We start from the raw sequence: 216277 nt of genomic DNA on the forward strand, positions 1-216277 counted from the left end.
CCGGCGGCATCTTCACCATCTCGTGCAACGATGTACTGGTCTGGGACCGCAAGCGCGACGGCGGCTTTCCGGACGCGGCGAAACTCAAGCAGTTGGTCCGCGACGTGATCGATCCGGATCGTGATCTCGGTCACGCCGACCGCAAGGCGAAGAGCTGATATCTTCCCGCGAAAGCGGGACGTTCCCTTGCCGCGCCTCTTTCCGAAACAGCACCGATACCGGCGCCGATCGCTATACCCATGCCGATGCCGACGGCGGGGTCATCCATCGCCACGCCAAGAGCAGCGCCGAGGCCGACGCCGATCGAAATGCCGACAGCCATGGTCGGATAAGGATCGTTCACGACTCTTCTCCCGACAATGCTTATGGCCGCCCGTAAACATGTCAACGCGAGGCGAACCAGAAGGATGCCATGGCCACGATGGCGGTGACGGTGCGAACGTGGTTCCACATCACCCAGTCCCGGAGAAAGCTGGTCCATACGGCGGCGCCATTGCTGCTGGCCGGATCGACGGCGGCCAGCGCATCGTTGAGCGGCACGTTGAAGGCCATGGTCACGATCGGGTTCCCGGCGAGATAGATCAGCGCGCCGGCCAGAAGCCAGAACGAACCCGGCTGGTTCCAGCCGATGAGGGCGCCGGCGATGAGCACGATGCAGACCAGTCCGGTGCCGAAGAGTGCCGTCATGAACATCGGCGTGATGACGGTGACGTTGATCGAATTCATGGCGGCGATGCCGCCCGCCGCTGGCAGGCGAGCGAACGCCGGCATGACGAAGTTGGAGAAGGCGAAGAACACGCCGCCGACCACGCCTGCGCCCAGGGCCGCGATGAAGGTGAGGATGGGAAGAAGTTTGACAATCATGTCGGTTGCTCCAAGCGCCGGTTGCGGCGGGTTCCTCTGTTTGCAAATGTGATAAACCCTCACATTTGCAAAATGTGATAAACCCTCGTATTCTGCGAGTCAAGTCATTCGAGGCGATTGCCGGGCGCGTTTGTTGGAGACAGTCATGGAAGGCACGCCGGCCAACGAGCAGATCGCTTCGCCGCGCCGGGCACCAAGCCAGCAGCGCAGCCGCGAGCGGGTCGAGCGCATGCTGGCCGCCGCCTCGGCGCTGATCGCCGAGCAAGGCAGCGATGCCATGCGCATGGGTGAAGTCGCTGAACGTGCAGGGGTGTCGATCGGATCGCTCTACCAGTTCTTTCCGGACAAGCGGGCGATCGTCTGGGCGCTGGCAGAGCGCTACACGGTGGAGAGCCAAGCCTGCATCTCGGCGGCGCTCCAGGACGTTACGGATGCAGAGGGGCTGGGCCAAGCGTTTTCGGAGCTGGTCGATATCTACTACCGACTGTTCCTCGCCGAACCGGTGATGCGCGACATCTGGTCGGGCACGCAGGCCGACAAGGCGCTGCGCCGGCTCGAGCTCGCCGACAGCCGGGCTAATGCCGAATTCCTCGGTGCGGTGCTGAAGCGGCTACGTCCCGGCGTCGATCCCGTTTCCCTGGAGACCACGGCCTTTCTCGTCTGGCAGATGGGCGAGGCGGCCATGCGGCTGGCGATCTCAGTCGGGCGGCAGGAGGGCGACAGGCTGGTCGCAGCCTATAAGCGCATGGCGCTCAGGGAACTGCTGGCGGAATAGAGAGAGCCGAAAACTCAGCCTTCGGCCAAGCAACAAAAACCCGCCACGAGGGCGGGCTTTCGATCTGCGAAAAAGCTCTTGCCTTAGAGGCCGAAACCTTCGAAGCGCTTCTTGAACTTCGACAGGCGGCCGCCGCGGTCGAGCAGGGTCTGCTGGCCGCCGGTCCAGGCCGGGTGGGTGGTCGGGTCGATGTCGAGGTTCATCGTATCGCCTTCCTTGCCCCAGGTCGAACGGGTCGTGTATTCGGTGCCGTCGGTCATGACGACCTTGATGGTGTGGTAATCGGGATGAATAGCGCTCTTCATGGCTCGGTTCCTGGCTTGCTGGCGCGGCTGACTGGCATAAGCCTGCGTCGATGCGCCCCTTTTTAAAACTCGAAGCCGCAGCTATTGAGGAGCCACGGCTTCTAAAACGGTCGGCGTGGCTATACATCAGCCGAAATTGAATCACAAGGCCGTGGCTCGCGCATATTGAGGCGCATACAACAAGGCGGCTAGAGGAAACACTGGGATGGCGCAATCCAGCAGCGCAGACGAGCGCCGCCGCTCGCTCAAGCCGCTCAGGCGCCTGTTCCCTTACATCGGCCGCTACCGGAAAATGGTGGCGGGCGCCGTCGTCTCGCTGGCAGTCGCGGCGATGACAACGCTGGCGCTGCCGCTGGCGGTGCGGCGCATGATCGATCATGGCTTCACGCCGGCGGGATCCACCATCATCGCTGAATATTTCGCCGCGCTGGTGGCCATGGCGGCGCTTTTGGCGGCCGCCTCGGCCGGCCGCTACTATTTCGTCATCACGCTCGGCGAGCGCGTCGTCGCCGATATCAGGCGCGACGTTTTCGCTCATGTGACGACGCTGTCGCCGGCCTTCTTCGACACTGCCCAGTCGGGCGAGATCGTGTCGCGGCTCGCCGCCGATACCACGCAGGTCAAGTCGGCCGTCGGCGCCACCGCATCCGTGGCGCTGCGCAATGCCATTCTTGGGCTCGGCGCCGTGGCGATGATGGTTGTCACCAGCCCAAAACTGTCCAGCCTGGTCATAGCGGCCATTCCAATCATCGTGCTGCCGCTGGTCGCCTTCGGCCGCTCCGTGAGGCGCAAATCCCGGCAGGCACAGGACACGCTCGCCGAGGCGACAGCCTATGCCAGCGAGCAGATCGGCGCGGTGCGCACGCTGCAGGCCTTTACCAACGAGAAACTGGTCACCGGTCGCTTTTCGGGCGCGGTGGAAGCCGCTTTCGAGGCGGCACGCGCCTCGACCTTCGCGCGGTCCTTCCTCACCTTCTTCGCCATCTTCACCATTTTCTCGTCGGTCGTCGCGGTGTTGTGGTTCGGCTCGCGCGACGTGCTCGACGGCAATCTGTCACCCGGCACGCTTGGCCAGTTCCTGCTCTATTCGGTGTTCGCCGCCGGCGCGCTCGGCGCGCTGTCGGAAGTCTGGGGCGAACTCGCGCAAGCAGCGGGTGCGGCCGAACGGCTGACCGAGATCCTGGCCGAGACGCCGGCGATCCAGGCGCCGGCCGAGCCGAAGCCGATGCCGGCAATCGTGAAGGGCGCGATCATCTTCGACGACGTCTCGTTCTCTTATCCGGCGAGGCCCGACCGCGCCGCCGTCCATGGCTTGAGTTTTTCGGTCAAACCCGGCGAGACGGTGGCGATCGTCGGTCCCTCGGGTGCCGGCAAGAGCACCGTCTTTTCGCTGATCCTGCGCTTCTACGATCCCGAAACCGGGAAGATCCTGATCGACGGCGTCGACGTGCGTGAGGCTGACCCCGTCGCGGTCAGGCAGCGCATCGCCATCGTGCCGCAAGACGTCACCATCTTCGCGGCGAGCGCGCGCGACAATATCGGCTTTGGCCGGCCAGGCGCCAGCGAGGCCGAGATCGAGGCGGCGGCGAAGGATGCGTTGGCCGACGAATTCATCCTCAAGCTCGAAAAAGGTTACGACAGCCAGGTCGGCGAACGCGGCGTAACGCTGTCAGGCGGCCAGCGCCAGCGGGTAGCGATCGCCCGCGCCATCCTGCGCGACGCGCCGATCCTGTTGCTCGACGAGGCGACCTCGGCCCTCGACGCCGAAAGCGAGACGCTGGTGCAGACGGCGCTCGAGCGGCTGATGCAAGGCCGCACCACCATCGTCATCGCCCACCGGCTGGCGACCGTGCTCAAGGCCGACAGGATCTTGGTCATGGATGGCGGCCGCATCGTCGAGGAAGGCACGCATCAGAGCCTGGTCGTCAAGGGCGGCATCTATGCGCGGCTGGCCAAGCTGCAATTCGAGACCGGCGCCAGCGCCTTCAGGGGCGCGGCGGAATAGCGGGGCTCGATATGGCCGGTCTCATCCACCGTAGCGCTGCTTCAGGTGATTGACGAAATAAACGGCGTTGAGTTTTTCGCCGGTGGCGCGTTCGAGCAGGTCCGGCGTCGACCAGCGCGATCCCTGCGCCCATATCTTCTTGCGGCGCCAGTCGTTGATGGCCGCGAAATTCCCTTTCACCAGGTCGTCGTCGGCTGAAGGATGTTCGCGCACCAGCGCGGCCCATTGCTGCGCCGCCATCATCGCGCCCAGCGTGTAGGAGGGGAAATAGCCGAAGGCGGCACCCGGCCAGTGCACGTCCTGCATCGGCCCATCGGCCGGATTGTCGATGGTTGAGAGGCCGAGATAGTCGCGCATCTTGGCGTCCCAGGCTTCGGGTAGATCAGCCACCTCCAGCCTGCCCGAGACGAGCTCCTGCTCCAGTTCGTAGCGCAGTATGACATGCAGCGGATAGGTTACTTCGTCGGCATCCACGCGGATCAGGCCGCGCTCGACGCGATGCACATGCGGCAGGAGATCATTGAGCGACCAGGTTTCGCCGAGATGCTTTTCCACCACCGGCAGCACCCAGTGCCAGAAAGCAGGATTGCGGCCGATCTGCTTTTCGACGAACAGGCTCTGGCTTTCATGCACGGCCATGCCGCGGGCCTTGCCGAGCGGCCAGTGCGACCATGCCTTCGGCAGGTTCTGTTCATAGAGCGCATGGCCGGTCTCGTGCAGCACGCCCATCAGCGCCGACAGGAAGTCCGATGTCTTGTAGCGGGTGGTGATGCGCACGTCGCTGGGCACGCCGCCGCAGAACGGATGGTGCGACACCGACAGCGAGCCGTGCGTCAGGTCGAAGCCGACCGCCGCCATCATGGCGAGACCGAGTTCGCGTTGCCGGTCGATGGCATAGGTGCCCGAAAGCGGCTTCAGCGGATGCCTGCGCAGCCGCGCTTCCTGGATCGCCAGCGCCTCCGGCACGAAGCCTCTAAGGAAGGCCTTCAGGTCGGCGAAGACGGGAGTGATGTCCGCCGTGCGGTTGCCGGGATCGTATTGTTCCATCAGCGCGTCATAGGGCGCGAGGCCGAGCACGTCGGAGCGCAGGGCCGCCTCTTCGCGCACCAGCGCCACCACGCCCTCGAGCGCCGGCTGGAAGCCAGCCCAGTCGTTCTTGGCGCGCAGGTCGCGCCATAGCTGCTCGCAACGCATGCGCGCCGTTGTCTGGCGTTCGACGAATTCGACCGGCAGGCAGGTCAGGTTGGTGTACTGCCGCCGCAATTCGGTCAGGGCCGCGCGCTGCTCATCGTCCAATGCCTCGGTTTCGGCGGCGGCGATCCAGTCCGATATTTCCGGCGCGGTCGCCCTGGTGTGATACATGCCGGCCAGTGCCGCCATCGCCTCGGCGCGCTTCTCGCCACCGCCAACGGCCATATGGGTCGCTTCATCGGCGCCGAGGATGGCCAGCGCATGCTCAAGCGCTTCGAGCTTGTGGCCGAGGTCGTCGAGTTTGTGAAAGGACATGGCGGCTTCCGTGATTGAGGACGGCGCGAAAAGACACCAACGCAAAAGCCTTGGCAACCCTCAGATCCCATTCAGCAGATGCAGCTTGCGCAGGCGAGGTCGAGCATGAAATGCTGCCGGCGACGCATGCAGGGGGAGCAGAATGATCGGCAACATCCTGGTTGGGCTGGTGGCCTTGATCCATGTCTACATCGTCTATCTCGAGATGGTTCTTTGGGACACGCCGCGCGGGCACAAGACATTCCGCCTGACGCCGGAATTCGCCAGTGCCTCGAAGGTGCTCGCCGCCAATCAGGGCCTCTACAACGGATTTCTCGCCGCCGGCCTGATCTGGGGGGCTTTACCTCGGCGCCGGCGGGTTCCAGGTCAAGGTCTTCTTCCTGTTGTGCGTGGCCATTGCCGGTCTCTATGGCGCGGCAACGGTCGGCCGCAAGATCCTTTACATCCAGACCGTGCCGGCGGCGGCCGCCCTGATCGCGGTCTGGCTCGGTCGGTAGGCAGGATGGGCTGGTAAGGAAAAGGACGCCTGCGGGATTGGGGTCCCCGAAGGCGCCAGTTGATCCCTTCCTCCTGGAACTTTCAGGCAGGATCGCCTCAGCCGTTCGGATAGTTTCCGCCGTCAGCGCCATCGCCCATCACACCGCTGCCGGTGTTGACCATCAGACGCTGGTCGACGGTGTCGAGCTGGCGCAGCAGGTCATGGTATTGCGCGGCCGGTATCCTGCCGTGATCCGACGCGGCTACCTTCTCGGCGGCCCGACCGATACGGGCGGTGCGCATTTCCAGGCGCTCCGCGACGGCCGGGGTGATATTGTTGGCTCGCCTGGCATCGACGATGCCCTGATGGACACCCCGAACCTGCTCAATGAGCGCCTCGACACGCGGGCCCGTCAAATCGGTCGGATCAGTCGCATCGAGTGCGCCCTTGTGGTGGCCCGCGGCATAGGCGCCGGCAAGCGGGGCCGCGATCAGAATCGCGGCAAGGGTTGCAGTCTTGAGAGATGCTGAAGTGCTCATGGGGGAGGTTCCTCCTGCCGGGAAGGGAGAGCGGCCGCGCCGCTTCGCCTTCCGACCAGTTTGGGTCGTCCAGTTCCGTCGCGTCGCGATGGGAGGCATCGCCGGCGGTTCTCGGCCCTGCGCAGCAAGCTAGGAGCGCTTCCGCGCGAAGTGTAATTAAAAAAAGATAATCTTTTCAGGCCTTGCCGGCCGCCGCTTGCGCCCTAGAGTTGAGCCGGCGAACAAATTCGCGTGAGTTCGCGTGATGATGGATCAACGTTCGGTGAGCTTCAGTTCAATGCGGCGGTTCTTGTTACGCGCTTCGTCGGTGTGGGCGGGGTCGAGCGGCTGGAACTCGCCGAAGCCGGCGGCGACGAGCCGGTTGGCCGGCACGCCGTTCTCGATCAGGAACTTGACCACCGAGGTCGAGCGCGCCGTCGACAGTTCCCAATTGTCGCGGTAACGGCCATTGCCGGACAGCGGCTTGTTGTCGGTGTGACCATCGACGCGCAGCACCCAGTTGATCTCCGGCGGGATCTCTTTCTGCAATTCGATGATGGCATCGGCGAGCTTCTTCATCTCGACCTTGCCGGCGTCGTTGATCACTTCGGAGCCGGTCGGGAACAGCACTTCCGACTGGAACACGAAGCGGTCGCCGACGATGCGGATGTTCTCGCGGTCGGCGAGGATTTCGCGCAGGCGCCCGAAGAAATCGGAGCGGTAGCGGTTCAATTCCTGCACACGCTGCGCCAGCGCCACGTTCAGGCGACGGCCGAGATCGGCGATCTTGGTGTTGGAATCGCGGTCGCGCGTTTCGGAGACGTTGAGGGCATCCTCAAGCGCGCCGATCTGCTTGCGCAAGGCCGCGATCTGCTGGTTGAGGATCTCGACCTGGCTCAGCGCCTGCTGGCTGATCTGGCGCTGGTTGTCGAGTTCACCACCCAACTGCGCGGCACGCTGGTTGGCGGCGTCGCCGGCGCCGGCACCTTGCACCAGCAACTGTTCGAGCCGGCTCTTTTCCGCCTGCGCCGCCGACAGGGACGCCTGCAGATTGGCGAGCGAATCCTCCTTGTCCTGCGCCGTCGAGCGCTCCAGCGCCAGAAGCTGGGTCAGTTCGTTGATTTGCGAGTTGAGGCGCGACAGTGCCGTGTCCTTGCCGGAGATTTCACGGCCGAGCAGGAACTGCGCCAACACGAAAACGGTGAGCAGGAACATGATGGCGAGCAGCAGCGTCGACAACGCGTCGACGAAGCCAGGCCAATAGTCGATACGGCGATCGGTACGCCGGCCCCTGGCAAGCGCCATGTTAGTGCACCCCGGGCTTCTTCAGCGCGTCGGCGATCTTTTCCAGCGTGTTGCGCATCGCCTTCTGCTCGTCGGACTGGGCCTCGACCCAATCGCGCATGATCTGCTGCTCGGAACGCATGTTCTTGACCAGGCCGGAAATGCCGTCGGCGAGATTGGCCATGGCGGTGGCGACGCGCGGATTGGAGCCGCCGCCGTTCTCCTGCATGCTGCGCAGCCGTTCCGACAGGACGCGGATCTCGTCGGAAGATTCGGCCTTGGCCGGGTCGGAAACGACGATGTCGGACGACAGATCGGTGACCGAGGACAGCCAGTTCTCGAGCTCGGTGTAGAAGCGCGTCTGGGCGCGGCCGGCCTGCAGGTCGAGGAAGCCGAGCACGAGTGAGCCGGAGAGGCCGAACAGCGAGGACGAGAAGGCGGTGCCCATGCCGGCCAGCGGCGCCGACAGGCCCTGCTTCAGCGAATCGAGCACCGCCGCGGCATCACCCGTGCCGGGATCGAGCGATTCGATCGTCTCGCGGATCGAGCCGATCGTATTCAACAGGCCCCAGAAAGTGCCAAGCAGGCCGAGGAACACCAGCAGGCCAACCAGGTAGCGCGAGGTGTCGCGGCTTTCGTCGAGGCGCGTGGCGATGGAATCGAGCATTGTGCGCATCGAGGAGGTCGAAAAGGCCACGGACGACGAGCGACCGATCATCGCCTTCATCGGCGCCAGCAGCACCGGTTCGGTGGTTTCGGAGCCGGCGCGGAAGGAGTTGACCCAGCGCACCTCGCGAAACAGCCGCCCGACCTGCGTGAAGGCCAGCAGGATACCGACGACGAGCACGCCGACGATCAGGCCGTTGAGGCCGGGATTGGTGACGAATGCCGTCGTGACCTGGCGAGTCAGGATGGCGGCGATGAAGGCGACGATGGCCAGGAAGATGACCATGGTCAGCAGAAAGACCTGAGGGCTCGACAATTTGTGCGGATCGTAGATGAGCACGTCGGAGCGCCTGCCCATGCCGAAGGATCTGAGAAAAGCCATCCGTGCCCCGTTTCCGATGCCGCTGCCGCCGATCACGTAGTTGGCGACTCTAAACGGAATTGTGACCAAATTGAATGGTGCTTGGCAATATTGCCACAGGTGGCTTTTGGAGCCGGCGCTTCAAAGGCGGTTGATGACCAGGCAATCGACCATGGCCGCCAGATGCAGGCCGGCGCCGGTGACGACGAAGCCGTGCCACAGGGCGTTGTGGAAGCGCAGCGCCTTCCAGGCGAAGAAAATCACGCCGCAGGAATAGACGACGCCACCGGCGACGATGAGCACGATCGACGTGGTCGGCAGCGTCTCGACAAGCGGTTTGACAAGGACGATGCCGCTCCAGCCGATGGCAAGGTAGAAGACGATCGCCAGCCTGTCGAAGCGGCCGGGGAAAAACACCTTGATGGCAATGCCCGTTGCGGCCGCGACCCAGACCAGAACGATCATCCAGCGCGCCAGCGGCGAGTTTCCCAACTGGGCGAGAAAGGGCGTGTAGGTGGCGGCGATCAACAGATAGATCGCGGCATGATCGAAACGCCGCAAAATCCATTTCGCGGGCGAGGTCACCGGCCACAGATTGTAAGTCAGCGACACAGAAAGCACTGTGAGCAGCGAGACGACATAGAAGGCGGCTGCGATGTATTCGCCGGGCCCGACCCGGGAGGCGGCGAGCGCCAGCAGTGCCGAACCGGCCGCTATCGCCAGCACGATCCCAACAGCATGGACGATCCCGTCGGCGATCATCTCGGCGCGCGAATAGTGCCAGCGTCCGATGAACGGGATGTCGATCTGTGGCGGGGTGTCGGTCATCTATCGTCCTGCATCACCCTTAATCTGGGCGACCGACGGACAGTATTTCAAGCTTTGTTTGCGGTTTTACGACTGCGGCGGTTCAGCGCGGCGGGAGCGGCTTTTTCACCGTTTTCAGCAATGCGCGCTGGATGGTCTCGTTGCCGGCGACGACCGTGCCGGTGTCCAGCATGTCCTGCCCGCCATCCATGTCGGAGGCGAAGCCGCCCGCCTCGCGGATCAAGAGCAGGCCGGCGGCGATGTCCCAGGCCGACAGGCCGACTTCCCAGAACCCGTCCATGCGTCCGGCGGCGACATAGGCAAGATCGAGCGAGGCGGAGCCCATGCGGCGTACGCCGGAGACCTCGGCCATGACGTTGCGCAGTTCGACCAGGAAATTGCCGTGATGGCCGCGGCCGAGATGCGGCACGCCGCAGCCGATCACCGTGTCGACAAGCTTGGTGCGGCCGGCGACGCGCAGGCGGCGATCATTCATGAAGGCGCCGCCGCCGCGCTCGGTGGTATAGAGCTCATCCATGGCCGGATTGTAGATGACGCCGGCAACGATCTGGCCCTGGCGCTCAAGCGCTATGGAGACGGCGAAAAGCGGAATGCCGTGCAGGAAATTGGTGGTGCCGTCGAGCGGATCGACGATCCAGCGGTGCTGGCTGTCATCGCCAATGACCGTGCCGCGCTCTTCCATCAGGAAACCGTAGCCCGGGCGCGCTTTCGACAATTCGGCAAACACGATGTCCTCGGCCTTGCGGTCGGCCTGGCTGACATAGTCGCCGGGGCCCTTCATCGAGACCTGCAGGTTCTGGACCTCGCCGAAGTCGCGCGACAGCGAGCGGCCGGCCTTCATTGCGGCCTGGACCATGACGTTGAGGAGGGCGGAGCGTGCCATAGTGCTTCTTCCTGGTGCGGCGCTTTAAACTCTGTCTCGATGCATGCCGGTGACCCAAACCAGGGCCACCTTTGGGCGACATGCATCAGTCGGCGCGGCGCACGTAAGTGATTTCGTTGGTGTCGACGATGATGCGTTCGCCGGCGCCGATGAAGGGCGGGACCAGGACCCGAATGCCGTTTTCCAGCACAGCCGGCTTGTAGGAGGACGCCGCCGTCTGGCCCTTCACCACGGGATCCGCCTCGGTGATGGTCAACGTCACATAGTCGGGCAGTGAAATGCCGATCGGCCGCTCCTCGTAGAGCTGAACCGTCACCATCATGCCGTCCTGCAGGAACGCGGCGCGGTCGCCGACGAAATCCTTGTTCAGTTCGAGCTGCTCGTAGCTTTGAGTATCCATGAACACCAGCGCGTCTTCCTGCTCGTAGAGGAAGGAAAAATCCTTCAGGTCGAGCCGGATCTGCTCGACCGTCTCGGCCGAACGGAAGCGTTCGTTGAGCTTGGTGCCGTTGATGAGGTTCTTCAGTTCGACCTGGTTATAGGCGCCGCCCTTGCCGGGCTTGACGGTGTTGGTCCTGACCGCCACCCAGAGGCCGCCATCGTGTTCGATGACATAGCCGGGACGGATTTCGTTGCCATTGATCTTGGCCATGATGATGGGATCCGGGATGCTGCCAACGGCCAGACCGTTGGTTGGGATGTTCGCCGTGACAAGCGATTTAGGGCTCCAAGACCACAAATCGCCCGGAGAGGCAAGGGAGGACGGGTCGGCTCCAGCCGGCAAGCCGGCATCAGGTTTCGATATCGAGGACGTCGCCGACGGTCGTTGCAATGGCCTGCGCGGCCTTCGCCAGGCGGTTGAGGTGAGGAGAGCGCAGTGCCACGACCTGCAATGAAAGGTCCAAATCTCCAGTATCGACAAGCGCGAGGTCGTCAGGAAGTCCGCGCGCGGCGAGCCGCGACGGCATGAGGCCGAGGCCGTGTCCCCGGCGTACCCATTCCATCTGCATCGCCGGGTCCTGAATTTCCGCCGCCACAACGAGCCGATGCCGTTCGCCGCCCAAAATGGCGAGGAGTCTCTGACGTGCGTCGCAAGGCTCGGGACTGAGCACCCAAGGCATGGAAGCCCAGGCGGCGTCCGTAAGACGGGATTTGGTAGCGCCGGCCTGCGCTATGACGGCGAGAAGTTCGGTGCCGAGCACGTCCGGGCCTTGATGACCGGCGGGTCGTAGAACAATCGCCATGTCGAGCAGGCCGCGCTCGAACTGCTCGATCAAATCCGCGCTCCAGCCGGTCTTGAGCCGCAAGGATATTTTTGGAAACGTCGCAGCCGCGCGAGCTATACCGCCCGCAACGCTCCCGTCGGACAAGCCATGTGCCAAGCCGACACGCAGCACGCCTTGCGGTTCGGTGTCGGCGGCGAAGGCTTTCAGAGCCTCGATGGACGCCAGTATGTCTTTCGCGCGCTCCAACACCTCCAGTCCCGCCGTGGTCAGGCGCGGCGGCTTCTGCCGGCGATCAAGAAGCGTTGTCCCGAGCACATCCTCCAGTCGCTGCACCTGACGGGTGACGGCAGGCTGCGTCAAAGGCAGGCGCCGGGCCACATTCTGAATAGAGCCTTCCTCGGCGAACAGAACGAGCGTGCGCAGTTCCTCCAGCATTCTAGCGGTGCTCCAAATGCATAATCATACTGATTATTATGAATTTGAAATCATAAGCAAGGCAAGCGATTTTCCTTTCCAGGGACCTCCAAACGGAAAGAAGACAATGAAGGCGATCGAATTGCAGCACCCGGGCGGCATCGACAATCTCAGGCTGGTCGAGCGGCCGATGCCGGAACCGGGCCGCCAGGAGATGATCATCAAGGTCAAGGCCACGGCACTGAATTACCGCGATGTGGAAATCGCCCGTGGCAGTTACCACACTGCCTTTGCGCTGCCATTGGTTCCGCTTTCGGACGGCGTCGGCGAAGTGGTTGCCGTTGGCGCCGAAGTGACCCGCTTCAAGGTCGGCGACCGCGTCTGCGCTACATTTTGGCAGCGTTGGATCGGCGGCAGTTTCGCCATGGCCGAACCCTCCTATCAACGGGGCGGTCCCATCGACGGGTTGCTCAGCGAGTTCGCCAGGCTGGATGAACAGGCGGCCGTCCTTGCGCCAGAGCACCTGAGCGACGTCGAGGCCGCGACGCTGCCTTGCGCCGCCGTGACAGCATGGCATGCGCTGTTCACCGAAGGCCGGTTGAAACCCGGCGAGACGGTGCTGAGCCTGGGCACAGGCGGTGTCTCGCTGTTTGCGGTGCAGTTTGCCGCCGCCGCCGGCGCACGCGTCATCGTCACGTCAAGCAGCGACGATAAGCTCACGCGCGCAAAAGCGCTTGGCGCCCATGACGGCATCAACTACCGCAGCGACCCGGATTGGGCGTCAGCCGTGCTGGCGCTCACCGGTGGGCGGGGCGCCGATCACATCATCGAAGTCGGCGGGCCGCAAAGCTTCGCCCAGTCGCTGAGGGCTTCGGCGCGGGGTGCCCAGATCAACGTAATCGGCTATCTCGGCGGTAGTGAAGGGGCAGTCAACCCGCTCGACATCTTCCGCCGCCAGGTCCGGGCACGCGGGATACCGGTCGGTTCACGCGAATCCTTCGAGGCGATGAACCGGGCTCTTGCCGTCAACCGGCTGACGCCGGTGATCGACAAGGTCTTGCCGTGGCGTGAGGCAGCCAGCGCCTTCCGCCATCTCGAACACGGCTCGCCCTTCGGCAAAGTCGTCCTGGATCACATGCAATAAGCGTGCGCGCTGTCCTCAGGGCAGGCGGTTCGCCTTCTGCAGGGCCTGCTTGGTCTGGTCGTCGCTCAGCCCTTGCAGGAAATCGTCCATTTCCTGATCGATGAGGCCGGCGCGGCGGGCGACGATGTACCAGGCGCCGGCGAGCACGAGGTCCGGATCGGTGCCGATGCCCTGCATATAGAGTTTTGCCAGGCGGTTCTGGGCCGCGACGTTGCCGCCTTCGGCGGCCTGCTTCGTCCAGCCGAAAGCCGATTTCAGGTCGCGCGCGCCGCCGCGGCCCTCGATCATCCAGGCGGCGAGATCGATCTGCGCGGTGTCATAGTTCTGACGGGCGGCCTGCGCCAGCAGCCGCCGTGCCTGTGCGTCGTCGCGCGGCTTGCCGCCGACGCCATTGGCATAGATCTGAGACATGGCGTATTGCGCATCGGCGAGACCGGTCGCCGCAGCGCGTTCATAATAGGAAACCGCCTTGGCCAGGCCGGCGTCGCCGGGATCCTGCTGGACCAGCATCTGCGCGAAATTGAATTGCGCCAGCTGGTTGCCNGCTTCNGCGGCGGCCTGCATCAGGGCGTAGGCCCCCTTCGCGTCCTTCTTGACGTAGCGGCCGTCGAGCAGCATCAGCGCATATTGAAATTGCGATTCCGGCACGCCCTGCTCGGCGGCAAGCGCGTACCATTTCGCGGCCTCGGCCGAGTTCAACGGCACACCCAACCCGCGCGACAGGATCTCGGCCACCAGCGTCTGCGCGGCCGGGTCGCCATTCTGCGCACGGACCAGCGCCAGATTGTAGGCGGTCTTGTAGAGCCCGCGCTGGAACGCGCCATAGGCGGCGTCGGCCGGCTTGGCGCCGAAACGATCGGGATTGACGCTGTCGACCGAGGGCAGCGGTGCGGGCTCCGCCGTGGTGGCAGGCTGGGGCAGCTGGTTTTCGATCGGCTTGTCGGTGTGCACGCCGGTTTCAGGCTTGGGCTGCGGCAAGGGTATGGTTTCGGCGGCGGCGGCCTGGATCATCACCGCCGCAAGCAGGGCCTGAAGGGAAAGCCTTGCCAGGGACACGTCAATCCTCGAAGCGCGGCGCTGTTTCGTCGAGCAGCGCATTGGCGCGAGTGATCGCCGCCTTCGGATCGACGCCGTCGGCGAACACGGCGCTGGACAGCGCGACGAACTCGGCGCCGGTGGCGGCCACCGTCTCGACGGAGGCAAGATCGCAACCGGCCTCGACGATGCAGGGGATCTGGATCATCTGCGCCCACCATTGCCCCAATGACAGGTTGCGCGGATGCGGCTCGGGCTTGTTGTCGTAGCCGAAGCGGCCGAAGAAAATGTAATCGGGCCTGGCTTCGCCAAGCTCCAGCGCGTCGTCGCGGGTCTTGGCACCGCCGGCGCCGACCATCATTTTCGCCTGGAAATGCTCGATCGTCTCCGCGAGTTCGGCCTTGGAGACCTCGACATGGATGCCGTCGGCCTGGACCCGGCCCGCGATGCGGGTGTCGCCAGCGATGATGACGGCCACGCCCGCGGCCTGCGCGGCCGGCACGACCTGTTCGGCAAAGGCCTGGAAGGAGGCCTCGTCCATGCCGTTCTCGGGCAGGATCAGCGAGGCGATGTCGCCGCCGTCGAACGCGGCCGCGATGCGGGTGGCCGGCACGCCGGGCGGCGCGATCAGTACGATGCGGCAGCGGTTGGGGGGCGTTGCGTCATTCATGGTTCTTCGATCCCGGGTTTCGCCTATGCCGGGCGAAGATGGTTGGATTGCGGCATAGAGCAAACTGCCCGCTTTGAACAGGCGGGCAGCCAGGATCGCAATTCTTGACCGGCCGGGTAGCCGGCATGCCGCCTTACTTGATCGGCTGCGGGCTCGCGGCGGACGGTCTCGATTTCCACAATGTCCAGCCGAGGTTCATGCCGGCGGCAGCGATCAGGATGGCGGCGGCGCCGACGACCTGACTGAAATGCAGCCGATGGCCGAAGGCGATGACATCGACCAGGATGGCAACGACCGGGTAGATGAAGGACAGCGACCCCTGCAGATGCGTCGGCAGCTTCTGGATGGCGCCGTACATCAGGATGTACATCAGGCCGGTGTGGACGATGCCGAGCGTCGCCAGCATGGCCCAGCTCCATGGGTCGGCGGGAAGATGCGAGAGATTGGCGAAGGGCGCCAGCATGACCACGCCGACGCAGACCTGGATGAGCGCGATCAGATGCGGCGGCGTGCCTTTGAGCTTCTTGGTGATGATGGCCGCGACGGCCCAGAAGAAGGCGGCGGCCAGGGCCACGAGAATGCCGGCGAAATAGTTCGTACCGACATCGCCGGAGTCAGGGGCGGCCCCGACGATCAGCACCATGCCGGCGAAGGCGATTGCCAGCCAGGTCAGTTTGGTCAAGGTCAGCCGCTCGGCGAACAACAGCGCCCNGAAGCCGACCAGCATGAAGGGCTGCGTGTTGTAGACCGCGGTGGCGATCGAGATGGAGGCGCGTGAGAAGGCGCTGAACAGGAGCAGCCAGTTGATGACGATCGCCGCACCCCCAAGCGCCGCGAGGCCGATGATGCGCAACGACAGTCTGTTGCGCAACAATCCAAGCGAAGCACAGATGACGAGCAGCGTCAGCGCGCCGAACGCGCAGCGCCAGAACACCACATCCATGATCGGCTGGCCGGACATGATGACGAACCATCCGATCGTTCCCAGGATCGCCATTGCGGCCGACATTTCGACCGTGCCACGTACAGTATCGTTCATGATAAGCCTCTGAACCCGTTGAGGCGGCATAATCTCATGCGATGCCGAGGCTTTCCATCTGCAGGAAAAGGAGATATGAGGGCATTGCCTAATTATCTTAGGCTGGCACCTTGAAATCCGCGAGAAAAATAAATGCTGGATGACTTCGACCGAAATCTGCTGGAAATCCTGGTCAGGGATGCGCGGACCTCGCTGAAGGATCTCGCGGCCCAGGTCGGGCTGTCGTCGCCGAGCATTTCGGAGCGGCTGCGGCGGCTCGAGGAGCGGGGCGTCATCCGGGCGTTCACCGTCGAGATCGATCCGCAGGCGCTCGGCTATACGCTGCAGGCGATCGTGCGGATCAAACCTTTGCCGGGCAAGCTGCACATCGTCCAGAAACTGATCGAGGAGATTGCCGAGTTCGGCGAATGCGACAAGGTGACGGGCGATGACTGTTTCGTCGCCCGGCTGTACGTGCGCTCGATCGGCGACCTCGACGGCATTCTCGACCGTATCGCCGACAAGGCCGAGACCAGCACCGCCATCATCAAGGCACAGCCGATTCGGCGACGGCCGCCGCCACTGGGGTTGCCGTCGGGCTCACAGGCTTGACACCCCGTCGCCATGGTGGAAAGGCGCGGCGAGTACACCAAATGTCAGTCTTCCGCCAGATGACCGTCCGAGGAGCGAGAAAAACATGGCGCAAAACATTTACGATCAGCCGGATTTCTTCGCGGGCTACAGCCAGCTTGGCCGCTCTGTCGAAGGCCTGGACGGCGCCGCCGAGTGGCCGGCGCTGCGTGCGATGCTACCTGACGTGGCAGGCCTCAGGATCGTCGACCTCGGCTGCGGCTTCGGCTGGTTTTGCCGCTGGGCGCACGAGCAGGGGGCGAGGCAAGTCCTTGGACTTGACCTGTCGGAGAAGATGCTTGCCCGTGCGAGAGCGGCCGGCCCGGACGCCGGCGTCACCTACGAGAGAGCCGACCTCGACCAGCTAAGCCTGCCGCAAGGCGGCTTCGATCTCGCCTACAGTTCGCTCGCCTTGCACTATGTCGAGGATATTGAGCGCCTGTTCAGGACCGTGCACCAGGCCCTGTCGCCCCGCGGCCATTTTGTCTTCTCGACGGAACATCCGATCTACATGGCCCCAACCAATCCGGGCTGGTCGATCGATGGGGAAGGGAAAAGGACCTGGCCTGTCGACCGGTATCTGGTGGAAGGGCCGCGCAAGACCGACTGGCTGGCCAAGGGGGTGGTCAAACATCACCGCACCATCGGCACAACGCTCAACACGCTGATCCGCACCGGTTTCACAATCGAGCATGTCGAGGAATTCCGTCCGACGGGCGCGCAGATCGCGGCCAGGCCGGATCTTGCGGAAGAGCTCGAGCGGCCGATGTTCCTGCTGGTTTCGGCGCGCCGATAAGGGTTCGAAGCCCGTTGGCCCGATATGTCGCGGCCAGCCCATATTTGCAGTCGCCGAGCCGGCGATTCCAGGCTATTCAGACGTTGATCCGCTTTCCCTCCAGACCAGCCCCTCCCCATGTCAGGCCTGCTTCTCGATCCGTGGTTCTACGCGGCCGCCGTCCCGGCGGTCATTCTGGTCGGCCTGTCCAAGGGTGGTTTTGGCGGCGCCGTCGGCTTTGTCGGCGTGCCGCTGATGGCGCTGACCATGCCGCCGGTGCAGGCGGCCGCCATCCTGCTGCCAATCCTGTGCCTGATGGACATCGTCTCGGTGTGGACATGGTGGGGCGTCTATAACAGAAAGATGCTGGCCGACATGATGCCGGGCGCCATCATCGGCATCGGGCTTGGCTGGCTGACGGCAGCACTCGTCACCGAGGAAGCGGTGCGGCTCATCGTCGGCGCCGTCGCCATCATCTTCGTCCTGCGCTGGCTTTACCTGCAATTTCGTCATGGTTCCGACCATGCGGCCGCACCCAATCGCGTGGCCGCGGCCATATGGGGCACGGTCGCAGGCTTCACCAGCTTCGTCGCCCATGTCGGCGGCCCGCCCTTCCAAGTCTATGCCTTGCCGATCCGACTCGACCCCAAGGTGCTGTCGGGCACAGCAGCGATCTTCTTTGCCGCCACCAACGCGCTGAAGCTCATTCCCTATTTCGCGCTCGGCCAGTTCGACACCGCCAATCTGACGGCGTCGGCGGTGCTGATGCCGCTGGCGCCGTTGTCGACCATCGCCGGTGCGTGGCTGGTGCGGCGCATGCGGCCGGAGGTTTTTTATCCCTTCACCTATGCGACCGTGGCGGTCGTGGCTGTGAAGCTTCTGTGGGACGGGATTGCCGGCTTGATGTAGACCAGCGCCCCTTCAGGTGATCCGCTCTGGTCAGGCGGCGTTGGGCACCATGCGCCGTGTCCGGCCGAGCGCCATTGTGGCGCCGGCGGCAAGAACCACAACCATGCCGGCGAGAATGGCGACGTCGTGCAGGGTCGGCTTCAGCACCATGTCGGTGACGATGACCAGCATGACCGCATAATCGAAGCGCGCCGCCCGCAGGATGCGCTGGCCGTAGGCAAGTGCCGCGGGCGTCACGCCGTCCCTGGCGATCATCGCGCTCATGTGGTCGGCTGTCGGCTTGAAAACGAACATGCCGATGCAGAAGGTCGTGGCGTAGCCGGCAAGGCCGATCAGGATCCAGAGATCGGAGAAGCCGACCCAGAATGAGCACATGATCAAGCCGAAGGCCAATGTCAGCATCGACATCGGCGCGAAGAAGCGGTTGCCCAGCTCGCCGGTGGCGCGCATCGCCTGCAGCGTTCCCTGAATGTTGCCGGCACGATCCGCCAGGGTCGCCAGCACCATCAGCGTGAAGCCGCCACCGACCCAAAGCATCGCCGAAACGATGTGCAGCAATTTGACGATGGAATACCAATCCATGACTTTCTCCCGATGTCCAATGGTTGACGGCGAGGCGGCCATTGCCCGCTCGCCGATCAGATGCCGCAGCGTTTAGCGCCGCGGCTGTTTCCGAACGATGTCGTGGAAAAGCCGGCTGTGTTTCAGACTGCCGGCTAACGAAAGCAGCGACTAATATGATGAACGCACCGCCCGATTTTCTGCTATGCCGGGAGCGTCGGGGCGCGACATCGTCCGGAAACAGTGCCGATGCTAGTGCCGACGCCGGAAATCCGGCGGCGACAGCGCTTGCCTGACGATCAACTCATTCCCAGCTTGGGAAAAGGCAATTCGGGGGACTGATATGCAAGGGACAGCACGGAATTTCTTCACGCTGGCGATCATCTATGCGGTGTGCGGCATGGCACTCGGCATCCACATGGCCATCAGCGAAGATCACGGCCAGATGCCGACCCACGCCCACACAATGGTGGCGGGCTGGCTGATGTCGGCGGTCTTCGCGTTCTTTTACCACCTGTTTCCGGCTGCCGGGCAAAAGACGCTGGCCTTGGTCCATTTCTGGCTGACGGCAATCAGCGGCATCGGGCTCATGATCGGCCTTTATATACTGCTTGCCGGAAATCCGGGGATCGAGCCGTTGCTGGGGATATCCTCGATCGGCTTCTACGCAGGCATTCTGCTGTTCGCCTTCATTGCCTTGCCGGTGGTGTGGAAAAAGGCCTGAGGGAAGGTTGAAACCGGCCTGTGCGGCTGTGCTGTTACGGCACAGGAGCACGGTGTCGGGTTAAAAAATATCAGGGATGTTAAGGGTTCATTAAGCTTTACAGGCGTTTACTATGTCCATCCAGTGATCTGGATTCTTACCGAGTGGTTGGAGCCACTTTGTTTGACGCCTCCCTGTTAAACTCCTGAGAGCCGCCTTATCCGCGGCTCTTTTTTTGTCCGCATTCCGGCGGCATTCCGCGCGGCCGTTCCCCGTTAACCTTCTGTTAAACATGTGCTTGCCTTCACCCCGGACGAAGCGCATTTTCAAGCTTCAGTTATATAGGGTCCCGGGTGTATCGGCAGAGAGCCGAATCGGCCGGTTGCGAGTGCAGGGGCGTTATCAATGAACGAGCCTTCGAAGGGCATTGCGAAAACCGTGAAGCTGGCGGAGCGCCGGGTTTTTTCGCACTCCTTCAAACCGCTTTACCAGGAAGGCATGGGGCTGGTCGAACAGGCGGCGGAGTATCTCGACGGCAAGGGCCGGGCCGAGGCCAAGAAACTATCGCGGCTGGCGGCCACGCTCTACGCGGCCGAATCGATGCGACTGACCACCAGGCTGATGCAGGTTGCCTCGTGGCTGCTTTTGCAGCGCGCGGCGAATTCCGGCGAGATGACCCGCGACCAGGTCGCCTCGGAAAAGTCCAAGGTGCGCCTCGACACCGCTTCCGCCCATGACGAAGCGGCCGGCTGGGCCGAACTGCCGAACGATTTCCTCGACCTCGTCAACCGATCGCTGCGCCTGCAGGCATTGGTGCGCCGCATGGATGAAGAGATCTACGGCGCCGGTGCGGTGGTCGACATGCAGCCCGTGGCCCGCCGGCCCAATCCGGTTTCGGACCAGATCAGCCTGCTCAACACGGCGTTCGCCCGCAATTAAGCGATTTCGCAATCGCCCCCTTGGCAAGGGTCGTTTCTGGTTTGTTCACATTTCGCTGGCATCGCTGTCCGCCGGGGGTAAAGTCACCGGATGGGGGACGCGATTCGCATCATCGGTATCGATCCGGGGCTCAGGCGCACCGGCTGGGGCATTGTCGAGAGCCTCGGCAATTCCTTGCGTTTTGTCGCTTCGGGCACCGTGCGCTCCGAGGACAAGGCAGCGCTGGCGACGCGGCTCTGCCAATTGCATGATGGGCTTGCCGAAGTCCTGCATCAGGCCATGCCGCATGAGGCCGCCGTCGAACAGACCTTCGTCAACAAGGACGCCGTTGCGACGCTGAAGCTCGGCCAGGCGCGCGGCATTGCCATGCTGGTCCCGGCGCGGGCGGGCCTCGTCGTCGCCGAATATGCGCCCAATGCGGTGAAGAAGGCGGTGATCGGCGTCGGCCACGGTGACAAGAAGCAGATCCACATGATGGTGAAGGTGCTGCTGCCGAAGGCGATCTTCGACACCGAACACGCCGCCGACGCGCTGGCCATCGCGATTTGCCACGCGCATCACCGGCAGAGTGCGGCCTATCGGCTGGCGGTATTGGCATCATGAGAGGCTGTTGGGGATGATCGGCAAGCTCAAGGGCACGCTCGACGAGGTCGATGAAGACCATTGTCTCGTCGATATCCACGGCGTCGGCTATGTCGCCTATTGCTCGACCCGCACGCTGGCGGCACTGCCTTCGCCCGGCGAAGCGGTGGTGCTGTTCATCGAGACCTATGTGCGCGAGGACATGCTGCGGCTCTATGGTTTCCAGTCGCAGCTCGAGCGCGAATGGTTTCGGTTGCTGATGAACAACGTGCCGGGTGTCGGCGCCAAGGTGGCGCTGGCCATCCTGTCGACGCTGGCGCCGGCCGACCTCGCCAATGCCATTGCACTGCGCGACATCGCCATGGTTTCCCGCGCCCCTGGCGTCGGCAAGAAGGTGGCCGAGCGCATCGTCACCGAATTGAAGGCCAAGGCACCTGCCTATGCAGGCACCGCCACCGGCACCATTGGGCTCAAGCAGGAACTCGGCGAAGGCGTGGCGCCGGCGCCGATCACCGACGCGGTCTCGGCCCTGGTCAACCTCGGCTATTCGCGTGACACCGCCGCCAATGCGGTGTCGGCGGCGCTGAAGACGGCGGGCGAGGGCGCCGATGCGTCGAAACTCATCCGCTTCGGGCTGAGGGAACTGGCGCGGTGATCGCTTGAAAACAAAATTCCAACTACAATATGTTTTGTAAGTAATTTATTCGAAAGTAAGAAAAATGGGCGCCTACGCAAGCCTGACATCAAAAGGCCAGCTTACCATCCCAAAGGACGTCAGGGATGCGCTGTCGCTCAAGGCGGGTGACATGATCGCCTGGACGGTAGTGGATGGCTACTTGATCGGAACGCCGCGCAATCTCGACTTTGCTGACCTCGCCGGATTCCTGGGAGATCCGCCCGACGGTCCGGCTTCACTCGAGGAAATCGATGCCGCGGTTCGGGACGCTGTTGGACGGCATGTTGTCGGGGACGCGCCGAAGGGCGGGCATGAGGGCGACGCGTGACGTCGATAGGCATCGATACGAACGTTCTGCTTCGAATGGTGCTGAACGATGATGCCGAGCAAAGGGCAAAAGCCTTGGCTTTCGGCAAAGGCCTTAGTGAGGATACCCCAGGCTTTGTCAGCCTGATCGTCCTGGTCGAGTTCAGTTGGTCGCTGATTTCTCGTTACAGGATGTCCAGGGAACAAGTCCTGGCGGCAATCCAAAGACTGCTGAAAATCAGAACGTTGGTTTTCGAGGATTTCGATGCCATCGTGATCGCGCTCGAAAGGTCCAACATACCGCAAGTTGACTTTGCCGATGCGCTAATCGCCGAGCACAACCGAAATGTGGGTTGTTCCCACACGGTCACTTTCGATCAGCGGGCTGCAAGGTCCATTGCAAGCATGGAATTGCGGGCATGAGCCTTTCCCCCCGTCTCATTGCACCGGAAAAGCGTGGCGAGGACGCCGAGCAGACGTTGCGGCCGCAGACGCTCGACGATTTCGTTGGTCAGGCGGCGGTGCGGGCAAACCTCAAAGTCTTCATCGAGGCCGCCAAGGGCCGCAAGGAGGCGCTCGACCATGTGCTGTTCGTCGGACCGCCGGGGCTGGGCAAGACGACGCTGGCGCAGATCATGGCGCGTGAGCTCGGCGTCAATTTCCGTTCGACCTCCGGGCCAGTCATCGCCAAGGCAGGCGATCTCGCGGCACTGCTGACAAATCTGGAAGAAGGCGATGTGCTGTTCATCGACGAGATCCACAGGCTCAACCCGGCGGTGGAGGAAATCCTCTATCCGGCGATGGAGGATTTCCAGCTCGACCTGATCATCGGCGAGGGACCGGCGGCGCGCTCGGTCAAGATCGACCTTGCGCGCTTCACCCTTGTGGCAGCCACCACGCGGCTCGGCCTGCTCACCAATCCGTTGCGCGACCGCTTCGGCATTCCGGTGCGGCTCAATTTCTACACCGTCGAGGAGTTGGAGCAGATCGTGCGGCGCGGCGCTCGCATCCTGCAGATGCCGCTCGGCAATGACGGTGCGCTCGAGATCGCGCGGCGCGCGCGCGGCACGCCGCGCATTGCCGGCCGGCTGTTGCGGCGGGTGCGCGATTTCGCCTCGGTTGCCGGCGACGGCCATGTCGACCGCCTGATCGCCGACGAAGCCTTGACCCGGCTCGAAGTCGACGCGCTTGGCCTCGACGCGCTCGACCGCCGCTATCTCAGCATGATCGCGCGCAATTTCGGCGGCGGGCCGGTGGGTATCGAGACGATCGCGGCGGGCCTGTCCGAGCCGCGCGACGCCATCGAGGACATCATCGAACCCTATCTGATCCAGCAGGGCTTCATCCAGCGCACGCCGCGCGGACGCATGCTGACCGCCAATGCCTGGCGCCATCTCGGCCTCGATGCGCCGAAGGATCTGGCGCAGCAGCAGATCAATTTGTTCCAGGAAGAGTAGCCCGCCGCGGCTTTCACGCCGATCAAGCATCAGTGAACGGACCTGCGCAAATTCTCCTCATCTTCGCCGACTTGCAGGCGTATTCTTGGATTGTATCGGGCTCGCTGCCTCTTGCACGTCGTCCTCCCAAATCGCTTTTGGAGGACGGGCATCAGCGCATGCCGAAATGAGGTGCCGGAGTTACTCAATGATAACCAGACGCGGGTTCCTGCGCTTCATCGGCGGGTCATTCCTGTCGGTCGCCTCGTTCAGTGCCTACGCCGTCGGCATCGAGCCGATGCTGCTGACGCATGTGAAGCGCTATGCGCTCACGCCACCGCATTGGCCCGCCGGATTGAAGCTTCGCGTCGTCGCGCTTGCCGACATCCACGCCTGCCGGCCGTGGATGACGCCGGAGCGGATCGCTTCGCTTGCCGAAGAGGCGAATGCTCTGCAGCCGGACCTGATCGTGCTGCTCGGCGACTACATCGCCGGCATTCGCCTGTTGTCGCAAAGGGTGACGCCGCCGGAATGGGCCGGCGCCCTGTCGGGCCTCAAGGCACCGCTCGGCGTGCTGTCGATCCTCGGCAATCACGACTGGTGGGCCGATGGCTTCGCGCAGCGTGCCGGAGTTGGTCCGACGATCGCGCGCAAGGCATTGGAGAAGGTCGGCATCCCGGTTCTGGAGAACGACGTCGTGCGTCTGGAAAAGGACGGACATGGCGTATGGATCGCCGGCCTCGCCGATCAGTTGGCGCTGTTGCGGAAAAAGAAGCACGAGCGTCCCAGGCGATTGGACGATCTCGACGGCACGCTGGCTAAAATCAGCGACCCCGCGCCTGTCATCCTGCTGGCGCACGAACCGGACATTTTTCCAAAAGTGCCGTCGCGCGTGTCGCTGACGCTAGCGGGACACACCCATGGCGGGCAGGTGCGGCTGTTCGGCTATTCGCCTATCGTGCCGTCGCAGTTCGGCAATCGCTACGCCTATGGCCATGTCATCGAGAACGACCGCAACCTGATCGTCTCGGGCGGGCTCGGCTTCAGCAATTTGCCCATCCGTTTCGGCATGCGTCCGGAAATCCTGCAGATCGACCTCGGCTGACCGGCACTTCAGGGGCAAACTTCGGATTGCGTCCGGCTCGGCCTTCTCGCCATTGAACGCTTCGACGACGCCAGCACGGGTCTTGATCCGCGCCGTCAACAGTGCCATCGGGTTCATGCGCCAAAAATATCTGCCGCGTCGGCATCCAAAAGGGAGGCGCAATGGGCGATCATGGTGAATCCGCGGCATTGCTGGCTGGGCTTTCCGGCGCGCTGACCGAGTTCGGCCACCGGCTGATGGCGCGGGTCTATTATGCCGATACCGATTTCTCAGGCGTCGTCTATCACGCGCGCTATCTCGAATTCCTCGAGCGCGGCCGCTCCGATTATCTCAGGCTCACCGGCGTGCATCATACCGAACTCGCCGACGGCAAGCATGGCGAGAAGATCGTGTGGGTGGTACGCCGCATGGAGATCGACTTCCGCATCCCCGCCCGCATCGACGACATACTGACCGTCGACACCCGCACGCAGGACATCTCAGGCGCGCGCATCTTCATGGCGCAGCAGCTCAAGCGCGGCGACGAGGTGCTGGTCGAGGCCAAGGTCGAGGCGGCGATCATCGGCGAGAACGGCCGGCCGAGGCGCTTCCCCAGGGAATGGGTCGCGGCCTTCATGCCTCGGGTACGCTGATATTCAGGTGACGCCGGCCTGCGATGCCCGGGCGCGGCAATGCGCCGCGCCTGATAGACTAACCCATCCTTAACCATAACGGTTCATGAAGAGATTGGCGAAGATTGGCGTTATCCAGCGCCTTCCTTTCACCAATATTTGCCCCGAAAAGGCCGCTAACGGCACGGTTTGGGGTGTCCGGTAGCTTCGTGCGAACCGACCACAAGGGATGCCATGGGCCAGCCGCCAGCTTCGCCCGGAAAATCTTAAGGACGTAACGATGGAAAATATCGCACTCGCCGAACCGGGCGCGCAATTGTCGATTTGGGCCTTGTTCATGCAGGCCAGCTGGGTGGTCAAGCTGGTCATGATCGGGCTGCTTTGTGCCTCGGTATGGACCTGGGCGATCATCGTCGACAAGCTGGTCGCCTATGGCCGCATGCGGCTGGCGCTGAACCGCTTCGAGCAGGTTTTCTGGTCCGGGCAGTCGCTGGAGGAACTCTACCGCACGCTCGCCGACCGCAAGACGACAGGCATGGGCGCCATTTTCGTCGCCGCCATGCGTGAATGGAAGAAGAGTTTCGAGAAAGGCGCCAAGTCGCCGCTCGGCCTGCAGACCCGCATCGACAAGGCCATGGACCTGGCGCTGACTCGCGAGATGGAGAAGCTGGAGGGACGCCTCGGCTTCCTTGCCACGACCGGATCGGCAGCACCTTTCATCGGCCTGTTCGGCACCGTCATCGGCATCATGACGTCGTTCCAGGCCATCGCGGGCTCCAAGAACACCAGCCTCGCGGTGGTCGCGCCCGGTATCGCCGAAGCGCTGCTGGCGACGGCCATCGGCCTGCTCGCCGCTATTCCGGCGGTCATCGCCTATAACAAGCTGTCATCGGATGCGAGCAAGATCGCTGTGCGCATGGAGGGGTTCTCCGACGAGTTCTCCGCCATACTCTCGCGCCAAATCGATGAAAAAGTCGCGCCTAAGGCCTGAGGAGTAACGAGATGGGTATGTCCGTAGGCATGGGAGGGCGCGGCGGGCGCGGCCACCGGCGGCGCGGCCGCCACCATGCGCTGATGTCGGAGATCAACGTCACGCCGATGGTCGACGTCATGCTCGTGCTTTTGATCATCTTCATGGTCGCCGCGCCGATGCTGACGGTCGGGGTGCCGATCGACCTGCCGGACACGCAGGCCAAGGCGATGAATGCCGACACCCAGCCGATCACCGTCTCGATCGATGCGACCGGCAAGATCTTCCTGCAGGAAACCGAGATTCCGATCGAGGAACTGGTGGCCAAGCTGCAGGCGATCTCGAAGACCGGTTATGAAGAGCGTATCTTCATCCGTGGCGACAAATCGACCGACTATGGCACGGCCATGAAGGTCATGGCTCGCATCTCGGCCGCTGGTTACAAGAACATCGGCCTGGTTTCACTGCAGGAACAGGATCAATAGACGCACGATGAGGACCGGCCTCACCACATCGGTGATCCTGCACACGGCGGTGCTGGCCTTCGGCTTGTTCACCCTGTCGGCGCCCGCCGCGCTTCCGTCGGCCGACGTGGAGTCGGTTGCGGTCGATATCGTGCCGATGGAAGCCATTGCGCAGACGCTACAGGGCGACAAGAAGGCCGTGATGCATGAAAAGCCGGCGCCGTTGCCGACGCAGCGTCCGGACGTCGTGCCGGATGCGCAGAAGGTGGGCGAAAACAGCGTCGACACCGACAAGCCGATAACGCCGGAAGCCAAGCCGAAACCAGTCGACACGACGTCGGCCCCGGCGCCAGCGCCGACCCCGAAGGAAATCCCGAAGACCGAGGACGTGCCGAAGCCGCAGGAAAAGCCCAAGCCCATTCCGGCGACGGAAGTGGCGCCAGCGCCGACGCCCAAGGAAGAGGTCAAGCCCGAGCCGGTCAAGAAGACGGAGCCCAAGCCGACGCCGGCTAAGCCGGCGCCGACACCGCCGCCGCAGGACAAGACCGCTGCTATCGATCCGACCCCTGAGGTCAAACCGGATGCCGTCGCCGAGGCCATAGCCAAGGACCCGCCCACAGAAGAGACCCAATTGCCGAATTCGGCGCCCGCGCCGGAAGCGCGGCCAAAGCCGCAGCCGGCACAGGCCGAAAGCGCCAAGGCGCCTGACCGCAAGGATGCCGACAAGCCGGTCAAGGAAGCCTCGTCGAAGCCGAAGTCCGACGACAAGCAGTTCAACGCCAATGAGATTTCGGCCCTGCTCGACAAGCAGAAGCCGTCCGGCGGCGGCGCCAAGCGCTCGACCCAGCAGGCGTCGCTCGGTGGCGACAAGGATCAAGGCCAGAAGCTGTCGAAGTCGGAGCAGGGCGCCCTGGAAAGCCAGTTGGGCGGTTGCTGGACCTTGCCGGCCGGGCTTGAAGGTTCGGAGAATTTCGTCGTCGTCGTCCGTTTCAATCTGAACAACTCAGGCAAGCTCGACGGCCGTCCCTCCGTTGAAACATCGAGCGGCAACAGGCAGTTCGATGAGAGTGCGGTGCGCGCGGTTCAGAAATGCGACATGGCCGGCCTGCAGGTTCCCTCCGGCAAGCAAGATATCTGGAACGACATCCGGGTCACCTTCGATCCAAGGGAGATGCTCGGCCTGTAGGCCCTGACATCCGAAAATCAGTATGAGAAGCGAGAAGACATGAAATCAATCCTCAAGCCGCTCCTGATGATTGCCGCGATGGCGATGGGCATGACCGCTGCCGGCACGCTGCCGGCGCTGGCGCTCGTCGAACTCAACGTCAACAAGGGCAATGTCGAGCCGCTGCCAATCGCCATCACGGATTTCCAGGGGGGTGATGCGCTTGGCGCTCAGATTTCCCAGATTGTCACCGCCGATCTGAAGCGCTCCGGCCTGTTCGCGCCGATCGACAAGAGCGCCTTCATCGAGAAGATCGCCAATCCGGACGCAACCCCCCGCTTCGACGACTGGAAGGTAATCAACGCGCAAGCGCTGGTCACCGGCAGCGTCAGCAAGGAGGCCGACGGCCGTATCCGCGCCCAGTACCGGCTGTGGGACACCTTTGCCGGACAGCAGATGGCCGGCGAGCAGTTCTTTGCCAACGATGCCAATCAGCGCCGCGTTGCCCACATCATCGCCGATGCCATCTATGAGCGGCTGACCGGGGAGAAGGGCTATTTCGACACGCGCGTCGTCTTCATCGACGAGTCCGGCGCCAAGAACGCGCGCAAGAAGCGCCTCGCCATCATGGACCAGGACGGTGCGAACGTCCGCTATCTCTCTGACGGGCGGTCGATCGTGCTGACGCCGCGCTTCTCGCCGAACCGGCAGGAAATCACCTATATGTCCTATGAAAGCGGCCAGCCGCGGGTCTATCTCCTGCAGATCGAGACCGGGCAGCGCGAACTGGTCGGCAATTTTCCCGGCATGACGTTTGCGCCGCGCTTCTCGCCCGACGGCCAGAAGGTGATTATGAGCCTGCTGCGCGACGACGGCAATTCCAACATCTTCGCCATGGACCTGCGCAGCCGTTCGACGACGCGGCTGACCAATTCGACCGCCATCGACACCTCGCCCTCCTATTCGCCCGACGGCAGCAAGGTGGTGTTCACCTCCGACCGTGGCGGCCGCGCGCAGATCTACGTCATGGGCGCCGACGGCTCGGGCCAGACCCGCATCTCCTTCGGCGACGGCGTCTATTCGACGCCGGTGTGGTCGCCGCGCGGCGACCTCATCGCCTTCACCAAGCAGAGCGGCGGCGAATTCCAGATCGGCGTCATGAAGACCGACGGCTCTGGCGAGCGCATCCTGTCGTCCGGCTTCCAGCAGGAAGGCCCGACCTGGGCCCCGAACGGCCGCGTGCTGATGTTCTTCCGTGACTCCAATGGCGGCCCGAAACTGGTTTCCGTCGATCTCACCGGCCGCAACGAACAGCCGATCCCGACATCGAATTTTGCTTCGGATCCGGCCTGGTCGCCGTTGCTGGAATAGGTTCGACTGAATTGCCACACAAGCTGAAAAGGGGCCGTTTTCGGCCCTTTTTCCATGCCTTGGTCGCGTTTTGGCCGCATTTCCGCCTAGGGTCCGCGCCAACTGTGGCTCATGACAACACGGCTGCGGACGGGCAGTTTAAACCAAATTTTAACCGTGTTTCTTGAATGCCGGTTAACCCAAACGTGGTTACTGGGTGATCAACGAAATCACTCGAATACGAAGGAGAGGCGGCATGGGCCGTATCGCAGCACTTACCAGAAACCCGGTCATGATCGCGCTGGTGGCGATGCTCGCCGTCGCCGGTTGCGCCTCGAAGAAGACGCCGAACAGCGCCGCTGACCTTGGCCTCAATGGCGCGGGTGCTGCAACACCCGGCTCGGCGCAGGACTTCACCGTCAACATCGGTGACCGCATCTTCTTCGATACGGACTCGACCTCGATCCGGGCCGACGCGCAGACGACGCTTTCGCGTCAGGCGCAGTGGCTAAACCAGTACAAGCAGTATGCCATCGTCGTCGAAGGCCATGCCGACGAACGCGGCACGCGCGAATACAATCTGGCGCTCGGTGCCCGCCGTGCCGCCGCTACTCGCGACTTCCTGGTTTCCAAGGGCGTTTCGGCCAGCCGCCTCAAGACGATTTCCTACGGCAAGGAACGTCCGGTAGCGGTATGCGATGACATCTCCTGCTGGTCGCAGAACCGCCGCGCCGTCACCACGCTCAGCGGCGCTGGTTCCTGATCGGCAAAAATACAACACACTTCTGCGAAAGGCGGCCTCCGGGCCGCCTTTTTCATATCCGGAGGCCCGAAACAAAATTTGGCCGAAGTCTCGCGCCCTGCTATGAGCCGAGGGCGCTTGGCTGGTCTCATAACGATTGGAAGGCGCGAACAAGCTAACGATTGGACGGCGAGAGGCACATGCATTTGAGATCGGTTCTGAGCGGCACGCTTGCGCTGCTGCTCCTATCAGGCGTAACCGCTTTGGCGAGCGGTTCGGGGCAATCAACCGAGAGCGGTTTTTCCTTCCATCTGCCGACACTTGAGTTGTCCAGCCTTTTCGGTGAGAAGAAAAAGCAGGATCAGGTCCAGCTCGCGCAGTCGAGCGGCGCCGGCGTGACAGGGCTCGAGGACCAGCTGCGGCAGCTGACCGGCAAGGTCGAGGAACTCAATTTCCAGATCCTGCAGATGCAGGAGCAGATCCGCAAACAGCAGGAAGACAACGAGTTCCGCTTCCAGCAGCTCGAAGGCGGCTCGCAAGGTGGACAACCGCCGGCGCAGAAGAAATCAGACGCCACCACCGGAACCAACACCGACGTGGCCTCGGCTCCGGCAACCCAGGCGCCGGCTGATGCCGGCGCCGCGCCCGGCGGCGATCAATCCGCAAGCGGCAAGACGGTCGAGGACGTCATTGTCGAATCACCCGATGGCGACCCCGGCAAGGTGATCCCCGGCAAGGGAGCGCCCGAAAAGACCTTTGGGTCCATCACCGTCGACAAGAATGGCAATGTGATCGATGCCGGCGGCAACACGCAGGCAACCGCGCCGGCACAGGACACGGCACCAGCCAACGGCGCATCCTCAAAGGCCGGCAAGTCCGGCGGCACGGTGGTCGCGGCGCTGCCCGCCACCAACAATCCCGAAGAGCTCTACCGCAACTCCTACCAGTTCATCCTGTCGGGCGACTACGGCACCGCCGAACAGGGTTTCCGCGACCACATCTCCCGCTTCCCCAAGGACGCCAAGACGGCGGACGCACATTACTGGCTGGGGGAATCGCTGCTTGGCCAGCAGAAATACCGCGATGCGGCGGAAGTCTTCCTCGCCGCCAGCAAGGACTATCCCAAGGCCAAGAAAGCGCCCGACATGCTGTTGAAGCTCGGCGTCTCGCTGGTCGGCCTCAAGCAGCATGACGTCGCCTGCGCCACCTTCAGCGAGGTCGGCAAGCGCTATCCTGATATTTCCAGCACACTCAAGGAACGCGTCAAGCAGGAGAAGGCACTGGCTGCGTGCTGATCTTTCCCTGGGATGTCGCAGTCCCAAACCCGGGACCGCTTTTTGGCGACATGCATTGATGCTCGACACCGGGCCTGATTTTTCGACGAGACTTTTTTCGCATATCGATTTTACCAACGGCGCTGTTGCGGCCGTATCGGGCGGCAGCGACTCGACTGCGCTCCTTCTTCTTCTCAAACAGCATCTCGACCGAACCGCACCGTCCGCCAGGCTGCTGGCTGTAACCGTCGACCACGGATTGCGGCAGGGTTCGGCTGATGAGGCACAGGCCGTGGCGAAGCTTTGCGCGGAGCGCGGCATCGCCCACCGTGTCCTGACCTGGTCCGGAGAAAAACCGTCGACCGGCCTCCCGGCGGCGGCGCGCGAGGCGCGCTACCGGCTGCTGGCCAGCGCCGCGCGGGCGGAAGGCATCGGCCTGATCGTGACCGGACATACATCCGACGACCAGGCCGAGACGGTGCTGATGCGGCTCGATCGCAACGATGCGGCCCGTAACGAGGGACGGGGCCTTGCCGGCATGGCGCCCGCCACCTTGCATGACTGGCGCGACTGGATCGTGCGACCGCTTCTTGGGGTGCGGCGCCATGCGTTGCGCGATTTCCTGCGGCGCCAACAGGTCGGCTGGACCGAGGACCCGACCAATGCCGATGAGGCCTTCGAGCGGCCGCGCATGCGCGCAACCCTTGCCGGGGAGGCCGGCGCACAGCGCATGAACGACGCGCTGGCGTTGGCCGCGAAGGAGGCCAGTGCCCGCACGCGGCTTGGCGCGGAGGCCACCTGCCTGATCGAGCGCTTTGCCAGTCAGCCGGCAGCGGGCCTCATCCGGCTCGATCCGGCCCTGCTCGGCGCCGGCGACGACCGGGCGGCCGTCTACGCGCTGCGCATTCTGTTGGCGACGTCAGGCGGGATTGCCTTCCTGCCGGACCAGGCTCGCAGCGAGGCGTTGTTCGCCCGGCTGAAGGCCGGATTTCTTTGCGCCACATTGTCGCGGACGGTGCTCGACTTCCGGCGCGCCGGCATCTTCCTGCACCGAGAGATGCGGGGCTTGCCTGCGGCAGCGGCGGCGGTCGACGCGGCCATCTGGGATGGCCGCCGCCAAATCACGTTGAACGACGCCAGCGGTGCATTGTTGATCGCGCCATTCGGGGCAGCGGCGGCGAAGCGGCTGGCTGCAGGCCGGGGCGAAACCCCGCCCAGCCTGTTGCGCGCGGCATTGGCGGCTGAACCAACCCTGCTGGAGGCCGTCGAGAAGGCTGGTCCGGCGCCTGATTGGCCCGCACCGCAAGGGTTCGCGGCCTCGCCGAACGTTAGCCCCTTTGCGCGCTTCCTGCCGTCCTTCGATCTGGCCCCGGCACGCGCCGTCGCCGGGTTGATCGGCGCGGCGCCGCTTCCCGCCTTGCCATTGCGTGGCCACAGTGCCGGTTGATGCTGGGCGAAAGCTTAACCCAGACATGCTGTTCTGCTTGGCAAGGGGGGACGCTCTCCCTATGTTAGGCCCAAGTTTCCTCTCATGATGCTGTCCGCTCGCGGACGCCAACGGGACAATTGATGAATCCGAACTATCGCAACCTCGCGCTCTGGGCGATCATAGCGGTCCTGCTCATCGCCCTCTTCAATCTGTTCCAGACACCGCAGACGCGCGGGGCTTCGAGCGATGTGCCTTATTCGCAGTTCCTGCAGGATGTCGCGGCCGGCCGGGTCAAGACGGTGACCATCGCGGGCGCTCGCATCACCGGCACTTACACCGACAATTCCAGTGGCTTCCAGACCTATTCGCCCGGCGATCCCCAGCTGGTCTCGCGGCTGCAGGACAAGAACGTCACCATCAATGCGCGGCCCGAGACCGACGGTTCCAATTCGCTGTTCGGCTACCTGATCTCGTGGCTGCCGATGATCCTCATCCTCGGCGTGTGGATATTCTTCATGCGCCAGATGCAGTCAGGCTCCGGGCGCGCCATGGGCTTCGGCAAGTCGAAGGCCAAGCTCCTGACCGAGGCGCATGGCCGCGTCACCTTCCAGGACGTCGCCGGCGTCGACGAGGCCAAGGAAGATCTCGAAGAGATCGTCGAGTTCCTGCGCGATCCGCAGAAGTTCCAGCGCCTTGGCGGCAAGATTCCGCGCGGCGTGCTGCTGGTCGGCCCCCCCGGCACCGGCAAGACGCTGCTTGCCCGCTCGGTCGCCGGCGAAGCCAACGTGCCGTTCTTCACTATTTCGGGCTCGGACTTCGTCGAGATGTTCGTCGGCGTCGGCGCCAGCCGCGTCCGCGACATGTTCGACCAGGCCAAGAAGAATGCGCCCTGCATCATCTTCATCGACGAAATCGACGCCGTTGGCCGCCATCGCGGTGCCGGTCTCGGCGGCGGCAATGACGAGCGCGAGCAGACGCTGAACCAGCTGCTGGTCGAGATGGACGGCTTCGAGTCCAACGAAAGCATCATCCTGATCGCCGCCACCAACCGGCCCGACGTGCTCGATCCGGCATTGCTCAGACCAGGCCGTTTCGACCGCCAGGTGGTGGTGCCGAACCCCGATATCGTCGGCCGCGAGAAGATCCTCAAGGTGCATGTGCGCAACGTGCCGCTGGCCCCCAATGTCGACCTCAAGGTCGTCGCTCGTGGTACGCCCGGCTTCTCCGGCGCCGACCTGATGAACCTGGTCAACGAATCCGCGCTGATGGCGGCGCGGCGCAACAAGCGCCTCGTCACCATGGCCGAATTCGAGGACGCCAAGGACAAGATCATGATGGGCGCCGAGCGCCGCTCGTCGGCCATGACCCAGGCCGAGAAGGAGCTGACCGCCTATCACGAAGCCGGCCACGCCATCCTGGCGCTGAACGTGCCGTCGGCCGATCCGCTGCACAAGGCAACCATCATTCCGCGCGGCCGCGCGCTCGGCATGGTCATGCAGTTGCCGGAAGGCGACCGCTACTCCATGAGCTACAAATACATGATCTCGCGCCTCGCCATCATGATGGGCGGCCGCGTCGCCGAGGAGTTCAAGTTCGGCAAGGAGAACATCACGTCCGGCGCTTCCTCCGACATCGAGCAGGCGACCAAGCTGGCGCGCGCCATGGTCACGCGCTGGGGCTTCTCCGACAAGCTCGGCCATGTCGCCTATGGCGACAACCAGGAGGAAGTGTTCCTCGGCCATTCGGTGGCGCGTACGCAGAACATCTCGGAAGAGACCGCGCAGATCATCGACGGCGAGGTGCGCCGCCTGATCGACGAAGCCTATTCGACGGCTAAATCCATCCTGACCAAGAAGAAGAAGGAATGGATCGCGCTGGCGCAAGGTCTGCTCGAATACGAGACGTTGTCCGGCGAGGAGATCAAGCAGTTGATCGCCGGACAGAAGCCCTCGCGCGACCTTGGCGACGACACGCCGCCGAGCCGTGGCTCGGCCGTGCCGAAGTCCGGTCGCCGCAAGAAGGGCCCCGAGCCCGAAGGCGGCATGGAGCCGCAGCCGTCTAGCTAAGCCTAGATCACAGGTTTCAAGAAAAACGCCGCGGCTTCAAACCGCGGCGTTTTTTATTCGGTGCTGGTCACGAAGCGTGCGGCGCAGGCACATCTGCCTTGCCGGGGCGCCTTTCAGTCCGCACCGCATGTTGCTTGCCCCATCTGGCGAGCGGGATCAGGGCATTGTCCAACTCGATGCCGAAGTCGGTGATCGAATATTCGACCCTGGGCGGCACTTCGGGGAAGACCTGGCGATGGACGATGCCGTCCGCCGCCATTTCGCGCAGCTGCTGGATCAGCATTTTTTCGCTGATGGCGGGCACTAGGCGCTTCAGCTCGCCGAATCGCGCCGGCGCTTTGTGTATCTGCCAGAGCAGCAACGCTTTCCATTTGCCGCCGATCACCTCGAGTGCGGGTCCAAGTCCGCAACTATCTGGCTGTTTCTTTCCCATGTTTCATCCAATTCTGAGCAATCGGTGGGTGGCTTACATTTTTGTCGGCACTTGAGAAAAACCAAGTCGGCCCATAGCTTCGGACCAGATCGCAAACACCGGCGAGCACCACAACACCATATCGGTATCCCGCTTCGGCCTGCAAAGGCCGTCGAGGGCAGGATTTTGTCAAAAGGATGCATCATGACACGATACGCAAACAGCAAAGCTGTGGTGATCGGCGGAACCCACGGCATGGGGCTCGCTGTCGCCGAGGCATTGGTCGAGGGCGGCGCCGAGGTGCTGGTCACCGGCCATGACGAACGCAACATCGATGCCGCACGCGCCAGGCTGTTTTCGCGCGCGCATGTGCTGCGGTCCGACATCGGCGACATGGCCGCTATCGTTACACTCGGCGCGGAGGTCGGGCAGAAGCTCGGCCAGATCGATTTCCTGCACGTCAATGCCGGGATCGCCTATCTGGAGCCGGTGCCGCAGGTGACCGAAGACAGCTACGACCGCATCTTCAACATCAATACCAAGGGGGCCTTCTTCACCGTTCAGCGGCTCTTGCCCCTCATCAGGGATGGCGGCGCCATCGTCTTCACCTCGTCCGTCGCCGACGAATCCGGCACCGGCGGCATGAGTGTCTATTCCGGGTCGAAGGCAGCACTTCGCGCCTTCGCCAAAGTGCTGGCCGCCGAACTGCTGCCGCGCCGGATCCGCGTGAATGTGGTCAGCCCCGGCTTTATCGACACACCGACAATGGGTGTGGCCAGCGCTTCCGCCGAGGAGCGCGCGGCCTTCATCAGGATAGGCGACGAGGTCACGCCGATGAAGCGTCACGGCACGATCGAGGAGGTGGCGCGTGCGGTGCTGTTCCTGGCTTTCGACGCGACCTTCACCACTGGTGCCCGGCTGACCGTGGATGGCGGCCTTGGCCAGGATCTGAGCCCTCTGCCGGCGTGACCGGCAAAGCGAACAAAGGAAAAGCAGGATGAGCGATATTGCTGTAATCGGCCTCGGTGCCATGGGCACGGCGCTCGCCGAAGCCTTTCTTGAGAAGGGGCACGCGGTGACGGTGTGGAACCGCTCAGCGGCAAAGTCGGGGCTCGTCGCGGCCAAGGGCGCCATAGTGGCCAGGAATGTCGAGGAAGCGGTCAGGTCGAGCTCTCTGATCGTGGCATGCCTTCTGGTCTACGACACTGTCCATGAGGTGCTCGGTCCCGCAGGGGACGCGCTTTCGGGCCGCACATTGGTCAATCTCACCAACGGCACACCCGAACAGGCGCGAGCGATGTCTGTCTGGGCCGCCCAATGCGGTGCCTACTATATCGACGGCGGCATCATGGCGGTACCGCCGATGATCGGCGGGCAGAATGCCTTGATACTCTACAGTGGCTCCAGGCAAGCGTTCGACGATCATGCAGGTCGGCTCGATGCGCTCGGCACCAGCAAGTATCTTGGCGAGGATGCCGGTCTCGCGCCACTCTACGACATCTCGCTCCTGGCCGGCATGTACGGGTTGTTCGCCGGTGTCCTGCAGGCATTGGCATTGACGGGCAAGGCTGGAATCCCCGCCGGCGAATTCATGCCGCTGCTGATATCGTGGCTTCAGGCGATGCAAGGCGGATTGCCGAAATGGGCGCAACAGATCGACAGCGGCCACCACACCGCCAATGTCGTTTCCAATCTGGGCATGCAGGCAGATGCCTATGTCAATCTGGTCGATGCCAGCAAAGCGGCTGATGTCAGCACCGAACTCGTCTTGCCGATGCAAAATCTTATGCGACGCGGTGTGGCGGCTGGCATGGCCAACGCCGATCTTTCAAGTCTGGTCGGGCTCCTCTCCAAGCAAGGGATTTGAGCCTGGTCAATGCCGAGCAAAAAGCCCGCGAACCTTGCGGCTCGCGGGCTTTGTTTTTTCAGATGCGGTCGATCAGCTCTTCAGCTTGGCATTGCAGAGGCTGTAGAAGCCGCCGCCCTTCTGGATCCACTTCAGGCCGCCAAGCGTGTTGGCGTCCTTGTTGGCGTAGTACTGTTCGAGGCAGGTGTGCATGCGGCCCTTGGCCGGGGTCTCGCTGGCGAATTTCGGCGAGATGGCGGTCGGGAAAGTCACGCCCTTCGGCGCCACAGCAGTCGGCTTTGCTGGTTCCTTGGTGTAGGTCGCCTCGCTCGGAGCCGGCACGGTGTCATCGTCAGAGGCGCTGGCGCCGCATTCGCTCTTGCGGAAGTCGTTCCACTTCATGCCGTTCAGCGTGTTCGCCGTCTTGGCAGCCTGATATTTGGTGCTGCATTCGGCCATGCTCAGGCCCTTGCCAGCAGCGGCGGCCGGGGCGGTCGTGGTCGCAGCCTTGGTGGTCGCCGGCTTGGTGGTGTCAGCGGCGGATGCGCCAGCGGCGCATTCGGTTTTGCGGAAGTCGTTCCACTTCATGCCGTTCAGCGTGCCGGCGGCCTTGGCGGCCTGGTACTTGGTGCTGCATTCCTTGGCGGTCAGGCCCTTGGCCGTGCTGTCGGCGGCCGCGGCGGCAGCCTTGGTGGTCTTGGCCGGCTTGGTTTCGGCCGGCTTGGTCTCAGCAGCCTTGGTCGTGGCCGCCTTGGTGTCGGTGGTGGCCGCGGCGTCGGTGCCGCACTGTGCCTTGCGGAACTGGTTCCAGGTCGCCCCGGCAAGTGTCCCCGCGTCCTTGGCGGCGTTATACTTCGTGCTGCACTCGGCCATCGTCAGCGCGTTGGCTGGCGCGGCCAGGAACAACGTCGCGACCGCAAGGCCGGTCAGAGTAGCAATTCGGTGGATGAGCATAGCGTTTCTCCGTGGCTGCAGCCCATTATACGTCCCAGCGAATCAATAACGCTCAACGGTCGGTTGCGCCAGATGCCAAGTGGCGTATATATCGCCGAAAATCGCGTTCTGACGACAAGGTGATGAAATCATTTGACCTGACGGCCGCCGAAGCAAGAATTCTCGGGGTGCATCCGCGCCGAATGGCTCGCAAAACTGGTATATTGTGACGCAGCCGCGTCTCCATGCTAAGCTGCCGCCATGTTGTGTGCAGTGCACAACAATGATTTTCTAAGGATTGGTAACATATAATCACACAATGTGATCGAGGCGCGGCCGCCAATTGTGGCATGACGTGCCGGCTAAGGACAATCGAGGGTACTGGCTAGCATGGCAGGGAATTACTTCGGCACGGATGGCATTCGCGGGCGCGCCAACAAGTTTCCGATGACCGCCGAAATCGCCATGCGGGTTGGCATGGCCGCCGGTCTTTCGTTCCAGCGCGGCAGCCATCGCCATCGTGTCGTGCTCGGCAAGGACACCAGGCTTTCCGGCTACATGATCGAGAACGCGATGGTGGCCGGCCTTTGCGCCGCCGGCATGGACGTGTTCCTGCTCGGCCCGATCCCGACGCCAGCGGTCGCGATGCTGGTGCGTTCGCTGCGTGCCGACATCGGCGTTATGATCTCGGCCTCGCACAATCCCTATTACGACAACGGCATCAAGCTGTTTGGGCCTGACGGCTACAAGCTCTCCGACGAGATCGAAGAACGCATCGAGAGCATGCTCGACAAGGATATCGAACTGGCGCTCGCCGATTCCGACGGGCTTGGCCGCGCCAAGCGCGTCGACGGCGTGCATGACCGCTACATCGAATTCGCCAAGCGCACCTTGCCACGCTCGATGTCGCTTTCGGGCCTCAGGATCGTCGTCGACTGCGCCAATGGCGCGGCCTACAAGGTGGCGCCCGAGGCGCTGTGGGAACTTGGCGCCGAGGTCGTGGCCATCAATGTCGAACCCAACGGCTTCAACATCAACAGGGAATGCGGCTCGACCCATCCGGCCGGGCTGCAGAAGAAGGTGCATGAAGTGCGCGCCGACATCGGCATCGCGCTCGATGGCGATGCCGACCGCGTCGTCATCGTCGATGAGAACGGGGCCATCGTCGACGGCGACCAGATCATGGCGCTGATCGCCGAGTCATGGCACCAGAGCGGGCGGCTGGCCGGCGGCGGCGTCGTTTCGACGATCATGTCCAATCTCGGCCTCGAACGCTTTCTCGGCGACATGAAGCTGCAATTGCACCGCACCAAGGTCGGCGACCGCTATGTCGTGGAGCATATGCGCGCGCATGGGCTCAATGTCGGCGGCGAGCAGTCGGGCCACATCGTGCTGTCCGACTTTTCGACCACGGGCGACGGTCTGGTCTCGGCGCTGCAGGTGCTGGCCTGCATCAAGCGGCAGGGCCGCCCGGTCAGCGAACTGTCGAAGAAGTTCGAGCCGGTGCCGCAACTGTTGAAGAACGTTCGCATCGCCGGCGGCAAGCCGCTGGAGGAAGCCCCGGTCAAGGCCGCGATCGAAGACGCCCGCCACCGTCTCGGCAAGGCCGGGCGGCTGGTCATCCGTCCATCCGGGACCGAGCCGCTGATCCGTGTCATGGCCGAGGGCGACGATCCGCAGCTGGTCGAGGCCGTGGTCAACGACATCGTCGGGGTGATCTCGGAAACCCGCAGCGCCGCCTGATCGCCGCCCAGGGGAAGGCGTCGCGCGCTGCCTTGGTTGCATCGAAGCTCGCCCCTCCGGCGGGCTTTTTGTTGGCCACAACTGGTCTCCTTCTGTCGAAATCATCGCCGAATCGCTGGAACTTTAGAGATTCGTGGTTAATCGACAGGGTTAAACGCCTTTTAACCTTTGCAATTCATTATCCACGCCTGAAAGCCAATCTCATTCGGACACGATCGCCGTTCCGAGGTTTCTAGGGGTGACAAGCATGTTCAATACAGCAAGAAAGGCCCTGTTCGCGCTGCTGTTCGCGGGTTTGGCCTGGCCGGTGTTCGCAGCCGACCTGCCGGAGCCACAGGTCGAAGAGGCACCGCCACCGGTCTACGAGCAGCCGGTGGACGTCGGCGGCTGGTATATCCGCGGCGACATCGACTATCACAAGTCGAAGGTGGGCGACATCGACTACATCACCTATGGGGCCGCCCCTTGCCCCTGCGGACCTCCTGTCGGTGTCGCCGGCAGCAAGACTTTCGACTATGGCAAGCTCAAGGGCGGCTTCTCGCTCGGCGGCGGCGTCGGCTACAAGATCAACGAACACTTCCGCACCGACCTGACCGCCGACTACTGGTTCAAATCGAATTTTAATGGCGGAACCTCGGATCTCACCTCGACCTCGACCGAAGTGTCGAAGATGAGCGCCTTGCTGCTGCTGGCCAATGCCTATGTGGATATCGGCACCTGGCACGGCATCACGCCCTATGTCGGCGCCGGCATCGGCGGTGCGCGCATCAAGTGGGATACCGTCCACGATCCGAACACCACCGAGACCAATCCTGGCGCATCCAACTGGCGTTTCGCCTACGCGGTCATGGCCGGTGCTTCCTACTGCCTGACCGACAAGATCATCCTCGATGCTGGCTACCGCTTCTCCCATATCCAGGGCGGCCGCATGTTCGAATACGACACGAGCAGCGCCGGGCCCGGCTTCGACCATGGCTTCAACACCCACGAAGTGCGGGGTGGCCTGCGCTACCAGTTCGGCGGCAACAACGGTTGCGCCGCACCGGTGGTGGCCTACCAGCCCGAACCCGAGCCGATCTACACCAAGTAAGACTTGCACGACCTGATATATGCGAACCGCCCGGCCCAGCCGGGCGGTTTTCGTTTGGGCTGTCGCCAGGGAAGTACTTCAGACTTCGCATCGAAATAGATCCAAGCGGCACACTTCAGACCTTTGCTTTCCTGCATGCCGGCTTCGCCAAAGTCAGGCCATTTTGGGCGACATGCATGAGCGAAATCAATTCGCTAACTCTCTGTTAGCCTTAACCGTGACTTAACCACTATGGTTAACAATGCTTCCTGAAACGATGGTGCCGTCACCTATGCGACGCGCCGAATTCGGGAGCCGGGGACCATGATATCAATATCGCGTATGGGGCTGGCGCTTGCCGCATTCCTGTTGCCGCTGACGCCTGCAATAGCCGCCGACTACGATCCACCGATCTATGTCGACCAGGCACCCGACTATGTGCCGGTCGAAGTCGGCTCGGGCTGGTACCTGCGCGGCGATGTCGGCTATGCGTTCAGCCACCCATTCGATAACGAGGAGGTCTCGAGCGGGCCCCTGAACAGCTTTACGTCCGAGAGCAGCCTTTTTACAGGCAGCGTCGGCATGGGCTATCACGTCAACGACTATCTTCGGGTGGAGCTGAATGGCGGGATTCTGCCGACCAATAAATTCGCCGATCATCAGAAACTTGCCACCACTTGCAAAGGCACGACGCTCGTAGATGACGGTTTCGGAACCATCAATTCCGCGCCCGCATCGCAGTTGTGCGACCAGATCGACAACGGCAGCAACAAAGCCTACAGCCTGATGGCCAATGGCTATGTCGATCTCGGCACTTATGTCGGGATCACTCCTTATATCGGCGGCGGTATCGGCCTTGCGTACAACAAATATTACAAGAGCATCGGCGCCAAGGATTGTGTGGAAACACCGGTAAATTCCGCCGGAACGGGCGGGTTTTTCTGCAATGACCCCGCAGGGTATGATGGCCAAACCGATACGGCCGCCAAATTCAACTTCGCTTACTCGATCGGCGCCGGGCTGTCTTATCAGGTTACGAAGAACGTTTCCGTCGATCTTGGCTATGAGTATTTCTCGGTGCCGGACGGCAAATATGTCGCCTATGACAATGGCGCCTTCAACATTCACAAGGGCATAGACTACCAGACGGTCAAGCTCGGGCTGCGCTACGACCTCTGGTAAGGCCTGGGAAAGACCGGGACTTTGACGGCGGACTCCGTGGCCCGCCGTTTGCGTTTGGATCGCGAAATCCTGATCGCAGACATTTCTGCTTGATTGCATGTCGCCCAAACCACCGCGCACTTTGGGGCGACATGCGTCTGGTATCCCGGCAGCGACAAAAACTTTCCTCTTGACGCCCGAGGCCTGAACGCATATCGCCGTCCGTGGGCCACCCCTCCCCAACGAGGGGCCACTATCTGGAAGGATAGACCACGATGACGACGCATGCGAAGCCCGGACTCCGTCCGGCAAATCCCAATTTTTCCTCAGGTCCCTGCGCAAAACGTCCCGGCTGGTCGGTCGAGGCGCTGAAATCCGCCGCGCTCGGCCGTTCCCATCGCGCCAAGATCGGCAAGACCAAGCTCGAGCAGGCGATCGCGTTGACGCGCGAGATTCTCAAGGTCCCGGCCGAATACCGCATCGGCATCGTGCCGGCCTCCGACACAGGTGCCGTCGAAATGGCGCTGTGGTCACTGCTCGGCGAGCGCGGCGTCGACATGGTCGCCTGGGAAAGCTTCGGCTCCGGCTGGGTCACCGACGTGGTCAAGCAGCTGAAACTCGCCGATGTCCGCAAGATCGAAGCCGGCTACGGCGCACTGCCGGATCTGACCAGGATTGATTTCGATCGCGATGTGGTCTTCACCTGGAACGGCACGACCTCGGGCGTGCGCGTGCCGGACGGCGGCTTCATTCCCGCCGATCGCAAGGGCCTGACCATCTGCGACGCTACTTCCGCAGCCTTCGCGCAAAGGCTCGATTTCGAAAAACTCGATGTCGTGACCTTCTCCTGGCAGAAGGTGTTGGGCGGCGAGGGCGCGCATGGCATGCTGATCCTGTCGCCACGTGCCGTCGCGCGGCTGGAGAGCTACAAGCCTTCATGGCCGTTGCCGAAAATCTTCCGCCTGACCTCGGGCGGCAAGCTGATCGAGGGCATCTTCAAGGGCGAAACCATCAACACGCCGTCGATGCTTTGCGTCGAGGACTATCTCGACGCGTTGAACTGGGCGAAGTCGATCGGCGGCCTCGATGCGCTGATTGCCAGGGCGGATGCCAATGCCGCCATGCTCGACCGGTTCGTGGAAAGCTCATCCTGGCTCGGCCATCTCGCCGTCGCGCCGGCGACACGATCGAACACGTCGGTCTGCCTGTCCTTCAGCGACCCGGATGTCGCGGCGCTCGACGCTGATGGGCAGGCGGCGTTCGCCAAGGGGCTTGTCTCGATGCTCGACAAGGAAGGCGTCGCCTACGACATCGGTTCCTATCGCGATGCTCCGCCAGGATTGCGCATCTGGTGCGGCGCAACCGTCGAGGCCTCCGATCTCGAAGCGCTGATGCCCTGGCTCGATTGGGCTTTTGCCAGCCAGAAGGCGTCGCTGAAAGCGGCTGCCTGAAACTCTCCGTGGCGGCCCGAGGGCCGCCCATTCCCGGATCAATCCCATTTTCAAGGAGGCCGCCATGGCGCCCCGCGTTCTCGTCTCTGACAAACTCTCTCCCACGGCCGTGCAGATCTTCAAGGATCGCGGCGTCGAGGTCGACTATCTGCCCGATCTCGGCAAGGACAAGGAAAAGCTGCTCGAAGTGATCGGCCGCTATGACGGCCTCGCCATCCGCTCGGCGACCAAGGTCACCGAGAAGCTGATCAACGCCGCCACCAATCTCAAGGTCATCGGCCGCGCCGGCATCGGCGTCGACAATGTCGATATCCCGGCGGCAAGCCGCAAGGGTATCATCGTGATGAACACGCCCTTCGGCAATTCGATCACGACGGCCGAACACGCCGTGGCGATGATCTTCGCGCTCGCCCGCCAGATCCCGGAAGCCAACGCTTCGACCCATGCCGGCAAATGGGAGAAGAACCGCTTCATGGGCGTCGAGATCACCGGCAAGACGCTGGGCATCATCGGCTGCGGCAACATCGGTTCGATCGTCGCCACGCGCGGCGTCGGGCTAAAGATGCATGTCATCGCCTTCGACCCTTTCCTGTCGGATAAGCGCGCCGAGGAACTCGGCGTCGACAAGGTGGAACTGGACGAACTCTTCGCCCGCGCCGACTTCATCACCCTGCACACGCCGCTGACCGACAAGACCCGCAACATCATCGATGCGGCAGCCATCGCCAAGATGAAGAATGGCGTGCGCATCATCAACTGCGCCCGTGGCGGGCTGGTGGTCGAGGCCGACCTGGTCGCGGCGCTGAAGAGCGGCAAGGTGGCGGGCGCCGGCATCGACGTGTTCGAGGTCGAGCCAGCGGAGCAGAATGCGCTGTTCGGCATGGAGAACGTGGTGGCAACACCACACCTTGGCGCCTCGACGGCGGAAGCGCAGGAGAATGTCGCACTGCAGGTCGCCGAGCAGATGGCCGACTACCTGATCAAGGGCGCGGTCTCCAACGCCATCAACATGCCCTCGATCACAGCGGAAGAGGCGCCGCGGCTGAAGCCGTTCGTCAAGCTCGCCGAAGTGCTCGGCGCCTTTGTCGGACAGGTCACCGAGGATCCGATCAGCGAGGTCGAGATATTGTTCGACGGCTCGACCGCGACGATGAACACCCGTGCGCTGATCAGTGCCGCCCTTGCCGGACTGATCCGGCCGCAGGTCGCCGACGTCAACATGGTCTCGGCGCCGATCATGGTGAAGGAGCGTGGCATCATCGTCGCCGAGGTCAAGCGCGACAAGTCGGGCGTCTTCGACGGCTATATCAAGCTCACCGTCAAGACCGAGCACAGGACCCGCTCGATCGCCGGCACCTGCTTCTCCGACGGCAAGCCGCGCTTCATTCAGATCAAGGGCATCAATCTCGACGCCGAGGTCGGCCAGCACATGCTCTATACGACCAATGCCGACGCACCAGGCATCATCGGGCTGCTCGGCACGGTGTGCGGCGAGAATGGCGTCAACATCGCCAACTTCCAGCTTGGCCGCAACCGACCCGGCGGCGACGCCATCGCGCTGCTCTATCTCGACGCGCCGTTCCCGGAAAAAGTGCTGGAGCAGGTGCGAGGCCACATGTCGATCGACTCGGCAAAGCGCCTCCAGTTCGACGTGGGCGGGATCTAGCTCTCCGCACCTCCCCAGGTGACAAGCACACGACGCCCCGTTTGCCGGCATGCACGCGGGGCGTTTCCATGACCGCTGGAACCGCCCGGCGGATGCGCCGTTGCCGACGATGGCATGATTTGGAGGCCTCTAGTCGGCGGTTCAATGTTTGATGGAATCGCCGAACCGCTTCAACTCTTTACATGGCAATCCCTAGGGAAAGTGCTACGCGCGCTTCCTGGAATTGCTCTGGCCAGAAGCCATCTTGCGCCCGCTGTGTTCGGCGAGCCCGATGCCGCCCAGAACGAGAACCAATGCCAGCGCCTGATAGAGCTGAAAGGTCTCCCCAACGATCAGCACCGAAAGCAGCGTGCCGAAGATCGGCACCAGATTGATGAACAGGCCAGCGCGGTTGGCGCCGATGAGCTCGTTGCCCCTGATATATGTTATCTGCGAGATCACCGAAGCGCCGATCGCCGTGTAGACGATGACAGCCCAGCCGCGCGTATCGGGCACGATCACCTTGCCGGCGGCGGCTTCCCACAGGAAGAAGGGCAGCGAGGTGATGAGCGCGGCGAACGACATGGCCAGCATCAGGCTCTGCCAGCGCATCGCCGGCTTCAGCCGCAACCCGACCGAATAGCCGCTGTAGAGAACGACCGCGACCAGCATGATGGCGTCTCCGAAATTGAGTTCCAGCGTCAGCAGCCGGCGGGGATCGCCATGACAGGCCGTCAGGATGACGCCGAAGATGGTCAGCGCCACCCCGGCGATCTGCGCCCAGTTCACGCGCAGGCGGAAGAAAACGAAATTGGCTGTCATGATCAGGATCGGCATCGCCGCCTGTTCGATCGAGACATTGATCGCCGTGGTGTAATTCAGCGCGGTGTAGAAGATGGTGTTGAACAGGGTGAAGCCGCTGGCGCCCAGCGCCGCCAGCACGAACCAGTGCCTGCGCACGACATGCCAATCCTCCTGGATCGTGCGCCAGCCGATCGGCAGCAGGATCGCCACGGCCAGCATCCAGCGCAGGAAGACCAGCGTCATTGGCGAGACGTGGTCGACCGCCAGCTTGCCGGCCACCGAATTGCCGCCCCACAGCAAGGTGGTGAGCAGCAGGAATATGTAGGCGCTTCGATGCATCGCGGGCTTCCGGCCGCGGGATGGGCTGCGGTGTTTGCCGGCCTATTGCCCCCACCAGTCCAAGTAAATGATGTCAAAGCCGGAAATTGTTGTGCCTCAGGGCATTTTTGGCGGCAAAGAAAGGTCGCACTCGCGAGGTCTTGACGCTATAGAGGCCTGTCGTTTCGAACCATATCCAAGCCGCGCGGCGGCGTCTCAAGGGAAAAGAAACATGGCCAATGTGGTGGTCGTCGGCTCGCAATGGGGCGACGAAGGCAAGGGCAAGATCGTCGACTGGCTGTCGGAGCGTGCCGATGTGGTGGTGCGTTTCCAGGGCGGCCACAATGCCGGTCATACGCTGGTCGTCGACGGTAAGGTCTACAAGCTGTCGCTGCTGCCTTCGGGCGTCGTGCGGGAAGGCAAGCTGTCCATCATCGGCAATGGCGTGGTCTTCGATCCGCATGCTTTCGTCGCCGAAGTGGAGAAGCTCAAGGCGCAGGGCGTGGAAGTGACGCCGGATCGCCTGAAAATAGCCGAAAACACGGCGCTTATCCTGTCCGTCCACCGGGAACTGGACGGATTCCGCGAGGATGCCGCTTCGAATTCCGGAACGAAGATTGGCACGACCCGACGCGGTATCGGCCCCGCCTACGAGGACAAGGTGGGCCGGCGCGCGGTTCGGGTGATGGATCTGGCGGATTTGGAAACTTTGCCCCTGAAGGTCGACAGGCTGCTGACGCACCACAATGCGCTGCGTCGCGGGCTCGGCCATGCCGAAGTCACGCATGACGCGATCATGCAGGAATTGACCTCGGTCGCGAACAGCATCCTGCCCTATATGGATCGCGTCTGGAAGGTGCTCGACGACAAGCGCCGCGCCGGCGAGCGCATCCTGTTCGAGGGCGCGCAAGGCACGCTGCTCGACATCGACCACGGCACCTATCCGTTCGTCACCTCGTCCAACACGGTCGCCGGCCAGGCCGCAGCCGGCTCCGGCGTCGGCCCGGGCGCTATCGGCTACGTGCTCGGCATCACCAAGGCCTACACGACGCGCGTCGGCGAAGGTCCGTTCCCGACCGAGCAGAAGAACGAGGTCGGCGAGTTCCTCGGCACGCGCGGCCATGAATTCGGTGTCGTCACCGGGCGCAAGCGCCGCTGCGGCTGGTTCGACGCGGTGCTGGTGCGCCAGGCGGTCGCCGTCAACGGCATCAAGGGCATCGCGCTGACCAAGCTCGACGTGCTCGACGGGCTGGACGAGATCAAGGTCTGTACCGGCTACAGGCTCGACGGCGAGACGATCGACTATCTGCCGGCAAGCCAGGGCGCGCAGGCCCGCGTCGAACCCATCTACGAGACGCTGGAAGGCTGGAAAGGCACCACCGCCGGCGCACGCAGCTGGAACGATCTTCCGGCCCAGGCCGTCAAATATGTCCGATACATAGAGGAGTTGATCGGCGCGCCGGTCGCGCTCCTCTCCACCAGCCCGGAACGGGACGACACGATACTTGTGACCGATCCGTTTCAAGACTAGTTTCTGAAGCCTTTCCGGGCATCGCGGCTGATTTGCGGGGGCCGGCGCGGAGGCAAAATACAGGTCGACTGAAGCATGGCAGATTTCGTTGCTGTTCTGAAAAACGCGTTCGAGAAGCACGGCGACGAGACGCCCGAGAAGCGTACGCGCATCTATAACAGCGTTCGCGCCATGCTGGCGAAGAAGCTTGCGGAATATTCGCCGCCGCTGGCTCCCGAGGCCATAGACAAACAGAAACGCTCGCTGGACGACGCCATTGCCGGCGTCGAGCGTGAGTACGTCAAAAGCGTTCCGGAGACGGATCCGCTCGCGGAACTGGAACACATCTTTTCCTCCATCGACCGTAACAAGAACCAGTCGAGCCACGTCAAGCAGCCAGTCAAGGCCGAACCGGTTCCCGCTTCGTCTCCGTATCGGCCCGCCCCTGCCGCGGCCAGCCCGGAGCCGTACAAACCGGCGCAGCCCGTGGCGAATCCCGAGCCCTACCGGCCTGCTCCAGCCGCCAAATCCGAGCCAGGCTGGCAAAGGCCGACGCCAGTGCAGCCCGCTCCGGACTTTTCGGAAAAGACCTTGCCGGGGATGGATGCGAATCGGGACGACGACCAGGACGATGTCTTTGCCGATGACGAAGCGCCGGCGGGCGCCGACACTTTCGAGCGTTCGCGCCCGGCTGAACGCAAGCGCAGCTATGGCGGGCTGATCGCCGCCGTCGTCGCATTGCTGGTCGTTGCCGGCGGCGGTTACGGCATCTGGCTGAACAAGGACGCCTTCGGCAGGATGCTGGGCCTGGACGGCAGCAAGGTCGTTGCCAAGACGGAACCTGTGAAAACGACGCCGGCCAAGCCGGCCAAGCCGGCAACCGATGCCGCGGCCGCGCCACCGGCGCCCGCGACGGGCGCCGAAGGCACGAAATTCACGCAGCGGCTGACGCCTGAAGGCGGCGAAACCGATCCCGGCCCGGCGGGTGGGCAGAGCGGCATAGGCGAGGGCGAATCCGTCGCCGCGCTGACGACGCCGCCAACGGCAACGAATACGCCGGCCACGGCAGCGCCGGCGCTTCCCGCGCCGGCTGCCAATACGCCGGCTGCCGGTACGCCTGCGGCAGGCACGCCTGCCGCAACCACGCCCGCGGCGGGCACCCCGCCCGCGACACCACCCGCCAATGGAACCGCGCCCGCGGCCCCGGCCGATGCCGCCGCCACGCCGCCGCCCGCGCCGGCAGGCGCAACGCCGCCCGCGCCGGCAGGCGCCACGCCGACGGCACCGGCAGGCGCGACGCCGGCGGCACCGGCCGCGGCTGCGGCGCAGACCGCGGTTCCGGTCGGCCAGAAGGCGATCTTCTATGAGGAGCGCACCAGCACCGCGCAGGGTTCGGCCGAGCCCGGCAGCATCGTCTGGTCGCTGGTGCAGGAATCGCCCGGCGGCGACCTGCCGCCCGAGCCGGCGATCCGTGCCGAGGCGACCATTCCCGGCAAGGACATCCAGCTGCGCATGACCATTCGTCGCAACACCGACCAGACCCTGCCGGCGAGCCACATCATCGAGATGATCTTCCTGACGCCCGACGGCTTCGAGGGCGGCGGCGTCGATAACATATTGCGCGTCGCCATGAAGAGCTCCGAACAGGATGCCGGCAGCCCGCTGATCGGCATCCCGGCCAAGATCGCCGACGGCTTCTTCCTCGTCGCGCTCAACGACACCAAGGCCGACGAAGACGCCAACATGACTCTCTTGCGCGGCCAGGACTGGATCGACGTGCCGGTGGTCTACAAGACCGGACGGCGGGCCTTGCTGACCATGGAAAAGGGCATTCCCGGCGAGAAGGTGTTCGACGAGGCGATCAAGGCCTGGCAGGCCAAGACGGCGGGTTGAGTTCAGGTCCGTCTCGGCTCAGAAGCCTTGGAACAGCATGTCGAGCGCAGCAACGATCTCGTCATGATGCTTCGTCAGGTTCAGCCGACTTTCGCCCAGTTCGCTTGCCGGAACGGTAGCAATCAGGTGTGTCGCCATAACCAGCTTCCGGCCGTTGATGTCGAAGATCGGATGAAGCTTTCGCATCGGTGGCGGCACCGTTGCGACCGGCAGTAGCGGGATGACTACCCGCGTTTTGAAATTGTCGAGCAGGTCGGATTGAACGTCGAGCAAATAATTGCCTTCGACACGCCCGGCGAAGACATCATAGCGGGGCATCAGAACTGCCGGTGCTCTTCCAACGGTATGCCGTTTTTGTCGATGTAGTCGTTCCACGCATCTATCGTGGGGCGGTTCTCAAGCTTCCACAGCCTCGTCTTTTCGGCCGCCACCGCTTCCGCGATCCCGGCCTCCGCAGCGCGCGAGACATTCACATCAAGCCCCTTGGCTTCCCTCATGAGGTTCGAGTCGATCGACAGATTTGCTGGCTGACGGACCGCATTCAAGGCAATCTTACGCATGGTAGCCTCCGCAACATGCGCATAATATATGCGCATTCCGACATGGAGGCAATAAAATCAAGCTGCCCCGACCGCAGGCGGACCTACCCTTCCATCTCTTCCCGCAGCATCTCCAACTCCAGCCATTCTTCCTCGAGCGCCGCCAACGTGGCACGCTCCTTGTCGAGGGCGGCGATCGTCTTCTGGAACGAGGCCGGGTCGCGCTCGTAATAGGCCGGGTCGGCGATGTTGTTCTCCAGCCGCGAGATCGATGCGGTCACCGCCTCGATTTTCTTGGGTAGGGACTCCAAGGCGAACTTCTGCTTGAACGACAGTTTCTTCGCCGGCCCTTTCTGCGCTGCCGGCTCGCTCCTGCCCGGCGTGGGCACATCGCCGGCTTCGGCCTTGGCACGCGCTTTTCGGTCGTCCAGCCTGGTGCCGCCGCGTTGCGCCAGCATGTCGGAATAGCCGCCGGCATATTCGACCCAGCGGCCGCCGCCGTCCGGCGCGATGATGCTGGTGACGGTACGGTCGAGGAAATCGCGGTCGTGGCTGACCAGGATGACGGTGCCGGCAAAACCGGCAACCAGTTCCTGCAGCAGTTCCAGTGTCTCCATGTCGAGATCGTTGGTCGGCTCATCGAGCACCAGAAGGTTCGCCGGCCGTGCCAGCACGCGCGCCAGGATCAGCCGCGCCCGCTCGCCACCGGAAAGCTCACGCACAGGGGTGCGGGCCTGTTCCGGCTTGAACAGGAAATCCTTCATGTAGGAGACGACATGGCGCTGCTCGCCATTGATGACCAGGTTCTCGCCGCGCCCGTCCGTCAGATATTGCGCCAGCGTCTCCTGCGGATCGACCGCCTCGCGTTTTTGGTCAAGCGTGGCGATTTCCAGATTGGTGCCGAGCCGCACCGATCCGGCATCCGGCGCCAATTCGCCGGTCAGCATCTTCAGAAGTGTCGTCTTGCCGGCGCCGTTCGGCCCGACAAGACCGACGCGGTCGCCGCGCTGGATGCGGGTCGAGAACCCCTTGACCACGGTGAGATCACCAAAGCTCTTCTCGATGTTCTTGGCTTCGATCACCAGCTTGCCGGATTCGGCGGCGTCGCTTGCCACCATGGACGCGGAGCCTTCGGCGCCGCGATGGCCGCGAAAGCGCTGGCGCATGGTCTGCAGTTCGCCCAATCGGCGCATGTTGCGCTTGCGCCGCGCCGTCACGCCATAACGCAGCCAGTGCTCCTCGCGCACGATCTGGCGGCCGAGCTTGTGCTGCTCGCGCTCTTCCTCTTCCAGCACCATGTCGCGCCATTCCTCGAAATGGCCAAAGCCCTTGTCCAGCCTGCGGGTCTGGCCACGGTCGAGCCAGACGGTGGCGCGCGACACGCGTTCAAGGAAGCGGCGGTCATGCGAAATGACGATGAGCGCCGAGGAAGTCCGGACGAGCTCCTCTTCCAGCCATTCGATCACCGACAGATCAAGATGGTTCGTCGGCTCATCAAGTAGCAGGATGTCGGGCTCTGGCGCCATGACACGGGCAAGCGCGGCGCGCCTGGCCTCGCCGCCGGACAGGTCGCCTGGCCGTTCCTCGCCCGACAGGCCGAGATGCTCCATCAGATAGCTGGCGCGGTAGGGATCGTCGGCCGGGCCGAGCCCTGCCTCGACATAGGCCCGCACGGTGGCAAAACCCTCCATGTCGGGCATTTGCGGCAGATAGCGCACTGTCGCGGAAGGCTGGCGGAACACCTCGCCGTCCTGCGGTTCGATCAGGCCGGCGGCGATCTTGAGCAGCGTCGACTTGCCGGACCCGTTGCGGCCGACCAGCGCGATCTTGTCGCCGGCCGACGCGGACAAGGCTGCGCCGTCGAGCAGCGGCGTGCCGCCAAAGGTCAGCTTTATCCCGTCGAGATTGAGAAGAGGCGGGGCCATGTCAGCTTTCGGGCAATGGATAGGGATGGGCGAGCAGCAGCGCTCGACCATGGCCAAGCGCGATGTCGAGGCGGCCCTTGACCTCGTTGGAAATGGTTAGCGACGAACCGAAAGCCACCTCGACCTTGTCGAGCGGCCATTTGGCGCCGGTGACGGTCAGGCCGGAGAGTTCGGAGAAGCCAAGGATCGAAAACAGCGTGCCGTCGGCATAATCGAAGCTGGCCATGCCGAGCAGCAAGGGGACAGCTTCCTGGGCACCGCTGGTCAGAAGCACATCCGTTCCGGCCTCGGCCAGCCGCAGGCCAAGCGCCAGATGCAGGAAGGCGTGGTCGGCACGCTTGCCGCCGAAAGCGCCCGCCAGCACAAGGCGCGTCGCCCCGCGTTCAAGGGCCGCCGCGATCGCCAGTTCGCCGTCGGTCTTGTCCTTTTCCGCCGGGAAGGTCTGCCTGGGCACAGCGGCCAGGTGGGCGGGCAGATCGGGCGGCACGGAATCGAAATCGCCGACCCACAGTTCCGGAACAAGGGCCAGCATCCGCGCGTGGCCGATGCCGGCGTCGGCGGCGATGACGCGCGAGCCTTCGACCTGGCGGTCAAGCCGGGGCGTGCGGATGAGATCGCCGCCAAGCAGGATGGTGAATGTGCTCATATCCCGTCGCCCTTACCAGCCCGGCACGGGAAACGGAAGGCGGCAAACTCCCACTTGCGTGTCCCATCGGTCGGGCTTATGTGTCGAAACGCTCTAACGGGGTGCCGGACGCGATTTTCGCGGGCCGGCTGAGAGGCAGTCTCGCCAACCCGCTGAACCTGATCCGGTTTGTACCGGCGGAGGGATTAGACGTTTCGGACAATCCGACGCCTCAATTCCTTTCAACGCAAACGAAGGAGGCGCCGATGCGCACGCTTTTATATTCCCTCATCGCGGCCACGGTAGTGACCCTGTCCGGGCCGGCTTTGGCCAAGGACAAGCTCACCGTCTACACCTATGAGAGCTTCACCGCCGACTGGGGTCCAGGCCCGGTGGTGAAGAAGGAATTCGAGGCCGAATGTGGCTGCGATGTCGAGTTCGTCTCGGTCGCCGATGGCGTGGCGCTGCTCAACCGCGTCAAGCTGGAAGGCGCTTCGACCAAGGCTGATATCGTGCTCGGCCTCGACACCAATCTCACCGCCGATGCCAAGGCGTCGGGCCTGTTCGCGCCGCACGGCGCGGTGAGCGATGTCAATGTGCCGGGCGGCTGGAGCGACGATACTTTCGTCCCCTTCGACTATGGCTATTTCGCTGTCGTCTACGATACCGAAAAGCTGAAGACGCCGCCGAAAACCCTGAAGGACCTGGTCGAGGGCAGTGCCAATGACAAGATCGTCATTCAGGATCCGCGCACGTCGACGCCCGGTCTCGGCCTGCTGTTGTGGGTGAAGTCGGTATATGGCGACAAGGCGCCGGAAGCCTGGGCCAAGCTCAAGGCCAAGGTGCTGACCGTGACGCCGGGCTGGAGCGAGGCCTATGGCCTGTTCACCAAGGGCGAGGCGCCGATGGTGCTGTCCTACACCACCTCGCCGGCCTACCACATGGTCGCCGAGAACACCGAGCGCTACCAGGCGGCATCCTTTGAAGAGGGCGAGTATCTGCAGATCGAGGTCGCCGGCATCACCACGACAGGCGCCAAGAACCCGCTGGCGGCCAAGTTCATGGCTTTCATGACTGGGCCGAAATTCCAGGACGCCATCCCGGAGACCAACTGGATGTTCCCGGCCGGCAAGACCGACAAGCCGCTCAACCCTGCCTTCGACAAACTGGTCAAGCCGACCAAGACCTTGCTGTTCAGCCCCGAGGAAGTCGCGGCCAACCGCAAGGCCTGGGTGGACGAATGGCTGGCGGTGATGAGCAAGTAGGTTTCGTGGGCTAGTCTCGTGAGATGACCGCCAAGGAACACAATGTTTCCCAAGTCGATCGTTGGTTCTCAGTGCAAACCCGTTCTGACCCCCGCATCACAGCCGGCATTGTCGCGCTTGCCGCGACCTCGCTGCTGATCGGCGGCGCTTTTGCCGGGCTGCTCGCCGAAGGCGCCCACGATTTTTCCGGCGCCTGGGCCGCCTTCGATCCTTACCTCTTCCGTGTCGTGCGCTTCACACTCTGGCAGGCGGCCCTGTCGACGCTGCTCTCGGTCGGGCCTGCCCTGTTGGTGGCGCGGGCGCTGTCGCGGCATCCACGTTTCCGCGGCCGCGCCTTCATCCTGCAGCTCTTCGCCGTGCCGCTGGCGCTGCCGGCGATCGTCGCGGCGCTCGGCATCCTGGCGCTCTACGGCCGAGCCGGCTATTTCGCCGGCCTGTCCAACTGGGTCGGCGGCCAGGGTTGGCCGGGCATCTACGGCCTCTCCGGCATTCTCGTTGCCCATGTCTTCTTCAACCTGCCATTGGCTACCCGCCTGTTCCTGGAGGCGCTGCAAACCGTTCCCTCAGACCAGTGGCGGCTGGCGAGCCAGCTCGGCATGGGGGCGCGACCGGCGTTGCGGCTGATCGAATGGCCGACGCTGCGGGCCGCCTTGCCTGGTGTCGCCGGACTTGTGTTCATGCTCTGCATCACATCCTTCACCATCGTGCTGACGCTCGGCGGCGGACCGGCCGCGACGACGCTGGAGGTCGGCATCTATCAGGCATTGCGCTTCGATTTCGATCCCGCGCGGGCTGTCGCGCTGACATTGTTGCAGATCGCGCTGACCTTTGTCGTGGTGCTGGCGTTGACCCGGCTTGGCGCCAATGTCGTCGGCGACACCAACCTGCCGGTCGCGCCGCGCCGCTATCTCTCGGTCAACAGGACTGAGGCCGTGCTGAATGCGCTGCTCATCGGGCTGGCGCTGCTGTTCGTCGTGGGACCCATGGCGGCGACCGCAGCGGCCGGATTGGGCGCCGATCTCGGCCGGCTGGCCGGTGAGGCCACTGTCCGGCAAGCGACACTGACCAGTGCCGTGCTCGCGTTCCTGTCGGCGTTGCTTTCGGTGATGCTGTCGCTGGCTCTCACAATGGCGCGGAGGGCGCTGGCATTGAACCGCCGCTCCGGCTCAAGGACATTGCTCGAACATGCCACCGATACCGGCGCCGGCTTTGTGCTGGTCGTGCCGCCGATCGTCATCGGCGCCGGCTGGTTCCTTCTGTTGCGCCATCTCGGCGATGTCTTTGCTGTCGCACTGCTCATGGTCGTTACCGTCAACGCCATCATGGCGATGCCTTTCGCGCTGCGCGCCGTCCGTCCCGCCTATGATGCGGCAAGCGAGCGTCACGAGCGGCTCTGCGCACAGCTCGGCATTTCCGGCTGGTCAAGGCTGTGGCTGGTCGACTGGCCGTCGCTGCGGCGGCCGCTCGCCACCGCCTTTGCCTTCGCCATGGCGCTGTCGCTTGGCGATCTCGGCGTGATCGCCCTGTTCGGCAGTGATTCCGTGCAGACCTTGCCCTACCTTCTCCTGGCGCGCATGGGCAGCTACCGGACGCAGGACGCCGCCGGCCTGGCGTTGTTGCTGGGCCTTGTCTGCCTGGCACTCGTGCTGGCAGCGGACCGGCTGGGAAAGGGGATAGCCCGCGATGTCTGACGGGGCGGCTGACGGCAAAGGGGTTGCGGTGCGGCTGGACAAGGTCTCGTTCAGCTATGGCGGGGCGTTGTTCGCCTTCGATGTCGAGTTCACCGCGACGCGGATCACCGCCATCATGGGGCCGAGCGGTTCGGGAAAGTCGACGCTGCTCAATCTGGTGGCCGGGTTCGAGACGCCGCGATCCGGCCGCGTGCTGATCGGCGGGGCCGACGTCGGTGGCGACCCGCCGGCCATGCGGCCGGTGTCGATGGTGTTCCAGGAAAACAATCTTTTCGCCCATCTTTCTGTCCAGCAAAATGTCGGGCTCGGCCGTTCGCCATCGTTGCGGCTGACGGATACCGACCACGCCGATATCGCGGGCGCCCTTGCGCGCACCGGCCTTGCCGGCAAGGAGAAGCGGCTGCCGCGCGAGCTTTCGGGCGGCGAGCGTCAGCGCGTCGCCCTGGCCCGCGTGCTGGTGCGTGACCGCCCGGTGCTGCTGCTCGACGAACCCTTCGCCTCGCTTGGGCCCGCCTTGCGCGACGACATGCTCGACCTGGTTGCCAGCCTCCATGCCGAGCGTGGCATGACGGTGCTGTTCGTCACGCACCAGCCGCAGGATGCCCGCCGCATCGCGCAGAAGGTGGTGTTTCTGGACAATGGCACCATCGCTGCCTCAGGCACCTCGGAGGATTTCTTTGCAGGGGCTGGGCCGGAGGCGTTCCGGCGCTATATCGGTGCCGGCGCCGGGGATGCGTTATCACGAGATATTGCCCGGAAGCGGACATAATTTACGCTCAAACCGGCCTGAGGCGATGTGGCGCTTGCTTGCCATGACTGGAGTAGTGTGGCTAGGTCCGCTCGATACCGGTCCGGCACAGGCCGTGATTTGCCTACAGCATCTGCTGCCCGCCCCGAGGGGCGCTTGACGGACGCTGTAGCAGTTTGTTTTGCGCATGCGTGGTCATGCGCAAGGACCTGAAAGGAAGCCATTCTGGCGATCAGCGCTGACAGGCTACGAATGAATCCGCTGGCGCGGTTCCTGGCGCTGGCTGGCTTTGCCGTGGCGCTGGCAAGCTGCCAGATGTTCACGCCTCCGGAGGTCCAGGAATCCGGCTTCCAGCCATCCGACAAGCCGATCACGGTGGACAATGTCGCCGCCAACAACAAGCTTGCCGAACTCGCCAAGGCGCAGCATCCGCGCATCCTTGCAACGTATGGCGGCGAATATTCCGATCCCAAGCTCGAGCGCATGGTCGCCAAGGTGGTCGGCAATTTGACCGTGGTATCGGCCAACCCGACCCAGACCTATCGCATCACCATCCTCAATTCGCCCAACGTCAACGCCTTCGCGCTGCCGGGCGGATATCTCTACATCACGCGCGGCCTCTTGGCGCTGGCCAATGATTCGTCCGAGCTCGCCGCCGTCATCGCGCATGAAATGGGCCACGTCACCGCCAATCACGGCCTGCAGCGCCAGCAGCTGGAGGCCGAGGAAGGCCTGGCGACCAAGGTTGTTTCCGATGTGCTCGGCGACAGCCCGACCGCCAAGGCAGCACTGATCCGCGGCAAGCTCAGGCTGGCGCAGTTCTCGCGCAATCAGGAACTGGAGGCGGACGCCATCGGCATCAAGTCGATCGGCGAAGCCGGCTACGATCCCTATGCCGCCGGCCGCTTCCTGCAGTCGATGTCGGCCTATACCGATTTCCGCTCGATCAGCGGTGCCACGGACGCCAGCCTCGATTTCCTGGCCACCCACCCCAACACGCCGCAACGCATCGATCTGGCACAGCGCCACGCCCGCCAGTTCGGCGCGCCCGGTTTCGGCACGCGCGACCGCGATTCCTTCCTCGCCGGCATAGACGGCCTGCTTTATGGCGATACGCCGGAAGAAGGCTATGTGCGCGGCGAAACCTTCCTGCATCCGGGCCTCGGCGTGTCGTTCACCGTGCCGGACGGTTTCATCATCGACAATTCGGCGGCAGCGGTTACGGCGACCGGGCCGGGCGACATAGCGATCCGCTTCGACGGCGTTTCGATCGACAAGAACCGCGCCCTGACCGATTATATCAGAAGCGGCTGGGTGGCCGGCCTCGACGACAGCACCGTCAAGCAGGAAACCATCAACGGCAATGAGGCGGCGACCGCGCACGCAGGCGCCGAAGGCTGGCAGTTCGATATCGCGGTGATCCGGGCCGGAGGCCAGGTCTACCGGTTGCTGACCGCGGCTCCCTCGGCCAGCACCTCGCTGGAGACGGTGGCTCGCTCGGTCAGCGGCTCCTTCCGCATTCTCAGTCCCGCCGAAAAGGCGGTACTGAAGCCACTGCATATTCGTGTACTCACCGTACAGCCGGGACAGACCATGGGTTCGCTTGCTGCCCAGATGGTGGGGGTCGACCGCAAGCTCGACCTGTTCCGCGTGCTCAACGCGCTGTCGCCGGGGGCCGCGGTTTCGGCCGGCGACAAGGTCAAGATCGTCACCGACAAGTAAGCGCCTGTCGCGGGAATCAGGCGGCAGTCGCCATGAATTCCGGGTTCTGCTTCACCAGCGCGACCTTGAGCTTTTCCATGGCGCGGGCTTCGATCTGGCGGACGCGTTCCTTGGAGATGCCGAGCGTTTCGCCGAGAGCCTCGAGTGTGGCGCCCTCGTCGGTAAGCCGGCGTTCCTCGATGATGCGGAGTTCGCGAGCGTTGAGAGCTTGAAGCGCCTCCCTCAGCCAGAGCGAGCGGCGCGCGACGTCGATCTTGTCGCCGACAATCTCGTCGGGCAAGGGATCGTCCGAGACCAGGAAGTCCATCCGCTCGGTCGCCCCCGCATCGTCGGCAAGCGGCACGTTAAGCGAGGAGTCGGGCGCCGACAGGCGTGAATCCATCAACTCCACATCAGCTTCGGAAACGCCGAGCGCAACCGACACCTCGCGGTAGAGAGTCGTGTTGGAGAGCGGTTCGGCGCCGTTCGCGAGACGGGCACGCAAGCGCCTGAGATTGAAGAACAGAGCCTTTTGCGCCGAACTGGTGCCGCCGCGCACGATCGACCAGTTGCGCAAGATGTAGTCCTGCATCGAAGCGCGTATCCACCACGTCGCGTAGGTGGAAAACCGCACCTCGCGCTCCGGCTCGAAGCGGGCGGCGGCCTCGAGCAGGCCGACATGGCCTTCCTGGATCAGGTCGCCGAGCGGCAAGCCGTAATGGCGGAATTTCGAGGCCATGGAAATGACCAGCCGCATATGGGCAACGGTGATGCTGTGCAATGCGTTCTGGTCGTTGTCCTCTTTCCAAAGCAGTGCCAGCCGATGCTCCTCGTCGCGCTCGAGGTAAGGCGCCCTCATTGCCGCGCGGACCATGACCCGACCTGCCGTGTCTTCCATCATAAGGCGCTCCTTGGCTCAGGCGTGCGAATGACAAACTGGCAGGAACCGGCTTGAAATGACGGCGTCGTGCCCTAGAACAGCCAAAACTGCCGTGCGCGGGAAAGGTTCCGCTGGCGCAGGCAGGCGAGCGATGACGTCCGGGCAATTTCGGCACGGCTGCCCGGAATCCCGGTGCTGCAACGAAATTCCTTTTTGAGTATTTGATTTCTGGAATTAGCTTTCTTTGAAATTTTGTTCCTTATTTTTCCGACCTGCATCTGTCATTTTCCAACTCTCACAACATGCCTGATATCAGGCCAAGGACGGGATCACAGAAAAATGAAATGGCTGAAGTCGCTCATCATCGCCGGAACGCTGCAGGCCCTGGCGGTCGCATCGGGGCATGCCGGCGCCAATCTCGACCAGATCAAGCAGGCCGGCGTCATCAAGGTCGGTACGGAAGGCACTTACGCTCCGTTCACCTATCATGATGCATCCGGAGCGCTCGTCGGATTCGACGTCGAAATCGCCAAGGCGATCGCCGACAAGCTCGGCGTCAAGGCGCAGTTCCTCGAGGGCAAGTGGGACGGTCTGATCGCCGGCCTCGACGTCAACCGCTATGATGCCGTCATCAACGAAGTCGGCATCACCGATGCCCGCAAGGCCAAGTATGATTTCTCCGATCCTTACATCGCCTCCAAGGCGGTGCTGATCGTGCGCGGCGACAACACCGACATCAAGACTTTCGCCGATCTCAAGGGCAAGAAGTCGGCGCAGTCGCTAACCTCCAATTTCGGCAAACTGGCCGAGTCGAATGGCGCCGAACTGGTCGGCACGGATGGCTTCGACCAGTCGATCCAGCTGCTTTTGACCGGCCGTGCCGACGCCACCATCAATGACAGCCTGTCGTTCCTCGACTTCAAGAAGCACAAGCCCGACGCCAATGTGAAGATCGCCGCCCAGGAAGAGAATGCCGATTACTCCGGCGTCATCGTGCGCAAGGGCGATCCGGAGCTGGTCGCTGCCATCAACAAGGCCCTGGCCGACATCAAGGCCGACGGCACCTACCAGAAGATCGCCGACACCTATTTCGGCCAGGACGTCTCGAAGTAATTCATAAAGCGGGGCGGGTTGTCGCCCCGCAGCCCATCCAGNGGCGAGCCGTCTTTGACGGCTCGCCGCTTTTGTCGTGATATGGCTGACGCATTCGCGCTTCGATGACGCTGCCCGTCCCTTCCGGAGGATATTTCGTGCCGCACTGGCTGCAACTGATGCTGGATTCGCTGCCCTCGCTGCTGTGGGCAGCGTTGATCTTCACCGTGCCGCTGACGCTGCTGTCCTTCGTGCTCGGCCTGACGGTGGGATTGGGCGCGGCGCTCGGCCGGCTGTTCGGGCCGAAGCCGCTGGTGGCGCTCGTGCGCTTCTATGTCTGGATCTTCCGCGGCACGCCGCTCCTGGTGCAGCTGTTCCTGATCTTCTACGGCCTGCCGTCGGTCGGCATCCTGCTCGACGCCTTTACCGCGGCGCTGATCGGCTTCACGCTCAATATCGGTGCCTACACGTCGGAAATCATCCGCGCGGCGATCGGCTCGGTGCCGAAAGGCCAGTGGGAGGCCGCCTATTCGATCGGCATGACCTGGAGCCAGGCGATGCGGCGCACCATCCTGCCGCAAGCCGGCCGGGTGGCGGTGCCGCCGCTCTCCAACACCTTCATTTCGCTGGTCAAGGACACGTCGCTGGCCGCCGCCATCACCGTGCCGGAGATGTTCCAGGCGGCGCAGCGCATTGTCGCTACCACCTATGAGCCGCTCATCCTCTATGTCGAGGCGGCGATCCTCTATCTGGCGATGAGTTCGGTGCTTTCGGCCTTGCAGACTCGGCTGGAGGAGCGGCTCAACCGCTATGGCGGCTTCCTGGAGGCACGCTCATGATCGGCCTCACCAACATCGAAAAGCGTTTCGACGACAATCTCGTGCTGAAGGGGGTGACGGTTGCCATCGCCGAAGGCAGCGTCACCGCGCTGGTCGGTCCTTCGGGCGGGGGAAAAAGCACACTGCTGCGCTGCATCAACCTCCTGGAGATCCCAACCTCGGGCACGGTACGAATCGGCGACGAGACGCTCGAGTTCCGTCCCGGCGGGAAGGTGTCGGCGGCGGACATAAGGCGTCTGCGCCTGCAGACCGGCATGGTGTTCCAAAATTTCCAGCTGTTTCCGCATCGCACCGCCATCGAAAATGTCATGGAGGGGCTGGTCACGGTGCTGAAATGGCCGGAGGCGCGCGCCCGCGAGCGGGCGCTCGCGCTGCTGGAAAAGGTCGGCATGGCGCACAAGGCGGATGCCTGGCCGGCGACGCTGTCGGGTGGCCAGCAGCAGCGCGTGGCGATCGCCCGGGCGCTGGCGCCGTCGCCGAAGGTGCTGCTGTGCGACGAACCGACTTCGGCGCTCGACCCGGAGCTGGCGCAGGAGGTGGTCGATGTGCTGAGTCAGCTCGCCAGCGAGGGAACGACCATGGTGATAGCGACGCATGATTTGCGCCTCGCCTCCAAGATCGCCCGGGAAGCGGTGTTCCTCGACGCCGGCGTCATCGTCGAGCAGGGGCCATCCGCCAGGCTGTTCGGCAATCCGGAGCGCGAACGGACCAAGCGGTTCATCGCCACGCTGAAGCAGGAGGCGGCGGAGAAGAAGGCCGGCGCATAGGCGCGGCAACCACCGCCGCATCAAACTGAAACTGAAAGGGCTGGCCCCTGTGCAATACAGGACCAGCCCTTAAATCTACCAGATCAATGAACCGTCCAACTTTACGGGGTCAGTTCAGATGGCCGGGTTTTCGTTAACTCGAAGGCGAAAAGCTCAGGCAGCTTCTTCCTGCTCGGCTTCCTCATTGTCGGCCTTGGCGCCACGCTTGGGGCCTTTGTTGAGGTTGACCTCGATCAGGCGCACGGCTTCGGTTTCCGACATGCGGTTTACGGCCGCGATCTCGCGAGCCATGCGGTCGAGCGCCGCCTCGTAGAGCTGGCGTTCGGAATAGGACTGCTCCGGCTGGTTGTCGGCACGGTAGAGGTCGCGCACGACTTCCGAGATCGAGATCAGGTCGCCTGAATTGATCTTGGCATCATATTCCTGGGCACGGCGCGACCACATGGTGCGCTTGACGCGGGCGCGACCCTGCACGACTTTCAGCGCGCGCTCGACATAATCCTCTTCCGACAGCTTGCGCATGCCGATCGAGGTCGCCTTGGCGACCGGCACCTTCAGGCGCATCTTGTCCTTCTGGAAGTCGATGACAAACAGTTCCAGCTTGTGGCCGGCCACTTCCTGCTCGTCGATCGAGACGATCTGCCCGACGCCATGCGCCGGATAGACGATGTACTCGCCGGTCTTGAAACCGTGACGCGCGGCAGTGGACTTCTTCTGCGGGGTGATCGTTGCCATTACGCCCTGAACTCCTTGTTGTGGGCCGGCGGCGGTGCCGGCTGAACTCGCGTGATCGGGGTCACCGACCATTAGCCGCACAACAGATGAACCCACCGGAAAGGCCGGGACCGGCAAACCGCACGAACTGCGGCCGCCTGGCCCAGATCGCTCTGGTCCGGAATGGGATTTTCACCTTTCAGTGATTTGGGGCGTCTGCGCCATAAATCGACGTTGTGTCACCGGCATGTTTGGCTGATGTAACACAAAAAGTCGGAAGAATCAAGGTTTTGCTGCGTAAGCGAAGGCCACAACCAATCGCCGCCTGTCAAGGCGGTTAATCCGACGTGCCTGTTACGCTGCGTCATACAAGCCTTTACAGCGGCGTTGTCAATCGCCTTCGCCCGGCTCGGAGGAGAAGTATTTCTCGAACTTGCCGGCCTCTCCGTCGAAGGTCTTGGCGTCGGCCGGCGGCTCCTTCTTGGCGGTGATGTTGGGCCATTTCTCGGCGTATTCGGTGTTGATCTGCAGCCATTTGTCGAGGCCGGACTCGGTGTCGGGCTTGATCGCGTCGGCCGGGCATTCCGGCTCGCAGACGCCGCAGTCGATGCACTCGTCGGGATGGATGACGAGCATGTTCTCGCCCTCGTAGAAACAGTCGACCGGACAGACCTCGATGCAGTCCATATATTTGCATTTGATGCAGTTGTCGGTCACGACATAGGTCATCAGGCGGCTCCGGGATGTCCCGTTTTTGTTGGCTTTTTTTGTGAGGTAACGCCTTTATCGGCCGCTTGCAAGGGTGGCCATTCCCAGTGGCGCCAGGGTTTGGGAATGGAATTCCAGGCGGCCGGTGCCGCGAGGGCCCGACATGCCCACCGGCCGTCGCGTTTGCCGGCCCCGCCTCTGCTTTTTGTTTGTCGTTGCCCTCGGGAAACACACCCGCCTCAACGCTCAATTTTCGTCGAGCAATCGGTCGGTCTGGCGGCGCTCTTTTTTGGTCGGGCGGCCGCTGCCTGCCTCGCGCAGCGCCGGGATAGCATCGGGAAGGGCGTCGGCCTTGGGTGCGGGCGGCGGCGACATGTCTTCATAAAGAGTGCGGGCTTCCTCGGCCGGGCCGCGCCGAACACCAGCGCCGAGCACCTTCCAGACGAAGATACGCCGGTCGAGCGTGATGGTCAGCACATCGCCTAGCTTGACCAGATCGGAAGCCTGCGCTGCTTTGTCGCGATTGATGCGCACGCGGCCGGCTACAACCAATTTGGCCGCCAGCGAGCGCGATTTCACCGCGCGCGAGAAGAACAGCCATTTGTCGATGCGCTGGCGGCCTTCAGCAACCATCCAAGCGAGCCTACTTCTTTAATTGGTCGCGTAAGGCTGCGAGCTTGGCGAAGGGGGAATCCGGGTCGAAGCGCACCGGGCGCTCCTCGCGCGGCTTGGGCTGGAAGGAGGGCTTTCCGCCCCCCTTGCCGCGATCGGGCCCCTTGCCTTCCGGCCTGCCACCCTTCCAGTCGGGCCGGCCTTCGCGGCGCTCGGGACGCTCGCCTTGCGGGCGGCCATCGCGACGCTCAGCGCCTTCGCCTTGCGGCTTGGGCTTGAACTTCGAGCGGTCGAAGCGTGGCTTGCCGGCGCCGTCGCGGCGTCCTTCATGGGCGGGACGGTCCGCGGGCGCGCCTGTTGCCGGTGCGCCGCCGGCATCGGCCGGCGCGTTGCCTCGGCCGCGCGCCTGTCCGTTCTGCGGGCGGTTGTTGCGGCCGTCGCGATGGCGGGGACGCTGGTCAAAGCGACCTTGGCGCCACAACAGGATCGGCTTTGGCGCTTCGGCTTCCGGCGCGGGTTCGCCGGCAGCTTCCGCAGCCGCAACTGGTTCGGTGGCTTCCGTCGGCGCGGTGGCCTCGACGGTCGGCTCCGCCGCTGCGGCGTTCTCTTCCGTGGGCGCGGCGTCAATCTCGGCGGTTTTAGGTTCGGCCCGCGGTTCAACCGGCGCCGGCTCGACCGGTTCAACGGCGGCTTCGGCTACCGGCGCCTGTTCGCCGGCAACTTCGGCCGTGGCTTCCGCCTGTTCTTGCGCGACAGGCTCTGCTGCCGTTTCCGCGATGACCTCGGCCGGAGCTTCGATGGCGGCCTCGGCGGCTGCCGTTGCCGAACCCTCTACCGCTGCCTCCGCGGCCGCATCTACAGCGCCGGCTTCCGTTACTGCGGCTTCCACTGCCGCCTCTTCCGCCGCCTTGGCCTGTTCCGCGCGGGCTGCCTCTTCGGCTGCCTGCTTGGCTGCGGCGGCTTCCCGCGCGGCAGTGTCCTGCGCTTCCAGCCGTGCCTTGACTTCAGCAGCCGGTTTCGGCTCGGCGCGATAGCCTAGGCCCTTGAGGATCTCTTCCATGTCGTCGGCGGTGGCTCCGAGGATCGACATCATCGGCGGCGTCACCATGAAGGACTGGCCGTCATAGGCGCCGTCCGGTCGCTGGCCGAGGCCGGGCTTCCAGTTGGTCGCCGGGCGGATCAGGTCGGCCAGCCGCTCGAGAATGTCGATGCGTACGGCGCGGCGACCGAGATTGCGGTAGCCGGCAAGCTTGTAGAACGCCTTGTCGAAGGTCGGATCGATGACCACCGAGGTGCGGCCCGACGCCAGCGCATGGACGACGTCGCCGAAGCCAGGCTTGTCCTTGCCGTCGTTCTTCAGCGCCCACAGCAAGGTCACCAGTCCGGCGGGGGCCGGCTTGATCAGCGCCGGCACGAAGACGTGATAGGCACCGAAGCGCACGCCGAGCCGGCGAAGTGCCGCGCGACCTTCCTGGTCGAGCGACTTCATCTCCTCGGCGATGTCGCGGCGATTGATGAGGCCGAAATTCTCGACCAACTGGAAGGCGATGCCGCGGCCGATGCCGGAAATCTGCTCGGCATTTTTCAAGTCGACCAGCGGCTTGAGCAGGGACTCGATCTGGAAATTGACGAAACGTTCGGCGCGCGCGGCGACCTTGTCGCGCGCCGGGCCGGTCAGTTGTTCGTCTGCCAGCAGCACCAGACGCGGCTTCAGCGCGTCCTCGCCCGAAACCAGCGTGCCAATCGGCGCGCCGATCCAGCGCAGCGTGCCGTCCGAACCGAGCGCGAGATCGCCATTGGCGCAGGCGCCGAAGCGCTCCGCGCGTGCCTCGAATTCGGCGGCCAGCGCCTTTTGCGCGGCCGTGCGCACGGCCTTGGCGTCCTCGCCGCCGGCGGTCTGGTCGGCGGTGAAACGGAACCCTTGCAACTCGCCGACATGATGGCCTTCGACAAGGACGGTTCCGGTAGGGCTGATTTCGGCTTCAGGCATGGTATTTTCTCTAAGGCGCCGCATGAGGACGGAAGTCCTGCGGTCTACGAAGCGTTTCGTCAACCGCTCATGCAGCGCATCCGACAATCTGTCTTCGATTTCGCGCGTCTTTTCCCGCCAGTGTGCCTGATCGGCCAGCCAGCCGGGCCGGTTCGACACGAATGTCCAGGTGCGGATCTGGGCGATGCGGTGCGACAGCGTATCGATATCACCCTCGGTGGTGTCGGCGCGGCGCACCTGCTCCGCCATGTAATTCTCGTCGACATGGCCATGGCGGGCGAGATCCATGTAGATCGAGGCGATGAGGTCGGCATGCTGGGCAGGCGCAATCTTGCGATAGTCCGGCAGCGCGCAGGCTTCCCACAGCAGCGCCACGCGCTTGGCATCGGTTGCTAGCGCGCGGATGCCTTCGTCGCGGGAGAGATGTTCGAGCGCTTGCGCATCGACGGCCGGCAGCGCGCGTGTCAAGCCTTCGACCGGGGCGTTGGTTTCGATCGATCGCTTCAGCGCATCAAGGCTGGCGAAATCGAATTGCGCGGTGCGCCATTGCAGCACCTTCACCGGGTCGAAGTCATGGCCCTCGATCTTCTGGACCAGATCCTCGTCGAGCGGATCGACCTGGCCGGTGACGCCAAACGTGCCGTCGCGCAGATGCCGGCCGGCGCGGCCGGCGATCTGGCCGAGTTCGGCCGCCGTCAGATTGCGGTACTGGTAGCCGTCGAACTTGCGGTTCTGGGCAAAGGCGACATGGTCGAGATCGAGGTTGAGGCCCATGCCGATCGCGTCGGTGGCAATGAGGTAGTCGACATCACCCGACTGGAACAGCGCCACCTGGGCATTGCGGGTGCGGGGCGACAGCGCCCCGAGCACGACGGCGGCACCGCCCTGCTGGCGGCGGATCAACTCGGCGATAGCGTAGACCTCGTCGGCGGAGAAGGCGACGATCGCGGTACGTCGTGGCAGGCGGGTCAATTTCTTGGAGCCGGCATAGGCCAGATGCGACAGCCGCGGCCGCGTCACCACCGAGACGCCCTTCAGCAGCCGCTGGAGGATGCCGTGCATCGTGGCCGCGCCGAGCAGCAGCGTTTCCTGGCGGCCGCGCAGATGCAGGATGCGGTCGGTGAAGATATGGCCGCGCTCGAGGTCGCCGGCCAGTTGCACCTCGTCGATGGCGACGAAAGCGGCATCGGTCTCGCGCGGCATGGCTTCGACGGTGCAGACCGAATATTTGGCGCCTTGCGGCTGGATCTTCTCCTCGCCGGTGATCAACGCCACCTTGTGGGCGCCGACCTTCTCGCAGACGCGCGTGTAGACCTCGCGGGCCAGCAGCCTCAGCGGCAGGCCGATGACGCCGGTTTCGTGCGCCACCATGCGCTCGATGGCAAGATGGGTCTTGCCGGTGTTGGTGGGGCCAAGCACCGCGGTCACGTCGCGGCCCGACAGGATCAGCGGCTCGGTGTGTTTCTGCTGGATGTTCATCGGCTCGGAAATAAGGCTTTCTGGCCTCTCGTGGTCGGGAGCGTGCCTGGACGGCGCGTATGACAGCCGACACATAGGGATTTCGGGCGCGAAGCGAAAGCGGAATGTTCCAACCGGGTTCCGAAGACGTCCGCGTCAGCCCGCAAATCAGCCCCTGCTTAACAGTTGGAACGAGTCTGGAACGAATCGGCGACGAATCGGTGACTCCGTCAGATTCAGCTTTTGTTCACGGCTAGATATGGATTTTGTGACCACGAGTCTCACCACATGCTGAATCGCCGGATTGGCCCGTTTTATGCTAGGCGGGCTTTGCCGTTAACTTTTGCCTGTGAACGATGCGGGAGGATCGGTATGCCCCGCTCAAGGTTCTGAAATCGTTAATCTTTCTGAACTCGATATTAAGGAATAGCAGGCAATCGCGGCCATTAATGTTAACATTGCGCTCAAAGCCGGAACGAATCGGCGACAAATCAGCGTCAGCGGTTTTTTCTCCTTTTGTTCCCCCAATATCTTGTGTTGTGAACAGCTTATCCACCGAGAATCCACAGGCTTGACCACAGGGTTTCGCACAGACGCGCTGCCGCCATTAACCTTTGCGTGCCGGAACAGGACATGGCGGATTGGAGGGCCCGATAATGTCGTGATCAGGCGCACGGTAATGCTCGCCGCCGGTTCAGGATTAGTCCGCCCCGGTTGCATAGCGCTGCAGGACCGGACCGACATCCCTGATGATTTCTTCGTGCGATAAGGCCACGACGGGCGGCAGCCGCAGCAGATATCGGCACGTCGCCAGACCCAGCAACTGGCTGGCGACGAGGCCGGCCCGCCGGCCGGCATCGGCGGGGTCGCCGAACGGTGCCACAACCGGCCGGACCTGAGTGGCGAATACGTCGCGCACCTTCTCCGCGGCGAATTCATTGGACGCAGCCGAACGCAGGAGAATGACCATGCCGGTGGCGCTGGGAGAATTCTCCCAAGTGCGAAGAAAACGCCGGATGATCGCGTCGCCGATCGAAGCCCGGTCGGTCACTTGTGTCGCGGGCAGTTGCAGGTCGAGCAGCGCCGCCCTGGCGAACAGCTCATCCTTGCTGCGGAAATAGCGGATCACCATCGCGGGATCGATCGAAGCGAGCGCTGCGATGTCACGGATAGAAGCGCCGTCATAGCCGTGCTCGGCGAACAACTGCCTCGCCGCGTCGAGGATTTGTGCACGGGTGCGGTCGGACTTGCTCGGCTTTTTTGGCTGATTCGTGCTCATGAAATTCATATGCCAACGACCGTTGACAAATTCAAGCGCTCCAAATAAAAGTCACCGATCGTTGACAAATGGAGAGAGGAAATGCTGCCCGATACCACCGAAGTCCTGATCATTGGCGCCGGCCCGACCGGCCTGGCGCTGTCCATCGCCCTGCACCAGGCCGGCGTCGACCACGTCCTGGTCGACCGTCTTGCCGATGGCCTCAACACCTCACGCGCCGGAGTAATCCACGCGCAGACACTGGAAACACTGGCGCCGCTCGGCGTCACCGGGCGCCTGGTTGAACTCGGGCTGAAGCTCGACGATTTCGCCATTCGCGATCGTGACCGGACGCTGGTCAATCTCAACTTCTCCGGTCTGCCCACGGCATATCCCTATGTGCTGATGATCCCGCAGAACCTGACCGAGAGGGTGCTTGCCGAACGCATCGCCGAACTGGGCGGCGTCGTCCATCGCGGCGTCGAGGCGAAAATGGTTATGCAGGACCAGGACGGCGCACGCGCTACCCTCGTTCAGAACGGCCGCGAAAAGACGATCTACGCACGCTACGTGGTCGGTGGGGACGGCATGCATAGCGTGGTTCGTGAGGCGGCTAGCATCGGCTTCGACGGCGAGCCCTATGCCGGATCCTTTGTTCTTGCCGATGTGCGCCTCGACTGGCCGCTCGGGCCGACGGAGGTTTCATTGCTGTTCTCGCCGGCTGGACTGGTCGTCGTGGCGCCTCTGCCGGATGGATCGTACCGAATCGTGGCGACCATGGATGAGGCACCGGAGCAGCCTGGTATTTCCGACATCCAGGCCCTCCTGGACAGCCGTGGACCGTCGGCGAGCCCGGCGAAGGTGCTCGACCTGAGTTGGAGTACACGTTTTCGCGTTCATCATCGCATCGCCAAGTCCTATCGCCATCGGTCGTTGTTCGTCATGGGCGATGCTGCCCATGTGCACAGCCCCGCCGGCGGTCAAGGCATGAACACCGGTCTGATCGATGCCGTGGTGCTGGGAGAATTACTCGGCGACGTGATCAACGGCATTCGCGGGGAAAGCGAACTCGACCTTTACGAGACGCTTCGCCGTCCAGCGGCGCAGGAAGTGATTGACCTCGCGGGCAGGCTGACCGGCATGGCACTCACGCGCACCCCGTTCCGGCGCTTCCTGCGCAACCTCGTCCTCAACTTCGTCAATATCAACCCGATCGCCAAGCGCAAGGTTTCACTGAAGCTGTCAGGTCTCAGCCGGGCCGATATGGCCAAGCTGCCGGCACCGTCACAATCGGGTGTACGTAAGCAGTCCATGAAAGGCGGGCTTAAGCTGGTCGCATGAATCGACAGCGCCAGCTTCCGTGTCTGTATGGGCGAGCATCAAAAATGAAAGCGCCGGCGGAACTGCCGGCACTTTCAGATTTGGCCATACGGTTTGATCAGACGAAGTACTGGCCACCGTTGGCGGTGAGGGTCGAGCCGGTGATGAAGCCGGCGTCTTCGGAAGCGAGGAAGACGACGCAGCGCGCGATCTCTTCCGGTTCGCCAAGGCGGCCGACCGGGATTTGCGGGATGATGCGTTCGTTAAGCACTTTCTCGTCTATCGCCTTGACCATCTCGGTGGCGATGTAGCCCGGGCAGATGACGTTGACGGTGATGCCCGCGCGCGCGCCTTCCTGCGCCAATGCCTTCGAGAAGCCGATGTCGCCGGCCTTGGCGGCGGAGTAATTGACCTGGCCGGCCTGGCCCTTCTGTCCGTTGATCGAGGAGATGGTGATGACGCGGCCGAACTTGCGGTCGCGCATACCGCTCCACAGCGGATGCGTCATGTTGAAGACGCCCGACAGATTGGTGTCGATGACCTCTTTCCACTGCTCGCGCGTGATCTTGTGGAACATGGCGTCGCGGGTGATGCCGGCGTTGTTGACCAGCACCGAGACCGGGCCGAGGTCGGCCTCGATCTGCTTGATGCCGGCGGCGCAAGCGTCATAGTCGGCGACCGACCATCTGTAGACCGGAATGCCGGTCTCGGCCTTGAACTTCGCCGCTGCGTCGTCGTTGCCGGCATAATTCGCGGCAACTGAATAGCCGGCAGTTTTCAAAGCGATCGAGATCGCCGCGCCGATACCGCGCGATCCACCCGTGACGATTGCAACTTTGGTCATGTGTCCTCCCTTTGGTCGGAGGGGCGAATGGGGAGCAGCCAATAGCGAATGGGGATTTGATGTCCCGCAGCGCTGAGGCCGTTCTTCCCTATTCGCTCCTCCCTATTCGTTATTGGCTAGGTTAAATCGCTTCGACGCACATGGCGACGCCCATGCCGCCGCCGATGCACAGGGTGGCCAGTCCCTTCTTGGCGCCGCGTCGGCGCATCTCGAAGACCAGCGTGTTGAAGATGCGGGCGCCCGAGGCGCCGATCGGGTGGCCGATGGCGATGGCGCCGCCATTGACGTTGACGATCGCGGGATCCCAGCCCATGTCCTTATTAACGGCGCAGGCCTGCGCCGCGAACGCCTCGTTGGCCTCGACAAGGTCGAGATCCCCTGCCGACCATCCGGCCCGTTCCAAAGCCTTGCGCGAGGCGGGAATGGGTCCGGTGCCCATGATCGCTGGATCGACGCCGGCGGTTGCCCAGGAGACAATGCGCGCCAGCGGGGTGATGCCGCGCCTGGCGGCTTCCGCTTCGCTCATCAGCAGCGCGCCGGCGGCACCATCATTGATGCCGGAAGCGTTGGCGGCGGTCACCGTGCCGTCCTTGTCGAAGGCCGGCTTCAGCTTGGTCATGGCATCGATGGTGGCGCCGTGGCGGATGTACTCGTCCTGATCGACAACCGTGTCACCCTTCTTGCCCTTGATGGTGAAGGCGACGATCTCGTCCTTGAACTTGCCGGCCTTCTGCGCGGCCTCGGCCTTGTTCTGCGAGGCCAGCGCGAACTGGTCCTGGTCATCGCGGGTGATCTGGAACTGGCGGGCGACGTTCTCGGCGGTGTTGCCCATGTGGTAGCCGTTGAAGGCGTCCCACAGCCCGTCCTTGATCATGGTGTCGATCATCTTGTAGTCGCCCATCTTGACGCCGGCGCGCAGATGCTCGGCGTGCGGCGACAGCGACATCGATTCCTGGCCGCCGGCGATGATCACCTTGGCGTCACCGGTGGCGATCTGCTGCATGCCGAGCGCGATGGCGCGCAGGCCCGAACCGCAAACCTGGTTGAGGCCCCAGGCGGTGGTCTCCTTGGGCAGGCCGGCCAGGATCGAGGCCTGGCGGGCCGGGTTCTGGCCTTGCGCCGCGGTCAGCACCTGGCCGAGGATGACCTCGTCGACCTCGCCCGCCTCGACACCAGCACGCGCCAAAAGTTCTTTGACGACGACGGCGCCGAGTTCATGCGCGGGCGTGGCGGCGAAAGCACCATTGAAGGAGCCTACGGCCGTGCGCGCGGCGCTGGCAATGACGATGGAAGCGGACATTTTCTTCTCCAGACTTCAAGGGTGTTGTTGTGCCGTTGAGGACTTTTCTTGCCCTTTCCCAACCCCAAGTCAAACCGGAAATCGGCATGACGCCCATGCGCCGCAAGCAGGCCAAGTCTCGCCGCCCCAGTGGCCCAGCCGCTGCTGCGCAGCATATTTAGCCTGCCATGCAGCATTATATGATCCCGCAGTGCACAAACTGCTTGGAATTGTGAGGCTTTTGCGCATATCCTCAAAAAGGGCGCAATCGTTACCGGCTGCTTACTCAGGCGTGCCGGTGTCCGGGGAGGATGCAGATGGCCGCAAAAGACGACCCGATCATTATCAAGAAATACGCCAACCGCCGCCTCTATAATACGGGGACGAGCACCTATGTGACGCTCGAGGATTTGGCCGAAATGGTCAAGAAGGGCGAGGAATTCACCGTCCAGGACGCCAAGACCGGTGACGACATCACCCATCCGGTGCTGACCCAGATCATTTTCGAGCTGGAGAACAAGGATGGGCAGAACATGCTGCCGATCCCGTTCCTGCGCCAGCTGATCGCCTTCTACGGCGATCAGATGCAGATGATCGTGCCGAGCTTCCTCGAGCAGTCGATGATCGCCTTCTCAAAGGAACAGGAGCGGTTCCGCGAGCAGATGAAGGGCGCCATCGGCAAGTCGCCGCTGGACGTGATGAAGATGGCGACACCGATCAAGGCGCTGGAAGAACAGACGCGCCGCAACATGGAAATGTTCCAGAATGCGATGCGGCTGTTCACGCCATTTCCGCCTCCGGGCTCGGCGCCCGCCGCGGCTCCCGCCGAACCGGCCAGGAAAGAAACGCCGGAAAAGCCGGACGATCTGCAACAGCTGAAGGACCAGATCGCGGCCATGCAGCGCAAGCTCGACACGATGTCGTAAGCGCATAGCGCTCACGACATTTATGGCAGCAATCCTTCATAGCGGCCGCGCGGCCGGATGATGCTGCCGCTCACGATCTGTTCGACCATGTGCGCGGCCCAGCCGACGCTGCGTCCAAGCGCGAACAGGTGGAACGGTGCATCGCGCGGCAAGCCAAGGCCGCGCGTCAGCACGGCCAGGGCAAAATCTATGTTCGGTTGAGCGCCGGTCGCGGCAATGGCGGCGCTTTCCAGCGACCGCAACGTCTCGTCGGTGTTGTCGAGGCCCGCCAGAAGCGCTGCGGCCCGGGGATCGCCCTCGGGATAGAGCGGGTGGCCGAATCCCGGCAGTGGCCGGTCGTGGCCAAGCCAGCGCCGGATCGCGGCATCGGCGCCATGCCGCGCCGCGTCTTCGGCGAGTTGCATCACCGCTTCGCCAGCGCCGCCGTGGCGGGGACCGGACAGTGTCGCCAGGCCAGCCAGCAGACACGCGGCGGGCGAAGCTCCGGTCGAGGCCGCGACGCGGGCCGCGAAGGTCGATGCGTTGAGTTCGTGATCGGCAAGCAGGACAAGGACGCGACGGATCGCTCCCGCGCCATCATCGTCCACCGACCAGCCCCGTGCCAATCGCTGGTGCACTGGTTCCGGTCCCGCCACGGCACCGAGGGCGCTGGCCAGAACGCCGATCGCGTGCGCGGCGTCGGCGCACAGCGAGGCAGCACTTCGCCCAAGCGAAGGCCGCGCCTGGCCGGCTAGCAAGGCGAGTTGCGCAAAGGCCGGGGCGCGACCGATCTGGGGCGGTGCATCTGGCGACGGCGCTTCAAAACTGACCGGGCCGGGCAGAGCCCAGAGCAGTCCGGCGGTTTCTTCCAGCGTGGTACGGTCGGACAGCGCAACGGCGTCCCGGCCCCGATAGATGAGGTGGCCGTGCCAGACTGTCGAGATCGCGGTGACGATCGACGGCTCGCCCCAGGCGATCGCGCTTTCAGCAATGGCCGCAGGGCTGCGCCCGCGCGCCCTTCGCGTTGCCAGCGCCGCGATGTCGTCGGCGCGGTATTGGCTGCGGCGCGGATCGTCCCGGTCCGGGCGCATGCCGATGCGGCCGCGGCTGACATAGGCATAGAGCGTCTGCGGCCTCACCCCAAGCCTTTCCAGCGCCTCCTCCCGCGACAACCATTCCGACATATCGGTCCTGATATTGATTTAGTTGATCAAGATTGATGCCTATGTTGCCCAGCCTTATCTCCCATCGGGAAAAGCTTCAAGGAGACAAGGCTATGGCGAATGGGCTCGATGACGTGGTGGCGGCCGAAACCGTCCTGTCCGACGTGGACGGTCTGGGTGGCCGCCTGACGATCCGCGGCCATTCGCTTGGGGAATTGGCAGGGAGATGGAGTTACGCCCAGGTCGCACGCCTGCTGCTGGACGGGTTCTTCGACGATCTGCCTGGCGACGCCGAACTGTCGGCAAGGTTGGGTGAGGCTCGCGTCGAGGTGTTCGACCGGCTCGCGGCTTCGCTGCCCTTGCTGGCACCGCTCGATATCTACAGCGCCATGCGCGCCGGCATGGCCTTGCTGCCGGATGGCGAGACGCTGACGGACGCCTTGCGGCTGATCGCGGGGCCCGCGGTGCTGACGCCGGCCCTGCTGCGCCTGCGGCGCGGCGAGCAGCCGATCGCACCCGACGGCAAGGCGGATCATGCTGCCGACATGTTAGGGATGCTCAGGGGTTCCGTCCCGTCGCCGGCATTGGCAAAGGCGCTCGACACCTATCTGGTCACCGTCTGCGACCATGGCCTCAATGCCTCGACCTTCGCCACCCGCGTCGTTGCTTCGACCTTGGCGGGCCTGACATCGTCGGTGCTGGCCGGCCTTGGCGCGCTCAAGGGCCCGCTGCATGGCGGCGCGCCTGGTCCCATCATCGAGATGCTCGATGCCATCCAGGCGCATGGCGACGCTGCCGGCTGGCTGCGCGACAAGATCGCGCATGGCGAGCGCATCATGGGCTTCGGCCATCGCATCTACCGCGTGCGCGATCCGCGTGCCGATGTGCTGAAAGCAGTAGTGCGCAAGCTTGGCGGCGAGGGCGACACCGGCCGGCGGCTGGCTTTCGCCGAGACGGTCGAGCAAACCGCGCTCGAGGTGCTTCGGATCGCCAAGCCGCAGCGCTCGCTGCAGACCAATGTCGAATTCTACACCGCGCTGGTGCTGGAAGCGGCGGGATTTCCGCCCGGTGCCTTCAGCAATGTCTTTGCCGCCGGGCGCGTTGCCGGCTGGGTCGCGCACGCGCGCGAGCAGCAGACGACCGGACGGCTGATCCGTCCGCAGTCCCGCTACGTCGGGCCGGTGCCGGACCTCGTCGCCTAGATTCTCTGTTTGTTTCGAGAGCTACGGCCTCTGCGCTTTGCAGCGGAGGGGCTTTTCGCATGACCGAAATTTCATGTGATCACGCGACCGTGTTCGTGTTCTTGCCTTGGTTCGTCCTTATATGCTGCACTGCAACATAGGCCGGCGACAGCTGCTTCCCTCCAATGACGTTGGGGCAGGCCGGCGCATCAGGATGACCGGAACGCCATGACGAAGAACGGCAAGGCGGAGGAAAAGAAGAAGATCAACATCGCCCTCCAGGGAGGCGGCTCGCACGGGGCCCTTTCCTGGGGCGTGCTCGACCGGCTGCTGGAGGACGGCAGGCTTGAGATATCGGCGGTTTCCGGCACCAGCGCCGGCGCCATGAACGCGGTCGCATTGGCCGATGGCTTCGTGCGTGGCGGAGTTGAGGGCGCCAGGCGGAAGCTGGACGATTTCTGGCAGGCGGTGGCGGCAAAGGGCCGGTTCAGCCCGGTACAGCGTATGCCGTGGGATGTCGCCTGGGGCAACTGGTCGATCGAGAACACGCCGGGCTATGTGTTCTTCGACACCATGTCGCGGGTGTTTTCGCCCTATGTCGCCAACCCGCTCGGCCTCAATCCGCTGCGCGACGTGGTCGCGCGGGAGATTGACTTCGAGAATGTTCGCGCCTGCAAGTCGATGCAACTGTTCATCTCCGCCACCAATGTCGAGACAGGGCAGTTGCGGGTGTTTTCCGATGGCGAGATCGACCTCGACACGGTGATGGCGTCGGCCTGCCTGCCGCAACTGTTCCGCGCCGTCGAAATCAAGGGGGTGCCCTATTGGGACGGCGGTTATGGCGGCAATCCGGCGCTCTACCCGTTCTTCAAGACGGCGGCGACCGAGGATGTGCTTCTGGTGCAGATCAATCCGGTGGTGCGCGAGGGAACACCAAGAAGCGCCAACGAGATCCAGAACCGCATCGACGAGATCACCTTCAACGCCGGCCTGCTGCGCGAATTCCGCTCGATCGCCTTCGTCAAGGAACTGATCGCCGCAGGCCGTCTGCCGCAAGGCGAATATCGGGACATCCGCATGCATCGCATCGATGCCGACGAGGCGTTCAAGGATCTTTCGGCATCGTCCAAGGTCAATGCCGAATGGGCCTTCCTGACCTATCTGCGCGATCTCGGCCGCACCGCCGCCAGCGACTGGCTGGAAGACAACTACGAAGCGGTCGGCAAGCGGGCTACGCTCGATCTCTCGGGCGAACTCGATGACGGGTTCAAGCCGGTACGCGGTCCCGCACCCGGCCGTCGGGTGAAGGAATTTCTCGCCGTTCGCAAGAACCCGGAGACCGAGCGCCGTCGGGCCTGAATCTGACGGCACAGGCTTCGAGGGGCGGCGTTTGCCGGCAATCGCGGGCGTCATCCGCGGAGCTTCAGAGCGGTTCTTGGCGTGACAGCAACCTTGGCGTGCGGAAGGAGCCCTCATCATGCTGACGTCTGCTGCCACTGACGGTCAGTGGCACCGCCCCAGGGGGGCTCGTTACCTGCTAACCGGCAGCACTCGATACAGAATTGCGATTGGGACGAATACCCCCCGGCGTTCCCGCCCCTGCCTCGCGCCGCGCCCGACGTCGCACGTGTCGGGGCACGACCATTCGGGACGTTATCGCGCCGGCGCATTGGCGTTTTCAGCATCTGGTTTGACTTCGGTGCATTGGGATCGGCAAGCCCGATCCGAAGCGGCTGCCGTGCCTTTTCTTGAGCGATTCCAGGCCTTTGGCCGGGTATCGTGGCGCCGCAGCCATTGTCCCTCGCCGATCGCACTGACGCGGATCGTCGGTTTGTGCCCGAGCTTCAATCAGCGACGTGGTGCGGATCGCGACTGTATTCCGCAGACGGCCCATGGCGAGCGGGGCTGGTCGTCCCGTAGCCTGCGTTTCAGGGCCTGCGTGAGCCGGCGGGCCGCTTCGTCAAGTAGACTGGCAAGTCACGACGGACCGTTTCATGGCGGCCACACCTTGTCCGGCCATGCAATGCTGCTGCAACTTTCGGACTATATTGCGATGCAACTTTGATGTAGAAGCGCGCTCGCCGATCACGGCAATTTGAACACGGTCAGGCGCGCACCCATATCGGCGACGCGCACGCGTCATAAGACGCGGTGCTGGCCGAACCCGCAGTGGAAAAATAACGATGTCTAAAATCAGGTTTCACAAGCTTGCAGCCATTGTTGTGCTCGTCGGATTCGCCGCGTGGATGGCGACAGGCGAGTTCTCGTCGGTCGGCAGCGTGGCGGCCAACAAGGCCAAGGCAGCCGAGGTCGAGCAGGGCAAGGCGCCGGACGCGAGCAAGCCGAAGACGGCGGAAGCCGAACCGAAGGCCCCGCTGCGCACCGTCGCGGTGGTGACGCCGCCTCGCAAGACCTATGCGCGCGCCATTCGCATTTCAGGGCTGACCGAAGCCGACAAGCGCGCGGTGCTGGCAACCCGCGTCGCCGGCGTCATCGACAAGCTGCCGGTCAAACAGGGCGATCACGTCAAGACCGGCGACCTTGTGCTGATGCTCGCCGCCGAGGAAAAGATCTCGATGGTCGACAATGCCAAGCAGCTTGTCGCGCAGCGCCAAGCCGAGCTGGACGCGTCATTGCGGCTGATGAAGACCGGCAATTTGCCCAAGCTGCAACTCGACACTGCTCGCTCCAATCTGACCCTGGCGCAATCCCAGCTGGACACCGCGCAGGCCGAGCTCGACCGCAACGAAGTGAAGGCGCCGTTTGACGGCGTCATCGACCGGGTGCCGGTGGAACTCGGCAGCTCCGTCATGCAGGGCGGCGAGGTAGCGACCATCCTCAAGCTCGATCCGGTGATCGCGCGCGGCGAGATCAGCGAGCGCGACCTCGGCTACCTCAAGATCGGTGACAAGGCCAGCGTTCGGCTGGTCAGCGGCCAGACCGTCGAAGGCACCGTGCGCTATATCAGCCGTGACGCGTCGTCGGCGACCCGCACCTTCCGTGTCGAGATCGCCATCCCCAATGCCGATGGCTCCGTGCCGGCCGGCATGACGGCGGAAATCCAGCTCAGCGCGTTGCCGACCGACGCCGTCCTGCTGCCGCGCTCGGTGGTGACGCTCGGCGACAAGGGTGATCTCGGCATCCGCGCCGTCGGCAAGGACAACAAGGTGGCATTCTTCCCGATCGACCTGGTCGACGATACGCCGACCGGTCTCGTGCTCGGCGGCATCCCGGCCGACGCGCGCATCATCGTCGCCGGCCAGGAACTGGTGAAGGAAGGCGATGAGGTCAAGCCGGTCGAGGCCGACCAGGCGACCATCAACAAGCTGATCGGCGAAGCCACCGCCGGGACGCAGTAGCGCGGGGCGCCGGCGCCGGGCCTTTGCCCGGCGACAGAATGTCCGTTCGCCACTCCCGAAAGCAACAGCAGGCATAAGTCATGGATATCGTCAGACTCGCGATCAACAATGCCCGCCTGACCATCTCGGTCCTGGTCTTCCTGCTGATTGCAGGCTGGGTCGCCTATCAGTCGACACCGAAGGAAGCGGAACCCGACGTTCCGATTCCGATGATGTATGTCAGCCTGATCTATCAAGGCATTTCGCCTGAAGATTCCGAGCGCCTTCTGCTGCGGCCGATGGAAAGCAAGCTGAAGAGCCTGAAGGGCCTCAAGGAGATGCGCTCGGCCGCTTTCCAGGGCGGCGGCTATGTGCTGGTCGAGTTCCAGCCGCAGACGAACCTGGCGACGGCACTGCAGGATACGCGCTCCAAGGTTCAGGACGGCAAGGCCGACCTGCCGCAGGCGGCCGAGGAGCCCGTCGTCACCGAGGTCAATATTTCCGAGTTTCCGGTGCTCGTCGTCACGCTGTCGGGCGAATTGCCCGAACGCGTGCTGGCGGCCGCGGCGCGCGAACTGCGCGACCGCATCGAGGAAGTGCCCGGCGTCCTCGAAGGTTCCCTGCAGGGTTCCCGCGACGATCTGGTCGAAGTCGTCATCGATCCGATGAAACTGTCGTCTTACGGCTTGCAGCTCGATCAGCTGATCGGCGCAGTCGGTGCGTCCAACAGCCTGGTCGCCGCCGGCAACATCGAGGGCTCGCAGGGTAAATACGCAGTCAAGGTGCCGTCGCTGATCGAGAGGCCCGAGGATGTGGCGGCACTTCCCGTGGTTGCCGGTCCCAATGCCGTGGTTCAGGCCAAGGACATCGCGACGATTCGCTCGACCTTCGCCGATGCCACGACGATCACGCGCCTCAACGGCAAGCCGGCCATCGCCATCGAGGTCAAGAAGCGCATCGGCGCCAATCTGATCGACACGCTCACCAAGGTCAGGGAGGTGTCCGACACCTTCGTCAAAACCATGCCCGAAGGCATGCACGTTACCTACACGCAGGACAAGTCGGTCTTCGTCAACCAGTTGCTCGGCGATCTGCAGAACCACGTGATGATCGCCGTCATCCTGGTGTTCATCGTCATCCTCTACGCGCTGTCGGGGCGTGCCTCGCTGCTCATCGGGCTGGCCATTCCGTCATCCTTCCTGATCGGCATCCTGCTGCTGGCCATGATGGGCTACACGATCAACATGATCGTGCTGTTCAGCCTGATCCTGGCCGTCGGCATGCTGGTCGACGATGCCATCATCGTCACCGAGTTCGCCGAGCGACGGATGAGCGAGGGCATGCCGAAGCAGGAAGCCTTCGCGCTTGCCGCCAAGCGCATGGCCGGTCCGGTCATCGCGGCAACGATGACGCGAATCGCCGCCTTCTCGCCGCTGCTGTTCTGGCCGGGGATCATCGGCGATTTCATGAAGTACATGCCGATCACACTGATCGTCACACTGTCGGCCTCGATGCTCTATGCGCTGGTCTTCGCGCCGACGCTGGGGGCGATCTTCGCCAAGGCGCCGCAGCATCACGAGGATGGCAATCGCGATGGCTGGTACATGGCTGTCGTCAAGCAGGCCGTACGCTTCCCCATCACCGTGATGGTGCTGACCGTCGTCTTGTTGGCCGGCATCTTCGTTGGCTATTCGAAGTACGGTGCCGGCGTCGAGTTCTTCCCGAGCGTCGAACCCGACTACGGCCTGCTCTATGTGCATGCCCGCGGCAACCTTTCGCTGGCCGAAATGGATACCGCGACCAAGATCGCCGAAAGCCGGCTGCTCGGCTGGCCGGGAGTGAAGTCGGTCTATACCCGCGTCGGCAAGTCCGAGGGCGGCGGCCAGGATGTTCCAGAGGACGTCGTCGGCGTCATCCAGTACGAATTCATCGATTGGCGCGAGCGTAAATCGGCCAACGATATCCTGAACGACCTGCGTGGCGTCATGGCGGGCATTCCCGGCGTCGATGTCGAGGTGCGCGTGCCGGAAGCCGGCCCGCCGACCGGCAAGCCGATCCAGATCAGGCTTTCGGCCATCGACCCCAAGGGATTGGACGAGAAGGCGCGCGAAGTCGCCGCGCGTATCGCCAAGGTGCCCGGCGTCATCGACATTTCCGATGGCTTGCCGCCGCCCGGCGTCGACTGGGCACTCGAGGTCGACCGAGCCAAGGCTGCCCAGTATGGCATCAGCCCGACCTCGGTCGGGACGGTGGTGCAGCTCGTCACCAACGGCCTGAAGCTTTCGGAATACCGGCCTGCCGGCGCCGACAAGGCGGTCGACATCCGGCTGCGCTTGCCGGAGGACCGGCGCACGCTGTCGACGCTCGACGAGCTCAGGGTGCAGACCTCGCAAGGATCGGTGCCGATCTCGAACTTCGTCGTGCGCAAGGCGAAGCCGAGCGTCGGCATCCTCAACCGCATCGACGGCGCCCGTACCGTGGTGGTGCAGGCCAACGTTGCCGCCGGCGCCCAGGTCGCCGCCGTGCAGCAGCAGGTCACCCAGGCGGTCACCGACATGAATCTCGGCAGCGGCATACGCTGGAAGCTTGCCGGCTCGAACGAGGACAGCGCGGAGGCCAGCGCCTTCCTCAGCAAAGCCTTCGGTGCCGCTATCTTCCTGATTTTTCTGGTGCTGCTGGCGCAGTTCAACAAGTTCACCAGCGTCTGGCTGGTGCTGTCCTGCGTGGTCATGGCGACGATCGGAGTGTTCCTCGGACTGCTGATCACGGGCGAGACGTTCGGCATCGTCATGTCGGGCATCGGCGTCATCGCGCTGGCCGGCGTGGTGGTGAACAACAACATCGTGCTGATCGACACCTACGACCGGCTGCGTGAAGAGGGCTGGGACAAGATGGACGCGGTGCTGCAGACCTGCCGCGAGCGTGCCCGCCCGGTCGTGCTAACGGCGGTATCGGCCATTCTCGGCGTGCTGCCGATCGCCTTCGGGCTTGGGCTCGAAATCTTCCATCACGAGACGACGATCAACGCGCCGTCGACGCAATGGTGGATTTCGCTGTCCTCGGCGATCGTCTTCGGCCTGTCCTTCGCCACCATCCTGACGCTTGTGGTGACGCCGTCGATGCTGATGGTGTTCACGCGCGCCAAGGTCAAGCCCGGTGCGCGGCGCGGCTGGTTCAGCCGCCTGTTCCGGCGCGGCAAGGGCGAGATCTCGTCGGATACGCCGGCAGCGGATGCAGGTGCCGAGCCGGCAATTGCCTACCCGAAAGCCGCCGAATAGACAGGCTTGCCAATCTGACTGGCAAAGGCCGCCCGGAACAACCGGGCGGCCTTTGCATTTTCCCCCTAGGCCGATGCCACGCATCGTCTCCGAAACAACGCAGAGCGGGGAATTTGTCATGCCGATCAGCACCATCGTCATCATCGTCCTGATCCTTGTCCTCATCGGAGCGGTGCCGGCCTGGCCGCACTCGCGATCCTGGGGCTATGGACCTTCGGGCTTTGTCGGTGTGGTGCTGGTGGTGATTCTCGTGCTGGTGTTGATGGGACGGCTCTGAGCGGCTGTTGCCGCTGGCGGGCTTGGCCGCGACGAGCCTCAGGCTGCTTCCGCGGTGCCATTTACGGTAGCGATGCCGATATCTTCGAGAGCCTCGGCGACCGCCTGGTCGAGCGGCGTGTGGGGGATTTCGCCGATGAGGCCTTCCAGCCGCGTCGAGGCCAGACGGTGCGGCTCGAAGCGCAGGTATGACATCGAGACGATCTCGCGCCACATCGCCACGAACGGGCTGCCGGCGCGCAGCACCCACCAGGGCATGGAAGTCATCTTGAGCTGATGGCCGACGGCCTTCTCGGCGGCCGCCTTGATCTGAAGATCGGTGACTGCGTGTCCCGGAAAGTTCAGCGCCTCGTAGAAGCCGAGCTTGTCGAGATTGCGGGCCAGCGCGACGAAACCGACTGCGAAGTCCGGGAGATAGGCCCATTCATGCACGAGGTCGGACGGACCAGGCGCGGTGTAGATGCCCTTGTTGATCTTGGCGGCGACGATCTGGTCGAACCAGGAGCCGCTGCCGGTGCCACCGAAGAAATCGCCTGCGCGCAGAAGAATCGTGCGCACGCGGCCGGCCTCGGCCTCACGGCGGAACAAATCCTCCATGGCGCAGCGAATACGGCCTTTTTCCGTGGTCGGATGGAAGGGGGTGTCTTCCGTGATCACCGCCGGCATCGGCGAGCCGTAATTGTAGACGGTGCCGGGGAAGAGGTGCAGCCCGCCGTTGGCATGGCAGGCGGCCATGACATTTTCGGCCATCGGCAGGCACTTGCCCCAGTCGGTGTAGATCGGGTTGAGGCCGTTGAAGATGATTTCGACGCCCTCGGTGGCCTGGATCAGCGATTGGCGATCCAGCGCATCGCCGGCAACAGCCGTGGCGCCCTTAAGCTCAGCCGGCACCTTGCCGGTACGGGTGACTGCGCGGACGTCGAAGCCGGCGTCGATGAAGGCCTTGGCAACCACGCGACCGAGCCGGCCATTGGCGCCGAGAATTGCGATCTTGGTCATTCTTCGTCTCCTTGTTCGTTTGAAGTGCGGGGATTCGTTTTGGAGTGCCGGGGTTTGTTTTGAAGTGCGGGTTTGCCGTGAAGCGACGGGACAAGCCCGCCGCTTTCTGGATCTTCCGAGGACCGTCGTTCAGCGGCTGCCGAAGAGGTCGCGGTTGCTGCCCGGTATGACAGGCTTCTGATTGGTCGGCTCCGATTCGCTGATCGAGGTCGTGGTCGTATTGTCGGTGCCGGCGACGGCCGGCTGGCTGGCATTGCCCGAGCCAAACTTGTCGCTGCCGGCAAAAGCGGTGCTGGCGGCGATGAGAAGGGCGGCGGCGGTGAGTGCGATCTTGGTCATTGGATTACTCCTGGTTGGTTGTTTCAGTTCCGTATCGGTGTTTGCAGGACGAATATGATTGCTTCATTAATGAATTGAAATTGACTATGAATGCAGGTTTGATATTCATTATTGAATGGATGACATCGACTGGAACCTGATCAAGAGCTTTGTCACCGTGGCGGAAACCGGCAGCCTGTCGGCCGCGGCGCGAAAGCTGTCGGCAAGCCAGCCGACGCTTGGACGTCACATCGGGGAGTTGGAACAGGCGCTCGGCGTCACGCTTTTCCGGCGCGGGCGAAACGGCTACGCGCTGACGGAAGCGGGAGCCACGCTATTCGAACGCGGCAAGGTGGTGAGCGAACAGGCTAGTGCCTTTTCACGGCTTGCGCTGGGCTCGGTCGAGGCGATCGAAGGCACGGTGCGGATTACCGCCAGTGAAGTGGTGGCCGCCTATGTGCTGCCCGACATGATGGCGCGGCTCGGCATCGAGGAACCCGGCATCGAGGTCGAGATCGTTGCGTCGAACCAGGTCGAGAACTTGTTGCGCCGGGATGCCGACATTGCCATCCGCATGGTCAAGCCGGCGCAGAACGAACTGGTGGCGCGCAAGGTCTGCGATATCCCGCTCTGCGCCTGCGCGGCCATCTCCTATCTCGATGGGCGCGGCCGTCCCATGGGGCCGGCCGATCTCGTCCATCACGCCCTGATTGGCTTCGATCGCAGCGACGAAATGATCCGAGCCTTTTCCCAGTATGGTATCCCGGTCACCCGAAGCAGTTTCCGCTTCAGGGCCGACAATCAGATCGTGCTCTGGGAAGCGGTGCGGGCGGGAAACGGCATTGGTCTTGGCCAGGAGCCGCTGGCAGACCGCGATCCGCTGGTGGAAAAGGTGTTGCCCGGACTGCCATTGCCTGCTCTCCCGATATGGCTGGCCATGCATCGCGACGTGCGCGGCAGCGTGCGCATCCGCCGTGTGGCCGACTTTCTCCATGACGAATTGAAACGTTATTCGGCGGGCGCGGCATCCGGAGCGAATTCGGCGCGGTGAGCCAATCCGGCCATCAGCAAGACGACGATCAGCAGAACCGCCATGGCGATGAAGATCGGGCCGAAGCTGGAATGCTCGGCGACGAAGCCGATCGCCGACGGCGCCACCAGAATGCCGGAATAACCCATGGTGGTGACCACGCTCATGCCAGTGCCCGACGACATGCCTTCTTGGTTGCCGCCGGCCGAAAAGATGATCGGCACCATGTTGGCGATGCCGAAGCCGCACAGCGCAAAGGCTGATATGGCGAGCCAGGGCGAGGGCGACAGGCCGGCGATCAGCATGCCGGCGGCCGCGACGATGGCTGAGCCGCGCAGTGTCATCACCGCGCCGAAGCGGTTGCGGACGCCATCGCCGAAAAAGCGCATGATCGCCATGACGCCGGAGAAGGCCGCATAGGCAAGGCCGGCGACGGCGAGGTCGGCGCCGAGTTCCTGCCGCAGATAGAGCGCCGCCCAATCGAGCACCGCGCCCTCGGAAATCATCGTCAGCAGGGCCATCAGGCCGATCAGGTAGACCAACGGATTTGCCGGCAGGGCGAATTTATGATGCTCGGCCGCCTGCGGCCTGTTTTCGGCCACGATATGGGGCACCGCCGCCGCGATTGCCGCGAAGGCAAGCGCGGTCACCACCGAAGCATGGGCGAGGTGGCCATAATTCTGGATGGCAAAGCCGCCAAGGGCGCCGCCGGCGAAACCGCCGAGGCTCCAGAAGCCGTGCGACGAGGACATGATGGCGCGCCCCAGCCGCCGTTCCACCACCACCGCATTGGCATTCATGGCTACATCCATGCCGCCGATCGAGCCGCCGAAGATGAACATGGCGACGGCCGCCAGCGGCACGTCGGGCGCCAGCGCCACGACCAGCAGGCCGAGGCTGCCGCAGAGACCGAACCAGCGCAGCACGGTGCGCGAGCCATGTTTGGAGATCAGGTGGCCGCACCATGTCATGGCGGTGACCGCACCGGCCCCGAACAAAAGGATCAGCAGGCCGAGCGTGAATTTCGAGATGTCCAGCCGCGTCAGGAATACCGGAATCTGTGGCGCCCAGCTGCCGGTCAGGAAGCCATTGGCGAGGAAAATGGCCGCGACTGCCCATCGGCCGCGAATGGCAGTCTGCATGGCGTTCGGCGCGTTCATGAGGCGAATCCGGTCAGAAAATGGCTTTGCGCGGCAAATTAGATCGATTCAATTTTCAGTCAAGCGCTCTTTCGGGAAAGCATTTGGGCCAAACGAACTCAGTGATCCTTGGGACGCCTTGCTTCGAATTCCGCCTTCTTGGCGTCCGAAGCCTCTGTCTGGTTGAGCGCCTGCCACTGCGCATAGGGCATGCCGTAGATGATCTCGCGCGACTGGTCCTTCGAGAGATCGACACCCTCGGCATTGGCCGCCTCGCGATACCAGTTCGACAGGCAGTTGCGACAGAAACCGGCGAGGTTCATCAGGTCGATATTCTGCACGTCGCCGCGTTCGCGCAAATGCTCGACCAGCCGGCGAAAGGCAGCGGCTTCGAAGTCGCGCTTCTTTTCGTCGCTGAGTTCGGTCATCGAAACCTCCGTCATAGCGGCCCGGTACGCGAGCCGAACATCTTTACCGCATGTATATCGGGACGGCGGTCGATGGCGTCAACGATCGGCGCCAGCCGTTCGGCCCAGGCGATGGCGCCCTTCTGGTCCGCTATCAGGTCCTGGCGGATTTCGATCAGCGCGTGGGCATAGCCATTGACGATGGCGTGCTTGAACATGGTGTCGCCGTGCAGAGCGCCGTCATACGGTTCGTTGTCGCCGACGATGAGGTTTTTGTCTTCAGCCAGCATGTCGATCAGCAGCCGCGCCACCCGGTCGTCCTTGTCCCAGAGGATGCCGACGTGCCAGGGCCGCTGCTTGCCTTGCATGGCAGGCGTGAAGGAGTGCACCGAGAAGATGAAGGGCGCCTTGCCGGCGGCTTGCGCGACCGATGCAATCATGGCGCCGATCGCATCGTGATAGGGACGGTAGAAGCGATCAAGCCGCCTTTCGCGTTCTTCCGGCGCCATGGGATAGTTTCCCGGCACGACCGTGCCGTCATAGAGCTGGCGAATGAGGGTTGGATCGTCCTCGCCGCGGTTGGGATCGATCAGCAGCCGTGAGAAATTGGCGAGCACCGCGGGCGCATCCAGCAGGGCCGCCAGTTCGCGCGTCACGGTTTCGACGCCGATGTCGTAAGCGATATGGCGGTCGAATTCGACCGACGGCAGCCCCAGGCTGCCATACTCCTCCGGCAGGTCGCGGCGGGCATGATCGGCCAGGAGCACGATGCCTCGCTTGCGGTCGCCCTCGACGATATCGAATGGCGCGAAAACTGTGGATCGGGTCATTGGCGGGAAATGGGCTGTTCGCTGGCTTCCGGGGAGGGTGCTATCGTCATTCCACGAAGACGACGCGTGCGCAATGCCGTTGTTTGGCCAAGGTTTCCGCTGAAATCTGGCAAGGGGCGACGGATCGTGCGCCGGGAGCCTTCCTAAATCGATTGGATTGGTTGAAACGGTGCGTTGACATGCGCCCGGACTTTTCCGAAAAGGGGCGCAGAGAGATGCTGATGTGGTTCTTGAGGGGTTTTGGAATGGGTTCCGCCGGCAGGCAGCGCATGCGCTCCGGCTTCGCCATGCCGCTCCTGATCCTGACCGTCGGCGTGTCGGCAATGGTCATGGCCTCGCCGGCGCGCGCCGATTTCCGCGTCTGCAACGCCACACAGAACCTGGTCGGCGTCGGCATCGGCTATCGTGCCAAAGCCGGCTGGATTACCGAGGGCTGGTGGCACATCGAAGGATCGAGCTGCAAGACGTTGATCGAAGGGCCGCTGTCATCAAGGTTTTATTATCTTTATGCAGAAGACGCGGAGCGCGGTGGACGCTGGGACGGCCCGATCAACATGTGCGTGGCTGAAAAAGAGTTCAAGATCGCCGGCGTAAGCGACTGCGTCGCCCGAGGCTTCCAGCGCGCCGGATTCCAGGAATATGACACGGGCGAGCAGGCAAGCTGGATGGTCCAGCTCACCGATGAGCCCGCAACGGGAGGCGCCCCAGCCGCCCCGGGAACGAATAGTCAATGAGACGTAGCCGCAAGGTCAAGATCCTAGCCACAATCGGTCCGGCCTCCTCGTCCGAGGAGATGCTGCAGAAGCTGTTTGAAGCCGGCGCTGATGTCTTCCGCATCAATATGAGCCATACCGATCATGAGCTGATGCGCACGCTGGTCGCACGCATCCGCGCCGTCGAGGAAAAAGTCGGCCGGCCGATCGGCATCCTGGCCGACCTGCAAGGTCCGAAGCTGCGCGTCGGCAAGTTCGCCAACGGCAAGGAGGTGCTGACGCTGGGCCAGACGTTCACGCTTGACGACAATCCCGCGCCCGGCACCTCGACCAGGGTCTACCTGCCGCATCCTGAAATCCTGAGTTCGGTCGAGGCTGGCCATCGCCTCCTGATCGACGACGGCAAGCTCGAGCTGAAGGCGGTGAAGAGCGACGGCAAGTCGATCGTCTGCACCGTCATTGCCGGCACCACCATTTCCGACAAGAAGGGCGTCAGCCTGCCCGACACCGACCTGCCGGTCGGCGCGCTGACCGAGAAGGACCGCAAGGACCTCGACGCGGTGCTCGCCACGGGCGTCGACTGGGTCGCGCTGTCCTTCGTGCAGCGGCCGGAAGACTTGGCCGAAGCGCGCAAGATCGCGCGCGGCCGCGCGCTCATCATGGCCAAGATCGAAAAGCCGCAGGCCGTCACCCGCCTGGCCGAGATCATCGAATTGTCCGACGCTCTGATGGTCGCCCGCGGCGATCTCGGCGTCGAGATGCCGCTGGAAGCCGTGCCAGGCATCCAGAAGCAGATCACGCGCGCCGCGCGCCGCGCCGGCAAGCCTGTGGTGGTCGCCACGCAGATGCTGGAATCGATGATCACCGCCCCTGTGCCGACCCGCGCCGAGGTCTCCGACGTTTCGATCGCCGTCTTCGAAGGCGCCGACGCCGTCATGCTGTCGGCGGAATCGGCGGCGGGCGCTTATCCGGTCGAGGCGGTTGCCATGATGAACCGCATCGCCACCAAAGTCGAAACAGATCCGACTTATGCCGGCATCATCAACGCACAGCGTTCGGAGCCGGAAGCGACCGGCGCCGACGCCATTTCGCTGGCCGCCCGCGAAATCGCCGAAACGCTGAAACTGTCGGCGATCGTCACCTACACGGCATCAGGCACCACCGGCCTGCGCGCCGCGCGCGAGCGCCCGCAAGTGCCGATAATCGCGCTGTCGCCGATCGTCAACACGGCGCGGCGGCTGTCGCTTTTGTGGGGCACGCATTGCGTCGTGTCGCCGGACGCCACTGATCTCGATGACATGGTCAACCGCGCCTGCCGCATTGCGCTGGAAGAAGACTTCGGCAAGCCGGGCGACCGGGTCATCATCACCGCAGGCGTGCCGCTGCGGACCCCGGGATCAACCAACATGCTGCGCATCGCCTATGTCGGATCGGAAACCGGCCGGTAATCGGCCGCGATCCTGAGCGCTCTTGCCGTGGCTTCCGCGTGGTTTCTTCGCTGGAGAAACCGGCCTGCGCGAGGGATAGGGCCGTACGGATACTGATCTGGGCCCAGTACATGCCGCTCAGGTCCTGATGGCATCTTGCGATGACCGTTTTCGGACGACATGCATCAGGTCGGCGCGAGTTCCGCTCCAGGTTCCTTGATGTCGGCGCATTTGCCCACGCCATAGGCGTCGCCGGCAATCCGTGCCTCCACCTTCCTGGCAATCGCCTCCAGATCGATATCCCTGCCGGCGACCCTCTCGATGGCGCCGATGACGAGGTCGGGGGCGATCCAGTCCGGCTTGTGACCGAGATTATGCACCCAGACGAGCTCGGCGCCTGAGATGTCGCGCACCAGGCCAACGGAATGGATATGCGCGTAGACGACCTTGTCGCGGTCGCCGGAGATGACCACGGTCGGCGCCGTGATTTCTTTGTAACGAGGCGCGGCGCCAAGTGCATACCGATAGAGTCCGGCGACGTCGGTGGCATTGGCGCGGAAGGCCGATGGCCGCAGCACCAGCGGGATCGCGGCTGAGGCGAGATAATTGTCCGGCGCCTTGTTGGGCGAGAAGACGCAGGTCGTGGTATCAGCCATCCGCAATGTTCCCGCAGGATAGCTCAGGGCCTCGGAGAACAGCCGGCCGATCACCGGAATGATGGTCAGGTCGTAGTACCAGGACGTCGCGCCGCCCGGCCAGGGATGGGTTGCCGGTGCCAGGAAGACGAGGCCGAGCGTCTTGTCCGCATGCTCGCGGCCGAAAGCCGCCGTCACCACGCCCCCGAAGGAATGGCCGACTATGATTGCCTTCCTGATGCCGAGACGGTCCATCAGTGCGGCAATGGTTGCGGCTTGCGCCGATGGATCCTCATTGTTGCCTGGGCCGCGTCCCGACCAGCCAAAGCCCGGCCGGTCGAAGAACAGCATTTCGGCACGGCCTTCCAGCAGTGGCCTCAACGGCAGCATCTGATCCCTGAGATTGGCGCTGGCGCCATGGATGAAGACGATCGGAGGCAGATCCGCATCGGCTGGGGCGGGGATGTGGACATAGTGGATGAGGGCGCCGTCGATGTCGGCGAATTCGCCGGCCGGCGGACTGCGGTGCTCGATCAGCCATGAGCCGACGCGGGTCACGCCGACAAGGGCAAGGACAAGCGCCATCAGGAAGGCGAGCGCGGCATAGATCAGGTTCATGCGGGGATATGGGAATGGAGGGGAGTAGGGGAGTAGGGGAGTAGGGGAGTAGGGGAGTAGGGGAGTAGGGGAGTAGGCGGCCTCTTCCCCTACCGCCTAGTCTATCAAATGCCTTCGCCGGCAAGCTCTTCCGACAGGGTGGCGACCTGGTTCTGGGCGCTGCGCATCATCGGGTAGATGGCCAGCACCTTTTGCCAGGCCTCGAGCGCCGATTGCTTGTGGCCCGTCTCCGCCATGATCTGGGCCAGGCCCGACAGCGCGCCGAAATGGCGTGGCTCGAGCTGCAGCGCGCGGTCGATGTCGGCCATCGACTTGCCGTAGTTCTTCATCATGAAATGCACGGTGGCGCGGCGGTTCCAGCCTTCGGCGTAGTTTGGCTGCAAGGTCACCACCTGGTCCAGGAAATCGAGCGCGACGTCGAACTTCCGATCGTTCATCGCTTTTTGCGACCACTGCATCATCAGGTCGATCGAGGCGCTGCCGGACTGGAACCATTCGTTCCAGATGTTGCCGGCAATGCGCTCGGCGGCCTTTTCGTTGCGCTCGCGTTTCAGGTCGGAGAACAGCTTGTCGATCCGCGCCTGCTTCGTCATTGGCGGGGCCGGAGTGTCCGGGGCCGCAGGCTGGGCATCGGAGGGCGCCGACTGACCATCCGTGGCTGCGACCGCGATCGGCCGGTCACCGGCCTGCGTCGGCAGGGAGATGACGCCGGAAACCAGGAAAGTCGTCAAGAATGCAAAAAGGATCCGCATCGCCCGACTCTAGTCCCGGGCGGCGGAACCGCAAAGTGATTTTAGCGTGAGAAGATCGGCAGGCCGACAAACATCAATGGGCGGAGACAAAAAGCCTCCGGCCGAAAGCTCAACCCTGGCGCGCCTTGTAGCGGGGGGCGGTCTTGTTGATGATGTAGACGCGGCCCTTGCGGCGAACCAGCTGGTTGTCGCGGTGACGCGCCTTCAGCGCCTTGAGCGAATTCTTGATCTTCATGGTCTTGCCTGTCGGTGTGAACCCGATTCCGGGTCGAAATTTTAAGGCGCGCCAGAAGACGCGCCTTTTGAACGGTGGGTGGCTCATAAACGAGGAGCCTTGCCCATGTCAACCGTAAGTCGATCGCAAGCGTGCTCCGCGTCCTGATATCATCAAATATCCGCCATGTCGGCCCCGTGGCATTGCGCGGCCGTGAGCCGGCTGGGATGATGTCGTTTAGTTCAAGTGATTTGGGGACGACCATGCGCCGAATATTCCTGTCCGCTTGCCTCGTCGTCATGGCGGCGAGCGCGGCTGCCCGAGCGCAGGAATGCGACCGTTCCGACGACAGCCAGCAAATGATGAACATCTGTGCGGGCGAGGACTATCAGGCGGCCGACGCCAGGCTCAACAAGGCCTATCAGGACCTGATCAGCTCCGATGATGCCGATGGAAAGAGATCGCTGCAGGCGGCGCAAAGGGCCTGGATCGCCTTCCGCGACGCCGAGTGCACGCATTCCACAGCCGCCAGCCAAGGCGGGTCCATCCATGCGATGGAGGTCTCGCAATGCCTGACCGGGCTGACCAATGACCGCATCAAGCAGCTCGCCGCCTCGGCCAATTGCGAGGAAGGCGATGCGACTTGCGCCAGTCCCGGCGAGGACGAGAGCGACGAGGTGCAATAGGCGTGTTTGGTATCAGAGCGGTTGTTACGCAATTCCGGACGGAAAACCGTTACACACTTTTCCTGGAATTGCTCTAACCGCGGCGGCCGATGCGGGTGAAGTGGCCCATCTTGCGGCCGGCCCGGGCTTCCGCCTTGCCGTAGAGGTGCAGCATCAGGTCGGGCTCGGCGAGCAGCGTTGGAACGCGCAGCACGTCGTCGCCGATCAGGTTCTCCATCACGCAATCGGAATGGCGGTCGGGGCTGCCCAGCGGCAGGCCGGCAATGGCGCGGATATGTTGCTCGAACTGCGAAACGATGCAGGCGGCTTCGGTCCAGTGGCCGGAATTGTGGACGCGGGGCGCGATCTCGTTGGCCAGCAGCGAACCGTCGGCCAATACGAAGAATTCGACACCGATGACGCCGACATAGTCGAGCGCCGACAGGATTTTCGTCGCCGCGTCTTTCGCGGCCCGCGCGGTCGCCGACGCAATGCCGGCCGGCAAGGTCGATGTGTGCAGAATGCCGTCCTGGTGCACATTCTCGGCCGGATCGTAGGCGGCGACAGTGCCGTCCAGCGCCCGCGCGGCGATAACGGAAATCTCGCGCTCGAACGGCACGAAACTTTCCAGGATCAGCGGCACATTGCCCATCGCCTCGCAGGTGCCGGCGAAACCGCCGGCTTCGATGTTGCGGAAGACGCGCTGGCCCTTGCCGTCATAGCCCATGCGCCGCGTCTTCAGGATGCCGCTGCCGTCGAATGCCTTCAGCGCCGCCGCCAGCCCGTCGTCGGTGTCGACCGGACGGAAATCGGCGGTGGCGATGCCGATGCCGTTGAGGAATGTCTTTTCGCTCACCCGGTCCTGCGCCACGTCGAGCGCGCGCGGCGGCGGATAGACCGGCACCTTGGCGGCAAGCGCGGTTGCAGCGGCCACCGGCACGTTCTCGAATTCATAGGTGACAACGGCACTCGCCGTGGCCAGTTCAGCAAGCGCGGCCGGGTCGTCATAGGGGGCCGTGATCTGCCGGTTGGCGACCTGGGCGGCCGGGCAATCCGGCTGTGGCTCCAGCACGACGGTGCGGTAGCCGAGGCGGGCAGCGGCCATTGCCAGCATGCGACCAAGCTGGCCGCCGCCAATGATGCCGATGGTCGATCCGGCGGGCAGGCTCACGGCGTGTCCGTCGGTTCGGCCGCGACCTTGGCGGTCTGCGAGGCGCGCCACGCGTCGAGGCGCTGGGCAAGCTTGTCGTCATTGAGCGCCAGCACGGCAGCGGCCAGGAGGGCGGCGTTCGCCGCACCTGCCTTGCCGATGGCCAGCGTTCCGACCGGAATGCCGGCCGGCATCTGGACTATGGATAGCAGCGAATCCTGGCCCGACAGCGCCTTCGATTCCACCGGCACGCCAAACACCGGCAGTGGCGTCATCGCCGCCGTCATGCCGGGCAGATGCGCCGCACCCCCGGCGCCGGCGATGATCACCTTGTAGCCGGCCGCCTTGGCGCCCTTGGCGAATTCATAGAGCCGGTCGGGCGTGCGGTGCGCCGAAATGATCAGCCGTTTGTGGGGGACACCAAGCGCCTCCAGCGTCTCCGCTGCCTGGCGCATCGTCGCCCAGTCGGATTGGCTGCCCATGATGATGGCGACGTCGGCGCGTTGATCGTTCAAGCTTCTGCTCCCGGCGACAAAGGCGCGCCTTAGCGGAATTCGCGCGGGGCCGCAAGGATTTCAGGCCATCGGCGAAGTGCCGACGGCCATATCCGGCTCATACCGCCGCCTTGCGGAAGCGGGCGACGAAGTCGTCGAGTTCGGGCCGCTCCATGTCGGAGATCGCCCAGTAGGAGAAGGCGCCGTCGCTCCAGTGCACCATCGAGAAGCCGCCCGAGGAAAGATCATCCGGCTGAGTGGTCTTGCCGCCCTGCTGCGGTTCGGCGACGAGCGTGATCAGGTGCTCACGGTGACGGTAGACCAGTGCCGGCACCGGCCGGCCTGATATCACCTCGACCCGGCCGCCGATGAGGGCGAAACCGTCCTGGGCAAGGTCGGGCGCTGGTGGCGAGACGCCGATCCGGGCGTCGAGCCAAGGCTTGACCGTATGGCGGTCGGAGGAAACGATGTCGATCGGGCTCGCAGCGAGCAGGCTGCGGCGATGGCCGCTGGCGACAGCGGCGGCAAAGCCGTCTTCCGCGCCGTTGAACATCACCCATTGCGTCGCGCCGCTGGCCAGCACCGCGCTGATCATGATCGACGCGGCCATGGCGCGCCAGTCGAACGAGCCGAAGCGGCGTGCCCTTGGCGATGTCCGCGCCTGCGAAGGACGCGTCCCGGCTTCCCGTCGCTGGCCTGCGCCGGCAATCAATCCGGGGAGCTTCGACGGCGTGCCGCGCTGCGGCTGCGCCGCCTCCGCGTGGTCCTGCTGCTGGTCGGTGCCCGCCATGCCGATCGACGCGATGCGGGTCCGAAAGGCGTCGCCGACTTCGGGGCGCGGCAAGCGGCTGATCGCGCCTCGCAAGGCAAGGATGCGGGCATGCTCGGCGGCAAGCCGGGGGTCGGCGGCGATGCGACGCTCTACGGCAAGGGCCGCCGCCGCATCAAGCTCGCCATCGACAAGGGCATGGATCATCAGTCTGATACTTTCGGGATCATTGGGCAGTCCGTCGTCATGGCCGGTCATGGCGCTCTCCCCAGTTCAGACGCCAGCAGGCCGCGGGCGCGGGCCAGCCTGGACATCACCGTGCCGATCGGCACGTCGAGCATGGCCGCGATCTCACGATAGCTAAGGCCGTTAATGTCGCGCAGCACCAGCGTTTCGCGAAACGGCTGCGGCAGGGCAGCGATTGCCGCCTCGAGTGCCGCCGTATCGGCCCTGGCGATCAGGCTCGCTTCCGGACCGTCCTCGTCGGGCAGGCTGGTGCCATGGGCCGCCGCCATGTCGTCGAGATCGCCGAGATCACCGACGGCCATCATGGCGCGCGGCCGGTTGCGCGCCATCCAGGTGTAGGAGGTGTTGCGCACGATGGTCAGCAGCCAGGCACGGGCATTGCCGCCGGCATAGCCCGACATGCCGGCATGCGCCTTGATGCAGGCGTCCTGCACGACATCCTCGGCGTCGGCGGCATTGCCGGTCAGCCAGCGGGCAAGCGCCAGCGCGTCGCCGAGATGCGGCAGCACCACCTGGTTGAAGCGCTCTGCCTGGGCTCTCTCGCTCAAAGCAGCACCATGATCCCCTCCGGAGCGGACAGGCCGTGCCGCCTCAAGATGCGACAGCGACTTTGCCTGGCGTGCAGGAGCAAAGCCCCCGGAAACGGGCAAAGTCGCTTGCCTTGCTGAAAGTGAATTCATCTGCGTCACCAGTGTCAAGCGCCATGAAAAGAAGGCGCGCCACGGAGGAGGGACTGATGACGGTCATGCTCGCCAGCGCATGATCGCGGCTGACGCCGCAGCCAGGTTCGCTGTGCTCGCGATGATGGGGCATGCCGATCTCCTCAACGCCAGCCGTGGCGTATGTCGAGGAGACTTGTTGAGGAGACGATTTATTCCCGCGCGGGCAAATCCGGCTGTTCACGGTCGCGTGATCAGCCGGTGCTTTCGGCATGGTCGGTTGGCGATCAATCCGGCCAGCGCAAAACACCCGACGAATCCTTGCGCGCAATTCTCATCGCGTCGCCCGGGCGCTCCTTCGCGGTCAGCACGGCGTGCAGGCGCTCAGCGACGATCTCCGCCTCGCCGGGATGAAGATTACAGGGGTCGAGGAAGAAATGGCCGCGCTCGACCTCATGGTTGCGCACGATGATCGGCGGCGAGCCGGCGGCAAGCGCCGAGGCAAGACCGGCGGCGGTGAAGCGGCTCTCGGGCGAGACGAATATCTGCAGCCGGTCGAGCGGATTGGCTGTTGGGTCGGGAATGATGATGGCGGCGATGCCGGGCAGTCCCTGCAAAGTGTCCTTCCACAGATTGAGTGCCGCCTCCTCGCGCCGGCGGATGCCGGCATGGTCGCGCTTCTCCCAGGCTTCGAGCGCCGCCATGGTGCCGGCGATGCTTTCCTTGCCGACCTTCATGGCGCGGGCGACGCCGCGGTTCTGCAGATAGGCTGATCGCACAAGGTCCTTGCGGCCGGTGACGATGCCGCTGGTCGGCCCGCTCAGGAATTTGTGGCCGCTGTAGACGACGACATCGGCGCCGCGCGCGAGGAAGCCGCGCAGATCGTATTCGGACGCGGCATCGACGATGACAGGCACCCCCTTGGCGTGGCAGATCTCGCAGAACTCCTCCAGCGACAGCATGCCGTATTGCACGGTGTGGTGGGCGACGACGTAGAGGCCCGCCGCCGTGCGCTCGTTGATCGCTTCGCGCACATGATAGTCCTGGGTGACGCTGACCGTGCCGGCGGGCACCACCCTGGCGCCGGCGACCCGGACCGACTGGTCGATCGGCGCGCCGTAATTGACGATGTGGCCAAGCTGGATGACGACCTCCGATTTGAGGTCGCCGGTGTCGTCGGGCAGACGCTCGATGGCGAGCAGGTTGGTTCCCGTCATCGCGCCGGCAACCGCCATGGTGATGCCGCTGGCGCAACAGGCGGTGATAAAGCCGGCCTCGCCGCCGGTGAGGCGCGCGACAACCGTGCTCGCGGCGCGCTGCAGATCGTCCATCTCAACCCATTGCGAGGCCATTTCGGCCATGGCGCTGATGGCTTCCGGGACGATGATCGAGGCGCCGAGCGCGGTCATGGTGCCGGAGACGTTGATGATCGGCCGCAAGCCCAGCCGTTCGCGGATGGTGGTGTTGGAGCCGGTGTCGGAATAGGTTTTCATGTGAGCAAATCCCGTGGGTGGCAGGTCAGGCGGCGATCTCGACGACCGCTTCGATTTCGACGGTGATGTTTCCAGGCAGCGAGCCGACGCCGATCGCCGAGCGCGCGTGGCCGCCGATCTTGTCGAAGACATTAGCGAACAGGTCCGAACAGCCATTGACCACCTTTGGATGGTCGCTGAAGGTCGGCGTCGCATTGACGAAGCCGAGCAGCTTGACGACGCGCACAATGCGGCCGAGATCGCCGGCGGCGGCATGCATGACGGCAAGCAGGTTGAGCCCGGTCAGCCGGGCATGCTGATAGGCCTGCTCGACCGTCACATCCTCCCCGACCTTGCCGGTGCAAAGTGTGCCGTCGGCGCGCAGCGGCCCCTGGCCGGAGAGGAAGATCAACCGGCCGCTCTCGGCATGGGTGACGAAGTTGGCGATCGGCGTCGGCGGCTCGGGCAGCGTCAGGCCGAGTTCGGCGAGCCTGATATAAGGCGTCATGGATGAAGGCTCCTTGGGCGGCCTGGCCGCCTGGGTTTAGAAGTGCGAGGCGCGGAAGCGCGCCAGGAAAGTGCGGAGGCGCTCGTTGGTGGTCTCCGCCGCGAGGATCTCCTTCGGCGGTCCGACGGCGCTGACGCCGCCGTCGGCCATGAAGACGATGCGGCTCGAAGCGTCGCGGGCGAAGGCCATTTCGTGGGTCACCATCAGCATGGTCATGCCGTCTTCGGCCAGGCTGCGCACCACGGCCAGCACTTCGCCGACCAGTTCGGGATCGAGGGCGGAGGTAATTTCGTCGAGCAGCAGGATCTTCGGTTCCATGGCCACGGCGCGGGCGATGCCGACGCGCTGCTGCTGGCCGCCGGAGAGTTCAGCCGGCAGGCTGTCGGCCTTGTGGGCGAGGCCGACGCGGCCGAGCCAATGTTCTGCGATCGATCGCGCCTCGGCCTCCTTCTTTCCCCGCACCTTGGTCAGGCCCAGCATGATGTTGCCGGCCGCCGTCAGATGAGGGAACAGGTTGAAGCTCTGGAACACCATGCCGGTCTCGGCACGCATGGCGGCAAGATCGCGCTCGCGGCGGCGCTGGCGCGTTCCGGCCTCGCGGTAGCCGACCTCGTTGCCATCGATGCGGATCGAGCCGCTGTCGTAGCTTTCGAGGAAGTTGACGCAGCGCAGCAGGGTGGTCTTGCCGCTACCGGAAGGGCCGATGACAGTCACCACCTCGCCGCGCTTCACCTGAAGGCTGACGGAGCGCAACACCTCGACGGTGCCGAAGGCTTTTGAGACGTCGCGCACGTCGAGCAGTACCGGACCGGCGTTTGGGGCTTCGGACATCGTGCTATTCCCGGATGAAGGAGAAACGCCGCTCGAGCCGCCGGCTGGCGAGCGAGAGTGCGTAATTGACCGCGAAATAGATGAGCGCGCCCAGTATATAGAGCGGCATCGCTTCATAGGTACGGCCGATGACCTGGTTGATGGCCTGCATCAAGTCGGTGATGCCGAGCAGCGACACCAGTGCGCTGCCCTTGACCGCGTCGGTGACCCCATTGATCCAGGGCGGCAGGAAGCGCCTGAAGGCCTGCGGAAAGATGACATAGGTGAGCCGTTGGCGAAAGGTCAGCCCGATCGCCATCGCGGCCTCGAATTGTCCCTTCGGGATCGAGCCGACCGCGCCCCTGAGATACTCGATGACCTGCGCCGTCTTGAACAGAGTGAGCGCGGAAACCGCGGCCCAGAACGACGGCAGATGCAGCCCGATCGCGGGCAGGCCGTAATAGACGAAGAACATCAGCACCAGGATCGGAATGCCGCGAATGGTGTCCGAGAAGATGCGCACCGCCCAGCGCAGCGGCATTGGTCCATAGACCAGGCCAACGCCCAGCAGGACGCCGGCGATGAGCGACAGAACCACGACCAGCAGCGAGACCCACAAGGTCACGGCGAAGCCTGCGGCAAGGAAGGGCAGTGCGTAGAGGATCTGGCTCAGCATGTCAGCGCGCCGCCCTGAACCGGCGCTCCACGAGCCGCAGTCCAAAAAGCATGATGTAGCCCGTCACCAGGTACATGGCGGTGGTGACTAGGTAGACCTCGACGATGCGGAAGGTGTTGAAATTGATCCACTGGGCGCCGAAGGTGAGTTCCGGCACCGAGATGACCGAGGCGATCGAGGTGTCCTTGAACAGCGAGATGAAGGTGTTGGAGAGCGCCGGCAGCGTGATGCGCAGCATGGTCGGCAGGCGTACATGAAGCAGCCTTTGCCAAGGCGTCAGGCCGATCGCCTTGCCGGCATCGAGCTGTCCGCGCGGGACAGCCTCGAGGCCCGAGCGAAACACCTCGACCAGATAGGCGCCGCTATAGACCGACAGGGTCAGCACAAATGAGGTTGGTGCGCTGTAGGCCAGGTCGACCACGGTCGGCAGGCCGTAGAAGACGAGATAGACCAGCAGGATCAGCGGCACGTTGCGGATGAATTCGACATAAGCCGCGATCACCGCCCGCACCACGCGTCCGGCCGAGACATACCAGACCGCGAGCACCAGGCCGATGACGACGCCGATGGCGATCGAGATCACGGCAAGTTCGAGGCTGAGCAGCAGGCCGCCCCAGAGCTTGTCGAAATGCCGCCAGATCAGGTTGAAATTGAGGGCATAGCCCATGCATCCGCCTCGGTGTGAAGGGCGTCGAGTCGATTGCGGAAGGACTGGAACGCCGCCCTTCCGCAATCCGGGATCAGATGACCGGGAAGCCGGGGTGACGCGCCGGCGGTTCCTGGCCGAAATAGTCCTTGAAGGCTGCGTCGTAGAGCGCTGATTCATGGCCGAACATGGCGATGGTGAAGGTCTGGTTGACGAAGGTCAGCCAGTCGAGATCGCCTTGCCGAAGTGCTGCTCCGTAAAGCATCGAATACCAGCTCTTGCCGGCATCGAAATACTTGTCGGGATTGCGCGAGGCGAGCCAGCGAACGGTGGACAGGTCGACAGCGGCAGCGTCGGCGCGCTTGGATTCAAGCGCCTGCAGCACGTTGGCCTGGGTGTCGATCTGCAGCACCTGCGCTTGCGGCAGAGCGTAGTGGACCGAGCTTTCGGCGTCGACATTCTGCAGGATGGAAATGCGGGTCGCCGAACCGCCGGCGAGCAGCTTGTCGAAGGTCTTGTTCTCGGCGGTCGGCAGCGTCAGCAAGGCAACGCCCTCGACATAGTAGGGTCGGGAGAAGTTGATCAGCTGCGAGCGCTGGGCCGTCATGGTCATGAACTGGATGGTTATGTCGACCTTGTTGGTGGTGACGTTGGGAATGCGCTGCGCCGGATCCTGCATGACGAACTCGACCTTGGTCGGATCGTCGAAAAGGCCCTTGGCGAGGATGCGGCCCATGGTGATGTCCATGCCGACCAGTTCGCCGGCATCGTTCTCGAAATGCCACGGTGCGTTGGTGCTGCCGGTGCCGACAATCAGCTTGCCGCGGTCGAGCACGGTGCGCAGCAGGCTGTCGGATGCGGCTTGCGCTGCGGCCTTCTGCGCATCGACGGTTGCCAGAACGCCTGCCGTCGCAAGTCCCGCCATTCCCAATTTCAGAAAATCACGTCTTCCGGATGTGTCGTTCACGGCGACCTCCTTTCGTGTTGTGTTCCCCATGCACAGGCCATGCACGCGACAGCGATTATCAAAGATTGTCTCTTACAAGAGACGCATGTATCCTGTACAAGACAGATACTAACACCGGGAATCGACAATGCAAGATGGTAGTGTTTTGGCTGTTTCAGCCGACGAGAAGACGCCGGGCTCCCGTGAAAAGGGTCTCAACCGGGTCCTGGAGATCCTGGAATTTCTTCACACGACGCAGCGTGCGATCGGCATTGGCGATCTCGCCAAGGGGGTCAATGCGCCGCGTTCGACCACCTACACGTTGGTGCGGTCGCTAGTCGACGCCGGTCTGCTGGAAATGGCCGGCGACGGCAACCGTGTCTATTTCGGCAAGAAGCTCTACCTCTACGGAATGGACTATGTGCGCGGCAACGACCTGTTGCGACGCGGGCGCCAGGAGGTCGATCATCTGTCGCGCGAGACCGGCGAGACCTCGGAACTGTGCATGCTGCAGAGCGGCCGTTACACGATCGTCCATTCCAGCCCCGGCACCAGGCCGTTCCGCATCAGTTCGGCCACCGGCCTGCAGATACCGCTGCCCTGGACCGCCTCGGGCCGCCTGCTGCTTGCGGGGCTGGATAGAGCGGCGATCGAAGCCATGGTGTCTGACGACGATCTCGTGCTGCCTGACGGCCGCAAGCTGCGGCTCGAGGATTTCATCGCCGACATCGCAAAGGCAGGGGTGACCGGCTACTGCGTCACCTCGGGTCTGGTCGACGCCTATACGAAATGCCTCGCCGTGCCGGTCTTTTCAGCGCCAGGCAAGGTCGAGGCGACGATGTGCCTGGTGGTTCCGATCGACACGTCGGAGGAGCGGACCGCCGATCTCATCGGCCTGCTGCGCGGCCGCGCCGCCGGGCTTTCGATTGGGGGGTAGGTGGAAAGTGCCGGCGAGCGCGAGGCGTCCGCGTCTCAGGCGATGATGTCTGGAATGATCTTGTCTTCCAGTTTCATCAGCCGGTCCTTGAGGGCCAGCTTCTTCTTTTTCATGCGCTGGATCTGCAGCGGGTCGCAATTCATGGCGATCATCGCGTTGATCGCGGCATCGAAATCGGCGTGTTCCTGCTTCAGCCGGGAAAATTCGAGGCGAGTATCGGCCTGTTCCTGATCGGACATTCTCTACCGTCTGCACGTCTGCGGCGCCCAAAACTGGGCCTGGTTGGGCGGGGGCGGCAATTTCTGCCACCGGCGCGCAGCCCATATCACATTTCACGTTGTCGTGGAATGCTACCACGCAGCATTCGACATCGCCGCCTGATGGTGGCACACTGTCATTGTGCCGTCACAGATGCGACCTGCGGTGGACGTGCCTTTGACGGCTGCAATCGAGGAAACCATGAAAGGGAGAACCAATCATGTCTCTTGCATCCCATCTTGATGAGTTGCAGCGGAAACACGGCGACATCGAACGCGAAATCGATGACGCGATGAATCACCCGTCGGTCGACGATCTCGACATCGTAAATCTCAAGCGACGCAAGCTGGCACTCAAGGATGCGATTGAGAAACTGAGGGCGCAACCGACCTCGCATTGACGCTCACCTGACATAGTCCGCTCACCACTGGCGGTCTTCCTTGCCGGCGGCGCCTGCCGCCGGTGCAGTGGTTTTAATCTCAGCGATTCCATAAGTCGAAGCTAATATCCTTCACGCTCATTTGTGCCCGGCCGCCGTCAGGTCGGCGTGCTGTTTCAGGTCCCCGGCGGGATCAATTGCTGCCAGTGGCGACCTGTCGCCATTGACAAGCCATCTTTGCTCCTCCACCTCATGCCCGGACTTCAGCGCATCGGACCCGGCTTGTGCGTCCAAGCGGACGCACGGGCTTCAGAGAGACGCATAGCGCTCCAGAGAGACGCATGGCGCTCCAGAGACAAAAGGCTGCCGGCATGACCGGATATTTTTCCTTTCCCTTCCCTCGCCGCACCTCGGTCGGCGTCGATGTCGGCGGTGTGGTCGTCGGCGGCGGCGCACCGGTCGTCGTACAGTCGATGACCAACACCGACACGGCCGATATCGACCAGACGGTCGCGCAAGTCGCGGCGCTGCACCGCGCCGGCTCCGAGATCGTGCGCATCACCGTCGATCGCGACGAGAGTGCGGCCGCCGTGCCGCGTATCCACGAGCGACTGTTGCGGCTCGGCATCGATGTGCCGCTGGTCGGCGACTTCCACTATATCGGCCACAAGCTCCTGGCCGACCATCCGGCGTGCGCCGAGGCGCTGGCCAAGTACCGCATCAATCCCGGCAATGTCGGCTTCAAGGATAAGAAGGACCGGCAGTTCACCGATATCGTCGAAATGGCGATCAAGCACGACAAGCCGGTACGCATCGGCGTCAACTGGGGCTCGCTCGACCAGGAACTGTTGACCCGGCTGATGGATGACAACCAGGACAAGGGGTCCCCACTGACCGCGCAGGAAGTCACACGCGAGGCGATCGTGCAGTCGGCGATCCTGTCGGCCGAGATGGCCGAAGAGATTGGCCTTAGCCGCGAAAAAATCATCCTGTCGGCCAAGGTCAGTGGCGTGCAGGACCTGATCGCCGTCTACACCGAACTCGCCACCCGCTCCAATCACGCGCTGCATCTCGGCCTCACCGAAGCCGGCATGGGCTCCAAAGGCATCGTTGCTTCTTCCGCCGCCATGGGCATCCTCCTGCAGCAAGGCATCGGCGACACCATCCGCATCTCGCTGACGCCGGAGCCGAACGGCGACCGCACCCGTGAGGTGCAGGTGTCGCAGGAATTGCTGCAGACCATGGGCTTCCGGCAGTTCGTGCCGATCGTCGCGGCCTGCCCCGGCTGCGGCCGCACCACCTCCACCGTGTTCCAGGAACTGGCGCAGAACATCCAGGCGGACCTGCGCAAGAACATGCCGGTGTGGCGTGAGAAATACCCGGGCGTCGAGAACCTCAAGGTCGCCGTGATGGGATGCATCGTCAACGGCCCGGGTGAGTCCAAGCATGCCGATATCGGCATTTCGCTGCCCGGCACCGGCGAGACGCCGACCGCGCCCGTCTTCGTCGACGGCAAGAAGGCGGCGACGCTGCGCGGGCCGTCGATCGCGGCGGATTTCGAGAAAATGGTCGCCGACTATATCGAACAGAGGTTCGGTCAGGGCGGCAAGGCCGCGGCAGAGTAGGCCAGATGCGGCGTTTCCCCTGGGCGACGCTGATTTTCCTGTGCGGCATGGCCTGGTCGACGCTTGCCCAGGCCGACCCGCCGCAATCGGCCAAGCAGCGGCTGATCGATAGGGTCTGCAACCTGATCCAGGCGCATGCCGACCAGAACGATCTGCCCCGGGACTTCTTCGCCCGCCTGATCTGGAAGGAAAGCCGGTTCGATCCCAATGCCGTCAGTCCGGTCGGCGCCGAGGGCATCGCCCAGTTCATGCCGGGCACCGCCAAGATGCGGGGGCTGGAAAATTCCTTCGATATCAACCAGGCGATCCCGGCGTCGGCTAGATATCTCGCCGAAATGAAGACCAGCTATGGCAATCTTGGCCTGGCTGCCGCCGCCTACAATGCAGGCGAGAGCCGGGTGTCGCGCTGGCTGAATTCCGGCGGCTTCCTGCCGATGGAGACGGAAAGCTATGTCTTCGACGTGATGGGCGAGCCGGTCGACAAGTTCACGGACCGGGCCTATGCCGGAAAAGTCGAGCCACTCGATGGCAAGCTGGATTTCGCGGTCGCCTGCCGCAAGCTGCCGGTGATCATGTCGAGAACGGTGGCGATGGCCTCGATCAACATCAAGCCATGGGGCGTCCAGGTGGCGGGCAATTTCCGCCGCAGCGCCGCGATCAGCCAATGGCTCAGGGTGCGGGGCCGTTTTCCGGCCCTGCTTGCCGGGCATGATCCGGTGGTGAGCCGGGTGCGCACGCCGATCGGCCGGCGCGGCATCTACGCCGTCAGGATCGGGATCGACGACCGAACTGCGGCCAATGTCATCTGCCAGAAACTGCAAAGCGTCGGTGGCGCCTGTGTGGTGGTGCGCAACCGGTAAAGGCCTGAAGACGGCGCCCGTCGCATCCAGCAACAATTTCAGCTATAGCGGCTATCATCTCTCCTTGGGCAGCAGCCCTGTCATCGCGAGCGCCCATGTTCGACGGATACATCATCTGCGGCACGCCCAGAACCGGCAGCACCCTGCTGTGCAAGCTGCTGGCGGCCACCGGAACGACCGGCGATCCCCACTCCTTCTACCGGCGGCAGGATGTGTCGGAGTGGGCCGAGGATTGGGGACTGCCCGCTCGCGACACGATGGGCGAGCTTGAATTCCAGGTTGCCTATCTCAATGCGACGATTGGTGCCGGCAAGGGCGATACTGAAATCTTCGGCTTGCGCCTGATGCAGGAGAACCTGGGCGAGCTTTCAGCGATACTCGACGGGATTTTTCCGGAGCTGGCGTCGGACAAAGCGCGTTTCGAGAGGGCTTTTGGCCATGTCCTCTACATACACCTGTCGCGCGAAAACAAGCTCGCGCAGGCCGTCTCTCTGGTCAAAGCCCGGCAAACTGGTCTTTGGCATATCGCCCCCGACGGAACCGAAATCGAAAGGGTAGGGCCTGCCAGGGAACCTCACTATGATTTCGAGCGCATCAAGGGTGAGGTCGAAGAGTTGGAAGCCTATGATGGCGCCTGGAACATCTGGTTCGCGCAACAGGGCATAGCGCCATTGCGGATCTGCTATGAGCACCTTGCCGCCGAGCCGGCCGTGGCATTGCTGCGCATCTGCGAAGCCCTGGGCGTCCGGGCACCGGATGCCCGGCATGTCAGGCCCGGCGCCGCCAAGCTCGCCGACGAGACAAGCCTGGACTGGATGCGCCGCTTTCATCTGGACGCAGCCGTCTGAGGCGTTGATGGATGGTCAGGCTGTCTTGGCCACCACCGTCTCGCTGAGCCAGGTGCCGATCTTGGCGCCGAGGCGATCGGGCGAAATGGGCTTGGGCAGATAGTCGTCCATGCCGGCCTCGATGCACTTGTCGCGGTCGCCCTTCAGCGCATGCGCGGTGACGCCGACGATCGGGATGTGACCGCCCGACGAAGCTTCGATCGCCCGAATGGCGCGTGTCGCCTCGTAGCCGTTCATTTCCGGCATCGAGACGTCCATCAGAACCAGCCTCGGGTGCAGCGACCGGTACATCTCGACCGCGGTGCGGCCATTGCCGGCGATGCGGTAGCTCAAGCCGAGCCCATTGAGGATTTGGCCGAACACCATCTGGTTCACGTCATTGTCCTCGGCGATGAGGATGTCGATCGGGCTGTTCGGCGCCGCATTCGATTCTGGCACTGCCGCGACCGGTACGGCCGGGCCACGGATAACCGTGAAGGCCGGCGGAGCCGCCTGGGGCATCGGTTGGACCGGCTCGCGAATGAACTGCGCCTTGCCGGCCTGCGAACGCGCCTTCTGAATGACCGAGATGACCGTGCCGAGCAGGACCGCCGACCGCGCCGGCTTGGTCAGATGCGCCGATATGCCGAAGTCGATGATCATCTTGCCGAAATCGACCTGGTCGACCGAGGTCAGGATAACGACCGGGATGGCGGACAGCCGGCTGTCGGCGGCGATGGCCCGGGCGACATCGGCGCCGTTCATGCCGGGCATCTGATAATCGAGGATGATACAGTCGACGCTGGCGCCGAGTTGGCAGGCGCGATCGAGGAAGGCGAGGCCTACCGCGCCGCTTTCGGCGGCGGCGCAGTCGAAGCTCCAGCTTCTGAGCTGTTCGAGCAGGATCTCGCGGTTGACCGGATTGTCGTCGATGACCAGAACGCGCGCGCCGGTGACGTCGACCGGCACGATAGCATCGCGCGCCTCGGCACGGTGGACCGGCAGCGGCACGGCGAACCAGAAGACGGAGCCGCGGCCGATCTCACTCTCGACGCCGATCTTGCCGGCCATCAGGTCGACGAGACGGGCGGCGATGGCGAGCCCAAGGCCGGTGCCTTCGTGACGACGGGTCGAGGAGCCATCGACCTGGGCGAACTTCTCGAACACGTTCTGCAATTTCTCGGCCGGGATGCCGATGCCGGTGTCCTCGACGCGCAGCTTGAGCTGGACGACGTCGTTGACGGTTTCACCGCCGACATCGATCAGCACATGGCCCTTCTCGGTGAATTTGACCGCATTGCCGACCAGGTTGGTGACGATCTGCCGAAAGCGGCCGGCGTCGCCGACGACATGGGCCGGCAGCCTGGGGTCGACGCGCACGATAAGTTCCAGGTTCTTCTCGGCGACGCGCGCCGACACAAGCGTCGCCACATCCTCCACCGCTTCCGAGAGGCGGAAGGGGGCAGGATCGAGCGTCAGCTGCCCGGCATTGATCTTCGAGAAATCGAGAATGTCGTTGATGATGGTGAGAAGCGCGTTGCCTGATTTGACGATGACGTCGGTGAAGGTCTTCTGGCGCGGGTTCAACTCGGTCTTGGCCAGCAATTCGGCCATGCCGAGCACGCCGTTCATCGGCGTGCGGATCTCGTGGCTCATATTGGCCAGGAATTCCGACTTGGCGCGGTCGGCCGCCTCGGCCTTGAACAAGGATTCGGCCGACTGGGCAAAAGCGCGGCGGATCGCCTGTTCCATCGGCCGGAAGATCCAGAAGGCGACGATGGCCAGGACGGCGAACAACAGGCCGCTCGCCCACAAAAGCAGCCGGTCGCTGGAGGCGTCCGCCAGATGGCGTTCCTCGTCCATCGCGGTGCGGACACGCACCAGCATGGGCTGAACGAACAGGTCGTTCTGGTTGCGGATTTCGCGAGGGCTCCATTCATCGGTCTTTTGCGCCACCGACATCAGATTGAAGTTGCGAACCATGTCACGCGGCGACCAGAACAGATCGCCGTTGACGGAAGCGGCTGCCAGTTCGTTGACGGTCTTGGCCGACAGGCGCTGACGTATCGCCGCGAACTGGGCGGTCAGTGCCTCGATCTCGCCGGTCAGACGCTCGGAATGGCCGCGCGCCGAAGCCGTCAGCGCATCGCGCGTCTCGATCCGCCAGGCGGAACTGGTTGTCTCGGCGAAGCTGGTGGCATTGCGCAGGTCGCGGGTGAAAACGACGAGATTGCTGCTCAGCGCATCGATTTCATGGCGCAAGGAATTGACGCGGTTGAGCGCACCCATGATGGCGGCCGAAGCCAGCGCGAAAATCAACAATCCTGAAAGATAACGTATCCGGACGGACCGGATGAAAGAAGAATATTCCGGCATGCGCAACCCCAACACATACGCATTCTAAGAATTGGGATTACGCTTCATTTACATTAAGATTTCGTTGGCACAACCACAGGTGCAAAGCGCAACCCGATATGGGCCTTCCGTCAGCTGTTGCGGGTTGCCACGAAGGTCGCGGCGGCCTTCAGCAGGGCCGCCTTTTCGCCATAGGGTTCGAGCAGCGCGTGCGCCTGGCCGACAAGACCGTCGAGCTGCCTGCGTGCCCAATCCGCGCCGTGCAAGGCAACCAGCGTCCCCTTGCCCGCGGCGGCATCCTTGCCGGTCGCCTTGCCCATCTGCCTGGCGTCGGCCGTCAGGTCCAGCAGGTCGTCGGCGAGTTGGAAGGCAAGGCCGATCGCCGACCCGAACTCGGCCAGCCTTTCCCGGTCATCGGACTGTGCGCCGGCCAGGATTGCACCCGCCTCGCAGGCGAAGCGGATCAACGCGCCGGTCTTCATCGCCTGCAGCCGGATGATGCCGGCCTCGTCCGGTCGCACCAGCTCGGCTTCGAGATCAAGCTTCTGGCCGCCGACCATGCCACCGGCCCCGGCGGCGCGGGCCAGCGCCAGCACCAGCGCGCACCGCCGCTCGGCCGGCAGCGCGGTCGCTTCGCCGGCGAGAATATCGAAGGCGAGCGTCAGCAGTGCGTCGCCGGCCAGGATGGCGGTGGCCTCGTCAAAGGCTTTGTGCACGGTCGGCTGGCCGCGGCGCAGGTCATCATCGTCCATTGCCGGCAGGTCATCATGGATCAGCGAATAGCAATGCACGCATTCGAGTGCCGCCGCGACGCGCAGTGCCGCTTCACCGTCGGCGGAAAACAGTGCCGCGCTTTCCATGACTAGGAAGGGGCGAAGGCGCTTGCCGCCGTTCAGCACGCCATGCCGCATCGCCGCCATCAGGCGATCGGGCCGCGCGATCTCGCCCGATAGCGGGCGGTCGTCGAGCAACCGGCGCAGCATCACCTCGGCGGCGGCCGCGCGCCTGATGAGCGCCATTTCGAACGCCATTTCGTCCTCATTCGTCATGGCCGGGACCGGTAGCCGACACTCAGACGTTGCGCAAGAAGGCAAGCGCCATTATGCCGGAGCAAGGAGAGGTGCGGGTTGGGCGGCTTGGCGGAACCGATCGTCGATCATGAGACCGAAAAGCTGGACATGGCGACGAGATCGCGAGGCTTGAACCGTCGCAGTCTCAGGCGCTGGGTCCGGCGCGGCATCGTCGTGGCCGCCGTGCTGGCGCTTATCCCGGTGGTGCTGACCTTTCTCTACCTGCCGTTCTTCGTGCATCCGGTATCGACGCTGATGCTGAAGGACCTTGCAACCTTCTCCGGCTACGACCGGCGCTGGGTTTCCATTGATGACGTGGCACCCGTGCTCGCCCATTCGGTCATCATGTCGGAGGATGGGCAGTTCTGTTTCCACCGCGGCGTCGATCTCGGCGAGCTCAGGGGCGTCGTCGACGATGCGCTGGCCGGCGAGGCGACACGCGGCGCCTCGACCATCACCATGCAGACGGTGAAGAACCTCTTCCTCTGGTCACGGCCGCTGGGCAGCGTGCGCAAGATCGTCGAACTGCCGCTGGCCGTCTATTTCGACGCGGTGATGTCGAAACGGCGCATCATGGAGATCTATCTCAACATCGCCGAATGGGGGCCGGGCATCTACGGCATCGAGGCGGCGGCGCAGCACCATTTCGGCATTTCCGCAAAGCAGTTGTCGCGCCGGCAGGCGGCCCTTCTCGCCGTCACTCTGCCAAACCCGATCGCCCGCAATCCGGCAAAACCCGGACCGGGCCTCAGACGGCTTGCCAACCTGATCGAGCGGCGCGCCGGGCGCTCGGGCGCTTATGTCGGCTGTCTGGACTAGCCGGTACAAAAAAGATTCACCGCAGTGCTGGCCAAAACGGTGTCAGGCGTGTATAGGCACCCGACTTTCTCAGATTTAGGCCCCGACATGGCCCTTTCACGAGGGCGGGCGGGCTTTTGACCATGTAGTGGAGCATATCCATGGCCGTTCCGAAACGCAAAACCTCTCCGTCCAAGCGCGGCATGCGCCGCTCGGCCGACGCCCTCAAGGCCCCGACCTATGTCGAGGACAAGAATTCCGGCGAAATGCGCCGCCCGCACCACATCGACCTGAAGACCGGCATGTACCGTGGTCGCCAGGTGCTGACGCCCAAGGAAAGCTGAGCCCAGCTTTTTTTCGAAGGTTAGAGTTGCAAAAGACCGGCCTCTGGCTGGTCTTTTTGCGTTTGGTGCGGCGTGCGCGCCGGCTACTTCAAGCGCCGAGTTTTCGTCTCTCGTTTTCAAGTCGGCCGGGCAAACGGCTGACATGGTTGTTGCGTCCGGTCTTCGACCGTGTTTGCGGCCGTGCACGAAAAATCTTGACGCCGTGCCTGTGGAGCATTCTACAGAAGGTGCCCCCATATGGAGACGCCAGATGTTCGGTGCCGTCCCGCTTTTGATCGTGCCTTTCGTGCTCTACAATCTCGGCCTGCTCGGTATATTCGGCGGCGGCGACGATCCGTGGGCGAGCGAGATATTCTCGTTCCGCATGATGTCGGGCGGGGTGTTCTCGATGACGCTCGGCGACCTGATCGTGCTGATCGGGCTGATCTTCCTGTTCCTCGAAATGGTGAAGTCGGCGCGCACGACCACGGCCTCGATCATGGACCATCTTCTGTCGACGCTTGTCTTCGTCGCTTTCCTGGTCGAGTTCCTGCTGGTGAAGGGTGCCGCCCACTCCATCTTCTTCACGCTGATGATCATCGCGCTGTTCGACGTGCTGGCCGGGTTCGCGGTGTCGATGCGGTCGGCCAGCCGCGACATCAATTTGAATTGAGGCTCAGCCCGGGTCAGCGGTGAAGCCGGCGGCTTCAATGCCGGCAATCGCGGCTGCCTCGTCATTGTCTGACGTGTCGCCGGAAATACCGACGGCGCCGATGATGATGCCGCCTTTGTCGCGGATCAGCACGCCGCCGACGACCGGCAGCACGCGTCCCCCCGACACGTCGGAAATGCCGGCAACCAGATGCGGACGTTCCTTGGCGAAGGCCTCGACCTTGCGCGAGCCCATGCCGATGGCCAGCGCGCCATAGGCCTTGCCTGCCGACATTTGCGGGCGCAGGAACGAAGCGCCGTCCTGGCGCTGGAAGGCGACCAGGTGCCCGCCGGCGTCGAGCACCGAGACGCCGAGCGGCTTGAGCTTGAGATCGGCGCCCCTGGCGAAAGCGGCGTTGATGATCTCGACGGCCTTTTCGAGCGATAGTGCGGTCATGGCGATCTCCTGTTGAACAGCCCAATCATCGGCGACCAGCCGGACGAGGCAATCCCGGTTTCGGTTGAAATTGCTTCCTGTGAAGCCGCGGGATCAAGGCGCGCCTGTCCGACGGCGTCACGACTGCTCGATTCAAGGCGAGGAATTGGCGGAAAGGCGGGGCGTTACTTTTTCTTGGCGCGGGCCGGCTTCTTGGCGGGGACGGCAGGCGTGTTGGCTAGATCTTCGGCTTCCTTGGCGAGCCGCAGCGCTCGCAGCTTGTCGGTCTTGGCCTTACGGGCGTCGCTCTCGGCGACGTATTCGGCCATGGCCTTCTGACGGACCGTCGCTGCCTCTTCCTGCTTCTTGAAGCGTAGATCGGCACGCGCGCGGGCAGTATCCCTAGAGTTCTCAACCAAGAGTCTATCCAATCCCGTCACGTGTGATTTCCGTCCCTTGTAGCAGAGCCGGCCTTTCAACGGGGAAAATAGTTGATCAGCCGGCCGGGCTGGCGTTGAGCGCCTTTTCGGCAACGACCGCTTCATAGGCGGCCCGCAGCGTCGCGCGGACAGAGGGGCCGGGCGCTGTATCGAGGGGTGTGCCGAGGTGCTCATGGCGCAACTCGGCCATGAATTTCTCCCACATTGGCGGTCCGCCCTTTTCCAGGAGTTCGGCGCGGATCGAAAGTTCCTCGCTGGTCGGCAGCCAGACGCGGCCCCAGGCGCCGAGATGGGCCAGGATGGGCACCAGCGTGATAGCCATCTCGGTCAGGCTGTAGATCGCCTTCTGCTTGTGCGAAGGATCGTCCGCCTTGGTCAGCATGCCGAGCTCCATCAGCCGCTTCAACCGGTCGGCGAGGATGTTGGAGGCAATGCCTTCCATCGACCCGTTGAGCAGTTCACGAAAATGGCGCCTGCCGCCAAAAATCATGTCGCGCAGGATGATCAGGCTCCAGCGGTCGCCGAACACCTCCAGCGAGAGGTTGATCGGGCAGCCGGACCGGCGATCGAGGGTCATTCCATTTTCTCACAAAACCGGTTGCATTATCGCATCGGTTTCATTATCGTGCAACCGATTGCAAAATGCAAGCAGAGGAGGAGGCCATGAGATGACAACCAAAGACCGTCCGGAGATCATATCCGAGACCTTCGGCGATCCGGCGGATCCGGCACTGCTGCTTATCATGGGCGCTATGGCCTCGATGCTTTGGTGGCCGGAGGTGTTTTGCCGGAAGCTGGCGGATGCCGGCCTATACGTGATCCGCTACGACAATCGCGACACCGGCCGGTCGACCAAATATCCGGTGGGACAGCCGCCCTATACTTTCGACGACATGGCCGAGGACGCAATTGCCGTTCTCGACAGCCACGGCATCGGCAAGGCGCATGTCGTCGGCATGTCGATGGGTGGCATGATCGCGCAACTCGTCGCGCTCAAGCACCCCTCCCGTGTCGCATCGCTGACGGTGATCAGCAGTTCGCCCGTGGGGACCGACACTTCGCATTTGCCGCAGACGACCGACGCCTATTTGGAGCATTCGGCCGATGGGGCCAAAGTCGATTGGGCGGACCGCCGCCAGGTCATCGATTTCATGGTCAGGGATGCGCGGGCAATCGCCAGCACTGCCCATCCGTTCGATGAGGAGGGGATGAGAGCGTTCATCGAACGGGATTATATCAGGTCCGGCGGCTTCCTGAGCGCCACCAATCATTTCATGCTCAAGGGCACGGATCAGTGGAAGGGTCGCCTGCACGAGATGAAAGCGCCATTGCTGGTCATCCACGGCACGTCGGATCCGATCTTTCCGGTCGAGCATGGCGAGGCCCTGGCCCAAGCTGTTGCCGGCGCGAAACTCCTTCGCGTCGAAGGCGGCGGTCACGAACTGCATCCGGATGACTGGCCTGACATGGAAGCCGCCATCGTCGCGCACGTCCGATCCAGCTGAGACTTCGCGGGTCAGCCTTGATGAGCAGGCTCACCGAAATAGTTAAGCGGATGATTCAGTATTGCCGCAGAAACAGACGAGTACAAGAATGTCCCTGACGCTGCATTTCCATCCGCTGGCCTCCTTCTGCTGGAAGCCGCTGATCGCCCTCTACGAGAACGCCACGCCTTTTTCGCCGGTCATTGTCGATCTCGGCGACGAGCAATCGCGCGCGGCCTTCCTGAAGGTTTCGCCGACCGGCAAGATGCCGGCGCTGCGCGACGACGCGCGTGACCGTACGGTGCTGGAATCAACCATTGTCGTGGAATATCTGGCCGCGCACTATCCGGGACCGGTCGACCTCGTGCCCGCCGACATCGACCTGGCGCTGGCGGTCCGCCAGGCCGACCGCTTCTATGATTTCTACGTGCAGGAGCCGATGCAGAAGATCGTCGGCGACAGGTTGCGGCCGCTGGACAAGACCGATCCATTCGGTGTCGAGCAGGCGCGCGGCCAGTTGCGCAATTCCTACGCCATCATCGAAAAAGAGATGCGGTCGAGAGAATGGGCTGTGGGCGATGCCTTCACCATGGCCGATTGCGCGGCGTCTCCGGCGCTCTTCTACGCCAACAAGGTCGAGCCGTTCGGCGACAAATATCCTGCCGTGAAGCGCTATCACGACCGCCTGCTGCAGCGCGCCGCCTTCATCAGGGTGATCGAGGAGGCGCAGCCCTATTTCAAGCTCTTCCCCTACAACAACGGCTGATCGCGATGCTGCATGATCCCGCCCAGCTCGACCTGATGTTTCAGGTGCTCGCCGATCCGGCGCGGCGGCAGATGGTCGACCGGCTGTCACGCGGCCCCGCCTCGGTGAGCCAGTTGGCCGAGCCGCTGGCCATGTCGCTGTCGGCGGTCGTCCAGCACCTCAATCTCCTGGAGGCGAGCGGCCTCGTGCGTACGCAGAAGGTCGGGGGGGTGCGCACTTGCCAGATCGAGCCGAAGGCACTGCGAGCGGCCGAGCACTGGATCAACGAGCGGCGCCTCTCATGGGAACGCCGGCTGGATCGGCTCGGTGACTTCCTGGCCGAGAGCTAGACAGGGCGGGTACCGCGGCTAAAGCGCGTCGCGTCGAAAAGGATACTTGCGACCCGCCTTAGGTCTTTGCCCGATGCATGTCGCGCAAAACCGAGATCACTTTGCGCGACATGCATTAGAAATAATCAGGCTTCCCAGAATTGATCGAGCCAGATGTTGAGTCTCAGGAAGCCGGCATTGCTCACTGTATAGACACGCCTCGTGCCTTCAGCCTTGGCGTTGACCAGTCCGGCATCGAGCAACACTTTCAGATGCTGTGACACGGCCGGACGGGAGACCGGCAGCCCGGCCGCCAATTCGTTGACGGTCTTCGGACCGCGTCGAAGTTCTTCCAGAAGATGGCGCCGATTGGGGTCGGCGATCGCCATGAAGGCGTCGGAAAACATCATGCCTCATTTGTGAGGCAAAGTTTTTCAAATCTCAACTGTTTGCTTCTGCTTTTCTTCTCGGATCGAGCCGCAATGCTTCGGGGGTCACCGAACGGTCGGCCGGCTGCGTCTTGAAGGCATCGCGATCCTCGATCGGCACCGGAGCGCGGCGGCTGATGCGCAGCAGCGTATAGCCTGCCAGGGACAGATGCGCCAAGGCGGTCGCCAGGAACAGGCCCTCCGGGCGCATCCAGCTCATCAGGGCCGCCGCCAGCAAAGGCCCGATCATGGTGCCAAAGCCGTAAAGCAGCAGCAGGCCGCCCGATACCTTGACGAAATCCTCGGAGCGCGCGTGGTCGTTGGCATGCGCCACGGCAATCGAATAGAGCGTGTAGGCGAAAGCGCCATAGGCGGCGGTGAAGATGAGGACGAAGACTGCGGAGCGCGGCTCGAACAGGAAGATGAGAAGCGCAAACAGCGCCGCGCCGAACGCGGCACCGGCCAGCACGAAACGCCGGTCGGTCTTGTCGGAGAGACGCCCGGCCGGAAGCTGCATGGCGGCACCGGCGACGACCACAAGGCTCATCATCAAGGCGATCTCGGCAGTAGGGATGCCGATGCGGGCTCCGTAAACCGCGCCAAGCGTGCCCCAGGCGCCATTGGCGATGCCGATCAAGAGGCAGGCAATCGCCGACACGGGAGAGTTGGCGTAGAGCCCCTTGATGTCGAGCTTGACGTCCTGCAGCGGCTTCGGATGCGAGGCCGTCGAGACCGCGGTCGGAATGAGCGACAGACAGAACAGGATGCCCGTGATCATGAACAGCGACGCCGATTTCACGTCGCCGCCGGCGACGATCATCTGTCCGCCCATGATCGAGGCATAGGTGACCATCATGTAGAGGCCGAAGACGGTGCCGCGGTTCTCGTTGGTGGCCTTCTCGTTCAGCCAGCTCTCAATGACCATGAAGGCGCCGGCCATGGTAAAACCGGTGAAGGCCCGCAGCAGGATCCAGACATACTCGTTGATGACAAGGCCCGTCAGCAGCGCCACGATGGCGCCGGACGCGGCAAAGGCGCCGAAGGCGCGCACATGTCCGGCGCGGCGCACGATGCGCGGCGCAAAGAAACAGCCGGTGACGAAGCCGCCGGCCCAGGCCGTGCCCATCAGGCCAAGCGACGCGGTCGAGAATCCTTCCACCTGGCCGCGCAGAGGCAACAGCAGCCCATGCAGTCCCGATGCCGCCAGAAGGAAGGCGGTGCCGCGAAGCAGGGAAAGGATCGGTCTGTAGGCTGCGAGCATTTTTTGATCCGGCTGGACTGGGAGGGACGCAGGTTTGAAGACAGTCGCATTCGGGCTTTTCGGCGGCGGGCGGTCACCTCAGCGAATTATCCGCGGCGAAACAGCGCCTCGGCGGCCGACTTGGTGTTGTCCTTGGTCTTCAGTTCGGCCTCCAGCCGGGCGATCTCGTCGCGCAGGATGCCGATGCGCTCGGACAGTTCACCGACGGAAAGCAGCGACAGGTCCTGCCCGATCTCGTGCGGGCGCGCCTTCTTTTTGGGTTCGTCGTCGAAGATCGCCATCGTTGCTCCTCCTCCGCCAGACCAGATTGGCCATTTGCCTGATTTGGCAATGAGCATACATAGGGCAGGGGTGTCGATGCAAACAGCCGGTAAGAGTGCGGCGAGGAAAGACGGGAAACTTCATGGCGAGCGGACAGAAAATTCCGGCACGGATGACGGCGATCGCGATCTCGGAGCCGGGCGGCCCCCGGGTGTTGAAGCCAGAAACGCGCGACGTGCCGCTGCCCGGCCCCGGAGAAATCCTGATCAAGGTCCATGCCGCCGGCGTCAACCGGCCCGATGTCCAGCAGCGCAAGGGCGCCTATCCGCCACCGCCCGGCGCATCGGACCTGCCGGGCCTCGAGGTGTCGGGAGAAGTGGCCGCTCTTGGCGACGAGATATCGCGCTGGCGCATCGGCGACCGGGTCTGCGCGCTCACGCCCGGCGGCGGCTATGCCGAATATGCTAGGGTTCATGCCGGCAGCGTTCTGCCGCTGCCGGCGGGTTTCACCCACACGGAAGCGGCGGCGGTGCCGGAGAACTACTTCACCGTCTGGCACAATGTGTTCGAGCGCGGCGGGCTGAAGAAGGGTGAGACACTGCTCGTCCATGGCGGCTCGTCCGGCATCGGCACCACGGCGATCCAGCTCGCCTCGGCCTTCGGCGCCTATGTCATCACCACCGCCGGATCCCAGGAGAAATGCGACGCCTGCCTGAAGCTCGGTGCCGACCGCGCGATCAATTACCGCGAGCAGGATTTCGTCGCCGCGGTCAAAGAGGCGACCGAAGGCCGGGGCGCCAACGTCATTCTCGACATGGTCGGTGGCGATTATATCCAGCGAAACTACGAGGCCGCCGCTGTCGAGGGCCGCATCGTGCAGATCGCCGTCCAGGCCGGCGCGGTGGCGAGCGCCGACTTTTCCAAGGTCATGGTCAAGCGGCTGACCCATACGGGTTCGACGCTGAGGCCGCGCAGCGTCGAATTCAAGGCTGCGATCGCGGCGGCGCTGGAGGCGCAGATCTGGCCTCTGCTGGGCACGCGCAAGGTGGCGCCCGTCATGGACATGATCTATCCGCTCACCGACGCCTGGCGCGCGCACGAGCGGATGGAGGAGGGCGATCATATCGGCAAGATCGTGCTCGACGTCGGTTAAACCGGCATCACCTCAATCGCGACACGTCCCCGGTGCGCGCCCTTGCTTACAAGATGAACAGAAGCTTAATGGTGCAATGCAGCATTTGCATCATTGCTATGCAAAATCGGCCGTTCAAGTCCTGCTCGATGATCACTATTTGAGCATCATCGAAACGAACCCAATTCAGGAGGACTACCATGAACCCGATCCGCGCTTTCCGTAACTGGCGCATGTACAACGAGACCGTTCGCGAACTGAACCGCCTCAACGCACGTCAGCTGAGCGACCTCGGCATCAACCGCGCCGACATTGAGAGGATCGCCCGCCAGGCGATCTGATTGCAAGCGCGGCCCCGCCGCAAGGCAGGGGTCGCAATGCAGAGCCGATGTAGACGCTTGTCGTCGCCGGTTCCGAACCCGCTGGACCCTGTCCGGCGGGTTTTGTCTTTTGGGAGCAGAATAGCGGCGGAGGCAAATCCCGCCTGCCAGTTCGCGGTTTCCGGCGAGCTTCTCCAAAAACGTTGCGAAACGGGCAGGGAACGGTTATACACACCGCGAATTTCCCATTTTTGGTGGCTCTAAACCACCGCCCGCGCGGGAACGCGGGCGAACGAGAAGGATTTTGCACATGGCCAATACGCTGCTGATGCCCAAGGCGACCGCCGTCTGGCTGGTCGACAATACCGCGCTTTCCTTCGAGCAGATCGCGCAGTTCTGCGGGCTGCATCCGCTCGAGGTCAAGGCGATCGCCGACGGCGAATCGGCGCAAGGCATCAAGGGCATGGACCCGATCATGACCGGACAGCTGACCCGCGACGAGATCGCGCGCGCCGAGAAAGACCCGAACCAGCGCCTGAAGCTTTCCGACCCCAAGGTGCGGGTGCCGGAATCCAAGCGCAAGGGGCCGCGCTACACGCCGCTGTCGAAGCGCCAGGACCGGCCGAACGCCATCCTGTGGCTGGTGCGCAACCATCCCGAACTCAAGGACGCACAGATTTCGCGCCTCGTCGGCACCACCAAATCGACGATCGAGCAAATCCGCGAACGCAAGCACTGGAATTCGGCCAACCTTCAGCCGATGGACCCGGTGACGCTGGGTCTCGCCTCGCAGATCGACCTCGACATGGAAGTCAACCGCGCCTCGCGTGGCCGCGAGCAGGCGCAACCGGTCGGTGACACGCTGCTGCCGGCGGCCTTGACCGAGCGGCTGGTGCCGGCGCCGGAGAAGCCGAAGGACGAGGATGCGGAGCTCGATGCCAACGCCGTGTTCGCCAAGCTGTCGGCGCTGAAGTCGAAGGATACCGACACGGACGACGAGGAATAGGCGTCGGCTCTTCCTTCTCCCCTTGTGGGAGAAGGTGGCCGAGCGAAGCTTGGTCGGATGAGGGGTGTTCCAGGGAACGCCGACGCCTCACTCCGCTGGAACACCCCTCAACCGTCTCGGCGCTGCGCGCCGATCCACCTTCTCCCACAAAGGGGAGAAGGAAGAAACCGTCAGCTTCGCGCCGCGCGGTCTGGCGCCATGCCGTAATCCTCGCTGCGCTCCACCGCCCGGTAGAAATCGGCAAGCTGCTTGCCGCGTTCCGGCTTGAAGATGCGCCCTGCGATGACCACCGAGGCGATGCGATCGATGCGGAAGGCGCGGAAATCATCGCGCATCTCGCACCAGGCGACCAGCGTCCACACCTTGCCCCAGAACCACAGGCCGAGCGGCCTGATATCGCGCGCGGTGCCGCGGCCGGCTTCGTCGGAGTAGTCGATGGTCAGCACCTGGCGCTTTTCGACCGCGCGTTCGATCAGGTCGATCGCCTCGCGGGCGGCGTCGCTGACCACCCACATCGGCGTGTGGATCTCGGTGCGGGCGATGCGGTCCTTTTCGGCATCGGGCAGCACGGCACCGATCTTGACCAGCGCCTCGTCGGCCGCCCGCGCCATGGCAGCGCCGCCAAAGGCGCGCACCATCCGGGCGCCGGCAACCAGCGCCACGATCTCGTCACGCGTGAACATCAGCGGCGGAAGGTCGAAACCCTCCCTCATCATGTAGCCAACGCCAGCTTCGCCATCGATCGGCACGCCCGTCGACTGCAGGTCGGCTATGTCGCGATAGATGGTTCGCTCGGAAACCTCGAGCCATGTGCCTAGCTTCTGGGCGGTGACCAGACGGCCACCACGCAGATGCTGCACGATCTGAAAGAGCCTGTCGGCGCGGCGCATCGTTTGCTTCCCCAGTGTTCTTCCCATGCATGCCGTGGCTCCCGGACCGAATCCACTTCCACGTGACATGCATTACGGTTTCAGCCCTTCGCACTTGCGCTGCGTGGCAACAAATTCCGCGCCGAAGGACAGTTTCCTCGTTGTCGGCGTCTTCGCATCGAGCACGCGCCAGAAGGGAGCGATGTCGCGGAGCGTCATGCCGCGCTCGAAATCCTCCTTGGCAGCCTCGGCGACCGTGCGCAGATGATAGCCTATGGTGACCGGGCATGTCACTTCGGCGCCGTGCTCGATGGCAAGCGCCGTGCGCAGCGCACGAACGTCCATCTCGAAGCCTTCAGGGATAGAGCGGATGAAATCATTGACCTGGCGCGCGGTCGGCACCAGAATCGGCTGGCCTTCGACGACGTCGCCCACCGTGGGCTTCACGCCGCTGATGCCAGGCGTATCCAGCCTGTCGTTCCAGTTCTTCATTGATCGTCCTCTCGGCCGGCCATGCGCATCATCCCACCATCGCACGCGCCTCCTGACAGCATACTGTCAGGAGGCTTCAGCATACTCCTTGGCGAAGAGCGTCCGCATCTGTGCGAGATCGCCGCCTTTTTCCGGGTAAAGCGTCTGCAGAAAGGCAAGGGCGAAAGTGCCGTGCGCCGAACCCGGCGCGGACACGATCCTGCCGTCGGCTACGGCATAAGGCACGTCCTGATAATTGCCCTCGCCGGCATAGCCGGTCTCGTGGTGCTTGATCCAGTCACGGCCATTGCTGGTATGCCTGGCATTCTCGAACATGCCGGCTCGAGCCAGCGCAAGCGTCCCGGCGCAAATCCCGCCAACGACACCGCCGCGCCTGGCGACGGCCGCCAGCAGTTCGGATATATCCGGCGGCGCCTTGCCCGCCCACTGGTCGGAACCGATGACGGCCACGGCATCGAGATCGGTATTCTCATCGACGCTGGCCGACCGGTCTGGTGTCAGCCGAAAACCGCTGATTCCGGTCACCGGCTTGCCTTCGGGCGTAACCGAGACGGCGCGAGCGACGAACCATTCGACCGCCGACGCCGCCAGCAGCCCATATTCCCAGTCGGCAAAACCCTCGATGAACAGAAAGCCGATTGTCTTCCGATCGGGCATAAGCTCGCTCCATCCCTCGCGCGCCGGACCTAATATCTGGGTGCTGACGCGTCAGCGTCCAACTGCTGCGTTGAAAATTTCGTCTCAATTGCCGTGATGGCGACGCTCGGCATACATGTCAGGCCAGCCGATATCCTTGCGAATGTCGGCGGGCAGCGCATTCATGAACCGCTGGGTCCGGATCTCGTTGCGCATCGTGCGGATCTTGCCGACATAATGCCGCATGCCGCGCAGAATGGTAAAACCGTTCATGACCAATCTCCTCTCTCTAGCTGGAGACAGTATCGCACACCCCTGCTGACAGCAGTCTGTCAGGAGGATGGCAGGTCGTGCGACGACAGTTCCGTTCTTGCCGTGACAGGTCATGCGGCTGCGCATCGTTCACCAGGATCAGGCTAATCGGGGCCGTATTGTTCATCGCCTGGTGACGAACTGTCGGGATAGGCGGCCTTCAGCGAGGTGACCGGAGTTCTGATATGAAAGGAGAAAATTCTTCCCCCAAAAACAGGGAGACGACCATGAGCTTGCAACTGACAGGAATTCACCATCTGACCGCCATCACCGCCAATGCGCCCGGCAATCTTCATTTCTACACGAAGGTGCTGGGGCTGCGGCTGGTCAAGAAAACGGTGAACCAGGACGATACCTCGGCCTACCATCTCTTTTATGCCGACGGCGAGGCAACGCCGGGTACCGACCTTACCTTCTTCGACTGGCCGGTCGGCCGCGAACGGCGTGGCACGCACAGCATCGCGCGGACCAGTCTCAGGGTCGGCAGCCGGGAGAGCCTTGCCTGGTGGAAGCAGAACCTTGCCAGCGAAGGCATCGCGACAGGAGAGATTGCCGATATCGGCGGTTACCCCAGCCTGGATTTCGAGGACCCCGAAGGCCAGCGCCTGCGGCTCGTCAGCGATGGCGGCGAGGGCGGCAGCCATCCCTGGGTGCAAAGCCCGGTGCCGGCCGAGCATCAGATCCGTGGGCTCGGGCCGATCGTGATCAGTGTCCCCGACATCACCAACACCGAGGCGGCGCTGACCGAGGTGATGAACATGCGCAAGGCGCGTGACTATGCCTCGCCGGACGGCGAGGGCCAGGTCCACGTCTTCGAGATGGGCGCAGGCGGGCCGGCGGCGGAGCTTCATGTGGCCGTGCAGCCTGGGCTGGCGCCCGCAAGGCAAGGCGCCGGTGCGGTTCACCACGTCGCCTTCAGGGCGCCGGACCAGGAGACGTTGCATCAATGGACGGCGCGCCTGGCCGAATTCCGGCTGCCGTCGAGCGGCGAGGTTGAGCGCTACTACTTCCGCTCGCTCTATTTCCGCGAGCCGAACGGCATCCTGTTCGAGATCGCCACCGACGGACCGGGGTTCACCGCCGATGAGCCGCTCGAGACGCTCGGCGAAAGCCTTGCCCTGCCGCCGTTCCTTGAGGCAAAACGCGCCTCGATCGAGGCCAGCCTCAAGCCGCTGAAATAGATCGCTGCGCGGTCAAGGCGGGCGCCGCGTTCCGGTTCGGGATCGCGGCGCCTTTTCTTTTCCGGAGACGGAACGAACCGCTTTGACAGGTGTCAGCGTTGCTGGTCAAAGGCTACATGACGAAACTCCTCGCCCTTGTCATTGTCGGGTTCATGGTGATTCAGATCATCAAGCCGCTCGGTTGGCCCGGGCTCAGGCGTCGCGGCGATTTCTGGAAATTGGCATTGCTCGCTATGGCGGCAATTTCGCTGGCGGCCGTGCTCGGGCATTTTACATAGGCCCTCGCGACACCTGCCGTCGGCTTCAGTCCGCAAGCACTGGGCCGACGAGATGTTCCGCCCAGGCCCGGTAACCGGCCTCCGAGGCATGAAACCCGTCGGAGGCAAAGCCGGCCTCGGGATTGGTGATCGGCAGGCGCGGCGCCGGCACCGCGCCGCGTTCCAGGCAGAGGCGTTCGCCCATCCGGTTCATCGCGGTGGCGCGGATCTCGAGGATCTTGCCGAGCAGCGACGGCATGGCCGGCGCACGCGTGAACTCCAGCACAGGCGACCATACCACGCGTGCTTCGGGCCATTTGGCGCGCAATGCATAGAGCAGGCCGCCGAACTCTCTCTTGAAACGCGGTACGGAATGAAAATTCTTGGTGTCGTTGGTGCCGATGGCAAGCACGATATGCGTCCAGGCATCGGCCGACAGATTGGGCAGGACATGGTCACGGATCTGGCCCGACGTCGCCGAATTGAAGCCGGCGGCACGCCAGCGCACAGCGCTGCCGGTGCGCTGCGCAATCATGACGGCAAGCTGCGCGGCAAGGCCGTTTTCGGAATTGCCGATGCCGACCGACGCGGCGGAGGAATCACCCAGCACCAGCAGCGAGATCGCCGGCTCGTTGCCAGCGAGATCGTGCATGACCGGGCCTTGCGCCGGCAGCATGCGCGAGGTGCGGCGGCGCACGCCCAATCCCTGCCAGACATAGACAGGGAAGGCGAGCCAAGTGAGGATGGTCGGAAAACCCATGGCAATACCGTGCAACAATCCGTGGCAGCCTTAGCGCATGTTTTGGCCGGCGTGAACGGATCCCTGCTTCATCGGCCCATGCCCTGGAGCGGCTCAGCGATTGGTAGAATCGCTGAACTGCTCTAACTCTTTGTTTTCACGCAATTCCGCAGGGGAAAGGCTACGCGCTTTCCTCTACGCGCTTGCGCTAGGGGCAGGCGTCGTCCTGCCGCGACCTGTTCCCATAGTCGTCGTGCAACCGCACCCAGTCCATCGAAGTCCCATAAGGACCGGTCTCGCCACGGCCTTTCGGCGCCATGTCGAGATATTGATAAGCGCCGATGAATTGCTCGCTGCCACGGGCGCGCGACATGAAGGTCAGAAAGATGTCGCCGGCTTCCTCCCTGTAGAAGACAGTGGTGCCGGGCAGGTCCTTCGACGTCGACACGGGTGTTTCGAAATTGTAGACGGCTTCGCCGGAGGCGATCTGCCTGTCGGTGAAGGAGACCTGCATGTCGAAGTTGAAGTCCGAGGCGTAAGAGGACACCCAGTCGAACTTCCAGCCCATGCGCTGCTTGTAAGGCAGCAGCTCGGCGAGCGGCGCGCGCGCGATCACGACAAGTGACACGTCGTGATGCCTGAGATGTTGGTTGGCGCCGTCGATGTGATCGGCGACGAAGGCACAGCTCTCGCAGTGATGCGTTGAGCCTGGCGCGAACACGAAGTGGTAGACGATCAACTGGCTGCGGCCGGCGAAGAGATCGGCCAGTTTCTTCGGTCCCTGTTCCGTCTCGAAGACATAATCCTTCCGCACCTTCAGCCAAGGTAGCTTCCGCCGCTCGGCCGCGATGCGTTCGCGAAGCCGCGTCAGTTCCTTCTCGCGGGCCAGATGTGCCTTATGGGCCTCGAACCATTCTTCGCGCGAAACGACCTTGTTGCGATGCATGAACTTCTCCCTGTCTGCATCCCAAGGACGTACGGGATGGGCGCAAGCCGACATCGCCGCTGCCAGGAATGCCCAGAGGAAATAAGAATGCGAATGCCTTGCCCCAAGGCCGGTGCGACAAAACGAAAAACCCGGGCATGTCGGCCCGGGTTTGAAGGGAAGGGACAGCAGGGGGTCTTCAGGCAGCCTGTTCCAGGCTCGCCTTCCATTTACCGAGCGCCGCCAGGTGGTTCATGTGGGCGCGGTGGGTGAAGGCGGCCTGGCCGGCGGCGACGTTCGAGGCCTTGCCGCTCCAGGCCTTCTGCGGGGCGGCCTGCAGCGCGCGGCCGTAGGAGAAGGTCAGCTTCCACGGATGCGGGCCGATGGCGTTGATGGCATTGAGGTTGGCGGTCGCCTCCTCGTCCTCCTGGCCGCCGGAAAGGAAGGCGATGCCCGGCACCGCCGCCGGCACCGTCTCGCGAAACAGTTTTATGGTCTTTGCCGCGACTTCCTCGGGGCTGTCCACCGTGCCCGACTTTTTGCCAGAGAGCACCATGTTGGGCTTCAGAATCGTACCTTCGAGCACGACACGGGCGGCATAGAGCTCGTCATAGAGCTTCGTCAGCGTGGCCTTCGAGACCTCGTAGCATGTGCCGATGTCGTGGGTGCCGTCCATCAACACTTCAGGCTCGACGATCGGCACGATGCCGGCTTCCTGGCAAAGGGCGGCATAGCGGGCGAGCGCATGGGTGTTCGCGCCGATCGAGGTGGCCGAGGGCACGCCCCTGGTCGTGTCGATGTCGATCACCGCGCGCCATTTGGCGAAGCGGGCGCCGAGCTTGTAATAGTCGGCCAGGCGCTCTCGCAACCCGTCGAGGCCCTCGGTGACGGTGTCGCCGGGAAAGCCGGCCAGCGGCTTGGCGCCGGCATCGACCTTGATGCCGGGAATGGCACCTGATGCCTTGATGATGTCGACCAGCGGCGTCCCGTCGGCGGCTTTCTGGCGGATGGTCTCGTCATAGAGGATGACGCCGGAAATGTACCTGGTCATCGCGTCCTTGGTGCGGAACATCATCTCGCGATAGTCGCGACGGCTGTCGGCGGTCGATTCGACGCCGATAACGTCGAAGCGCTTCTTGATGGTGCCGGAGCTTTCATCGGCGGCCAGCAGGCCCTTGCCGTTGGCCACGATCGCGGCGGCAATGTCTTCGAGACGTTCGCTCATCATGCTTCTCCTGAACCGGTTGATCTGCGCCTAGCAGAACACTACCGCCAAAGGAATGACGCCGGAAAGCTCGAATCGATTGAAAGTCGCCGGCGCCGCCGCCGGCTCTCCTCGAGTTGATCGGATTGTTGGCGAGCCGCCGAACGCCTCAGCGCTTGAGCACGTCGACGCCGGGCAACGGCTTGCTTTCCATCCACTCCAGGAAGGCGCCGCCGGCGGTCGAGACATAGGTGAAGTCGTCGGCGACACCGGCATGGTTGAGCGCCGCCACCGTATCGCCGCCGCCGGCGACCGAAACCAGCTTGCCGGCCTTTGTACGCGCGGCCGCATGCCTGGCCGCCGCCACCGTGGCGTGATCGAACGGCTCGATCTCGAAGGCGCCGAGCGGACCGTTCCAGACCAGCGTCGCCGCGCGGTCGATCCATTCGCCGATGGTCGTGACGGTCTTGGCGCCGACATCGAGGATCATGCCGTCGGCTGGCACGTCGGAGATGGCGACGGTTTCGCAGGCGGCACCCGCCTTGAATTCCTTGGCGACGACGCCGTCGACCGGCAGGATGATGGCGCAGCCGGCTTCGGCGGCCTCGATCATGATCTGCTTGGCGGTCGGGGCCAGGTCATGCTCGCACAGCGACTTGCCGACATCGGTGCCGCGCGCGGCGAGGAAGGTGTTGGCCATGCCGCCGCCGATGACCAGCGCGTCGACTTTCTTCACCAGGTTCATCAACAGGTCGATCTTGGTCGAGACCTTGGCGCCGCCGACGATGGCGACAACCGGACGCACAGGGTTGCCCAGTCCTTTCTCCAGCGCCTCAAGCTCGGCCTGCATGGTGCGGCCGGCGAAGGAGGGCAACAGGTGTGCCAGCCCTTCAGTCGAGGCATGAGCGCGGTGGGCGGCGGAAAAGGCATCGTTGACGAAGATGTCGCCATTGGCGGCGAGCCGTTCGGTAAAGGCGGGATCGTTCTTCTCCTCGGCCTTGTAGAAGCGGGTGTTTTCGAGCAGCAGCACGTCGCCCTTGTCCATGGCGGCGACAGCGCTTCCCGCCGTGTCGCCGACGCAATCGCTGGCGAAGCCGACGGGGCGGCCGAGCACCTGCGCGGTCGCCCTGGCGATAGGCTCCAGCGAGAATTCGGGCGAAGGACCATCCTTGGGTCGGCCGAAATGGGCGAGCAGGATGACCTTGGCGCCCTTGCCGGACAATTCGGCGATGGTCGGCGCGATGCGCTCGATGCGGGTGGCGTCGGTGACCTTGCCGTCGGCGACGGGAACGTTGAGGTCGACGCGCACCAGCACGCGCTTGCCGCTGATGTTGCCAATATCGTCCAGTGTCTTGAAGGCAGCCATGCCGGTCCCTTTCGTCTGAAAATCGCCGGGACCATACCCCGCATCGGCGGCGATGCAAGGCTTTGGCCGGGGTCGGATGCGAAATTTTTGAGACGGGCGGGGACACAGTCGGTGAAGACCGCCCGCCGTATGTCGGGGCGGTGCGAACGGTCTGCCGTATCAGCTTTCGGCCGATGCCTTCTCGACCGGCGGCTCGGGGGCGTCATCCGCCCGCGCCGCCACCTGCGCCTCAGCCGGCTTGCGCCAGTCGCGGATAAAGGCGATGAGACGGTCGCCGATCTCACCGGCGCTGAGGAAGACAGGCACGCGCGCCACCGGCGCGGTCGGCTCGAAAGACAGGCCGAGACCGGTGATTTTGCCCTTGTCGTCGACGTCGCGCACGATCAGTTCGATCGGGCCGAGCAGCACGCGGTCGGCATATTCGGCATGGCCGCCGAGCCGCGCCGTGACCAATGCGCCGACGGTCTGTTTCTGCTCCGCCTCGGTGAGACCGGGCGCATAGGCGGCTTCCAGTTCGGCCGCGGAACGCGCCGGATCGACGGCGAAGGCACCGAAGAAATCGGCATCCTCCGGATCGACCACGGCGCGGCTGGCGAACAGCTTGTCGAGCAGGCGCGGATAACGGTCGGGCACGAAGATGTAGACCTGGTCGCCGGCGGCGAGCCGGCCCATGTCCTGGAAACGCATCGAGCGACCGTCACGCAGCACCAGCGAGGGCCGCGCCCAGCGCGGGATGCGCTCGCCGCGCGCCACCGGACTGCCCGGCGCCACACGATAGGCAAGGAGCTCGTGATGCGCGGAGCCGGGCAGTTCCAGCTCGACCTTGTCCAGCGGTCCGAGCCGCGCCGGCACGATCAGGCCCAGGCGACGCGCCAGTGGGCCGACGGTCCAGCCCTGGATGACCAGCGACACCAGAACGATGATGAAGGCGGCGTTGAAGATGGTGCGGCCGTTCTCCAGCCCACCGAGCAGCGGTGTAATGGCGAGCAGGATGGATACGGCGCCGCGCAGGCCGACCCAGGAGACGAAGGCGACTTCGGGACGCGGCAGGCGGAACGGGATCAGGCAGAGCCAGACCGCGACAGGGCGGGCGACGAACATCAGGAACAGGCCAAGCAGCACCGCAGGCACCATGATGGCCGGAAATTGCGAGGGCGTGGCGAACAGGCCGAGGATCAGGAACATGATGATCTGCGCCAGCCACGACATGCCGTCCTGGAAGCGCTTCAGGATGGTGACGGCGCGGATGTCGGAGTTGCCGGCAATCAGGCCTGCGATATACACCGCCAGGAAGCCCGATCCGCCGATCGCGCCGGCGGCTGCGAAGACCATCAGCGACAGGGTCAGCACGAAGATCGGCAACAGGCCATGGTCGAGGTTGAGCCGGTCGACCAGGCGTACGATGGCGAGGCCGCCAAGCACGCCGACGATGGCGCCGAGGCCCATGTTGACGAGGAAGCCGAGCATCAGATTGGTGACCAGGACATTGGCTTCGGGATTGGCGTGGGCGGCTATGATCTCGACCAGTGTGATGGTCAGGAAGATGGCGATCGGATCATTGGTGCCGGATTCCACCTCGAGCGTGGAGCGCACGCGCTCGCGCAGGTTGATCTCGCCGGCGCGCAGCAGGAAGAACACCGCCGCCGCATCGGTCGAGGCGACGGCGGCGCCGAGCAGGAAGGATTCCAGCCAGCTGAGGTCGAGCAGGTAATAGGCGGCGGCGCCGAACAGGCCGGTGGTGAGAAGCACGCCGAAGGTCGCCAGCGACAAGGCCGGTCCCGCCGCCTGCCGCAAAGCGTTGAGCGGCGTGCCGAAACCGGAATCGAACAGGATGACGGCGAGCGCCAGTGAGCCGGCAAAATAGGCGACGCGGGCGTTGTCGAACTGGATGCCGAGGCCGTCGGTTCCGGTGGCGAGCCCGATGCACAGAAACAGAAGCAGGAGCGGGGCGCCGAAGCGGAAGGCGATCAGGCTCGAAAACGCGGCGGCGACAACAAGCGCCGTGCCGACCAGCGTGACGAGATAGATCGCATGCTCCATCCGTGATTTGCCCCTCGAATTCCTCTGCTTGCTGGCTTTACGGCAGAGTGGGGCGAAGGCGTGACCAGTGCAAGGCGGGAGGGTGGTTTTTTGCCCCGCGCCGCTGATTTTCGCGTTGCTGCTCCGGCAAACGAAAACGCCCGGACGAAGCCGGGCGTTTCGAGTGTCGAGAAGACGGATCTTCGATCAGGCGATGGTCTTGCCGAAAGCGACGGCGGTATCGCCCATGCGGTTGGAAAAGCCCCATTCATTGTCGTACCACGACAGCACCGAAACGAAGTTGCCGTCCATCACCTTGGTCTGGTCGAGCGCCATGATCGAGGAGCGCGGATCGTGGTTGAAATCGATCGACACGTTCGGGTGATGGGTGACGCCGAGGATGCCCTTCAGCTTGCCGTTGGAGGCGGCGATCACCGCCTCGTTGATTTCCTGCACCGTAGTCGACCGCTTGGCGATGAACTTGAAGTCGACGACCGACACATTCGGCGTCGGCACGCGGATCGAGATGCCGTCGAGCTTGCCCTTGAGGTCGGGCAGGACGAGGCCGATGGCCTTGGCGGCACCGGTCGAGGTCGGGATCTGCGACAGGGCGGCGGCGCGGGCGCGGTAGAGATCCTTGTGCATGGTGTCCAGCGTCGGCTGGTCGCCAGTGTAGGAATGGATCGTCGTCATCATGCCCTTTTCGATGCCGACCGTCTCGTGCAGGACGGCCGCGAGCGGCGCCAGGCAGTTGGTGGTGCAGGACGCATTCGAGATGACGATGTGGTCCTTGGTCAGCTTGTCGTGGTTGATGCCGTAGACGACGGTCAAGTCAGCGCCGTCGGCAGGTGCAGAGACCAGCACGCGCTTGGCGCCGGCGGTCAGGTGCGCGGCGGCCTTGTCGCGGGCGGTGAAGATGCCGGTGCATTCGAGCGCGATGTCGACGCCCAGTTCCTTCCATGGCAATTGCGTCGGGTCCTTGATCGCCGTGACCTTGAACTTCTCCTTGCCGACGGTGATCTGGTCGCCGTCGACCGACACTTCATGCGGGAAACGGCCGTGCACGCTGTCAAAGCGCAGCAGGTGGGCGTTGGTCTCGACCGGGCCGAGATCGTTGACGGCGACGACATCGATGTCCCTGCGGCCGGACTCATGGATGGCGCGCAGGATGTTGCGGCCGATGCGGCCAAACCCGTTGATGGCAACTCTGACGGTCATTGTTCTCTCCCTGGGAGCTGGAAGGCAGACGATTGGTCCGCAGCTTCATAGCGGCGGACGGGCGAAGAATCCAGCCGCAGCGGGCCGAATTTAAATCGATTAGGTTAGGCCAGTTCGGCAAAACCGCTTTTCACGCGATCTCGCCGGACCCCCAAAGTCATTTACCGTGCAAGCGAGCTTCCGCTGCCTTGGCGGCCGCCTCGGCGGTGATACCGAAATGCGGATAGAGCTGCTCGATGGTGCCCGAGGCGCCAAAGCCGGTCATGCCGATGAAGATGCCATCGGAGCCGATAAGATGATCCCAGCCCTGGCGGATGCCGGCCTCGATCGCCATCTTGATCGGCGCGTCGCCGATCGTCTTCTTGCGGTAGGCGTCGCTCTGCTTATCGAATAGTTCGAAGCAAGGCACCGAGACGACACGGGTCGGGTGGCCATGCTTTTCCAGAAGTTCGCGGGCGCCGAGCGCGATCTCGACCTCGGAACCGGTGGCGAAGATCGTCACCGCGGCTTCACCGCTGGCGGCGGCGAGTTCATAGGCGCCCAGGCTGCTCAGGTTGTTTTCGGTGAACTCGGTGCGCACTGTCGGCAGGTTCTGACGGGTCAGCGCCAGCGTCGACGGCGTCTTTTCGGATTCGAGCGCGATCTGCCAGCATTCGGCGGTCTCCACGGCGTCGGCCGGACGGAACACATTGTGATTGGGAATGGCGCGCAGGGCCGCCATGTGCTCGACCGGCTGGTGGGTCGGGCCGTCTTCGCCCAGACCAATGGAATCATGGGTCATGACGAAGATCGAGCGGATGCCCATCAGCGAGGCAAGCCGCATCGACGGACGGGCATAGTCGGAGAAACACAGAAAGGTGCCGCCATAGGCGATGAGGCCGCCATGCAGCGTCAACCCATTGATGGCAGCGGCCATGCCATGCTCGCGAACGCCGTAGTGAACGTAGCGCTGGCCGTAATCGTCCGGCGTGATGTTCTTGGTCTGGCTGGTCTTGGTGTTGTTGGAGCCAGTCAGATCGGCCGAGCCGCCGATGGTCTCGGGCACCGCGCCGTTGATGACTTCCAGCGCCATCTCGGACGATTTGCGGGTGGCGACCTTCGGCTTGTCGGCCGTAAGCTTCTTCTTGTAGTCGGCGATGACGGCGTCGAAATTCGCCGGCAGCTTGCCCGCGGTGCGGCGCTCGAACTCGGCCTTCAGCTTCGGATCGGCCTTGGCGAGGCGGCCTTCCCAGTCGGTGCGCGCCTTGACTCCAGCCTTACCGGCGGTGCGCCAGGCGTCGAGGATGTCGGCTGGAATCTCGAAGGGCGGCGAGTCCCAGCTGAAGAACTTGCGCGCGCCGGCGATCTCGTCGGCGCCCAGCGGCGAGCCATGCGCCTTGTTGGTGCCGGCCTTGGTCGGGGCGCCGAAACCGATCGTCGTCTTGCAGGCGATCATCGTCGGCTTGTCCGAGTGGCGTGCGGCCTCGATGGCGTAGGCGATCGCTTCCGGATCGGTGCCGTCGATATGGCTGGCATTCCAGCCGGATGCCTGGAAGCGGGCAACCTGGTCGGTGTTGTCGGCGAGCGAGACCGGGCCGTCGATCGAGATGTTGTTGTTGTCCCAGAAGACGATCAGCTTGTTGAGCTTGAGGTGGCCAGCAAGCGCGATGGCTTCCTGGGAAACACCTTCCATCAGGCAGCCGTCGCCGGCCAGCACATAGGTGTAGTGGTTGACGAGGTCGTTGCCGAAGGCGGCGTTCATGATGCGCTCACCAAGCGCGAAGCCGACCGAATTGGCGAGGCCCTGGCCGAGCGGACCGGTCGTGGTCTCGATGCCGGTGGCATGGCCGTATTCGGGATGGCCCGCTGTCTTCGAGCCCAGTTGGCGGAAGTGCTTGATCTGGTCGATGGTCATGTCTTCGTAACCGGTCAGATGCAGCAACGAGTAGAGCAGCATCGAGCCATGGCCCGCCGACAGGATGAAGCGGTCGCGGTCGGCCCAGTGCGGGGCCTTGGGATCGTATTTCAGGAAGCGGGTGAACAGCACCGTGGCGATGTCGGCGCAGCCCATGGGCAGGCCAGGATGGCCGGAATTCGCCTTCTCGACGGCGTCCATGGAGAGAAAACGGATCGCATTGGCCATCCGGTCATGTTGTTCACGCGACGTCATGGTACCTCCAGGGTGGGGGTTTGGGGGCTTGGGAGAGCCCTTGAAAAGGGTGCGCGACACATAGCAGGCGCGGGCTTTTAGTCAACAAATCGGGTGCACATTTGCCGGTCTTGTGATGCCGCAGGCGGGACTACTTTAGCGTTAGCGGGGGACAGTCGCGAGAGCTTTGTTGACGTGGCCTTCACCCGGTGCCTAATGTTTCAGACATAACGCGTTCTGAACGCGAACGATTCGGTGATGGGCAGGGCACAGGACGAAGGCCATGACCGGGGAAACCACGCTCAAGGAAGTAATCGCCAGGCTGAGCAAGGCCATCGAGGGGCTGGAAAACGCCGTCGCGGCCAAGCTCGAGCACGAACGCGACTATTCGGAAGCCGAGGCAGAAGTGCAGCGGATGAATGCCGATCGCTCGCGGCTGGCGCAGGAGCTCGACAATTCCGAAGCTCGCGCCGAACGGCTGGAAGACGCCAACAAGGAAGTCTCGCGACGGCTGGTGACCGCGATGGAAACCATCCGCGCCGTGTTGGACAGATAGGAGCTGGCCCGATGGCACAGGTCACGGTTTCAATCGACGGCAAGCAGTACCGCATGGCCTGCGACGAGGGCCAGGAAGAGCATCTGATCGATCTCGCCGAACGCTTCGATCGTTATGTCTCGCATCTGAAGGATTCTTTTGGCGAGATCGGCGACCAGCGGCTGACCGTCATGGCCGGCATCATGGTGATGGACGAGCTTTCCGAACTGCAGAAGCGGGTCAAGGGCATGGAGAGCGAAGTACTGACCTTGCGCAAGACGCGTGACGAGGCGCTGACCAAGGCCGACAAGAGCGACAGCGTGCTGACCAACGCGCTCGGCGCCCTGGCGCAGCGTATGGAAGACCTGGCGACGTCGCTGGCGATCACCAAAGCCTGAGGCGCCTCGCCGATCCCTGGCGTTTGTCTCATGCCCAATGTCACGCTTTATTTTCGCCCCGATCCGAAGGCGCGGAAAAATTTTTGCCCGTCGGGTGAATAGCCGTCATCTCCACCGTTTAATCAGTCACGTAGCGGTGCTAGGAATAGGTGCCGGCGCCGGCCGGCGATAGAATGCAGGCTAGATTTCACCAGGGGTAGGGATAGGTCATGAGTCTTCGTATCAACGACATCGCGCCGGACTTCACCGCCGAGACCACGCAAGGGACCATCAAGTTCCATGACTGGATCGGCGAGGGTTGGGCGATCCTGTTCAGCCATCCGAAGAATTTCACGCCGGTCTGCACGACCGAGCTTGGCACGATGGCGGGGCTCGAGGGCGAGTTCAAGAAGCGCAACGTCAAGATCATCGGCATTTCGGTCGACCCGGTCGAAAGCCACGGCAAATGGCAGGACGACATCAAGACGGCGACGGGCCATTCGGTGCATTATCCGCTGATCGGCGACAAGGACCTCAAGGTCGCCAAGCTCTACGACATGCTGCCAGGCGGCGCCGGCGAAACCTCGGAAGGCCGCACGCCCGCCGACAACGCCACCGTGCGCTCGGTCTACGTCATCGGACCGGACAAGAAGATCAAGCTGGTGCTGACCTATCCGATGACGACGGGGCGCAACTTCGACGAGATCCTGCGCGCGGTCGATTCCATGCAGCTCACCGCCAAGCACCAGGTGGCGACGCCGGCGAACTGGAAGCAGGGCGAGGACGTCATCATCACGGCCGCCGTTTCCAACGAGGATGCGATCAAGCGCTTCGGCGCCTACGAGACCATCCTGCCCTATCTCAGGAAGACCAAACAACCTTCCGCCTGAGCCGGCTCGTCGGAACAGTTTTGGTTTTCCGCTCCTGCGAGCCAAGTCATGCTTGACTGGCTCGACGGGGCGGACAACCATGCTCGCGGCGGGTTCCGGCGGAGAAAATCGTTCCTGCCGGCTGTGAGCGATGGAGCCGGGAGTGGATGTAGCTTTGGCCAGGCCTTTGGTCAGCGGCTTCTATGACAAGCCGACCGGAGCCATCCAGTATGTCGTCGCGGACCCGACGACGAAGTGCTGCGCCATCATCGATCCGATCCTGGATTTCGACGAGAAATCCGGCGCAACGGGTACGAGGAGCGCGGATGCGCTGCTCGCTTTCATCGGAGAAAATGGGCTGGAGCTCGAGTGGATCCTCGACACCCATCCCCACGCCGACCATTTCTCGGCGGCGCATTATCTGAAACAGAAGACCGGAGCGCCGATGGCGATCGGCGACAGGATCGTCGACGTCCAGGCACTATGGAAGGTCATCTACAACTGGCCCGATTTTCCCGCCGACGGTTCGCAGTGGGACAGGCTGTTTGCCGAAGGCGAGACGTTTCGGATCGGAACCCTTCCAGTCAAGGTGCTGTTCTCACCCGGACATACGCTGGCCTCGATCACCTATGTGCTCGGTGACGCCGCCTTCGTGCATGACACGCTGTTCATGCCCGACAGCGGCACGGCAAGGACGGATTTTCCCGGCGGCAGCGCCGCGCGGCTCTGGCGTTCGATCCGGGGCATCCTCGCCTTGCCGGAGGAAACCCGGCTGTTCGTCGGCCATGATTACCAGGCCGGCGGGCGCGAGCCGATGTGGGAAAGCACGGTCGGGGCGCAAAAGGCGACCAACATCCATCTTGTCGCTGCCCGCAGCGAGGCCGAGTTCGTCGCCCTGCGCGAGGCGCGTGACCGGACATTGCCGATGCCGCGGCTGATCCTGCATGCGCTGCAGGTCAACATGAATGGCGGACGGCTGCCGGAGCCGGAAGCCAATGGCCGGCGGTACCTCAAGTTTCCGCTTGATGGGCTTTGAGGGTACGCTCCGGCTTCTTGTATACAAAAAGGGCGGCGCCAGTTTCCTGAGGCCGCCCTCCATTTTGTAATCGGTCCCGGCTTTAAGCCGCCGGCTGTGCCTCGATGGTGCGCAGCGCCTGCATCTGGCGCTTGGCGGCGGCCTTGACGGCATCCTGCACCTTCTCGAAAGCGCGCACCTCGATCTGGCGCACGCGCTCGCGGCTGATGTCGAACTCGGCCGAAAGCTCTTCCAGGGTGAGCGGCTCCTCGGCGAGGCGACGCGCCTCGAAGATGCGCCGCTCGCGATCGTTGAGCACGGCCAGAGCGCCCGACAGCATGCCGCGCCGGTTTTCCAGCTCATCCTGCTCGATCAGCATCTCTTCCTGGCTTTCGTGGTCGTCGACCAGCCAGTCCTGCCATTCGCCGGACTCGCCTTCCGTCGCCCGGATCGGCGCGTTGAGTGACGCGTCGCCGGACAGGCGGCGGTTCATCGACACCACTTCGGCCTCGGAAACGTTCAACCGCGTGGCGATTTCGGCGATCTGGTCGGGCTTGAGATCGCCGTCGTCCAGCGCCTGAATCTTGCCCTTCACCTTGCGGAGATTGAAGAACAGGCGCTTCTGGTTGGCGGTCGTGCCCATCTTGACGAGGCTCCACGAGCGCAGGATGTATTCCTGGATCGAGGCCTTGATCCACCACATGGCGTAGGTCGCGAGGCGGAAACCGCGCTCGGGTTCGAATTTCTTGACGGCCTGCATCAGGCCGACATTGCCTTCCGAGATCACCTCGCCGATCGGCAAGCCGTAGCCGCGATAGCCCATGGCGATCTTGGCGACGAGCCTCAAATGGCTGGTGACGAGCTTATGCGCGGCCGTGGTGTCTTCATGCTCGGCATAACGCTTGGCGAGCATGTACTCTTCCTGCGGCTGAAGCATGGGAAAGCGGCGGATTTCTTCCAGATAGCGGCTGAGGCCGCCTTCGCCGGAAACGATACTGGGTAATGACTGGGCCATGATAGCGCCCCCTCTCTATTGGAGTAATGCCCCCGAAACGCGGCGGGCATGTGACGCGAGCACCAAAAGGCTCGCCCGCGACATCAGATCTTATACAGGAACAAAACCAGAAAAGACAGGCATTTGTTCAACACGAAACAGTGTGTCACGCTGAAGTGAACAATGACAGTCAGGTTTTTTGATGGTTGGTTCAGAGTTTGCGAAAGCCGTCGAGAAGTTCCTCCATATCCTCCGGTATCGGCGCCTCGAACCTCATCGTTAGATGGGTAGTGGGGTGCCGAAATGCAAGGAGCCAGGCATGCAAAGCTTGCCGGGAAAATGCCTTGACCTGAGTTTTCAGGGGCTCCGGCAGCCGATTGGCCTTGGTGCGGAATGCCAAGCCGTAATCGGGATCGCCGATAACGGGATGGCCGATATGGGCCATGTGGACGCGGATCTGGTGGGTGCGGCCGGTTTCCAGCCGGCATTCCACGAGGCTCGCGGTGGCGAATTCCCGCTGGCCTTCGCCGAAGCGCTCTTGCACGGCAAAGCGGGTGACGGCGTGGCGCGCGTCGTCGCGCCCTTCCGGAACGACGGCGCGGCGCACCCGGTCGGCGGCGCGGCCAAGCGGCGCATCGATCGTGCCGGTCGGCCTTTGCGGTGTGCCCCAGACCAAAGCCAGGTAGGCGCGTTCGAGGTCGCCGGTCAGGCCGTGGTCGGCGAAGGCTTCCGACAGCGACTTGTGGGCGCGGTCGGTCTTGGCGACCACCATGACGCCGCTGGTCTCCTTGTCGAGGCGGTGGACGATGCCCGGGCGGCGTACCCCGCCAATGCCCGACAGGCTGTCGCCGCAATGGTGGATGAGCGCATTGACCAGCGTGCCGGTCCAGTTGCCGGCGCCGGGGTGCACGACAAGCCCCGCCGGCTTGTTGATGACGATCAACTCGTTGTCTTCGTAGAGCACGTCGAGCGCGATGTTCTCGCCCTGCGGCAGCGCCGGTTCCGGTTCCGGCATGGCGACCGACACATTTTCGCCAGCGCTCATCTTGCGCTTGGTTTCGTCGACCGGCTTGCCGTCGATGACGACGCCGCCTTGCCTGATCAGCATCTGCACGCGACTGCGTGACATGTCCGGGCCAAGCGCTGCCGCCAGCCACTGGTCGAGGCGTTGGCCGGCCGCATCCGCGCCGGCGACCAGCAAGGTGGGCGCGGCCTCTATCAATTCAGGGGCCTCTTCGCTATGAGCGCTCATCGAAAAACCATTCCGGAATATTTGCCATGGCCCGGCCCGATGCCGATGAAGAGCAGGAAAAGCCGCTTGACCCCGCGGTCGACAAGCTGCGCGGCAGGCTCATCCGCTTCATGGCCATCAATCTCGGCCTGCTCCTTCTGGCTCTTATGGTGGTGATCGCGGCGATTGTCTACAAATCACGCAAGGCAACGCCGGTGAACCCGCCGCTGGCCGGCGACATCCAGGTGCCCGCCGACGAACCGCTCAGCGGGGACATCGTGCTGCCGGTAGGCTCCCGGGTGGTCGGTCAGTCACTGTCGGGCAGCCGCCTTTCTATCGACGCCGAGCTTGCCGACGGCAGCCGTGCGATCTTCGTCTATGATATCGCCGAGCGCCGCCTGATCGGCCGTTTTGCAATCCGCAACAAATAGGCAGGCGGCAATGCAGCAAACAAGTTTGCGCCGGACATGACCGGGTTTGCCGAACATCGCCGTGTCGCGACCGTGACGCTGGTCGTCGCCGATTATGACGAGGCGATCGCCTGGTATGTCGAGCGGCTGGGTTTTACCCTGACCGAGGATGTGGGTCTCGGCGGCGGCAAGCGCTGGGTGACCGTCGCGCCGGCCAACGGACAGGGTGCCAGGCTGCTGCTTGCCGAGGCGTCCGACGAGGCGCAGAGGAAAAGCATCGGCAACCAGACCGGCGGCCGGGTCTTCCTGTTCCTCGAAACCGACGATTTTGCCCGCGATCACGCCGCTATGCTGGACAAAGGCGTCGAATTCCGCGAGGCGCCGCGCTTCGAGCCCTACGGCACCGTGGCCGTTTTCGCCGATCTCCACGGCAATCTCTGGGACCTGATCGAGCCGAAACGCTAGCTTGCCGGCTGTTTTTCGTTCGATGCTGCAAAGCCGCCAAACCCCAGTTGCTTTTTCCCAGCCGCCAGCCTATATCGCCCCTTCTTGAACGCGCCCATCGTCTAGCGGTCAGGACACCGCCCTCTCACGGCGGGAACAGGGGTTCGATTCCCCTTGGGCGTACCAAGCAACGGCCCGGTCGTTGCCCTCCTGACAAGCTACAAGTTCGGACCAGTACCTGCATGGGCTCGGCATGCCTCGAAAAGAGCGCGCGATGCCCCGTGAAAAACCGGCACGTCCGTAGGCCCGAATCCACCTGCCGGAAGCCGAGTTCAGGGCGGGCGCCTGGACCATCCTACCGCAAGATGATGGCCTTCAGGGCTATCGAATCCTGACTTGGTGCGTGGGACGGCAGGCACGTTAAGGTTTGGTTTACCAATAGCCTGTCTACTGGAGACAATTCGCTTTCGGCCCGCGACCACGGATGTACTGGCGCAACTGCCGAGGCGGAAAGGAAAGGTCGGCTCAGTGCCGGCCTTTTTGTTTTTCGGCATTGGCTCGCATCGGTCTCGGTCAGTCGCCCGGGCGGCTTCGCAGTCGGCTCTCTCCGAACAACTTTTCGGCGAGGGATATTGCCATTGCCTGTATCGGCCCTACCATCGATTCCGGCAGTCCGCGCGGATTGCCGGCTGGTCGTGACGATGAGGCGTGCGATGAAAGGCGTTGCAAAGCTGGTGATTGCGGGCGTGATGTCGACGGGTGTCGTATGCACATCGGTTGCCGCAACGCTCAACACCATGGACGCTGTCGGGGCCGCGATCCAGTCGTGCTGGACGCCGCCCGCCGACGCCGGGAATTCGACTGTAACCCTGAGCTTCAGTTTCAAGCGCGACGGTACTCTGATCGGCGCGCCGCGACCAACCGCCGTCAAGGTGGCCGGCGACGACAAGGCGCGTCAGTCGTTCATCGAGGCGGCAATAGCGGCGGTGAAGAATTGTACGCCGCTGAGTTTATCGCCGGAGCTGTCGCAAGGAATTGCCGGCAACGTGTTCACACAGCAATTCGTTTCGCCCAAGCAGTAGCGGCACGCCCAAAAAAATCTGCCATGAACGGGCATCAAGGTGGCTGGTTCGTCTGAATCGGAAAGCGTCGGGCGTCTTTCCTTGGTTGGCGCAAATCAACGGCTCAGGCGCCGTACTTCGGCATGCCGTGCCAGATCCGGTGTCTCAAAGACATAGTCGCTCCAGGCCGATTCAGGAATCTGCCCGGCCAAATAGCACTCGAGCAACAGGTTTTGCTCGGGGTTGAGCGGCCGTGGGCCACGCTCGTGATCCCGCCCGAGAGAGTGAAAAAGATTTCTTGTCAGTTCCGACACCGTGAAGTGGATCGACATCTGCGTTCTCCTTCGCCCCTCAACGCAACAGCACGAGCAAAGGTTTCAAGGCCAGAGACCGGTAACGCCCGATTGATCGCAAGGCTCGATGCATCGGCCTGCCGACGGCCGCGCGGCTGTCTCCGTTGCTTCCCTGTTCGTCTCAATCTTGAAATAAAAGTGTAATATGGAATTTACATGCAGGATTATATTACACTAGATGAAGGTCTGTTCAGGTCAGAAGTCTTAAAATATTAGGTATAGCTCATTTAGTGGAAGTTTGCCCAAGTCGAAAGAGCCTAGTTCGGGACTATTCGGCAACAAGCATCATGGCGTTCAGATGACCCGTTTCTGTCTTTCCATGATGATCGCGCTGGCAACGGTCGCTGCGTTTGCGTCCGGCACGACACCTTCCTACGCGGACAGCTGTGGTGCGATCAAAAGTCAATTGCTGTCCACTGGCCGCGGCGGAGGCGTGAGCCCGGCGCTGGCTCAGCTTTGTCGCCAGCTCGCGGCAATCCAGGGCCTGGAGAGGCAGCGCAAGTGCACCGCGCAAAGTGCCGCGGGCGGCTTCTTCAACGCTTGTGCCGACCTCGCTCGAAACCGGACGGAGGTGCAGCGCCAGATCGCGGCTGCGTCCAATTCCGACCGTGACAATTCGGGCCTGCAGGCGCGGTTCGCGGCGCTCGGCTGTTCATCGGGGGTAAAGCAGGAGCGCCCGGCGCCGAAGGCGAAATCCGCGACGGCAGCGGCCGGGGCCACGACCGGCGGCAATGCGATGCTGTTTTGCGTCCGCCTTTCGGATGGGTATTTCTTCCCCGCGCCAAAGTCGCAATTCGCCGGCAACCGCGATCTCAAGGAAATGGCCGATCAATGCCGTTACATCTGCGATGATCCGGCGGTCGATCTCTACACGCTGAGCGATATCAGCCAGGAAACCGACAGCATGGTGGCGCTCGACACGCGCAAACCATACACCGAGTTGCCGGCCGCTTTCCGGTATCGTGACGATGCCAATTTCAAGGCCTGCGACGTCAAGCGTTATTATCAGCGGGTTGCCGAACTGAGGGCTAGGACGGTGACGCCCACGAACATGACCAATGCAATCATCCCTTTGCCTCAGGCAAAGCCGGACCTCGGCAGCGTCGCGGCAATTCCGGAAACCGACATCAAGGCTCCGAGTGCCGCTCAACTCCAGTCGATCGAGCCCGGCAAGCGCACCGTGCGTGTGGTCGGTCCCGCCTTCTTCCCGGCTGAATGACAGGCTGGAGCCAAGCAACCGAGGAAGGGCGCGGCGTCGCTATAGGACATTGTTCGCNGGGCGGTCTGGCGACACTGTCAAACGCCGAACCGACCTATTCGCAGACCATGCGAACCCTTTGGCCGGGCGCGCTCACGTTCCTGCATGCCAATTGCTTTTCGGAGTCGGATGACGGGGAAGGCGGCGGTGACGCCCTGGCCTGATGCCGTCTGCGCGGCGCAGGTTTCAGGGCCTTGCGCTCGGAAACCCGTCCGGGGGGTGGTGGCGGCCCCGGAAAGGCGCCGTTGTCGACCTGCGGCTGGTAATCGACATTGGGCGGTGGCCGGTCCCAGATCCGCCTGGCGTCGAGCGGCCGCGGGATGATGACCGTGCCGTCATAGCTGCGCGAGCAGCCGCCGCCGAAAAGCAGCGCCACGCCCAGCAAGAAAGGCCCTATTCGTCCATACATTAGCAACACCCCTGCGCATGCTTATAGCGCGGCCTTGCCGCGCGCCACAACCGGACGGAATAACGCAGCAGGAACAGGCCGGTTGCGCCGTTAAGGTTAGCGGATCGTTAATGCTTCTGCGGCACATTCCGCCGACGAACCGCGGAGGGAGGGTTCGGCCTTGATTTTCGGGGTGGGGACAGCATGGCGGAATCGAACGAAGCAATCGGCGCGCGCGGCAAGCGTGAGCCCGGCAAGGCAGCCGCGCATGGCGGCGATGGATCGTCCGGCGTAGACATGGATCGCGCCGGCGCGCTTCGCCAGCTCGTCGAAGCGGCTTCGGACTGGACCTGGGAAACCGACGCGGAACTTCGCTTTTCCTGGCTTTCTCAAGACTACCAGGCTGCGACGGGCATCGATCCGGCTGATGTGCTTGGCCGGTTCCGGTTCGATTTTCTCAATCAGGTCAGGAAGGGCAACCGCAGCGCGGCAGCCCATCTGGAGGACTTGCAGGCGCACCGGCCGTTCCGCGACTTCGTCTACGAACTGAAGGGTGGCCGTCCCGACTGCCGCTGGGTGCTGACGTCAGGTTTCCCGCGTTTCGACAGTGACGGAAAATTTGCCGGCTATCGCGGCATAGGCCGCAATGTCACCGGGCTGGCCAGCGCCTTCGAGGACATCGAGCCGCCGGCTGGCGACGAGCCCGTCCAGCATCTTGCCGACCTCGAGCGGACGATGGATGCCATGCATATGGGCGTCGTGCTTCTGGATGCCGGGCTCGACACGCTGATCGTCAACAAGGCCTATCGCGACCTCTCCAGGATTCCGGATGGGGCCGTGACGGTTGGAGCGCCGTTCAGCCTTTTGATGGAACTCAACCGCCGCAACGGCATCTATGGCGACATCGACGAAGAGCAATGGCAGCGCTACCTCGCCACTCGCATCGAGGAGATCAGGGGCGGTACCGTCGCACCTCGGGAGTTTGTCCACACCGACGGGCGGACCATGATGTTCTCGGTCACGGCTCTGTCGGGAGGCAAGCGGCTGCTGACCTACTATGAGGTCACCGAGGTCAAGCGTCGTGACGCGGAGATCGAGAATGCCAACGCCAAGATCGCCGAGACATTCGCCAATCTCCGCACCATGGTCGATCAGATGCCGATCGGTGTCCTCGTCCTCGATGCCGACATGCGTGCCGAGGTCATCAACCGCGCCTTTTACGATTTCTGGCAGATCGACGCCCGGCGCGCCAAGATCGGCTGCAGCTTCCGCGATCTGATGGACGCGAGCCGCGACATAGACCCCTATGGTTCGGACGACGCGACATGGCAGCGACATGTCGCCGAACGCGAGGCTGAAATCAGAGCCGGCACGGCCGGATCGCGGCAGTTCCCGCGCAATGACGGCCAGACGCTGATCTCGTCGATGGCGGCGCTGGCCGGCGGCAAGCGGTTCATTTCCTACGTCGATATCACCGACATGAAGGACCGAGAGGCTGAACTTGCCGAAGCACTGGAGAAGGCGCGGCTGGCGGAGGCCGTGATCAACGGCGTCAAGGATCCGATCTTCGTCAAGGACGACAATCTGCGATTCGTCTTCGTCAACGAGGCCTTCGCGGCGCTGTTCAAGCAGGCGCCGCAAGCCATGCTTGGCAGGCCGGGGGGCGATTTCCTCGGGCCGGCCGACGTCGCGCTGTTCGAAAGCAGCGAACGTGAGGTGCTGGCCGGCGGGCTGCAATATGAAGTGGAAGAAAGCTTCGAGGCCGACGGCGCCAGCCGTTCGCGCATTGTCAGGAAGAACCGCGTCCGCATGGCAAGCGGCCGCGACTATGTCGCCGGCTTTCTCTTCGATATCTCCGACATGAAGCGGCGCGAGACCGAAGCCGAAGATGCGCGCAAGCATCTCGCCAGCGTGCTGGAATCGCTGCCGGCAGGCGTTATCATCTACGACCGGGACGACAAGTTCGTCTTCGCCAACCACAGGCTGCAGGATTCGCTGCCGGCGCTGAAGCCCTTCTGGCAGCCCGGCCGCACTTTCCGCGAAGCGCTGGAGTTCGGCCATTCGGTCGGCTATTTCCGATCGAGCGGCGATCCTGGAATCGACAGCCTTTACGAAGTCGATTCCGAACGCTGGCTTGATGGCATCCTGGCGCGTTACCGCCTGCCGAATTCCTCCTATGAGCGCCTCAATGGGGATGGACGCTGGTATCAGGTCTACGACATGCGCACCGGAGACGGCACCTTCATCGGCGTGCGCGTCGACATCACCGACCTGAAGAGCCGCGAGGCTGCGCTTCATCACTCGATGCGCCAGCTCGATCTCTTCCGGCATGTCATGGACGAGTTGCCGGTAGCCGCCTTCATCAAGGCGCAGGACCTGAGCATCGAATTCGTCAACAAGGCCTGGTGCGCGCTGACCGGTCTCGCCAAGGACGATGTCATCGGCCGGACCGACCGCCAGCTATTCAGCGGCGAGGAAGCAGAGGGCTTCAGCCAGGACGACACCGATGTCGTGACGAACGGCAATGTGCGTGAGGTCGAGGAGCCCGTCACCCATCGTGACGGAACGGTGCGGCAGTTGGTGACGCGCAAGAGCCGCCTGGTGGCCACGGACGGATCGGTGCATCTGGTCGGCTCCAGCACCGACATCACCGACGTCAAGGCACGCGAGCAAGCTCTGCAAGAGAGCATGCGCGAGAACGAGGTGTTCCGCAGCCTGATCGACAATGTACCGGTGTCGATCTACGCCAAGCGCTCCGATCTCAGGCAGTTCTATGTCAACAAGGGCTGGTGCGACCTCACCGGCTTCAGCAAGCAGGAGGCGATCGGCAACACCGACGTCGAGATCTTCGGGCCGGATGGCGAGGCCTTCGTGGCCAGCGATCTCGCCGTGCTGCGTACCGGCGAGACCCAGGAGATCGAGGAGACGGTGCGCCTTCCCGACGGCAGCGTCAGGCATCAGTTCGCCCGCAAGGGCGCAATGATCGCCTCCGACGGTTCGCTCTATTTGATCGGTTCGACGACCGACATCACGGAATTGAAGCAGCGTGAGGCGGAGCTCAGCGAAGCGCGTCAGCGCGCCGTGCTCGCCGACCGCGCCAAGTCGGAATTCCTCGCCAATATGAGCCACGAGATCCGCACGCCGATGAATGGCGTGCTAGGCATGGCTGAACTGCTGGCCAAATCCAATCTCGACCCGAAGCAGAAGACATTCACCGACATCATCGTCAAATCGGGCAATGCGCTGTTGACCATCATCAACGACATCCTGGATTTCTCCAAGATCGATGCCGGCCAGCTGGTGCTCGACCCGGCGCCCTTCAATCTCGCCGAGGCGATCGAAGACGTGGCGACGCTGGTCTCTACGCGGGCCAAGGAAAAGGACCTCGAGCTCATCGTGCGCATCGAGCCGCGGCTCGAAAGCCTGTTCATCGGCGATGTCGGCCGCATCCGGCAAATCGTCACCAACCTGCTCGGCAATGCGGTGAAGTTCACCGAAGAAGGCCACGTGCTGGTCGATGTGAGCGGCGAACGAGTTCCGACGGGAACCAGGCTGACGATCTCGGTCACCGACACCGGCATCGGCATCCCCGAGGAAAAACAGAAACTGGTGTTCGAGAAATTCAGCCAGGTCGACACGTCGTCGACAAGGCGCCACGAGGGCACCGGGCTTGGCCTTGCCATCACCTCGCGGCTGGTCGACCTGATGGGTGGCGACATCGGCGTCGAGAGCGCCGAAGGCAAGGGGTCGACCTTCTGGTTCACGGTGACGCTGCCGGGGGCCGGGCAGCAGAACGGGCAGCGCATCACGCCGGTGGACGTGACGGGCGCACGCGTGCTGATCGTCGACGACAATGCCGTCAACCGCGCCATCCTGACCGAGCAGATGACCTCGTGGACGTTCGATTCCTGCGCGGCCGAAAGCGGCGCCGAAGGTCTCAAGGTGCTGATCGCCGCGGCAGCCTATGGCGTGGCGGTGGATTGTGTCGTGCTCGACTATCAGATGCCTGAGATGAGCGGCGCCGAAATGGCGCGCATCGTGCGCAACACCGAGGGCCTCGCGGACACGCCGATCATCATGCTGACTTCGGTCGACCAGTCGCTTGCCAACACCAGCTACCGCGATCTCGGCATCGACGCGCAGTTGATCAAGCCAGCACGCTCCTCGGTACTCCTGGAGACCCTGGTCGCGACCATCCAGCGCCATCGCCACGCCACCAACGACCAGGCCGTTCAGCCGCCAGCGAGCGAGGCGCTCGAGATTACCCCGCGGTCGCCCTTGGCGCCTTCCGAGCAGCGCGCGCAGCTGCAGCCGCCGCCGGTTCGTCCCAGGCTGCCTGCCACCGGGGGCGGGCACAGGCTGGATATCCTGGTGGCCGAGGACAATGAGGTGAACCAGATGGTCTTCACCCAGATCCTCGGCGAGACCGGCTACGGTTTCGAGATCGTCGGCAATGGCCGCAAGGCACTCGACGCCTTCGGCACGCTCAATCCGTGCATGATCCTGATGGATGTCTCGATGCCGGAAATGAGCGGTCTCGAAGCGACGGCCGCGATCCGCCTGCTGGAGCAGGAAACCGGTAGGCATGTGCCGATCGTCGGGGTCACCGCGCATGCGCTCAAGGGTGACCGCGAACGCTGCCTGGAGGCGGGCATGGACGACTATCTGCCCAAGCCGATCAGCCCCAAGGCCCTGCTCGAGAAGGTCGAGCGTTGGGTCGGCGCCGGCCGTCAGGTCCATCGCAACGCGGGATAGCGCCCGCGTCGCCTGGATTTAGGATCCGGTGAGGCAAATCGAGGGAATCAGCAGGGGATTTGCCGCTACTTCCGCGTGCAGTGACTATGGTGCGATCGCGCCATATCAAAGACGGTGTCCAGCCGGAACAATAGCAAAATCGAATTCCGCTCTTCTCAGTTACGGGCGGGAGCAGCGACCGCCTGCAAGAAACAGTGTCACTCTACCCCAACGGACCTGTTTTTGGCGATGGCCCGGCCATGACACGCTCTGGCTGCGAGCAACGCGCTCCCGTCCGGATTTTCTTCACTTGGGAAAGCCCCGTCGAATTCCGGGTGCTTCCAGCCGTCGAACGGCTCAAGCCCCTGATTCCGGCGGTAAACTCGGACCGCGCCGCGAAGCGCCCGACACCGGTGCTTTTCCCGGTGCCGGCGACGCGTTACCGGGCTGACATGAAACTGTCATGCGACTGTTATAATCCAAGGCTATTGGCCTCAGCGGGCGCCGGAAAGAAGTGGCGCCGAGAGACCATCTTCCGAACAGGAGCAGGCCACATGAGACATTTCATCCGCTCGGCGGCCGTTGCGATTGCAATGGCTGCGGCGTCCACCCTCACCCTTTCCGCAGCAATGGCAGCTGATCTTTCCGGCGCCGGCTCGACCTTCATCTATCCGGTGTTCGCCAAATGGGCCGACACCTACAAGAAGGACACCGGCATCGGCCTCAACTACCAGTCGATCGGCTCCGGCGGCGGCATCAAGCAGGTCATCGCCAAGACCGTGACCTTCGGCGCCACCGACAAGCCGATGTCCGACGCAGACCTCGAAAAGAACGGCCTCGTGCAGTTCCCGATGGTGATGGGCGGCATCGTGCCGATCGTCAACCTCACGGGCATCAAGCCGGGCGAACTCGTCCTCGACGGCAAGACGCTGGCCCAGATCTATCTCGGCGCCATCACCACCTGGGACGACGCCGCGATCAAGGCGCTGAACCCCTCGCTCACCCTGCCGTCGACCGCGATCGCGGTCGTGCATCGCTCGGACGGTTCGGGCACGACCTTCAACTTCACCGACTACCTGGTGAAACTGTCGCCCGACTGGAAGGACAAGGTTGGTTCGGACACGGCCGTCGAATGGCCGACCGGCGTCGGCGCCAAGGGCAGCGAAGGCGTTGCCAACACCGTCAAGCAGACCGACGGCGGCATCGGCTACGTCGAATATGCCTATGCCAAGCAGAACAAGCTGTCCTACTCCAAGATGGTGAATGCAGCCGGCAAGGTCGTCGAGCCGTCGCTCGAATCCTTCGGCGCTGCTGCTTCGAATGCCGACTTCAAGGGCGCGAAAAACTTCAACGTCATCATCACCAACGAGCCCGGCGACGCCACCTGGCCGATCGCCGCCTCGACCTGGGTGCTGATCCACAAGGCTCCGGACGATGCCGCTGCCACCGGCGAAGCGCTGAAATTCTTTGCCTGGGCCTACAAGGACGGCAAGGAAACCGCCAAGGCGCTCGACTACGTGTCGATCCCCGACAGCGTCGTCGACCTGATCAAGGCTTCGTGGAAGGCCGACATCCAGGCCGGCGGCAAGCCGGTCTACGTTGGCGAGTAACATCACCCGGAGCGCCGCTTCACGCGGCGCTCCTTTTTCTCAACACAAAGAGCCGAGCTTGACATGAGTGCTGTCCAGGAAGCCTTGCCAGCCACTAAGGGCTCGCGCGACGCCATCGTCAGACGCTTCGCGTTAACAGATTCGATCTTCCATGGGCTGACCCGCGCCGCCGCCATTCTCGTGCTGGTGCTGCTTGGCGGCGTCGCCATCTCGTTGTTTGCCGGTTCCTGGCAGGCACTGTCGACCTTCGGCTTCTCGTTTCTGACCAGCGAGAGCTGGAACCCGGTGACGGAGAAATTCGGCGCCCTGGCGCCTATCTATGGCACCATTGTCACATCGGCCATCGCCATCCTGATCGCCGTGCCGCTCGGCATCGGCATTGCCATTTTTCTCACCGAGCTTTGCCCGCGCCCGCTTCGGCGCCCAATCGGCATGGCGGTGGAACTGCTGGCCGGCATTCCTTCGATCATCTACGGCATCTGGGGCCTGTTCGTCCTGGCGCCGTTCCTGCAGACGACTGTGCAACCCTTCATCATCAGCGTTTTCCATGGCATTCCCGGCCTTGGCAGCCTGTTTGCCGGTCCGCCCTACGGCATCGGCCTGCTGACCTCGTCGCTGATCCTCGCCATCATGGTGCTGCCCTTCATCACCTCGATCACCAAGGACGTGTTCGACACGGTGCCGCCGGTGCTGAAGGAGTCCGCCTACGGCATTGGCTGCACGACTTGGGAAGTGACACGCCGCGTCGTCATCCCTTACACCCGCATCGGCATCATGGGCGGCGTCATGCTTGGCCTTGGCCGCGCGCTCGGCGAAACCATGGCGGTGACCTTCGTGATCGGTAATGCGCACCGCATCTCGACCTCGCTGTTCGCGCCGGCAACGACAATCTCTGCGACCATCGCCAATGAATTCACCGAAGCCGTCGGCGATCTCTACACGTCCTCGCTGGTGGCGCTCGGCTTGATCCTGTTCGTCATCACCTTCCTCATCCTTGCCATCGCACGCTATATGCTGATGCGCATCGACGCCCGCACCGGAGCCTGACCGATGTCGACAGCCTCGTCGCTTCACAGCCGCCGCAAGACCAGAAACTCGGTGATGATGACGCTGTGCGTCGCCGCCGCGGGCATCGGGCTTGCCTGGCTGGCACTGATCCTCGGCGCATTGGTCTACAAAGGCGCAGCCGGGCTCTCCCTTGATGAGTTCACGCAGATGACGCCGCCCCCCGGCGATGCCGGCGGCCTGCTGAACGCTATCTATGGCAGCGTGGTGATGACGGTCATCGCCGTTATCGTCGGCACGCCAATCGGTGTTCTGGCCGGCACCTACATGGCTGAATACGGCCGCTTCTCGAAACTCACCACCGTGGTGCGCTTCATCAACGACATCCTGCTGTCGGCGCCGTCGATCATCATCGGCCTGTTTGTCTACGAATTGATGGTGCGGCCGATGGGGCATTTTTCGGCGATCGCCGGCGCCGTCGCGCTGGCCATCCTGGTCATCCCCGTGGTCGTGCGCACCACCGAGGACATGCTCAACCTGGTGCCGAACGCCTTGCGCGAAGCTGGCACCGCGATCGGCGCGCCGCGCTGGGTGGTCATCAAATCAGTGGCTTACCGTGCAGCACTTTCCGGCATCGTCACCGGCATATTGCTGTCGATCGCCCGCATCTCCGGCGAGACGGCGCCGCTGCTCTTCACCGCGCTCAACAACCAGTTCTGGTCGAGCAATCTCAACGCGCCGATGGCCAGCCTGCCGGTCACCATCTTCCAGTTCGCTCTCAGCCCCTATGAGGAATGGCAGCAGTTGGCCTGGACCGGCGCACTCATAATCACATTGACGGTTCTCGCGCTCAGCATCTTTGCGCGCAGCCTGACCGGACGCAGAGAGGACAAATGAGCCAGATGTTGTCTCCAGACATGACGATTGCCACCGAGGCAGCCGCCAAGGCGAAGATCGAGGTCAAGAACCTCAATTTCTACTACGGCCAGTCGAAGGCGCTGAAGGACATCACGTTGTCGCTGCCCGAGCGCAGCGTGACGGCCTTCATCGGTCCGTCGGGTTGCGGAAAGTCGACGCTGCTGCGCGTCTTCAACCGCATCTACGAACTCTACCCCAAGCAGACCGCCGAGGGCCAGGTGCTGCTCGACGGCCAGAACGTTCTCGATCGTTCGCAGGATCTCAACCTGCTGCGGACCAAGATCGGCATGGTGTTCCAGAAGCCGACGCCGTTCCCGATGTCGATCTATGAGAACATCGCTTTCGGCGTCAGGCTCTATGAGAAGATCAGCAAGGCCGAGATGGACGGCCGTGTCGAGCAGGCGCTGAAGCGCGCCGCATTGTGGACCGAGGTCAAGGACAAGCTGAACGCCAGCGGCCTCAGCCTGTCGGGCGGCCAGCAACAGCGTCTTTGCATCGCCCGCACCGTGGCGGTGAAGCCGGAGGTCATCCTGCTCGACGAGCCGGCCTCGGCGCTCGATCCGCTGTCGACCGCCAAGATCGAGGAACTGATCGACGAGTTGCAGGCCGACTACACGATCGTCATCGTCACCCACAATATGCAGCAGGCGGCGCGCGTGTCACGCCAGACGGCTTTCATGTACCTGGGCGAACTGGTCGAATTCGACAAGACCGAGAAGATCTTCACGTCGCCTCGCGAGAAGCGCACGCAGGACTACATCACCGGCCGCTTCGGCTGATATCACGCATACGAGGACCAGGATCATGGCCGAACACACAGTCGCAGCCTTCGACGAGGATCTCGGACAGATCAGCAGGCTGATTAGCGACATGGGCGATCTCGCCGGCACGATGGTCGGCGGCGCCACCAAGGCGCTGCTGAATTCCGACAACGCGCTGGCACAGCGCGTCGTCTCCGACGACGCCATCATGGACGCACGCCAGCGCGAGCTCGATGACCGAGCCATCACCCTCATCGCCAAGCGTCAGCCGATGGCCGACGATCTGCGTCATGTCGTCGGCTCGATCCGGATGGCGGGCGATCTCGAGCGCATCGGCGACCTTGCCAAGAACATTGCCAAGCGCGTCGGCTCCGTCGGCCTCTCCGCCACGCCACGCGACCTGTCGCATTCGATCGACTCCATGGCGCAGCTGGTGCTGATCCAGGTGCAGGCCGTGGTCGAGGAATATGCGGCCGGCGATGCCGCCGCACTCGCCAAGCTCAGGAATGACGACGAACGCATCGATGTCAAATACACATCGGTGTTCCGCGAACTCCTGACCTACATGATGGAAGACCCGCGCAACATCACGGCTTGCACGCATCTTTTGTTCTGCGCCAAGAATCTCGAACGCATCGGCGACCACGTGACCAACATTGCCGAGAATGCATATTATGTGCTGACCGGCACGCAACTGCCCGCCAACCGCCCGAAGCAGGACGAGACGGCGATGTCGGTGCCGGCGGCTTGACGGCAGGGATGATCAATCGATGATCGCGCCACGCATCATGGTGGTGGAGGACGAGGAGCCGCTCGGCGTGCTTCTCCGCTACAATCTGGAATCGGAAGGCTACCAGGTCGAGGTGGTGACACGCGGCGACGAAGCCGAGATCCGCCTCCAGGAGAACGTGCCCGACCTCCTGGTGCTCGACTGGATGGTGCCGGCGGTTTCCGGCATCGAACTCTGCCGGCGCCTGCGAATGCGGCCCGAGACCGAGAGGCTGCCGATCATCATGCTGACGGCACGCGGCGAGGAGAGCGACCGCGTGCGCGGCCTCTCGACCGGTGCCGACGACTATCTGGTCAAGCCGTTCTCGACACCGGAATTCATGGCCCGGGTCAAGGCGCTGCTGCGCCGCGCCAAGCCGGAAGTGCTGTCCAGCGTGCTCAAGGTCGGCGACATCGTGCTCGACCGGGAATCGCACCGGGTCTATCGCAAGAAGAGCGAGATCCGGCTCGGGCCGACCGAGTTTCGCCTGCTGGAATTCATGATGCGCCATCCCGGCCGCGTGTTCTCGCGCAGCCAGTTGCTCGACAATGTCTGGGGCGAGACGATCTATATCGATGAACGCACCGTGGACGTGCATGTCGGCCGGCTGCGCAAGGCGGTCAACAATGGCCGTATGCCGGACGTGATCCGCACCATTCGCGGCGCTGGCTACGCGATCCGCGAAGACTGAAATCAGGCTACATTCTTGCCCGGAACGCCGGGCCTCGCCAGCACGCCCGGCGCGAAAATCTCCTGGTCGACGAAGGTCAATGCGCGCATAGCGCAACCTTCGCGGATGAGCGGCAGCTCGTTCGGCTCGGTGTCGAAGGAAATCGATTCCGAATGCTGGCCGCCGGCGGTCTGGGCGATGGCCTCGCGCAAGGCCGGCTCGATCAGGTCGAAGGCGGCGGCGCTGACGCCGACCATGGCGACGGGTGCGGGATCGATCAGCGCGAACAGGCTGCCCAGCCCATAGCCGAGCGCCTCGCCGGCCTTGCGATAGGCTTCGCGCTCCGGTCCGTCTTTCTCCCTTGCCGTCGCGGCGAGTGTCCGCATCTGCGCATCGCTGACATCTGCGACCGGTTCGGCGTCCTCGCCAAGCTGCCTGGCGTTGCGCCAGATGGCGTAGTTGCCGGCATAGGCCTCGACGCAGCCGCGCCGTCCGCAGCGGCAGAGCGCGCCTCCCGGGCGATGGATCATGTGGCCGAACTCGCCTCCCGATGAATGCGTGCCGGTGAACAGCTCGCCCTTCAGCACCAGGCCCATGCCGATGCCGTGCGAGAGCAGGATGGCGATGAAGTCATCGCGGTAGCGTTCNGGGTCGCGCCAGCGCAGCGCCACCGCCATCATGTTGCAGTCGTTCTCCATGGTGGCGGGGATGCCGAACTCGGCTTCAAGTATGTCGGCGAAGGGAATGTCCGTCTGCGGCGTGATCGGCGACCACAGCATCGCACGCGCCTCGGTGTCGGTGATGCCCTGGATCGCCAGCGCGATGCGGGCAATACTGCGGACGTCGAGATCGGGGTCCTCGAGGCGCCGCCGCACTATTGCCGTGCATTCGCCGATCAGCGCCTCGCGCGACATGGTCAGCGTGTCCAGCCGGCGCTGTTCCTCGGCGACCACCTGGCCGGAATAATCGATGACGGCGACGGACAGGAAATTCAGCGACAGCACCACGGTCATGATAGCCGCGGCCTCGGGGTTGAGGCCAAGGCCAACCTGCGGCCGGCCGCGTTTCAGTGAACCGGCTTCGTTCGGCTTGCCTTCGGTCAGGATACCCTCGTCGATCAGGTCGGCTGATATCGCCGATATGGTCGAGTGGCTGAGGCCGGTGGTGGCGGCGATCTCGGTGCGCGAGGGCTGACCACCCTGACGCACGGCTGCAATCACCATGGCGCGGTTGCGCCGGCGCAGATCGTCGTGGCGGATTCCGACCGACATGCTTCCCACATCCTCCCCGTCGCCGTGGTTCTTGACACCCCCTCGAACATCTCCGGCAACGGGCCGAATACTGGCAGAAGCGGCAGGAGCTGTCATTTATTTATTGCGGGACTCGAAAAAAGGTTCCCGGCACCTCAAAATCCATCAGAATCGATGTTGACAGTGTTCCGACGATGGATCAGTGTTTTTTCGAGGCTCGAAAAAATAGGGTCTTTATGCCGGCCTTCGGGCCAGTTTGGTCGCGCCATACGCGGCGCAGGGAGGATATATCATGAAGAGATTCACAGTCGCCATCCTGGCGGGTGTCGCCATGTCGCTGACGCTGGCGTCGGTGGCGCAGGCGAAGGACAAGGTCATCGGCGTTTCGTGGTCGAATTTCCAGGAAGAGCGCTGGAAGACCGACGAGGCCGCCATGAAGAAGGCGATCGAGGCCGCGGGCGACAAGTACATTTCCGCCGATGCGCAGTCCAATCCCGGCAAGCAGCTGACCGATGTCGAAAGCCTGATTTCGCAGGGCGCCAATTCGCTGATCATCCTGGCGCAGGATGCTTCGGCCATCGGCCCGGCGGTGCAGAAGGCGCTCGACGAGGGCATTCCGGTCGTCGGCTATGACCGCCTGATCGAGAACAAGGATGTCTTCTACCTGACCTTCGACAACAAGGAAGTCGGCCGCATGCAGGCCCGCGAGGTGTTCAAGGTGAAGCCTGAAGGCAATTACGTTTTCATCAAGGGCTCGGGTGCCGATCCGAATGCCGACTTCCTGTTCTCGGGCTCGATGGAAGTGCTGAAGGAAGCCATCGACAGCGGCAAGATCAAGAATGTCGGCGAAGCCTATACGGACGGCTGGCTGCCCGCCAACGCCCAAAAGAACATGGAGCAGTTCCTCACCGCCAACGACAATAAGGTCGACGCCGTGGTCGCGGCCAATGACGGCACCGCCGGCGGCGTCGTCGCGGCGCTGACGGCGCAGGGCCTCGCCGGCACCGTGCCAGTCTCTGGCCAGGACGGCGACCACGCCGCGCTCAACCGCATCGCGCTCGGCACCCAGACCGTGTCGGTGTGGAAGGATGCGCGTGAACTCGGCAAGAACGCCGCCGAGATCGCCTCGCAGCTCGCCGACGGCAAGAAGATGACCGACATCGCCGGCGCGAAGGACTTCACGACGCCTGGCGGCAACACCGTCAAGTCGCTGTTCCTGACCCCGGTCGCCATCACCAAGGACAATCTCAACCTCGTCATCGACGCCGGCTGGATCAAGAAGGACGAAGTCTGCGCGGGCGTCGCCGCCGGCAGCGTCGCGGCCTGCAACTGAGTTTGACCGCTTGCAGAAATGAAGGCGCCGCGGCCCCAAGCCGCGGCGTTTTCTCAAAAAGATTTGTGTTTCCGCATCACGCGGATAGCTTCTAGGCTGGGTTCGGCATCCGCGTCAGACGGCCAGCCGGTTGGAGGAAATCATGACCGATACGACGTCCAACCTGCAGGCCGATACCGCGCGCGCCTCGGAACTCGGCGCGGTCGCCCGGTTCCTGAAAGCGACCGAGATCGACACCCGTATGCTCGGCATGATCGGCGCCCTGCTGCTGATCTGGGTCGCGCTGCATGTGATTTCGAGCTTGCGTCTTGGCGTCAATCCGTTCGATTTCGACAGCCGCACGTTTCTGACGCCGCGCAATCTGTGGAATCTGTCGGTGCAGACGTCCGCGGTCGCAATCATGGCCTGCGGCATGGTGCTGGTCATCGTCATGCGCAACATCGACCTCTCCGTTGGTTCCGCCGAGGGCCTGATCGGCATGGTCATGGGCTTTGCCCAGGTGCACTTCCTGGTCCGGTTCGTGGGGCTTGAACTCGGCAATCCATGGATCTGGGTGCTGGCACTGGTCATCGGCCTGGCGCTCGGCCTGTTGATCGGCGCCTTCCAAGGCTTCGTCATCGCCTATCTCGACGTGCCGGCCTTCATCGTCACGCTGGGCGGCCTGCTGGTCTGGCGCGGTGCCGCCTGGTGGGTCACCAGCGGCCAGACGGTGGCACCGCTCGACGCCACCTTCCAGCTGATGGGCGGCGGACCGGCCGGATCGATCGGCGCGACCTGGAGCTGGGTCGTAGGCATCGTCGCCTGCCTGGCCGTCGTGTTTGCGGTGTTCAACGGGCGGGTGCAACGAAAGCGGTTCCGCTTCCCGCTGCGGCCGATCTGGGCCGAGACGCTGCTCGGCGTCGTCACCTGTGCCGTCATCATGGGCGCGGTGTGGCTGGCCAACTCCTATCCGTGGCCGATCGGCATCGTGAACCGGTACGCGGCCGCCAACAACATCACCGTGCCGGAGGGCGGGCTATTCATCGCCCACGGCATCGCCATACCGGTATTGATGGCCGTCGCCGTCGGGCTGGTCATGACCTTCATCACGAAACGCACCCGTTTCGGCCGTTATGTCTTTGCCATCGGCGGCAATCCGGAAGCGGCCAACCTCGCCGGCATCAACACGCGCTGGATCACCATGAAGGTGTTCATGATCATGGGCGTGCTGGCCACGATCGCCGCCGCCATTTCGTCGGCCCGGCAGAACTCGGCCACCAATGTGCTTGGAACATTGGATGAGCTGCTCGTCATTGCCGCGGCCGTTATCGGCGGCACGTCGCTTGCCGGCGGCTCGGGAACGATCATCGGCGCCATGCTCGGCGCGTTGCTTATGCAGTCGCTGCAGTCGGGCATGGTGCTGCTCGGCGTCGATTCGCCTCTGCAGAGCATCGTCGTCGGCGCCGTGCTGGTCATCGCGGTGTGGCTCGACACCGTTTACCGCAAGCGCGTTTAGGGAGGTATCGCCGTGATTGACAAGACTGCTCCTGCAGCCACCGCGCTGGTCGACATGCGTAATATCTCGATCGCATTCGGCGGCATCCGTGCCGTCGACGATGCCTCGATCGATCTTTTCCCCGGCGAAGTCGTGGCGCTGCTCGGCCACAACGGCGCCGGCAAGTCGACGCTGATCAAGATCCTGTCCGGCGCCTACAAGCGCGACTCCGGCCAGATATTCGTCAATGGCGAGGAGGCAGCGATCTCCAACCCGCGCGACGCCAAGAAATACGGCATCGAGACGATCTACCAGACGCTGGCGTTGGCAGACAATGTCGATGCCGCCGCCAATCTGTTCCTCGGCCGCGAGCTGATGACCGCCTGGGGCACGCTCGACGACGTCGCCATGGAGGCCGAGGCGCGCAAGGTGATGGGGCGGCTCAATCCTCGCTTCCAGCGTTTCAAGGAACCGGTGATCAAACTATCGGGCGGACAGCGCCAGTCGGTGGCGATCGCACGCGCCATCCTGTTCAACGCCCGCATCCTGATCATGGACGAGCCGACGGCGGCACTCGGCCCCCAGGAAACGGCACAGGTCGGCGAACTGGTCAGGCAGCTCAAGTCCGAGGGCATCGGCATCTTCCTGATCAGCCACGACATCCACGACGTGTTCGAGCTTGCCGACCGGATCTGCGTGATGAAGAACGGTCAGGTCGTCGGCACGGCACGCACCACGGATGTCACCCAGGACGAGGTGCTGGGCATGATCATCCTGGGGAAATGTCCTCCAGGTGCCATACCGGGGCCGGGTGCGCTGAAGATCGCCGCCTGAGGCCGGCCAGGCTGCTCGGGCACGCCCCGTTGCCGTTCACATGATATGCCAGTGATCACGATGGCTTGGCCTGACCATTGTGTTGGCCCGGCGACTTGCCCATAAAGGTCCTGTTTGATCGTGGACCGCATCATCCGTTGAAGAAGCTTTTTCCAATCGTCGCGTTCATTGCCGTTGCATTGATCAGCATGACCATGGCGGGATTCGCTTATTTCGCGACGCAGGAAGCCGCCCGTATCAAGTTCGAAGGGGCGGCCGATGACGCCCTCAATCGGATCGAGAGCCGCATCGACCTGCATCTGTCGCTGCTGCGCTCGACGCAGGCCCTGTTCGACGCGCGCAACGGCGATATTTCCCAGAACGAGTTCAAGGCCTTCTTCAAGGCGCTGGATGTCGACAGCAATTTCGGCGGCCTGCGCGGCATCGGCTTCCTGCGGCTGGTCAAGACGGGCGACGAGGAAACGGTCGAACGCGACATCCTCCACGATTTCGGCGCCAGCCATTCGGTCTATCCGGATACGACGCAGCCCTGGCGCACGCCGGTTGCGCTTTTCGAGCCGCTGGATCCGTCCAACCAGGCCAGCATCGGCTACGACATGTTCAGCGAGCCGGTGCGGCGCGCGGCGATCGAAAAGGCGATGGCCGACGACCAACAGCATGCAAGCGGGCTGGTGCAGCTCGGCCAGGGCACGGGTGCCGCGCAGACCTTCACCGGCTTCCTGGTCTTCGTGCGGCTCAACGTCGAAACGGCGCCGGAGGTCATCAACGCATCGCGCTCCTCGACCGCCGGCTTTCTCTATGCCGCCTTCCGCGCCCGGGATCTGTTCCAGATCGCGCTGAGCCGCGCGCCGCTGCTGCCGGTCAACACAGAGATCTATGACGGAACGGCAAACAGCGACAATCTGTTGTTCCGCTCGGAGACGCCACCGGCTTCATCCTTGGGAGACCGGCTGCTGGTCACCCGCAAGATGACCGTGGCTGGGCGCCCGTGGACCGTGTTGTTCAGGCCGACCAGTGCCTTCTCGCAACCCTCGTCGCGCGCCATCCCTGTGATGCTGGGCCTGTTCGGCCTGCTCCTGGCCGGCGCCATCGCGCTGGTGGCGCGCTATCAGGAGCGGGCCTATGACGCGGTGTCGGCCTTGCATGAAACAACGGAAAAGAGCCTGCTCGAAAAGGACCTGATGCTGCAGGAGATGAAGCATCGCATCAAGAACTCGATCACCAGGGTGCTGGCGATCGCCCGGCAGACGGCGTCGCGGGCAACCGACGTCAATGAGTTCTCCGCTTCCTTCTCGGCCAGGCTGCAGGCGATGGCCGCCTCGCAGGACATGTTGACGCGCTCGCGCTGGCAGAAAGCCGACCTTGCCGACCTGCTGCGCATCGAACTCGGCCAGGTGTTCGGCAAGGAGCTGCCGGAGGGGCTCCTCTCAGGCCCGGAGGTGCTGCTCGATGAAACCACGACGCAGGCGCTTGGCCTGACCTTTCATGAACTCGCCACCAATGCGCTGAAATATGGTGAAGCCGGCAATTCCGCGAATTCGTTCAAGGGGGATTGGGCGCTGAAAGTGGAATGGTCGCTGGAAGGCCGTGGACGCGAGCGGATCCTGGCGCTGAACTGGCGGGAAGCTGGAAAAAACAAGATCGAGGCGCCGGCCGTGACCGGATTCGGTACGAAACTGATCGACCTCAACGTCACCCGCGAATTGCGCGGCACGATCAAGCGCGATTTCCAGGCTGACGGCCTGAAGGTGGAAATCAGAATTCCGTTGGTCGGCTGAAATCCTGCCGATCGGCAACGGCCAAGAAAATCCGGAGGCCGACATGGCCCCCGGTTTTGTATTCCCTTAGAGCGGTTCAGCGTTTGATAGAAATCGCCGAGCCGCTCCTGATTGCTCTAATCGCTGAATTAGTTGCAGCGGGCCGTGTAGATCCGGCCGCGATGATCGCGATACTGGCAGTAGCCGTTGCGCAGGTTGCGAACCAGCAGGCCGGACCCGGCACCGACGGCCGCGCCGATCAGCGCGCCCTTGCCGCCGCCGACCAACCCGCCTACGCCCGCACCGATCAAGCCGCCGCCGACGACGTCCTGCTCGGTCGTGGTGCAGCCGCTGACGGCGACCACCGCAACCATGGCAATAAGTATTTTCCGCATAGAGTCACTCCTCACTTGTGTCCACACTTTAGTAAGCTCCAACCGCCGTTTAGCACGAAACGACGGCCTTTGCTGCTGCAATTTATTGTTGATTAACGTCGTCTTTTTCTGGGCGGATCGTGTTCGACGCCATCACGAGGCCGGATATGGTCAACGAAGCGTCAAGGCTACCGTCTGGCCGCATCTTCCAGACAAGTTGATCGTACTCGTCCTCCAACGCGGGATCGACCGCGAGGCATTTGGTGACGACATGCTGCGCCTGCCCCTGTACGTCGCCCATCGCGAAGGGGCGCTCAGCGTTGCATTCGTCAGCAGTCGCAAAAACACTGACAGGGACCTGCAATTCCCGGCATTCGGCCAACGCGGTTATGTGTTGCATGACAGATGTTCCTCTAGCCGCAATAACGATCAACATCATCAAAAAGTTCCTGTCATTCCAACGGGGCTCTCACGGTCGAAGGTGCCCCCGCGTTGATCGATCGGCGATTTCAACAGCGCGCACGGTGAGGAGAGCAGGAGCTAAGTCAGGTCAACTGCCAAAGAACGGCCAGCGACATTTTCGCGGCCAGCGCAAGAACGAGCCCCTTCATCAAACCCTTGCCTGCTTCAGGGAGTGTTCTTGCGGAGGATTCGGATTCCTGAAATTCGCCCATCGAAATCCGGGCGGCTTGTTCCAGTCTGTTCATGTCGGCAACCGTCAAGACGTTCCTCCCGTACCGCGCTGCAAGCCTGCCAACGATGTCCGAAAAAGGGGTGGGTTCCGGCGATGTCTGGGAAAAACAGTATTCGCTCTTATGGTGAACAGCCGGTTAAGAATCGCTGCTTGCCGGGCTCTCACTGCGTCTCGAAATTGCTGTGCGGAACGACCAGGCGGTATTCGAGGTGGCCGTCGCCGATATCGAGGTTCGCGGTTCCGTTCAGGGACGCTGGCACCACACGCTCCAACGCGACGCTGCCGAATCGCTTTTGACCGCTCCCATCGTCGTCGGTCCCTATCGTTTCGGCCCATGTCAAAGACAAGGCCACGTCCCCCGTGGCGGCGGCGTTGAGGTCGGCGGTGACCTCGACGAAACCGTCCGGCCGGGACAGGGCGCCGTAGCTGACGGAGTTGACGGCGAGTTCATGCATCGCCAGGCCAATATGCAGCGCGGCGTTGGGATTGAGGTAGGGATTGGCGCCACGGAAGCGAAGGCTGTGCGATGGGTTCGCTCCGTAGCGGCCGACCTGGCTCGCCACCAGTTCATGAAGGGCTGCCCCTCGCCAGTTGGAGGATGTCACCAGATCCTGGGAGGAGGCCAGCGACTGCAGCCGGCCGCGGAAGCGCGTCAGGAAGTCGCCGACGCCGTCGGAATAACGACCGGTCTGGGTCGCGATGCTCTGGATGATCGCCAGCAGGTTCTTCGAGCGGTGGCTGACTTCACGCAGCAACGTCGTCAATGTCTGTTCGCGCCGCTTCTGCTCGGTCGTCTCAACCATGGTGGTGACGACGCCTTGTACATTGCCATCATCGCCTCGGTCGGCATCGACCCAGATCTGAAACCAGCGAACGCCGTTCTCGACCGGGACACTGATTTCAAGGCGCTGAGCATCGCCGGTTGCGACCACCTCGCGCTTGGCGGCGGCGATGCGGTCGGTATGCGCCATCGGCAGGATGCCATTCCCCTCGACCTCATCGGAGGCCCAGGGCGCGCGCATGTTGCGGGCCCATACGGTCTTCATCTCGCGATCCTGATAAAGAACGGAAATGCCGGCATTGTGCAGGGCGTGAAGAAGGGCACGGCCAAGCTGCATGCCGCTTTCAGCGGGGTGCATGGCGATGACTTCATCGCTCCGTGCGCCTTCCGTCTTATCTGAAGTCCTGGAGCGCATAGGTCAATCTGTTCACCCAACTCAGGCTGAACGGCTCACTGTCGAATGAGTTCCCTAAAAGCGGTCCGCCGGACGGTATCCATTGAAGGACGCCGCCCGGCGGTGGCTGGAAACCGTTTGAGGGGTGCGGCTTCCAGTGTTCGCCTGATAGCTCGCCAGGCTCACGCCCGCCTGAACAGGCCGGCCAGAAGCGAAATGATCAGGAAAGCCAGGAAGATGAAGAACAATATCTGCGCGATACCGGCGGAGGTGCCGGCAATGCCGCCGAAACCAAGCGCGCCGGCGATAATCGCCACGACGAGAAATACGAGCGCCCAGTAAAGCATGGCTCATCTCCTTCCAATGATGCGACAAAAACGTGGGTGGATGCGGTTTGTTCCACCCTTCGCCGAAAAAGACGGTGCTTGCAAATCGTTCCGGGCGGCGCGGGCCGGAAAGTCGCCGGTGGCCGATCCGGCTTGTCAAAAAGACCGCCGGAAACAATCGCATCCAGCGGCCTTGATGTCTCTGTCCTGCGTCCGAGGCAGCGATCTATGCGGCAGCCTTGGCCTGCCGGTCGAAGAACAGCGCCTGGCTGATCAGCGCCTTGACCATGTCGGGATTGAACGGTTTGGTCACGAGGAAGGCGGGTTCGGGGCGCTCTCCGGTCAGGAGACGTTCGGGAAAGGCGGTGATGAAGATCACCGGCACCGATGTCGAAGAGAGGATTTCGTTCACGGCCTCGATGCCTGAACTGCCGTCGGCGAGCTGGATATCGGCCAGGACCATCTTCGGTCGGGTCTTGCCGAACATCGTCACCGCTTCGGCATGGGTGCGCGCCGTTCCCACGACCCGATGACCGAGGCTTTCGACCATCTCCTCTATGTCCATGGCGATCAGCGGCTCATCCTCGATAATCAGCACGTCGGTCGCTACCTGACGGGAAATCTCGTTGCTTGCCTGGGCGAGCAGCTCGGAGAACTGCTGGTCGCTGACATCGAGGATTTCGGCCGCCTCGTCCTCGCTGAAACCTTCGACGGCAACCAACAGGAAGGCCTGGCGGGGAAGCGGCGCGATCGCATTGAGATTGGCGGCCGCGCGCTGCTCCCAGGCCGACTGTGACTGCTCCTGCGGAACGCGGATGGCAACGGATGTGAAGAGCTTGGCAAAAACCTTGTACAAGGCGATCCGGTCACTCGACGCCTCCGGGAAGATGTCGACATCGGCAATGATGGCCTCAAGCATCGCGGCGACCAGCGCGTCGCCGCTCTCCTGCGAACCCGAGACGGCACGCGAGAAGCGCCGCAGGAACGGCAGATGCGGAGCGATGGTGGCGGACAAGCTCATGATGGACGTCTCCCTCAAATGACGCGGTTGGATGCATTGCAGGTCAAGCTGATTGCAAGCCCAGTGAAAATAACGCCGCTTTTCCGAAAAAGTTCCGCTGATGTGGAACGAATCAGTGGCAATGGCGTTTTGACGCTGGGTTGGGCAAACCAGACGAGGGCAGCGCTTGTCTTGTGTTGTGTGTGAGCGGCTTGAGCTCTGGGAATAAAAGGGCGAAATGAAGGATATGACGAAAGATATTCTGGCTGGCGCCGCGGGCAGGCGCCGGAACGGCGTCGGCGACCCTCTTGGGCCGAACTCCGAAATCGGGCGCAAACTCAAACAATATTATGACGAGCTGGTCTCCGACAATGTGCCGGATCGCTTCGCCCGGTTGCTCAGCCAACTGGAACAGGCCGAACCCGCACAGAAGAAGGACTGAGGCATGGCAGCGGTCTCCCAAGGCTTCAAGACCGATTTGCTTGGGGCAATCCCAAGCTTGCGGGCTTTTGCCGTGTCGCTGACTCAGAATGCCGACAAGGCCGACGATCTCGTTCAGGAAACGCTGGTCAAGGCCTGGGACAAGCATGAGAGCTTTCAGCCCGGCACCAACCTCAAGGCGTGGCTTTTCACGATCTTGCGCAATGAATTCTATTCGCAAATGCGCAAGCGCGGCCGCGAGGTGCAGGACAGCGACGGCATCATGACGGCCCGGCTTGCAGTACACCCTGCCCAGCACGGCCAACTCGACCTCAAGGATTTTCGCGGCGCTCTCGAGCAATTGCCGGAGGACCAGCGCGAAGCCATCATCCTGATCGGCGCTTCGGGCTTCTCCTATGAGGAGGCCGCTGAAATTTGCGGTTGCGCGGTCGGAACGATCAAGAGCCGCGTCAGCAGGGCCCGCACGCGCCTGCAGGAAATCCTGAAAATCTCCGGGGAGGACGAGTATGGTCCCGATGCGATCTCGGCTCAGGTCACGGGGACGGCGGCGCATTGAATGCGGGCCGAATAACGGCGATTTGGACGTCGCGTCAGTCTCTGCCAGGGGAGCCGCGACCGTAGGCCAGCGCCACGGCTTCGACGAGGTCTTCGCCTGAATAGGGCTTGGTGACCAGCCTCACCCCGGGGAACGACGCCTTGATCTCGTCCGCATCCGAATAGCCGGACGCGAAAACGAACGGGACGCCGGTTTCACGCAGGCCCGCGGCGAATTCGAGCGTCGAGGCACCGCCCAGCACTAGATCGACAATGGCCGCGTCGAAATCCGTCGCGACCTTCCGGCCATCGACCTCGGACAGGTCGCGGGCAACCACCACCTCGCTGGCACCGTGGTCGCGGCAGAGTTGCTCGACATCCATGGCTATGAGGTATTCATCCTCCAGGACAAGAATGCGCAATCCGTCAAGTAATTGAGGCACAGGCAATTGCTCCTTGAAACGTCGGGAGTCATGATCGCAATTCGGTGTGTTGTCATTTAAAAAAGATATGCGCCGCCGATGAAAGGGCAATCTCAGGCAGGCGCGTGGAACGGACCTGCTGGCGGCAGGCATTTGCAAATGCCAAGCAAGACCGAGCGCGTTTTTCAAGCCGGCAATATCCTTGCGAGGAATGGCCGTTACGGCCGCTGATCTGACGCAGCGCTTCTTGCCAGAGTTGGGGGATCGGGTGCGCATGACCTGGTTTTCGCCTAGTTTGCCCCGGCATCGGAACCTTGAGACGCGCATCGCGTTTGAAATCGAGCAATCACAAGGAGTTAAGCAATGGCAACCGCCGCAGGGAAAACCGCCAACGAAGCGCGGACGAATTCAGATCTTGAAGCCGACATCAGGCAGTTGAAGGCCGATATCGACAAGCTCACCAAACAGTTGGCCCAGATCGGTGAACACGGCTACGGCACGGCCCGCCGGGCGGCGGCCGAAGGCGTCGAGCAGTTGCGCGCCCAAGGGGAGGCCGCCTTCGACAGCCTGCGCGGCAACGCCAGGGATATCGAGGCGCAAATGGTGGCAAGCGTACGCGAAAAGCCGGTAACGTCGCTGGCAATCGCCGCTGGCATCGGCTTCCTGTTCGCGCTGCTCGCGCGTCGCTAGTTTCGCCGAGATGGGACTGCTGGCTTCCCTGCTCTCGGGTTTCGCTTCGGGTGAAACAATGGCTGTGGTGCGCCGCGCGCGCACGGCGGCCATCGTCTATGCGCTTGCAGCGCTGGCGGCATTCTGCGGCCTCGGCTTCCTGGTCGGGGCGGCTTACATCTGGACATCGGCGCGCTATGGATCGCTGGCTGCCGCGGTTGGTTTCGGTGTCGGCTTCCTGGTGATCGCGGGCCTTATTGTTCTGATCCATCGGCTGGTGTCGGACGCCCAGGTCCGCCGCGAAGCAAGGCGGCGCAAGGCCGACATGAAGGCGATCGGCATTACGGCCGCGCTCGCGGTGCTACCGACATTGCTCAAGGGAAAAAGTGGGCTCAAGGGAAAAGGGGGGCTCGGGATTATTCTTGGTCCGGCCGTGGCACTCGCGGCCTATGCCATCTACCGCGAGAACGTGAAGTCCGACGCCGATCGTCCGGATGCCGGCGAGGGATAGCAGCGCCGGCCGGCCCGCCTCGTGTCACTTCGACAGATATTCCAGCGCCATCGATATCTCGGCGAAGACGCCGTCGCGCTGGACACAGTTTCCACCCTGCTATCCAACCAGGTCTCCAACGGCTTGCCGTGATGTCCTTGCCCCCGCCGGCCCGAGACAGCCTTGCAGCCGGAACCATCCTTGCGAGGGACCGTTACCCGAGCGTGATTTGCCGATCGGGCCAGCCAACGCGAAGCCAGATGAGGAACCGCCATGACCAAGAACATTCCCGAAAACAAAGCGCGTCAGGGGCGATGGGGTTGGCATGGGTTCCAAATCCTGATCGCCGGACTGCTCCTTGCGCTCATCGCGTGGGGTGTCGTCGAGATTTACGGCGAGCTGATCAAAGCACCGAACACAGGCGAACAACACGTCCCCGCTCCGCCGGATTCCGGCCCGGCGCCCTCCGGCTAAATCGCGGCTCCCGTGGCTTCACACCGCATTAGGCGGCCTTCGCCTGGGCCACGCTGGCCGGCACCAGGACATTGAGCGCTCCGGGTTTGATTTCGATTGTCGTCTCACGATCGAGCCTGACCAGTTCGCCATCCATCACGGCGCGAAATTTTCTGCCGCCGGAATGGATTTTCAGCACTGCACGGTCGGCCTGATGGATTTCGACGTGCTCGTTGTCGCGCCATTTGCCGCGCGCCATGTTGAAGAAGAACTTGACCAGTTCAGCGCGCTGTTGCGCCACCGTGACGTAGATGCCAAGCACGCCGCCCGCAGGGTTGTCGGCATAAGGCAAATGGCCTTCGCCGAACAGATTGTTGGTGACGCCGATGCCCGATATGCGCGCCGTCATCTCGGCGTCGCCAATGCCGAGCGTAACGTTCATTGCCGGGGGGTTCTTGATCGTCGCCCAGGCGGCCTTGGCTGAAGCACCGATCTTACCCAGGCGCGACCCGAATTCCATCTTCTGGCGCAGTTGCACCATCTTGGCATGCATGCCGATCGAGAACTGATGAACGAATGGCTGGCCATTGGCCGTGGCCATGTCGACCGCAATGATTTCGCCGTCGGCGAAGGTTTCCAGGGCGGCATCGAGCGACTGCGGAATGCCGAGACCGCGCGCGAACAGGTTCATCGTGCCGGCCGGCAATATGGCGAGCGCCTTTTTCTTGCCCATCAGCCTGGCAGCCGCGGCTGAGATGGTTCCGTCGCCGCCGCCGGCGAGCACGACGTCGATGGTGCGGCGCGAGACGGCGCTGTCGAGGGTTTCCGCGATATCCCGGCCGGCAACGATGTCGATGCTGAGAGAATGGCCCGCCGATTCCAGCGTCTGACGCATCCGGTCGGAAAAGGCCATGAGATCGGTGGTGCGCAAGGTGCCGCCGTCCCGGTTCAGCACCGCTGCAAAATTCATGCCCGGCTCCGCTGTTCAATCAAAACTGGCCCAGGCCTGCCTAGCCGGAGTCGAAACGCAGTGGACCAGGAAAGGTTCCGGTTGTGCTGGAATCCAGGCCAGTATCCAAGGTCGGAATTCAGGGGTTGCGTCGGCTGGCGGTTACGCATCCACTTGGTGGTTTTGGTCTCGGATGCCGCGGTTTTTTTGTCGGAACAACAGCATGGTCACGACGTTGTGAACCTGTAGAGATGCCGCGCCCGATCTACGCGGCGTGCACGAAATCAGGCACGAGGAGAGATTATCATGATCCGCACCCTTTTAGCGACAACCGCCCTTGCAACAATGGTTGCAACCGGTGCCTTCGCGCAAAACGCAACCCCAGCCCCCGCGAACCCACCGGCCGCTCAGGAGCCGGCAGCGCCAGTGATCCGGGCGGAAGGCAGCATCGTCACCAATATCATCGGCGAAACCGTCTACAACGGCACTGGTGACAATGCCGAGAATATCGGCAAGGTCACTGACGTGGTGTTTGACAAGGACGGCATGGCGAAGTCGGTCGTCATCGGTGTCGGCGGTTTCCTTGGCGTCGGAACCAAGAACGTCGCCTTCGACTATGACAAGCTGCAATGGGCCGAGAAGAACGGCGACCGCTGGCTCGTGGCCCAGACAACCAAGGACGAGCTGAAGGCGCATCCGGAGTTCGACAGCAAAGCTTATGCGCCGGCCCCGGCCGCACCGACGACTGCCCAGGCGCCGGCTACGTCGACCGACGCAGCACAGAAGCCCGCAGAGGCGAACGCGCAACCGGTGAAACAGGCTGATGGCAACCTGGCCACAAACATCATTGGCGAAAATGTCTACAACGGCACAGGCGATGACGCGCAGAAGATCGGCGACGTCAACGACATCGTACTGACCAAGGAAGGCAAGGCGCAGTCGCTGATCATTGGCGTGGGCGGCTTCCTCGGCATAGGCGAAAAGAACGTCGCCTATGATTTCGCCAAGGCGCAGTGGGCGCAAAAGAATGGCGACCGCTGGCTGGTGGCGCAGACCACCAAGGAAGAGCTGCAGGCCCAGCCGGACTTCAACCGCAAGGCCTATGATCCGGCGCCGGCCACGACGGCATCGAACGCGCCGGCGGCAACCGCGCCGGCAACGGCGCCTGCTGTCACGACAGCCCCCGCTGCCGCTCCGGCGAACAAGACAGCGGCGGCGCCGGCTGACGCCACGGCTCCTGACCAGACGAAGACCGCGGCCATCGACAAGTCGAAGCTGACGGAGATGCCGATCGGCGAGATCAGGGCTGACGATCTGAAGGGCACGACGGTCTATGGCGCCAACGACGCCAAGGTCGGCGAGATCGGCGATGTCGTGCTGACGCCCGACAAGAAAACCGATGCCGTGATCGTCGATGTCGGCGGCTTCCTCGGCATCGGCTCGAAGGAGGTCGCGGTCGGCATGGATAATTTGAAGTTCATGACCGACAAGAACGGCAAGAAGTACCTTTATACGACCTTCACCAAGGAGCAGCTTGAGAAGCAAGCGGCTTACAATAAGGGCTCCTACGCCCAGAAGCGCGACGAGCAGCGCCTCGTCGTCCGGTAGGCAAGGATGCGGGCGGTAGGGGAAATCCCTTACCGCCCTGCTTGCTACCTGGCATATCCAGCCACCCCGTTTTCCGTCAGTTCCCAGAGTGCAAGCGACTGGTCGAGATGTTCGGCCCGCCAGGCAAGCAGCCTTTCGGCGAATTCCAGCCGGGTGGAACGGTGTGCCGGACTGCTGGCGAGGTTCTTCAGTTCGCCAGGGTCGTCCTCCATATCGAAAAGCAGGGGCGGCAAGCCGCCACTAAAATGCACATATTTGAATTTCTGTGTGCGGATGACAGCGAGGTTGCACTGGCGCGAGGTAATACCGAAGTGCTGTTCGGCTTCACCGTCCGCGACCGAGCGGAAGTCGAACTCCCAGTGCGCGGCGTCGCGCCAAACGGCTGGAGTTCCACCGCTCAAGAAGGGTTTCAGCGAGCACCCGTCAAGATGCGGCTCGGGAGCCACGCCGAGCAGGTCGATGAGCGTAGGCAAAATGTCCACCGCTTCGGTGAAGCGATCGATCTTGCTGGCGGCGGCCTTACGGTGGCGTGGATCGCGGATGATCAGCGGGATATGGTAGCTGCCGTCGAAATAGCCGCCCTTGCCCAGCATGAAATGGTCGCCCATCATTTCGGCGTGGTCGGAGGTGAGCACGATGATGGTGTTGTCCCACGCGCCTTCGGTTTTCAGCGCTTGCCATAGGCGGCCGAGCTGCGCGTCGACCTCCGAGATCATGCCGTAATAGATTGCCCGGATACGGCGGAAATCGTCCTCGCTCCAGTCGTGTACCTTGCCCGTGGCGCCGGGGCGGAACTTCGCGCGTTCTTGCCGGCCAAGATCATAGGCGATGTAGGGGTGGCCCTGAGATTCGGCACGCCAACTTTCCGCGCGGTGAAAAGCGGGGCCGGCCGCCGGATCGTATTGGATGTTGTACGGTTCCGGCACGATGAAGGGCGGATGCGGGCTGATAAAGGAAAGATGCGCAAACCATGGCGTGGCTTCCTCTTGCTCGCTCAGCCAGCGGATGAATTCGCCGGCGAGGAAGGCCGTTGGCGTCTGATCCTTCGAGTAGATGGGTGGCGCCTCAGTCACCTCGCCGTCCGCCTCGCCAACGGAGCGATGGATATCAGGACTTCCAGCGCTGGCATCGATGCCCTGCTGCTTCAGCCAGGACAACCACTGCTTCTGATGTTCGGGCAGCAATTGGCGCACAGTGAAGCCGGGCAGCACGCCTTCGTAGCTGTGCGACCGCGGATCGGCCGGTGCAAGCTGGCGCGGATCGAGCGACACATCGGTATAGCCGAACAAGGTCGGATCGTAACCGACGCTGCGCGCGGCAAGCGCAATATTGCCGTGGCGGGCATCGAGCGGTGTGCCGTTGCGACAGACACGGTTGTTCATCTGGTAGAGGCCCGTGTAGAGGCAGGCACGCGCGGGCGAGCACGGAGCCGCACCGCCGTAATGGTGCTTGAACAGCACACCTTCGGCGGCCAGCGCATCGGCATTCGGTGTCTTCACCTGGGCATGGCCGGCAGCCGACAGGCAATCACCGCGCCACTGGTCGCAAGTGATGAGGAGGACATTCGGCCGCCTGCCTTTTCCAGTCACTTGCGCTACCCTTCCCAGTATATTCGAATGCGCACATGCAACCGATTTCCATCAATCGCGCAAGACCAAGGCTGTTGGCCGGATGGTGAACAAGCACCTTCTCATTGTTCACTTTTGAAGCACAGTCCATTCTGTGTTTGCCGCCTTTGCCACAATCGATCGCGTCCTCATATTGGCGTGGACAGCGGCGAGGCCGCACAAGCACCAAGGGAAGGAGCAAAGACCATGCTCGACCAGATCAAGGGCCTGCATCACGTCACCTCGATGGCCAGGGATGCACGGCAGAACAATGATTTCTTCACCCACAAGCTTGGCCTGCGCCGGGTCAAGAAGACGGTCAATTTCGATGCGCCCGACGTCTACCATCTCTACTATGCCGACGAGGTCGGAACGCCGGGTTCGGTGATGACCTATTTCCCGTTTCCCAATATTGGCAAAGGCCGCCATGGCGTCGGCGAAGTCGGCACCACGGTCTACTCCGTGCCGGAAGGCACGCTCGCCTATTGGGAAAAACGCTTCACCGACGAAGGCGTAACCAATGTTGCCCGCGAGGATAGCTTTGGCGAGAAGCGGCTCGGATTTGCCGGCCCGGACGGCGATGGCTTTGCCCTCGTCGAGGACAAGGCCGACAGCAGAGCGCCCTGGGTGAAAGGCGGCATTGCCGCGGACGAGGCGATCCGCGGCTTTCACTCGGTTTCGCTCAGGCTGAAGGATGGCGGCGCCACCGAGGAGCTGTTGAAGTTCATGGGCTACGAGGAGGTCGACAAGTCAGGCAATGTCAGGCGGCTCGCCATCAGGAACGGCAACGGCGCCGATGTCGTCGACATCGAATCGCTGCCGACTGCCCCTTTCGCCGACCTCGGCGCGGGCTCCGTCCATCATGTCGCCTTCTCCGTCGAGAACCGCGCCAAGCAGCTCGAAGTGCGCAAAGCGCTGATGGATACCGGTTATGGCGTGACGCCGGTGATCGATCGCGACTATTTCTGGGCGATCTATTTCCGCACGCCAGGCGGCGTGCTGTTCGAAGTCGCCACCAACGAGCCGGGCTTCGACCGTGATGAGGACACCGCCCATCTCGGCGAGGCGCTGAAGCTGCCCACCCAGCATCAGCACCTGCGGCTCTATCTCGAACAGCATCTGCAGAAGCTGGAGGGCTGAGACGATGAGCAAGGACGCTTTCATCCACAAGGTGCTGCCCGGTTCGCCGGGCGGTTCGCTGCTCTTCGTCTTCCATGGCACGGGCGGCGACGAGAGCCAGCTTGTTTCGCTGGGGCGTGATCTCGCGCCCCAGGCCACCATCATCTCGCCGCGCGGCGATGTTTCCGAACAAGGTGCGGCGCGTTTCTTCCGCCGCACCGGCGAGGGCGTCTATGACATGGACGACCTGGCGCGGGCGACGGGCAAGATGGCTGAATTCGTCAAGGCCCATGTCGAGGCTGCGAAGCCGTCGGCCGTGCTGGGCCTCGGCTATTCCAACGGCGCCAACATCCTGGCCTCGCTGGTGTTCGAAGCCCCTGACCTGTTCGACGCTTCGGTGCTGATGCATCCGCTGATCCCGTTCGAACCGGAGGTGAAAGGCAGCCTTGCCGGCCGTCACATCCTGGTGACCGCCGGCAGGCGCGATCCGATCTGCCCGCCGAACCTGACGGCGCGGCTGGAAGCCTATTTGCGTGCCGATGGCGCCGATGTCACAGTGGAGTGGCACGACGGCGGGCATGAGGTGCGGCCAAACGAAATCGAGGCGGCGCGGCGGCTTTTTGCCGGTGTCGTCCAAGGAGTGTAGAGATGCCCGATCAATTGCCAGAGATCGAACTTGAAGATCGCGGATCCAAGGGTCGCTACTTCCTGCGCGGCCCCGGCGGCGCCGAGGCCGAGATGACCTTCACCAAGATCGGCGAGCACCAGCTCATCATCGACCACACCGAAGTGCCGGACGCCTTTCGCGGCCAGGGCGCCGGGCTTCGGCTCGTCACCCGCGCCGTCGAGGACGCGCGGGCAGCGGGCAAGAAGATCATTCCGCTCTGCCCGTTCGCCAACGCCCAGTTCCGCCGCCATCCGGAATGGGCCGACGTGCTGAAGCAGTAGGTCGGACAGGCTTTGTCATTTGCGCGGGTAGCACATCGTGCCTAAGTGGGTATGATATATCGCTCCCGCGCCGATGAACGAACCGAATGACCCCCTATGACAGACTCCGACTTCGTCCCCGTCTTCGACGGCCATAACGACACGCTGCTGAGGCTCTATCAGTCCAAGGACAGCGACGTCGAAAAGCTGTTCATCGACGGGAAATCGGGCGGCCATATCGACCTGCCGCGCGCGAAGGCCGGCGGATTCGCCGGCGGCATGTTCGCCATCTTCCCGCCGCCGGTCGAGAAAGCGCGGCGCAGCGCCGTGCCTTCGGCGCCGAGCGACAGCGAGCCGCTGCCGCCCGAGGTTCCGCGCGCCGATGCGCTCAACTCGACGATCGCCATGGCGTCCATCCTGTTCCGGCTTGAGCGCGCCGGCGCATTGGCGATCTGCCGCAGTGCCGGCGACGTGCGCAACGCCATGGCACAAGGCACGATTGCCGCGGTGTTCCACATCGAGGGCGTCGAGGCGATCGATCCCGAACTCACCATGCTCGACGTTCTGCATGCCGCGGGCCTGCGTTCGCTCGGCATCGTCTGGAGCCGGCCGAATGCGTTCGGTAATGGCGTGCCGTTCCGCTTTCCGTCCTCGCCCGATACCGGACCTGGCCTGACCGATGCCGGCAAGGCGCTGGTCAAGGCCTGCAATGAACTGAAGATCATGATCGACCTCTCGCATCTCAACGAGAAGGGCTTCCGCGATGTTGCAGCACTTAGCGATGCGCCGCTGGTCGCCACCCACTCCAACGTGCACGCGATCTGCGGCCATTCGCGCAATCTGACGGACTGGCAGCTCGGAGCGATCCGCGAGTCCGGCGGCATGGTCGGCCTCAACTTCGCCACCGGCTTCCTGCGCGAGGACGGCCGCATGAATGCCGACACCAGCCTCGACATCATGGTGCGCCATATCGATTCCCTGCTGCAGGCTTTGGGCGAGGACGGCGTCGGTCTCGGCTCGGATTTCGACGGTGCCATGATCCCGGCCGTCATCGGCGACGTCGCTGGCCTGCCGAAACTCATCGATGCGCTGGCGGCACGCGGTTTCGGCCGCGCGCTGATCGAAAAGATCGCCTACCGCAACTGGCTGAGCATGCTGGAAAGAACGATAGGTTAGAGTGGCTTATTCGAAGCCCATGCGCTTCAGCCAGTCCTTGCCGACGCCACGATCGCGAATGATCGGCAAGGGGTTTTCCGCATCCAACCGCGCGCAGATGCGGTAGACTTCGAGGGTCTCGGCGCTCATCTCGCCCTGCTTGTAGAAGAACATGGCGGCGGCATAGCGCGTGCGGCCGGACCATTTCTCGCCGAGCGGCGTGTTGACCAGCTCCCACTGCTCGGCGGCTTCGCCTTCTTCCTGGTGCTTGCCCGCTTCCTCGGTCATGGTCAGAAATCCGATGGCGGGTTGGCGGTGCGGCGGTCGAGCTTTATGAAGGGCCGCGCCACGACCTTGGCCCGTTTCATCAGCTTCTGGTACTGCAGCTCGCGCATGGCGTAGATCTCGACCCAGAGGTCCTCCACGACAGTATCACCATAGGGCCGCGTCAGCGAGGCGATGGCGATGTTGCGCTTGGCCATCGGCGACCACATGGCGGCGCTGACCAGGCCGACGTCCTTTGACTTCTTGTGGTAGACGATCGCGTGTTCGGCCGGGATGTTGCCCTCGATCTCCAGCCCGACCAGGACATGGCGCAGCTTGCGTTTCGCCCTCGCTTCGAGGATGGCACGACGGCCGTTGAAATGGCCTTTTTCCAGATCGATCATGAAGCCGAGCCCGATCTCATCGGGCATGCGCCGGCGGTCGGCGCGAATGGCGTGTTCGGCGGTGGTGAAATCGGCATTGGCGACGATCAGCCCGGCTTCGAGCCTAGCCCGATTGAGCGCGGTGTAGCCGATGGCGCGGATGCCGCGAAGTTCGCCCGCGGCCATCGACCGGTCCCACAGGCTGAGCGCCTTGTCGGCGGGCACGAACAGCTCGTAGCCGAGATCACCGGTAAAGCCGGTGCGCGAGATGGTGGCCGTGCCGTCGTCGTGCGGGAACTCGGCAAGGTCGAATATTTTCAGCTTCTCGACACCGGCGAAACCGGCATCGCGCAGCACGGCGAAGGCGGTTGGGCCCTGCAAGGCGAGCCCGGCGACGGCCTCGGTTTCTTCCTCGACAATGACGTCGAAGCCAAGGGCACTGTCCAGCAGCCACGGCAGATGCCGCTCCTGCGAACACAGCCGGAAGCGTGTCGGCGACAAGCGAAAAAGCGTACCATCATCCAGGACAAAACCTTCGTCGTCACACCACGCGGTGTAATGAACACGGCCGGGCCTGAGCTTGGTGACATCGCGCAAGGTGACGTGGTCGAGGAAGGCTTCGGCATCCGGTCCCTCGATCCGGTATTTGGTCATCGGCGAGATGTCGAACAGTGCTGCCTGGCTGCGGACGGCGAAATATTCGAGCTCCTCGTCCCAAAGCGAATGCGGCGCGCGGTAGCCGGCCCAATTGTACCAGTCCTGGGTCTTGGCTAGGGCGTCGATACGCGGTTGGAACGGCGTGCCAATGCGCAGCGTGCGGAAGTGGGATTGCGCCAGGGTGCGGACCGCGTTGTCGAGCTGACTGGTCATGGCAGCGTTCCTTCGCAGTGGAAGGCGGTGTTGGCCAACTGAGACATCCCGTCACCCTTTCATCGCGATGATGTGCCGTGCCGCGTTCAAGCCGGGCGCACCCGAAACACCACCACCGGGATGCGAACCCACACCGGCCAGGAACAGCCCGTCGAGCGGCGTGTCGTAGCCCGACCAGCCGGAGACGGGGCGCGAGATCAGCATCTGATCGGCCTGCAGTTCACCATGGTGCCAGTGGCCGCCCGGCATGCGGAAGCGCTTCTCGATGTCGGCAGGGGTGAGCAGTTCGGCCTGAACCACCGTCTTGCCTATGCCAGGCGCGTAGGCTTCCAACTGAGCCTTGATAGCCTCGAGGAATTTCGGCTTGCCGGCATCCCAGCCTTCCTTCAGTGCATAAGGCGCATATTGCACCACGGCCGACAGCACGCAGGCACCGCCTGGCGCCAGCGATGGGTCCGCAAGGCTGGGCAAGGTGATTTCCATCACCGGCTCGGGCGAGAACTCGCCATATTTGGATGGATTGAAGGCACGCTCGACATGGTCTGGGGAGGGCGCAATGACCATCCGCCCCTTGCTGCCGGCAGCATCGACCCCGGAAAATTGCGGCGGCCGGTCGAGCGCCAAATGGAGCTTGGCGGTATTGCCCTTCATGCGGATATTTCTGACCTTGCGCATGAAGCCGGTGTCGATCCCGCGCGGCCCGACAAGATCGAGGAAGGTGGTCGCCGGATTGATGGCGGAGACGATCGTCCTGGCGCGAAGCTCCTCGCTATTGTCGAGGACGACGCCGACGGCGCGGCCTTTCTCGACAATGATCCTTGCGACGGGCACCGACGTGCGGATCGTGACGCCAGCCTTTTCGGCGGCAGCGCGGAGGGCGGCGACCACCGCGCCCATGCCGCCCTGTGGCAGTATCTGCGCTCCGGCCGCACCGCCGATCTCTCCGGCCAGACGATAATAGAGGCCGAGCAGCGAGGTCGGCGAGCGCGGGCCAAGATGGCTGCCGAGCGTGGCATCGAAGGCGAGCAGGCCTTTCAGCCTGTCGTCGGTGAGCTGCTCGTCAAGCAGGTCGGCAACGTTCATCAAAAGCACGCGCAGGAAGTCGCGCATGTCTTCCTTGCCAAGTTTCTTCAGCGCCAGCGCGGTCTGGCCAAGTGCCGCGCCTTCGAGCAGCGACATGCCGCCGAGATCGGGCGGGCGTCGAGAGAGGAAGGGCTTCAGGATGCCGGCGTAGCGCAGCAGTTGCGCGCGCAATTCCTTCCAGGGGGACTGTTCCGACGAACTGGCGCCGGTCAGCACCTCGCCATAGGCGCCATGCAGGACAAGCGGCGGTCCGTCTTTCGACAAAACGGCCGACGGGGCGAAGTCGGCGCGGGCGATTTGCAGCCCGTGTTGTTCCAGCTCCAGCGTCTTCACCACATCGGGATGCAGCCGGTTCAGCACATGCGCGACCGACGAGATGCGAAAGCCGGGCGCGAATTCCTCGGTGCGCGCGCCGCCGCCGAGCTCGGTTCCGGCTTCCAGCACCAGCACCTTGCGGCCGGCCTTCGCCAGCGTGGCCGCGGCGACAAGCCCGTTGTGGCCGCCGCCAATGACAAGCACATCCCATTTTGGCGCATCAAATGACGTCATGGGCCGGGCTCATATGCGAGGTGGATTTTGCGAGATCGCGCAGAATTTCGGCCGCGGCATTGCGTCCGGGCGCGCCCATGACGCCGCCGCCGGGATGGGTCGAGGAACCGCACATATAGAGCCCGCTGAGCGGTGAACGATACTGCGCGTAGCCTGGCACTGGGCGGTTGAACAGCAGCTGGTCGAAGGTGAGTTCGCCCTGAAAGATGTTGCCTTCGGTGAGGCCGACCTCGGCTTCGATCTCGCGCGGCGTGCGCACCTCGATGTGGACGATGCGCTCGCGAAAACCCGGCGAATACTCAGCGATCTGCGCGACCACGCTTTCGGCAAAACCGTCGCGATCGGCGTCCGTCCACTCGCGACCCGCGATCTTGGGCGGCGCGTACTGCACGAAGCAGCTCATGAAATGCTTGCCAGGCGGCGCCATGGTCGGGTCGAGCGTCGTCGGTATGACCATGTCGAGGAAGGGATCGGCGGACCAGCGGCCGGCCTTCCAGTCGTCATAGGCGCGCTCCATGCGCTCCATCGAATCGGTGAAATGCATGTCGCCGCGGTAGACCGGCGAGTCCTTCGGAAGTGCGGGAAATTCCGGCAGCGAATCGAGTGCGATGTTGACCTTGCCTGAGGAGCCCCGGATCTTGAAATTCTTGACCCGGCGCAGGAAGATGTCGGGCAGTTCCTTCTCCTCGACCAGCTTCAGGAAGGTGCGCTTCACGTCGGCATTGGAGACGACCAGCTTGCCGTAAATCTCCTCGCCGCCGGCCAGAACGACGCCTTTCGCCTTGCCTCTGTTCACCAGCACGTGGTCGACTTCGGCGCCGGTGCGGATGGTTCCACCCGAGGCCTTGAAGGAAGCGGCCAGTGCCTTGGTGACCGCGCCCATGCCGCCGCGCGCATAGCCCCAGGCACCGACCGAACCGTCGACCTCGCCCATATAGTGGTGCAGCAGGACGTAAGCCGTGCCGGGCGACATCGGCCCGAGTGCCGTGCCAATGATGCCGGACAGCGCGAAGTTCGCCTTGATGACATCGGTCTCGAAATATTCGTCGAGGAAGTCCGAGATCGACATGGTCCAGAAGCGCAGGGTCAGCGCCATTTCCTCGGCGGAGAGACCGGCGAATTTCTTGCCGAGATAGAGCAGTTCGCCGAGATCGCGCGGGCGCAGGCTGGTCGGATCCGGCGCGGTGCGCATCAGCAGCGGCTGGATGAAGCGGCATTGTCGCGTCACGTCGCGGGCGTAGCGGTCATAGGCCTCGGCATCCCTTTTGGAGAAGCGGGCGAATTCGCGCCGGTGCGCGTCGTGGTCGCGGTAGTTGGCGAGATAATCGCCATCCCGGGTGAAGACCGCGCCGCCTTCATAGGAAATCACCTGCAGGCCGAAACGCGGCAGCCCGAGATCACGCATGATCTCGGGCCGGAACAGCGAGCAGACATAAGAGCAGTTGGAATAGAGAAAGCCCGGCGTCAGCTCGCGGCTGGTGGCGGCACCGCCGACCCAGTCGTTCTTCTCCACCACCAGTACGTCAAGACCGGCGCGCTGCAGGTAACAGGCGTTGACCAGGCCGTTGTGTCCGCCGCCGATGATGATCGCGTCCCAAGCTTTCATTTTGGCCCAGTTCTCATCTGCGACCCGCTCTTCATTTTCGCGTGATCTGTTCCCGAATACGAGGAATTTGGCATGGTGTCAGCCATTCTGTCCAGCCATTCTGAATGAATGTTCAACAAATGATGTTGCGTTTTTCCAGACATGGATTACGCTTTGCCGGCGTTCGAAACAGGCATTCGTCCATTGGGGACCGGGGGCTGATGATCGAAACGGCGGAGGCCGAGCCGGAGTATGACTACACCGCCACCCGCTCCTGGAGGCGCTATGGGGTTGAAGGGATCGCTATTCGGCCGTTGCTGCCGTGGTCGGTCGGCCTGTGTCGACAACATTCGAACCTGGGAAGCCATGCAGAAGGTGCTTGACAGTGGCGAGCACCGTCCCACTCATCTTCGCGGGTGGAAGCCGGACGCAAAGGGATAGCCGGCGATGCTGGAGACCATCCATACGCATGAAGACGCCAGACGCCAGGGACGCGCTCCTTGAACCCGTACGAAAGGCTGAATCCGAAAAGCGCGGGCGCAAGGCCGCGAAGGAGGTCAGGCAGCTTCAGCTTATCGAGGCGACGATCGATTCGCTGGCCAAGCGCGGCTATTCGGAAACGACGATGGCCGATGTCGCCGATGGCGCCGGTCTGTCGCGCGGCATCGTCAATTTCCATTTCGAGAGCAAGGAAAAGCTGCTCGTCGCGACCTTGCAGTACATGTATGACGAATACTCGGCGCATTGGCGCAATGCGCTGCACAAGGCAGGCGACGATCCTGCCGACCAGCTCCAGGCGCTGGTCGCGGCCGATTTCGACCGCTCGATCTGCAACAAGCGCAAGCTTGCCGCCTGGTGCGCCTTCTGGGGCGAGGCCAAATCGCGGCCGACCTACCAGGCGCTGAGCAGCGCGCGGGATGCCGTTTACCAGAATATTTTCATCGACCTCTGCACGGCGCTCAAGCAAAACAGCGGCTATGCCTACGAGCCGCAGGTCATGGCGCTGGCTCTAAGCGCCATGCTGGAAGGCTTGTGGCTGCGGTTGATGATGGGCACCGAGGACACGACCCGCGAGACGGCCTTGCAGGCGGCCAATGAATTCCTGTCGGCGGCTTTCCCGAAACATTACCCGCGGAAGGCGGCCGGCCCAACGAAATCATAAGAAAACCACAGAGGATGGAGCAGCAATGAAGACACTGACAAGACGCCTGACACTGACGCTTGCACTGGCCGGTGCACTGGCGGCTTCCGCCGCCGCCCTGGCGATCGCCGCCGACAAGGATCTTATCGTGTTCGACTGGTCCGGCTACGAGGCCCCGGGCTTCCACCCGAAATACGTCGAGAAGAACGGCGATTCGCCGACCTTCGCCTTCTTCGGCGATGAGGACGAGGCGTTCGAGAAGGTCCGTTCCGGCTTCAAGGCCGACCTTGGCCATCCCTGCTCGCAGAGCGTGGTGAAGTGGCGCGAGGCTGGCCTGCTGCAGCCGCTCGACACCTCTAGGATCACGGGCTGGAAGGACCTCAATCCCGGCATCATGGCGATGAAGAATCTCGCCACGACCGATGACGGAAAAGCCTGGTTCATGCCCTGGGACTGGGGCAATACGCAGCTTACCTACAATTCCTCCAAGATCGACGAGAAGGACGTGCAGTCGCTGAAGGCGTTTGCCGATCCGAAGTTCAAGGGCCGGGTCTCGATCGGCGACAATGTCGACGATGCCTATGCGCTGGCGAGCCTCGCCATCGGCCTGAGGGACTGGACCAAGATGACCGACGACCAGTTCAAGCAGGCCTCCGACTTCCTGCGCCAAGTACACAAGAACGTGCGCTCCTACTGGACCGACACCACCGACGTCGTCCAGCTTCTGAGCGGCGGCGAGGTCGATCTCGCCTGGGCCTGGAACGATGCGACCGTGCAGTCGGCCGCCGCCGGCGTGCCGATCAAGTCGAAGAAGGACACGGCGGAAGGCATCTCGACCTGGGTCTGCGGCTATGTGCTGTTCAAGGACTCACCCGGCAATACCGACAAGGCCTATGATTATCTCAACGCAGTCAACGATCCGGAGATCGCCAAGGTGCTGGTCAAGGATTGGGGCTACGGCCAGGCCAATGCCAAGGGCATGGCCGGCGTCGATCAGGCCGTCCTGAAGGAAAAGGGCTATGACGACGTGCAGAAATTCGTCGACAAGACGCTGTTCCAGCAGCCGCTGCCGTCAGATCTCAAGCTCAAGATGATCGCCGAGTTCGAGAAGATCAAAGCGGGCTATTAAGCCTTTGACTGCGGACCCGTCCGTGCGCCGGCAGGAGCGGCCGATGGGCTCGCCAAAGCGCTTGAATTTGCCTAACCTCGCTCTCGGCATATTTCGCGATGGGGGAGTTTTTCGCACCATGAATTCCGTGCTTCGCCGCCTTGTCATCGCCGCTGCCTGCACGTTCGGTGCCGGCGCGGTTTATGCGCTCGCCGAAGGCGGCGGCGACCTCGTCGTGTTCGACTGGTCGGGCTATGAGGACCCGCTGCTACACCCGGCCTACACGACCAAATACGGCGCCGAGCCGACCTTTGCTTTCTTCGGTGACGAGGACGAGGCCTTCGAGAAGATGCGGGCGGGTTTCAAGGCCGATATCGCGCATCCCTGCTCGCAAAGCGTGGTGAAGTGGCGCGAAGCCGGCATGCTGCGGCCGCTCGACACGTCCAGGATAGAAGGCTGGAAAGACCTCAATCCCGGTATCATGGCGATGAAGGATCTCGCCGTCACCGCCGACGGCAAGGCCTGGTTCATGCCATTCGACTGGGGCAACACCTCGCTGCTCTACCGCACCGACAAGGTGACGGCCGAACAGGCACAGTCGCTCAAGATCTTCGCCGATCCGCGGTTCAAGGGCCGCGTCACCATCGGCGACAATGTCGATGACGCCTATGCCTTGGCGAGTTTGGTCATCGGTCTCAAGGACTGGACCAAGATGACCGACGACCAGTTCAAGCAGGCGTCCGCTTTCCTACGCGACGTGCACAAGAACATCCGTTTCTACTGGACCGACGACACCGACCTCAACCAGGCCTTTATCGGCAACGAAGTCGATCTTGTGTGGGGCTGGAACGAGACCTTCGTGACGCTGAAGGGACAGGGCCTGCCGATCGCCATGAACCGAGAGACCAAGGAAGGGATTTCGACCTGGGTATGCGGCTATGTGCTGATGAAGGATGCGCCAGGCAAGCTCGACGAGGCCTATGATTTCCTCAGCGCCGTCAACGCGCCCGGCGTGTCGGACTATTTGGTCAAGACCTTCGGCTACGGCCACGGCAATGGCGCCGGGATGGCTGAAATCGACCACAAGGTGCTGGCCGACCGCGGCTTCGACAATCTCGACAAGTTCCTCGACAAGACCCTGTTCCAGCAGCCGGTACCGCCGGAGCTGAAGAAGCGCATGATCGACGAGTTCGAGAAGATCAAGGCTGGCTATTGAACGACAAGATCAAAAGAACCGACGTCGTTATCGTCGGCGCCGGCTTCACCGGCCTATCGGCCGCGATTGAATTGAAGCGCGCCGGCGTCGACTTCGTGCTGGTGGAGGCCCGCGATCGTGTCGGCGGCCGCGTCGAGACCGTGCGAAACGGACTTGGCGAGCGCATCGACAGCGGCGGCCAATTCCTGTGCGAGGACATGCCGCAACTGATGGAACTGGCCCGGGCTCGCGGCAAGACATTCGTCGAGACTTACGTCGAGGGTGATTTCATCACCCACCCGTCAATGTCGGTCGACCAGGCCGAGCGGACCTATCACGCCGCTATGGCAATCCGCGAGCGCATGAACAGGATCGAGCCCAACGATCCTGCCATTGCGGGATTGACCGTTGCCAGGTGGCTGGAGACGCAGGATGACGCGGGCGAGGCCAAGGCGGCCTTCCGGTCGATGATCGAAGGCTTGTGGTGCCTGGCATTGGAGAAGGTGCCACTGTGGTATCTCATCGACAATGACCGGCGCATCACCAACGAGGTGCCGGAGCTGCAATATTCCCTGCGCGAGACCATGCAGTCGATGGCCGATGATCTGGCCGAGGACCTCGGCGGCTGTGTGAGGCTCGGTGAACCGGTGACCCGCATCGAATACGGTCCGCCAGGGGTTCGGGTTGTCTCGATCAATGGCGTGGTCGAAGCGCGCGAAGTTCTGGTCGCCGTGCCGCCGGCGACAGCCGCGAGGCTCGATTTTACGCCAGCCTTGCCAGCAGCCCTGGAAACGGCGCTCGGCGCCTGGGAAAGCGGCGCGGTGATCAAGATCCTGGTGCGCTATCCCAAGCCATTCTGGCGCGAACGGAATTTGAGCGGGATGGTGATGTGGCGGGATCTGCCGGGGCTGTTTGCCTGCGACGCCAGCAGGGATTCCGAGCATGCGGCGCTAGTCGTCTTCGTTGGCGGGCCGCTGGCGCTGCGCTGGCACGAACTCGGCGAGGCGGACCTGCGGGCGCAGGTGACGACGAAGCTTGTGGAGGCTCTCGGTTCCGATGCCGCCGATAGTCTCGATTTCAACCGCCGCGACTGGACGCATGATGGTTGGAGCGGCGGTGCCTATAGCGACCTGATCGTCGATGTGACGGCGAGGGATGCCGAGCGCACCATTCTTGCCGGTGCGCCGCCGGTGCATTTCGCTTCGTCGGAACTGTCGCCGTCATTCCCGGGCTATGTCGAAGGCGCGATCGTGGCCGGGCGCATCGCGGCGCGCAGGATCATCGCCGATGTTCAGTCGGCCATCGCGACCAGGGCTTCGGGATCGTAGGCGAGGCGGATGGAGGTGCCGACCGGGATATCATCGGCACCGAAATCGTTGGTCTCGGTCACCGATAGCGGCTTTTCCAGCCCGGGGATCTCGACGATCAGATGGGTGATCTCGCCGAAATAATGGCGCTCGACCACCTTGCCGGCGACCTCGAACTTGGCTGTCGCATTGTCCCATAGCACGCGCAGGCGCTCCGGCCTGATGCCGAGCGTGGCGCCGCCGCCGTTGCGCACGAAAGCCTTGGGCTTGTCGGTCTTGATGCGGCCGAAACCCAGCGTGTCGACGATCAGCGAGGCGCCGTTCTCCTCGACGATCTCGGCCTTGACGAAGTTCATGCCGCCAAGGAAGTCGGCGACCTGGCGGTTGACCGGGCGCTGGTAGATTTCCTTCGGCGAGGCGACCTGGGCGATCTTGCCGCCGAACATCACGGCGATGCGGTCGGACATGGCGAGCGCCTCGTACTGGTCGTGGGTGACCAATACGAAGGTGATGCCGACGGCCTGCTGCAGGCGGCGCAGTTCGACCTGCATCTGCTCGCGCAGCTTCTTGTCGAGCGCCGAGAGCGGCTCGTCGAGCAAAAGCACCTTGGGCCGCATCACCAGGGCGCGGGCAAGCGCGACGCGCTGGCGTTGGCCGCCGGAAAGCTCCGTGGCAAGCCGTTTGCCGAGGCCGGTGAGCGAGACCTGCGCCAACGCTTCCTCGACGCGGCGCTTCTCCTCGCCGCCCCGCAGCTTCAGCCGCTTCAGTCCGTAGGCGACGTTCTGCTCGACATTGAGGTGCGGGAAGATCGCATAGCTCTGGAACACCATGTTGGTCGGCCGGCGGTTGGCCGGGATGCCTTCCATGGACTGGCCGCCAACCGCGATCGAACCGCTGGTCGGATTGTCGAATCCGGCGATCATGCGCAAAAGCGTGGTCTTGCCGCAGCCGGACGGACCAAGCAGCGAGAAGAACTCGCCTTCCCTGATGGTCAGGGAGGCGTCGTCCAGCGCCCTGAAGGCTCCGTAGCTGCGGGTGACGCTGCGGATCTCGATCATCGGTCTTTCGGATTGGATCCTGTCCGCGTGAGTGCGCTCGATCCGCGGCTGCTCAGGCATAGAGGCCTCCCTCGTTCTGGGTGCGTCTGGCCGCGCGGCGACGCAGCATTTCGGCGATCGTCATCAGCAGCAAGGAGGCGACTAGCAGCAGCGTGCCCAGCGCCAGCACGCCGGGCAGTTTCGATGCGAAACGCAACTGGCCCCAGATGTAGATCGGCAGCGTCGCCTCGGTGCCGGTGAGGAAGAAGGCGATGATGAATTCATCCAGAGAGATGGTGAAGCAGACCAGCAGGCTGGAAATGATCGCCGGCGCCACCATCGGCAACGTCACGCGCCGGAAAGTGCCGAAGGCGCTCTCGCCGAGATCGGCGGAGGCTTCCTCGAGGCTGCGGTCGAAACCTTCGAAGCCGGAGGTCAGCACTGTCATCGAATAGGGAATGCAGATCAGCACGTGGCCGAGCACGACGGTGAACAGCGACAGGCTCAAGCCAAGCTGCAGCATCACCAGCAGCATGGAGATGGCAACGATCACTTCAGGCAGCACAAGCGGCGCCATGATCAGGCCATTGATGGCACGGCGGCCGGGATAGCGGTAGCGGGTGATCGAGCGGGCGGCGAGGATGCCGAGTACGGTGGAGAGGATGGCCGCCGAGACGCCGACGATCAGGCTGTTCCAGGCGGCGTCGAGCAGCGCCGGTGTGCGCGGCAGGTCCTCGTACCATTGCAGAGTGAAGCCGGTCAGCGGGAATTTCGGCGTCGCCGCCGTGTTGATCGAGAAGACCGGCAGGAAGATGACGGGCAGATAGAGGAAGACGATATAGAGGAACGCGTAAGTGGACAGCCAGCCGCCCGGCAGGAAGCGCCGCGCCCTCATCGCGCCATCCTTTGCAAAGTGCGGATGATCAGCACCGTGGCGCCGGCCATCAGGGAGACGATCAGCATGGTGGTGACGGAAAGTGCGGCACCGAGCGGCCAGTTGGCTGCCTTGCCGAACTGTGCCTGGATGGTGTTGGCGATCATGACGCCGTCCTTGCCGCCGACGAGCTTTGGCGTGACGTAGTCGCCGACCGTCGGGATCATGACGATCAGCGCCGCGGAAATGATGCCAGGCGCCGACAGCGGCAAGGTCACGCGCAGGAACGAGCGCAAGGGGTCATCGCCAAGATCGGTGGCCGCTTCGACCAGCGTGCGGTCGACCTTCTCCAGGGACACGAAGATCGGCAGAATGGCGAAGGCCGCCCAGGCATGGGTAAGGGTGATGATGACGGCGCTCGAATTGTAGAGCAGGGCTGTCGACGGTTCGTCGATGATGCCCAGACCCATCAGGCCGGAATTCAAGACGCCGTTATAGCCCAGGATGACCTTCCACGACATCACGCGCAAGAGATAGCTGGTCCAGAACGGGATGGTGATGAGGAACAGCCACAGGCTCTTGTGACGGCCGCCGTGGAAGGAAATGAAGTAAGCGATCGGGTAGGCGAGGACGACGGTGAACAGGCTGACCGTCAGCGAGATATAGAGCGAGCGCCACAACAGATCGCGGTAAATCGGCTCGGTCAGCGCGACGCGGTAATTCTCCAGCGTGAAGGTGCGGTCGATGGTCAGGTAGTGCTGCGTCCAGAAGGAGTGGGCGATGACCACCAGTATCGGCAGGACCAGTAGGATGAGCGCGTAGAGCAAGGTCGGGCTGATCAGTGCAAAGCCCTGTACGGGCTCGGATTGCAGAAGGGCATTTCGTCTGGCCCGCGTCGTGCGCAACGGAGGCAACCCTTCCGCAGCCACCGTCATTGGAGCGCTCCGGGTGTGATCTCGGTTGCTGGCCTGGACTGTCCCGCCATACGGCATCCCATTGGGCTGGTGCCGGCTTTTGTTCCCCTTGCCGGCTTTCTTTCATCATGCGCGCATCCGCGGATTGAAATCAAGCGCCATTTCTGCAATATTGATTGAACGGACATTCAAAATCGTGTGAGCGGGGCGATGATTTCGGCCATAGCGAACCGGATTGATGCCCGCGAAAATTCGGTGATGTGGAGGCGATGATGGCCGCGGTGAGAGATCTGAAGGCAGGCGAAACGGCTGGCCCTGGCGACGACGATGCGGTCGAGCTGGCGAAGCGTCATCTCATCCAGCCCTGGCCTTATGCCGGTTCCGTCGGTTCGGAGGCGCGTGCGCTGATCGGCGAGGGCGATGGCATCTACATCACCGACAACACCGGCAAGCGGCTCATCGACGGCCCGGCCGGCATGTGGTGCGTCAATGTCGGCCATCGTCGCGAGGAACTCGCCAGGGTGATGTACGACCAGGCGATGGCGCTGTCCTACAACACGCCCTGGTACACGATGAACGCGCCATCGGCGGAGCTTGCCAAACGTATCGCCGGCCATGCCCCAGGCGACCTCAGCCATGTCTTCTACACCACGGGCGGCTCATCCGCGGTCGAGACGGCGTTGCGCTTCATGCAGTTCTACAACAATGTACGTGGCCGGCCGGAAAAGAAGCTGATCCTGAGCCGTGGCGGCGCCTACCATGGCTCGACCTATCTGTCGGCCTCGCTCAATGGCCGCCCGCGCGATCGCGACTGGATGGACGGCGCCGACGACATGGTAGTCAAGCTCTCCTCGCCCGACCCGTTCCGGCGTCCGCAAGGCATGAGCATCGCCGCCTTCACCGATCTCCTCGTCGACCAGTTCCGCGACACGGTCGCGCGCGTCGGAGCCGACAGAATAGGCGCGTTCGTCGGCGAACCGGTGCAGGCGTCCGGCGGCGTCGTCGTGCCGCCCGACGGCTATCTCAAGCGCATCCGCGAGATCTGCCGTGACAACGACATTCTCTATGTTTCCGACGAGGTGGTGACGGGCTTCGGCCGGCTTGGCCATGTCTTTGCCTCCGGCGACGTCTTCGGCATTGACCCCGACATGATCACCTTTGCCAAGGGCGTCACGTCAGGCTATTTCCCGCTCGGCGGCGTCATCATCTCGGAACGGCTGCTGGAGGAGCTGCGCCGCTCGAACCATCCCGACGCGATGTTCGGCCACGGGCTGACCTACACCAGCCATCCCGTCGGCTGCGCGGTTGCCTTGAAGAACCTCGACCTGCTGGAGGAAAGCGTGCTTGCCCACGCGCAGGCGGTCGCCCCCTATTTCCAGGCGCAGCTGAAGACGCTGGAAGAGCTGCCGCTGGTCGGCGAAGTGCGCGGCGTGGGGCTGATGGGTTGTGTCGAATGCGTCGCCGACCGCGAAAGCAAGGATCCGCTGCAACTCGACAAGAATGTCGGAAAACGCATCGACGCCCACTGCCATGAGCTTGGCCTGCTGGTGCGGCCACTGATCAACATGTGCGTGATGTCGCCGCCGCTCATCATCACGCGCGAGCAGATCGACGACATGGTCGGCATCCTGCGCGAAGGCATTTCGCGCACCATGGACGATCTCAGGAAAGAGGGTGTCTGGCGGGGGTGGTAGCCAATCTCCCTCTTGTGGGGAGCTTCGCGGCTTGCGCCGCTACCCTTGCGATCTCAGCGCATCGTTTAGGTTCCACATGTCCTTTTCTTCCGGCGCTGTTTCCAGGCCGAGCACCGGAAGCTGCTTGCGCAGATGGTCGTGGTGGGTGCGCACGCCATATTCGAGGTCGGAGAAGTAAAAACCCTCGAAGGACTCGGACAGCATGGATTCGTTCGACCAGACCGAAAGCTGCACGTCTTCCGACATGGTGTCGCGATCGATGCGGAAGGAGAGATAGCGGGCGGCGGCCTGCTCGCGACTTTCGTCGCGGTAGCGATAGATGGCGCCACGCAGCAGCGTCTCACCCGTCGACAGTGGGAACTCCTGATAGAATTGCACCGATTCCGGCATCACCGACAGGACGGCGTTCGGGAAGATGCCGTAATAGACCCAGGCCTTCCTGAGATGGTCCGGCAGATGCGTCGGCTCAGGCGCGATCTTGACGTAGTTCCTGACGCTCCAGCGGCGGCCGGCATGCGGGTTATAGGTGGCGAAGGAGCGCGAGACGCCGTTGACGAAAGGTTCGTCGAAATAGGTGGCGCCGTAGAGATCCTGCAGGGCCGGATGCGCCATGGCGACGTGATAGCCTTCATTGTCGACGTCGCGCACCGACTTCCAGTTGACCGGTGTTTTCTGGGTCCAGATGCCCCAGGAGGGCACCATGTCGGCGGCATTGTAATGCGCGAATTCGGGTTCGATCGGCTTCAACAACTCGGCGACGGATGGCTGTGGCCCGCCATTGCGGAAGCGGATGAAGATGAAGCCCATCCAGATTTCGAGATCGAGCGGCATCAAGCCGAACTCGGTCTTGTCGAGGTCGGGGAAGGAGCGCGGGCGGGCGGCGCCGCGCAGCGTACCGTCAAGATTGTAGACCCAGCCATGGAATGGGCAGACCAGCGCGTTCTTGCAATTGCCCTGGCTGTCGGCCACGACGCGGCTGCCGCGGTGGCGGCACATGTTGTTGAAGCCGCGCACGACGCCGTCCTTGCCGCGTACGATCAGAGCGCGCTCGCCAATGACATCCAGGGTGAGGTAGTCGCCGGCATTGGGTATGTCGCAGACATGCCCGGCGATCTGCCAATGATTGCGGAAGACATGCTCCTTTTCCAGTTCGAGAAGGGCTGTGGAATGGTAACTCCAGCCCGGCAATCCCCGCCGGTCCCAATCGTTCGGGATTGCCACGTCACGGAGGTGCGGGTTCATGAAACGTCTCTTCTTTTTATTGAATATACATTCAATATAATCATATTTTGCGTTGAAATGCAATGATTTGTGGAAATGCGCAGGTTTCNGGGCGAAAATGTCAGCTCCGGTTCCAGCGGAATCCTGCTCCACCGTGATCTCTGAAAACCCCGGAAAATCCGGATGTTAGCCAGAGTTCCATAATCTCCACCCGTTGCCGGTCACGCTGCAATCGCGCCCTCCGACAAGGTATTCCCCCGGGGCAAGAAAAAGCCTCTGCCGTTCGCGTCGGCCACCAGCGGGGCACGCTGGGCAATCCGCTATCGGATCAAAATAGTCGATGACCGATTTTGACCGTTTCTGCCCGCATTAATGTTTCAATCCGGTTACATTGCCTGGCTCTCGTCACCTTTCCGTCGTTACAAGGCGCGATTAAATTCGCTTTATCGCAAAAAGAAAATCAACGAAGGGGATGATGATGCATGCGAAAGTCCAGATCACCAGCAGCAACCGCTTTCAGGCTCCAGAGCGCGCTGACCGCCGCCCGAAGCTGGCGCTTCGCCAGCGTGCCAGCGACCACCCCATGGCAATGTTCATGGCGCTGGCTGCTTGCGCCTTCGCCGGCATGGCGTTCACGCCGACGGTCGGCCCAGCCTTCGCTTCGTTGAATCCGCCCGCCAACATCGTCGAAGGTGCGCCGACCACGACCACGACCGCCCGCCTGCCGATGCCCGCGATCGATTTCGCCTGCAAGGGACAGGCTTGGGGCGCCGAGAGCGTGGATTGCCTGCGCGCCATTGCCGAGCAGTCCGGAACGCACAAGGTCCGCGCGATCCGCATGATCGCCAACGCCGCGCCGCTGACAAGCACGCCCAACATCTTCTGATTTCTGTCTCTGGATTGGCCTGGCATGATCCCGAAAACCGGTTCCCGTTTGGGGATCATGCCCTGATCTTCCCGAGCGTCCTCCAGCGCTCCCTTCGGCTCCCGCCGCGATGTCGGCCGGGGGCCTCTTTTTTATGCTTTCGACACGGCCTGCTCGGCGATGGTCGAAAGCACGCTGCGCACATCCAGCGTGCTGAACGGTTTTTCGAGGATCTGTGGCCGCTGCTGCGCCGGCAAGGCTTCGATTTCCGCCTTTGCGCCTATGAGGTCGCCGGTGACCAGCACGAAGCGCCGCGCCAGGTCGGGCCGCTCGGCGAGCAGTTCGCGGTAGATCGAAATGCCTGATGTGCCGGGCATGCGCAGATCCGAAAAGACGATGTCCGGCGGCATGTGGCCGCTCAAGGTGGCGGCGCCCGATTCCCAGACCGGCGCGATCCGCGATTTGATGCCCATCAATTCGAGAATGTCGGACAAGGAACCGGCGACGTCGGGTTCGTCATCGATGATCAGGGCATGGCGCAGGCCGCTCGATCGTGGCTGGCTTTCGCCAGCGGCGGCGATGCCCGCCGAGATAGCCGGCAACTGGACGACGAAACGCGCGCCTCTCGGCTGCACTTCCTCGAACCAGACATTGCCATTGTGCCGCTCGATGATGGATTTCGAAATCGACAGGCCGATACCGGTGCCGACGCCGACCGGCTTGGTGGTGAAATAGGATTCGAAAATGCGCGAACGGATGGCCTCGGGAATGCCGGGTCCGTTGTCCTCGACCGAGAAGCCCGGATTGCCCCGGTCGCTGCGGAAGCTCCGCACCTTGATCAGCCGGTCGCCGGCAATGCCAGCCAGAGCATGCTGGCTGTTGATGAGGAAATTGGCCGCCACCTGCGTCACGTGGTCGGCGTCGGCCATGGCCAGCAGGGGACCCGGCGCGAAATCGGTATCGATGATGATGCCGCTCGAGCGCGCCCCGTAGGCAGTCACCTCGAGAGCGGCGCGGATCACCTGGTTGAGATCGGTCTCGGTCTGCGCCGCCGGATGGAGGCGGACCATCGACAGGAAGCTCTTGACGATGCGCCCGCAGCGCTCGGCGGCGGCGCGCACTTTTTCGGCACGGACCTTGGTCTGCGGGTCCGAGGCGAATTCATGCAGCAGCGTCGATTGCGCGACCACCACCGCCAGCGGGTTGTTGAGCTCGTGCGAAACGCCCGCGAGCAGCGAGCCCATCGCCGCCATCTTCTCGTTCTGGTGCAGCTTCTCGCGCTGCCGGTTGATCTCCTCCTCGGCGCGCAGCCTCTCGCGCAGGTCGCGGATGGAGCCGAAGATAAGCCGGCGGTCGGCGACCCGCATCTCGGTCGCCGTCAGCTCGATCGGGAAGACCTCGCCGGCGGCATTCTGCGTCACCGTCTCGAGCCGCTGGCCGACCATCGGCGCGCCGCGGCCGGACATGTAGTCGGCGCCCGAGGCATAACCCTTGCGGTAGTATTCCGGAACGACGGTATCGAGCAGGTCCTTGCCGAGGATATCGCTGCGCTGGAAGCCGAACATCTTTTCCGCGGCCGGATTGAATTCGATGATCGATCCAGCCTCGTCGATGACGATGATGGCATCAAGCGAGGCCTGCAGCATGGTGCGGCGGATCACCTCGCTGGCATGGGCGTCGGAGGGGGAGTGTTCTATGGCGTCGCCGATGGCGAGCGCGATGATGTGCAGCGTCGCCTCTTCCTCGTCGGTCCATTCACGCTCCTCGACGCAATCATTGACGGCGAGCGTGCCCCACAGATGGCCGTGCGCGAAGACGGATACCGACAGGAACGACTTGATGTCCTGCTTTTCGAAATCGGCCCTGAGGAACCCTTCGAGATCGCGGGTGTGCCCGGCGAAGACCTTGCCCTGCCGCTCATCCTCGGCCAGCCGCTCCAGCAGCGGATCCGAATTGACGATCGACTGCATGATGACGGTCGGTGAGGCCAGTTCGCCGCCGAAATCGGGGTCGATCCAGTAGGCGGCGACCGACTGGGCGAAACCTTGGCCGGGCAATTCGCGCAGGCGGAACAGGATACCGCGCTGGCACTCCATGGCGTGGCACAGCGTTTCCAGTATGCCGTCCATTTCGCGCTGCCAGTCGCCGGCCTCGCGCAGCCGGCGCACGACACGCACGGCCGCCATCGCCGCGCCTTGCCTGAAACCCTGCATATCCGTGCTTGCCGTCTCGCCCGTCATTGTCAGCCGTCATTCCAGAGTCACGTCACTTCGATCGGCTGGCAACGGCTGCGGAGCGGAAACCCTGTGGGTTGACGCTCAGTTGCCGTCGCCGGTCGGCAGCGAGAAGATATAGCCTTCGCCGCGCACCGTGCGCAGGAATTTCGGGTTGGCCGGATCAGTCTCGATCTTCTTGCGCAGCCGCATGATGCGGATGTCGACGGCGCGCGATGATTCCGGATCCTCGGTGAAGCCGATCGCCTCGGAGATCGCGGCCCTGGTCAGCAGCCGGTTGGCGCGGGTCAGGAAAACCTCCAGCACGTCGAACTCACTCTTGGCCATGTCGATCACCGTGCCGTTGGCACCGGTGACCAGCCTGCCGTCGAGGTCGGCCTGGAAGGGGCCGAAAGCGACGGAACGGCGGTCGGTCCTGGCTTTCCTGTCCTGCGGCTCCGTCGGCTGCGGGACACGGCGCAGCACGCTGCGCACCCTGGCCAGCACTTCGCGCAGTTCATACGGCTTGACGATATAGTCGTCGGCGCCGAGTTCCAGCCCCACGATGCGGTCGAGCGCGGTGCCGGCGGCGGTCGCATAGATGATGCCCATGGGCATTTTCGAGCGCAGCCAGCGGCCGAGCGACAGGCCATCCTCGCCCGGCATGGCGATGTCGAGGATGGCCAGATGGAAGGGCTGCGTCTCGATTAGGCTGCGCGCGGCGGCCGCGGTTTCCGCGGTCGCCACATCATAGCCGGCGGCGCCGAGATATTCGGCGACCGCGTCCCTCAGGTCGGGCTCGTCCTCGACGATGACAATTCTTGCCCGCACGATGCTCTCGCTCCCACTTTGAGTGGAAAGTAGATTGGGTATAAACATGATGTCCAGCACTCATATCCGGTTGCCAGGGAACGGTTGGAAAACATGGCCGCACGAGCCGTCATCGCGCTTGTTTCCGTCGCCGACGTCGTGGCGACCGAGCTTGCCGACCATCTTGAGCGGCGCGGCCATGACGTGCGCCAGGCACGGCAGCCCTGGGAGGCGGAATCGCTGCTGGCGGGCAGAGGCATCGATGTCGTCGTCGTCGGGGACAGCGTTAGCCAGGCGGAAGGGCGAGATCTGCTCAGGCGTTATGGCGGCCAAGGTGGGGGCGGCGAGCATGGACCGGATTTCATCCTGATATGCCGGCCGGCCGATCTCCTCGACAAGGTGCTGGCGCTCGAGCTTGGCGCCGCCGACGTCGTCGAAAGTCCGCTCAATGTCAGGGAACTCGCCGCGCGTGTCGGCGGCCTGCTTTCGCGGCGCGGCAGGGGCACCCAGGAACTGATCGTGCTGGAGAACGCGACCGTCGATCTGAGATCGGCGATCGTCATGCATCGCTCCGGTACGCAGGAGCAGCTCTCGCCCGGCCAGGTGGCGCTGCTCAGGCTGTTCCTGGCGAGCCCGCGCAAGGTGCTGACGCGTGACGACATTATCGCCGCCGCACCGGCCGAGAATGCCGACGCGTTCGATCGCTCGATCGACTCGCGTATCGTGCGGCTGCGCCGCAAGCTCGACACCGAGACCATCACCACCATACGCGGCGCCGGCTACAGGTTCGATCCGCCACGGCAATTCGCCGACTGACGGCTGTCTTTTCCAGCTGGGTCCCCGGATGAGCATCGGACTTTCCATTTCCGCGCCGATGCCCGCGAGGTTCAGCGCACCACCAGCAATGACGGGCCCGAGGTCATGTCGCCGCCAGCGGCGAACTCGCTTGCATGAGCGCGCTCCTTGAGGAGCACGCTGGCGAGTGCGGCAAAGCCGAGCAGGCCCTGCGCATAGAGCAGTGCGGAAAGCACGGAAGCTGCGAACTTAGTTCTCATGATCGGAATTCCCCAAAAAGATGACTGTGTCGCGGGTCGCGTCAGGAAACTCCCGAAGTGCCCGCGCCGCCCACGGAGCCCCCCGTCGCGGCGCGGGCCTTCGGTCCTCTCGGCAGCAAGTTGCCGGAGGGGCCGCGCAATGCCAGCAGCCGAAGGCCAACCCGCCAGAGGGCCTTCAACCGGGCGATGCGCAGGCTGGAAACGATCCAGACCGTGGCGCAAAACAGGGCGACGTGCAGGGTCGAAATCTCACTCGAACTCATCGTCGCCAGCTTTGCCATGGGGCCGCCGGCAATGGTGCCGATGCTGCCGATGGCCGCCGCCGCGATGCTGATCCTGAAGAGCCAGGACCGCGTGTTCGTTTTCGTTCCCATGGTCGTTGCCGTCTGCTTTCGTTGCGTCAACTTTTGCCTCCGGTCCGTATCCGCATCATGCCGCCAAAATCCGCGTTTTGTTGCAGTTTGGTTTCGAAATCGACCTGAGCTCTTTCATATGAATGGTGCGAACTTTCGTTTCGGGGTGGATACCTATGTACTTCATTCTTGATCCCGCGTTTGGGGGCAGGCAGTGCCGAGAATGCGGGATTGCCTGTTAACCAGAGGAAACAGTTTCGAAACACAAACGAGCATTTCGCGAAATCTGTCCGAAACACGCCGCGAGGATAAGCCGCTCATCGAATTGGAGCCGGCCGGGCCGGCAGAGAGAGGGGACATCATGCACACCACCATTTCCGCAAAGCTCATCAACATCACCGTCGCGGCGCTCGTTGGCAGCGCGCTTCTGTTCGGCGCCCACGCCGCCCACGCCGCCAACAGCATCGTGGCGCGCGTTTCGCTGTCGCAGCAGGTCATGGAAGTCTCGGTCGATGGCCGGCCGACTTTCGCCTGGAAGGTTTCCACCGGCGACAGGGCGCATGTCACGCCGACCGGCTCGTTCAAGCCGACGCGCATGCATGAGATGTGGTATTCGAAAAAGTACGACAACGCGCCGATGCCGCATTCGGTCTTTTTCAGCGGCGGCTATGCGGTTCACGCCACCTATGCCATCAAGCGCCTCGGCCGGCCGGCCTCGCATGGCTGCGTGCGGCTGCACCCGGACAATGCCGCCGATTTCTACCAGCTCGTCGAGACCTTCGGCCCGGCCAACACCAGCATCGTCATCGTCAAGTAGCAGGCAGGTTGCCGCATTCGGCCATGTGCCGGAGTTGCCGGAGCGACCGCCAAAAAAAGAGGCCGGAGAAATCCCGGCCTCTTTTTGTTTCTTGCGCCTTGTGCCTCAGCTCGGCAGCGCCGGCATCAGCTTTGGATCCGGCTTTTCCGCCAGATGCGGCAGGTCCTTGCTGGCGATGAAGGTGTAGAACATAGGCACGACGAACAGCGTGAACATGGTGCCGACCAGGATGCCGGTGAAGATGACCAGGCCCATCGAATAGCGGGCCGCGGCGCCGGCACCGCTGGAAACGATCAGCGGCACCACGCCCAGCGCCATCGCGGCCGTCGTCATCAGGATCGGCCGCAGGCGCACCTTGGCCGAGGCGATGATGGCGTCACGCCGCCTCATGCCATGCAGTTCGCGCTGCTGGTTGGCGAATTCGACCAGCAGGATGCCGTGCTTGGTGATCAGGCCGATCAGCGTGATCAGGCCGACCTGCGTATAGATGTTGAGCGTGCCGAGGCCCAGATTGAGCGGCACGATCGCGCCGAAGATCGACAGTGGCACCGCCATCATGATGATCAGCGGATCGCGGAAGCTTTCAAACTGCGCCGCCAGCACCAGGTAGATGACGATGACGGCCGCGCCGAAAGCGATCAGGATCGTGTTGCCCTGTTCCTTCTCCTGCCGGGATTGGCCGGAATAGTCGATGAAGAAGGTGTCGGGCAGGCTCTCCCTGGCAATGTCCTCGAGGACTTTCAAACCGTCGCCGGTGGTGACGCCGGGCAGCGGCAGCGCCGAGATCGTCGATGAATTCAGCTGGTTGAACTGCTCGATTGCCGCTGGCGACGCATTGTTCGAAATCTTCACCACGGCTGATAGCGGCACCATCTCGCCCGTCACACTGCGCACGAAGTACTCGCCGAGCTTTTCGGGGTTGTCGCGGAATTCCTGCGGCACCTGGGGGATGATGTCATAGCTGTTGGAGTCGCGGTCGAACTGCGCCACTTCCGCGCCGCCGACCAGCAGCGTCAGCGTCCGGCCGATATCGGCGATCGGCAGGTTGAGCGCGGCCGCGCGGTCGCGGTCGATGGTCACCGTCACCTGCGGTGCGTCATAGGCCATCGAATTCTGCACGACGATGAAGCGGCCCGACGCCTGCGCCTTGTTCTTGATCTTCTCGGCTTCCTCGAAGACCTGAGCGGAATCCCCGGTCGAGCGCACCACCATGGATATCGGCAAGCCGCCGCCGGAGCCCGGCAGCGTCGGCGGTGCGAAGACAAACGCCTGGACACCCGCCACCTTGGCGATACGAGCCGTGATGTCGGCCTGCAGCTCCTTCGAATTGCGCTTCCGCTCCGCCCAATCCTTGAAGGCAAAACCGACGAAGGCGCTGTTGGTCGTGCCGCCGAACGCGACGGCCGAGAACTGCGCCCGGGTTTCGGGAATATCCTTGACCAGGCCCAGGATCTGGTTGACGTAGGTCTCGGTGTAATCGGAGGTCGCATAGCGCGGCCCCGTCACCAGCGAGAGCAGGAAGCCCTGGTCTTCTTCCGGCGCCAGTTCCGTCGAGGTCTTGGTGAACATGAAGCCGGTCACGCCGACAAGCGCCAGCACGATGAGCAGCGTCAGCGGACGATAGTTCAAAGAGCCGGTGACGGCGCGCTCATAGACGTGCTCGACGCGCGAGAAGGTGCCGTCGACGATACGCTGGAAACGGCCGGCATTGCCGGGCTTCAGGAGACGCGCCGACATCATCGGCGTGATGGTGATGGCAATGACGCCAGACAGCACCACCGATCCGGCGAGCGTCACCGCGAATTCGCGGAACAGGGCGCCGGTCAGGCCGCCGGTGAAGGCCAGCGGCGCGAACACGGCGGCCAGCGTCATCGTCATGGCGACGATGGCCGACGCGATCTCGCGCATGCCGCTGAAGGCCGCCTGCATGGGCGGCATGTGGTCTTCTTCCATGTGGCGATGGATGTTTTCCACCACCACGATGGCGTCGTCGACGACAAGCCCGATCGCCAGCACCATGGCCAGCAGCGACAGAAGGTTGATCGAATAGCCCACCGCGAACAAAAGGAAGCAGACGCCGATCAGCGACAGCGGAATGGTGATGATCGGCATCATCACCGAGCGGAACGAACCGAGGAACAGGAGGATGACGACGACGACGATGGCGACCGCCTCGCCGATGGTCTTGAACACTTCTTCGATCGAGGCGCTGATCTGCCCGGTCGCGTCGTAGACGACCTCGATCGTCATGCCTTTGGGCAGCGTCTCCTGGATCTGCGGGACGAGCTTGGTGAGGGCTGCCGCGGTGGTCAGCGGATTGGCTGCCGGGGTCGGGAAGATGGCGAGGAAGGTCCCGGGCTTGCCGTTGAAGGAGACCCTGGTGTCGGTGTTCTCGGCGCCGAGTTCAACACGGGCCACGTCGCGCAGGCGCACGACATTGCCGTCGGTCGAGCGCAATGGCAACTCGGCGAAGGCCTGCGGTGTCTGCAGCGTCGAGCGCACGGTGATCGACGAGACGACATATTCGTTCTGGGTGTTGCCGGGCGCCGACAGGAAGTTGGAATTGTTGATCGCCGTCAGCACTTCGGCCGCCGTCACGCCGCGCGCTGCAAGCCTCACCGGGTCGATCCAGACGCGCATCGAATATTCCTGGGCGCCGAAGATCTGCACGTCAGCGACGCCTTCGACCGTCGACATGCGGGGCCTGATGACGCGCTCGATATACTCCGTCAGCTGCTCCTTGGTCATGTTCGGATTCTGCATCGAGATGTACATCATCGCGAACTGCTGACCCGTACCCTTGACGATGACCGGGTCCTTGGAGGCGTCCGGCAAGGTGCCGCGCACGCCCTGGACCTTGGACAGCACTTCGGTCAGCGCCACGTCGGGATTGGAACCGAGCTTCATCTGCACCGTCACGGTGCTGGAGGACGGCCGGCTGGACGAGGTGACGTAGTCGATGTTCTCGGTCGAGGCGACGGCGCGCGCGATCGGGGCTGAAATGAAGCCCTGGATCAGGTCGGCGCTGGCGCCCGGATAGGCCGTCGTGATGGTGATCGCGGTTTCGTCGACCTTCGGATACTGCCGGATAGACAGGTTGAAGATGCCCTGGAAACCGAGCAGCAGGATCATGCAGGCAAGGACGGTCGAAAGGACCGGCCGGCGGATGAAGAGATCGGAAAAGCTCATTGCTGGTCGGCCTGCTTGTTTGCCGATTTGGTCGGGTCGATGGTGTTGTCGACGTTGACGGTCATGCCGTTGAAGAGGCGGTTCTGACCCGCGGTGACGACCTCGTCGCCGGCCTTGAGCCCTTCGACGATCTCGACCATGCCTTGATTGCGGCGGCCGGGCTTGACGAAGACCTGCGACAGCACCAGCGTGGGCTTCTCACCTTCGGCCGCCGGCTTGGCCGGATCGGCCGCTGCTGGCTTGGCGGCATCGGAAGCGGCCTTGTCCGCTGGCTTGGCGTCCGCCGGCTTGGTGGCATCGGCCGCCGGCTTCATTGCGTCCGCAGGCTTGGCGTCCGCCTGCTTGTCGGTGGCCGCAGCGGCTGGCTTTTCGCCCGGCTTGGCTGGCTGCGCCGGGGGCGCCCCGGCGGGTTTCGCCGGTTGCACCACGAATATGTAGTCGCCATAGAGGCTGGTGGTCAGCGCCGTCTGCGGCAGGGAGAGCACGTTCTGCTCCGCGGGCAGTTCGACGCGCACCTGCACGAACTGGCCTGGGGTCAACTTCCCTTCGGGATTGGCGACTTCCGCCCGGATGTTCACCAGCCGGCTGGAGGGGTCGATCTTGGGGTCGATGCCCCGAATGGCGCCGGCAAATGGCTTGTCGTCGCCACCAAGGCCGAGCCGAACGGTCTGGCCGATCTTGAGCAGCGGGAGTTGCTGTTCGGGCACTGAAAAGTCGACCCGCATCGTGTCGAGATCCTGGAGCGTCACCACCGAGGTGCCAGGTGACAGGTACTGGCCGAGATCGATCTTCGGGATGCCGACGGTGCCGTTGAAAGGCGCGGTAAGCTGCTTCTGGTCGAGCACGGCCTGCAGCCTGGTGACCTGGGATGCCGAAGCGGAGGCCGCCGCACGCGCGGTGTCCAGCGTCGAGTCGGAGCCGACACCACGCTTTGTCAGTTCGATGGCGCGGGTCAGCGTGGTCTGATCGAGCGCCGCCTGCGCCTTCTGCGCATCAAGATCGGCGCGCTCGACGGCGTCGTCGAGTTGCAGCAGCACCGCATTGGCCGCCACCTTCTGGTTGGCATGGAAAGGGATTTGCTTGACGATGCCAGCGGTCTCGACCGTCAGGTCGACACCGCGCACGGCCCGCACCGTACCGATCGCCTCGACGCCCGGCGTCCAGCTCGACGGCTTGACGATGGTCGTCGACACGGTCGCCGCCGGCGGCTTCATGGTGGCGAAATACTGCTTGATGCCGTTGTCGCGCAGGAAGTTGAAGCCGACGATGCCGCCGACCACAATGACGAGCACGGCAAGAACCACAATAATGATAAAGACACGGAGTATGCGCTTGAACAAGAAAGTCCCCTCAGTCGAAAATCCGGCGCGAAGCACGGATATCGGGACACATACCGACTGTGGGTCCCGATTTCAAATGGTGGCGGTCTTACTGTACCGTCTGGACGGTCTTGTCAATTGGGCCTAAGCTTGCGATGGGAGGCACCATGAGAGCCCAAAGACCGAACTCGCGCGAGAAGATTCTCGCCGCGGCGGCTGATGTTGCCCGGGAATCCGGGCCCGGTAGCCTGTCGCTCGATGCCGTCGCCAGCCGCGCCGGCGTATCGAAGGGTGGGCTGCTCTACAATTTCCCGACCAAGGCCAAATTGATGCAGGGCCTCGTCGAAGACTATCTGCGCGATTTCGAGCAAGCGCTGGAAACCGCGAACAGCAACGACAACGGCAAAAATCCCCTCGCCGTCTATATCAGACTGTCAGCCGAGGATTGCGAGGAAAAGCAGCCGTCGGCATCCTGGATTTTTTCGGCGATCGCCGAGGATCCCGATTTCATGATGCCGATAAAGACATTCAAGCGGCAGCTTTTCGAGCGCCTGAAGGGCGAGGCGCCGGACCTCAAATCGCTGCTGGTCTGCTATCTCGCCATCGAAGGACTGCGCAGCATGAACCTGTTCGATTCCGACGTGCTGTCGAAGGACGAGCGCCAACTCTTGGTATCGTCACTTCTCGAGATCGCCAAATAGGCCTGCCTGCGCGGGTGCAGGACGACGCTGTGATTTCAAATCGCCGGCAAGGCCTTGCCTGTCGAGGGGTCGAACAAGCGAAGCGCGGCCTCGTCGAAGGTGAGGTTGCGCTTTTCGCCCTTGGCGAGCTGGGCTCGCGGCGGCAAGCAAGCCGTCAGCCGCTGCGCGCCGATCCGGGCCGTGGTGACCAGTTCAGGGCCAGTCAGTTCGACCACCTCGATCTCCACCGGCAATGACAGGTCCGTGGCGGCCCCGGTCGCCACACGAAGCGCTTCCGGCCTGATGCCGACGACCATTTGTGCGCCCTCACGAGCCGCATTCGCATAGCGTGCGGGCAAAGGGATCCGTACATCGGACCCGGCAATGGCCAGCCTGCCGTCGGTAATGGTGGCCTGAAGCGTATTCATCGACGGCGCGCCGACGAAGCCGGCGACATAGAGTGTTGCCGGGTCGTTGTAGATTTCTTCCGGGGTGCCGAGCTGCTCGATCCTGCCGTCGCGCATGACAGCGATGCGGCTGGCCAGCGTCATCGCCTCGATCTGGTCGTGGGTGACATAGACGACGGTGGTCTGCAGCATCTGGTGCAGGCGCTTCAACTCGGTGCGCATTTCCAGGCGCAGCTTGGCGTCGAGGTTGGACAACGGCTCGTCGAAGAGGAAGACCTGCGGCTTGCGTACCAGCGCCCGGCCGATGGCGACGCGCTGGCGTTGGCCGCCGGACAGCTGGCTCGGCTTGCGGTCGAGCAGAGCTTCGATCTGCAGCAGCCTTGCCGCTTCGTTCACCGCCCTGTCACGCTCGTCGGCCGCGACGCCGCGCATCTCCAGTCCGAAGCCGATGTTGCGGCGCACGGTCAGGTTCGGATAGAGCGCATAGGACTGGAAAACCATGGCTATGTCGCGGTTCTTGGGGTGTACGCCGAGTATCGAGCGGCCGCCGATCAGTACGTCGCCGCTCGTGGCTTCGGCCAGTCCCGCGATGATGTTGAGAAGCGTCGATTTTCCGCAGCCGGACGAGCCGAGCAGCACCAGGAATTCACCGCTCTGCAGCGCGATGTCGATGCTTTTCAGCGTTTCGACACTGCCATAGCTCTTGCGGATGTCGCGGATTTCAAGCGCGCTCATGCATGGGACCCTCGAACTGCATCGGCCCGCCATAGTTGCGGGGCAAGGTGGAAATGGCGCGCGAGGCGACATGCGTCGCGGCGCGGAGGCAGGCGGACAGCGGCTGTTCCTGTGCCAATGCGGCCAGGAAGGCGGCATTGAAGACGTCGCCGGCCCCGATCGTGTCGACGACACGGACATCGGGCGCGACGGCTTCGACAAGCGTATTGTCCGGGCCGATGGCGATGGCGCCATGCGGCCCGCGCTTGACCACAAAGGTCGCACCTTGCCTCATGCTGGACCGGATTTCACGCGCCGCTTCCTCAGGACCTGGCAATCCCGCTAGGGTCACCGTCTCGACTTCGTTGAACAACGCCAGCGCGCAGCGCGAGAGCCACACCCTTGTCGCGGCGCAATTGGCCTCGGTCCAGCCATCGATCGGCCAGCCAGTGTCGAGCGCCACTGATATGCCGTGGCTGTCGGTCCAGTCGAAGAAAGCTTCATAGTCGCGCGTGAGGTCCTCGGTCAGGAAGGAGCCGGAGAGCAATGCATAGCCGCCGGAAAGCGCGCCGCCGTCGAGAACGGACAAGACATCACCGAGGCTGAAGCGGGGCAGGTGGCCGCGCGTGGTCAAGAAAGTTCGTTCGCCATCGGGATGGGTCATGCCGACCGACAAGGTCGTACCTTCGGGACGGACCACCCATTTCTCGGCGCGAAATCCAAACGCTTCGCGAAGCCAGCGGCCGAACTGGTCGTCACCGACATTGGCGGCAATCGCGAAATCGACGCCCAGCGCTTGCCAGGCAAGCCCGGTGTTGCCGGCCTGGCCGCCGACCCGCAATTCGTCATGGTCGACGACGGTCTCGGTTCCCGCCTTCGGCCATGGCGCGATCGGGCCGACAATCAGGTCGACATTGACGTTACCGATCACCGCCAGCGGACGCATCACTCGCTCCTGGTGATCTTGGTGGTGCGCACGGGCGTGCCGGCATTGTCGACGCGGCTGTCGGCGAAGGCGATCATCAGGCGCTGCGCCACCGGCAGCATGGCGAAGACAGCGGCCATCCCCGATGCTGATCTGAACGAGAGCGTGACGGCGCCGGCGACAGGCGGTTGCCCGGACGCGTCGAAGATGACCAGCGGCGCGCCGGCCTCTACCACCGAAAGGGCCATGGCGGTGACAAGGTCCGACGTCGGGTCGTCACCACGAAACAGGACGACGCCGATCTGGGGGCCGAGCATCTCCATCGGCCCGTGCCGCAACTGGCCGCCTTCCAGCGAAAAGCAGGGGAGCCGCGACAGTTCGGTGAGCCCAAGCGCCAGGGCTTCGGCCACGCCTTGCAGGCGGCGACCGGAGGTGACGATCGTGTCCACCTTGCCAAGCGCGACAAGTGCGGGGGCGATGACGCAATCCTGCGGAGCCTCGAGCACAGCAAGCGCGGCGGCGGGATCCTCACCCAGAGCAGCCAGGATGGCCAGATGCAGGGCCAGGGTCACGGTCAGGCTGCGGGTCGCGGCGAAAGCCAGCTCAGTGCCACCGGCGCCGACCAGGCAAGGCGCTGTGCGGGCGAGAAATGAACCGCCTTCGAGCGTCAGGCCGAAAATATCCGAGCTGCCGCCGGCCTGCGAAAACCATCTGACGACCTCGGCGCTCTCGCCGGATTGCGAGGTCACGATCACTGTGCGGCCTGCGAGCGGCAATGGCTGGCCGAGCTGTTCGGACAGCGGCAGCGCCAGCGCATCGATGCCAAGCGCGCGATAGAGCGGCTCGACGGCACGGCCCACCGCATGCGAGCCGCCCATGCCAAGCAGGAGCAGGCGTCCGGTCTTGCTGATCGAGGCGGCGACCTTTAGCGCCATGGCGGTGTTTTGTTCGAATGAAGCGCGCGCATCCGCATGCTGGCGCTGCATTTCGCGATCGATGGCGACCAGTCCGGCCGGCCGAATTCCTGTTGCAGTCATGGTCATCCTTTCACACCGCCGCTGGTCAGGCCCGAGATCAGCGCCCGCTGCATGACAAGGCCGATCAGCACCGGCGGTAGGGCGGCCAGCACGCCGGCCGTGGCGATCAATCCGTAGTCGGAAACACGGCCGCCGGCCAAATCGGCGATGGCGACGGTCAAGGTCTTGGCGCGCTGGTCTGAGGTGAACAGCAGCGCATAGAAAAATTCGTCCCAGGCCAGCAGCACGGCGAACAGCGCCGATGTCGCCATCACCGGTGCCGCCAGCGGCAACGTGATGATGCGCAGTGTCTGGAACAGGCCGGCGCCGTCGATCATCGCCGCCGCCTCGATCTCACGCGGGATGGAATCGAAACCGGATTTCATCAGCCAGGTGGTGAAGGGCGCCAGGATGGTGAGATATACCAAAGCCAGGCCGAAGACATTGTTGAGCAGGCCGAGATGCGACAGGCCCATATAGAGCGGCACGGCCAGCGCCACCGGCGGCAGCATGTAGGTGGCGATGACCATCGACAGCGACCAGCCGATCGCGGGCGTGCGCGACACCGCCCAGCCGGCGGGAATGGCCAAGGCGAGTGCCGCCAGCGTCGCCATGCCGGCGATCTCGAGACTGTTGCGCAGCGAAGAGGTGAAGGCGCCGCCGGCGCTGTTTTCAGCCGTCGACAGCAATAGCTGGTAGCGGGAGAAATCGGCTGCCTGCGGCCACCAGCGCAGCGGCTTGGCGGCAAGATCGGCGGCCGGCGAAATGCTCATGATGAACAGCCAGGCGAGGGGCGCAAGGATGATCGCGGCGAGCAGCAGCGCGCAGGCATAGATGAAGATGGTGAAAGCGGGGCTCTTGCGTTCCATCAGGCGGCACTCCCTGCGGTCTTCCTCACCAAGGCCGCATAGGCGACGGCGAGCAGCGTGACGAGCAAGGTGACGATCAGCGCCAGCGACGCGCCCGAGCCGGCACGCTGGAAGGAGAACGCTTCCTGGTAGACGAGGATCGAGAGTGTTCGCGTGGTGTTTGCCGGCCCGCCGCGGGTCATCACCCAGATGATGTCGAAGACCTTGAAAGCCTCGATGGTGCGCAGCACCAGCGCCACCATCAGCGGGCCTGCGAGATAGGGCAGGATGACGAAACGGAAGCGATTGAACGGTCCCGCGCCGTCGACGAGCGAGGCCGCGGTGATGTCGCGTGGTACCGCCTGCAGGGCGGCGAGCGCGATCAGCGCCACCAGCGGAAAGTTCTTCCAGCAATCGGCGACGATGAGGGCAGCCAGCGCCGTGCCCGGCTCGCCGAGCCAGGACCGATAGGCGTCGATGAGATGCAGTTGCGTCAGCGCGGCGTTGAGCGCGCCATATTCGGGATTGTAGATCAGCCGCCACAGCGTGGCGTTGACCACGGTCGGCAGCGCCCACGGCAGGATCATGAGGGCGCGCAGGATGGCGCGGCCGCGAAATTCCTGGTTGAGGAGAAGGGCGGCGAGGACGCCGATCACCATTTCGGCGACGACCGAAATGACCGCGAACAATGTCGTGGTGATCAGCGTACGCGAGAAATTCGAGCTCGACAGCATGCTGGTGTAATTGTCGACACCGACGAAACTGCCGGCCGTGCCGACTAGCCTGGCATCGGTAAAGGAGAGCCCGACCGTATCGACCAGCGGCCAGCCGATGACGGCGACCATGACCACGAGCAGCGGCAGCATCAGCAGCCAGGCGCGGGTTGTCATCCAGGTGCTCGACATCGGAGCAGCCTCTCTCAATTCAACACGATTTCAGAAATAGCACGGGCGGCACAAGGCCGCCCGCAATGGGTGGAAATCAGAGGCCGCTGTTCTGCGCGGCGGTCTTCAGGGCATCTTCCGGCGAGGCCGTGCCGAGCAGCGATTCCTGGATTGCCTGCTGCAGGGCGGTCGACAACTCCTGGTACTTCGGCGTGGTCGGGCGCGGATACATGGCGGCCAGGCCAAGCTTGGCGGCGGCGATCAGTTCCTCCTGGCCCTTGGTGACGGCCGGGTCGTCATAGGACGAGCCCCAGATCGGCAGCGAGAGTTTGGCGTACTGGTTCTGCGTTGCCTGCGAGGTCATGAAGGTGATGTACTTCCAGGCCTCGTCCGGATGCTTGGAGACCGCGGTGACGCCGAGACCCATCGAGCCGTTGACGGCCGACACTTCGCTGGTGCCGGCAACGCCCGGCGCCGGCACGACGCCGACCTTGCCGGCTACCTTCGAGTCCTTCGGGTCGTTGGCCATATTGTACATGTAGGTCCAGTTCAGCGCGAAGGCGGCATCGCCATTTTCGAAGACCTTGCGAACGTCCTCTTCCAGGAATTCCTTGGAATTGGGATTGGTGAGACCCGACTTGTAGCTGTCGACCATGTACTTCAGCGCCAGCAGGCCGCCGCCATTCTGGAAGTCCGGCTTGCCGTCCTTGAGGAAGTCGCCGCCATAGGCGCTGACCAGTGTGGTGTAATCGCAGATCGCGGCTTCGGCCTGCGACCAGCTCCACGCGATCGGTGTCTTCAGCAGACCCTTGTCCTGGATGATCTTGGCCTGTGCGCCAAGCTCTTCCCAGGTCTTCGGCGGGGTCTTGATGCCGGCCTTTTCCAGGATGTCCTTGTTGTAGAACAGGTATTTGGTGTCGAGGATCCATGGCATGCCGTAGTACTTGCCGTCATACTGGACGGTGGTCCAGGCGCCGGGCAGCACGCCCTTCTTCATGTCGTCGGTGATCTTCGAAGACACATCGACCAACACCTTGTTGGTGGCGTATTCGGCCGGCCAGATGACATCGAATAGGACGACATCGTAGCCGCCGCCCGACCCTTGAGCGAGCACGGTCTTGTCGTGCAGGCCCTCATAGGGAACGAATTCGAGATTGATCTTGACGTCGGGATTGGCCTTGGTGAAGGCATCCGTCATGGCGCGCACGTCGGCCTCGCTGTAGGCGGCCTGCGCCATGAAGAGCGCGTTGAGCGTCGTCTCGGCGAAGGCGTGGGGGACGAGCAGTCCTCCGGCAAAAACCGCGCCGACCAGTGTCTTGGTGATCGTCCTAAGCATTTTCTTCTCCCATTGCAGCGTTGACGGGCCGGCGCTGCCAGGCAATTGGCATCGTCTTCCCGGATCCGTGTCGCGTGACCTGATGGTTACCCGGCTGACCAGTGGCGACAGGCGGAGGCCTTGGCCATCTTGTTTTTGGACGCTCGGTTTGCATTAAGTCAATTCGCTTGACTTAATTAGTCGATCAATATCCTAATGGAGTCAAGAGGGGAAACGCCGATGGACGACATCAGCCAGATCCGCGCCAAGAGCGGCACCAACCAGGAGGGCACAAGCGCGCACAATCGCCGCGTCATGATCGAGGCGCTGCGTCTCAATGGCGCGCTGTCGCGGGCCGACCTCGCGCGAGCGACGCAGCTCACCAAGCAGGCGGTCTCCAACATCATCGAGGACCTGGAAAGCGATGGTCTGGTCGTCGCGCTCAAGGCGGTGCGCAAGGGCCGGGGCCAGCCGTCGACCCCCTACAGGCTGGTTCCTGAAGGCGCTTTCGCCATCGGCCTGCAGATCGACCGTCACCTGACGCGGGCGGTCGCGGTCGATCTGATGGGCAGCGTGCTGACGCGCGCCGAGGCGAACCTGCCTTTCGATGAGCCGTCAAGGGGCGTCGAGGTGATCCTGGACCTGATCGATGGCGTCCGGCGCGAGCTGTCCGGCATCTCGTCGCAGTCGGAAAAACGTCTCGTCGGTCTTGGCGTCGCCATGCCCGGCCCGTTCGGCCTGAAGAATTCGGACGACAAATGGATGATGCCGGCCTGGCAGAAGTTTCCGCTGCTGGACACGCTGGCCAAAGGCACTGGACTGAATGTCGGCCTGCAGAACGATGCCGCGGCCTGCGCGACGGCCGAGCGCATCGTGGGTGCCGCGCATGGCGTCGACCACGCGGTGTGTGTCTATGTCGGCTATGGCATCGGCGCCGGACTGATCCTGAACGGCGAGCTGTACAGCGGTGGTCATGGCAATGCAGGCGAAATCGGCATGGCCTTGCTGTCGCCGGCTGGTCCCGGCTCGACACCGCTCGAACATCGCGCGTCGCTGGCCTCGCTTTACCAGCATCTTGGTCTCGATCCAGCCGACGAGGACCTCTACGAAAAGATCGGCGCGCTGGCCGCGGCGGGTGACGTGAAGATCCTGGCCTGGATCGACGGGGCGGCCCATGACCTGCGCTGGAGCGTGCATCTGATCGAAACCATCTTCGATCCGCAAACAGTGATCCTGACCAGCGGCGCGCCGGAAGCGCTGGCGCGCCGGCTCGTCGAGGCGATGCATCCGCTGCTGCCGTCGATCGCCGACAGGCCAGGCCGGACCTTGCCGCGCCTGCAACTCGGCACCACCGATCCCTGGTCGATAGCGCTTGGCGCGGCCGCGGCGCCGATCAGCCGTGCCTTCGATCCGCTGTTCTCGGCGATCCTGAAGACACGCTCCGGTCCCGCTTGAAGGAGACCGTGCGTCGAGGCAGAGCCTCTCCCGGCGTCACACAGGGTTCATCGTCCGGACATAGCGTCTTTTCCAGTTCTTTGCTGCAATGCAAAAGGAGTGGGACATGGTGGACATAGTTTCTAGTGAGGCGGGCATTCCGAGGCCGGATCATCCGCTGGATAGTTCAGGCGGCGCGAAGTGGTTCCTGCCGGTCTTCGGTGTGCTGGTGCTGGTTGGCGTGGTCTATGTCGGCTACGCGCTGAGCCAGGACCTGGCGGTGGCCAAGACGGTGCCGTGGATCCTGCTCGGCATCGCCTTGCTGATCGCGCTCGGCTTCGAATTCGTCAACGGTTTCCATGACACCGCCAATGCGGTGGCGACCGTCATCTACACGCGCTCGCTGCCGGCGGAATTCGCCGTCATGTGGTCGGGCGCCTTCAATTTCCTCGGCGTTCTCACCTCCAGCGGAGCGGTCGCCTTCGGCATCCTGTCGCTGCTGCCGGTCGAGCTGATCCTGCAGGTCGGCTCCTCCTCCGGCTTTGCCATGGTGTTCGCACTGCTGGTGGCCGCGATCCTATGGAACCTCGGCACCTGGTTCCTCGGCCTGCCGGCGTCCAGCTCGCACACCATGGTCGGCTCGATCATCGGCGTCGGCCTTGCCAACCAGTTCATGGCACCTGCCGGCAGCGCCACCAGCGGCGTCGACTGGTCGCAGGCCACCAATGTTGGCGTGACCTTGCTGGTGTCGCCGATCATCGGCTTCTTCGCCGCCGCCATCCTGCTCTACGCGATGAAGCTTCTCGTCCGCAATCCGGCGCTCTACGAGGCGCCGAAAGGCAATGCCCCGCCACCCTGGTGGATCCGCGCGCTGCTGATCTTCACCTGCACCGGCGTCAGCTTCGCGCATGGCTCCAATGACGGACAAAAAGGCATGGGCCTGATCATGCTGATCCTGATCGGCGTGGTGCCGACGGCTTATGCGCTGAACCGCACGCCTGACATCAACTATCTCGAAGCCTACAAATCGGCTTCGGTCAGCGTGGAGACCGCGCTGGGCAAATATGTGAAGCCCGGTGCCACCGTCGCCGATGCGAAGGATGCCAAGGCAGCCGTGCAGGATGCCGTGCGCACCCGGACCTGGAGCGACAAGACGACCGTCGCGCTGCAGAGCTATATCCACAACACGACGGCCGAGCTGCAGCCCTATGCTTCGGTCGATACCGTGCCGACAGATCTGGTGAGCAACGCCCGCAACGACATCTATCTGATCGGCGAGGCGCTGAAACTGATCGACAAGAAGAAGTTGCTGCCGATGGAGGCCGCCGATCTCAAGGCGGTCACCGATTATCACAAGGCCGTCGATAACGCGACGAAGTTCATCCCGATCTGGGTGAAGGTCGCGGTGGCACTGGCGCTTGGCCTCGGTACCATGGTCGGCTGGAAACGCATCGTCGTCACGGTCGGCGAGAAGATCGGCAAGAGCCACCTGACCTATGGCCAGGGTGCTGCCGCCGAACTCGTCGCGATGGTCACCATCGGCATGGCCGACCGTCTGGGTCTGCCGGTATCGACGACCCATGTGCTGTCATCCGGCGTCGCCGGCACGATGGCGGCGAACGGCTCGGGCCTGCAATGGTCGACGGTGCGCAATCTGCTACTCGCCTGGGTGCTGACCTTGCCTTGCTCGATCACGCTCGCCTTTGTGCTGTTCATCGTCTTCCGCCAGGTGTTCTGAGCGGGCGACGTAAGCGACGACAGCACCGACGGCGCCAAATTGGCGCCGTCTCGTTTTCCAACGTTATGTTGGCTGTAATCTCGGACGGCAGTTATGAACGACGCATCGCATCTGGCCTGCTTGCCGTCGACGACCAGCATTCGGCGCCCGGGCTGGTCTGGGCCTATCGCGGCTTGCCAGGCAAACCCGCGGTGGCACTTGCTCCGCGCGATATCGATGCCGCACTGGCAATGCCGGAAGGCTGGGTCTGGCTGCATGTCGATCTCGTCGACCAGCGCGCCCATTCCTGGGTCAGCCACGCCTGCGCCTTGCCGGCCTCGGCGCATGCGATCCTCGAAGGCCATGAGGACAGCCCCGCGCTGGCGCATGAGGATGGTGTCGTCCACGGCATTTCCGCCGACCTGCACAGCGAATCGCGCGTCAGTCGACCACCATCGGCAGGTTGCGCTTCGCGGTTTCGGAGCGGCTCTTGGTAACCGGCCGCCGCCATTCGCTCGCAGCGGTCGAGGAGGTGCACGAGGCGCTGGCCGCGGGGCTGCGACCCGCCACCGCCTTCCAACTTTTCGAGGCGATCGTGCTGGCCTTCTGCGGCAGCACCAGCCTGCGGCTCGCGGCCGCCACCAAGCGGCTCGATGAGGTGGAGGACCATCTGGTGACCGAGCGGCTTGCCGACGAAAGGCGGAGGCTGAAGGATGTGCGCCGTCTCGCGGTCTCCCTGCACCGGCCGATCTCGGCGCTGGCGGCACTTTTCCGGAACGAGGACCGCTCGAACTGGAAACTGTCGGAAGGCGCACACGAGACGTTGCGCCGGCTCACCACGCGTCTTGAACGGCTCGACCGGGAGGTCGTCATGGTCAACGACCGGGCGCGGCTGTTGCAGGAGGAAGTCGCCGCCGAGCTCGCGGACGAATCCAACCGCAGCCTGAAGGCGCTGGCGGTGATGAGCGCGCTGCTTTTGCCGGGCTCGCTGATCGTCGGCATGTTCGGCATGAACACCGCCGGGCTGCCGCTCACGCAAACACCTGGCGGCTTCGAGCTGGCGCTGTCGATCGCGGCGGGGGCGACCGGCCTGTTCTATTGGCTCTTGCTGAGAGCCGGCGCCAATCTCAGATTCTGAGCCCGGCTCAGTATTCCGCGCCAGGCGTCCCGCCTGAAACTCAGGTCGGATCTTCGCGATGCAGGTCGTGGATGGTGACGCCGTCGGCATTGGTCGGCAGCATCAGCCACTTCTTGTGACGCAGCGTGCGCTCGGTGTCCTCGAGGCCCATCTCCCAATGCTCGCGCATCGAGGTGCCCGAAAACTCGTAATCCTTGGCGTGGCCCTCGTAGCCTTTGTGCTGGTAGATCAGGTGGACGATGTTGACGACGCCGGCGTTGGAATAATCGGCGATCAGCTCCTTCTCGCCGTCCTTGAGCTGCTCCGGCGGCACGCGCTTCAGCGCATCGAGCAGCTTCATCTTCAGCGCATGGATGCGCTCGAAATTGTCGGTGTTCTGCCGCGTACGGCTCGAATACATGATGTCCTTGTGGCGCGACAGCACGTCGGCCATGCCGCGCGGAAGCACGCCGCGGGCGCTGAACAGATCGACCTGGAAGACCAGCGAGGAACGGTCCTCTTCCTGGTCGAGCAGATATTGCAGCGGCGTGTTGGACACGATGCCACCATCCCAGTAATATTCGCCCTCGATGCGGATCGAGGGAAAGGCAGGCGGCAGCGCGCCGCTCGCCATGATGTGCTCCGGCTCGATACGCACGTTCTCGGTGTCGAAATAGACGAAGTTACCGGTCCTGACATTGACCGCGCCGACGCTCAGCCGCTTCTTGCCGTCGTTTAGCACGTCGAAATCGATCAGGCTCTCCAGCGTGTCCTTCAACTCGGCGGTGTCGTAGAAGCTGGTGGCGCCTTCCGCTCCCGACAGCTGGAACCAGGGATTGGGATTGCGCGGCTTGAAGAAGCCGGGCTGGCCCATCGTCATCGTCATCAACGACGAGGTCTGGTTGCGGATGTCGCGGTAGATGTCACCTTCGGGCGTGTAGGACCAGATCTTGCGGCCGGAAATCGTCTGCCAGAACTGTTCCAGCCGTTGCAGCCGGCGGCTCGGTTCATTGCCGGCGATGATCGCGGCGTTGATGGCGCCGATCGAGACGCCTGATAGCCAGCTCGGCTCGCAGCCGGCGTCGGCCAGCGCCTGGTAGACCCCTGCCTGATAGGCGCCGAGCGCGCCGCCGCCCTGAAAGACCAGCGCAATACGGTCATACTGCGCCGTGATTTCCTCGATGGTGGCGGCGGCTGCCTTGTTGCGGTTACGCTCAAGCACTGACTTTCTCCAGCTCGGTTGCGCTGGCAGCGGATCGGCTGTGGTCAGCGAGGTAATCATGCACGACTTCGCCCAGGCCGAGCGTCAGATCGGCCTTGAAGTGAACCGCCGACACGATGTCGAGCACAGGCAGCTTCGCCACGTCGGCCATGACGTGAGGCCGCAGATCGAGCGCGGCCGGCGCCGTCCAGGCTTCCTTCAGCGTGATATCGGTGAGGTAGTAGCGGACCAGCTCGCAGATGCGCGGCGTGCCGTCGACATGCGGGATGATCTTGATCAGGAAATTGGGGGCGGCGAGCGAAGCGAGCACCTGGTCATGATCAGCCTCACGGTGCTTGTAACCCATCGTGCCGGTAGCGCAGAGCACGCTACCATAGTGCAGCGTGCCGACGATCACCTCGCCTTCATGAACGATCTTGGGATTGGCGAGCTTTTTCGGGAAACCCCACAGTTCACGCCCGCCGGCGATCGGCGCATCGTCGTCGAGATACATCGAATGGACATAGCCGCCATGTTGGCCCTTGTAGCGTACCGGGATGACCTGGCCGGTCTCGGTGTAGTCGCCGAAGCCGGTAGAATCCGGCATGCGGATGAACTCGTACTTGACCAGCGGCTCGTCGATCTCCAACGGCGCCGGCACGACGGCCTCGAGCGCCTCGCGTGTCGTGCGGTAGGTGATGATGACGTATTCGCGGTCGAAGAAACGATAAGGACCCGGCGGGAAGGAGGGATTGGTGAGCGGCATCGCATAGGCGCGCTTCACGACATCGGCGATTTCCATCCAGGTGCCCCCAACGGTTCGAAAATGACCCCGCGCGAATGCGCTGGCAAATATGTTGCACGGCACCATGACAATGCCGTGTCACCTCGAAGACGCCTTCTCCCGGAGCTGGCAAAGGCCGTCGTGGAGCTGTAATCGAGCCGACACATGGCCGTGGCATTGTCGTGTTGCGTCGCACAAACTATTCTCATCAGTTCCTCCCACCTCTTGCGAGATCTCCCATGGGTTCCCTGTCTTCGAAGAGTGCGCTTGTTACCGGCTCGACCAGCGGCATCGGCTTGGCAATCGCCCGCGCGTTTGCCGCCGAGGGCGCCAACGTCACCATCAATGGCCTGGGCGACGCCGCCGCCATCGAGCAGGAGCGCGCCGGCATCGAGAAGCATTTCGGCGTCAAGTGCCGCTACTCCGATGCCAACATGATGGATGGTGCCGCCGTCACCGCCATGGTCCATGACGCCGAAGAGGCATTCGGCAGCCTGGACATCCTAGTCAACAATGCCGGCATCCAGCATGTGGCGCCGATCGAGGCGTTTCCCGACGACAAGTGGGAAGCCATCATCCGCATCAATCTGCTTGCCGCCTTCTACGCCATCAAGGCGGTGGTGCCAGGCATGAAGAGCCGCAAATGGGGCCGCATCATCAACACGGCCTCGGCGCATGCGCTGGTCGCCTCGCCGTTCAAGTCGGCCTATGTCTCGGCCAAGCATGGCATATCGGGCCTGACCAAGACGGTGGCGCTGGAAGTCGCGCAGGACGGCATCACCGTCAATGCGATCGCGCCCGGCTATGTCTGGACGCCGCTGGTCGAGAAGCAGATCCCCGACACGATGAAGGCGCGCGGCATGACCGAGGAACAGGTCAAGCACGACGTGCTCTTGGCCGCGCAGCCGACCAAGGAATTCGTCACAGTGGAAGAGCTTGCGGCGCTGACGCTGTTCCTGTGCTCGGATGCGGCCAAGCAGATCACCGGCACGACCTTGCCGATGGACGGCGGCTGGACGGCACAGTAGAGCTGGTCGAGAGATAACGCCTTCAGGCCGACGCCAGGGGCGCCGGCAGGAAGCAGTGCGCGGGCCCATGAAAATCATCCAGCTCTCCGATCCGCATCTGATGGCGCCGGGTGGTCGTCTCCATGGCTCCGATCCGCTCGACCGGCTGGAGGCCTGCCTGGCGGACATCGGCAGGAACCATGCCGATGCCGATCTGGTGGTGATATCAGGCGACCTGACCAATGATGGCGAGCGCGCCGCCTATGCTGCATTGAGGGAGGCGCTGTCGGGGTTCGTGCCGGTTTGCCGGCTGATGCTCGGCAACCACGACGACAGGGCGCTTTTTGTCGAGATGTTCCCGCAAACGCCAGCCGAGCGCGGGTTCGTCCAGAGCGTTTTCGATGGCAGCGATGGCCGCCTGATCCTGCTCGATACGCTGGACAGCGGACATGTCGAGGGCAGGCTGTGCCCGGCACGGTTGGGCTGGCTGGACGAGAAGTTGCAGGAAGCCCGCGACCGGCCGGTCTTCCTCTTCATGCACCATCCGCCGTTCCGGATCCACATGCCGGTGCTTGACGATGTCAAGCTCGCCGACGCCGATACCTTCCATGACGTTCTCCTGCGCCACGGCAATGTCGGCCACATCTTTGCCGGCCACGTCCACAGGCTGATCGCCGGCAGCTGGCGCGGCATACCGGTCAGCACGCTGCGCAGCACCAACCATCAGAGCGCCCTCGATTTTTCGGACAGCTGGCAACTGGGCCACGAGCCACCCGCCTATGCCGTCATCTTCATCGATGCCGATGGAGTGATCGTCCATTTCCACGATTTTCCTGTCGCCGGATAACGCCGCCAACAGGATCAGGACGCCAACCGCTCAACCGTGAGCCCGCGTGGGCCGATGAATTCCGCGATTTGCCAGCTTTCCCGACCTCTTTTCCACCCTGCGGTGGACGCCGGGAAAGTGCTGCAAAAGCACACGGATTTGGACATTAGTCTTGACAGAAATACAGATGTTCAATACCCGTCAGACAATTGAACAGGCCTGCATTATGGGAGGAATGAGCGGTATGGCTTCCAATGTTTCGTTGACGGGCCTTGCCCGCGACCTCGAGGAACGCGGCAAATCGGGCAAGCCGATCCGCATCGGTCTGATCGGGTCGGGCGAGATGGGAACCGACATCGTCACCCGCGTCGCCCATATGTCGGGCATCGAGATCGGTGCCATCTCCGAGCTGAACCTGCCCGCCGCCAGCAAGGCGGTGGACATCGCCTTCCAGGAAACCGGCCATGCGCGCGAAGTTTCGAACGCTTCGGCGATGACGGCTGCCATGGAGGCCGGCAAGGTGGCGGTGACCAACGACGCCAGCCTGGTCATCAACAACGATCTTATCGACGTCGTCATCGATGCGACCGGTGTTCCCGCCGTCGGCGCAGAGATCGGTTTGCGCGCCATGGAGCATGGCAAGCATCTGGTGATGATGAATGTCGAGGCCGACGTCACCATCGGCGCTTATCTCAAGAGCGAGGCCGACCGGCTCGGCGTCACCTATTCGCTGGGCGCCGGCGACGAGCCGTCCTCCTGCATGGAGCTGATCGAATTCGTTTCGGCCATGGGCCACCCGATCGTCGCCGCCGGCAAGGGCAAGAACAACCCGCTCAACATCGACGCCACGCCGCCCGCCTATGAGGAAGAGGCCAGGCGCCGGCACATGAATGTGCGCATGCTGGTCGAGTTCGTCGACGGCTCCAAGACCATGGTCGAGATGGCGGCGATCGCCAACGCCACCGGTCTGGTGCCCGACAAGGCCGGCATGCATGGCCCGGCCGCGACGCTCGGCGAATTGAACAAGGTGCTGGTGCCGCAGAAGGACGGCGGCGTGTTGTCCAGGGTCGGCGTCGTCGACTATTCGATCGGCAAGGGTGTCGCGCCCGGCGTCTTCGTCGTCGCCGACATGTCGCATCCGCGCATCTCGGAACGCATGGAAGATTTGAAGATGGGCAAGGGTCCGTACTTCACCTTCCACCGCCCCTATCACCTGACGTCGCTCGAAGTGCCGCTGACCTGCGCCCGCGTCGTGCTCTACGGCAAGGCCGACATGGTGCCGCTGGCAAAGCCGGTGGCCGAAGTCTGCGCGGTGGCCAAGAAAGACATGCAGCCGGGCGAAAAGCTCGATGCGATCGGCGAATATTGCTATCGCGCCTGGATCATGACGGCGCCGGAAGCGCATGGCGCCAGGGCCATTCCCTGCGGCCTGCTGCAGGGCGGTTCGGTGACGGCGCCGATCAAGAAGGGCGAGTTGATCACCTACGCCAATGCCGCCCCGGCAGCGGGCTCCAAGATCGCCGAACTGCGCGCCCGCCAGGACAAGCTCGTCTACGGAACCGTGGAGGCCTGATCATGGCCGAAGCCAGCAAAGCCGTCGCGGACAGCCGCGCCAACCTGCCCTTCGTCTATCGCCAATACAGCGCCGAGCAACTGAAGCAGGTGCTCTACAAGATGTATCTCATCCGCCGCTTCGAAGAGGGCGCGGAGGAAAGCTACACGCGGGGCCTCATTCACGGCACCATGCATCTGTCGATCGGCCAGGAGGCCAGCGCCATGGGCATATGCATGCCGCTTGGCGAGGATGACCAGATCACCTCTACCCATCGCGGGCATGGCCACTGCATCGCCAAGGGCGCCGAGGTCAAGCGCATGTTCGCCGAGTTCTTTGGCAAGACCACCGGCTACTGCAAGGGCCGTGGCGGTTCGATGCACATCGCCGATGTCGCCAAGGGCAATCTCGGCGCTAACGGCATTGTCGGCGGCGGCATCCCGATCGCCGTCGGTGCCGCGCTCTCCTCCAAGATGATGAAGACCGGCAAGGTCGTGGTCTCCTTCTTCGGCGACGGCGCCAACAATGAAGGCGCCTTCCATGAGGCGCTCAACATGGCGGCAGTCTGGAAGTTGCCGGTGATTTTCGTCTGCGAGAACAATGGCTACGGCATGTCGACGTCGACGGCCCGCTCCACCGCTGTCAAGAACATCGCCGACCGCGCCGCCGCGTATTCGATGCCGGGCGTTATCGTCAACGGCAACATCTTCTCCGAGGTTGCCGAGGCTTCGTACAAGGCGGTCGAGCGGGCACGTGCGGGCGAGGGGCCGACGCTGATCGAATCCAAGACCTATCGCCATCGCGGCCATTCCAAGAGCGACCGCAATCGCTACCGGACCAAGGAAGAGATCGAGGACTGGATGTCGAACCGCGATCCGATCACGCTCTTCGAGAACGAACTGCGGGAATTCGGTTTCATCGACGACAAGGGCATCGAGGCCATCCGCGAGGCGGTGGTGCGGGAGATCGCCGACGGCATCGAGTTCGCCAAGGCGAGCCCTTCGCCCGATGTCAGCGAGACCGGAAATTACGTATATACGGAGCAGGCGTGATGGACGCGATGGTGCGTGAACTGAGCTACGCCCAGGCGATCCAGGAGGCCATGGCGATTGCCATGGACATGGACGACCGCGTCTTCCTGATGGGCGAGGATATCGGCGTCTACGGCGGCGCCTTCCAGGTGACCGGCGATCTGGTCGAGCGCTATGGCGCTGAGCGGGTGCTGGACACACCGATCTCTGAACTGGGCGGCGCGGGCGTCGCTGTCGGCGCCGCGCTAACGGGCATGCGGCCGATCTTCGAATTCCAGTTTTCCGACTTCGCCACGCTCGCCATGGAGCAGATCGTCAACCAGGCCGCGAAGATGCGCTTCATGCTGGGCGGCGAGATTTCAGTGCCCGTCGTGATGCGCTTCCCCGCCGGCTCCGGCACGGGTGCGGCGGCGCAGCACAGCCAGAGCCTTGAAGCCTGGCTCGGCCATGTGCCGGGGCTGAAGGTCATCCAGCCGGCGACACCCTATGATGCCAAGGGCATGCTTCTGGCTGCCGTCGCCGATCCCGATCCGGTGATGATCTTCGAGCACAAGCTGCTCTACAAGATGAAGGGGCCGGTGCCGGAGGGCTATTACACCGTACCGATCGGCAGGGCCGATATCCGCCGCGAGGGCCGCGACCTCACGATCGTCGCCACCTCGATCATGGTGCAGAAGGCGCTCGACGCCGCCGCCACGCTGGAGGCCGAAGGCATCGACGTCGAAGTCGTCGATCTCCGGACCATCCGGCCGATGGACAAGCAGACGGTCATCGATAGCGTCAAGAAGACGTCGCGGCTGATGTGCGTCTATGAAGCAGTCAAAACGCTGGGCATCGGCGCCGAGGTCAGCGCCATGATCGCCGAGAGCGATGCGTTCGACTACCTCGATGCACCGATCGTGCGGCTGGGTGGCGCGGAAACGCCGATCCCGTACAATCCGGAGCTGGAAAAGGCCACGGTGCCGCAGGTTCCCGACATCACCACCGCCGCGCGCGACCTCGTGAAAGGGGTTCGCTGAGACATGCCGACCGAAGTCATTCTTCCCAAGGTCGACATGGACATGGCAACCGGACAGATCTCGCGCTGGTTCGCCGAGGAAGGCGCGCACGTCAAGAAGGGCGACGTGCTGTTCGAGATCGAGACCGACAAGGCGGCGATGGAAATCGATGCACCGGCCAGTGGCGTGTTGCGCGACGTGACGGGCAAGGAAGGTGTCGACATTCCGGTCGGCGCGCCGGTTGCGTGGATCTATGCGGAGAATGAGACGTATGGGGACAAGGCGCCAATCTCCCCCCTCGTGGGGGAGATGTCGGCGGAGCCGACAGAGAGGGGCGCTGTCCCGCCAACGCCTCATTCCGTCACGCCCCCCTCTGCCCTGCCGGGCATCTCCCCCACAGGGGGGGAGATTGGCCAATCGCCGTCGGGCGGACGCGCGACACCGCTGGCTCGCCGTCTGGCGCGCGAGGCGGGCCTCACCCTTTCAGCCATATCCGGCACCGGCCCGCATGGCCGGGTGGTGAAAGCAGACGTGGATGCCGCGATCGCCGGTGGTGGTGCCAAGGCAGCGCCCGCCGCCAAGGCTCCGGCTGGCGCACCAGCCGCCGCGCCGGCGGTGAAGCCAATGTCGGACGACCAGGTGCTGAAGCTGTTCGAGGAAGGCTCCTACGAACTCATTCCGCATGACAACATGCGCAAGACCATCGCGCGGCGCCTGGTCGAAGCCAAAACCAC

Annotated in this window: 222 protein-coding genes, 1 tRNA gene, 2 pseudogenes and 1 riboswitch (1 of these 226 running past the window's edge); of the genes and pseudogenes, 117 read left to right on the plus strand and 108 right to left on the minus strand. The window is 63.4% G+C overall.

Annotated features, from left to right (window positions below):
- A protein-coding gene (locus tag M653_RS0101940; RefSeq protein WP_032934919.1) for a SelT/SelW/SelH family protein crosses the window boundary here: on the plus strand, nucleotides 1–158 show its 3' portion. 139 nt of this gene lie to the left of the window's left edge; only the last 158 of its 297 coding nucleotides appear in the window; its start codon lies beyond the left edge, outside the window; its stop codon occupies nucleotides 156–158.
- On the opposite strand, the gene M653_RS1000000136535 is transcribed toward M653_RS0101940, so the two are convergent.
- Both M653_RS1000000136535 and M653_RS0101950 read right to left on the minus strand, forming a co-directional pair.
- Nucleotides 131–343 (minus strand): hypothetical protein, encoded by a 213-nt coding sequence (locus M653_RS1000000136535; protein ID WP_032934921.1) that lies wholly within the window; start codon nucleotides 341–343, stop codon nucleotides 131–133. The two genes, M653_RS0101940 and M653_RS1000000136535, sit on opposite strands and share 28 nt — an antisense overlap.
- 41 nt (nucleotides 344–384) lie before the next feature.
- Nucleotides 385–864, minus strand: coding sequence for a DUF1772 domain-containing protein (locus M653_RS0101950; RefSeq protein WP_198028682.1), 480 nt, complete (start codon nucleotides 862–864; stop codon nucleotides 385–387).
- A gap of 145 nt (nucleotides 865–1009) precedes the next feature.
- On the opposite strand from M653_RS0101950, the gene M653_RS0101955 reads away from it, so the two are divergent.
- Entirely contained in the window at nucleotides 1010–1639 is a 630-nt protein-coding gene (locus tag M653_RS0101955; RefSeq protein ID WP_027141771.1) for a TetR/AcrR family transcriptional regulator, read from the plus strand.
- A gap of 83 nt (nucleotides 1640–1722) precedes the next feature.
- On the opposite strand, the gene rpmE is transcribed toward M653_RS0101955, so the two are convergent.
- Nucleotides 1723–1944 carry a 50S ribosomal protein L31 gene (gene rpmE, locus M653_RS0101960; RefSeq protein WP_010912060.1) on the minus strand — a complete coding sequence of 74 codons (222 nt, stop codon included), beginning with the start codon at nucleotides 1942–1944 and terminating at the stop codon, nucleotides 1723–1725.
- A gap of 205 nt (nucleotides 1945–2149) precedes the next feature.
- Here rpmE and M653_RS0101965 point away from each other — a divergent pair, with 205 nt between their 5' ends.
- Nucleotides 2150–3949, plus strand: coding sequence for an ABC transporter transmembrane domain-containing protein (locus M653_RS0101965; RefSeq protein ID WP_027141772.1), 1800 nt, complete (start codon nucleotides 2150–2152; stop codon nucleotides 3947–3949).
- 21 nt (nucleotides 3950–3970) lie between these two features.
- On the opposite strand, the gene M653_RS0101970 is transcribed toward M653_RS0101965, so the two are convergent.
- Nucleotides 3971–5455, minus strand: a complete 1485-nt coding sequence (locus M653_RS0101970) for a carboxypeptidase M32 (RefSeq protein ID WP_027141773.1) — start codon at nucleotides 5453–5455, stop codon at nucleotides 3971–3973.
- A 142-nt stretch (nucleotides 5456–5597) separates the two neighbouring features.
- Between M653_RS0101970 and M653_RS1000000134265 the strand changes: the two are divergent.
- Nucleotides 5598–5952 (plus strand): annotated as a pseudogene (locus M653_RS1000000134265) (DUF1304 domain-containing protein).
- 97 nt (nucleotides 5953–6049) lie between these two features.
- Here M653_RS1000000134265 and M653_RS0101980 read toward each other — a convergent pair.
- The 7 genes from M653_RS0101980 to M653_RS1000000134895 form a co-directional block, all read right to left on the minus strand.
- Nucleotides 6050–6472 (minus strand): hypothetical protein, encoded by a 423-nt coding sequence (locus M653_RS0101980; protein WP_027141774.1) that lies wholly within the window; start codon nucleotides 6470–6472, stop codon nucleotides 6050–6052.
- A 252-nt stretch (nucleotides 6473–6724) separates the two neighbouring features.
- Nucleotides 6725–7756 carry a peptidoglycan -binding protein gene (locus tag M653_RS0101985; protein ID WP_027141775.1) on the minus strand — a complete coding sequence of 344 codons (1032 nt, stop codon included), beginning with the start codon at nucleotides 7754–7756 and terminating at the stop codon, nucleotides 6725–6727.
- Between the two features lies 1 nt (nucleotide 7757).
- A complete protein-coding gene (locus M653_RS0101990) occupies nucleotides 7758–8783 on the minus strand; it encodes a MotA/TolQ/ExbB proton channel family protein (protein ID WP_027141776.1) in 1026 nt (341 codons plus the stop codon).
- A 120-nt stretch (nucleotides 8784–8903) separates the two neighbouring features.
- Nucleotides 8904–9590, minus strand: a complete 687-nt coding sequence (locus M653_RS0101995; protein WP_027141777.1) for a hemolysin III family protein — start codon at nucleotides 9588–9590, stop codon at nucleotides 8904–8906.
- Between the two features lie 82 nt (nucleotides 9591–9672).
- Nucleotides 9673–10473: an inositol monophosphatase family protein gene (locus M653_RS0102000; RefSeq protein WP_027141778.1), complete on the minus strand. Its 801-nt coding sequence runs from the start codon at nucleotides 10471–10473 to the stop codon at nucleotides 9673–9675.
- An 85-nt stretch (nucleotides 10474–10558) separates the two neighbouring features.
- Entirely contained in the window at nucleotides 10559–11125 is a 567-nt protein-coding gene (gene efp / locus M653_RS0102005; RefSeq protein ID WP_027141779.1) for an elongation factor P, read from the minus strand.
- A 139-nt stretch (nucleotides 11126–11264) separates the two neighbouring features.
- Entirely contained in the window at nucleotides 11265–12134 is an 870-nt protein-coding gene (locus M653_RS1000000134895) for a LysR family transcriptional regulator (protein ID WP_051442592.1), read from the minus strand.
- Nucleotides 12135–12240: 106 nt separating this feature from the next.
- Here M653_RS1000000134895 and M653_RS0102015 point away from each other — a divergent pair, with 106 nt between their 5' ends.
- A complete protein-coding gene (locus M653_RS0102015) occupies nucleotides 12241–13257 on the plus strand; it encodes an NAD(P)-dependent alcohol dehydrogenase (RefSeq protein WP_027141780.1) in 1017 nt (338 codons plus the stop codon).
- A 15-nt stretch (nucleotides 13258–13272) separates the two neighbouring features.
- Here the strand turns inward: M653_RS0102015 and M653_RS0102020 are convergent, their stop codons facing one another.
- The 3 genes from M653_RS0102020 to M653_RS0102030 form a co-directional block, all read right to left on the minus strand.
- Complete coding sequence (locus tag M653_RS0102020; protein WP_027141781.1) at nucleotides 13273–14313, minus strand: tetratricopeptide repeat protein; 1041 nt, start codon at nucleotides 14311–14313, stop codon at nucleotides 13273–13275.
- 1 nt (nucleotide 14314) lies between these two features.
- The gene (locus M653_RS0102025) at nucleotides 14315–14962 is read right to left on the minus strand and encodes a thiamine phosphate synthase (protein WP_027141782.1); all 648 of its coding nucleotides are present in this window, start codon (nucleotides 14960–14962) and stop codon (nucleotides 14315–14317) included.
- Between the two features lie 133 nt (nucleotides 14963–15095).
- Nucleotides 15096–16001, minus strand: a complete 906-nt coding sequence (locus tag M653_RS0102030; RefSeq protein WP_027141783.1) for a DMT family transporter — start codon at nucleotides 15999–16001, stop codon at nucleotides 15096–15098.
- A gap of 132 nt (nucleotides 16002–16133) precedes the next feature.
- Between M653_RS0102030 and M653_RS0102035 the strand changes: the two genes are divergently transcribed.
- The 3 genes from M653_RS0102035 to M653_RS0102045 all read left to right on the plus strand — a co-directional run bounded on the left by M653_RS0102035 (nucleotide 16134) and on the right by M653_RS0102045 (nucleotide 18294).
- On the plus strand, nucleotides 16134–16592 hold the full coding sequence (locus tag M653_RS0102035) for an Lrp/AsnC family transcriptional regulator (protein WP_027141784.1): 459 nt from the start codon (nucleotides 16134–16136) through the stop codon (nucleotides 16590–16592).
- Nucleotides 16593–16677: 85 nt separating this feature from the next.
- Entirely contained in the window at nucleotides 16678–17406 is a 729-nt protein-coding gene (locus M653_RS0102040) for a class I SAM-dependent methyltransferase (protein ID WP_027141785.1), read from the plus strand.
- 117 nt (nucleotides 17407–17523) lie between these two features.
- A complete protein-coding gene (locus M653_RS0102045) occupies nucleotides 17524–18294 on the plus strand; it encodes a sulfite exporter TauE/SafE family protein (protein WP_027141786.1) in 771 nt (256 codons plus the stop codon).
- Between the two features lie 30 nt (nucleotides 18295–18324).
- Here the strand turns inward: M653_RS0102045 and M653_RS0102050 are convergent, their stop codons facing one another.
- On the minus strand, nucleotides 18325–18876 hold the full coding sequence (locus M653_RS0102050; RefSeq protein ID WP_027141787.1) for a DUF2269 family protein: 552 nt from the start codon (nucleotides 18874–18876) through the stop codon (nucleotides 18325–18327).
- A 322-nt stretch (nucleotides 18877–19198) separates the two neighbouring features.
- Here M653_RS0102050 and M653_RS0102055 point away from each other — a divergent pair, with 322 nt between their 5' ends.
- The 17 genes from M653_RS0102055 (at nucleotide 19199) to ftsH (ending at nucleotide 34673) form a co-directional block, all read left to right on the plus strand.
- Nucleotides 19199–19579 (plus strand): hypothetical protein, encoded by a 381-nt coding sequence (locus tag M653_RS0102055; RefSeq protein ID WP_027141788.1) that lies wholly within the window; start codon nucleotides 19199–19201, stop codon nucleotides 19577–19579.
- Between the two features lie 384 nt (nucleotides 19580–19963).
- Nucleotides 19964–20497 (plus strand): DUF1465 family protein, encoded by a 534-nt coding sequence (locus M653_RS0102060; protein ID WP_027141789.1) that lies wholly within the window; start codon nucleotides 19964–19966, stop codon nucleotides 20495–20497.
- A 90-nt stretch (nucleotides 20498–20587) separates the two neighbouring features.
- Nucleotides 20588–21100 (plus strand): crossover junction endodeoxyribonuclease RuvC, encoded by a 513-nt coding sequence (gene ruvC / locus M653_RS0102065; RefSeq protein WP_027141790.1) that lies wholly within the window; start codon nucleotides 20588–20590, stop codon nucleotides 21098–21100.
- Between the two features lie 13 nt (nucleotides 21101–21113).
- On the plus strand, nucleotides 21114–21734 hold the full coding sequence (gene ruvA, locus M653_RS0102070; RefSeq protein ID WP_027141791.1) for a Holliday junction branch migration protein RuvA: 621 nt from the start codon (nucleotides 21114–21116) through the stop codon (nucleotides 21732–21734).
- Between the two features lie 64 nt (nucleotides 21735–21798).
- The gene (locus tag M653_RS0102075; protein WP_027141792.1) at nucleotides 21799–22083 is read left to right on the plus strand and encodes an AbrB/MazE/SpoVT family DNA-binding domain-containing protein; all 285 of its coding nucleotides are present in this window, start codon (nucleotides 21799–21801) and stop codon (nucleotides 22081–22083) included.
- Nucleotides 22080–22484 carry a type II toxin-antitoxin system VapC family toxin gene (locus M653_RS0102080; RefSeq protein ID WP_027141793.1) on the plus strand — a complete coding sequence of 135 codons (405 nt, stop codon included), beginning with the start codon at nucleotides 22080–22082 and terminating at the stop codon, nucleotides 22482–22484. Before M653_RS0102075 ends, M653_RS0102080 begins: the two co-directional genes overlap by 4 nt.
- The gene (gene ruvB, locus M653_RS0102085; RefSeq protein WP_027141794.1) at nucleotides 22481–23518 is read left to right on the plus strand and encodes a Holliday junction branch migration DNA helicase RuvB; all 1038 of its coding nucleotides are present in this window, start codon (nucleotides 22481–22483) and stop codon (nucleotides 23516–23518) included. The genes M653_RS0102080 and ruvB overlap by 4 nt, the downstream gene beginning before the upstream one ends.
- A gap of 187 nt (nucleotides 23519–23705) precedes the next feature.
- On the plus strand, nucleotides 23706–24602 hold the full coding sequence (locus M653_RS0102090) for a metallophosphoesterase (protein ID WP_027141795.1): 897 nt from the start codon (nucleotides 23706–23708) through the stop codon (nucleotides 24600–24602).
- Nucleotides 24603–24763: 161 nt separating this feature from the next.
- The gene (ybgC, locus tag M653_RS0102095; protein WP_027141796.1) at nucleotides 24764–25234 is read left to right on the plus strand and encodes a tol-pal system-associated acyl-CoA thioesterase; all 471 of its coding nucleotides are present in this window, start codon (nucleotides 24764–24766) and stop codon (nucleotides 25232–25234) included.
- A gap of 259 nt (nucleotides 25235–25493) precedes the next feature.
- Entirely contained in the window at nucleotides 25494–26204 is a 711-nt protein-coding gene (gene tolQ, locus M653_RS0102100) for a protein TolQ (protein WP_015315267.1), read from the plus strand.
- An 11-nt stretch (nucleotides 26205–26215) separates the two neighbouring features.
- The gene (tolR, locus tag M653_RS0102105; RefSeq protein ID WP_027141797.1) at nucleotides 26216–26668 is read left to right on the plus strand and encodes a protein TolR; all 453 of its coding nucleotides are present in this window, start codon (nucleotides 26216–26218) and stop codon (nucleotides 26666–26668) included.
- A gap of 7 nt (nucleotides 26669–26675) precedes the next feature.
- Nucleotides 26676–27833, plus strand: a complete 1158-nt coding sequence (locus tag M653_RS0102110) for a TonB family protein (protein ID WP_027141798.1) — start codon at nucleotides 26676–26678, stop codon at nucleotides 27831–27833.
- A 39-nt stretch (nucleotides 27834–27872) separates the two neighbouring features.
- Nucleotides 27873–29183 (plus strand): Tol-Pal system beta propeller repeat protein TolB, encoded by a 1311-nt coding sequence (gene tolB / locus M653_RS0102115; RefSeq protein ID WP_027141799.1) that lies wholly within the window; start codon nucleotides 27873–27875, stop codon nucleotides 29181–29183.
- Between the two features lie 235 nt (nucleotides 29184–29418).
- Nucleotides 29419–29925, plus strand: coding sequence for a peptidoglycan-associated lipoprotein Pal (gene pal / locus M653_RS0102120; protein ID WP_027141800.1), 507 nt, complete (start codon nucleotides 29419–29421; stop codon nucleotides 29923–29925).
- A 179-nt stretch (nucleotides 29926–30104) separates the two neighbouring features.
- Nucleotides 30105–31199, plus strand: coding sequence for a tol-pal system protein YbgF (gene ybgF / locus M653_RS0102125; protein WP_027141801.1), 1095 nt, complete (start codon nucleotides 30105–30107; stop codon nucleotides 31197–31199).
- A gap of 58 nt (nucleotides 31200–31257) precedes the next feature.
- Nucleotides 31258–32625, plus strand: a complete 1368-nt coding sequence (gene tilS, locus M653_RS0102130; RefSeq protein ID WP_027141802.1) for a tRNA lysidine(34) synthetase TilS — start codon at nucleotides 31258–31260, stop codon at nucleotides 32623–32625.
- Nucleotides 32626–32747: 122 nt separating this feature from the next.
- Entirely contained in the window at nucleotides 32748–34673 is a 1926-nt protein-coding gene (ftsH, locus tag M653_RS0102135; RefSeq protein ID WP_027141803.1) for an ATP-dependent zinc metalloprotease FtsH, read from the plus strand.
- A 67-nt stretch (nucleotides 34674–34740) separates the two neighbouring features.
- Here the strand turns inward: ftsH and M653_RS01000000131965 are convergent, their stop codons facing one another.
- Nucleotides 34741–35106 carry a helix-turn-helix domain-containing protein gene (locus M653_RS01000000131965; protein WP_027141804.1) on the minus strand — a complete coding sequence of 122 codons (366 nt, stop codon included), beginning with the start codon at nucleotides 35104–35106 and terminating at the stop codon, nucleotides 34741–34743.
- 183 nt (nucleotides 35107–35289) lie between these two features.
- Between M653_RS01000000131965 and M653_RS0102145 the strand changes: the two genes are divergently transcribed.
- Nucleotides 35290–36054: an SDR family oxidoreductase gene (locus tag M653_RS0102145; RefSeq protein ID WP_027141805.1), complete on the plus strand. Its 765-nt coding sequence runs from the start codon at nucleotides 35290–35292 to the stop codon at nucleotides 36052–36054.
- Nucleotides 36055–36082: 28 nt separating this feature from the next.
- Complete coding sequence (locus M653_RS0102150; RefSeq protein ID WP_027141806.1) at nucleotides 36083–36952, plus strand: NAD(P)-binding domain-containing protein; 870 nt, start codon at nucleotides 36083–36085, stop codon at nucleotides 36950–36952.
- 72 nt (nucleotides 36953–37024) lie between these two features.
- Here M653_RS0102150 and M653_RS0102155 read toward each other — a convergent pair whose 3' ends face one another.
- Nucleotides 37025–37885: a hypothetical protein gene (locus M653_RS0102155; RefSeq protein WP_027141807.1), complete on the minus strand. Its 861-nt coding sequence runs from the start codon at nucleotides 37883–37885 to the stop codon at nucleotides 37025–37027.
- A gap of 369 nt (nucleotides 37886–38254) precedes the next feature.
- Between M653_RS0102155 and glmM the strand changes: the two genes are divergently transcribed.
- From glmM to serA, 5 genes are all read left to right on the plus strand, one after another.
- On the plus strand, nucleotides 38255–39607 hold the full coding sequence (gene glmM, locus M653_RS0102160; protein WP_027141808.1) for a phosphoglucosamine mutase: 1353 nt from the start codon (nucleotides 38255–38257) through the stop codon (nucleotides 39605–39607).
- Nucleotides 39608–39854: 247 nt separating this feature from the next.
- Nucleotides 39855–40697 carry an outer membrane protein gene (locus M653_RS0102165; RefSeq protein ID WP_027141809.1) on the plus strand — a complete coding sequence of 281 codons (843 nt, stop codon included), beginning with the start codon at nucleotides 39855–39857 and terminating at the stop codon, nucleotides 40695–40697.
- A 321-nt stretch (nucleotides 40698–41018) separates the two neighbouring features.
- Nucleotides 41019–41858 carry an outer membrane beta-barrel protein gene (locus M653_RS0102170; RefSeq protein WP_337142290.1) on the plus strand — a complete coding sequence of 280 codons (840 nt, stop codon included), beginning with the start codon at nucleotides 41019–41021 and terminating at the stop codon, nucleotides 41856–41858.
- Between the two features lie 254 nt (nucleotides 41859–42112).
- A complete protein-coding gene (locus M653_RS0102175; protein ID WP_027141811.1) occupies nucleotides 42113–43288 on the plus strand; it encodes a phosphoserine transaminase in 1176 nt (391 codons plus the stop codon).
- Nucleotides 43289–43352: 64 nt separating this feature from the next.
- Entirely contained in the window at nucleotides 43353–44954 is a 1602-nt protein-coding gene (serA, locus tag M653_RS0102180; protein WP_027141812.1) for a phosphoglycerate dehydrogenase, read from the plus strand.
- A 204-nt stretch (nucleotides 44955–45158) separates the two neighbouring features.
- On the opposite strand, the gene M653_RS0102185 is transcribed toward serA, so the two are convergent.
- Nucleotides 45159–46076, minus strand: a complete 918-nt coding sequence (locus M653_RS0102185; protein ID WP_027141813.1) for a DMT family transporter — start codon at nucleotides 46074–46076, stop codon at nucleotides 45159–45161.
- 211 nt (nucleotides 46077–46287) lie between these two features.
- On the opposite strand from M653_RS0102185, the gene M653_RS0102190 reads away from it, so the two are divergent.
- A complete protein-coding gene (locus M653_RS0102190) occupies nucleotides 46288–47586 on the plus strand; it encodes an adenylosuccinate synthase (protein WP_027141814.1) in 1299 nt (432 codons plus the stop codon).
- A 75-nt stretch (nucleotides 47587–47661) separates the two neighbouring features.
- Complete coding sequence (locus tag M653_RS0102195; protein ID WP_027141815.1) at nucleotides 47662–49458, plus strand: hypothetical protein; 1797 nt, start codon at nucleotides 47662–47664, stop codon at nucleotides 49456–49458.
- 18 nt (nucleotides 49459–49476) lie between these two features.
- Here the strand turns inward: M653_RS0102195 and M653_RS0102200 are convergent, their stop codons facing one another.
- From M653_RS0102200 to M653_RS0102215, 4 genes are all read right to left on the minus strand, one after another.
- Entirely contained in the window at nucleotides 49477–49776 is a 300-nt protein-coding gene (locus M653_RS0102200; RefSeq protein ID WP_027141816.1) for a CcdB family protein, read from the minus strand.
- Nucleotides 49776–50018: a type II toxin-antitoxin system CcdA family antitoxin gene (locus tag M653_RS0102205; protein ID WP_027141817.1), complete on the minus strand. Its 243-nt coding sequence runs from the start codon at nucleotides 50016–50018 to the stop codon at nucleotides 49776–49778. The genes M653_RS0102200 and M653_RS0102205 overlap by 1 nt, the downstream gene beginning before the upstream one ends.
- 83 nt (nucleotides 50019–50101) lie before the next feature.
- Nucleotides 50102–51922 (minus strand): ABC-F family ATP-binding cassette domain-containing protein, encoded by a 1821-nt coding sequence (locus M653_RS0102210; RefSeq protein ID WP_027141818.1) that lies wholly within the window; start codon nucleotides 51920–51922, stop codon nucleotides 50102–50104.
- 1 nt (nucleotide 51923) lies between these two features.
- On the minus strand, nucleotides 51924–52568 hold the full coding sequence (locus tag M653_RS0102215; RefSeq protein WP_027141819.1) for a thiamine diphosphokinase: 645 nt from the start codon (nucleotides 52566–52568) through the stop codon (nucleotides 51924–51926).
- Between the two features lie 87 nt (nucleotides 52569–52655).
- Nucleotides 52656–52770: riboswitch (TPP riboswitch) on the plus strand.
- A 43-nt stretch (nucleotides 52771–52813) separates the two neighbouring features.
- On the opposite strand from M653_RS0102215, the gene thiB reads away from it, so the two are divergent.
- The 4 genes from thiB (at nucleotide 52814) to M653_RS0102235 (ending at nucleotide 57973) form a co-directional block, all read left to right on the plus strand.
- Nucleotides 52814–53812, plus strand: coding sequence for a thiamine ABC transporter substrate binding subunit (gene thiB, locus M653_RS0102220; protein ID WP_027141820.1), 999 nt, complete (start codon nucleotides 52814–52816; stop codon nucleotides 53810–53812).
- A gap of 23 nt (nucleotides 53813–53835) precedes the next feature.
- On the plus strand, nucleotides 53836–55503 hold the full coding sequence (gene thiP, locus M653_RS0102225) for a thiamine/thiamine pyrophosphate ABC transporter permease (protein WP_051442593.1): 1668 nt from the start codon (nucleotides 53836–53838) through the stop codon (nucleotides 55501–55503).
- Nucleotides 55496–56272, plus strand: a complete 777-nt coding sequence (thiQ, locus tag M653_RS0102230; protein ID WP_027141822.1) for a thiamine ABC transporter ATP-binding protein — start codon at nucleotides 55496–55498, stop codon at nucleotides 56270–56272. The genes thiP and thiQ overlap by 8 nt, the downstream gene beginning before the upstream one ends.
- Nucleotides 56273–56503: 231 nt before the next feature.
- Nucleotides 56504–57973: a M48 family metalloprotease gene (locus tag M653_RS0102235; RefSeq protein ID WP_027141823.1), complete on the plus strand. Its 1470-nt coding sequence runs from the start codon at nucleotides 56504–56506 to the stop codon at nucleotides 57971–57973.
- Between the two features lie 16 nt (nucleotides 57974–57989).
- Here M653_RS0102235 and M653_RS0102240 read toward each other — a convergent pair whose 3' ends face one another.
- Both M653_RS0102240 and M653_RS1000000136540 read right to left on the minus strand, forming a co-directional pair.
- Nucleotides 57990–58853, minus strand: a complete 864-nt coding sequence (locus tag M653_RS0102240; protein ID WP_027141824.1) for an RNA polymerase factor sigma-32 — start codon at nucleotides 58851–58853, stop codon at nucleotides 57990–57992.
- A 71-nt stretch (nucleotides 58854–58924) separates the two neighbouring features.
- Nucleotides 58925–59110 (minus strand): hypothetical protein, encoded by a 186-nt coding sequence (locus M653_RS1000000136540; protein WP_156938141.1) that lies wholly within the window; start codon nucleotides 59108–59110, stop codon nucleotides 58925–58927.
- A gap of 61 nt (nucleotides 59111–59171) precedes the next feature.
- On the opposite strand from M653_RS1000000136540, the gene M653_RS0102245 reads away from it, so the two are divergent.
- The 3 genes from M653_RS0102245 (at nucleotide 59172) to M653_RS0102255 (ending at nucleotide 61530) form a co-directional block, all read left to right on the plus strand.
- Complete coding sequence (locus tag M653_RS0102245; RefSeq protein ID WP_027141825.1) at nucleotides 59172–59945, plus strand: amino acid ABC transporter substrate-binding protein; 774 nt, start codon at nucleotides 59172–59174, stop codon at nucleotides 59943–59945.
- 137 nt (nucleotides 59946–60082) lie between these two features.
- Nucleotides 60083–60763: an amino acid ABC transporter permease gene (locus M653_RS0102250; RefSeq protein WP_027141826.1), complete on the plus strand. Its 681-nt coding sequence runs from the start codon at nucleotides 60083–60085 to the stop codon at nucleotides 60761–60763.
- A complete protein-coding gene (locus M653_RS0102255; protein ID WP_027141827.1) occupies nucleotides 60760–61530 on the plus strand; it encodes an amino acid ABC transporter ATP-binding protein in 771 nt (256 codons plus the stop codon). Before M653_RS0102250 ends, M653_RS0102255 begins: the two co-directional genes overlap by 4 nt.
- Nucleotides 61531–61683: 153 nt before the next feature.
- On the opposite strand, the gene M653_RS0102260 is transcribed toward M653_RS0102255, so the two are convergent.
- The 6 genes from M653_RS0102260 to M653_RS0102280 all read right to left on the minus strand — a co-directional run bounded on the left by M653_RS0102260 (nucleotide 61684) and on the right by M653_RS0102280 (nucleotide 68291).
- Nucleotides 61684–62265 carry a CarD family transcriptional regulator gene (locus tag M653_RS0102260; protein WP_006327799.1) on the minus strand — a complete coding sequence of 194 codons (582 nt, stop codon included), beginning with the start codon at nucleotides 62263–62265 and terminating at the stop codon, nucleotides 61684–61686.
- A 369-nt stretch (nucleotides 62266–62634) separates the two neighbouring features.
- Nucleotides 62635–62973 carry a ferredoxin FdxA gene (gene fdxA / locus M653_RS0102265; RefSeq protein ID WP_027141828.1) on the minus strand — a complete coding sequence of 113 codons (339 nt, stop codon included), beginning with the start codon at nucleotides 62971–62973 and terminating at the stop codon, nucleotides 62635–62637.
- A gap of 225 nt (nucleotides 62974–63198) precedes the next feature.
- Nucleotides 63199–63585, minus strand: coding sequence for an RNA-binding S4 domain-containing protein (locus tag M653_RS0102270; RefSeq protein WP_027141829.1), 387 nt, complete (start codon nucleotides 63583–63585; stop codon nucleotides 63199–63201).
- A 10-nt stretch (nucleotides 63586–63595) separates the two neighbouring features.
- On the minus strand, nucleotides 63596–67033 hold the full coding sequence (locus M653_RS0102275) for a helicase-related protein (RefSeq protein ID WP_027141830.1): 3438 nt from the start codon (nucleotides 67031–67033) through the stop codon (nucleotides 63596–63598).
- A gap of 298 nt (nucleotides 67034–67331) precedes the next feature.
- Nucleotides 67332–67568 carry a hypothetical protein gene (locus M653_RS1000000136545; RefSeq protein WP_156938142.1) on the minus strand — a complete coding sequence of 79 codons (237 nt, stop codon included), beginning with the start codon at nucleotides 67566–67568 and terminating at the stop codon, nucleotides 67332–67334.
- A 144-nt stretch (nucleotides 67569–67712) separates the two neighbouring features.
- On the minus strand, nucleotides 67713–68291 hold the full coding sequence (locus M653_RS0102280; protein WP_027141831.1) for a TetR family transcriptional regulator: 579 nt from the start codon (nucleotides 68289–68291) through the stop codon (nucleotides 67713–67715).
- Between the two features lie 81 nt (nucleotides 68292–68372).
- Here M653_RS0102280 and M653_RS01000000131970 point away from each other — a divergent pair, with 81 nt between their 5' ends.
- Complete coding sequence (locus M653_RS01000000131970; RefSeq protein ID WP_051442594.1) at nucleotides 68373–69611, plus strand: NAD(P)/FAD-dependent oxidoreductase; 1239 nt, start codon at nucleotides 68373–68375, stop codon at nucleotides 69609–69611.
- Between the two features lie 97 nt (nucleotides 69612–69708).
- Here M653_RS01000000131970 and phbB read toward each other — a convergent pair whose 3' ends face one another.
- Both phbB and M653_RS0102295 read right to left on the minus strand, forming a co-directional pair.
- Entirely contained in the window at nucleotides 69709–70434 is a 726-nt protein-coding gene (gene phbB, locus M653_RS0102290) for an acetoacetyl-CoA reductase (protein ID WP_027141832.1), read from the minus strand.
- A gap of 121 nt (nucleotides 70435–70555) precedes the next feature.
- Complete coding sequence (locus tag M653_RS0102295) at nucleotides 70556–71734, minus strand: acetyl-CoA C-acetyltransferase (RefSeq protein WP_027141833.1); 1179 nt, start codon at nucleotides 71732–71734, stop codon at nucleotides 70556–70558.
- A gap of 296 nt (nucleotides 71735–72030) precedes the next feature.
- Between M653_RS0102295 and phaR the strand changes: the two genes are divergently transcribed.
- Nucleotides 72031–72639 (plus strand): polyhydroxyalkanoate synthesis repressor PhaR, encoded by a 609-nt coding sequence (gene phaR / locus M653_RS0102300; protein WP_027141834.1) that lies wholly within the window; start codon nucleotides 72031–72033, stop codon nucleotides 72637–72639.
- 20 nt (nucleotides 72640–72659) lie between these two features.
- Here phaR and M653_RS0102305 read toward each other — a convergent pair whose 3' ends face one another.
- Nucleotides 72660–73802, minus strand: a complete 1143-nt coding sequence (locus tag M653_RS0102305; protein WP_027141835.1) for a citrate/2-methylcitrate synthase — start codon at nucleotides 73800–73802, stop codon at nucleotides 72660–72662.
- A 92-nt stretch (nucleotides 73803–73894) separates the two neighbouring features.
- Here M653_RS0102305 and M653_RS0102310 point away from each other — a divergent pair, with 92 nt between their 5' ends.
- From M653_RS0102310 to M653_RS01000000131975, 5 genes are all read left to right on the plus strand, one after another.
- The gene (locus tag M653_RS0102310) at nucleotides 73895–74983 is read left to right on the plus strand and encodes a citrate synthase/methylcitrate synthase (protein ID WP_027141836.1); all 1089 of its coding nucleotides are present in this window, start codon (nucleotides 73895–73897) and stop codon (nucleotides 74981–74983) included.
- 207 nt (nucleotides 74984–75190) lie between these two features.
- The gene (locus M653_RS0102315; RefSeq protein WP_027141837.1) at nucleotides 75191–76321 is read left to right on the plus strand and encodes a patatin-like phospholipase family protein; all 1131 of its coding nucleotides are present in this window, start codon (nucleotides 75191–75193) and stop codon (nucleotides 76319–76321) included.
- An 824-nt stretch (nucleotides 76322–77145) separates the two neighbouring features.
- Nucleotides 77146–78321, plus strand: coding sequence for an efflux RND transporter periplasmic adaptor subunit (locus M653_RS0102320; protein ID WP_027141838.1), 1176 nt, complete (start codon nucleotides 77146–77148; stop codon nucleotides 78319–78321).
- A gap of 80 nt (nucleotides 78322–78401) precedes the next feature.
- Nucleotides 78402–81578, plus strand: coding sequence for an efflux RND transporter permease subunit (locus tag M653_RS0102325; protein ID WP_027141839.1), 3177 nt, complete (start codon nucleotides 78402–78404; stop codon nucleotides 81576–81578).
- A gap of 118 nt (nucleotides 81579–81696) precedes the next feature.
- Nucleotides 81697–81855: a DUF3309 family protein gene (locus M653_RS01000000131975; protein WP_032934955.1), complete on the plus strand. Its 159-nt coding sequence runs from the start codon at nucleotides 81697–81699 to the stop codon at nucleotides 81853–81855.
- 38 nt (nucleotides 81856–81893) lie between these two features.
- Here the strand turns inward: M653_RS01000000131975 and M653_RS0102335 are convergent, their stop codons facing one another.
- Both M653_RS0102335 and M653_RS0102340 read right to left on the minus strand, forming a co-directional pair.
- Nucleotides 81894–82853, minus strand: a complete 960-nt coding sequence (locus M653_RS0102335; RefSeq protein WP_027141840.1) for an SDR family oxidoreductase — start codon at nucleotides 82851–82853, stop codon at nucleotides 81894–81896.
- A 129-nt stretch (nucleotides 82854–82982) separates the two neighbouring features.
- Nucleotides 82983–83192: a DUF680 domain-containing protein gene (locus M653_RS0102340; RefSeq protein WP_027141841.1), complete on the minus strand. Its 210-nt coding sequence runs from the start codon at nucleotides 83190–83192 to the stop codon at nucleotides 82983–82985.
- Between the two features lie 115 nt (nucleotides 83193–83307).
- Here M653_RS0102340 and M653_RS0102345 point away from each other — a divergent pair, with 115 nt between their 5' ends.
- The gene (locus M653_RS0102345; protein ID WP_027141842.1) at nucleotides 83308–84222 is read left to right on the plus strand and encodes a LysR family transcriptional regulator; all 915 of its coding nucleotides are present in this window, start codon (nucleotides 83308–83310) and stop codon (nucleotides 84220–84222) included.
- Here M653_RS0102345 and M653_RS0102350 read toward each other — a convergent pair.
- The 3 genes from M653_RS0102350 to M653_RS0102360 form a co-directional block, all read right to left on the minus strand.
- The gene (locus M653_RS0102350; protein ID WP_027141843.1) at nucleotides 84180–85361 is read right to left on the minus strand and encodes an MFS transporter; all 1182 of its coding nucleotides are present in this window, start codon (nucleotides 85359–85361) and stop codon (nucleotides 84180–84182) included. The genes M653_RS0102345 and M653_RS0102350 overlap by 43 nt on opposite strands.
- Before the next feature lie 98 nt (nucleotides 85362–85459).
- Nucleotides 85460–85768: a DUF1244 domain-containing protein gene (locus M653_RS0102355; protein ID WP_027141844.1), complete on the minus strand. Its 309-nt coding sequence runs from the start codon at nucleotides 85766–85768 to the stop codon at nucleotides 85460–85462.
- Nucleotides 85769–85779: 11 nt separating this feature from the next.
- A complete protein-coding gene (locus tag M653_RS0102360; RefSeq protein ID WP_027141845.1) occupies nucleotides 85780–86577 on the minus strand; it encodes an N-formylglutamate amidohydrolase in 798 nt (265 codons plus the stop codon).
- A 287-nt stretch (nucleotides 86578–86864) separates the two neighbouring features.
- On the opposite strand from M653_RS0102360, the gene M653_RS0102365 reads away from it, so the two are divergent.
- Both M653_RS0102365 and pyk read left to right on the plus strand, forming a co-directional pair.
- A complete protein-coding gene (locus tag M653_RS0102365) occupies nucleotides 86865–87311 on the plus strand; it encodes a DUF1036 domain-containing protein (RefSeq protein WP_245262044.1) in 447 nt (148 codons plus the stop codon).
- Nucleotides 87308–88738 carry a pyruvate kinase gene (gene pyk / locus M653_RS0102370; protein WP_027141847.1) on the plus strand — a complete coding sequence of 477 codons (1431 nt, stop codon included), beginning with the start codon at nucleotides 87308–87310 and terminating at the stop codon, nucleotides 88736–88738. The genes M653_RS0102365 and pyk overlap by 4 nt, the downstream gene beginning before the upstream one ends.
- A 164-nt stretch (nucleotides 88739–88902) precedes the next feature.
- Here pyk and M653_RS0102375 read toward each other — a convergent pair whose 3' ends face one another.
- The 3 genes from M653_RS0102375 to ykgO form a co-directional block, all read right to left on the minus strand.
- On the minus strand, nucleotides 88903–89970 hold the full coding sequence (locus M653_RS0102375) for an alpha/beta hydrolase (RefSeq protein WP_027141848.1): 1068 nt from the start codon (nucleotides 89968–89970) through the stop codon (nucleotides 88903–88905).
- Between the two features lie 104 nt (nucleotides 89971–90074).
- A complete protein-coding gene (locus M653_RS0102380; protein ID WP_027141849.1) occupies nucleotides 90075–90722 on the minus strand; it encodes a tetratricopeptide repeat protein in 648 nt (215 codons plus the stop codon).
- Nucleotides 90723–90831: 109 nt separating this feature from the next.
- Nucleotides 90832–90957 (minus strand): type B 50S ribosomal protein L36, encoded by a 126-nt coding sequence (gene ykgO, locus M653_RS0102385; RefSeq protein WP_006327841.1) that lies wholly within the window; start codon nucleotides 90955–90957, stop codon nucleotides 90832–90834.
- A gap of 242 nt (nucleotides 90958–91199) precedes the next feature.
- On the opposite strand from ykgO, the gene M653_RS0102390 reads away from it, so the two are divergent.
- On the plus strand, nucleotides 91200–91622 hold the full coding sequence (locus M653_RS0102390) for a lysozyme inhibitor LprI family protein (RefSeq protein WP_027141850.1): 423 nt from the start codon (nucleotides 91200–91202) through the stop codon (nucleotides 91620–91622).
- Nucleotides 91623–91695: 73 nt separating this feature from the next.
- On the opposite strand, the gene M653_RS0102395 is transcribed toward M653_RS0102390, so the two are convergent.
- The 11 genes from M653_RS0102395 to M653_RS0102440 all read right to left on the minus strand — a co-directional run bounded on the left by M653_RS0102395 (nucleotide 91696) and on the right by M653_RS0102440 (nucleotide 99956).
- Nucleotides 91696–92772 (minus strand): 5-(carboxyamino)imidazole ribonucleotide synthase, encoded by a 1077-nt coding sequence (locus M653_RS0102395; RefSeq protein WP_027141851.1) that lies wholly within the window; start codon nucleotides 92770–92772, stop codon nucleotides 91696–91698.
- Nucleotides 92769–93266, minus strand: coding sequence for a 5-(carboxyamino)imidazole ribonucleotide mutase (purE, locus tag M653_RS0102400; RefSeq protein ID WP_027141852.1), 498 nt, complete (start codon nucleotides 93264–93266; stop codon nucleotides 92769–92771). Before purE ends, M653_RS0102395 begins: the two co-directional genes overlap by 4 nt.
- 97 nt (nucleotides 93267–93363) lie before the next feature.
- Entirely contained in the window at nucleotides 93364–94272 is a 909-nt protein-coding gene (locus M653_RS0102405; RefSeq protein ID WP_027141853.1) for an anti-sigma factor, read from the minus strand.
- On the minus strand, nucleotides 94269–94808 hold the full coding sequence (locus M653_RS0102410) for a sigma-70 family RNA polymerase sigma factor (protein WP_027141854.1): 540 nt from the start codon (nucleotides 94806–94808) through the stop codon (nucleotides 94269–94271). Before M653_RS0102410 ends, M653_RS0102405 begins: the two co-directional genes overlap by 4 nt.
- A gap of 43 nt (nucleotides 94809–94851) precedes the next feature.
- Nucleotides 94852–95073 (minus strand): hypothetical protein, encoded by a 222-nt coding sequence (locus tag M653_RS01000000131980; RefSeq protein WP_032934931.1) that lies wholly within the window; start codon nucleotides 95071–95073, stop codon nucleotides 94852–94854.
- A gap of 133 nt (nucleotides 95074–95206) precedes the next feature.
- On the minus strand, nucleotides 95207–96412 hold the full coding sequence (locus M653_RS0102415) for an aminotransferase class V-fold PLP-dependent enzyme (protein WP_032934933.1): 1206 nt from the start codon (nucleotides 96410–96412) through the stop codon (nucleotides 95207–95209).
- A gap of 25 nt (nucleotides 96413–96437) precedes the next feature.
- Complete coding sequence (locus M653_RS0102420; RefSeq protein WP_027141856.1) at nucleotides 96438–96899, minus strand: RidA family protein; 462 nt, start codon at nucleotides 96897–96899, stop codon at nucleotides 96438–96440.
- Between the two features lie 36 nt (nucleotides 96900–96935).
- Nucleotides 96936–97730: an amino acid ABC transporter ATP-binding protein gene (locus tag M653_RS0102425; protein ID WP_027141857.1), complete on the minus strand. Its 795-nt coding sequence runs from the start codon at nucleotides 97728–97730 to the stop codon at nucleotides 96936–96938.
- A gap of 4 nt (nucleotides 97731–97734) precedes the next feature.
- Nucleotides 97735–98385: an amino acid ABC transporter permease gene (locus M653_RS0102430; RefSeq protein WP_027141858.1), complete on the minus strand. Its 651-nt coding sequence runs from the start codon at nucleotides 98383–98385 to the stop codon at nucleotides 97735–97737.
- Between the two features lies 1 nt (nucleotide 98386).
- A complete protein-coding gene (locus M653_RS0102435) occupies nucleotides 98387–99052 on the minus strand; it encodes an amino acid ABC transporter permease (RefSeq protein ID WP_027141859.1) in 666 nt (221 codons plus the stop codon).
- 73 nt (nucleotides 99053–99125) lie between these two features.
- On the minus strand, nucleotides 99126–99956 hold the full coding sequence (locus M653_RS0102440) for a transporter substrate-binding domain-containing protein (RefSeq protein WP_010911956.1): 831 nt from the start codon (nucleotides 99954–99956) through the stop codon (nucleotides 99126–99128).
- Between the two features lie 169 nt (nucleotides 99957–100125).
- Between M653_RS0102440 and M653_RS0102445 the strand changes: the two genes are divergently transcribed.
- The gene (locus M653_RS0102445; RefSeq protein WP_027141860.1) at nucleotides 100126–100914 is read left to right on the plus strand and encodes an IclR family transcriptional regulator; all 789 of its coding nucleotides are present in this window, start codon (nucleotides 100126–100128) and stop codon (nucleotides 100912–100914) included.
- Between the two features lie 35 nt (nucleotides 100915–100949).
- Here the strand turns inward: M653_RS0102445 and M653_RS0102450 are convergent, their stop codons facing one another.
- Nucleotides 100950–101153, minus strand: coding sequence for a YdcH family protein (locus tag M653_RS0102450; protein ID WP_027141861.1), 204 nt, complete (start codon nucleotides 101151–101153; stop codon nucleotides 100950–100952).
- A 239-nt stretch (nucleotides 101154–101392) separates the two neighbouring features.
- On the opposite strand from M653_RS0102450, the gene M653_RS0102455 reads away from it, so the two are divergent.
- The 4 genes from M653_RS0102455 (at nucleotide 101393) to M653_RS0102470 (ending at nucleotide 104884) form a co-directional block, all read left to right on the plus strand.
- Nucleotides 101393–101572, plus strand: coding sequence for a YdcH family protein (locus M653_RS0102455; protein WP_027141862.1), 180 nt, complete (start codon nucleotides 101393–101395; stop codon nucleotides 101570–101572).
- Between the two features lie 350 nt (nucleotides 101573–101922).
- Entirely contained in the window at nucleotides 101923–103176 is a 1254-nt protein-coding gene (gene ispG, locus M653_RS0102460) for a flavodoxin-dependent (E)-4-hydroxy-3-methylbut-2-enyl-diphosphate synthase (protein ID WP_027141863.1), read from the plus strand.
- Between the two features lie 5 nt (nucleotides 103177–103181).
- On the plus strand, nucleotides 103182–104036 hold the full coding sequence (locus M653_RS0102465) for a lytic transglycosylase domain-containing protein (RefSeq protein ID WP_027141864.1): 855 nt from the start codon (nucleotides 103182–103184) through the stop codon (nucleotides 104034–104036).
- A gap of 95 nt (nucleotides 104037–104131) precedes the next feature.
- The gene (locus M653_RS0102470) at nucleotides 104132–104884 is read left to right on the plus strand and encodes a Stf0 family sulfotransferase (protein ID WP_032934935.1); all 753 of its coding nucleotides are present in this window, start codon (nucleotides 104132–104134) and stop codon (nucleotides 104882–104884) included.
- A 15-nt stretch (nucleotides 104885–104899) separates the two neighbouring features.
- Here M653_RS0102470 and M653_RS0102475 read toward each other — a convergent pair whose 3' ends face one another.
- A complete protein-coding gene (locus M653_RS0102475; RefSeq protein ID WP_027141866.1) occupies nucleotides 104900–107239 on the minus strand; it encodes a response regulator in 2340 nt (779 codons plus the stop codon).
- Between the two features lie 110 nt (nucleotides 107240–107349).
- Nucleotides 107350–108249 carry a polyprenyl synthetase family protein gene (locus tag M653_RS0102480; protein WP_027141867.1) on the minus strand — a complete coding sequence of 300 codons (900 nt, stop codon included), beginning with the start codon at nucleotides 108247–108249 and terminating at the stop codon, nucleotides 107350–107352.
- A gap of 96 nt (nucleotides 108250–108345) precedes the next feature.
- On the opposite strand from M653_RS0102480, the gene M653_RS0102485 reads away from it, so the two are divergent.
- From M653_RS0102485 to M653_RS0102495, 3 genes are all read left to right on the plus strand, one after another.
- Nucleotides 108346–109107: a transglycosylase domain-containing protein gene (locus M653_RS0102485; RefSeq protein WP_027141868.1), complete on the plus strand. Its 762-nt coding sequence runs from the start codon at nucleotides 108346–108348 to the stop codon at nucleotides 109105–109107.
- 140 nt (nucleotides 109108–109247) lie between these two features.
- Nucleotides 109248–109430 (plus strand): 50S ribosomal protein L32, encoded by a 183-nt coding sequence (gene rpmF, locus M653_RS0102490; protein WP_008834724.1) that lies wholly within the window; start codon nucleotides 109248–109250, stop codon nucleotides 109428–109430.
- Nucleotides 109431–109680: 250 nt separating this feature from the next.
- The gene (locus M653_RS0102495) at nucleotides 109681–110082 is read left to right on the plus strand and encodes a hypothetical protein (RefSeq protein WP_027141869.1); all 402 of its coding nucleotides are present in this window, start codon (nucleotides 109681–109683) and stop codon (nucleotides 110080–110082) included.
- 3 nt (nucleotides 110083–110085) lie between these two features.
- On the opposite strand, the gene M653_RS0102500 is transcribed toward M653_RS0102495, so the two are convergent.
- From M653_RS0102500 to M653_RS0102510, 3 genes are all read right to left on the minus strand, one after another.
- Entirely contained in the window at nucleotides 110086–110517 is a 432-nt protein-coding gene (locus tag M653_RS0102500; protein WP_027141870.1) for a heme-binding protein, read from the minus strand.
- Between the two features lie 164 nt (nucleotides 110518–110681).
- Nucleotides 110682–110915 (minus strand): hypothetical protein, encoded by a 234-nt coding sequence (locus M653_RS0102505; RefSeq protein ID WP_027141871.1) that lies wholly within the window; start codon nucleotides 110913–110915, stop codon nucleotides 110682–110684.
- 76 nt (nucleotides 110916–110991) lie between these two features.
- Nucleotides 110992–111513 (minus strand): helix-turn-helix domain-containing protein, encoded by a 522-nt coding sequence (locus tag M653_RS0102510; RefSeq protein WP_027141872.1) that lies wholly within the window; start codon nucleotides 111511–111513, stop codon nucleotides 110992–110994.
- Between the two features lie 91 nt (nucleotides 111514–111604).
- On the opposite strand from M653_RS0102510, the gene M653_RS0102515 reads away from it, so the two are divergent.
- The 3 genes from M653_RS0102515 to M653_RS0102525 all read left to right on the plus strand — a co-directional run bounded on the left by M653_RS0102515 (nucleotide 111605) and on the right by M653_RS0102525 (nucleotide 113515).
- Nucleotides 111605–112441: an alpha/beta hydrolase gene (locus tag M653_RS0102515; protein ID WP_027141873.1), complete on the plus strand. Its 837-nt coding sequence runs from the start codon at nucleotides 111605–111607 to the stop codon at nucleotides 112439–112441.
- Between the two features lie 88 nt (nucleotides 112442–112529).
- Nucleotides 112530–113186 (plus strand): glutathione S-transferase family protein, encoded by a 657-nt coding sequence (locus M653_RS0102520; RefSeq protein ID WP_027141874.1) that lies wholly within the window; start codon nucleotides 112530–112532, stop codon nucleotides 113184–113186.
- 5 nt (nucleotides 113187–113191) lie between these two features.
- On the plus strand, nucleotides 113192–113515 hold the full coding sequence (locus tag M653_RS0102525) for a metalloregulator ArsR/SmtB family transcription factor (protein WP_027141875.1): 324 nt from the start codon (nucleotides 113192–113194) through the stop codon (nucleotides 113513–113515).
- A 125-nt stretch (nucleotides 113516–113640) separates the two neighbouring features.
- Here M653_RS0102525 and M653_RS0102530 read toward each other — a convergent pair whose 3' ends face one another.
- The 3 genes and pseudogenes from M653_RS0102530 to M653_RS0102540 form a co-directional block, all read right to left on the minus strand.
- Nucleotides 113641–113904: a metalloregulator ArsR/SmtB family transcription factor gene (locus M653_RS0102530; RefSeq protein ID WP_010911936.1), complete on the minus strand. Its 264-nt coding sequence runs from the start codon at nucleotides 113902–113904 to the stop codon at nucleotides 113641–113643.
- Nucleotides 113905–113935: 31 nt separating this feature from the next.
- A pseudogene (locus M653_RS0102535) lies at nucleotides 113936–115195 on the minus strand (MFS transporter); the annotation flags it as partial.
- Nucleotides 115196–115269: 74 nt separating this feature from the next.
- A complete protein-coding gene (locus tag M653_RS0102540; RefSeq protein WP_027141877.1) occupies nucleotides 115270–115464 on the minus strand; it encodes a DUF1192 domain-containing protein in 195 nt (64 codons plus the stop codon).
- Nucleotides 115465–115586: 122 nt separating this feature from the next.
- On the opposite strand from M653_RS0102540, the gene M653_RS0102545 reads away from it, so the two are divergent.
- The 3 genes from M653_RS0102545 to M653_RS0102560 all read left to right on the plus strand — a co-directional run bounded on the left by M653_RS0102545 (nucleotide 115587) and on the right by M653_RS0102560 (nucleotide 117902).
- On the plus strand, nucleotides 115587–116597 hold the full coding sequence (locus M653_RS0102545; protein ID WP_027141878.1) for an NAD(P)H-quinone oxidoreductase: 1011 nt from the start codon (nucleotides 115587–115589) through the stop codon (nucleotides 116595–116597).
- A gap of 179 nt (nucleotides 116598–116776) precedes the next feature.
- Nucleotides 116777–116917 (plus strand): DUF1127 domain-containing protein, encoded by a 141-nt coding sequence (locus M653_RS1000000135235; RefSeq protein WP_064987068.1) that lies wholly within the window; start codon nucleotides 116777–116779, stop codon nucleotides 116915–116917.
- 289 nt (nucleotides 116918–117206) lie between these two features.
- Nucleotides 117207–117902: a DUF1013 domain-containing protein gene (locus M653_RS0102560; RefSeq protein ID WP_015315358.1), complete on the plus strand. Its 696-nt coding sequence runs from the start codon at nucleotides 117207–117209 to the stop codon at nucleotides 117900–117902.
- Between the two features lie 170 nt (nucleotides 117903–118072).
- On the opposite strand, the gene M653_RS0102565 is transcribed toward M653_RS0102560, so the two are convergent.
- From M653_RS0102565 to M653_RS1000000135240, 4 genes are all read right to left on the minus strand, one after another.
- Entirely contained in the window at nucleotides 118073–118792 is a 720-nt protein-coding gene (locus tag M653_RS0102565) for a YafY family protein (RefSeq protein WP_013529238.1), read from the minus strand.
- 72 nt (nucleotides 118793–118864) lie between these two features.
- A complete protein-coding gene (locus M653_RS0102570; protein ID WP_027141879.1) occupies nucleotides 118865–119263 on the minus strand; it encodes a hypothetical protein in 399 nt (132 codons plus the stop codon).
- A 66-nt stretch (nucleotides 119264–119329) separates the two neighbouring features.
- Nucleotides 119330–119920 carry a DJ-1/PfpI family protein gene (locus tag M653_RS0102575; RefSeq protein ID WP_027141880.1) on the minus strand — a complete coding sequence of 197 codons (591 nt, stop codon included), beginning with the start codon at nucleotides 119918–119920 and terminating at the stop codon, nucleotides 119330–119332.
- Nucleotides 119921–120004: 84 nt separating this feature from the next.
- Nucleotides 120005–120172, minus strand: coding sequence for a hypothetical protein (locus tag M653_RS1000000135240; RefSeq protein ID WP_084636364.1), 168 nt, complete (start codon nucleotides 120170–120172; stop codon nucleotides 120005–120007).
- Between the two features lie 266 nt (nucleotides 120173–120438).
- On the opposite strand from M653_RS1000000135240, the gene M653_RS0102585 reads away from it, so the two are divergent.
- Both M653_RS0102585 and M653_RS01000000131985 read left to right on the plus strand, forming a co-directional pair.
- Nucleotides 120439–121392 carry a ring-cleaving dioxygenase gene (locus M653_RS0102585; RefSeq protein WP_027141881.1) on the plus strand — a complete coding sequence of 318 codons (954 nt, stop codon included), beginning with the start codon at nucleotides 120439–120441 and terminating at the stop codon, nucleotides 121390–121392.
- Nucleotides 121393–121490: 98 nt separating this feature from the next.
- The gene (locus M653_RS01000000131985) at nucleotides 121491–121670 is read left to right on the plus strand and encodes a hypothetical protein (protein WP_032934938.1); all 180 of its coding nucleotides are present in this window, start codon (nucleotides 121491–121493) and stop codon (nucleotides 121668–121670) included.
- 25 nt (nucleotides 121671–121695) lie between these two features.
- Here the strand turns inward: M653_RS01000000131985 and M653_RS0102595 are convergent, their stop codons facing one another.
- The 7 genes from M653_RS0102595 to tkt all read right to left on the minus strand — a co-directional run bounded on the left by M653_RS0102595 (nucleotide 121696) and on the right by tkt (nucleotide 131269).
- Nucleotides 121696–122409: an SGNH/GDSL hydrolase family protein gene (locus M653_RS0102595; RefSeq protein ID WP_027141882.1), complete on the minus strand. Its 714-nt coding sequence runs from the start codon at nucleotides 122407–122409 to the stop codon at nucleotides 121696–121698.
- Between the two features lie 187 nt (nucleotides 122410–122596).
- On the minus strand, nucleotides 122597–123334 hold the full coding sequence (locus M653_RS0102600) for a thioredoxin family protein (protein WP_027141883.1): 738 nt from the start codon (nucleotides 123332–123334) through the stop codon (nucleotides 122597–122599).
- Nucleotides 123335–123512: 178 nt separating this feature from the next.
- Nucleotides 123513–124538: a class I fructose-bisphosphate aldolase gene (locus M653_RS0102605; protein ID WP_027141884.1), complete on the minus strand. Its 1026-nt coding sequence runs from the start codon at nucleotides 124536–124538 to the stop codon at nucleotides 123513–123515.
- A 148-nt stretch (nucleotides 124539–124686) separates the two neighbouring features.
- Nucleotides 124687–125883: a phosphoglycerate kinase gene (locus M653_RS0102610; RefSeq protein WP_027141885.1), complete on the minus strand. Its 1197-nt coding sequence runs from the start codon at nucleotides 125881–125883 to the stop codon at nucleotides 124687–124689.
- A gap of 159 nt (nucleotides 125884–126042) precedes the next feature.
- Complete coding sequence (locus M653_RS0102615) at nucleotides 126043–127923, minus strand: potassium/proton antiporter (protein WP_027141886.1); 1881 nt, start codon at nucleotides 127921–127923, stop codon at nucleotides 126043–126045.
- A 186-nt stretch (nucleotides 127924–128109) separates the two neighbouring features.
- Nucleotides 128110–129120: a type I glyceraldehyde-3-phosphate dehydrogenase gene (gene gap / locus M653_RS0102620; RefSeq protein ID WP_027141887.1), complete on the minus strand. Its 1011-nt coding sequence runs from the start codon at nucleotides 129118–129120 to the stop codon at nucleotides 128110–128112.
- Nucleotides 129121–129277: 157 nt separating this feature from the next.
- Nucleotides 129278–131269, minus strand: coding sequence for a transketolase (gene tkt, locus M653_RS0102625; RefSeq protein ID WP_027141888.1), 1992 nt, complete (start codon nucleotides 131267–131269; stop codon nucleotides 129278–129280).
- 262 nt (nucleotides 131270–131531) lie between these two features.
- Between tkt and M653_RS0102630 the strand changes: the two genes are divergently transcribed.
- The 4 genes from M653_RS0102630 to M653_RS0102645 all read left to right on the plus strand — a co-directional run bounded on the left by M653_RS0102630 (nucleotide 131532) and on the right by M653_RS0102645 (nucleotide 134065).
- Nucleotides 131532–131804 (plus strand): DUF4164 domain-containing protein, encoded by a 273-nt coding sequence (locus M653_RS0102630; protein WP_015315371.1) that lies wholly within the window; start codon nucleotides 131532–131534, stop codon nucleotides 131802–131804.
- 11 nt (nucleotides 131805–131815) lie between these two features.
- Nucleotides 131816–132181, plus strand: coding sequence for a cell division protein ZapA (locus M653_RS0102635; RefSeq protein ID WP_027141889.1), 366 nt, complete (start codon nucleotides 131816–131818; stop codon nucleotides 132179–132181).
- Nucleotides 132182–132390: 209 nt separating this feature from the next.
- Nucleotides 132391–133050 (plus strand): peroxiredoxin, encoded by a 660-nt coding sequence (locus tag M653_RS0102640; RefSeq protein ID WP_027141890.1) that lies wholly within the window; start codon nucleotides 132391–132393, stop codon nucleotides 133048–133050.
- Nucleotides 133051–133192: 142 nt separating this feature from the next.
- Complete coding sequence (locus tag M653_RS0102645; protein WP_027141891.1) at nucleotides 133193–134065, plus strand: MBL fold metallo-hydrolase; 873 nt, start codon at nucleotides 133193–133195, stop codon at nucleotides 134063–134065.
- An 82-nt stretch (nucleotides 134066–134147) separates the two neighbouring features.
- On the opposite strand, the gene rpoH is transcribed toward M653_RS0102645, so the two are convergent.
- The gene (gene rpoH / locus M653_RS0102650) at nucleotides 134148–135059 is read right to left on the minus strand and encodes an RNA polymerase sigma factor RpoH (RefSeq protein WP_015315375.1); all 912 of its coding nucleotides are present in this window, start codon (nucleotides 135057–135059) and stop codon (nucleotides 134148–134150) included.
- A 190-nt stretch (nucleotides 135060–135249) separates the two neighbouring features.
- The gene (locus M653_RS0102655) at nucleotides 135250–136290 is read right to left on the minus strand and encodes an RluA family pseudouridine synthase (RefSeq protein WP_027141892.1); all 1041 of its coding nucleotides are present in this window, start codon (nucleotides 136288–136290) and stop codon (nucleotides 135250–135252) included.
- Nucleotides 136291–136316: 26 nt separating this feature from the next.
- Between M653_RS0102655 and M653_RS0102660 the strand changes: the two genes are divergently transcribed.
- The 4 genes from M653_RS0102660 to M653_RS0102675 all read left to right on the plus strand — a co-directional run bounded on the left by M653_RS0102660 (nucleotide 136317) and on the right by M653_RS0102675 (nucleotide 138205).
- A complete protein-coding gene (locus tag M653_RS0102660; RefSeq protein WP_027141893.1) occupies nucleotides 136317–136700 on the plus strand; it encodes a hypothetical protein in 384 nt (127 codons plus the stop codon).
- A 36-nt stretch (nucleotides 136701–136736) separates the two neighbouring features.
- On the plus strand, nucleotides 136737–137144 hold the full coding sequence (locus tag M653_RS0102665) for a VOC family protein (RefSeq protein ID WP_027141894.1): 408 nt from the start codon (nucleotides 136737–136739) through the stop codon (nucleotides 137142–137144).
- 90 nt (nucleotides 137145–137234) lie between these two features.
- Nucleotides 137235–137309 (plus strand) — tRNA-Glu (locus tag M653_RS0102670).
- A 527-nt stretch (nucleotides 137310–137836) separates the two neighbouring features.
- On the plus strand, nucleotides 137837–138205 hold the full coding sequence (locus tag M653_RS0102675) for a cell envelope integrity protein TolA (RefSeq protein ID WP_027141895.1): 369 nt from the start codon (nucleotides 137837–137839) through the stop codon (nucleotides 138203–138205).
- Between the two features lie 95 nt (nucleotides 138206–138300).
- Here the strand turns inward: M653_RS0102675 and M653_RS1000000135245 are convergent, their stop codons facing one another.
- Nucleotides 138301–138516, minus strand: coding sequence for a hypothetical protein (locus M653_RS1000000135245; RefSeq protein ID WP_084636366.1), 216 nt, complete (start codon nucleotides 138514–138516; stop codon nucleotides 138301–138303).
- Between the two features lie 319 nt (nucleotides 138517–138835).
- Here M653_RS1000000135245 and M653_RS0102680 point away from each other — a divergent pair, with 319 nt between their 5' ends.
- Nucleotides 138836–139756: a DUF2865 domain-containing protein gene (locus M653_RS0102680; protein ID WP_027141896.1), complete on the plus strand. Its 921-nt coding sequence runs from the start codon at nucleotides 138836–138838 to the stop codon at nucleotides 139754–139756.
- Nucleotides 139757–139850: 94 nt separating this feature from the next.
- Here the strand turns inward: M653_RS0102680 and M653_RS0102685 are convergent, their stop codons facing one another.
- Nucleotides 139851–140171, minus strand: a complete 321-nt coding sequence (locus M653_RS0102685; RefSeq protein ID WP_245262045.1) for a hypothetical protein — start codon at nucleotides 140169–140171, stop codon at nucleotides 139851–139853.
- A gap of 216 nt (nucleotides 140172–140387) precedes the next feature.
- Here M653_RS0102685 and M653_RS0102690 point away from each other — a divergent pair, with 216 nt between their 5' ends.
- The 7 genes from M653_RS0102690 to phoB all read left to right on the plus strand — a co-directional run bounded on the left by M653_RS0102690 (nucleotide 140388) and on the right by phoB (nucleotide 150671).
- Entirely contained in the window at nucleotides 140388–144938 is a 4551-nt protein-coding gene (locus M653_RS0102690) for a PAS domain-containing protein (RefSeq protein WP_027141898.1), read from the plus strand.
- Between the two features lie 533 nt (nucleotides 144939–145471).
- Nucleotides 145472–146527, plus strand: coding sequence for a phosphate ABC transporter substrate-binding protein PstS (gene pstS / locus M653_RS0102695; RefSeq protein WP_027141899.1), 1056 nt, complete (start codon nucleotides 145472–145474; stop codon nucleotides 146525–146527).
- Between the two features lie 63 nt (nucleotides 146528–146590).
- Nucleotides 146591–147574: a phosphate ABC transporter permease subunit PstC gene (gene pstC, locus M653_RS0102700; RefSeq protein ID WP_027141900.1), complete on the plus strand. Its 984-nt coding sequence runs from the start codon at nucleotides 146591–146593 to the stop codon at nucleotides 147572–147574.
- 3 nt (nucleotides 147575–147577) lie between these two features.
- A complete protein-coding gene (gene pstA, locus M653_RS0102705) occupies nucleotides 147578–148429 on the plus strand; it encodes a phosphate ABC transporter permease PstA (protein ID WP_027141901.1) in 852 nt (283 codons plus the stop codon).
- Nucleotides 148426–149229, plus strand: a complete 804-nt coding sequence (gene pstB, locus M653_RS0102710; protein WP_027141902.1) for a phosphate ABC transporter ATP-binding protein PstB — start codon at nucleotides 148426–148428, stop codon at nucleotides 149227–149229. Before pstA ends, pstB begins: the two co-directional genes overlap by 4 nt.
- A 25-nt stretch (nucleotides 149230–149254) precedes the next feature.
- The gene (gene phoU, locus M653_RS0102715; protein WP_027141903.1) at nucleotides 149255–149962 is read left to right on the plus strand and encodes a phosphate signaling complex protein PhoU; all 708 of its coding nucleotides are present in this window, start codon (nucleotides 149255–149257) and stop codon (nucleotides 149960–149962) included.
- Nucleotides 149963–149981: 19 nt separating this feature from the next.
- Nucleotides 149982–150671: a phosphate regulon transcriptional regulator PhoB gene (phoB, locus tag M653_RS0102720; RefSeq protein WP_010911896.1), complete on the plus strand. Its 690-nt coding sequence runs from the start codon at nucleotides 149982–149984 to the stop codon at nucleotides 150669–150671.
- Nucleotides 150672–150673: 2 nt separating this feature from the next.
- Here phoB and M653_RS0102725 read toward each other — a convergent pair whose 3' ends face one another.
- A complete protein-coding gene (locus M653_RS0102725; protein WP_027141904.1) occupies nucleotides 150674–151921 on the minus strand; it encodes an ROK family protein in 1248 nt (415 codons plus the stop codon).
- A 271-nt stretch (nucleotides 151922–152192) separates the two neighbouring features.
- Between M653_RS0102725 and xylF the strand changes: the two genes are divergently transcribed.
- From xylF to M653_RS0102745, 4 genes are all read left to right on the plus strand, one after another.
- Entirely contained in the window at nucleotides 152193–153233 is a 1041-nt protein-coding gene (gene xylF / locus M653_RS0102730; RefSeq protein ID WP_027141905.1) for a D-xylose ABC transporter substrate-binding protein, read from the plus strand.
- A 142-nt stretch (nucleotides 153234–153375) separates the two neighbouring features.
- Nucleotides 153376–154728 carry a sugar ABC transporter permease gene (locus M653_RS0102735; RefSeq protein WP_027141906.1) on the plus strand — a complete coding sequence of 451 codons (1353 nt, stop codon included), beginning with the start codon at nucleotides 153376–153378 and terminating at the stop codon, nucleotides 154726–154728.
- 54 nt (nucleotides 154729–154782) lie between these two features.
- Entirely contained in the window at nucleotides 154783–155541 is a 759-nt protein-coding gene (locus M653_RS0102740) for an ATP-binding cassette domain-containing protein (RefSeq protein ID WP_245262046.1), read from the plus strand.
- Nucleotides 155542–155678: 137 nt separating this feature from the next.
- Nucleotides 155679–157319: a CHASE domain-containing protein gene (locus M653_RS0102745; RefSeq protein WP_027141908.1), complete on the plus strand. Its 1641-nt coding sequence runs from the start codon at nucleotides 155679–155681 to the stop codon at nucleotides 157317–157319.
- 128 nt (nucleotides 157320–157447) lie between these two features.
- Here M653_RS0102745 and M653_RS0102750 read toward each other — a convergent pair whose 3' ends face one another.
- From M653_RS0102750 to M653_RS0102775, 6 genes are all read right to left on the minus strand, one after another.
- Nucleotides 157448–157693, minus strand: coding sequence for a YMGG-like glycine zipper-containing protein (locus tag M653_RS0102750; RefSeq protein ID WP_027141909.1), 246 nt, complete (start codon nucleotides 157691–157693; stop codon nucleotides 157448–157450).
- 82 nt (nucleotides 157694–157775) lie between these two features.
- Nucleotides 157776–158108 (minus strand): hypothetical protein, encoded by a 333-nt coding sequence (locus M653_RS0102755; RefSeq protein ID WP_198028697.1) that lies wholly within the window; start codon nucleotides 158106–158108, stop codon nucleotides 157776–157778.
- A 109-nt stretch (nucleotides 158109–158217) separates the two neighbouring features.
- On the minus strand, nucleotides 158218–158394 hold the full coding sequence (locus M653_RS1000000137200) for a hypothetical protein (protein ID WP_084636368.1): 177 nt from the start codon (nucleotides 158392–158394) through the stop codon (nucleotides 158218–158220).
- A gap of 133 nt (nucleotides 158395–158527) precedes the next feature.
- Complete coding sequence (locus tag M653_RS0102765; protein ID WP_027141911.1) at nucleotides 158528–159562, minus strand: PAS domain-containing sensor histidine kinase; 1035 nt, start codon at nucleotides 159560–159562, stop codon at nucleotides 158528–158530.
- Between the two features lie 161 nt (nucleotides 159563–159723).
- Nucleotides 159724–159888, minus strand: a complete 165-nt coding sequence (locus tag M653_RS1000000135255; RefSeq protein WP_006203859.1) for a DUF1328 domain-containing protein — start codon at nucleotides 159886–159888, stop codon at nucleotides 159724–159726.
- Nucleotides 159889–160093: 205 nt separating this feature from the next.
- The gene (locus M653_RS0102775) at nucleotides 160094–160888 is read right to left on the minus strand and encodes a response regulator (protein ID WP_027141912.1); all 795 of its coding nucleotides are present in this window, start codon (nucleotides 160886–160888) and stop codon (nucleotides 160094–160096) included.
- Nucleotides 160889–161105: 217 nt separating this feature from the next.
- On the opposite strand from M653_RS0102775, the gene M653_RS0102780 reads away from it, so the two are divergent.
- Nucleotides 161106–161309 carry a NepR family anti-sigma factor gene (locus M653_RS0102780; protein WP_032934943.1) on the plus strand — a complete coding sequence of 68 codons (204 nt, stop codon included), beginning with the start codon at nucleotides 161106–161108 and terminating at the stop codon, nucleotides 161307–161309.
- 3 nt (nucleotides 161310–161312) lie between these two features.
- Nucleotides 161313–161864 (plus strand): RNA polymerase sigma factor, encoded by a 552-nt coding sequence (locus M653_RS0102785; protein WP_010911883.1) that lies wholly within the window; start codon nucleotides 161313–161315, stop codon nucleotides 161862–161864.
- 34 nt (nucleotides 161865–161898) lie between these two features.
- On the opposite strand, the gene M653_RS0102790 is transcribed toward M653_RS0102785, so the two are convergent.
- Complete coding sequence (locus M653_RS0102790) at nucleotides 161899–162453, minus strand: response regulator (RefSeq protein WP_348626224.1); 555 nt, start codon at nucleotides 162451–162453, stop codon at nucleotides 161899–161901.
- A gap of 174 nt (nucleotides 162454–162627) precedes the next feature.
- Here M653_RS0102790 and M653_RS0102795 point away from each other — a divergent pair, with 174 nt between their 5' ends.
- The 3 genes from M653_RS0102795 to M653_RS01000000131990 all read left to right on the plus strand — a co-directional run bounded on the left by M653_RS0102795 (nucleotide 162628) and on the right by M653_RS01000000131990 (nucleotide 163897).
- Nucleotides 162628–162954: a DUF883 family protein gene (locus M653_RS0102795; protein ID WP_027141915.1), complete on the plus strand. Its 327-nt coding sequence runs from the start codon at nucleotides 162628–162630 to the stop codon at nucleotides 162952–162954.
- A gap of 10 nt (nucleotides 162955–162964) precedes the next feature.
- Complete coding sequence (locus M653_RS0102800) at nucleotides 162965–163444, plus strand: hypothetical protein (RefSeq protein WP_027141916.1); 480 nt, start codon at nucleotides 162965–162967, stop codon at nucleotides 163442–163444.
- A gap of 252 nt (nucleotides 163445–163696) precedes the next feature.
- Nucleotides 163697–163897, plus strand: coding sequence for a hypothetical protein (locus M653_RS01000000131990; protein ID WP_032934944.1), 201 nt, complete (start codon nucleotides 163697–163699; stop codon nucleotides 163895–163897).
- A gap of 28 nt (nucleotides 163898–163925) precedes the next feature.
- Here M653_RS01000000131990 and M653_RS0102810 read toward each other — a convergent pair whose 3' ends face one another.
- A complete protein-coding gene (locus M653_RS0102810; RefSeq protein WP_027141917.1) occupies nucleotides 163926–164846 on the minus strand; it encodes a diacylglycerol kinase family protein in 921 nt (306 codons plus the stop codon).
- A gap of 285 nt (nucleotides 164847–165131) precedes the next feature.
- Between M653_RS0102810 and M653_RS0102815 the strand changes: the two genes are divergently transcribed.
- Complete coding sequence (locus M653_RS0102815; RefSeq protein ID WP_027141918.1) at nucleotides 165132–166433, plus strand: PRC-barrel domain-containing protein; 1302 nt, start codon at nucleotides 165132–165134, stop codon at nucleotides 166431–166433.
- 44 nt (nucleotides 166434–166477) lie between these two features.
- On the opposite strand, the gene M653_RS0102820 is transcribed toward M653_RS0102815, so the two are convergent.
- Nucleotides 166478–168022, minus strand: coding sequence for an alkaline phosphatase family protein (locus tag M653_RS0102820; RefSeq protein ID WP_027141919.1), 1545 nt, complete (start codon nucleotides 168020–168022; stop codon nucleotides 166478–166480).
- A 225-nt stretch (nucleotides 168023–168247) separates the two neighbouring features.
- Between M653_RS0102820 and M653_RS0102825 the strand changes: the two genes are divergently transcribed.
- The 4 genes from M653_RS0102825 to M653_RS0102840 all read left to right on the plus strand — a co-directional run bounded on the left by M653_RS0102825 (nucleotide 168248) and on the right by M653_RS0102840 (nucleotide 171262).
- Nucleotides 168248–169180, plus strand: a complete 933-nt coding sequence (locus tag M653_RS0102825; RefSeq protein ID WP_027141920.1) for a VOC family protein — start codon at nucleotides 168248–168250, stop codon at nucleotides 169178–169180.
- 4 nt (nucleotides 169181–169184) lie between these two features.
- Nucleotides 169185–169805 (plus strand): alpha/beta hydrolase, encoded by a 621-nt coding sequence (locus M653_RS0102830; RefSeq protein ID WP_027141921.1) that lies wholly within the window; start codon nucleotides 169185–169187, stop codon nucleotides 169803–169805.
- Nucleotides 169806–169807: 2 nt separating this feature from the next.
- Complete coding sequence (locus M653_RS0102835) at nucleotides 169808–170107, plus strand: GNAT family N-acetyltransferase (RefSeq protein WP_006200562.1); 300 nt, start codon at nucleotides 169808–169810, stop codon at nucleotides 170105–170107.
- A gap of 96 nt (nucleotides 170108–170203) precedes the next feature.
- Complete coding sequence (locus M653_RS0102840) at nucleotides 170204–171262, plus strand: dipeptidase (RefSeq protein WP_027141922.1); 1059 nt, start codon at nucleotides 170204–170206, stop codon at nucleotides 171260–171262.
- Nucleotides 171263–171268: 6 nt separating this feature from the next.
- Here the strand turns inward: M653_RS0102840 and M653_RS0102845 are convergent, their stop codons facing one another.
- Genes M653_RS0102845 through M653_RS0102860 form a run of 4 tightly spaced genes read right to left on the minus strand, consistent with a single transcriptional unit; the run spans nucleotide 171269 to nucleotide 175996 of the window.
- Complete coding sequence (locus M653_RS0102845) at nucleotides 171269–171529, minus strand: hypothetical protein (RefSeq protein ID WP_027141923.1); 261 nt, start codon at nucleotides 171527–171529, stop codon at nucleotides 171269–171271.
- A gap of 2 nt (nucleotides 171530–171531) precedes the next feature.
- Nucleotides 171532–172758 carry an aminomethyltransferase family protein gene (locus tag M653_RS0102850; RefSeq protein ID WP_027141924.1) on the minus strand — a complete coding sequence of 409 codons (1227 nt, stop codon included), beginning with the start codon at nucleotides 172756–172758 and terminating at the stop codon, nucleotides 171532–171534.
- Nucleotides 172759–172809: 51 nt separating this feature from the next.
- Nucleotides 172810–174390 (minus strand): NAD(P)/FAD-dependent oxidoreductase, encoded by a 1581-nt coding sequence (locus M653_RS0102855; RefSeq protein WP_027141925.1) that lies wholly within the window; start codon nucleotides 174388–174390, stop codon nucleotides 172810–172812.
- Nucleotides 174377–175996 (minus strand): NAD(P)/FAD-dependent oxidoreductase, encoded by a 1620-nt coding sequence (locus M653_RS0102860; RefSeq protein WP_027141926.1) that lies wholly within the window; start codon nucleotides 175994–175996, stop codon nucleotides 174377–174379. Before M653_RS0102860 ends, M653_RS0102855 begins: the two co-directional genes overlap by 14 nt.
- Nucleotides 175997–176444: 448 nt before the next feature.
- Here M653_RS0102860 and betI point away from each other — a divergent pair, with 448 nt between their 5' ends.
- The 4 genes from betI (at nucleotide 176445) to M653_RS0102880 (ending at nucleotide 180747) form a co-directional block, all read left to right on the plus strand.
- Entirely contained in the window at nucleotides 176445–177137 is a 693-nt protein-coding gene (gene betI / locus M653_RS0102865) for a transcriptional regulator BetI (protein ID WP_027141927.1), read from the plus strand.
- Between the two features lie 25 nt (nucleotides 177138–177162).
- Nucleotides 177163–178245, plus strand: a complete 1083-nt coding sequence (locus tag M653_RS0102870) for an ABC transporter substrate-binding protein (RefSeq protein ID WP_027141928.1) — start codon at nucleotides 177163–177165, stop codon at nucleotides 178243–178245.
- Between the two features lie 118 nt (nucleotides 178246–178363).
- Complete coding sequence (locus M653_RS0102875; RefSeq protein WP_027141929.1) at nucleotides 178364–179440, plus strand: extracellular solute-binding protein; 1077 nt, start codon at nucleotides 178364–178366, stop codon at nucleotides 179438–179440.
- Nucleotides 179437–180747, plus strand: coding sequence for a flavin monoamine oxidase family protein (locus M653_RS0102880; RefSeq protein ID WP_027141930.1), 1311 nt, complete (start codon nucleotides 179437–179439; stop codon nucleotides 180745–180747). The genes M653_RS0102875 and M653_RS0102880 overlap by 4 nt, the downstream gene beginning before the upstream one ends.
- On the opposite strand, the gene M653_RS0102885 is transcribed toward M653_RS0102880, so the two are convergent.
- Genes M653_RS0102885 through M653_RS0102895 form a run of 3 tightly spaced genes read right to left on the minus strand, consistent with a single transcriptional unit; the run spans nucleotide 180711 to nucleotide 183572 of the window.
- Nucleotides 180711–181784 carry an ABC transporter ATP-binding protein gene (locus tag M653_RS0102885; RefSeq protein WP_027141931.1) on the minus strand — a complete coding sequence of 358 codons (1074 nt, stop codon included), beginning with the start codon at nucleotides 181782–181784 and terminating at the stop codon, nucleotides 180711–180713. The genes M653_RS0102880 and M653_RS0102885 overlap by 37 nt on opposite strands.
- 52 nt (nucleotides 181785–181836) lie before the next feature.
- Nucleotides 181837–182658 (minus strand): ABC transporter permease, encoded by an 822-nt coding sequence (locus tag M653_RS0102890; protein ID WP_027141932.1) that lies wholly within the window; start codon nucleotides 182656–182658, stop codon nucleotides 181837–181839.
- Complete coding sequence (locus M653_RS0102895) at nucleotides 182655–183572, minus strand: ABC transporter permease (RefSeq protein ID WP_027141933.1); 918 nt, start codon at nucleotides 183570–183572, stop codon at nucleotides 182655–182657. The genes M653_RS0102890 and M653_RS0102895 overlap by 4 nt, the downstream gene beginning before the upstream one ends.
- Before the next feature lie 251 nt (nucleotides 183573–183823).
- Between M653_RS0102895 and M653_RS0102900 the strand changes: the two genes are divergently transcribed.
- On the plus strand, nucleotides 183824–185245 hold the full coding sequence (locus M653_RS0102900) for an aminotransferase (protein WP_027141934.1): 1422 nt from the start codon (nucleotides 183824–183826) through the stop codon (nucleotides 185243–185245).
- Nucleotides 185246–185284: 39 nt separating this feature from the next.
- Here the strand turns inward: M653_RS0102900 and M653_RS0102905 are convergent, their stop codons facing one another.
- The gene (locus tag M653_RS0102905; RefSeq protein WP_027141935.1) at nucleotides 185285–186487 is read right to left on the minus strand and encodes an aromatic ring-hydroxylating dioxygenase subunit alpha; all 1203 of its coding nucleotides are present in this window, start codon (nucleotides 186485–186487) and stop codon (nucleotides 185285–185287) included.
- A gap of 457 nt (nucleotides 186488–186944) precedes the next feature.
- Here M653_RS0102905 and M653_RS0102910 point away from each other — a divergent pair, with 457 nt between their 5' ends.
- A complete protein-coding gene (locus M653_RS0102910; protein ID WP_027141936.1) occupies nucleotides 186945–187352 on the plus strand; it encodes a hypothetical protein in 408 nt (135 codons plus the stop codon).
- Nucleotides 187353–187483: 131 nt separating this feature from the next.
- On the opposite strand, the gene M653_RS0102915 is transcribed toward M653_RS0102910, so the two are convergent.
- Both M653_RS0102915 and M653_RS0102920 read right to left on the minus strand, forming a co-directional pair.
- Nucleotides 187484–189571, minus strand: coding sequence for a PAS domain S-box protein (locus M653_RS0102915; protein WP_027141937.1), 2088 nt, complete (start codon nucleotides 189569–189571; stop codon nucleotides 187484–187486).
- 78 nt (nucleotides 189572–189649) lie between these two features.
- Complete coding sequence (locus M653_RS0102920) at nucleotides 189650–190423, minus strand: response regulator transcription factor (protein ID WP_198028684.1); 774 nt, start codon at nucleotides 190421–190423, stop codon at nucleotides 189650–189652.
- Nucleotides 190424–190468: 45 nt separating this feature from the next.
- Here M653_RS0102920 and M653_RS0102925 point away from each other — a divergent pair, with 45 nt between their 5' ends.
- Nucleotides 190469–191170 (plus strand): response regulator transcription factor, encoded by a 702-nt coding sequence (locus tag M653_RS0102925; protein ID WP_027141939.1) that lies wholly within the window; start codon nucleotides 190469–190471, stop codon nucleotides 191168–191170.
- A gap of 71 nt (nucleotides 191171–191241) precedes the next feature.
- Here the strand turns inward: M653_RS0102925 and M653_RS1000000135260 are convergent, their stop codons facing one another.
- Together M653_RS1000000135260 and M653_RS0102935 are read right to left on the minus strand one after the other, a co-directional pair.
- Entirely contained in the window at nucleotides 191242–191409 is a 168-nt protein-coding gene (locus tag M653_RS1000000135260) for a hypothetical protein (RefSeq protein ID WP_084636371.1), read from the minus strand.
- A gap of 41 nt (nucleotides 191410–191450) precedes the next feature.
- Complete coding sequence (locus M653_RS0102935; RefSeq protein ID WP_027141940.1) at nucleotides 191451–191783, minus strand: hypothetical protein; 333 nt, start codon at nucleotides 191781–191783, stop codon at nucleotides 191451–191453.
- 340 nt (nucleotides 191784–192123) lie between these two features.
- On the opposite strand from M653_RS0102935, the gene M653_RS0102940 reads away from it, so the two are divergent.
- On the plus strand, nucleotides 192124–192579 hold the full coding sequence (locus M653_RS0102940) for a L,D-transpeptidase (protein WP_027141941.1): 456 nt from the start codon (nucleotides 192124–192126) through the stop codon (nucleotides 192577–192579).
- Between the two features lie 105 nt (nucleotides 192580–192684).
- Here M653_RS0102940 and M653_RS0102945 read toward each other — a convergent pair whose 3' ends face one another.
- Complete coding sequence (locus M653_RS0102945) at nucleotides 192685–195768, minus strand: efflux RND transporter permease subunit (protein WP_027141942.1); 3084 nt, start codon at nucleotides 195766–195768, stop codon at nucleotides 192685–192687.
- The gene (locus tag M653_RS0102950) at nucleotides 195765–197108 is read right to left on the minus strand and encodes an efflux RND transporter periplasmic adaptor subunit (RefSeq protein ID WP_027141943.1); all 1344 of its coding nucleotides are present in this window, start codon (nucleotides 197106–197108) and stop codon (nucleotides 195765–195767) included. The genes M653_RS0102945 and M653_RS0102950 overlap by 4 nt, the downstream gene beginning before the upstream one ends.
- 146 nt (nucleotides 197109–197254) lie before the next feature.
- Between M653_RS0102950 and M653_RS0102955 the strand changes: the two genes are divergently transcribed.
- Nucleotides 197255–197788 (plus strand): TetR/AcrR family transcriptional regulator, encoded by a 534-nt coding sequence (locus tag M653_RS0102955; protein WP_027141944.1) that lies wholly within the window; start codon nucleotides 197255–197257, stop codon nucleotides 197786–197788.
- A gap of 35 nt (nucleotides 197789–197823) precedes the next feature.
- On the opposite strand, the gene ugpC is transcribed toward M653_RS0102955, so the two are convergent.
- From ugpC to M653_RS0102985, 6 genes are all read right to left on the minus strand, one after another.
- Nucleotides 197824–198909 (minus strand): sn-glycerol-3-phosphate ABC transporter ATP-binding protein UgpC, encoded by a 1086-nt coding sequence (gene ugpC / locus M653_RS0102960; protein WP_027141945.1) that lies wholly within the window; start codon nucleotides 198907–198909, stop codon nucleotides 197824–197826.
- Nucleotides 198896–199834 carry a PfkB family carbohydrate kinase gene (locus M653_RS0102965; protein WP_027141946.1) on the minus strand — a complete coding sequence of 313 codons (939 nt, stop codon included), beginning with the start codon at nucleotides 199832–199834 and terminating at the stop codon, nucleotides 198896–198898. Before M653_RS0102965 ends, ugpC begins: the two co-directional genes overlap by 14 nt.
- Entirely contained in the window at nucleotides 199834–200856 is a 1023-nt protein-coding gene (locus tag M653_RS0102970; RefSeq protein WP_027141947.1) for an SIS domain-containing protein, read from the minus strand. The genes M653_RS0102965 and M653_RS0102970 overlap by 1 nt, the downstream gene beginning before the upstream one ends.
- Complete coding sequence (locus M653_RS0102975; protein ID WP_027141948.1) at nucleotides 200853–201698, minus strand: carbohydrate ABC transporter permease; 846 nt, start codon at nucleotides 201696–201698, stop codon at nucleotides 200853–200855. Before M653_RS0102975 ends, M653_RS0102970 begins: the two co-directional genes overlap by 4 nt.
- On the minus strand, nucleotides 201698–202582 hold the full coding sequence (locus M653_RS0102980; protein ID WP_027141949.1) for a sugar ABC transporter permease: 885 nt from the start codon (nucleotides 202580–202582) through the stop codon (nucleotides 201698–201700). Before M653_RS0102980 ends, M653_RS0102975 begins: the two co-directional genes overlap by 1 nt.
- 76 nt (nucleotides 202583–202658) lie before the next feature.
- On the minus strand, nucleotides 202659–203897 hold the full coding sequence (locus M653_RS0102985; RefSeq protein ID WP_027141950.1) for an extracellular solute-binding protein: 1239 nt from the start codon (nucleotides 203895–203897) through the stop codon (nucleotides 202659–202661).
- Between the two features lie 219 nt (nucleotides 203898–204116).
- On the opposite strand from M653_RS0102985, the gene M653_RS0102990 reads away from it, so the two are divergent.
- The 4 genes from M653_RS0102990 (at nucleotide 204117) to M653_RS0103005 (ending at nucleotide 208165) form a co-directional block, all read left to right on the plus strand.
- Nucleotides 204117–205331, plus strand: a complete 1215-nt coding sequence (locus tag M653_RS0102990; RefSeq protein ID WP_027141951.1) for an ROK family transcriptional regulator — start codon at nucleotides 204117–204119, stop codon at nucleotides 205329–205331.
- A 106-nt stretch (nucleotides 205332–205437) separates the two neighbouring features.
- Nucleotides 205438–207048, plus strand: coding sequence for an inorganic phosphate transporter (locus tag M653_RS0102995; RefSeq protein WP_027141952.1), 1611 nt, complete (start codon nucleotides 205438–205440; stop codon nucleotides 207046–207048).
- 68 nt (nucleotides 207049–207116) lie between these two features.
- Entirely contained in the window at nucleotides 207117–207524 is a 408-nt protein-coding gene (locus M653_RS0103000) for a hypothetical protein (protein WP_156938143.1), read from the plus strand.
- Entirely contained in the window at nucleotides 207518–208165 is a 648-nt protein-coding gene (locus tag M653_RS0103005; protein WP_198028686.1) for a CorA family divalent cation transporter, read from the plus strand. The genes M653_RS0103000 and M653_RS0103005 overlap by 7 nt, the downstream gene beginning before the upstream one ends.
- A 40-nt stretch (nucleotides 208166–208205) precedes the next feature.
- Here the strand turns inward: M653_RS0103005 and M653_RS0103010 are convergent, their stop codons facing one another.
- Entirely contained in the window at nucleotides 208206–209366 is a 1161-nt protein-coding gene (locus M653_RS0103010; RefSeq protein WP_027141955.1) for a patatin-like phospholipase family protein, read from the minus strand.
- On the minus strand, nucleotides 209359–210147 hold the full coding sequence (locus M653_RS0103015; RefSeq protein ID WP_032934945.1) for an acetoacetate decarboxylase: 789 nt from the start codon (nucleotides 210145–210147) through the stop codon (nucleotides 209359–209361). The genes M653_RS0103010 and M653_RS0103015 overlap by 8 nt, the downstream gene beginning before the upstream one ends.
- A 221-nt stretch (nucleotides 210148–210368) precedes the next feature.
- On the opposite strand from M653_RS0103015, the gene M653_RS0103020 reads away from it, so the two are divergent.
- From M653_RS0103020 to M653_RS0103045, 6 genes are all read left to right on the plus strand, one after another.
- Nucleotides 210369–211157 carry a 3-hydroxybutyrate dehydrogenase gene (locus M653_RS0103020; protein WP_027141957.1) on the plus strand — a complete coding sequence of 263 codons (789 nt, stop codon included), beginning with the start codon at nucleotides 210369–210371 and terminating at the stop codon, nucleotides 211155–211157.
- A 67-nt stretch (nucleotides 211158–211224) separates the two neighbouring features.
- Nucleotides 211225–211983, plus strand: a complete 759-nt coding sequence (locus M653_RS0103025; RefSeq protein ID WP_027141958.1) for a phosphodiesterase — start codon at nucleotides 211225–211227, stop codon at nucleotides 211981–211983.
- Between the two features lie 223 nt (nucleotides 211984–212206).
- A complete protein-coding gene (locus tag M653_RS0103030; protein WP_027141959.1) occupies nucleotides 212207–213535 on the plus strand; it encodes an NAD(P)H-dependent oxidoreductase in 1329 nt (442 codons plus the stop codon).
- 2 nt (nucleotides 213536–213537) lie between these two features.
- Complete coding sequence (locus tag M653_RS0103035; protein WP_027141960.1) at nucleotides 213538–214566, plus strand: thiamine pyrophosphate-dependent dehydrogenase E1 component subunit alpha; 1029 nt, start codon at nucleotides 213538–213540, stop codon at nucleotides 214564–214566.
- Complete coding sequence (locus tag M653_RS0103040; RefSeq protein ID WP_027141961.1) at nucleotides 214566–215564, plus strand: alpha-ketoacid dehydrogenase subunit beta; 999 nt, start codon at nucleotides 214566–214568, stop codon at nucleotides 215562–215564. Before M653_RS0103035 ends, M653_RS0103040 begins: the two co-directional genes overlap by 1 nt.
- A gap of 3 nt (nucleotides 215565–215567) precedes the next feature.
- Nucleotides 215568–216277: biotin/lipoyl-containing protein (locus tag M653_RS0103045; protein ID WP_027141962.1), on the plus strand; the 710-nt coding region annotated here is incomplete at its 3' end.

Origin of the sequence: Mesorhizobium sp. WSM3626 (assembly GCF_000513935.1) — a bacterium.
Classification (GTDB): domain Bacteria; phylum Pseudomonadota; class Alphaproteobacteria; order Rhizobiales; family Rhizobiaceae; genus Mesorhizobium; species Mesorhizobium salmacidum.

Coding starts and splice junctions, on each gene's coding strand:
- M653_RS0101950 (WP_198028682.1), bottom strand. CDS start 864: ATGATTGTCAAACTTCTTCCCATCCTCACCTTCATCGCGGCCCTGGGC.
- M653_RS0101955 (WP_027141771.1), top strand. CDS start 1,010: ATGGAAGGCACGCCGGCCAACGAGCAGATCGCTTCGCCGCGCCGGGCA.
- rpmE (WP_010912060.1), bottom strand. CDS start 1,944: ATGAAGAGCGCTATTCATCCCGATTACCACACCATCAAGGTCGTCATG.
- M653_RS0101965 (WP_027141772.1), top strand. CDS start 2,150: ATGGCGCAATCCAGCAGCGCAGACGAGCGCCGCCGCTCGCTCAAGCCG.
- M653_RS0101970 (WP_027141773.1), bottom strand. CDS start 5,455: ATGTCCTTTCACAAACTCGACGACCTCGGCCACAAGCTCGAAGCGCTT.
- M653_RS0101980 (WP_027141774.1), bottom strand. CDS start 6,472: ATGAGCACTTCAGCATCTCTCAAGACTGCAACCCTTGCCGCGATTCTG.
- M653_RS0101985 (WP_027141775.1), bottom strand. CDS start 7,756: ATGGCGCTTGCCAGGGGCCGGCGTACCGATCGCCGTATCGACTATTGG.
- M653_RS0101990 (WP_027141776.1), bottom strand. CDS start 8,783: ATGGCTTTTCTCAGATCCTTCGGCATGGGCAGGCGCTCCGACGTGCTC.
- M653_RS0101995 (WP_027141777.1), bottom strand. CDS start 9,590: ATGACCGACACCCCGCCACAGATCGACATCCCGTTCATCGGACGCTGG.
- M653_RS0102000 (WP_027141778.1), bottom strand. CDS start 10,473: ATGGCACGCTCCGCCCTCCTCAACGTCATGGTCCAGGCCGCAATGAAG.
- efp (WP_027141779.1), bottom strand. CDS start 11,125: ATGGCCAAGATCAATGGCAACGAAATCCGTCCCGGCTATGTCATCGAA.
- M653_RS1000000134895 (WP_051442592.1), bottom strand. CDS start 12,134: ATGCTGGAGGAACTGCGCACGCTCGTTCTGTTCGCCGAGGAAGGCTCT.
- M653_RS0102015 (WP_027141780.1), top strand. CDS start 12,241: ATGAAGGCGATCGAATTGCAGCACCCGGGCGGCATCGACAATCTCAGG.
- M653_RS0102025 (WP_027141782.1), bottom strand. CDS start 14,962: ATGAATGACGCAACGCCCCCCAACCGCTGCCGCATCGTACTGATCGCG.
- M653_RS0102035 (WP_027141784.1), top strand. CDS start 16,134: ATGCTGGATGACTTCGACCGAAATCTGCTGGAAATCCTGGTCAGGGAT.
- M653_RS0102040 (WP_027141785.1), top strand. CDS start 16,678: ATGGCGCAAAACATTTACGATCAGCCGGATTTCTTCGCGGGCTACAGC.
- M653_RS0102045 (WP_027141786.1), top strand. CDS start 17,524: ATGTCAGGCCTGCTTCTCGATCCGTGGTTCTACGCGGCCGCCGTCCCG.
- M653_RS0102050 (WP_027141787.1), bottom strand. CDS start 18,876: ATGGATTGGTATTCCATCGTCAAATTGCTGCACATCGTTTCGGCGATG.
- M653_RS0102055 (WP_027141788.1), top strand. CDS start 19,199: ATGCAAGGGACAGCACGGAATTTCTTCACGCTGGCGATCATCTATGCG.
- M653_RS0102060 (WP_027141789.1), top strand. CDS start 19,964: ATGAACGAGCCTTCGAAGGGCATTGCGAAAACCGTGAAGCTGGCGGAG.
- ruvC (WP_027141790.1), top strand. CDS start 20,588: ATGGGGGACGCGATTCGCATCATCGGTATCGATCCGGGGCTCAGGCGC.
- ruvA (WP_027141791.1), top strand. CDS start 21,114: ATGATCGGCAAGCTCAAGGGCACGCTCGACGAGGTCGATGAAGACCAT.
- M653_RS0102075 (WP_027141792.1), top strand. CDS start 21,799: ATGGGCGCCTACGCAAGCCTGACATCAAAAGGCCAGCTTACCATCCCA.
- ruvB (WP_027141794.1), top strand. CDS start 22,481: ATGAGCCTTTCCCCCCGTCTCATTGCACCGGAAAAGCGTGGCGAGGAC.
- M653_RS0102090 (WP_027141795.1), top strand. CDS start 23,706: ATGATAACCAGACGCGGGTTCCTGCGCTTCATCGGCGGGTCATTCCTG.
- ybgC (WP_027141796.1), top strand. CDS start 24,764: ATGGGCGATCATGGTGAATCCGCGGCATTGCTGGCTGGGCTTTCCGGC.
- tolQ (WP_015315267.1), top strand. CDS start 25,494: ATGGAAAATATCGCACTCGCCGAACCGGGCGCGCAATTGTCGATTTGG.
- tolR (WP_027141797.1), top strand. CDS start 26,216: ATGGGTATGTCCGTAGGCATGGGAGGGCGCGGCGGGCGCGGCCACCGG.
- M653_RS0102110 (WP_027141798.1), top strand. CDS start 26,676: ATGAGGACCGGCCTCACCACATCGGTGATCCTGCACACGGCGGTGCTG.
- tolB (WP_027141799.1), top strand. CDS start 27,873: ATGAAATCAATCCTCAAGCCGCTCCTGATGATTGCCGCGATGGCGATG.
- pal (WP_027141800.1), top strand. CDS start 29,419: ATGGGCCGTATCGCAGCACTTACCAGAAACCCGGTCATGATCGCGCTG.
- ybgF (WP_027141801.1), top strand. CDS start 30,105: ATGCATTTGAGATCGGTTCTGAGCGGCACGCTTGCGCTGCTGCTCCTA.
- tilS (WP_027141802.1), top strand. CDS start 31,258: ATGCTCGACACCGGGCCTGATTTTTCGACGAGACTTTTTTCGCATATC.
- ftsH (WP_027141803.1), top strand. CDS start 32,748: ATGAATCCGAACTATCGCAACCTCGCGCTCTGGGCGATCATAGCGGTC.
- M653_RS01000000131965 (WP_027141804.1), bottom strand. CDS start 35,106: ATGGGAAAGAAACAGCCAGATAGTTGCGGACTTGGACCCGCACTCGAG.
- M653_RS0102145 (WP_027141805.1), top strand. CDS start 35,290: ATGACACGATACGCAAACAGCAAAGCTGTGGTGATCGGCGGAACCCAC.
- M653_RS0102150 (WP_027141806.1), top strand. CDS start 36,083: ATGAGCGATATTGCTGTAATCGGCCTCGGTGCCATGGGCACGGCGCTC.
- M653_RS0102155 (WP_027141807.1), bottom strand. CDS start 37,885: ATGCTCATCCACCGAATTGCTACTCTGACCGGCCTTGCGGTCGCGACG.
- glmM (WP_027141808.1), top strand. CDS start 38,255: ATGGCAGGGAATTACTTCGGCACGGATGGCATTCGCGGGCGCGCCAAC.
- M653_RS0102165 (WP_027141809.1), top strand. CDS start 39,855: ATGTTCAATACAGCAAGAAAGGCCCTGTTCGCGCTGCTGTTCGCGGGT.
- M653_RS0102170 (WP_337142290.1), top strand. CDS start 41,019: ATGGGGCTGGCGCTTGCCGCATTCCTGTTGCCGCTGACGCCTGCAATA.
- M653_RS0102175 (WP_027141811.1), top strand. CDS start 42,113: ATGACGACGCATGCGAAGCCCGGACTCCGTCCGGCAAATCCCAATTTT.
- serA (WP_027141812.1), top strand. CDS start 43,353: ATGGCGCCCCGCGTTCTCGTCTCTGACAAACTCTCTCCCACGGCCGTG.
- M653_RS0102185 (WP_027141813.1), bottom strand. CDS start 46,076: ATGCATCGAAGCGCCTACATATTCCTGCTGCTCACCACCTTGCTGTGG.
- M653_RS0102190 (WP_027141814.1), top strand. CDS start 46,288: ATGGCCAATGTGGTGGTCGTCGGCTCGCAATGGGGCGACGAAGGCAAG.
- M653_RS0102195 (WP_027141815.1), top strand. CDS start 47,662: ATGGCAGATTTCGTTGCTGTTCTGAAAAACGCGTTCGAGAAGCACGGC.
- M653_RS0102200 (WP_027141816.1), bottom strand. CDS start 49,776: ATGCCCCGCTATGATGTCTTCGCCGGGCGTGTCGAAGGCAATTATTTG.
- M653_RS0102205 (WP_027141817.1), bottom strand. CDS start 50,018: ATGCGTAAGATTGCCTTGAATGCGGTCCGTCAGCCAGCAAATCTGTCG.
- M653_RS0102210 (WP_027141818.1), bottom strand. CDS start 51,922: ATGGCCCCGCCTCTTCTCAATCTCGACGGGATAAAGCTGACCTTTGGC.
- M653_RS0102215 (WP_027141819.1), bottom strand. CDS start 52,568: ATGAGCACATTCACCATCCTGCTTGGCGGCGATCTCATCCGCACGCCC.
- thiB (WP_027141820.1), top strand. CDS start 52,814: ATGCGCACGCTTTTATATTCCCTCATCGCGGCCACGGTAGTGACCCTG.
- thiP (WP_051442593.1), top strand. CDS start 53,836: ATGACCGCCAAGGAACACAATGTTTCCCAAGTCGATCGTTGGTTCTCA.
- thiQ (WP_027141822.1), top strand. CDS start 55,496: ATGTCTGACGGGGCGGCTGACGGCAAAGGGGTTGCGGTGCGGCTGGAC.
- M653_RS0102235 (WP_027141823.1), top strand. CDS start 56,504: ATGAATCCGCTGGCGCGGTTCCTGGCGCTGGCTGGCTTTGCCGTGGCG.
- M653_RS0102240 (WP_027141824.1), bottom strand. CDS start 58,853: ATGATGGAAGACACGGCAGGTCGGGTCATGGTCCGCGCGGCAATGAGG.
- M653_RS1000000136540 (WP_156938141.1), bottom strand. CDS start 59,110: ATGCAGGTCGGAAAAATAAGGAACAAAATTTCAAAGAAAGCTAATTCC.
- M653_RS0102245 (WP_027141825.1), top strand. CDS start 59,172: ATGAAATGGCTGAAGTCGCTCATCATCGCCGGAACGCTGCAGGCCCTG.
- M653_RS0102255 (WP_027141827.1), top strand. CDS start 60,760: ATGATCGGCCTCACCAACATCGAAAAGCGTTTCGACGACAATCTCGTG.
- M653_RS0102260 (WP_006327799.1), bottom strand. CDS start 62,265: ATGGCAACGATCACCCCGCAGAAGAAGTCCACTGCCGCGCGTCACGGT.
- fdxA (WP_027141828.1), bottom strand. CDS start 62,973: ATGACCTATGTCGTGACCGACAACTGCATCAAATGCAAATATATGGAC.
- M653_RS0102270 (WP_027141829.1), bottom strand. CDS start 63,585: ATGGTTGCTGAAGGCCGCCAGCGCATCGACAAATGGCTGTTCTTCTCG.
- M653_RS0102275 (WP_027141830.1), bottom strand. CDS start 67,033: ATGAACATCCAGCAGAAACACACCGAGCCGCTGATCCTGTCGGGCCGC.
- M653_RS0102280 (WP_027141831.1), bottom strand. CDS start 68,291: ATGAGCACGAATCAGCCAAAAAAGCCGAGCAAGTCCGACCGCACCCGT.
- M653_RS01000000131970 (WP_051442594.1), top strand. CDS start 68,373: ATGCTGCCCGATACCACCGAAGTCCTGATCATTGGCGCCGGCCCGACC.
- phbB (WP_027141832.1), bottom strand. CDS start 70,434: ATGACCAAAGTTGCAATCGTCACGGGTGGATCGCGCGGTATCGGCGCG.
- M653_RS0102295 (WP_027141833.1), bottom strand. CDS start 71,734: ATGTCCGCTTCCATCGTCATTGCCAGCGCCGCGCGCACGGCCGTAGGC.
- phaR (WP_027141834.1), top strand. CDS start 72,031: ATGGCCGCAAAAGACGACCCGATCATTATCAAGAAATACGCCAACCGC.
- M653_RS0102305 (WP_027141835.1), bottom strand. CDS start 73,802: ATGTCGGAATGGTTGTCGCGGGAGGAGGCGCTGGAAAGGCTTGGGGTG.
- M653_RS0102310 (WP_027141836.1), top strand. CDS start 73,895: ATGGCGAATGGGCTCGATGACGTGGTGGCGGCCGAAACCGTCCTGTCC.
- M653_RS0102315 (WP_027141837.1), top strand. CDS start 75,191: ATGACGAAGAACGGCAAGGCGGAGGAAAAGAAGAAGATCAACATCGCC.
- M653_RS0102320 (WP_027141838.1), top strand. CDS start 77,146: ATGTCTAAAATCAGGTTTCACAAGCTTGCAGCCATTGTTGTGCTCGTC.
- M653_RS0102325 (WP_027141839.1), top strand. CDS start 78,402: ATGGATATCGTCAGACTCGCGATCAACAATGCCCGCCTGACCATCTCG.
- M653_RS01000000131975 (WP_032934955.1), top strand. CDS start 81,697: ATGCCGATCAGCACCATCGTCATCATCGTCCTGATCCTTGTCCTCATC.
- M653_RS0102335 (WP_027141840.1), bottom strand. CDS start 82,853: ATGACCAAGATCGCAATTCTCGGCGCCAATGGCCGGCTCGGTCGCGTG.
- M653_RS0102340 (WP_027141841.1), bottom strand. CDS start 83,192: ATGACCAAGATCGCACTCACCGCCGCCGCCCTTCTCATCGCCGCCAGC.
- M653_RS0102345 (WP_027141842.1), top strand. CDS start 83,308: ATGGATGACATCGACTGGAACCTGATCAAGAGCTTTGTCACCGTGGCG.
- M653_RS0102350 (WP_027141843.1), bottom strand. CDS start 85,361: ATGAACGCGCCGAACGCCATGCAGACTGCCATTCGCGGCCGATGGGCA.
- M653_RS0102355 (WP_027141844.1), bottom strand. CDS start 85,768: ATGACCGAACTCAGCGACGAAAAGAAGCGCGACTTCGAAGCCGCTGCC.
- M653_RS0102360 (WP_027141845.1), bottom strand. CDS start 86,577: ATGACCCGATCCACAGTTTTCGCGCCATTCGATATCGTCGAGGGCGAC.
- M653_RS0102365 (WP_245262044.1), top strand. CDS start 86,865: ATGCCGCTCCTGATCCTGACCGTCGGCGTGTCGGCAATGGTCATGGCC.
- pyk (WP_027141847.1), top strand. CDS start 87,308: ATGAGACGTAGCCGCAAGGTCAAGATCCTAGCCACAATCGGTCCGGCC.
- M653_RS0102375 (WP_027141848.1), bottom strand. CDS start 89,970: ATGAACCTGATCTATGCCGCGCTCGCCTTCCTGATGGCGCTTGTCCTT.
- M653_RS0102380 (WP_027141849.1), bottom strand. CDS start 90,722: ATGCGGATCCTTTTTGCATTCTTGACGACTTTCCTGGTTTCCGGCGTC.
- ykgO (WP_006327841.1), bottom strand. CDS start 90,957: ATGAAGATCAAGAATTCGCTCAAGGCGCTGAAGGCGCGTCACCGCGAC.
- M653_RS0102390 (WP_027141850.1), top strand. CDS start 91,200: ATGCGCCGAATATTCCTGTCCGCTTGCCTCGTCGTCATGGCGGCGAGC.
- M653_RS0102405 (WP_027141853.1), bottom strand. CDS start 94,272: ATGACCGGCCATGACGACGGACTGCCCAATGATCCCGAAAGTATCAGA.
- M653_RS01000000131980 (WP_032934931.1), bottom strand. CDS start 95,073: ATGCCCCATCATCGCGAGCACAGCGAACCTGGCTGCGGCGTCAGCCGC.
- M653_RS0102415 (WP_032934933.1), bottom strand. CDS start 96,412: ATGAAAACCTATTCCGACACCGGCTCCAACACCACCATCCGCGAACGG.
- M653_RS0102420 (WP_027141856.1), bottom strand. CDS start 96,899: ATGACGCCTTATATCAGGCTCGCCGAACTCGGCCTGACGCTGCCCGAG.
- M653_RS0102425 (WP_027141857.1), bottom strand. CDS start 97,730: ATGTCCGAAGCCCCAAACGCCGGTCCGGTACTGCTCGACGTGCGCGAC.
- M653_RS0102430 (WP_027141858.1), bottom strand. CDS start 98,385: ATGCTGAGCCAGATCCTCTACGCACTGCCCTTCCTTGCCGCAGGCTTC.
- M653_RS0102435 (WP_027141859.1), bottom strand. CDS start 99,052: ATGGGCTATGCCCTCAATTTCAACCTGATCTGGCGGCATTTCGACAAG.
- M653_RS0102440 (WP_010911956.1), bottom strand. CDS start 99,956: ATGGCGGGACTTGCGACGGCAGGCGTTCTGGCAACCGTCGATGCGCAG.
- M653_RS0102445 (WP_027141860.1), top strand. CDS start 100,126: ATGCAAGATGGTAGTGTTTTGGCTGTTTCAGCCGACGAGAAGACGCCG.
- M653_RS0102450 (WP_027141861.1), bottom strand. CDS start 101,153: ATGTCCGATCAGGAACAGGCCGATACTCGCCTCGAATTTTCCCGGCTG.
- M653_RS0102455 (WP_027141862.1), top strand. CDS start 101,393: ATGTCTCTTGCATCCCATCTTGATGAGTTGCAGCGGAAACACGGCGAC.
- ispG (WP_027141863.1), top strand. CDS start 101,923: ATGACCGGATATTTTTCCTTTCCCTTCCCTCGCCGCACCTCGGTCGGC.
- M653_RS0102465 (WP_027141864.1), top strand. CDS start 103,182: ATGCGGCGTTTCCCCTGGGCGACGCTGATTTTCCTGTGCGGCATGGCC.
- M653_RS0102470 (WP_032934935.1), top strand. CDS start 104,132: ATGTTCGACGGATACATCATCTGCGGCACGCCCAGAACCGGCAGCACC.
- M653_RS0102475 (WP_027141866.1), bottom strand. CDS start 107,239: ATGCCGGAATATTCTTCTTTCATCCGGTCCGTCCGGATACGTTATCTT.
- M653_RS0102480 (WP_027141867.1), bottom strand. CDS start 108,249: ATGGCGTTCGAAATGGCGCTCATCAGGCGCGCGGCCGCCGCCGAGGTG.
- rpmF (WP_008834724.1), top strand. CDS start 109,248: ATGGCCGTTCCGAAACGCAAAACCTCTCCGTCCAAGCGCGGCATGCGC.
- M653_RS0102495 (WP_027141869.1), top strand. CDS start 109,681: ATGTTCGGTGCCGTCCCGCTTTTGATCGTGCCTTTCGTGCTCTACAAT.
- M653_RS0102500 (WP_027141870.1), bottom strand. CDS start 110,517: ATGACCGCACTATCGCTCGAAAAGGCCGTCGAGATCATCAACGCCGCT.
- M653_RS0102510 (WP_027141872.1), bottom strand. CDS start 111,513: ATGACCCTCGATCGCCGGTCCGGCTGCCCGATCAACCTCTCGCTGGAG.
- M653_RS0102515 (WP_027141873.1), top strand. CDS start 111,605: ATGACAACCAAAGACCGTCCGGAGATCATATCCGAGACCTTCGGCGAT.
- M653_RS0102520 (WP_027141874.1), top strand. CDS start 112,530: ATGTCCCTGACGCTGCATTTCCATCCGCTGGCCTCCTTCTGCTGGAAG.
- M653_RS0102525 (WP_027141875.1), top strand. CDS start 113,192: ATGCTGCATGATCCCGCCCAGCTCGACCTGATGTTTCAGGTGCTCGCC.
- M653_RS0102530 (WP_010911936.1), bottom strand. CDS start 113,904: ATGATGTTTTCCGACGCCTTCATGGCGATCGCCGACCCCAATCGGCGC.
- M653_RS0102540 (WP_027141877.1), bottom strand. CDS start 115,464: ATGGCGATCTTCGACGACGAACCCAAAAAGAAGGCGCGCCCGCACGAG.
- M653_RS0102545 (WP_027141878.1), top strand. CDS start 115,587: ATGGCGAGCGGACAGAAAATTCCGGCACGGATGACGGCGATCGCGATC.
- M653_RS1000000135235 (WP_064987068.1), top strand. CDS start 116,777: ATGAACCCGATCCGCGCTTTCCGTAACTGGCGCATGTACAACGAGACC.
- M653_RS0102560 (WP_015315358.1), top strand. CDS start 117,207: ATGGCCAATACGCTGCTGATGCCCAAGGCGACCGCCGTCTGGCTGGTC.
- M653_RS0102565 (WP_013529238.1), bottom strand. CDS start 118,792: ATGCGCCGCGCCGACAGGCTCTTTCAGATCGTGCAGCATCTGCGTGGT.
- M653_RS0102570 (WP_027141879.1), bottom strand. CDS start 119,263: ATGAAGAACTGGAACGACAGGCTGGATACGCCTGGCATCAGCGGCGTG.
- M653_RS0102575 (WP_027141880.1), bottom strand. CDS start 119,920: ATGCCCGATCGGAAGACAATCGGCTTTCTGTTCATCGAGGGTTTTGCC.
- M653_RS1000000135240 (WP_084636364.1), bottom strand. CDS start 120,172: ATGAACGGTTTTACCATTCTGCGCGGCATGCGGCATTATGTCGGCAAG.
- M653_RS0102585 (WP_027141881.1), top strand. CDS start 120,439: ATGAGCTTGCAACTGACAGGAATTCACCATCTGACCGCCATCACCGCC.
- M653_RS0102595 (WP_027141882.1), bottom strand. CDS start 122,409: ATGGGTTTTCCGACCATCCTCACTTGGCTCGCCTTCCCTGTCTATGTC.
- M653_RS0102600 (WP_027141883.1), bottom strand. CDS start 123,334: ATGCATCGCAACAAGGTCGTTTCGCGCGAAGAATGGTTCGAGGCCCAT.
- M653_RS0102605 (WP_027141884.1), bottom strand. CDS start 124,538: ATGAGCGAACGTCTCGAAGACATTGCCGCCGCGATCGTGGCCAACGGC.
- M653_RS0102610 (WP_027141885.1), bottom strand. CDS start 125,883: ATGGCTGCCTTCAAGACACTGGACGATATTGGCAACATCAGCGGCAAG.
- M653_RS0102615 (WP_027141886.1), bottom strand. CDS start 127,923: ATGGAGCATGCGATCTATCTCGTCACGCTGGTCGGCACGGCGCTTGTT.
- gap (WP_027141887.1), bottom strand. CDS start 129,120: ATGACCGTCAGAGTTGCCATCAACGGGTTTGGCCGCATCGGCCGCAAC.
- tkt (WP_027141888.1), bottom strand. CDS start 131,269: ATGACGTCGCGTGAACAACATGACCGGATGGCCAATGCGATCCGTTTT.
- M653_RS0102630 (WP_015315371.1), top strand. CDS start 131,532: ATGACCGGGGAAACCACGCTCAAGGAAGTAATCGCCAGGCTGAGCAAG.
- M653_RS0102635 (WP_027141889.1), top strand. CDS start 131,816: ATGGCACAGGTCACGGTTTCAATCGACGGCAAGCAGTACCGCATGGCC.
- M653_RS0102640 (WP_027141890.1), top strand. CDS start 132,391: ATGAGTCTTCGTATCAACGACATCGCGCCGGACTTCACCGCCGAGACC.
- rpoH (WP_015315375.1), bottom strand. CDS start 135,059: ATGGCCCAGTCATTACCCAGTATCGTTTCCGGCGAAGGCGGCCTCAGC.
- M653_RS0102655 (WP_027141892.1), bottom strand. CDS start 136,290: ATGAGCGCTCATAGCGAAGAGGCCCCTGAATTGATAGAGGCCGCGCCC.
- M653_RS0102660 (WP_027141893.1), top strand. CDS start 136,317: ATGGCCCGGCCCGATGCCGATGAAGAGCAGGAAAAGCCGCTTGACCCC.
- M653_RS0102665 (WP_027141894.1), top strand. CDS start 136,737: ATGACCGGGTTTGCCGAACATCGCCGTGTCGCGACCGTGACGCTGGTC.
- M653_RS0102675 (WP_027141895.1), top strand. CDS start 137,837: ATGAAAGGCGTTGCAAAGCTGGTGATTGCGGGCGTGATGTCGACGGGT.
- M653_RS1000000135245 (WP_084636366.1), bottom strand. CDS start 138,516: ATGTCGATCCACTTCACGGTGTCGGAACTGACAAGAAATCTTTTTCAC.
- M653_RS0102680 (WP_027141896.1), top strand. CDS start 138,836: ATGACCCGTTTCTGTCTTTCCATGATGATCGCGCTGGCAACGGTCGCT.
- M653_RS0102690 (WP_027141898.1), top strand. CDS start 140,388: ATGGCGGAATCGAACGAAGCAATCGGCGCGCGCGGCAAGCGTGAGCCC.
- pstS (WP_027141899.1), top strand. CDS start 145,472: ATGAGACATTTCATCCGCTCGGCGGCCGTTGCGATTGCAATGGCTGCG.
- pstC (WP_027141900.1), top strand. CDS start 146,591: ATGAGTGCTGTCCAGGAAGCCTTGCCAGCCACTAAGGGCTCGCGCGAC.
- pstA (WP_027141901.1), top strand. CDS start 147,578: ATGTCGACAGCCTCGTCGCTTCACAGCCGCCGCAAGACCAGAAACTCG.
- pstB (WP_027141902.1), top strand. CDS start 148,426: ATGAGCCAGATGTTGTCTCCAGACATGACGATTGCCACCGAGGCAGCC.
- phoU (WP_027141903.1), top strand. CDS start 149,255: ATGGCCGAACACACAGTCGCAGCCTTCGACGAGGATCTCGGACAGATC.
- phoB (WP_010911896.1), top strand. CDS start 149,982: ATGATCGCGCCACGCATCATGGTGGTGGAGGACGAGGAGCCGCTCGGC.
- xylF (WP_027141905.1), top strand. CDS start 152,193: ATGAAGAGATTCACAGTCGCCATCCTGGCGGGTGTCGCCATGTCGCTG.
- M653_RS0102735 (WP_027141906.1), top strand. CDS start 153,376: ATGACCGATACGACGTCCAACCTGCAGGCCGATACCGCGCGCGCCTCG.
- M653_RS0102740 (WP_245262046.1), top strand. CDS start 154,783: ATGCGTAATATCTCGATCGCATTCGGCGGCATCCGTGCCGTCGACGAT.
- M653_RS0102750 (WP_027141909.1), bottom strand. CDS start 157,693: ATGCGGAAAATACTTATTGCCATGGTTGCGGTGGTCGCCGTCAGCGGC.
- M653_RS0102755 (WP_198028697.1), bottom strand. CDS start 158,108: ATGTTGATCGTTATTGCGGCTAGAGGAACATCTGTCATGCAACACATA.
- M653_RS0102765 (WP_027141911.1), bottom strand. CDS start 159,562: ATGCGCTCCAGGACTTCAGATAAGACGGAAGGCGCACGGAGCGATGAA.
- M653_RS1000000135255 (WP_006203859.1), bottom strand. CDS start 159,888: ATGCTTTACTGGGCGCTCGTATTTCTCGTCGTGGCGATTATCGCCGGC.
- M653_RS0102775 (WP_027141912.1), bottom strand. CDS start 160,888: ATGAGCTTGTCCGCCACCATCGCTCCGCATCTGCCGTTCCTGCGGCGC.
- M653_RS0102780 (WP_032934943.1), top strand. CDS start 161,106: ATGAAGGATATGACGAAAGATATTCTGGCTGGCGCCGCGGGCAGGCGC.
- M653_RS0102785 (WP_010911883.1), top strand. CDS start 161,313: ATGGCAGCGGTCTCCCAAGGCTTCAAGACCGATTTGCTTGGGGCAATC.
- M653_RS0102795 (WP_027141915.1), top strand. CDS start 162,628: ATGGCAACCGCCGCAGGGAAAACCGCCAACGAAGCGCGGACGAATTCA.
- M653_RS0102800 (WP_027141916.1), top strand. CDS start 162,965: ATGGGACTGCTGGCTTCCCTGCTCTCGGGTTTCGCTTCGGGTGAAACA.
- M653_RS01000000131990 (WP_032934944.1), top strand. CDS start 163,697: ATGACCAAGAACATTCCCGAAAACAAAGCGCGTCAGGGGCGATGGGGT.
- M653_RS0102810 (WP_027141917.1), bottom strand. CDS start 164,846: ATGAATTTTGCAGCGGTGCTGAACCGGGACGGCGGCACCTTGCGCACC.
- M653_RS0102815 (WP_027141918.1), top strand. CDS start 165,132: ATGATCCGCACCCTTTTAGCGACAACCGCCCTTGCAACAATGGTTGCA.
- M653_RS0102825 (WP_027141920.1), top strand. CDS start 168,248: ATGCTCGACCAGATCAAGGGCCTGCATCACGTCACCTCGATGGCCAGG.
- M653_RS0102830 (WP_027141921.1), top strand. CDS start 169,185: ATGAGCAAGGACGCTTTCATCCACAAGGTGCTGCCCGGTTCGCCGGGC.
- M653_RS0102835 (WP_006200562.1), top strand. CDS start 169,808: ATGCCCGATCAATTGCCAGAGATCGAACTTGAAGATCGCGGATCCAAG.
- M653_RS0102840 (WP_027141922.1), top strand. CDS start 170,204: ATGACAGACTCCGACTTCGTCCCCGTCTTCGACGGCCATAACGACACG.
- M653_RS0102845 (WP_027141923.1), bottom strand. CDS start 171,529: ATGACCGAGGAAGCGGGCAAGCACCAGGAAGAAGGCGAAGCCGCCGAG.
- M653_RS0102850 (WP_027141924.1), bottom strand. CDS start 172,758: ATGACCAGTCAGCTCGACAACGCGGTCCGCACCCTGGCGCAATCCCAC.
- M653_RS0102855 (WP_027141925.1), bottom strand. CDS start 174,390: ATGACGTCATTTGATGCGCCAAAATGGGATGTGCTTGTCATTGGCGGC.
- M653_RS0102860 (WP_027141926.1), bottom strand. CDS start 175,996: ATGAAAGCTTGGGACGCGATCATCATCGGCGGCGGACACAACGGCCTG.
- betI (WP_027141927.1), top strand. CDS start 176,445: ATGAAGACGCCAGACGCCAGGGACGCGCTCCTTGAACCCGTACGAAAG.
- M653_RS0102870 (WP_027141928.1), top strand. CDS start 177,163: ATGAAGACACTGACAAGACGCCTGACACTGACGCTTGCACTGGCCGGT.
- M653_RS0102875 (WP_027141929.1), top strand. CDS start 178,364: ATGAATTCCGTGCTTCGCCGCCTTGTCATCGCCGCTGCCTGCACGTTC.
- M653_RS0102885 (WP_027141931.1), bottom strand. CDS start 181,784: ATGATCGAGATCCGCAGCGTCACCCGCAGCTACGGAGCCTTCAGGGCG.
- M653_RS0102890 (WP_027141932.1), bottom strand. CDS start 182,658: ATGAGGGCGCGGCGCTTCCTGCCGGGCGGCTGGCTGTCCACTTACGCG.
- M653_RS0102895 (WP_027141933.1), bottom strand. CDS start 183,572: ATGACGGTGGCTGCGGAAGGGTTGCCTCCGTTGCGCACGACGCGGGCC.
- M653_RS0102900 (WP_027141934.1), top strand. CDS start 183,824: ATGGCCGCGGTGAGAGATCTGAAGGCAGGCGAAACGGCTGGCCCTGGC.
- M653_RS0102905 (WP_027141935.1), bottom strand. CDS start 186,487: ATGAACCCGCACCTCCGTGACGTGGCAATCCCGAACGATTGGGACCGG.
- M653_RS0102910 (WP_027141936.1), top strand. CDS start 186,945: ATGCATGCGAAAGTCCAGATCACCAGCAGCAACCGCTTTCAGGCTCCA.
- M653_RS0102915 (WP_027141937.1), bottom strand. CDS start 189,571: ATGACGGGCGAGACGGCAAGCACGGATATGCAGGGTTTCAGGCAAGGC.
- M653_RS0102920 (WP_198028684.1), bottom strand. CDS start 190,423: ATGTTTATACCCAATCTACTTTCCACTCAAAGTGGGAGCGAGAGCATC.
- M653_RS0102925 (WP_027141939.1), top strand. CDS start 190,469: ATGGCCGCACGAGCCGTCATCGCGCTTGTTTCCGTCGCCGACGTCGTG.
- M653_RS1000000135260 (WP_084636371.1), bottom strand. CDS start 191,409: ATGAGAACTAAGTTCGCAGCTTCCGTGCTTTCCGCACTGCTCTATGCG.
- M653_RS0102935 (WP_027141940.1), bottom strand. CDS start 191,783: ATGGGAACGAAAACGAACACGCGGTCCTGGCTCTTCAGGATCAGCATC.
- M653_RS0102940 (WP_027141941.1), top strand. CDS start 192,124: ATGCACACCACCATTTCCGCAAAGCTCATCAACATCACCGTCGCGGCG.
- M653_RS0102945 (WP_027141942.1), bottom strand. CDS start 195,768: ATGAGCTTTTCCGATCTCTTCATCCGCCGGCCGGTCCTTTCGACCGTC.
- M653_RS0102955 (WP_027141944.1), top strand. CDS start 197,255: ATGAGAGCCCAAAGACCGAACTCGCGCGAGAAGATTCTCGCCGCGGCG.
- ugpC (WP_027141945.1), bottom strand. CDS start 198,909: ATGAGCGCGCTTGAAATCCGCGACATCCGCAAGAGCTATGGCAGTGTC.
- M653_RS0102965 (WP_027141946.1), bottom strand. CDS start 199,834: ATGCGTCCGCTGGCGGTGATCGGTAACGTCAATGTCGACCTGATTGTC.
- M653_RS0102970 (WP_027141947.1), bottom strand. CDS start 200,856: ATGACCATGACTGCAACAGGAATTCGGCCGGCCGGACTGGTCGCCATC.
- M653_RS0102975 (WP_027141948.1), bottom strand. CDS start 201,698: ATGGAACGCAAGAGCCCCGCTTTCACCATCTTCATCTATGCCTGCGCG.
- M653_RS0102980 (WP_027141949.1), bottom strand. CDS start 202,582: ATGTCGAGCACCTGGATGACAACCCGCGCCTGGCTGCTGATGCTGCCG.
- M653_RS0102985 (WP_027141950.1), bottom strand. CDS start 203,897: ATGCTTAGGACGATCACCAAGACACTGGTCGGCGCGGTTTTTGCCGGA.
- M653_RS0102990 (WP_027141951.1), top strand. CDS start 204,117: ATGGACGACATCAGCCAGATCCGCGCCAAGAGCGGCACCAACCAGGAG.
- M653_RS0102995 (WP_027141952.1), top strand. CDS start 205,438: ATGGTGGACATAGTTTCTAGTGAGGCGGGCATTCCGAGGCCGGATCAT.
- M653_RS0103015 (WP_032934945.1), bottom strand. CDS start 210,147: ATGGAAATCGCCGATGTCGTGAAGCGCGCCTATGCGATGCCGCTCACC.
- M653_RS0103020 (WP_027141957.1), top strand. CDS start 210,369: ATGGGTTCCCTGTCTTCGAAGAGTGCGCTTGTTACCGGCTCGACCAGC.
- M653_RS0103025 (WP_027141958.1), top strand. CDS start 211,225: ATGAAAATCATCCAGCTCTCCGATCCGCATCTGATGGCGCCGGGTGGT.
- M653_RS0103030 (WP_027141959.1), top strand. CDS start 212,207: ATGGCTTCCAATGTTTCGTTGACGGGCCTTGCCCGCGACCTCGAGGAA.
- M653_RS0103035 (WP_027141960.1), top strand. CDS start 213,538: ATGGCCGAAGCCAGCAAAGCCGTCGCGGACAGCCGCGCCAACCTGCCC.
- M653_RS0103040 (WP_027141961.1), top strand. CDS start 214,566: ATGGACGCGATGGTGCGTGAACTGAGCTACGCCCAGGCGATCCAGGAG.